This window comes from Caulobacter sp. LjRoot300, from assembly GCF_964253875.1.
Classification (GTDB): Bacteria; Pseudomonadota; Alphaproteobacteria; order Caulobacterales; family Caulobacteraceae; genus Caulobacter.
Window position 1 is genome coordinate 783,098 of record NZ_CAXUSA020000001.1, and the last position, 225,956, is coordinate 1,009,053.

Consider the following 225,956-nt stretch of genomic DNA (forward strand, 5'->3'; position numbering starts at 1 on the left):
GCTTCCAGGAGAATCCTGTGGGCGAAACGGGATCAGGCGAAGGTGGCCTTCAGGATGGCCTCAAGACCTTGCTGGTCCACCGCGTCGAAGGCGGCGGGCTGGTCGGAATCGACGTCGAACACCGCCAGCAGCGTTCCCGAGGCGTCGAACACCGGCACGACGATCTCGCTGCGCGAGCGGCTGTCGCAGGCGATGTGTCCCGGAAAGGCATGGACGTCCTCGACCAGCTGGGTCTGGCCGGTGGCCGCCGCCGCCCCGCAGACGCCCCGGCCGAAGGCGATGCGCAGGCAGCCCAGGGTGCCCTGGTAGGGCCCGACCACCAGCTCGCGGTCCTTGGCCGGATCGACGACGTAGAAGCCGGTCCAGAAATAGTGGTCAAAGCTGCTGGCCAGCATCGAGGCCACCGTCGCCATGCGGGCGGTCAGGTTGGTCTCGCCGTCCAGCACCGAGGCGATCTCGTCGGCCACCTCGGCGTAGCGGGCGGCCTTGTCGCCGGTCAGGGTCTTGTCGTTGAAAGCTTCAGCCATGGGCGGGGATATAGCGCGTTTGTGGAGGGATGCGAGGGGGAGGCGAGCGAGACTGGCCGCGGACGTTCAACACGCGCGCCCTCTCTCTTAGAGAGAGGGAGGGGCCCGCCGCGTAGCGGTGGGAGGGTGAGAGGTTTCACCGTCTGCCGAAAAACCTCGAGACCTCCAGTCGTGAACGGCGTGAAGACTATGAAGCCGTGCGCGAGCGCGTTTGGCGTTCCCAAATGAGCAAGCCCTGCCCAATCCTACCGGGTCGACTGCATCCCGGCCGTACTTCGATCGGATAGGATGTAACCTCTCACCCTCCCACCGCCTACGGCGGCGGGCCCCTCCCTCTCTCTATGAGAGAGGGTATCTTTTACCGGAACGGATGTTCGCCCCACTCCGGCCAGATGTCCGGGAGATCCGTCGAGACCTTGTCCGGATAGGCCGGCGCGCGCTTTTCCAGGAACGAGCTGACGCCTTCCTTGGCGTCGCCGGCCGCGCCGCGCGACTGGATGGCCCGGCTGTCGGCCTTGTGGGCCTCCATCGGATGGTCGGCGCCGGCCATGCGCCACAGCAGCTGGCGGCTCAGCGCCACCGAGACCGGGGCGGTGTTGTCGGCGATCTCGCGGGCCAGGGCGCGGGCGGCCGGCAGCAGGTCCTGCGGCGCGTGCAGCGAGCGGACCAGGCCGCGCTCCAGGGCCTCCTGAGCGCCGAACACCCGGCCGGTGAAGCACCATTCCAGCGCCGTCTGCATGCCCACCAGCCGCGGCAGGAACCAGGACGAGCAGGCCTCGGGCGTGATGCCGCGGCGGGCGAACACGAAGCCGAACTTGGCGTCGGTCGAAGCCAGGCGGATGTCCATCGGCAGCTGCATGGTCACCCCCACCCCAACCGCCGCGCCGTTGACGGCGGCGATGATCGGCTTGAGGCTTTCGTACATCCGCAGCACCACCCGGCCGCCGCCATCGCGATAGACGTCGCCGACCTTGCCCTCTTCCCGCTCGATGGCCTGGGGACTGGTGCGGTCGAAGGTGGCGCCGCCGCCCGACAGGTCCGCCCCAGCGCAGAAGGCCCGCCCCGCGCCGGTGACGATCACCACGCGCACGGCGTCGTCGGCGTCGGTCAGGTCGAACACCCCGATCAGCTCTTTCATCATCCGGGCGGTGAAGGCGTTCAGCTTGTCCGGCCGGTTCAGGGTGATGGTCGCGATCCCGTCCTCGACGGCGTAGAGCAGAGTCTCGAAGCCGAGCGCGGCCATGGGGATGTCCTCCTGATTTGGCCGCACTCAAACACGCGTATGAACCAGCGGCAACCGTTGCGCCCCCTTCCCCGACGACACCCTTGCCTCCTGGCCAGACCCGCGCATTGTGGGTGAACGCCGATCATGCGGAAACACGCGGACGGGAAAGGGAGGATCCGATGACGTCGATCATCGAGGCCGACTACATCGTGGTGGGCGCCGGCTCGGCGGGCTGCGTGCTGGCGGCGCGGCTGTCGGAGGACGGCCGCCACAAGGTCCTGCTGCTGGAGGCCGGCGGCGACGACCGGCCGACCCGGAACCCGTCCCAGTTCCTGTCGAACCTGATGATCCACATCCCGGTCGGCTACGCCTCGACCCTGAAGGATCCCAAGGTCAACTGGCTGTACCAGACCGAGCCCGATCCCGGCACGGGCGGTCGGTCGCACGTCTGGCCGCGTGGAAAGGTGCTGGGCGGCTCGTCCTCGATCAACGCCATGCTCTATGTGCGCGGCCAGCGCGACGACTATGACGGCTGGCGGCAGATGGGTAACGCCGGCTGGGGCTGGGACGACGTCCTGCCCTATTTCCGCAAGTCGCAGAACCAGGAGCGCGGGGCCTGCGACCTGCACGCCGTCGGCGGCCCGCTCAACGTCGCCGACATGCGCGACGGCCACGCGGTGTCGCAGCTGCTGATCGACGCCTGCCACCAGGCGGGCATCCCGCGCATCGTCGACGTCAACGGCGAACAGCAGGAGGGCGCGACCTGGTTCCAGGTCACCCAGAAGAACGGCGCGCGCTGCTCGGCGGCGGTGGCCTATCTGCATCCGGCCATGGGGCGGCCGAACCTGCGGGTCGAGACCCGCGCCCTGGCCCGCAAGGTGTTGTTCGAGGGCAAGCGCGCGGTCGGGGTCGCGTTCAGCCAGGACGGCGTGGTCCGCACGGCCAGGGCCCGGGCCGAGGTGATCCTGGCCGGCGGGGCGGTCAACTCGCCGCAACTGCTGCAGCTGTCCGGCGTCGGCCCCGGCCAATTGCTCGCCGAGCAGGGAATCGCCGTGGTCCAGGACCTGCCCGGGGTCGGCGAGAACCTGCAGGACCACTATGTCACCGGCGCGCGCTTCCGCCTGAAGGCCGGAACTGTGTCGGTCAACGAGCAGAGCAAGGGCGGGCGCCTCGCCGCCGAGGCGTTGAAATACCTGTTCACGCGCAAGGGCCTGCTGACCCTGTCGGCGGCCCACGTCGCCGCGTTCTGCAAGTCCCGGCCGGATCTGGCCAGCCCCGACATCCAGTTCCACATCCTGCCGGCGACCATGGACCTGGAGAAGCTGTTCAACGAACAGAAGATGGAGCTGGAAGGCGCGCCGGGCCTGACCATCGCCCCCTGCCAGCTGCGTCCCGAGAGCCGGGGCCACATCCGCATAAAGTCGGCCGACCCGGCGGCCCATCCGGCCATCGTCGCCAACTACCTGTCCGATCCGCTGGACCAGGAGGTCGCGGTGGCCGGCCTGCGCTGGGCTCGCAGGATCGCCGCCCAACCCGCCATCGCCCCGCTGATCGACCACGAGATGAACCCCGGCCCGGACATCGACAGCGACGCCGCCCTGCTGGGCTACGCCCGCGCCACCGGCTCGACCATCTACCACCCGGTCGGGACCTGCCAAATGGGCGAGGGTCCAACGGCCGTGGTCGACAGCCAGCTGCGGGTGCGGGGTCTCTCGGGCCTGCGGGTGGTCGACGCCTCGATCATGCCGCGTCTGGTCTCTGGCAACACCAACGCCCCGACCATCATGATCGCCGAGAAGGCCTCCGACATGATCCGCCAAGCCGCCCGGGCCGAGGCGGCCGCCTGAGGCTTCCGTCGCCGAGCGCCCGGTGAGGCCGGGGCGAGCGCCGGATCGTATGACCAGGGCGCTCCTCATGGGGAAAGACCTTTCCGTCTATACGCCGCGCGAATCCACGCTAACGCTTGGCGCATGGTCTCCCTGCCCTCGTTCCTCCCCAGGACCGCCACCGCCCCTTTCTGTCCCGCCGAGGTGCGCGGCGCCGTCGCCGTGCCCGACGGCCTGTCGCCCTGGAAGCGGGCGCTGCGCTTCGCCGGCCCCGGCCTGCTGGTCAGCGTCGGCTACATGGACCCCGGCAACTGGGCGACCGACATCGAGGCCGGGTCGCGCTACGGGACGGCCCTGCTGTTCGTGGTGGTGCTGTCCGGCCTGGCGGCCATCGTGCTGCAGACCCTGAGCCTGCGCCTGGGGCTGGTCACCGGCCGAGACCTGGCTCAGATGTCGCGCGACCGCTACGGCTCGCCCACGGTCAAGGTCCAGTGGCTGCTGGCCGAGATCGCCATCATCGCCTGCGACATCGCCGAGGTGCTGGGCAGCGCCCTGGCCTTCAAGCTGCTGCTGGGCGTTCCCCTGTGGGCTGGAGTCCTGCTGACCGCGCTGGACACGGTCATCGTGCTGGGCCTGAAGGGCAAGGGCTTCCGGCAACTGGAGGCGATCATCCTGGGCCTGGTCGGCACGATCGGGATCTGCTTCCTGGTCCAGCTGATCCTGGTCAAGCCCGACGCCGGCGCGGTGGCGCGCGGCCTGGTCCCGTCGCTGGACGCCCTGAAGCAAGGTAACGCCCTGTACCTGGCCATCGGCATCGTCGGGGCGACGATCATGCCGCATAACCTCTATCTGCACTCGTCGATCGTCCAGACCCGGCTGGTCCCTCCCGACGAGCCAGGCAAGCGCTCGGCCCTGCGGCTGGCGACGCTGGACACCGTGGCCTCGCTGGCCGTCGCCTTGTTCATCAACGCCGCCATCCTGATCCTGGCGGCCTCGGCGTTCCACCGGACTGGACTGACCGAGGTGGCGGGCATCGAGGAGGCGCATCGGCTGCTCGAGCCCCTGACCGGCGCGGCCGTGGCCGGCCTGCTGTTCGGGATCGCCCTGTTCGCCTCGGGCCAGAGCTCGACCTTCACCGGCACCATCGCCGGCCAGGTGATCCTGGAAGGCTTCCTGAACCTGTCGATCCCCTGCTGGCAGCGGCGGCTGATCACCCGGGGCCTGGCCATCGTCCCGGCTTTGATCGGCGTGCTGACGATGGGTGAGCATTCGGTGGGCAAGCTGCTGGTCCTGACCCAGGTGGTGCTGAGCGCCCAGCTGCCGTTCGCGATCTTCCCGCTGCTGCGCTTCACCGACGACAGGGCGCTGATGGGCGTGTTCGCCAATGGCCCGGTCACCAAGACCGTGGCCTGGAGCCTGTTCGGGATCATCTCCTCGGCCAACGCCTGGCTGGTGGTGCAGACCTTCGCGGCTTGACCGCGAGCGCGGCGGCTGGTCTCTATCCAAACAAATGTTTGGGAGCAGGAACGCCATGAAGGAAGTCGCCTACGCCGACGTCGCCAGCCTGGTCGGCCAGGAGATCGGGGTCTCCGATTGGGTCGAGATCAGCCAGGAGCGGGTCAACCAGTTCGCCGAGGCGACCGGCGACCACCAGTGGATCCATGTCGACGTCGAGCGCGCCACCCGCGAGATCGGCGGCCCGATCGCCCACGGCTTTCTCACGCTGTCGCTGATCCCGATGCTAGGCGCGGGCATCCTGCATGTCACCGGCGTGACGCGCGGCATCAACTACGGCTGCGACAAGGTGCGGTTCACCGGCATGGTCCGGGTCGGCAAGAAGGTGCGCATGCGCCAGAAGCTGCTCAGCGTCGAGCCCAAGGCCGGCGGCCTGCAGATGAAGAACGAGTGCACCGTCGAGATCGAGGGCGAGGAACGCCCCGCCTGCGTGGCCGAGACGATCGCGATCATCTACGGGTGACTGGATTGGGGACAGGCGCATGCGCCTGTCCCCGGCCGTTGGAACAAGGAAAACGGCCGCGGATCGCTCCGCGGCCGTTTGCTCGTCCGGCGCCGGTCAAGCCTAGTGCTTGATCGCGTTCCCGATCTTGTCCTGGGCCTGGCCTACCTTGTTCTGGAGGTCGCCCTTGGCCTTCTGGGCCTTGCCTTCGGCCTCCAGGCGTTCGTTGTCGGTGACCTTGCCGGCGGCTTCCTTGACGGCGCCGACGCCCTTGTCGACCGCGCCTTCGACTCGATTGGTGCTCATGGCTCGCTCCTGCTGGACTTGAACTCCCCGTACAAACGGGAGGCCCGGAGCGAGGTTCCTGTGTCGGCTATCCTACCGTGCGACGGCGATCGCGGTGGCCGACACCGCCGCGGCGGCCTGGGTCGCCGCCTGGGTCGAGGGCACGACCGGCTTGGCGGGACTGGCCTGGATCAGCGGCGGCCCCGCCAGCTTGTCCAGCATGGCCACCGTCTCGCGGATATATTTGGCGTGGGTGACGATGCCGATCTCCAGGCGCTCGCCCGACAGTTCGACCTGCTGGGTCAGCATGCCGGCCACGAACTGCACCTCCTGGCTCTCGGTCGAGCCCGGTCGGCGCCGCGCGCCCTGGGCCATGAACACCGGCCCGCCGGAATTGCCGGGGAACACCGAGAAGTCCATCAGGAAAGTCGGGAACACGCTGGCCGGGGCCAGCGGGTACGACGCCACCCGCCCGGACCGCAGGATCGGGAAGCCGGCCGGATTGGCGGACAGGCCGCGCGGGAAGCCCAGGGCCATCATCTCGTCGCCCGGGCCCAGGCTGTACTTGTTGAAGGTGTCGTCCTGGGCCAGCCAGGCCAGGGGGATCGCCGCCTTGGCGAATTCCGGTGGGGCCTCGACCTCGATGGCGGCGACGTCGCGGGTGGGGTGCTTGACCCACAGCGGATGGTCGCCGTCGCGGATCTTCAGGGTGTGGGGATCATAGCGCCAGACGCCGTCGGCGCTCTGGATGCGATAGCCGATCTTGGCCGAGGCCGAGGGCATCTTGTCGAAGACGTGAGCGGCTGTGACCAGGATGGTGCGCGGCCGGCCGTCGGGCGTGGGGTTTTCGATCAGGAAGCCGGTGCCGACGGTTCGCGATCCGTCGCCGAGCGGCTGCTCGAGCTGCACGGTAGCCTGGATCAGATCGACCGACAGGTCCCAAGCCATCTAAGCTCTCAAGCCCCCGATTCACCCTACGCGAGGGCCAGTTTGACCAGCGTCGTCAGGGCGCACAAGTTGGCGTTCTGACGCATCACGGGGGAAAATCTGATCATGAACCGGCGCAAAATGATGACGAGCGCGGCGGCGGTCATTACGTCGGTGTCGGCCTTCAAGCCCAAGGCCGCCGTTTCCGAGACCCGCATGACCCCGTCGCCCGCCGTTCCGCCCGTCGCCCGCAAGATCCCCAAGCGCATTGAGCAGCTGGGCCGCGTCCGGGTCGACGACTACGCCTGGATGAAGGACGACAACTGGCAGAAGGTTTTGCGAGACCCAACCCTGATCAAGGCTGACGTCAAGGAACACCTGACCGCCGAGAACGCCTATGTGAAGGCCATGCTGGCCCCGACCGAGGGCCTGCAGGCGGCGATGTTCGAGGAGATGAAGGGCCGCATCAAGGAGGATGACGCCAGCGTCCCTGCCCCCGACGGTCCGTGGGAATACTATTCGCGCTTCAACATCGGTGGCCAGCATCCGATCTTCTGCCGCCGGCCGAGAGGCGGGACCGACGGCGAGGAGGTGCTGCTGGACTGCGACGTCCTGGCCAAGGGCAAGGCCTACAGCCAGGTCAGCGCCGCCGACCACAGCCCCGACCACACGCTGTTCGCCTACGCCGAGGACGCGCAGGGCTCGGAGGTCCACCACATCTATGTCAAGGACCTGGCCACCGGTGAGGTCCTCAAGGAGCCCGTCGAGAGCAGCACCGGCGACTTCGCCTGGTCGCCCGACAGCCAGTGGCTGTTCTGGACCCACCGCGACGACAACGGCCGTTCCGACAAGATCTATCGCCGCCCGGCCCGAGGCGGGCTGAAGGACGATGTCCTGGTCTATGACGAGCCCGACGACGGCTTCTTCGTCAGCGTGGGGACGACAGGGTCGGACGCCTTCATCGTCATCAGCGCCGGCGACCACGAGACCTCCGAGACCCTGCTGATCCCGGCCGCCGACCCGACGGCCGCGCCGAAGGTGGTCGAGCCGCGCACCGTGGGCCTGCGCTATTCGGTCGAGCACTGGGACGGCCGGTTCGTCATCCTGACCAACGCCGACGACGCCATCGACTTCAAGCTGGTCGAGGCGCCGGTCGCCACGCCGGGCCGCGCCCACTGGAAGGACTTCGTCCCGCACCGGCCGGGGCACTTCATCACCGGTCTGTCGGCCTACAAGAACCATCTGCTGCGGGTGGAGCGGGTCAACGCCAACACCCGCATCGTCATCACCGATCGGGCCACCAAAGCCGAGAAGCCGATCGTCATCGACGAGGAGGCCTATGTCCTGAACCTCGAGGGCGGCTACGAGTTCGACACGCCGGTGATGCGCTACGTCTACCAGTCGCCGACCACGCCCCGGCAGTGGTTCGACTACGACATGGCCACGGGCGAGAAGACCCTGCGCAAGACCCAGGAGATCCCGTCCGGTCACGATCCGGCGGCCTATGTCACGCGGCGGCTCTACGCCAAGGCCCCCGACGGCGCCGAGGTCCCGATCACCGTGCTGATGAAGAAGGGCGTGGCCCTGGACGGCCAGGCGCCGCTGCTGCTTTACGGCTATGGCAGCTACGGCATGTCGATGGATCCGTCGTTCTCGATCCGCAACCTCAGCCTGGTGGATCGCGGCTGGATCTGGGCCACCGCCCACATCCGCGGCGGGTCTGAAAAGGGCTACGGCTGGTTCCTGGACGGGCGGAAGTTCAAGAAAACGAACACCTTCACCGACTTCATCGCCTGCGCCGAGCACCTGCACGCGGCCGGCTACGGGGCCAAGGGGCGCACCGTGGCCTATGGCGGCTCGGCCGGCGGCATGCTGATGGGGGCGGTCACCAACCTGCGACCGGACCTGTGGGCCGGGATCATCGGGGCGGTGCCGTTCGTCGACGTCCTCAACACCATGAGCGACACCTCCCTGCCCCTGACCCCGCCCGAATGGCCGGAATGGGGCAATCCGCTGGAGGACAAGGAGGCCTACGACTACATCGCCAGCTATTCGCCCTACGACAACGTGGCGGCCAAGGCCTATCCGGCCGTGCTGGCCACCGGCGGCCTGTCGGACCCGCGCGTTACCTATTGGGAACCGGAGAAGTGGACGGCCAAGCTGCGCGAGAACACGACCAGCGGCGCCCCGATCCTGCTCAAGATCAACATGGACGCCGGCCACGGCGGCGCGTCGGGCCGGTTCGACTTCCTCAAGGAGATCGCCCTGGACTACGCCTTCGCCGTGTGGGCGGTCGACAAGGGATGGAGCAAGGCGTGAGGACATCGATCAACGAGACCCTCCCCCTGTGGGGGAGGCGGCCGAAGGCCGGTGGGGGGAGTTGTCGGATCGTCGATCCGGGTTGTGGCCGCCTGCCGACCACGCCCCCCTCCGTCGCTCCGCGACACCTCCCCCAAAGGGGGAGGATCTAGATGGCCGTCGTCATCCGCCCCTCCACCGACGCCGACCTGGCCGCCATCACCGCCATCTACGGCTGGAACGTGCTGAACGGTCTGGGCACCTTCGAGGAGGTCCCGCCGGACGAGGCCGAGATGGGTCGCCGGCGCGCGGCCTTCCTGGCCAAGGGCCTGCCCTATCTGGTGGCCGAGCAGGACGGCGTGGTGCTGGGTTACGCCTATGCCGGGCCGTTCCGGCTGCGCGCGGCCTATCGCTACACCGTCGAGGACAGCGTCTATGTCGGCCCGGACGCCGTCGGCAAGGGCGTGGGCAAGGCCCTGCTGTCCGCCCTGATCGCCGCCTGCGAGGCCCTGGGCCTGCGCCAGATCTGCGCGGTGATCGGCGACAGCGGCAACGCCGCCTCGATCGGCCTGCACGCCGCCCTGGACTTCGAGCAGAAGGGCGTGTTCCCCGCCATGGGCTACAAGTTCGGCCGCTGGGTGGACCTGGTCTGGATGCAGCGGCCGCTGAACGGCGGCGGTTCGCGCGACCCCGACGCGCCGGGCCTGGCGCTCAGCGGGGTCTGAGCCCGACGGCGCTCCGCCGGACCGTGCCTCCTCACGCGGGATCGGCTGAGGCCTTGACCGTGAATCAACTCAGGGTTCTCCTAGCGTCGACGAACGGGAGAACTCGGCGATGATCGGCGGTCTTTTGGCGGCGAGTCTGTTGGCGACGAGTTCCGGCGACATGCTGGACACGGCCGGGCTGCGCAACGCCATGGAAACGGCCCGCGAAGCGCCCGCCGCCGAGTCGCTGGCCGGCCGCCGCTTCCAGATCGCCATTCCCTTCGTCGATGAGCGCAAGCGGACGATGAAGGTGCTGCAGAGCCCCGCCCGCTGGCGTTACGACTATTCGCGCGGCGAACTGACGGTGATGATCGGCCTGGGCCAGATCAGCGCCGAGAACTACAGCGGCTTCAAGCAACAGGGGCTGCCGAACCTGCCCAGCCTTCAGACCGCCTTTTTCGACGGAAGCGAACTTCGCGGCCCGACGACGGTCGAAATCTCGAAAGGCACGCTCAAGCGCCAGGAGGTCGGCGTCCAGAGCATCGTCACCAATTACGGCCTGGCCATTCCCTATGCCGACGGGGAAACGGCGCTGCCGCCCCGCTTCCAGCCGTTCATGGCCTACAAGGTCAAGATGAACCAGCAGGCCTATCACCGGCTCGTGCGCGGCATGAAGCTGGTTCTGAACGGCCAGCTGACGGCCCTGGGCCAGCGGCCCGAGGTGTTCTGCGGCGAATACGATGGACGCCTTGCGGCGCCCGACACCCACATCGACGATACCGTCTACACGCTGGTCAAGGCGCGCCAATGCTTCGCCACCGCCCGGGTCGACGCCATCTCGGTGGTGGGCGGCGGCGACGTCGTGCTGGCGGCTTGGGGACCGGGCGCCCGTTAACCCGCGGCTCTTGGCGCGACAAACAAAAACCCCCGCCGTCGCCGGCGGGGGTCTTGCTCGATACCGATCTTATGAGAACGGATCAGCCCTTGCGGCCGCGCGGGGCCTTGGCCTTGCGGCCGCCTTGGCCCAGGCCCAGGGCCTTGGCCATGGCCGAGCGGGCTTCGCTATAGGCCGGAGCGGTGGTGGGATAGTCGTTCGGCAGGCCCCACTTGGCCTTGTATTCGGCGACGGTCATGCCATGCGTCGTAAGGTGACGCTTCAGCGTCTTGTAAGGCTTGCCGTCTTCGAAGCTGATCAGGGCGTCCGGCGTAATGCTGCGACGGATTTGAGCCGGCGTAGCCTTCGTAACGGTCTCAACCGGAGCCGCTTCCGGAGAGCCAATACCGGCCAGAGCATCGTGAGTCGCCCGGATCAGGGCCGGCAGATCGGAGACCGACGTGCTGTTATTGGCCACGTAATTGGCAACGATCTCGGCGGTGAGCTCGATCAGGGTAGCTTTGTCTTCCACGAGTGTCTCTCCGGTGGTTCTTTGACTTGGAAATACACCCGCCCCGTCGAAATACAAGTACTCAATCCGCGTAATCGTGCTTGCCGCCCCCTTAAGGTAAGCGAATCTTGAGAACAGCAACGAGAAACCTGGCGCGATTCTAAACCATGGGAAGCGCTTGGCAGCTGTTTTTTCCGTTCCGGACAAGCGCTGTCAGGCCGACGTTGCTGGGACAAAAGTTTCAGCGTCGCAATGATTCGAGCGTCGCCAGATGAGCCGAAGATCAGCGCTTTTCGAAGCCGAAGCTTGTCAAAGCTGCGCCTTGTCCTTGAAAACACAAAGACTTGCCTACGCCGGAGCGATTTGAAGCGGGACGGATCAGGACAGACGCCGCCTTGGCCTTTGAAGCCCAGGCCAGGCTTGAGGCGCTGGAAGAACTTCAAACCAGAACCCGCGCGCCGAGCGCGACAGGCGCTCGCCCGCGGCGAGAACGCCGGCCGTGGGACGCCTGGACCATTTCCTGTGGAAAACTGCGACGCAGCGTCGTTTCGCCGGCCCGCCCCGCCGTGGGGCCGCCGGGGTGGACGTCGATCTGGAAAGAAGAACTGGCTGGGGAACTAGGACTCGAACCTAGAATGACGGTACCAAAAACCGCAGTGTTACCATTACACCATTCCCCAGCAGGAACGGCGAGACCCGTCTGGGCCCGGCGAGGCGGTGGAGATAGCGCAGGAGTCGGACGGATGCAACGCTGCTGTGAACTTCTTTTTTTTCGCCGTTTTTCTTTTTGTGGAGCGATTTTTGCCGCTTGCGAGACCGGCGAGCCCTGTCTATAAGCCGCCCTCCAAGTCGGAGTGTGGCTCAGTCTGGTAGAGCACTGCGTTCGGGACGCAGGGGTCGCAGGTTCAAATCCTGCCACTCCGACCATTTCTTTCCCGAAATTTCCCAAGGTACGATCGCGTGGCGTCGCCCCCGCCCCGGGGCCTCGCGCCGCGGCCGCTCGCCAACTTCTCGGCGCCGGAAGCCAGGTTGCGCGCTGTTCATTTGACCGCGACGCGAAGGACGCTACTAGCTTGCGCGACACGAGGCAGCAGGACGTCCGATGAAGCAGTTTCTCATGACCGTGGCCGGCGTTTTCGTCGGCTTGGTGTTGTTCCTGGTCGGCGTCCCCTTCCTTCTGATCGTCATGGCGGCCAGCGCCGCCCGTCCCGCCCCGATCCCGACCCATACCGTGCTGCAGCTGGACCTGCGCGGCGGCCTGTCCGACCAGGAGCCGCGGAACCCGTTCGCGGCCCTGGGCGGCGGCGGCGGCCAGTCGGTGATGTCGATCATCGAGACGCTGCGCCGGGCCGAAACCGACGACAAGGTCGAGGCGGTGCTGGTGCGCCTGCCCGAAGGCGGCATGGCCCCGGCCTCGGCGGACGAGCTGCGCCTGGCCTTCAAGCACTTCCGCGCGGTCGGCAAGAAGCCGATCTTCGCCCACAGCCAGGGGCTCTACCCCTCGGGCCTGGTGACCTCGACCTACATGCTCGGCTCGGCGGCCAGCGAGTTCTGGATGCAGCCCGACAGCTCGCTGCAGGCCGTCGGCGCGGCCAGCGAGGAGATGTTCTTCAAGCGCTTCTTCGACAAGTACGGCGTCAAGGCCGACTACGAGCAGCGCTACGAGTACAAGAACGCGGTCAATCCCTACCTCTATAGCGACTACACCCCGGCCCACCGCGAATCGACGCTGTCGTGGATGGGCTCGGTCTACGCCACGGCCCTGACCACGGCCGCCCAGGACCGCAAGATCGACCCGGCCGCCCTGGTCAAGACCATCGAGGCCGGTCCCTACAGCGCCGAGGAGGCCAAGGCCAAGGGCCTGATCGACCGGGTCGGCCAGGTCAAGGACGCCCAGGACGCCATGCTGTCGCGGGCCGGCAAAGGCGCCAAGCTGCTGGACTTCGACGACTACGCCGCCCGCGCCAAGAAGGCTCCGGCCAAGACCGGCCCGACCATCGCCGTCGTCTCGGCCGAGGGCGCGATCATGACCGGCAGCGGCGAAGGCGGCTCGCCGTTCGGCGGCGACAGCACGATCTATTCCGACCAGGTCGCCAAGGCCCTGTACGACGCCATCGACGACAAGGACGTCAAGGCGATCGTCTTCCGGGTCTCCTCGCCCGGCGGCTCGGACACCGCGTCCGAACAGATCCTGGCGGCCGTGAAGGCGGCCAAGAAGGCCAATAAGCCGATCGTGGTCAGCATGGGCACCTATGCGGCGTCCGGCGGCTACTGGATCAGCTCGGGGGCCTCGGCGATCGTCGCCGAGCCCACCACCCTGACCGGCTCGATCGGCGTGTTCGGCGGCAAGTTCGCCCTGGGCGACGCCCTGGCGCGGTTCGGCGTCGACGTGAAGCAGGTCCATGTCGGCGGCGACTATGCCGGCGCGTTCGGCACGGGCCAGGGCTTCACCCCCGACCAGCGGGCCCGGTTCGCCGGCTGGATGGACCGCATCTATGCCGGCTTCGTCCACCGCGTCGCCGAGGGCCGCAAGCTGCCCGAGGAGCGGGTGCGCGAGATCGCCAAGGGCCGGGTGTGGACCGGCGTCCAGGCCAAGCAGCTGGGCCTGGTCGACGAGCTGGGCGGCTTCTACGAGGCCGTCGACAAGGCCAAGAGCCTGGCCGGGATCAAGGGCGAGGTGAAGCTCAAGAAGATCGGCGGCTCCAACTCGCCGTTCGAGGCGCTGGAGAAGGTGCTGGGCGTCAGCGAGACGTCGGTGCGCACCCTGGCCGCCTCGGCCTGGCTGCTGGGCGACCCGCGCTCGCAGTCGATCCTGGACGAGATGGCCAAGGCCCGCCTGCGCTCGACGCCCAGCGGGGCCTCGGTGCTGGCGGATACGCCGGTGCGGTAGGCTTCGGCTTCCCAGGCAAGACCAAGGGCCGTCCGGGCGACCGGGCGGCCTTTTTTCTTGGCGCCTTGCCCGCTCGGGGACCAAGGTCCTCCCCCTGTGGGGGAGGCGATCGCGCAGCGATCGGTGGGGGGAGTTTCGGGATTGTAGGTCCAGGATCTGGTCATCGGCCGATCACTCCCTCTCCGTTGGCTTCGCCGACACCTCTCCCACGGGGAGGATCTTGGACGCGGACGGGGACAGGCGCATGCGCCTGTCCCCAGCCATGAGGCGGCGACCTCGGCCTTTCGCGGCCGAGTTGGTGGGAAGGGTGCGAAGCGCCCGGGCCTCGCCCGGAGTAGCTTTGATGTGTGTACCGTTTCGACGAAGAGCAGGCGCTTCGCGCGGCCGTTATCCGGAAGCCTTCGGGTCGCGGATTTTTAACCCGCTCCGATGGAGGCCCCCGACGGGCGGAGAGTTGGCGCTCTCCGGACCGCGCGGGCGATTTCAGCCCGCGCCTGTGGCGACCGTCTTTCGGCTCCGCGGGGATGGTCCCGCCGTCCGACCGGAAAGCCGAAGGTCCGTCCGGATCCTCCCGCCTTCCGCGCCGGCCCGCCGGGCCCCGCGCAACCGGCCGACGGACACGTCCCGCTCGACCACCCCCGAAAGCCGCATCGGTCGCCGTACGTGCGCCCTCCCCATGCCTTCAGGTGCAAGCAGTATGCGGGTGGTCCGGAGGGGTGAGGATCAAGAAGGGTCGAGAAAGTTCAAGACCTTGAAATCGCGGAATCTTGTTCGCTATTCGCCGAGCATGGAGCCCTGCTGGCGTGGAGGCGCAGCTGGCGTCCGCTCCAACCGCCTCCCAACGTTTGCACGCCCCCCAAAGAAAAACGGCGGGCTCCGAGGAGCCCGCCGCCATTCGCAGGTTTCGCGTTCGAACCGGAGCTAGAACTCCAGGTCGAAGCCCAGGCGCGCGTAGCGCGGCTGTTGATAGGCGATCGGGAAGCCGTACTGGGCGCGACGACCGCCGGCATTGCTCTCGCCCCGCTCTTCGCGCGAGGTGACCGCGTCCGAGTTGAAGACGTTGAACAGGTCGGCGCGCAGCACCAGGTTGCCGCCCATCGGGATCAGGCTGTCCGGCACGGTGTAACGGACGGACAGATCCAGCGAGGTTTCCCAATCGGTGTCCATGGCCGAACCGCGCGGAACCGGGTGGCTGCCGACCGCGACGCTGCCGTTGGAGTTGAACGTCTTGCACCAGCGCGAGGCAGCCGCGTAGTTCTGCGACGGACCGTCGGTCGGGTGCAAACCAAAGCAGCCCTGGTGCTTCGGCGAGATCACGCGAGCGTTCACGCCGAACATCAGGTTGTCGGTCACGGCGTAGGAGCCGAACACCTTGAACTGGTGGGCGTGGTGGTTCGGCAGCAGGCCGTACTGATAGTCGGTCAGACCGACGAAGTCGTACAGCACGGTCGAACCAGCGTCGGCCTGGGCGTTGTCCGACAGGACGGTGCCTTCGTAGTTACCCTTGCTTTCCGACAGGGTGTACGACCCCTTCAGGCCCCACTTGCCGTCGAACGCACGCTCGAAGGTGAATTCCAGCGCGATATATTCGCGCTTCGGGGCCGGCATGCCCAGGTCGGCCTTCGTGAAGGTCAGTTGCTTGGGCAGGGCGGCGGCCGCGGCGACCGTCGCGGCGTCGAAGACCAGCGGATCAGGCTGACGCAGATTGATTGTCAGGTCCGTGCCCGGGTTGAAGACGATGTACTGCCAGGAGTTGGCGCCCCAGATCGTGTTACAGGCGTCCAGCGTCGCCCCCGTCACGTGCGAGGCGCACCACTTGATGACGAACGGGTCGAGCGTGGTGTCTTCCGAGACCCGGTTCAGCTTGCGATAGGTCAGGTTGACGCCGCCCTTCCACAGGTCGTTGAACTGACGCTCGTAGCCGACAGTGTACTCATCTTCCTGCGAAGCCTTGATGCCTTGCTGAGCCTTGGAATAGGCCGGCTCGGCGACGCCGAGGCCGAACGGCACGTTACAGCCGGCGACGTTCGGAGTGCCCGCGACGACCGAGTTCGGGCAGCGGACCAGGAAGCCCGGATCAACCGTCGGGTTGGTCGTCATCGTGATCTGGGTGCCCAGCGCGGTCGGAGCCGCGTTGCCGCCACGGGTGAAGTTGGCCGCGGTGTCACCCGAACCGACCGTGTAGCCCGGCGCGTAGAAGAAGGTGCTGTAGCCCAGATCGGCGCCGCGATAGCTGAGGTTCGAGGCCGGCGGGATGTAGTAGCGGCCGAACGAGGCCGAGACCTTGTCCTTGCCTTCGCCGACCGGATCCCAGGTCAGGCCGACGCGGGGGCCCCAGTTGTTCTTCAGGTTCAGGACCGTTTCGCCCAGGAGGTTGTCCAGGGTGAACTTGTCGTTGCGGATGCCCAGTTGCAGGCTCAGGTTCGGCGTGATGTCCCAGGCGTCCTGGACGTACCAGGCTTCGTTGATGCCGTGGACGGGCGCGCCGCCGAAGCGGTTCGTCGAGATTTCCACGTAGTTCACGCCGGTAGGCACTTCCAGAGCGTCGCCCGGACCACCTTGGTGGTAGATGTAGGCGATGCCGGTGGCGCCGGGGCCGGTGTCGATGTTGGCGTGGTTCAGCGTGGTCTTTTCGTGGTCGAAGCCGCCACGGATGTGGTGGTCGCCCAGCAGGTTGAAGTAGAGGTCGCCGTCGATGCGGTAGAATTCGCGCAGCGTCTTGCGGCTTTCGATGGCGCCTTGCTTCTGGTTGCTGAGGACGTTGAGGGCGCCGCTCGTATAGTCTTCCTGCACCAGCGGATCGACCGTGTTGGTCGGCAGCACGCTGTTGGAGTCACGGTTCTTGCCATAGGCGGCCGACAGGGTGAACCAGTCGGTGAACGTGCCGGTGTAGCGCGCCACGTAGTTGACGCCGCCCTGGCGGTACACCGTCGACGGCAGCTGGGCGCCGATGACGTCGGTCGTGCCGTTGTACAGATAGGCGGAGCGGTCGATGGTCTTCTGGGTGTCGAAGTAGGTCAGTTCGACGCGCTGGCGGTCGGTGATGTAGCCGTCGATCTTGGCGCCCCAGAACGGATCGTTCGACTTGTCGACGGTGTACTGGCCGGTGGTCTTGAAGGCGGTCGACTGCGAGTTGTCGCGCTGCTGGTTCAGGACGTAGAAGAACAGGTGGTCCTTGATGATCGGGCCGCTGACTTCGAACGTGCCGCTCTTGCTCGACTGGGCGCTGCGGTGGTTGGCGACGATGTAGCTGTCCGGCGAATCTTCGCGCAGGCCGTCGAATTCGAAGTTGCCGTGCACAGCGACCTTGAAGTCGTTCGAGCCCGACTTGGTGACGGCGTTGATGACGCCGCCCGTGGCGCGGCCGAACTCGGCGGGGTAGCCGCCGGTCTTGACTTCGATCGACTTGTAGAAGTCGAACGGCACTTCAGCGGCGCCGATGTAGTTGTCGAAGTTGGTGATGTTCAGGCCGTTGATGTAGAAGGCGTTTTCAGCGACCGAACCGCCGCCGACCGACGGTTGGCCGCCGAAGTTCGCGGAGCTCGGGGCGGTGCCCACGCGCGCGGCCGAGCCGGTGACGACGCCCGGAGCCAGTTGGACGACCGCGGTCAGCGAGCGGCCGATCGGCGCCTGCTTGGTCAGGGTCTCCATGTCGACGGTCAGACCCTTGGTCGTCGCGGCGAAGTCCAGTTGCGGGTTGGCGGTGGCCGTGACGACCACTTCGCTGACCGAGCCGCCGACTTCCGTCAGCGTGAACGAATAGGCGGTCGAACCACCCAGGGCGACGCGGACGTTGCCGTCGCTGGTCGGCTGGTAGCCTTCCTTGGCGATCGCGACCGAATAGCCGCCGATCGGGATCAGGGGAACGCGGAACTGGCCCGAGCCGTCGGTGGTGACGGTGCGGGTGAACCCTTGGTCCAGCGACTTCACGGTGACCGTCGCGTCCGGAACGGTGACGCCGGCCGAATCCTTGACGGTGCCGATCAGCGAGCCGGAGCTGTAGTCCTGGGCGCTGGCCAGGGTCGGGATCGCCGTGGCGACCGCGGTGACGGCCAGCGGCGCGGCGACGGTGGCCAGGCCGGCCAGCAGCGTCGACGTCAAGAGACGCGCGCGCGCGCCACCCTTGGTGGAAATCATCTTCATCGTATCCCCTCTTGCGTGGTGAAGCATCCCAACCGCCCGCACGCGCCCCTTTCGGGGGCGTTACGTTCGGTCTGTCTGGATTTTCGCCCCAACTCCACCACGAGAACTTAGGTGTCCCGGAAAACATTTCCCCGGTTGCGCCGACGTTAGGAGGCGCGCCGCGCGCCGGTCAATTCCGATTACCGATCCGTAATAACATCGCCCCAGGCTGTCGCATTATCGCAACACGATCGCCTCATTTCCGACGAACACCGCTCAGATTTTCCCCAAACCGGTTGGTAACCCGGCCCTCTCCTGCCGTATCCTCTTGGGCTGTAAGGCAAATTCCACCCGAGCCGGTCCAACGGACGTCGCTGATGGACACGGCCGATTTTGCCGGTCAAAACGCCCCTCATCCCGTTGACATTCGAGAAAATACCCCTCGAAACCGCGTCGGTATCGGTACCAAATGTCGAACACTGACGATTACCGGGAGATTTTCCCCATGTATCGCTCAAATTTCCGACACATTTGGCCGGGACCGACCGTTGCGTGGGCGCCCAAGTGCCGGGATGATGAAGGCCTTCCGCCTCGGCGGCGCCCCGACACCTTTCCGCGAGCGATCAAGCCCATGACAGCGTTCCGACGTGTAACCGACTCACTTTCGGTCAGCCCCCAGATCGGACTCGACGACCTGGACCGCGCCGCCGGCGAGGGCTTCGTGCTGGTGATCAATAACCGCCCCGACGACGAGGAGCCGGGCCAGCCGTCCAGCGCCCAGGTCGAGGCGGCGGCCCGGGCCGCGGGCCTGGACTACCTGCATGTTCCGGTGCGGGGCGGGCCGACCCTTGACCAGGTCGAGGCCGTGCGGCGCGCGGTCGAGGGCGCCGAGGGGCCGGTCCTGGCCTTCTGCCGCTCGGGGACGCGCTCGATCGTCACCTGGTCCCTGGGCCAGGCCGCGTCGGGCGCGGCCGACCGCGCCACCCTGGTGCGCCAGGGCGCGGAGGCCGGCTACGACCTGTCGGGGGTGCTGGGCGTCTAGGACCGAATTCGGGCGCCGGGTCGCTAGTAGCGGTGGCTCAGCGCGATCCGGGCCGCCATCGGCGACGGTTCGGGCTCGCAGCTGGCCAGCACGAACTGGGCCGCGATGAGACACAGGATGGCGAAGGCCGCGCGCTGGAGCCGTTTTGAGACAAAAATCGCTGCGTCGGCGGTCATGATCCGTGCTCCGGGAGGTTAACGAAGCGTTTACCGCAAGACCGGCGCCGGCGCGGCGCTCGCCCCGCATCCGATCGCCCGAGAGGCCGCCATGATCCCCTTCGTCCGCGAGATCGAGTTCGAATACGGCCGCTGCGACCAGGTCTCGCCGTCGATCCGCCGGGTGATCGCCGACAATCCCGGCCCCTTCACCTATGTCGGCACCGGGACCTACATCGTCGGGCGCGGGACCGTGGCGGTGATCGATCCCGGCCCGGACCTGGACGGCCATCTCCAGGCGCTGCTGGCGGCGCTGGAGGGCGAGACGGTCAGCCACATCCTGGTCACCCACCACCACAGCGACCACTCTCCCCTCGCGCGTCCGCTTCAGAAAGCGACGGGGGCGACGATCTTCGGCCGTCGCGCGCCGCATCTTCGCGACCTGGCCCCCGGGCTGGCGCTCGAGGCCGGCGAGGACCAGGGCTTTCGGCCCGACGTCGAGATCGCCGACGGCGACGTCTTCGAGGGACCGGGCTGGACCCTGCGCGCCGTGACCACGCCGGGCCACACCTCCAACCACGTCTGCTTCGCGCTGGAGGAGGAGAACGCCCTGTTCTCGGGGGATCATGTCATGGGCTGGTCGACCACGGTGATCACCCCGCCGGACGGCGACATGAGCGACTATTTCGCCAGCCTGGAGAAGGTGCGGGCCGAGGGGTTCGACACCCTGTGGCCCACCCACGGCGCGCCGGTTCGCGACGTGGACCCGTTCCTCCAGGCCTATGCCGACCATCGCCGGGCGCGCGAGGCCCAGGTGCTGGCGGCCCTGGCGGCGGGGCCGACCACGATCAAGGCCATGGTCCCCACGCTCTACGCCGCCGTCGATCCCCGCCTGCACCCGGCCGCCGCCATGTCGGTGCTGGCGCATGTGCTGCTGCTGGCGAAGCAGGGCCGGGTGGCGTGCGAGGGCGTGGCGGGGCTGGACAGCGTCTACCGGCTGGCCTGAGCACTTGCCCCCACCTGACCGCTGCGCGGTCTGTCCGCCCCCAGGGGGCGGAGCCTTCGCGTTTAGGCTCTTCCCCCTTTGGGGGAAACCGGCCGAAGGCCAGTAGGGGGCAAGTGCGCAGCCCTACCCTTTCACCGCCGCCAGCAGATCCCCCACCCGGCGGCAGTTACGGCCCAGGTCGCCGCCGGCCTTGCGGCCGACCGAGCGCAGGTCGACCCGGGCGCCGGCGGCGTCGGGGCGCACCCGCACGATCAGGTCGTCCTTCAGTCCGAACCAGAAGGTCCGGCCCGTGGCCTCCAGGCGACCGTCCGCCGGGTCGTCGGTGACGATCGACAGGCCCGCGGCCTGGACCGCCGCCTTGGCCGCGTCGTAGGCGTCGGCGGGCTGGCGCGCCAGGACCAGCGGCCGGGCGGCCGGGCAGGTCTCGGCGTTGACGTCGGCGACGCGGCGGCCGGCGAAGCTCAGCGACCCGATCGGCAGGCTGGGATCGGCCTCGATCGGCGGGGCGCCGGCGCCCCGGGCGGCCAGGCCGGCGTCGGACAGCGTCAGCGGCGTCGTCCAGTCGGTGGCGACGTCGTGGACCGGCGGCGCGCGGCCGCCGACGAGATTGGCCGCGACCATGGCCGCCAGGGTGACGACGGTGATCGCCACCGCCCCCAGGGCCTTCTTCCAGTGCCGGGCGAAGCCGCCGAACACCGCGACGAACAGGCCCGCCACGCCGGTGGCGACGCCCAGCACGGCGGCCTTGGGGGCCCAGTCCAAGGTCATCCGGTCGTAGCCGAGCCCCTGGGGCAGCAGGCCGAGCTTCACCCCCAGTGCGGCGACCGCCACCAGCACGGCCGGCGCCAGGGCGACCAGGACCGCCCCGTCAAGCAGGCGCGAGGCGACGCCGCCCTTGGGCGGGACCGCCTTTTCGGCCCTGGCCTTGCCGCCGTCCTCCTGGCGATCGGCGGGCAGGACCAGCGGCGCCTGTTCGGCGACGAACACCGGCTCGGCGTGGAAGGCCTCCTCTGGCACCGGCCCCAGGGGCGGCGCGGCGTCGGGAGTCTCCAGCGGATCCAGGGGGAACCGCGCTTCCTGGTCGTCAGACTCCAAAAGGGGCTCGGCGTCGGCATGGGCCAGGGCCTCGACCACCCGCGGCTCGGCCAGCGGCGGCGGCTCCGACAGCGGATCCTCGGGCTCGGGCGCGTAGATCCGCGCGGCCTGCGCCCCGTCGGCGGCGGCCAGAATAGCGGCCGGCGGCTCGGGCTCCGGGTCGGGATCCCCAATGGCCTCGGCGGCGCCCGCGACGGCCAGGGCCGGCAGCGCGTAGTCCTTCATCCGCTGGCGGATCAGCTTCTTGTCGATCTTGCCGGTCGCGCCCAACGGGATGTCGTCGACGAAGACGACATCGTCGGGCGTCCACCACTTGGCGATCTTGCCGTGCAGGAAGTCGAGGAATTCCTGCTTGGTGGCGGTCTCGCCGTCCTTCAGCTTGACCAGCAGGATCGGCCGCTCGTCCCACTTGGGGTGCGGCACGCCGATCACCGCCGTCATCGCCGCCTTGGGATGGCCCAGGGCGATGTTCTCGATGTCGATGGTGCTGATCCACTCGCCGCCGGACTTGACCACGTCCTTGGCCCGGTCGGTGATCTGCATGAAGCCGTGGTCGTCGATCGTCGCCACGTCGCCCGTGTCGAAGAAGCCTTCGTCGTCGAGGATCCTGCCGCCCGCGCCGCGGAAGTATTCGGCGGCGATGATCGGGCCCTTGATCTTCAGGTTGCCGAAGCTCTTGCCGTCGTGCGGCAGGCGCCGGCCGGCGTCGTCGGTCAGCTTCAGCTCCACCCCCAGCGGCGGCCGGCCCTGCTTGAGCCGATAGGGCATCTGCTGGTCGTAGGGCAGCTTTTCCAGCGCGTCGGTCATCACCGACAGCGTGCCCACCGGCGAGGTCTCGGTCATGCCCCAGGCGTGGACCACCTCGACGTCGTAGTCGTCGTGGAAGGCGCGGATGATGTGCTCGGGACAGGCCGCCCCGCCGATCACCACCTTGCGCAACACCGGCAGCTTCGCGCCCGTCTCCTTCAGGTGCTGCAGCAGCATTTGCCAGACGGTCGGCACGGCGGCCGAGAAGGTGACGCCTTCGCTGTCCAGAAGTTCGTAGATCGAAGCCCCGTCCATCCTGGCGCCGGGCATCACCATCTTGGCCCCGGTCCCGGGGGCCGAGAACGCCACGCCCCAGGCGTTGGCGTGGAACATCGGCACCACAGGCAGGATCACGTCCTTCTGCGACAGGCCCATCACGTCCGGCTGCAGGGTGATCAGGGTGTGCAGCACGTTGGAGCGGTGCGAATAGAGCACGCCCTTGGGGTCGCCCGTCGTGCCCGAGGTGTAGCAGAGCCCGGCCGCCGTGCCCTCGTCGAAGCCGCCCCAGGCGCAGTCGGCGTGGTGCTGCTCGACCAGGTCCTCGAAGCACAGCAGGCCCTTGAAGTTGGGCGTCTCGCCGGTCGGCCGGAAATCGGCGGGCATGTGGTCGCGGTCGGTGAACAGCACCACGTGCTCGACGCTGGGCAGGTGCTGCAGGACGCCGGCGATGATCGGCATGAAGGTCAGGTCGACGAAGATCACGCGGTCGCCGGCGTGGTTGGCGATCCAGGCGATCTGCTCGGGAAACAGGCGGGGATTCAGGGTGTGGCACACCGCGCCGATGCCCATGATCCCGTACCAGGCCTCCATGTGCCGAGCGGTGTTCCAGGCCAGGGTGCCCACCCGGTCGCCCGGCTTGATCCCCAGGGCCAGCAGGGCGTTGGACACCCGCTTGGCGCGCTCGTGGATCGCGGCGTAGGTGGTGCGAACGATCGGCCCCTCGACCGAGCGGCTGACGACTTCGCGCGCGCCGTGCCACTGGGCGGCGTGGTCGATGATCTTGTCGACCGTCAAGGCCCCGTGCTGCATCAAGCCCTGCATCGGCCACGCTCTCCCGGTCCGTTATCGTTGTTCAGGCGAGGCTAGCGGGGCGGCCGCCGCCTGGCAACGCGGCGCCCGCCCCAGGCGAACCTTAGGACGAGTCTGACCGCGCTGATCAGCCGCAGCGCGCGTTCAAGCCCTGGGAACGGCGATCGGTTAGCCTGAGGATCAGAAAACGTCGATCGACGAACGGGACCGTATCACGTGCGAAGGTTTGCTTCTTCCTGGTCCCCGTGGGCCGACGATCGGCTGGACGAGGTGGCGCTCGACACCCATCGGCTGCTGCCCTCGCGCCTGATCCCGGCCGCCCTGGTGACGGCGGGGGCCGCCCACGCCCTGAGCCTGGGCCTGGCCTTGTCGTGGCTGGTGCTCCTGCTGCTGGGCGAGGGCCTGGCGCGGCTGGTGACCGCTCGGTTCAAGCCCGGCGTCTCCGCGCCGCGCAGCCTGCGCGCCGGCTTCGTCCTGGCCGCCCTGCCGATCAACCTGACCTGGGCCGGGCTGGGCGCGGTGCTGTGGCTGTCGCAGGAGGCCGACTTCAAGCTGGCGGCGGTCGGCGTCTGGGCCGGCCAGATCATCTACACCCAGAACTTCCGCCACCAGCCGGCGATCCTGCTGGCGATCAGCGCCGCCCCACCCCTGGCCAGCCTGATCCTGTTTCCGACGGCCTTCCTCCACCTGTCGGGCATCGGGCCCGAGACCGCGCGCTGGAGCCTGATGCTGGTGGTGCTGACCACCATCGGCGTCATGCTGACCAATCGCGCGGCGGCCCGCCGCATGGACGAGCTGACCCGCGGCCTGCGCGAGGAGCGCGAGCGGGCGGAGGACGCCAACCGCGCCAAGTCGACCTTCGTCGCCGTCACCAGCCACGAGCTGCGCACGCCGATGAACGGCCTGCTGGGCATGGCCCACGCCCTGGATCGCTCCCCGCTCGACGCCGCCCAGCGCGAGCATGTGCGGCTGATGATCAAGTCCGGCGACACCCTGATGCAGGTGCTCAACGACGTGCTCGACCTGTCGAAGATCGAGGCCGGCCGGGTCGACCTGGAGCTGGTCGCCGTCAACCTGCACGACCTGCTCCGGGCGGCCGGCGACGCCTGGCGCGACGCGGCCGCCGAGAAGGGCCTGTGGCTGAAGGTCGAGATCGATCCGCAGGCGCCCGCCTGGATCCTGGCCGACCCGTTGCGCATCCGCCAGGTGCTGATGAACCTGATCTCCAACGGCCTGAAATTCACCGGCGCCGGCGGCGTCACCCTGCAGCTGACCGGCCCCGCGACCGCGCGGCCCGACGGTCTGCGCGACCTTCACCTGCGGGTGGTCGACACCGGCGTCGGGGTGCCGGCGGCCTTCCATGAGCGCATCTTCGACAGCTTCACCCAGGCCGACAACGCCGTCTCGCGCAGCCATGGCGGCACCGGACTGGGCCTGACCATCTCGCGCGCCCTGGCCCGCCAGATGGGCGGCGACCTGGTGCTGGAGCCGGCCGCCGGCGCCGCCTTCCTGTTCACCCTGGCCGCCGCGCCGGCCGCCGCGCCGCCGGTCGCGGCCGAGCCGGAACCTGATGACGAGGCCGGCGCGGGCCTCGACGCCCTGCGGGTGCTGGTGGCCGAGGACAACGCCATCAACCAGATCGTGGTGCGGGCCATGCTCGAGGCGGCCGGCGTGGCCCTGACCATCGTCGACGACGGCCGGGCGGCCCTGGAGGCCCTCAAGGTCGGCGCCTTCGACGCGGTGCTGATGGACATCAACATGCCGGTGATGGACGGCATCACCGCCCTGGCGGCGATCCGGGCCGGCGCGGCCGGCGATCCGTCGACGCCGGTGATCGCCCTGACCGCCTCGGCCATGTCCGGCGACCGCGAGCGCTTCCTGGCCCTGGGTTTCGACGACCACCTGGGCAAGCCGGTGCGGCCGCTGGACCTGCTGGCGGCGATCGACGGCGCGGTTCGGGGCGAGACAGGGCGGTGCGCGGAGGCGGCGCGGTCGTAGGGATTGGTCCACACCCGCTCATTCCGGCGCAGGGTGTCGCGCTGGGTTTGAGAGGCGTCGGCATCCGAGAGCCGACGCCGTGAACCGCAGACCGAAGCCGTCACACGCGAGTCGATTTCATTTCGGCTCGTCGTCCTTGGCCTCTTCCTCTTCACGCCGCGCCGTCTCGGTTTGGGGCGGAGGCGGTGGATCCACTTTCATGTTCAAGCCAAACATCAGAAGCAGAGACACTGCGGCGCTTGCCGTGCGGCGATATTTTCTGGCGCAGCGAACGCCCCAGATCGTCAACGGCGCCGTGGCCAGGATGGCGACGACGGCGACTATGAAATTGACCATGGATGCACCCAGGCTCTGCCCGTCCGGCCATAGGTCGAACGGGAGCTTCGAAAAGACCGCGAAGGGTCAGGCGGGCTGGGATAGATCGGTCTTGGGTGGGCCGGTCGGATCGTAGGCTCGGCAGGGCAGGCTTTGAGGATCGCTTGAGGCGGTTGGGCCGTAGATCTGCTCGCGGGCAGTCAACGCCGAGCCGCTGTCGTGCCCCGAAGGCGAAATCGCCGCTGCGTGAGGCGCGGCAACCCCGCTGGCGTTGTCGACGCGGGCCTGTTGCGGTGCGGCCGATACAAAATTTCGGGGAGCACCAGTTTCGGCCGCGGTTCGGCCGGGGACGCAATATTCGACGGCTGGGCGGGCGGCGGTGGGGCCGGGTGTGGCCACGCCCATGATGACCAGCAAGGCACCGAGCAACGCCCAAAAGACGCCGGTCCGGGACGTGGTAGAAGCTCGACCTTTGCGTCGCACCGAGGGCATGGTGGAAATCTAAGTAGCCTCGGCGAGCTTCGCCACTCAAGCCGGAATGAATAGGGATCATCGACGAGGCGGACCCACTGGGTGTCAGCAATGGTCGAAACTCACCCTACTCTTCACGCCGGCAAGCTGACCTTCAGGATCACGGCGCCCGAAATTCGGCGGGCGGCGATGAAGCGGCCGTCCCCTACCCCATCGTCTCCGCCAGCGCCCGGGCCTCGTCCTCGAAGGCGCTGACGGTGTCGACCCGCCGCCAGGCGATCTGGCCGGTGTCGCGGGCCAGTTGGCTTTCCAGCACGGCCACGTCGGCGTCCGAGGCGTCGTTGACCCGGGCGGCGACGCGGGCGCGCAGCACTTCGGGCGGGGCTTCCAGCCAGACGCCCTGGAAGGCCACGTCGGCCTCGCGCGCCAGGGCCTCGGCGCGGGTCCGCTGCTCGGGCTTGAGGAACACCGCGTCGACCACCACCGAGCGGCCGGCGGCCAGGGTCAGGGCCGCGTCGCGGAACAGCTCGCCATAGACCCGCTCGCTCATTTCCGGCGTGTAGGCCTCCTTGGGCAGGCGTTGCAGCGAGGGCACGCCGCACAGGCGCTTGCGGATCTCGTCGGTGCGCAGGACCACCGCCCCGGGGGCCGTCCCCAGGCCAGGCGCGCAGACCCGGGCGAAGGTCGACTTGCCCGAGCCCGAGAACCCGCCGGTGGCCACCAGGCTGACCGGCTTGGGAGCCAGGTGCTCCAGCGCCGTGGCCAGATAGGCCCGCGCCGCCTCGTCGTCATTGCTGTAGGCCCAGACGTGGGTGCGCACGGCGGCGCGCACGCTGAGCATCAGCGGCAGGGCGGCCAGGCCCGTCCACAGGCCCTCGCCGAAGCTGCGGGCGGCCTCGTCCAGATAGGCGTTCAGCACCCGGCCGGCCGCGTCGCGGCGACGGCGGAAGTCCAGGTCCATCAGCAGGAAGGCCAGGTCGTACTGGATGTCGATGTCCGACAGCGAGTCGTTGAACTCGATGCAGTCGAACAGGATCGGCTTGCCGTCCTCGACCAGGATGTTGCCCAGGTGCAGGTCGCCGTGGCAGTGGCGGGCGAAGCCCTGCCCGGCCCGTTCGTTCAGCAGCGGACCCAGGCGCTCCAGCGCCAGGTCGGTCTCGGCGATCAGCCGCTCGACGGCCAGCGAGCCGAGCCGCGGGGCCAGGCCGCGCAGCAGGTTGGCGTTGGAGGCGATGGTGTAGCCCAGGGCCCCCACCCCGCCGCCCTGCGGCCGCAGCGGCGCCCCGGCGTGGAACTGGGCGATGGTGCGGCCCAGCGACTCCTCAAGCGCATCGTCGATGGCCCAGGGCTGCTGGGCCAGCACGCCCTGCTCGTCGAAGCGGCGCATCTCCAGCAGGTACTCGACGATCTCGCCGGGACCGTCCATCTCGACCCCGCCGCTGTCGGTCCGCGTCAGGCGCCGTACGGCGCGGTAGATGTCGGGCGCGGCGGCGCGGTTGAAGCTGAGCTCGCGCTCCAGCGACCAGCGGCGCAGCTCCAGGGTCGAGTAGTCCAGGAAGCCGAAATTGACCGGGCGCTTGACCTTCCAGGCCGCCTCGCCGACCAGGAACACCCGGGCGCAGGACGTCTCGATCACCCGATCGGCCCGCTGGCCCATCCAGGCGGCCACTTCCTGCTCGCGAACCGTCTCCGCGTCCTTGATCACGCCCCAACCTCGTCAGCCACGCCAGAAGTCCGGGCGCGGGCGTCCCATAGCGGAAAGATCAGGCCGCGTCGCGCGCGCCGCTTGCTTACGCTTTGGTTGAGCGCCTATGGTTGCGATAACCTTGACTAGAGTCGCACCACATGCTGATCGGCGCAGTCCTCAATCGGTCGGAACGCAAGAAGACCGAGATCCTCGCCGCGGCGCGCGGCGTCTTTCTGCGCGAAGGCTATTCGGCCGCCGGCATGGAGACGGTGGCCCGGATGGCGGGCGTGTCCACGGCGACGCTGTACGCCTACTTTCCCAGCAAGGCCAAGCTGTTCGAGATGGTCGTCCATGACGCCGTCGAGCACATGGCCGAGCCCGTGCGCGCCAGCGGGCGGGCCAAGGGCGACGCCCGCGCGCGCCTGACCGGCCTGGCCCTGGCCTACGCCGCCTTCATGTCGCAGCCCGCCACCCGGGCGATCTTCCGGATGGTCGCCAGCGAGCGCCGGCGTTTCGAGGCCGTGGCCGACCATGTCCTGCAGGGCGCCCACAGGACCCTGGGCGGAACGGCGATCCAGATCATCGAGGAACTGGTCGCGTCCGGCGAACTGGCGGTCGGCCGTCCGGCCGGAGCCGCCGGCCAGCTGCTGGGCATGCTGGACCACGCCACCCTGGTGCTGGGCCTGGCGGCCGGCGACGAGGCCCGGCCGGCCCGCCCCCTGCGGCACATCGCCGAGGAGGCGGTGGAGACGTTCCTGGCGCGGTACGGGGCCAAGTCGTCCGGCGCTTCCCTGTAGGTGACGGGTTCAACTTCCAAACCGCTTAGGTTTCTGCTAGAAGGAACCCCATGCCCACCTTGCTGCGATACCCGGACAAGGCGGGCAGGACGCGGATAGAGATCTATACCCAGGATCATGCGCCTTCTCATGTGCACGTGAACGGGGTGAACGCGGAGGCGGTCCTGCTGCTGAACTGTCGCGAGGCCGACGAGGCGCGGCACGGACCGGTCAGCGTTCGTGAAGTCGACGGCTATCGCCTCGCGGAGCTGAACGCGATCATCGCCTTCGTCGCCGACCATCTGGCGATGCTGTGCCGGGCCTGGAGACAGATGCATGGCGCTTTCTGAAGCCGAATTCGAAGCTATCGCGACGCGCACCGCCGAGGAAAACGCGCTCCGCCCCCGCGCCATCAATGTCGCCTTCCTGCCCGAGCGCCATCGCGTGTGGATCGAAATGAACAATGGGCTGGAGGTCATATTCGACCCCGGGCGGCACCAGGAGCTGGTCGGCGCCAAGCCCGAACAGTTGGCCCAGGTCGAGGTTTCGGGGCGCGGGTCGGCGATCTATTTCCCGCTGCTGGACGCCAGCATCTACATTCCCGGCCTGCTTCAGGGCCTGACCGGAACCAAGCGCTGGATGGCCCAGCAACTGGGTCGCGAGGGCGGCAAGGCCAAGAGCGCCGTCAAGGCCGCCTCCTCGGCGGCGAACGGAAGGCTGGGCGGCCGTCCCCGGAAACGCATCGACCCAGGCGCGGTGGAGCAAGTCCCGGCACGCACGCCGAACGGCCGAAGCAAGGCCAAACGGACCTGAAGCGCTGGCGAGCCGCCGAGCCGCGCGCCTACGGAAACAAACGCTTCGTCTCCCAGCCCTCGCCCATGCGCTCGTAGACCAGTCGCTCGTGCAGGCGGAACGGGCGATCGCGCCAGAATTCTATGATCTGGGGCACGACGCGGTAGCCGGACCAGTGCGGCGGACGCGGCACCTTGCCCAGACCGAACTTCAGCGCCATTTCGGCGACCCGGCGCTCCAGGGCCAGGCGGTCGGGCAGCGGCCGCGACTGGTCGCTGGCCCAGGCGCCCAGCTGGCTGTGGCGGGCGCGGCTGGCGAAATAGGCGTCGGCCTCGGCCTGCGTCACCGGCTCGACCGCGCCGCGCACCCGCACCTGGCGGCGCAGCGACTTCCAGTGGAACAGCAAGGCCGCCTTGGGCTGGGCGGCCAGTTCCTGGCCCTTGGCGCTCTGGGTGTTGGTGTAGAAGACGAAGCCCCGGGCATCGACGCTCTTGAGCAGCACCATGCGCGAATCCGGCAGGCCGTCGGCGTCGACGGTCGACAGGGCCACCGCGTTGGGATCGTTCGGCTCGCCCTTGCCCGCCTCGGCCAGCCAGTCCTCGAACAGGCGGATGGGGTCGCCCTCCGGCAGCAGCGGCGGCGGCACAGCCTCGGTCACCTGGCGGACATAGTCGTCCTCGGACGGCGAGGCGGGGATCAGGGGCGCGTCGGTCATGGAATGGATATAGGGCACGGCGGCGCGGCGGGCCACGCTTGACGCGGATGGCCGGTCGCGCGCATCTGCCGCGCGACATGAAGGACACCCCATGAAACTCGGCACGCGGGCGCGACTGGCCTGGATCCCCCTGGCGCTGTGGTGCGCGGCCGGCCTGTGGATCGGCTATGGCGAGGCGGTCAAGTGGAAGGGCGACGACGTCCAGGACTGGATCATCCTGGCGGCCGGCGGCCTGTTCCTGTTCGCGGCCGGGGCCTGGAACCTCTGGCGCGTGCGGGCCAAGGCCGCCGAGCGGGCGCGGGTCGAGGGCCCCGACGTCGATGAGCCGGTCACCTGGCATCGCAAGAGCGGCTCGTGGGCGGTGATCGTCTTCGCGGCCGGGGTGTTCGGGGTGTTCGGCCTGGTCTGGCTGCTGAGCGGCCAGATTCGTTAACTTAACGCCCCGTTGACCAAACGGCGGCAGGGTCGGCGGCATGACCGCCGGCGCTTCTTCCGTTTTAAGCCTTCAGGCCGCCCGCGCCATTCTCGGCGTCGCCCCCGGCGCCGACGAGCGCGAGCTGCGGGCCGCCTATCGCGAGGCCGCCAAGCGCGCCCACCCCGACCGGCCCGGCGGCGACGCGGCCCTGTTCCGCGAGGTGCTGGCCGCCTATCGCCTGCTGCAGGACGCCCCGGTCCGCCAGATACACTTTCCGCCCGCCGTCGCCGAGCCCGCCCGGGTCGAGCAGGCCACCCTGCGCATCGACACAGCCCTGGCCTTCGCCGGCGGCGCGCTGGAGCTGGCGCTCGACGGCCGCAAGCTGCGACTGACCCTGCCGGCCGGCCTGCGCGAGGGCGACAAGGTGCGGGTCGAGAACGTCACCTTCCGCGTCGCGCTCAACCACGATCCCGACGCCCTGGTGCGCGGCGACGACCTGTGGCTGACCGCGCGGCTGGACGCCCGCGCCCTGGCCGAGGCCGGCCGGATCGAGGTCGCCACCGCCCTGGGCCCGCGCCTGGTGTGGATCTCGACCAAGGCCGCCGCCCGCGGCCTGGTCCGCCTGCCCGGCCAAGGTCTGCCCGCCCGCGGCCCGCATCGGGCCGGCGACCTGTTCCTGCGCCTGGAAGCCCTCGGCGACGGCGCCGAAAGCGCCGCCCGCTCGCAGCTGAAGCGCTTCGCGGCCGCCTGGGCGGCGTAGAGGCTTCCCAAGTCGGGACCTGACGGTTCTACTGTCTTCGACGCCGCCGAAGAGCGACGGGAGGACCGATCATGACCCAGGACGAACTGCGCGCCCGGCGCGAGACGATCGTGCGTGAGCACATGGCCGACGAGATCGACCACGCCTGGGACAAGGTGTTGGCGACCTTTCCTCACCCCCACTATGAGATCATCGCCACCGGCGCGATCCACGACGGCCGGCCCGAAGTCGAGCGCTATTACAAAAGCTCACGCCAGACCTTTCCCGACCAGCGCAACACCCTGCTGTCCCTGCGTCATATCGACGACGGGATCGTGGTGGAATTCATCCTCGAGGGCACGCAGCTGGGCCCCCTCGGCCCCCTGCCCGCCACCGGCCGCCCGTTCAGTTGCCAGATGGCCGCCTTCTTCCTGTTCGAAGGCGAGACCCTGGTCTGCGAACGGATCTATTCCGACACGCTGAGCATCGTGCGGCAGTTGCTCGGCGACCTCACGACGATGGAGGCGCTGGGGGCGTTGGTCAGCGCCGCGAAGGCTCCAGCCGGGTAGCGCGGCCAATCCGATAGATCGCGCACGATAAAAAATCTCGCCGCGCCTCTTGCCATTATATCGTGCACGATTAAATCGTTCACATCAAACAACGCCAAGGAGGCATCCGATGACCACCCTCTACCAAACCCGCGCCACGGCCACCGGCGGCCGCGAAGGCAAGGCCCGCAGCGACGACGGCCTGCTGGACGTGCAGCTGGCCCTGCCCAAGGCGCTGGGCGGCAACGGCCAGGGGACCAATCCCGAGCAGCTGTTCGCGGCCGGCTACGCCGCCTGCTTCCAGAGCGCCATGGCCTTCGTGGCCCGCCAGCAGAAGATCGGCCTGACCGGCTCGACCGTGACCGGCGTCGTCGGCCTGGCCCCGCTGGAGGTCGGCTTCAAGCTGGAAGTGGCGCTGGAGGTCGAAACCCAGGGCCTGACCCAGGACGAGGCCGAAGCCCTGGTTGCGACGGCGCACAAGGTCTGTCCCTATTCCAACGCCACGCGCGGCAATGTCGACGTCGCGATCACCACAAGGGCCGCATGAGCGCCAAGACCAACAAGACGAGCGGCGAACCGGTCGAGGCCCTGCGCCTCGACCGCCAGCTGTGCTTCGCCCTCTACGGGGCCGCCAACCGGGTTACCCGGCTCTACCGGCCAATGCTGGACGCGCTGGGCCTGACCTATCCGCAGTACCTGGCCATGCTGGTGCTGTGGGAGGCCAGCCCGCGCACCGTCGGCGCCCTGGGCGAGGCGCTGGACCTGGAGTCCAGCACCCTGACCCCGCTGCTCAAGCGCCTGGAGACCCAGGGCCTGGTGGCGCGGACCCGCGACCCGCGGGACGAGCGCCGGGTGGTCGTCACCCTCACCGAGGCCGGCGCCGCCCTGCGCGACAAGGCCAAAGCCGTGCCCGAGCAGCTGTTCTGCAAGCTGAACCTTCAGCTGGACGAACTGGGCGACCTGCGCGAGCGGCTCAAGGCGCTGGCGGTCTAGGCGCGGACTCGAGCGAGGCCTGCCTCAAATCCGTTGTCATCCCGGAAAGCGCGCAGCGCTTGTCCGGGACCCAGGACAGCCGCAAGGCATCAGCCCAGTCCCCTGCGTCCCGGACAGCCTCTGCGAGGCTTCCGGGATGACAACGGTTCGGGGGCTGACCTCATTCTGAACGTCGGCCGGGCGGGCGGGTCATCCTAACCCTCGATCCCGTCCCTGGCGGCGAAGCTGTACGGCTCGGCGGGCGGCAGGCAGGAGACCAGGATCCGCGCCGTCAGGCCCGGCTCGGCGACGACCGGCGGCTGCTCGCCGAACACGGCTTCCCATGGCTTGGCCAGTTCCTGGTACGCGGCGTCGGGCGCTCGGCGGTCTCCTCGACGCAACACAATGCCGTCGAGCGCCAGGGGTTGCCGGTTAACGGCGCGCGATGTCCACGCCCGTCCGCCTACGGCGCGATCGCCAGTTCGAACGGCGTCGCCGGCAGGCCGGTCGCGCCGTACAGGTTGAGGATCGGGCTGTCGGCCCAGGCGAAGCGGACCTTGACCGGCGTGAAGCCGGCGGGGACCGCCAGCCGGACCTGGTCGCCGGCCAGGGCCGCGTCGACGAAGCGGCAGGCGCCGGCCGCATCGCACAGCTCGAAGCCGACCGGCCGGGCGTCGGCCTGCACCACCGCCGGCTGGTCCAGCCGCACGACCACCATCCCGCCGGACAGCGTCGCCGACAGCGGGGCCGGGCCGGCGGCCACCAGGGTCGTCTCGCCATAGGCCAGCTTGCGGGCTTGCAGGGCCAGGCGATGGCCGACCTGCTGCTTGTTGGCCGGATGGATGTCGTAGACGTCGCCGATGTCGACGGCCGAGGCCAGGCCGACCTTGGGATCGGCGGCGGCCACACGGCGTTCGGCGTCGCGCACCCCGGCCCAGCCCGATTCCACCGGACGGGTCTGACGCGGTCCGAAATCGGCCAGCTGCACCACCAGGAACGGCAGGTCAGGCCCGCCGAACGACCGGCGCCAGTCGCCGACCAGGGCGGCCAGCAGGCGCTGGTAGTTCTGGGGCTCGGCGACATTGGCCTCGCCTTGATACCAGGCGAAGCCCTTCAGGCCATACGGCGCCAGCGGCGCGATCATGCCGTTGCGCAGGGTCGACAGGCCGCTCGACCCGACCCAAGAGGCCGTGGGCGGCAGGCCGCTGTGGGCGATGGATTCCGCGATCCTGTAGCGCCAGGTTCCGCCCAGCGGGACGAAAGCGCCGTCGTCCAGCTTCAGCCCCTTCTCGGCGGCCGGGCCCCAGGCGCCGCCGCCGCCGCCGGTGTCGATGGCCCGCACCGCGATCAGGTTGGGACCGGCCTTCAGTCCACCGGGCGCGATCTTGTACTCACGCGGCTTGTTCCAGCCCTGCGTCGTACCCATCGCGCGACCGTTGACGAAGGTGGTGTCCATATCGTCGATCGGTCCCAGCAACAGGGTCGCGCCCTGCTTGGCCTGCTGGGCGGTCAGGGTGATCGTGGCGCGCAACCAGATCGTGCCGTCGAAGGTCTCCAGGCCGGGATTGGTCTCCCACAACTGTTCGGCCGGCATGGTATTCCATGCCCGGTCGTCGAAGTCCGGCCGGCTCCAGGCGGCCGACTGGGGCTGGGCCTTGGCCGCCCAGCGGTCGAGCATGGCGCTCCACTGGGCCATGCCGACGTCCGGAGACTTGGCGTACTCAGCCAGCAGCTGCAGGCCCTCGTCATAGCCGCCCAGGGCGTGCAGGCCCTCGCGGCTGATCCAGTCCTGGATCACCGAACCGCCCCAGGTGGCGTCGATCAGGCCGACCGGCGCGCCGGTGGTCTTCTTGATCTCGCGGCCCATGAAGAAGCAGGCGGCGCTGAAATTGTTGGCCGACTCCGGCGTGGCTGGACGCCAAACCGCTTCCTTGGGCAAGGCCGTCGTCGGCTCGGGCAGGCTGACGCGGCCGGTCTGCAGCAGGCGGATGTTCGGGTCGGCCGAATTGGCCGCCTCGGCCTCGCCACCCAGGGACCGGCGCAGCGGATATTCCATGTTCGACTGGCCCGAGCACAGCCAGACGTCGCCGACCAGCAGGTCCGAGATCGTCTGGCGCTCGCCGCCGGCCTGGACCGTCAGGGTCAGGGGCTCGCCCGGCTCCCGGGCCGGCAGGGTCGCCGACCAGCGGCCCTGGGCGTCGGCCGTGGCGCTGGTCTTGGTCTCGCCCAGCGAAAGCTCGACCGCCTCGCCGGCCTTGGCCGCGCCCCACACCCGGATGGGCTGGCCGCGCTGCAGTACGGCGTGGTCGGTGAACACCGGGGCCAACAGCGGCGCGGCCGAGGCGGCCCCGGCCAGGGCGGTCAGAGCGGTGGCGGCCAGCAGGCCAAGGATCTTCGAACGCATGATTTCACCCCTAATGTCCGCTCGTCCCGGCTTTCGCCGGGACGAGCGAAGTTTGTTATTGAGCCTTGCCCGGGCAGACCGCGCCGGCCGGATCCGTGGTCAGCTTCACGCCCTGCAGCGAGACCACCAGCTTGCCGGCGGTCGACAGCGCGAACGGCGCGGTGACCTTGGTCACGTCGGTTCCCGCCGCCTGGAAGCACTTGAGCGACACCTTCAGGCTCTTCCACTCGCCGACCGGCGAGGCCTCGAGCACCGGGGTGACGTCCAGCTTGCCCGCGCCGATCGACAGGGCCACCGGCGCGGTCGGCTTGGCGTCGACGCGATAGTCGATCAGCAGGTCGATCTCGGCGTTGGTCTGGAACGACAGGTCGAAGGCCTTGTCGGTCGCCAGGGCCGCGGTGGCCGCGGTGTCGCCCGAGAACGTTAGTTGGCGGCCGGCCTCCTGCACGTTGCCGGCGTCCACCGGCCGAACCTGGACGGCCGTGGTCGGGGTCAGCCGGAACTCGAACGGGGCGGGCGTCTTGCCGCCGACGAAGTAGTTGCTGACATTGTCGGTGGCGATCGTGAAGCCGGGCTTCTCCGACAGCATCCCGACCCGCACCTTGGAGGCGTAGGTCAGGCCGTAGCCATAGGCGAACTGCGGATCATAGCCCTTGTCGCCGCGGTTCAGGGTGAACTGGCCGGCGGTCTTGGGCCAGCTGAACGACAGCTTGCCGTGGAAGTCGGTGCGCGGCTTGCCCGCCTTGTCGCCGATCAGCACGTCGGCGATCCCGCCGCCCTCCGAGCCCGGCAGCCAGGCCGCCACGAAGGCGTCCGAGGCGTTGATCTCGGGATTGACCCACAACGGACGGCCCGACAGGAACACGCCCACCACCGGCACGCCGGCGGCCTTCAGCTTCTTCAGCAAGGCCAGGTCGGTCTTGTTCCCGGGCTGGTATTCCAGCGTCTTGATGTCGCCCACGCCCTCGGCGTAGGGCGTTTCGCCGAACACCACGATCGCAACATCCGGCTTTTTCTCGAACGAGCCGTCGACGCTGAGCGTCGCCGAACCGCCCGAGGCCTCGACCGCCTCCTTCAGGCCTGAATAGATCGACTGGGCGTTGGGGAAGTCGGCCTTGGTGTTGCCGGTGCCCTGCCACGACAGGGTCCAGCCGCCGGCCTGCTGGCCGATGTCGTCGGCGCCCGAGCCGGCCACCAGGATGTTGGCCGAGGCCTTCACGGGCAGCACGCCGTTGTTCTTCAGCAGCACCAGCGACTCGCGCACGGCCTGGCGGGCGATGGCGCGGTGCTCGGCCGAGCCCATCACGGCTTCCTTGCCCTCAAGCGGCCGCGCCGCCTGGAACAGGCCCAGCTTGGCCTTCACGCGCAGGATGCGGCGCACGGCGTCGTCGATGCGGGCCATCGGGATCTCGCCCGACTTGGCCTGGGCCAGGGTGTTGGCGTAGAGGTCCTTCCAGCTGTCGGGCGCCATGTACATGTCCAGGCCCGCATTGGCGGCCTGGGGGCAGTTCTTGGGCGTGCAGCCGGCCACCTGGCCGTGGCCGTTCCAGTCGCCGACGACGAAGCCGTCGAAGCCCATCCTGCCCTTCAGCACGTCGGTCAGCAGGCTCTTGTTGCCGTGCATCTTCTCGCCGTTCCAGCTGTTGAACGACGCCATGATGGTCATGGTCCCGGCGTTGATGGCCGGCACATAGCCCTGGGCGTGCAGGCGGATCAGCTCGGCCTCGGACACCTGGGTGTCGCCCTGGTCCTTGCCGCCGTGGGTGCCGCCGTCGCCGAGGAAGTGCTTGGCGCTGGCCGCCACGTGGCCCTGCTGGATCACATGGCCCTGACTGACGGCGCCCTGCAGGCCCAGGATCATCTGGCCAGCATAGCCGCGGACGATCTCGGGATCTTCCGAATAGCCCTCGTAGGCCCGGCCCCAGCGGTCGTCGCGCGGCACGGTCAGGGTCGGGCCGAACGCCCAGTCGAAGCCGGCGGCGGCGGTTTCCTGCGCCGTGGCCGCGCCGATCCTGCGGATCAGCTCGGGGTCCCTGGTGGCGCCCAGGGCGCTGTTATGCGGAAAGAGCGTCGCGCCGACGGCGTTGCCGTTGCCGTGCACCGAATCGATGCCGAACATCAGCGGCACCTGGGTGCCGCCCTGGCGCTGGGCGGCGGCGTCGCGGAACGCCTCGACCGACTTCAGCCACGGGCCGATCGGCGAGCGGTCGGGCGCGCCCAGCGGCGGCGAGCTGCCGCCAGCCAGGATCGAGCCCAGCGGATAGGTCTTCAGGTCTTCCGGCTTGATCGAGGCGATGTCGGCCTGGATCATCTGGCCGACCTTCTCCTCGAGGGTCAGCTTGGCCAGCAGGGAATCGACGAAGGCCTCGGTCTGGGGATCGACCAGGCCCTGGCTCTTGGCCGCGGGCCACAGGGCCGGATGAGCGGTGCTCTTGGTCTCGGCGGCCGAGGCGGCGCCCGTCAGGAGGGTGGTCGCCAGCAGCGCTGCGCAAAAGGCCTTGGTGTTCATAACTCCCCGCATCATTATCGTTGAATTTCCGACAACGCTGTCATTGGCATGCCAAGGCGCGCTCGGCAATCCGGTCTTCGTTCGCTGGTACCGGTATCTAAAGCTCGACGGCGATCCATACACCGTCTAATTTGTGTGACAAATAGAAACGTCTGGGGAGCGACAATATGCGTGGATCTGCGGCGGGCCGGATGGCCGGCCTGATGGTCGGAACGGCCTTGGCGCTGGTCGCCGCAGGCTCGGCCGGCGCCGCCCTGAAGGTCACGGTTTCGGACAGCGACGGCCAGGCCCGCCGACATCCGCCAGGACGGCGCGACGCCGACCGCAAGGTGAAGGCCGGCGACGTCCTGACCCTGAAACTGGCCCCCAGCGGCGGCGCGGCCGTCCGCCTGACCTCCGCCCGCTAGACGAAAGATCCCGCTTGTCCTCGTTCAGACGCATGCTCGCCCTGGCGGTCGCCACCGGGGCGCTGGCCCTCGCCGCGCCCGCCCTCGCCGCCTCGCCCGTGGTGCGGCCCTACAGCTGGAAACCCGTCGAGGTGCTGGGCGGCGGCTTCGTCAGCGGCGTGATCTATCACCCGAGCGAGAAGGGGCTGGTCTATATCCGCACTGACATCGGCGGGGCCTATCGCCTGGACCGGGCGACCAACCGCTGGATGGCGCTGAACGACGACCTCAAGCGCGCCGACGGCCAGCTGGCCGGGGCCCTGAGCCTGGCCGTCGATCCGCATGATCCCGATCGGCTCTACATGGCGGCCGGCGAATATACCGGTCCGTACGCGCGCGGCGGCGCCCTGCTGCGCTCCACCGACCGCGGCGCGACCTGGGCCAAGACCGAGCTGCCGGTCAAGATCGGCGGCAACGAGGACGGCCGCAACACCGGCGAGCGGCTGATGGTCGACCCGGCCCAGGGCGCGGTGCTGTTCCTGGGCGCCAAGGACGGCCTCTACCGCAGCGCCGATCATGGCGCGACCTGGTCGCGGGTCGACGCCTTCCCGAAGGTCCACGTCACCCTGCTGGCCTTCGATCCGGTGGAGAAGACCAAGACCGGCGAGACGGCGATCGTCTATGCCGGCTTCGCCACGGCGAAAGGCGGCGGCCTGCTGGTCAGCACCGACGCCGGCGCGACCTGGGGCCTGGTCGACGGCCAGCCGAAGGGCCTGGTCCCGCATCACCTGGCGCTGGACGCCAAGGGCGTGCTGTACATCGCCTACGGTAACGGCCTGGGCCCGAACGGCGTGACCGACGGCGCGGTCTGGACCTTCGATCCCGACAGCGGGGCCTGGACCGACATCTCGCCGGTCAAGCCGAGCGGGCCGGACGCGTTCGGCTATGGCGGCCTCAGCCTCGACCCGGCCCATCCGGGCGTGGTCGTGGTCTCCACCCTCGACCGCTGGGGCGCGGGCGACGACCTGTTCCGCAGCACGGATGGCGGCAAGACCTGGAAGGGGCTGCGCGAAAAGTCCGAGCACGACGCCGGCGGCGCGCCCTGGGTGCGCGGCCTGGAGGGCAAGACCGGCCGCGCCATGGGCCACTGGATCGGCGACATCGACATCGACCCGACCAATCCCGACGAGGCGATCTATGTCACCGGCTATGGCCTGTGGCGGACGAAGAACCTGACCGAGGCGGACCGTTCGGGTCGCACCAACTGGCGGTTCGACGACGAGGGCCTGGAGGAGACGGCGGCCCTGGAGCTGGTCTCGCCGCCCAACAGCGCTTCGGGCGGCGCGCCGCTGGTCAGCGCGATCGGCGACATCGGGGGCTTCCGCCACGACGACCTGGATCGCGCCGCGGGCAGCCGCTATTTCGACCCGCACGGCGGCACCAATCGCGGTCTCGACTATGCGGGCCTGGCGCCGGACCTCCTGGTCCGGACCAGCGACCCGACGCCCACCGGCGGCTTCCGCTCGACCGACGGCGGTAAGACCTGGAAGGCCTTCGCCAGCTCGCCGCCGCGCGGCGCTCAAGTCCACACCGGCCGCATCGCCCTGTCGGCCGACGGCCAGCGCATGGTCTGGGCCCTGCGCGACGCGCCGCCCTATGTCTCCAGCGACGACGGCAAGACCTGGCGGCCGGTCCAGGGCGTGGAGAAAGGCGACCGGGCCGACTTCACGCCCGCCTCGGACCGCGTGAACCCGTCGCGCTTCTACCTCTACGACGCCGTCCAGGGCGCGGTGCTGGCCAGCGCCGACGGCGGCGAGACCTTCAAGGTCACGGCCCGCGACCTGCCGAACGGCCGGCCGCTGAAGGCCGTCCCGGGGATCGAGGGCGAGCTGTGGCTGCCCACCGCCCAGGGCCTGATGCGCTCGACCAACGGCGGCGACAGCTTGAAGGCCGTCGGCGGCGTCGACGAGGCCGGGCTGGTCGGCTTCGGCAAGGCCGCGCCGGGCCAGACCCATCCTGCGGTGTTCGTCTGGGGCAAGGTCGGCGGGGTCGAGGGCGTGTTCCGCTCCGACGACGTCGGCAAGACCTGGATCAAGCTGCACGACGAGCGCTGGGGCTTCGCCGGGCTGTCCGCCCTGACCGGCGATCCCAACCGCTTCGGCCGCGTCTATCTTGCCGTCCACGGCCGGGGCATCCTCTATGGCGACCCGTCGCCGGTTCAGCCCTAAGGACTGTCATGAGCCTCAATCGCCGCGACCTGCTGAACCTCGGCGCCGGCCTGGCCGCCGCCTCGGCCGCGCCCGCCCTGGCCGCCCCCCGCAAGGGTGGCTTCCAGCCCAGCTGGGAGTCCCTGGCCGAGGGCTACAAGGTCCCCGACTGGTTCCGCGACGCCAAGCTCGGCGTCTGGTCGCACTGGGGCCCGCAGTGCGTGCCCGAATACGGCGACTGGTACGGCCGGCAGATGTATATCCAGGGCAACGGGGTCTACGAGCACCACGTCAAGACCTACGGCCACCCGACGAAGTTCGGCTTCATGGAGTTCATCCCGCGCTGGAAGGCCCAGAACTGGGATCCGGAAGGGCTGATGAAGAAGTACCAGGCCGCCGGGGCCAAGTACTTCATGTCGATGGCCAACCACCACGACAACCTCGACATGTTCGCCAGCCGCCATCACGCCTGGAACACGCTGCGCGTCGGCCCGGGGCGGGACATCGTCGGGACCTGGGAGAAGGTCGCCCGCCAGCACGGCATGCGGTTCGGCGTCTCCAACCACTCGGCCCACGCCTGGCACTGGTGGCAGACGGCCTATGGCTACGACGCCGAAGGCCCGCTGAAGGGCCAGCGCTACGACGCCTATCGGCTGACCAAGGCCGACGGCCAGGGCAAGTGGTGGCAGGGGCTGAACCCGCAGCAGCTCTATACCGGCCCCAACATGCTGATCCCAGACGGGATCGACAGCATCAAGGCCGCCAACGCCTGGCACGACAAGCACGACGGCGAATGGCTGGAGACCCCGCCGCCGAACAATCCCGCCTTCGTCGCCAGCTGGCTGGCGCGGCAGAACGACCTGGTCGACCGCTACCGGCCGGACATGGTCTATTTCGACAACTACACCCTGCCGCTCGGCCAGGCCGGCCTGGCGGCCACGGCCCACTACTACAACCAGGCCCTGGCGGCGCGCGGCGCGACCGACGTGGTGGTGACCGGCAAGAAGCTCAACGCTCTCCAGCGGCGGGGCGTTGTCGAGGACGTCGAGCGCGGCTTCTCCGACCGCCTGCGGCCCGAGCCCTGGCAGACCGACACCTGCATCGGCAACTGGCACTACGACCGCGGCCTCTACGATCGCGACGGCTACAAGAGCGCCAGGGACGTGATCCAGCGGCTGATCGACGTGGTCAGCAAGAACGGCTGCCTGATGGTCTCCATCCCCCAGCGCGGCGACGGCACGATCGACGACAAGGAAGAAAAGGTGCTGGAGGGCATGGCCGGCTGGATCGCCGTCAACGGCCCGGCCATCTACGCCTCGCGGCCCTGGCGGATCTACGGCGAGGGACCGACCAGGCTGGTCGAGGGCATGCAGAACGAAAGCGACGCCAAGCCGTTCGAGGCCGCCGACATCCGCTTCACCACCAAGGGCGGCGACCTCTACGCCCTGCCGATGGCCTGGCCGACGGGCGAGCTAGTGATCCAGAGCCTGGCCGCCTCGGGCCCGACCGGCGCCGGCCAGGTGCGGCGGGTGGAACTGCTGGGCGGCGGCGATCTGGCGTTCAAGCGCGACGACAAGGGCCTGCACGTAACCCTGCCCGAGGCCCGGCCCGCGTTCACGCCGGTGGTCAGAATCTCGGGGCCTGGGCTGGCCTAAAGGCCCTCCCCCTCTGGGGGAGGCGATCGCGCAGCGATCGGTGGGGGGAGTTGTAGGACGGCTCGATCCGGGTTGTGGCCGCCAGCCGAGCTCTCCCCCCTCCGTCGGCTTCGCCGACACCTCCCCCACAGGGGGAGGACCTATCGACATCCGCGCCGGGGGCATGCTCCCACGTCAGAGCCTGCGCCACCGGTGGAAAGGCCGGCGGGCCGGGGCCCGCCGGTTGGTCCGACTAATCCAGGCCGAGCACCGTCACCGACGCCGGCGCCACGGTGACGGTCAGCTTGCCGCCCGCGACCTTGGCCGACAGCGCCTTGGGGGCGACGGTGTTGGGCGCGTCGAAGGTGTTGATGCTGCTGACCTTCGGCGCCGAAAGGGTCTGGCCCGAAGCCTTGGTGGCCTTCACGCCGGCCAGTGAAACGCTGAAGGTCGCGGGCGACTTCGGGTCGATATTGGTCAGGGCGATCCAGACCTTGCCGGCCTTGTCCCTGGCCGCGACGGCGTCCACGCGCGGCAGGGTGACGCCGTTGGCCGCATAGACGCCGGGGTCGAAGGTCAGCGGCACGAAGGTCGCGTCCTGGAACGGCACGTACATGTGGAAGACGTGATAGGTCGGCGTCAGCAGCATCCTGTCCTTGTCGGTCAGGATCATGGCCTGCAGGACGTTGACCATCTGCGCGATATTGGCCATGCGGACGCGGTCGGCATGGCGCGCGAAGACGTTGATGTTGAGCGCGGCCAGCACGGCGTCGCGCTGGGTGTTCTGCTGCGCCAGGGCGCCGGGGTTCGACCCCGGCGTCGGCGCCAGCCACGCGCCCCATTCGTCGACCACCAGGGCGACCTTCTTTTCGGGATCATACTTGTCCATGATCGCCGACTGGGCCTTGAGCGTCTCGTCCATGCCGATCGAGTCTTTCAGCAGGACGGCATAGTCCTTTTCGTCGAAACCGGTGTCCGGCAAATGCGGCGGCCAGCCGCCCGCCGCATAGGAATGCAACGACAGACCTTCGATGTCCCAGGACCAGGAACGTCCCTTCCAGGCCTTCATGACGGCCTCGGTGTAAACGGGGTCGGAACCGCTCGGTCCGACGGCCACGCGCTTCATCGGCTGGGCGGGATTGTAGCTGTGCAAGAAGTGCGAAAAGCGCTTCATTTCGTTGACGTAGAAGTCCGCCGACATCGCGCCGCCGCAGTCCCAGGATTCGTTGCCGAGACCCAGGATCGCGACCTTGTAGGGCTCGGGGTGACCGTTCTTGGCGCGCTCGGCGCCCAGGGCGCTGTCGGTCGAAGACGTCATGTACTCGAGCCATTCGTCCGCTTCCTGGACGGTGCCGGAGCCAAGGTTGACCGAGATGTAGGCTTCGGTTCCGATCTGCTGGGCGAAGTCCATGAACTCGTCGGTGCCGAAGGTGTTGGGCTCGCCCATGGCCGGCTTGCGCTCAGGACCGATACCGCGGCGCCAGTTGTACTGGTCGGCGAAGCAGCCGCCCGGCCAGCGGACGTTGGGCACCTTCAGCGCCTTCAAGGCCCCTACGACATCGTTGCGGATACCGCGCGTGTTCGGGATCGTGGAGTCCTTGCCCACCCAGATGCCGCCATAGATCCCGCTGCCCAGGTGCTCGGCGAACTGGCCGAAGACATGGCGGTCGATTACCGCGCCGGGCTTGGACGCGTCGAGCGTCACCTGAACCGGAGCCTCGGCGGCATGGGCCGCGACAGGCAGGATCAGGGCGGCGGCGATCACGGCCGCGGAGGTCAGAAGGCGCATTGAGAGGATCCCAGGTGGATTGTCGCGCCGTCATCCGGCGCGGTCATTTGTCTGATTAATTGGCGGGCGGAGGCGGCACGGACACGCCGGCCTCGGTCTGGACGACGGGCTTGAGCGTGCCGTCCGGGTTATATTGCAGGTACTCGACCGTCACGGCGCGGCGGCCGACGGCGCCGCCCTGGTCGCCGATCGTAAGCGTCGCGTTATGCAGGAAGATGTATGTCTGGCCTTTGAACTCGGCGACGCCGGCATGGATCGTGAAGCTGTTCTTGGCCGATGCGGTCAGTTCGCCGCGATAGGTCCATGGGCCGTCCAGCGAGGTCGCGGTGGCGTAGGAGGTGTGTTCTGCGCTCTGGGTCTTGCGGTCGAACGACGCATAGATGAGGTAGTAGAGATCGCCGCGCTTGTGCAGCCAGGGACCTTCCTCGTAATGCGGCGGGGTGATCTTGCGGATCGGGCCGTCGATTTCCGTCATGTTGGCCTTGAGTTTCGCGATGTAGCAGTCGCGATTGCCCCAGGCGATCCAGGTCACGCCGTCATCGTCGGTGAAGACGGTGGGATCGATATCCTCCCAGCTGTGCGTGCCTTCGGGCGTCATCTGGTTGGTGATCAGGGCCGATCCCCGCGCATCGGTGAAAGGACCGGTCGGACTGTCCGAAACGGCGACGCCGATGGCCATGCCCGGATGGCTGTCGTCGTGTGAGACGGCGGCGTAGAAGTAGAACTTGCCGTTCTTCTCGATGGCCTGCGACGCCCAGGCGTCCCGCGTGGCCCACTTGAAGTCCTTGACGTTCATGATCGGGGCGTGCGGCGTCCAGGTCTTCATGTCCTTGGTCGAAAAGACCAGCCATTCGCGCATGTCGAACATCTGGTCGCGCGCGGCCTGGTCATGGCCGGTGTAGAGATACAGCGTGTCGCCGACGACCAGCGGAGCGGGATCGGCGGTGAACCGGTCGCGGATGATCGGGTTGCCCCGGTAGACGATGACCGGCTCGGGACCGGCCGACCAACCGACCGACGGCGCGCCGCAGGCGGCGAGCGCCGCCCAGCAGGCGAACGCAAGAGACAGACTTCGTTTCATCCACTTCCCCCGGGGGTCGCCTTCAGGCGTCCGGGACATTACTCAGACAATTTGGATACGTAAAGCGGTTGTGGCGGTCTACCGTCGTGGGTGACGGCTTTCGACCGCTGCGGACCTTGGAGTCGTACGCTTCTCCTCACCCGCGACGCGCGGGAGGAGAGGAAACGTTAAGCTCCCCCCAACCAGACGATCGGCATGTCCGCTGTCCGCCTTGACCACGGACAGCTCAAGCCCGGATCACCGCGCTGGCCCGAACCGCGCCACTAGGTCGTAGGCCTCGCCGGGGAACAGCTGGCGCACCCAGGTGACCGGCTGGCCCGCCCGCCAGGTGCGCCGCTCGACGGCCAGCAGCGCCGCGCCCACGTCCAAGGCCAGCAGGTCGGCCACGGCCGCGTCGGCGCTGACGGCGCTGATGCGGTTCTCGGCCTCGGTCCAGGGGACATGGTGCAGCAGCCAGGCCCCCGGCGACTCCTCGGCGAAATCCAGTTCGGCCGCCTCGGGCACGGCGGCCAGGCTGATCAGGCGATCCTCCAGGGCGAAGGGCCGGTCGCCGGCCACGTGCAGGCCCCGCAGCGCCAGCAGCGCGCCACCGGCCGCTAGGGCGATCTCGTCGGCGTCGCCCGCCCTGGCCTTGCGGCGCCGTCGGTCCAGCAGGTCGAAGCGATAGGCCTCGTCGCGCGCCAGGATCTGGGCCTGGATGTCGGGGATGTCGAGCACGGTGGAGTGCACGCGCGGCCGGGCCACGAACGAACCGGCGCGGCGGCGGCGGACGATCAGCCCCTCGTCGGCCAGGGCCGACATCGCCTTGTTGACCGTCATCCGCGAGCAGCCGAACCGGGCCATCAGCTCGGCCTCGGACGGGATCTTGCGGTCCGGCGGCCAGGCGCCCGAGCGGATCAGGTCCTCGACCTCGCCCCGGATGCGCTGCGACAGCGTCCCCTCGGTCACGCTCACGCCAGCACCCGAGCCAGGGCGGTTCGGTAGCGGCCGAGAATGGCCTCGCGCGCGGGGTGGCGGCCGCCGCTGATCACCTGCCGGCCGCCGCGCCAGACGCCGTCGATCGCCCCATGCCGCCCCGCGAACACCCAGCTGTCCAGCAGGGCGTCGCCGTCGCGGCCGATCATCGCCGGGTGGGCGCGGTCCAGGGTCACGAAGTCGGCCGGACGCCCGCGCCGCAGGCCGCCGACCACGCCCAGGGCCTGGGCCCCGCCGCTCACAGCCGCGCGGAACAGATCGCCGCCGGTCGAGCCGCCCGGCGCCCTGGCCAGCACGTTGCGGGCCCGCCGGGTGAGGCGCTGGCCGTATTCCAGGGTCCGCAGCTCCTCGGCAGCGTCGATCAGCACGTTGCTGTCCGAGCCGATCCCGAACGCCCCGCCGGCCGCCAGGTAGTCGTGGGCCGGAAAGACGCCGTCGCCGAGGTTGGCCTCGGTGATCGGGCACAGACCGGCCACCGCGCCGCTCCGGGCCAGGCGCTCGGTCTCGGTGGCGTTCAGGTGGGTGGCGTGGACCAGGCACCAGCGCTTGTCGACCGGCGCGTTGTTCATCAGCCACCGCACCGGCCGCGCGCCGGTGGCGGCCAGGCAGTCGTCGACCTCCTGGGTTTGCTCGGCGATGTGGATGTGGATCGGACCGGCGCCGGCCAACGGAATGATCGCGGTCAGCTCCTCGCCGGTCACCGCCCGCAGGCTGTGCGGGGCGATGCCGACCACCGCGTCGGGCAGACTGGCGACCGCCGCGCGGCTGGCCTCGATCAGCCGGCCATAGCCGTCGACGTCGTGGACGAACCGTCGCTGGCCCTCGCCCGGCGCGACGCCGCCGAAACCGGCATGGGCGTAGAACACCGGCAGCAGGGTCAGGCCGATCCCCGTCTCGTCGGCCGCCGCCGCGATCCGCGCCGCCATCTCCGCGGGGTCAGCGTAAGCGCCGCCGTCCTTGTCGTGGTGCAGGTAGTGGAACTCGCCGACCCGGGTCGAGCCGGTCTCCAGCATCTCCATATAGGCCAGGGCGGCGATGGCCTGGACCTCGTCGGGGCCCAAGCGGTCGACGAAGCGGTACATCAGCTCGCGCCAGGTCCAGAAGCTGTCGCCGCTTGGTCCGCGCATTTCGGTCAGGCCCGCCATGGCCCGCTGGAAGGCGTGGCTGTGCAGGTTGGGCAGGCCCGGCAGGCAGGGGCCGTGGGCGACCTCGCCCGGCTGGCGGGCGACATCGGTGTCGATGCGGCCGATCAGGCCGTCGGTGATCGTGAACCGCACGTCCCTGGCCCAGCCGTCGGTCAACAGGGCCTGCTCGAACCACAGGGTCTGGGGACCGGCGGGTTGCGCGCGCTCGGGTTCACCCGCGGGCTCGTGCTGGGGTGCAGCCTCGACCTCGTGCGGCGGCGTGTAGATCGGCGGGTCGGCCTCAGGTTCCGGCGGAAACGCGTCGTCAGTCACTGGACAATCCTCGTGTCGAGCGAATATGTCTATACATATTGAAGCCGTCGGCAAGAGACCGGACCGGCGTCGGGAGATCCCAGGCCATGCGCTGCGATCGGGTGTGGAGCAAGGCCCGCCTGGCCACTTTCGCCGCCGATCGCGCGGGGATGGGCGTGGTCGAGGACGGCGTCGTCGCCAGCCTGGACGGCCGCATCGCCTATGCCGGCCCCGCCGCCGTGGCTCCCGCCTTCGAGGCCGCCGAGACCATCGACTGCGAAGGCCGCTGGATCACGCCCGGCCTGATCGATCCCCACACCCACCTGGTGTTCGGCGGCGACCGCGCCCACGAGTTCGAGCTGCGGCTGGCCGGCGCATCTTACGAGGAGATCGCCCGAGCCGGCGGCGGCATCGTCTCGACCATGAAGGCCACCCGCGCCGCGTCGCAGGCCGAGCTGGTCGCCAGCGCCCTGCCCCGCCTGGACGCCCTGATCGCCGAAGGCCTCACCACGATCGAGATCAAGTCCGGCTACGGCCTGTCGTTGGATGACGAACTGAAGAGCCTGCGCGCCGCCCGAGGCCTGGCCGAGGCTCGCCCCGTTTCGGTGACCACCACCTTCCTCGGCGCCCACGCCCTGCCGCCGGAATATGCCGACGCGCCCGACGACTATATCGACCATGTCTGCTTCCAGATGATCCCCGCCGTCGCCGCCGAGGGGCTGGCCGACGCGGTCGACGCCTTCTGCGAGGGCATCGGCTTCACCCCGGCCCAGACCCGCCGGGTGTTCCAGGCGGCGCGCGAGCACGGCCTGCCGGTCAAGCTGCACGCCGAGCAGTTGTCGAACCAGAACGGCGCGGCCCTGGCCGCCGCCTTCGGGGCGCTGTCGGCCGACCACCTGGAGCACCTGGACGCGGCCGGCGTCGCCGCCATGGCCCAGGCCGGCACGACGGCGGTGCTGCTGCCCGGGGCCTTCTATTTCGTCCGTGAGACCAAGCTTCCGCCAATCGACGCGTTGCGCGCCGCCGGCGTGCCGCTGGCCCTGGCCACCGACTGCAACCCCGGCACGTCGCCCCTGACCAGCCTGCTGCTGACCATGAACATGGCCGCCACCCTGTTCCGGATGACCGTCGACGAATGCCTGGCCGGCGTCACGCGCGAGGCCGCGCGAGCCCTGGGCCGCCTCGACAGCATCGGCACGCTGGAGGCCGGCAAGGCCTGCGACCTGGCCGTCTGGGACATCGAGCGTCCGGCCGAACTTGTCTACCGCATGGGCTTCAATCCGCTCCATGCGCGCGTCTGGAAGGGTGAAATCGCGTGACCGAAGTCGTTCTCAACCCCGGTGAAGTCAGCCTCGCCGACTGGAAGGCCGTCTATCGCGGCGCGCCCGCGCGCTTGCCGGAAAGCGCCGCCGCGCTGATTGCGCAGAGCGCGGCGGCGGTCGAGCGCATCCTGGCCAAGGGCGCGCCGGTCTATGGAATCAACACCGGCTTCGGGAAGTTGGCCAGCGTGCGGATCGGCGACGCCGACCTGGAGACCCTGCAGCGCAACATCGTCCTGTCCCACGCCGCCGGCACGGGCGCGCCGTCGCCGGTCCCGGTGATCCGGCTGATGATGGCCCTGAAGCTGGCCAGCCTGGCCCAGGGCGCCTCGGGCGTGCGGCCGGCGACCACCGACCTGATCGAGGCCATGCTGGTCCACGGCCTGACCCCGGTGACGCCTTGCCAGGGCTCGGTCGGCGCCTCGGGCGACCTGGCGCCGCTGGCCCACATGGCCGCGACGATGATCGGGGTCGGCGAGATCTTCGTCGAGGGCCGGCGCCTGCCCGCCGCCCAGGCCCTGGCCGAGGCCGGCCTCGCGCCGCTGGTGCTCGGCCCCAAGGAAGGCCTGGCCCTGCTGAACGGCACCCAGTTCTCGACCGCCAACGCCCTGGCCGCCCTGTTCGACGCCGAGCGCCTGTTCCAGTCGGCCCTGGTCACCGGCGCCCTGGCGACCGAGGCGGCCAAGGGTTCGGACACCCCGTTCGACCCGCGCATCCATGCCCTGCGCCGCCAACCCGGCCAGATCGAGACCGCCGCCGCCTTGCGCGGCCTGATGGCCGGCTCGGCGATCCGCGACTCCCACCGCCAGGGCGACACGAGGGTGCAGGACCCCTACTGCCTGCGCTGCCAGCCGCAGGTGATGGGGGCGGCCCTGGACGTGCTGCGCCAGGCGGCGGTCACCCTGTCCACCGAGGCCAACGGCGTTTCGGACAACCCGCTGATCTTCCCTGAGACCGACGAGGCCCTGTCGGGCGGCAACTTCCACGCCGAGCCGGTGGCCTTCGCCGCCGACATGATCGCCCTGGCGGTCTGCGAGATCGGCTCGATCGCCGAGCGCCGGATCGCCATGCTGGTCGACCCCGCCTGCTCGGGCCTGCCGGCCTTCCTGACCCCCAAGCCGGGCCTGAACTCCGGCTTCATGATCCCGCAGGTCACGGCTGCGGCCCTGGTGTCGGAGAACAAGCAGAAGGCCTATCCGGCCAGCGTCGACTCGATACCGACCTCGGCCAACCAGGAGGACCACGTCTCGATGGCCGCCCATGGCGCGCGGCGGCTGCTGGCCATGGTCGAGGCGGCCGAGGCGGTGATCGGCATCGAGCTGCTGGCCGCCGTCCAGGGCTGCGACTTCCACGCGCCCCTGACCTCGAGCCCGGCCCTGGAGGACGTGCGGCGAGTGCTGCGCGCCCAGGTGCCGCACCTGTCGGACGACCGGCACTTCCATCCGGACATGGAGGCGGCCAACGCTCTGGTGCGGTCGGGGGCGGTGGTGGCGGCGGCTTCGAGCGTCGAACTGCCGGGGGTGGGGGCGTGACCTCTCACCTTCACCAACGTTGTCATCCCGGACAAGCGCGCAGCGCGCCGATCCGGGGCCGACGCGTGAACGCGGCGCTTCCGGCGGTCCCGGGTCTTCGCTTCGCTACGCCCGGGATGACAGCATGAGCGAGGTTGACTGGCTCCACGTCCAACGCGGCGAGGCCCCGCTCGTCGTCAGCATCCCCCACGCCGGGACGCTGATCCCCGCCGACCTCGAACCCCGCCTCGTCTCGCCCTGGCTGGCCCGCAAGGACGCCGACTGGTGGCTGGAGCGGCTGTACGCCTTCGCCGGCGAACTGGGCGCGACCGTCGTCCGCACCGGCGTGTCGCGCACGGTGATCGACGTCAATCGCGACCCGTCGGGCGCCTCGCTCTATCCGGGCCAGGCGACCACAGGCCTGTGTCCGACCGAAACCTTCGACGGCGAACCGCTGTACCGGGCCGGCCAGGAACCGACCGACGCCGAGATCGCGGCCCGGCGGGCGCGGTTCTTCGATCCCTATCACGACGCCCTGCGCGGCGAGCTCGACCGGCTGCGCGGCCTTCACGGCAAGGTGGTGCTCTATGACGCCCACTCGATCCGCTCGCGGGTCCCGCGGCTGTTCGACGGCGAGCTGCCGCAGTTCAACATCGGGACCAACGGCGGCGGATCCTGCCCCCCCGCCCTGGCCGCCGCCGTCGAGGCCGCCTGCGACGTCGCCGGCCTGTCGCGGGTCACCGACGGCCGCTTCAAGGGCGGCTGGATCACCCGCCATTACGGCCGGCCGGACACCGGCGTCCACGCCGTGCAGATGGAGCTGGCCTGCCGCGGCTACATCGACGAGCCGCCGGCTCTTGCGCCCGATAGTTGGCCCACGCCCTACCACCCGCCCCGCGCCGCCCCGCTGCGCGAAGCCCTCACCGACGTGCTGAAGGCCTGCCTGGCCTTCGCGAACAGCGCCTGACCACGGAACGAAACCTCGTCCTTCGACAAGCTCAGGATGAGGTTTCGAATGACGCCCAGTAGCCCTCATCCTGAGCTTGTCGAAGGACGAGGGCGGCCCCCAAAACCTCCATCGAGACCCGCCATGACCCGCCTCGACAACACCCGCGTCATCCGCCCCGCCACCGGAACCGAGCTCACCGCCAAGAGCTGGCTGACCGAGGCCCCGCTGCGGATGCTGATGAACAACCTGCACCCCGACGTCGCCGAGCGGCCCGAGGAGCTGGTGGTCTATGGCGGCATCGGCCGGGCGGCGCGCGACTGGGAGAGCTACGACAAGATCGTCGAGACCCTGCGCCGGCTGGAGGACGACGAGACCCTGCTGGTGCAGTCGGGCAAGCCGGTCGGGGTGTTCAGGACCCATCCCGACGCGCCCCGGGTGCTGATCGCCAACTCCAACCTGGTGCCGCGCTGGGCGACCTGGGAGCATTTCAACGAACTCGACCGCAAGGGCCTGGCCATGTACGGCCAGATGACCGCCGGCTCGTGGATCTATATCGGCGCCCAGGGCATCGTGCAGGGCACCTACGAGACCTTCGTCGAGATGGGCCGCCAGCACCATGGCGGGGATCTTTCGGGCAAGTGGCTGCTGACCGCCGGCCTGGGCGGCATGGGCGGGGCCCAGCCCCTGGCGGCGGTAATGGCCGGGGCCTCGTGCCTGGCCATCGAGTGCCAGCCCTCGCGCATCGAGATGCGGCTGCGCACCGGCTATCTCGACAAGGCCACCGAAAGCCTCGACGAGGCCCTGGCCTGGATCACGGCGGCCAACGCCGCCAAGACCCCTGTCTCGGTCGGCCTGCTGGGCAACGCCGCCGAGCTGCTGCCGGCGATGTTCGCGGCGGGCGTTCGTCCCGACCTGCTGACCGACCAGACCAGCGCCCATGACCCGATCAACGGCTACCTGCCGGTCGGCTGGACCCTGGACCAGTGGGCGACGGCCAAGGAGCGCGAGCCGGAGGCTGTGAACCGCGCCGCCCGCGCGTCGATGGCCGTGCACGTCAAGGCCATGCTCGACTTTCAGGCGGCCGGCGTGCCCACCGTCGACTACGGCAACAACATCCGCCAGATGGCGCTCGAAGAGGGCGTGACCAACGCCTTCGACTTCCCCGGCTTCGTGCCGGCCTATATCCGCCCGCTGTTCTGCCGGGGGATCGGGCCGTTCCGCTGGGCGGCGCTGTCGGGCGATCCGGAGGACATCCGCAAGACCGACGCCAAGGTCAAGGAACTGATCCCCGACAACCCGCACCTGCACCACTGGCTGGACATGGCCGCCGAGAAGATCAAGTTCCAAGGTCTGCCGGCCCGCATCTGCTGGGTCGGACTGGGCGACCGCCACCGGCTGGGCCTGGCGTTCAATGAGATGGTCGCCAGCGGCGAGCTGAAGGCCCCGGTGGTGATCGGCCGCGATCACCTGGACTCCGGCTCGGTGGCCTCGCCTAACCGCGAGACCGAGGGCATGGCCGACGGCTCCGACGCGGTGTCGGACTGGCCGCTGCTGAACGCCCTGCTCAACACCGCCTCGGGCGCCACCTGGGTGTCGCTGCACCACGGCGGCGGGGTCGGCATGGGCTTCTCGCAGCACGCCGGCATGGTCATCGTCGCCGACGGCACCGAGGCGGCGGCCAGGCGCCTGGCGCGGGTGCTGTGGAACGACCCGGCCAGCGGGGTCATGCGCCACGCCGACGCCGGCTACGAGATCGCCCAGGACTGCGCCCGCGAGCATGGGCTGGACCTGCCGGGCATCCTGTAGTGCGCATCCTGCGCGCCGCCGACCGGGTCGCCACGCCGTGGAAGAACGGCGGCGGCGTGACCCGCGAGGTCGCCGCCTGGCCGCCGGGCGCGGGGCTGGACGCCTTCGACTGGCGGGTCAGCCTGGCCGACGTCGCGGCCGACGGGCCGTTCTCGACCTTTCCGGGCGTCGACCGGATCCTGACGGTGATCGCCGGCGACGGTCTGGTGCTGGAGATCGACGGCCAAGGGGTGCGCCTGGAGCCCCGCGCGCCCCTGGCCTTCCCCGGCAAGGCCGCCGTCGCGGCGCGCCTGCCCGCCGGCCCGGTCCGCGACCTCAACGTCATGGTCCGGCGCGGCGCGTGGACCGCGACGGTCCAGCCCTGGCGTGGCGGCCGCATCGTGGCCACGGACGGACCGGTGCTGGTCGTTCTGCTGGAAGACGCGGAAGACTTCGCCGCGCTGGACGGGGTTTTCATCGACGTTGGCGAGACAGCGACGCTTGATATTCCCGCCGAAGCCAGAGCATTGACCGTCACCCTGCGGCCGACCTCGCCAATCCCCGGCTGACAACGTTCAGTAGAGCTTCAAGCATAGCCACGGACGCACGCGACCGCGGGCCGCACTTGGCTTGCCATGTCTTCGCCTTATCTGGCGATTAACCAACCCAAACGCCCAACCCGCCGAAACGATCCCGCCGACAACTTCAGGACGATTTGATGCAAGCACCGGCTGCGAAGATGCTCGCCCCGCACAAACTCGCCCCCTGGGCGCGCGGCGCGCTGGGTCTGGCCCTGGTCTTCGCTCCGATGGTGGTGGCGGCGATGGAGAACCCGCACAACGCGCCGAGGGGGCCCTCGCCCGTCATGCAGCGCCTGCTGGCCGAGATGGCCGCCAAGCCGCAGAGGCCGGTCCGCAAGGAGCTGGTCTGGAGCGGCGCGGACATCGACGGCGACGGCTCCCCCGACTTCGCCAACCCGACCGGCGGCGTCCCGCGCGGCCACGACGACTTCGGCGACGGCCAGTTCGGCGCCCGCCGCGACGGCGGGGCGCGCGAGCACGAGGGCGTCGACTACGTGGCCACGGCCGGCCAGGACGTGAAGGCCCCGATCTCCGGCTACGTCACCAAGATCGGCTACGCCTATGCCGGAGACAGCGGCCTGACCTTCGTCGAGATCACCAATCCGGCCCTCGGCTACGTCGCCCGCGCCTTCTACGTGAAGCCCGGCGTCCAGGTCGGCCAGACCGTGCGCCTGGGCCAGACGATCGGCGTCGACCAGAGCCTGCAGGACCACTATCCCGGCATCACCGACCACGTGCACCTGGAGGTGATGCAGCCCGGCGGCGAACGGGTCAACGCGGCCGAGCTGATCACGCGCAAGCTGGTGGTGCAGGCTTAGCGCCAGCAGCCCCTCCCCCTCTGGGGGAGGCGATCGCGAAGCGATCGGTGGGGGGAGTTTTGGGCATTGAGACCTTAATCGGCCGCCGATCACTCCCCCCTCCGTCGGCTTCGCCGACACCTCCCCCATAGGGGGAGGATCTTGGATGCAGGGCGTCGCCCTACTTCCTCCGCGTCACCACCACCGGCTGGCCGCTGTAGGCCACGGTCTCGTCCACGGCGTCGAAGTCGACCGGCTTGGCGCCCGAACCGATGAAGCGGACCTTGATCGTCCGGTTCTCGACCATGCCCTTGAAGCTGCCCGAGCGCGCGCCGATCGTCAGACGACCCGAGGCGTTGTCGAAGCTCATCGGGATCCGGCTCCAGGCGCCGCGGGCGTAGCCGTTGCTGAGGCCGTCGTCCTCGTAGAGCTCGAACTTGCCGTCGGCCCCGGTGTAGACCACCACGGTCAGCGGGGCGTCGGGCTGTTCGCCGACATATTGCTGGACCACCGTGGTCGGCACGATCGAGCCGGCTTTCACGAACAGCGGCATGCGCGAGAGCGGGGCGTCGGCCTTGATGGTCTGGCCGCCCTTGAACGCCTTGCCGCTCTCGAAGTCGTACCAGCTGGCCCCGGCCGGCAGGTAGACCGACCGCGAGCGCGCCTTGAATTGCGTCACCGGCGCCACCAGGAACGCCTTGCCGAACAGGTACTCGTCATTGACGTCGCGCGCGGTCCTGTCGGACGGGAAGTCCATCACCAGGCCGCGCATCATCACGCCGTCGCGCTGATAGGTGTCGGCCGCCAGGGTGTAAGTGTAGGGCATCAGCCGGTAGCGAAGCTCGTCGTACCAGGCCAGCGCCTTGTAGACGTCGGTGCCCTCGTCGGCGAGGTTGTAGATCTCGCGGTACGGGAACTCGCCGTGGCTGCGGAACAGCGGGCTGAAGGCGCCGAACTGGAACCAGCGCAGGTTCAGCTCCTGCCACTCGGCCCAGTGGGCCGGGTCCTTGTTGGTGTAGCGGTCCTCGACCGAGAAGCCGCCGATGTCGGTGGTCCAGTTGGGCACGCCCGACATCGACAGGTTCACGCCGGCCGAGATCTGGTCCTTCAGGTCGTCCCAGCGCGCGACCACGTCGCCGCTCCACAGGGCCACGCCGTTGCGCTGGATGCCGCCGAAGCCCGAGCGCGACAGGATGAAGCTGCGCTTGTCGGGGTTCAGCGCGCGCTCGCCGTCGAACACGCCCTGGGTGTGGATCAGCGGGTAGGAGTTGTAGAACTCCGCGCCCGGGCCGATCGCCGTGGGCCCCATACGCAGGGTGCGCTCGGGGATGTCGAGGTTGGAGTGCATGTCCGGCTCGTCGCTGTCCATCCACCAGGCGTCGATGCCGAAGCCCTTCAGGCTGTCCTTGACCTGGCGCCAGTAGATGTCGCGCGCTTCCTTGGCGTAGGGGTCATAGAACGAGTTCAGATAACCCGGCCCCACCCAGTCCAGCGCGCCCTGCTCGATGTTGCGCTTGTACATGAAGCCCTTGGCGTCGAACTCCTTGAAGTGATCCGTGGTCGGATAGAACTTCGGCCAGATCGAGATCATGATGTGGCCGTTCATCCCGTGGATGTCGTCGACCATCTTCTTGGGGTCGGCGAAGCGGGTCTCGTCGAACTTGTGGCTGCCCCAGGCGTCGTCCTTCCAGTAGCGCCAGTCCATGACCACGTTGTCGATCGGCAGCTTGCGGTCGCGGTATTCCTTGAGCACCCCGACGATCTGGTCCTGGGTTTCGTAGCGCTGGCGGCTCTGCCAGAAGCCGTAGGCCCAGCGCGGCAGGGCCACGGCCTTGCCGGTCAGTTGACGATAGCCGCCGACCACCTGATCCAGGTCGTCGCCCGCCACGAAATAGTAGTCGACCGCATGGGCGACGTCCGAGGTCATGGTCAGCGACTTCTGGTCGGCCGCCGGGATCGGGTTGTTGTGCAGCAGGCCGATATAGCCCTCGTTAGGATCCCACTCGACGCGGATCTTGTGACGGGTCCCGGCCTTCATCGGAGCGGTGAAGTTGTGGAACCACGGGTTCCAGTTCTGCCGCCATCTGTCGATGACAAGATTGCCGTCGACATAGACCTTGGCGTAGCTGGACGAGTAGAGCTTGAACTTCTGGACGCCGCTGACCGAGGGCTCGACCGAGCCTTCCCAGACCACGGTGGCGCCCTTGACCGGCTTCTTGTCGGGCCCAGTCAGCTCGGCCGGCCAGTTGGGCAGGTCCTTCAGGAAGCGATAGTCGATGTCCTTTTCCGTCCGGGTCAGCTTCAGCGCCCCGTTGACGTAGTACTTGGCCGTGAAGCCGCCGGCCTTGCCGGCCGCGTCGAAGATCTTCAGGTCGCGCGAGGCCACGTCATAAGGCGTCGGGTCGCCGAACCGGGTGATGCCGTTGTTTTCCCACAGCAGGCCGTAGTTGCGGGTGGACAGCACGAACGGCACGGCGATGTCGCGGTTGTACTGGGCCAGTTCGACGTCCTGGCCATTGTAGTTCATCTGGCCGTTCTGGTGCTGGCCCAGGCCGTAGAAGGCCTCGTCCGTGCCCGGATTGAACTGCTGGCTGACGCTGTAGAAGGTCTTGCCGTCGATGGTCTCGGTCTTGAACGGACGCCGGCCGTTCTCGGCCAGGACCAGCTTGCCGGCCGCGTCGCGGAAGCTGACCTTGCCGTCGGCCAGCGAGACCTCGGCCGAGGCCTTGCCAGCCTTGATCACCACCTTGCCGCCCGCCTCCGTCACCGTGAAGGCGCCGCCCGGCTTGGCCGTCACCATCAGGCTGGGCGGGGTGTCGAGGCTGTCGGTCGGCGTCGCCGTGACGTGGAGGATGCGCTCGCCCATCACCTGCAGCCGCACCTTCTTGGCGGGCCCCGAGGCGGGGGTGACGACCACCCCGTCAGCGGTCTTCTCGAAGGCGCCGTCCAGCGCGAACGCGCTGGTCGAGGCCAGGAGGGTGAGCGTTAGGCCGGCGAGAAGGGCCTTGGGCAGCATGCGCATCGTTCTTCCCCTAGGATCTTTGATTTTTATCGCCGCCGATCCGGGTGGATCCCGGGATCGGCGTTTGAGTGACGGAGGTTTAGTAGGTGGCCAGCTTGACCTTCAGCACCTGCGGCAGGGTGGTCAGGTTCAGGCCATAGTCGCTCTGGTCGCCGTTCCACACGCGGTCGAACACCCACTGGCCGTTCTCGAAGTGGCCCTCCTCGACCCGGGCCAGCATGAACCGCTCGTCCTTGGCCGAGCCGAAGGTGACGCGGGCGCGATAGCCGGTGACCAGGAATTCGTTGGCCGAGAGCCGGGCGATCAGGGCGCCGCCGTCCGGGATCTCGCGGTTCGGCTGCTTCTCGGCCTTGGACATCCAGGGGGCCTCGATCGAGCCGAACTGCCATTCGCCGTACGAGACCGTGGCGGTCCAGCGGTCGCCCAGCTTCAGGGTCTCGGCCTTGCGGTCGTCGCCCTCGCCCACGCCCCAGACGTCGCTGGTGAACGACAGCCTGGCCCACTCGCGGGCCATGGGGGCCAGCAGGCGATAATGGGCACCAAAGTTCTCCAGCGTCTCGGCGTCCACCTGCTTGGCGCCGAGCGGGTAGTTGGAATAGCCGGTGTAGTCGAGGCCGAACGGCGAGAAGCCGATCCCGTGGCGGCCCAGAACGTCGTAGACATAGCGGGCATAGGCCTTGTCGCTGCCGATCTCGGGCACGAACAGGGCGTTGTCGGGGCGGCCGTACTGTTCCAGCGTCTTTCGGACGCTGGCGCTCTCGCGCATGTAGATGTCGGGCGCCAGGGCGTCGATCGACGGCGCGGCGGCCTTCCAGACCTCCAGCACGTTCCAGGTCGGCCCGCCCGACGAATAGGTGAACGGGTCCTGGTACTTGAAGGGGTCGCGCAGGGCGGCGTTGACGTACATCGGCAGCGGCAGCTCGCGCTTGCCGGCCGCGGCGACCTCGTCGACGAACCGGCCGATCGACCAGGCGTGGAAGAACTCGTCGGCGTCCTTGCCGAACACCGCCTGCCAGGTTCCCGGCGTCTTGCCCATGGCCTTGACCAGCTGGGCGGGCACGGGGCCTTCGAACAGCTTCTGGGCGGTGGGGGAATAGTCGCGGATCGCGCTGTACGTGCCCGTCTCGTTCTCGGGCTGGATCATGATCACCGTGTGATCCGGATCGGCCGCCTTCAGGTGGCGCATCAGGGCGACGAAGGCCTTCTTGTCGGCCTCCAGCGTGGCCGGGAAGTGCGGCGACAGCGAGTTCTTGACCTCGCCCTTGGCGTTGATCACCCGCGGGAAGCGCTTGTTGTCCAGCTTCACCCACTCGGGCGCGTATTGCGGGCCGTTGTTCTTCCAGGTGCCGAACCACAGCAGCACCAGCTTCACGTCGTTGTCGCGGGCCTGCTTGAGCAGCACGTCGACATAGGAGAAATCGAACTTGCCCTCGGTCGGCTCGATCTGCTCCCAGGCGACCGGGATCTCCAGGGTGTTGGCGTGCAGCGCCTTCACGGCCGGCCACACCTTGGGCAGCTGCGAGGGATAGTTGGCGGCGTTGTTGGCCTGGACGCCCAGCATCAGGAACGGCGCGCCATCCACCATCAGGGCGTGACGGCCGTCCTTCTCGACCAGCCTGGGAACGGGGGCGTCGGCGGCCAGGGCCGGCCCCGAGCCGAGGACGGCCACCGCGCACGAGGCGATCAGCGCGCAGGCCGCGGCCCGGACGGAAGTCTTTACGCCGTCGCCGGCCATCCTGTCATGGAACCGCAAACCGTCCCCTCCCCTCGCTGGCCGCCTGTCTCGCAAAACTCGCCGCGACGGCTTCGTTACCGCTAACATATAAATAGGACAATTAGACGAGGCAACCGGCTTTGCAAACCGTTTCACCCTCGTCCGGAAAGGCGGAAGGCTCTCCGCCAGGATGAGCACGAAAACGCCCCGTCCGGGCAAAAAAATCCGCGCATCGCCCGCAGGGGAACGATGCGCGGCGGAGAATCCGCACGGATTCGGGGAGATATGATCCCGTGCTTGTGGCGTTCGGAGACGGGAGATCGCCACGCGACCTCGCCCTCACCCAAGCTTATATACTCCGACAAATAAGCTGGCAAGCGATCTGCCCCCCTGACATCAGCCCAGCGGTTCGGCGCGGCAGTTGCGGACGATGAACTCGTCATGGGTCGGCAGGCCCTGGCAGATCTGGGCGATCGTCTGGCGGATCCCGCCTAGTCGGCGCTCGATGTCGGCCAGAGGCGGCACGTCGGCCATCCGGTCATGGTGCAGGGGCTCGATCCCCTGCCCCATGAACACCGCCAGCCAGCTGGGCTCGACGAACAGCTGGTCGTCGAAGCGGGCGATCCGGCCGCGGGCCCGGAACAGCTCGATCTTGTGCGCCAGGCTGTCGGGGATCGCCATGTCCTTGCAGTAGCGCCACAGCTCGGAATCGTCCCGCTCGGTGGCCTTGTAATGCAGGATGATGAAGTCGCGGATCTGCTCGTACTCGATCTTCGACAGGCGGTTGTATTCCTCGACCGTCGCCTCGTCGTGGGCTCCGGTCGGCAGCAGCGACAGCAGGCGGAACACCCCGGTCTGGATCAGGTGGATGCTGGTCGACTCCAGCGGCTCCATGAAGCCGCTGGCTAGGCCCAGGGCCACGACGTTCTTGTTCCAGGCCTTCTTGCGGCGGCCGGTGGTGAAGCGCAGCAGTCGCGGCTCGGCGCGCGGCGCGCCGTCCAGATTGGCCAACAGGGTGGCGGCGGCCTCGTCGTCGCTGATGAACGGACTGGAATAGACATAGCCGTTGCCGATCCGGTGCTGCAGCGGAATGCGCCACTGCCAGCCGGCCTTACGGGCGGTCGAGCGGGTGTAGGGCGTCCTCGGCGAGACGCTGTCGCAGGGCACGGCCAGGGCCCTGTCGCACGGCAGCCAGTGGGTCCAGTCCTCGTAGCCGGTCTTCAGGGTCTGCTCGATCAGCAGGCCGCGGAAGCCCGAGCAGTCGATGAAGAAGTCGCCGTCGATCCGCTTGCCGCCTTCCAGCACCAGGGCCTCGATGAAGCCGTCGGCCGCGCGCTGCTTGACGTCCACGATCTTGCCCTCGATGCGCCGGACCCCGCGCTTCTCGGCGTAGTCGCGCAGGTAGCGGGCGTAGAGACCAGCGTCGAAATGATAGGCGTAGCTCAGCTGGGGCAGCTCCGGGGGCAGGTCGCGGGGCGGGATGACGAACTTGCCCATGCGCGCCGCGACCGTCGCCAGCGAATAGTCGTCGATCGCGCTGGTGTCGCCATGCTGGCGCAGCCGCATCCAGTAGTGGTGGAACGACACCGCCTCGATGGTCTGCCCGTGCGGTCCGAACGGGTGGAAATAGGTATGGCCTTGCCGGGTCCAGTCGCGGAACTCGATCCCCAGCTTGAAGGTCGCCTGGGTTTTTTTGACGAAGTCCACCTCGTCGATGCCCAGCAGGCTGTTGAGGAACTGCATCGGCGGAATGGTGGCCTCGCCGACCCCGACCGTGCCGATCTCGTCGGACTCGATCACGTAGACCTCGCCGATCTGGCCCTTCATGGCGTGGGCCAGGGTCGCCGCCGCGATCCAGCCGGCGGTTCCGCCGCCGACGACGACGAACTTCTTGGGAGCTTGATCGGTCATGTCGCGGAGTATCCGTCATGCGTCGCGACGGGCAGGCTAAACGCCTTCGCCCGCCGCGCGGAATGAAAAAAGCCCCCGCCCCTTCCCGGCGGACCGGGACGAGACGGGGGCCTGTTCAGGAGTTCGCCGAAGCGATCCTAGAAGGTGCCGCGGAGCACGATCGAGTAGCGGCGATCGGCCGTGACCCAGTTGTGGCCCGTCAGGCCCTCTTCGGGCCGGTTGGGATAGCTGACCAGGATCTTGCTCTTGGCGTTGGCCAGGTTCGCCGCCTGGAAGCCGATCTTCAGGGCGTCGTTGACGGTGTAGAACACCGAGCCGTCCAGCTGACCGTAGTCGCCGTACCAGGCCGGGATGTTGATGTTCGCGGCCGTGGTGGTCAGCAGGTAGCGCTCGCGCCAGTTATAGGCCAGGCGCGCCGAGACCTTGCCGAGGTCATAGAGCGCCGCGACGTTGTAGCTGGTCCTCGACATGCCCTCGAGCGGCAGGTCCTCGTTTTCGGCGTTGACGACCTGGGTTTTGTCGTAGGGGTTGACCGCTGCGTTGCGCGTGCCGCTGCTGTCGATATAGGTGAAGTTGGCCTGGGTGCCGAAGCCGCGCAGCAGACCGGGCAGGAAGTCGTAATACTGCTGGTAGGCGACTTCGAAGCCCTTAACCTTTCCGTGACCGGCGTTGTACGGCTGGTTCACCTGGACGGTGCGGGTCACGCCGTTGTTGGTGAAGCTGAGGTTGGTCGGGCTGTTGGCGATGAAGTTGTAGATGTCCTTGTAGAACACCGTCGCTGTCACGCTGCCGGTCGAGTTGAAGTACCACTCGTACGACAGGTCGTACTGGGTCGAGCGGATCGGCTTCAGGTCCGGATTACCGGCGTCGGCCGTGTACTGATAGACGCAGTTGACCGGAGCATTGGAGGGGTTGCTTTGGCTGCAAACGCCGCCGCTGAGGATGCCATTGGTGGCGTTGATCGAGTAGTTCGGCGCCAGCTGCTGGAAGTCCGGACGGACGATGGACTTGGCCGTCGCGAAGCGGATGAACATCTCCGGGCTGAGCTTCAGGCGCACGTTCAGGCTGGGCAGGAGGCTCACATAGTCGCGACCGCCCTTGCGGGGGCTGGAGGCCCCGTTTCCGAACGCCTTGTCGTCGGCGGGTAGGCTGGAGCTGCTGCTGCCGTTGTTCAACGGGAAGACCTGGGTGCCCTGGGACTGGGTCTCGGTCTTGACGACGCGCAGGCCGATGTTGCCGTCGATCTCGCGCTGGTCGCCCCACAGCGAGACGTCGTGGCCGAACCGCAGCAGGCCGTAGGCCGCCAGGGTCTCTTCCTTCTGGTGGTTGATGCTGCCCTTGCCGCCTGTCGGGGTTTGCTCGTCGAAGACGCCGTTGAACGCACGCCAGCCGCCGCCGTTCGCTCGCGAGATTCGGTCGAGCACCTGCGATGTGTCGCCGTAATTGTTCACGAAGGCCGCGGTCGGCATCACGAACGGCGCGGGCAGCTTGGTCTTGCCGCGGAAGTAGTTGTCGAACGGGAAGAGCTCGTAATAGCCCTGGTACCCTTCGAGTTGATCGATGGTTTTCGACCCCGTCCAGCTCGGCGCCACCGTGTCCCAACGATAGGCGGTCTCGCGGGTGGTCGCTTGACGATACTGGTGACGGACACCGAAGCGGAACGACTTCAGCCAGCTGCCTTCGTCGAAGCTGTACTCGCCGTCGAACCGCTCGGCCCATTCGGCGGCGTCGTTGCGGTCGTGGTGATCCATCGCCGCTTGCAGGTAGTAGTTGGCCGGATTGGCCAGGAACGCCGCATCGTTGTTGACCGTGATCTGGGGCAGGTCCCCGGTCAGATCCAGGGTGGCGGGCTGGGTCGCGCCGTTCAGCGCGTTGAACGCGGTGTTATCGACCGTCTTGGTCTTGGCGTAGATGTACTGGACGTCGGCGGTGAACGACCACTTGTCGTTGGGATTGTACTTCAGGTTCAGCGCGTAGTCCGAGGTCACCGAGCTGCGATCGGCGAAGCGGGTGTCGATCAGCGACGAGCCCAGGCTCGTGCCGCCGTTCGTGTCGGCCATCGTGCCCTTCAGGAAGTGGCCGGTATCGTCATAGGTGAAGCTGGTTCCGGCGGCCGGGCCATTATTCGTTCCGGGGTTGAAGCCGTTGGCCCGTTCGGTCGAGGCCTGCGAGGCCGACGAGCGCAGGAACTGCAGGCTGGCTTCCCATTGTTCGTTCGGACGCCATTGCAGGGCGGCCGCGATGCCCTTGCGTTCGCGCTCGAAGTCCAGGCTGCGATAGCCGTAGCCGCCGGGGACATACACCGTCTTGCCGGGAACCAAGTTGGTGCGGACGTTGAAGGGGTCGACCGACATGGTGTCGGTGCGGCTGCTCAGCTTGGAGTCGGACAGGTCGATCAGGAAGCCCAGCTCGCCGATGTTGGTGTCCCAGCGGTTGCTGTACAGGATCGAGCCGCTCGGCTCCCATTTGCGGGCCAGGTCGCCCCAGCTGGAATCCAGCGAATAGGCCAGGATGCTCTTCTTGGAATCGAACGGCATGCGCGTGCGCAGGTTGACCGTGCCGCCGACGCCGCCTTCGATGATGTCGGCCGACGGGTTCTTGTAGACGTCGACGCCGGCCATCAGCTCGGGCGGCACGTCTTCGAAGCTCAGGGTGCGGCCGGCCTTGGCCGAGAAGCTGTCGCGGCCGTTCAGTTCGCCGCGGACCCAGCTGAGGCCGCGAACCTGCACGCCACTGCCTTCGACCGAAATACGGTCGGCGTCGCGGGGATCCGCGGTGCGGCCGATGGTGACGCCCGAGATGCGTTGCAGGGCTTCGGTGACGCTGCGGTCGGGCAGGGCGCCGATGTCGGTCGAGGTGATCGAATCGACCATCTGCTCGGCGTTCTGCTTCAGCTTTTGCGCGGACTGGATGGCGGCGCGTTGGCCGGTGACCACGATTTCTTCGACCGTGTCCACGGGCTGGGCCGGAGCCGTCTGAGCGGAAGCGACGGCCGGCAGAGCGGCGCAGATGACGAGCGCTGACGCGCCCAAGAACATGGCGCTGCGACGAGAATGATGAGGTGACATTGCGGTTTCCTTCCCCGAGGTGAGATCCGTCCCGACGCTCTTCAAAGGCGTCGGTGACGTGCGCCGCGCACGGCGGTCACACGATCTGACCGGGACCTTTAGTCATATAATTCCGACTTACAAGTCGAAATTGATAGCGCTATCATTTCGGTGTGAAGGGCGACTTTTGCGCCACAGGTTTTGCAGCAAACCCGCGTCACGTCAGGAGAATCACAGCCTCAGGTCGTTTGCGCAATGCGTCACGGCGCCCCAGGTGTTTGCGACCGCCAGTATAATACTATAAATGCGCTAAATGGGTTTTTGAGCGGCTTCGACCGCGGCGTTAGGGCTGGTTATGAGTCAGGGAAACGGGGGCGGCAGGTTCCGCAGCGGCCACAGCTACGGAAAGCTGGATCGCGACGGGTTCATCCATCGCAGCTGGATGAAGAGCCAGGGCTTACCCGACGACGTGTTCGACGGCCGGCCGGTGATCGGCATCTGCAACACCTGGTCGGAGATCACCCCCTGCAACGCGGGCCTGCGCGACATCGCCGAGCACGTGAAGCGCGGCGTCTGGGAGGCCGGCGGCCTGCCGCTGGAATTCCCGGCCATCAGCCTGGGCGAGACCCAGATGCGGCCGACGGCCATGCTGTTCCGCAACCTGCTGGCCATGGACGTCGAGGAGTCGATCCGCGGCAACCCGATCGACGGCGTCGTGCTGCTGGGCGGCTGCGACAAGACCACGCCCGGCCAGATGATGGGCGCGGCCAGCGTCGACCTGCCGACCATCGTCGTCAGCTCCGGCCCGATGCTGAACGGCAAGTTCCGCGGCAAGGACATCGGCTCGGGCACCGACGTATGGAAGTTCTCCGAGGCGGTGCGGGCCGGCGAGATGACCCTGCCGGAATTCATGTCGGCCGAAAGCGGCATGAGCCGCTCGCCCGGCACCTGCATGACCATGGGCACCGCCTCGACCATGGCCGCGATCGTCGAAGCCATGGGCATGAGCCTGCCCTACAACGCCTCCATTCCCGCCGTGGACGCCCGTCGCGCCGCCATGGCCCACCACACCGGCCGCACCATCGTGCGCATGGTGCATGACGGCCTGACCATGTCGCAGGTGGCCACCCGCGCCGCCTTCGAGAACGCCCTGCGCGTCCACGCCGCGATCGGCGGCTCGACCAACGCCGTGGTCCACCTGCTGGCCCTGGCCGGCCGGCTGGGCGTCGAGCTGAGCCTTGAGGACTTCGACCTCCTGTCGCGCGACGTGCCGCTGCTGGTCGACCTGCAGCCCTCGGGCCGCTTCCTGATGGAAGACCTGCACTATGCCGGCGGCCTGCCGGCGGTGATGAAGCAGATGGCCCCGTTCCTGAACCCCGAGGCCCCCACCGTCTCGGGCGTGCGGATCGGCGAGCAGTACGAGAAGGCCGAGGTGTTCAACGCCGAGGTCATCCGCAGCGTCGAGGCGCCGGTGAAGCCCGACAGCGGCATCTGGGTGCTGCGCGGCAACCTGGCCCCCGGCGGGGCGGTGATGAAGCCCAGCGCCGCCAGCCCCGAGCTGTGCAGCCACCGGGGCAAGGCCGTGGTGTTCGAGACCATCGAGGACTTCCGCGCCCGCATCGACGATCCCGACCTGGACGTCGACGCCAGCTCGATCCTGGTGCTCAAGGGCTGCGGCCCCAAGGGCTATCCGGGGATGCCGGAAGTGGGCAACATGCCCCTGCCGACCAAGCTGCTGGAAAAGGGTGTCAAGGACATGGTCCGTATCAGCGACGCCCGGATGAGCGGCACGGCCTTCGGCACGGTGATCCTGCATGTCTCGCCCGAGTCCGACGCCGGCGGCCCGCTGGCCGTGGTCCGGAACGGCGACGAGATCGAACTGGACGGTCCGACCCGGTCGCTGAACCTGCTGATCCCCGACGAGGAGCTGGCCGCCCGACTGGCCGCCTGGCGCGCCAACCCGCCTGCGCCCAAGGCCACCCGCGGCTACGCCAAGCTCTACATCGACCACGTGCTGGGCGCCGACAAGGGCGCGGACCTGGACTTCCTGGTCGGCGCCAGCGGCTCGGTCGTCACCCGCGAGTCGCACTAGATGAACCCCATGGACAATTCCGTCACGATCTTCGGCGACTGGGGCACCTCGCGCCTGCGGCTCTACCTGCGCCAGGGCAAGAGCGTGCTGGACCGCCGCGACGGGCCGGGCATCGGCGCGCTCGAGGCCTCGCCGCGCGAGACCTTCCTGGACCTGGTCGGCGACTGGCGCGAGGCCAAGCCTTCGCTGGCCCTGCTGTGCGGCATGGTCGGGTCGCGCAACGGCTGGGCCGAGGCGGCCTACGCCCCCTGCCCGGCCAACGCCGCCGACATCCGCGAGCAGCTGCTGCATCTCGACGCCAACGGCCTGCCCGTCGCCATCGTCCCGGGCCTGTCGTGCCGCAACGCCCTGGGCGGCCCCGACGTGATGCGTGGCGAGGAGACCCAGATCCTGGGCGCGCTGGCCCTGAACCCCGACCTGGCCAAGGGCCGCCACCTGCTGGCCCTGCCTGGCACCCACACCAAGTGGGTGGTGGTCGAGGACGGGGCGATCGCCAGCTTCCTGACCGCCCCGGTCGGCGAGCTCTACGCCCTGCTGCGCGAGCACTCGATCCTGGCCAAGGCCGCGCCCGACGACGGGCCGGAATCGCCCGAGGGCTTCGCCCGCGGCGTCGCCCGGATCGTCGAACAGGGTCCCGCCCGGCTGCCGCACCTGATCTTCGAGACCCGCAGCCGGCAACTGCTGGACGGCCTGCCCAAGGACGAGGCCATGGGCTTCCTGTCCGGCCTGCTGATCGGGAGCGACGTCGCGGCCACCGCAAGCTGGTTCGGCGACCTGGGCCAGGTGTCGCTGATCGGAGCCCCCGCCCTCAGCGCCCTCTACGCCCAGGCCATCGCCGCCCATGGCGGTTCCAGCGTGGCCGTCGACGGCGATTCCGCCGTCCTGGCCGGCCTTGCGACCTTGTCGTCGCCCCAGAACAGTGGAGTTCATGTCCTTGCCTAGCCCGACCGCCGCGAACACGCCGCCCATCGTCGCCATCCTGCGCGGGGTGAAGCATGACGAGATCCTCGACATCGCCGCGGCCCTGGTTGAGGCCGGGATCGAGGCCATCGAGGTGCCGCTGAACTCACCCGACCCGCTGACGACCATCGGCAAGCTGTGCGCCGCGTTTGGCGACCATGTGCTCTGCGGCGCGGGTACGGTCCTGTCGCCGGAAGCGGTCGACCAGGTGGCGGGCGTCGGCGGCAAGCTGATCGTCACCCCCAACACCGACGCCTCGGTGATCTCGCACGCCGTGGGCCTGGGCCTGACCGTCATGCCCGGCTTCGCCACGCCCAGCGAGGCCTTCGTCGCCGTCAAGGCCGGGGCCAAGGCGCTGAAGCTCTATCCGGCCGGCACCTACGGCTTTGGGCACATCAAGGCCGTGCGCGACGTGCTGCCCAAGGACATCGCGGTCTACGCCGTCGGCGGGGTCGGGGCGGCCAATCTGAAACCGTGGATCGAGGCCGGCGTCGCCGGCATCGGCGTCGGCGGCGAACTCTATCGCCCGGGCTACACGGCCGAGGAGGTTGGCCAGCGGGCCAGGACCCTGGTCGCCGCCTGGGCGGAACAGACCGCGCGCTAGCGATCGTACAGCAACGACAAAGACGCCGGCCCTAAAGGGGGGACCCCAGTGAGAACCATCGACTTCGTCATCCTGGCGATCTACGCCGTCGCCATCTTCGGCCTGGCCCAGTGGGTCAGCCGCGACAAGGGCGGCCACCGCAAGGACTCCACCGACTATTTCCTGGCCGGCAAGGCCCTGCCGTGGTGGGCGATCGGCGCGTCGCTGATCGCCGCCAACATCTCGGCCGAGCAGATCATCGGCATGAGCGGCTCGGGCTACGCCCTGGGCCTGGCCATCGCCTCCTACGAGTGGATGGCGGCCCTGACCCTGCTGATCGTCGGCAAGTTCTTCCTGCCGATCTTCCTGAAGAACAACATCTCGACCATGCCGCAGTTCCTGGAACAGCGGTACGGCCCCAGCGTGCGCAACGTAATGGCCCTGTTCTGGCTGGTGCTCTACGTGTTCGTGAACCTGACCTCGATCCTGTGGCTGGGCTCGATCGCCATCCACACGGTGGCCGGCATCGACCAGATGACCGCCCTGGTGATCATCGGCGTCTTCGCCCTGGCCTACCAGCTGTGGGGCGGGCTGAAGGCCGTGGCCCTGACCGACATCGTCCAGGTGGCCCTGCTGATCACCGGCGGCCTGATCATCGTCTTCCTGTCGCTGACCAAGATCGGCCACGGCGACCTGCTGGCCGGCTTCAACCAGCTGACCACCCAGTTCCCCGACAAGTTCGACATGATCCTGTCGCGCGATAATCCGCACTACAAGGACCTGCCGGGCCTTTCCGTGCTGTTCGGCGGCCTGTGGGTGATGAACGTCTCCTACTGGGGCTTCAACCAGTACATCATCCAGCGCGCCCTCGGCGCCAAGGACATCGCCGAGGCCCAGAAGGGCATCGCCCTGGCCGCCTATCTGAAGCTGCTGATGCCGGTGATCGTCGTGCTGCCGGGCATCGCCGCCCTGGTGCTCGTGCCCGGCCTGGCCAAGCCCGACCAAGCCTATCCGGAGATGATGAAGCTGCTGCCGCCCGGCGTGCTGGGCCTGGTGTTCGCCGCCCTGGTGGCCGCGATCGTCGCGTCGCTGGCCGCCAAGATCAACTCGATCGCCACCATCTTCACCCTGGACGTCTACGCCAAGGTCCGGAAGGGCTCTTCGGAGCGCCACCTGGTCACGGTCGGCCGCATCACCGCCGTCGTCGCGGTGATCGTCGGTATCCTCATGGCCAAGCCGCTGCTGGGCAAGGCCGAGCAGGCCTTCCAGTTCATCCAGGACTTCACCGGCTTCTTCACGCCGGGCATCGTGGTGATCTTCATCCTGGGCCTGTTCTGGAAGCGCGCCACCACCGCCTCGGCCCTGGTCGCGGCGATCGGCGGCGCGGCCCTGTCGGGCGCCTTCTTCGTCGCCGACAAGGCCGGGGTGTTCGTGATCCCGTTCATGAACCGGGTCGGCCTGGTGTTCCTGCTGACCCTGGCCGCGGCGATCATCGTCTCGCTGGTCGCGCCGCAGAAGAAGGACGTCAACGTCGTCACCCTGGAGGGGGTCAGCTACAAGACCACCACCGGCTTCAATATCGCCGGCCTGGGCGTGATCTTGATCCTGATCGCCCTCTACGCCACCTGGTGGTGAGGGCCGGGACTGTGTTCGCGCCGACGACCGCCCAGACCTGAGCTCGAAGGCCTCGTCACGGTTGCCGTGGCGGGGCTCTCGTCTTTGACATGATTGTTCCGGGCGTGGACGAAGCACGCTACACAAGGTCTGACCTATTTCGACGACGACCAACTAGAGAAGCGTTTTGGGGGCGACAACTTGGTGATCCGCACGCAGCCAGGCCTCAGTCTGACCTATGGACTCGTCGAGTCCCTGGGCCAGGCCATTGTCACGGGGGAATACGCCCAGATCGGGTTTCCGACCGAGGGCGAGCTGTCCAAGCAGTTCGGGGCCAGCCGCACCGTGACGCGCGAGGCGGTCAAGATGCTGACGGCCAAGGGCCTGCTCAGCGCCCGTCCCCGCCACGGCACGGTGGTCGAGCCGGAGACCGAGTGGAACCTGCTGGACCCCGATGTCCTGCGCTGGATGCTGGAGCGCAAGTTCTCCCTGCGCCTGCTGGCCGAATTCACCGAGATGCGGCTGGGCATCGAACCCGCCGCCGCCGCCCTGGCCGCCCGCAACGCAGACGAGTCCGGGCTGAACGGCATCCGCAAGGCGCTGGATCGCATGAAGATCGCGGCCGAGGGCGAGGACGATCCGCTGACGGCCGACATCGCCTTCCACGTGGCGATCCTCAACGCCACCAAGAACCCGTTCTACCGCGACCTGCACGAGCTGGTGAACACCGCCCTGCGGATCTCGATCCGCTTCACCAACCGCATCAAGGGCCGCACCGCCTCGATCCCGTCGCACGAGGACGTGGCGAACGCCATCTTCGCCCGCAACGCCGAGGCGGCGCAGAAGGCCATGCAGGTGATCCTGGTCGACGTGCTGGAGCTGATCCGCGCCGCCTCGCCCAGCACCGAGTCCGAAGCCGCGCGTCGCGATGCCTGACCGGTCGGCCGCGCGCGATCGGGCTTGCGCGTGCGTCGCTTCCGGCTAAAGCTTGACAACGTTGTCAAACCAAGGCCCGCAGAGGCTGACCGAGGAAACGTCATGCTCAAAGCCCTCCAGGCCCATACCGGCGCCCTGGCCGCCTGCGCTGCCCTGCTCTCGGTCCTGGCCGCCACGCCGGCCGCCGCGCGCGAAATTTCGGCCGGAGACCAGGTCAAGGCCATGGCCCGGGGGATCAACGTCCTCGGCTACGATCCGCTGTGGAACGACCCGGCCAAGGCCCGCTTCCAGATGCGGCACTTCAAGACCATCAAGGACGGCGGCTTCGACGCGGTGCGGCTGAACCTGCACGCCTTCTCGCACATGGGCGCCGACAACCAGCTGGACCCGGCCTGGCTGAAGACGCTGGACCAGGTGGTCGAGGCCGCCCTGGCCCAGAAGCTGACGGTCATCCTGGACGAGCACGACTTCAACGCCTGCGGCGAGGATCCCGCCGCCTGCAAGCCCAGGCTGGTCTCCTTCTGGAAGCAGATCGGCGAACGCTACAAGGACGCGCCCGACGGGGTGATCTTCGAGCTCTTGAACGAACCGAACAAGGGCCTGACCGACGCGCTCTGGAACAGCTGGATCGCCGAGCTCCTGCCGGTGGTGCGGGCGACCAATCCCACGCGCAACGTCGTCGTCGGCCCGGCCCTCTGGAACAACATCGGCCACCTGGACCAACTGGAGCTGCCGCGGAGCGACCGCCACCTGATCGCCACCGTCCACTACTACCTGCCCATGGAGTTCACCCACCAGGGCGCGTCGTGGAACCCCGCCACGCCCAAGACCGGCGTCACCTGGGGCACGCAGGCCGAGCGCCAGCGAATGAAGGCCGACTTCGACGGCGTCCAGGCCTGGGCCAGGGCCCACGACCGGCCCATGCTGCTGGGCGAGTTCGGCGCCTATGACAAGGGCGACATGGCCTCGCGCGCCGCCTACACCGCCGCCGCCGCCCGCGAGGCCAAAGCCCGCGGCTGGGCCTGGGCCTACTGGCAGTTCGACAGCGACTTCATCGCCTACGACATCAAGAACGACGCCTGGGTGACGCCGATCCACGAGGCGCTGGTTCCCCGGTAGCCCATTCCCTCCGTTGTCATCCCGGCCTCGGGTCGCGCAAGCGGCCCGCCTGACGGCGGGCGGGCGCAGCGCTTGTCCGGGATCCAGGTGAACCGCAAGGCATAAGCCCAGTCCCCTGGGTCCCGGACAGCCTCTGCGAGGCTTCCGGGATGACAACCTTATGAGCGGTGGAACAGCCCTGGTGACAACGACCGGATTCCGCGCCATTCCCTCCACACCCCGCGCCCTCTCCACACAGGACCTCCGCCGTGCAGAAGCCCTACGTCGCCGCCGCCGACCGCTATGACGCCATGCCCTACCGCCGCACCGGCCGCAGCGGGCTGGACCTGCCGGCGATCTCGCTGGGCCTGTGGCAGAACTTCGGGGGCGCGGACGTCTTCGAGACCGGCCGCGCCATCCTGCGCCGCGCCTTCGACCTGGGCGTCACCCACTTCGACCTGGCCAACAACTACGGCCCGCCCTACGGCTCGGCCGAGGAGAACTTCGGCAAGGTGATGGCCAGCGACTTCGCCGCCCACCGCGACGAACTGGTGATCTCGACCAAGGCCGGCTGGGACATGTGGCCGGGCCCCTACGGCAAGATCGGCGGCTCGCGCAAGTACCTGATCGCCAGCTGCGACCAGAGCCTCAAGCGCATGGGCCTGGACTATGTCGACATCTTCTACTCGCACCGCGTGGACCCCACGACGCCGCTGGAAGAGACCATGGGCGCCCTGGCCCACCTGCACCGCCAGGGCAAGGCGCTGTACGTCGGGATTTCGTCCTATTCGCCGGAGCTGACCCGCCAGGCCGCCGCCATCCTGAAGTCGGAAGGCGTGCCGCTGCTGATCCACCAGCCGTCCTATTCGATGCTGAACCGCTGGATCGAGGACGACCTGCTCGACACCCTGGAAGACCTGGGCGTGGGCTGCATCGCCTTCTCGCCCCTGGCCCAGGGCATGCTGACCAGCAAGTACCTGGGCGGCGTGCCCCAGGACTCCCGCGCGGCCCGCGAGGGCTCGCTGGGCGGCCACCTGCTCAGCGCCGACAACCTGGCCCGCATCCAGGCGCTGAACGCGATCGCCAAGGCCCGCGGCCAGAGCCTGGCCCAGATGGCCCTGGCCTGGGTGCTGCGCGACCCGCGCGTCACCTCGGCCCTGATCGGCGCGCGCACAGTGGCCCAGCTGGAGGACTCGCTGGCGGCGCTGAACACCCTGGACTTCACGGCGCGGGAGCTGGGCGAGATCGACCGCCACGCGACCGAGGGCGCGATCGACCTGTGGAAGGTCTCGTCCAGCCTGGCGGCCTCGGACCTGCCCCAAGCCTAGCTGCATCTTGCGGTCGAACGCCGTCGGAATACAATCGCTCCATGACCGTGGGGGCCGATGGCTTGGACCAGACAGTGAGCGGCATGGACCGGCTGACCGAGCGCGAGCGCGATTGCCTTCGCCTGGTGGACGAGCATCTCAGCTCCAAGGAAATCGCCCGCCGTCTCGGCCTGTCCAAGCACACGGTCGACTGGCACCTGGACAAGGCCCGGCGACGTCTGGGCGTAGCGGACCGTTACGAGGCCGCCCGCCTGGTCTCGCCGCGCGGCCGGGCCTCCACCGCCCCCCCTCCGATCGCGTCGGGGTCCGACACGACGGGGCTAGCCCCCGCGCCTTCCTCCAGTTCTCCTGACCTCGTCGAGGTTTCGCGATCGCCCGGCCCTCAGGCCCCAGATCACGACCAAGATCGCGACATCGAGGAAGGAACAGCACGTGCCGCCACTCACGGACTCGCAGAAGGACGCGATCGACCAGGCCATCGGCCTGCGCCGCGACGCCCTGAACTTTCACAAGACCTGGCCGACGCTCAATTCGCAGGACGAGCTGGCGCCGGGCTTCACCTGGACGGAGCTGGAGCGACAGCTCGCCAGTCTTGCGGCGTCCGCTCAGAGCGCCCTGATGGCCTCGGACCTGGTCAGCGCGACGCGCAAGCAGGCGAATTTCAAGCCGCCGGAGATGGTGCTGCGCGAGATCCTCTGCGTGGCGGGCGCCTTGATGGACGAGAGCTTCCTGTCTCCCGCCCGTTCGGACATTGGGGAGGCCCCAATGACCTGACACTCGGCCATCGGCTGGCCTTCATCGCCGCCGTGATGCTCGCGACCACCTTCGCGTTCGGCTCCCTGCTCGCCGGCCTGCACGCCCTTCGGGGCCTCTTCTAGGCCGACCGGCCCCGACCGCGCCCCAAGCTTCACCCCGATGACGCGCCGTCCCAAGACCCACGCGGCGCCAGGAGAACCGTCATGCTCAAGGAACGCCGCAACGCCGCCGAGGCCGTCGCCGAGGCCCTGTTCGCCGCCGAGAAGGCCATCGACGCGGCCATCGCCAGCACCGCCGCCCTGACCACCCTGATGCCGGCCTCGCGGGAGGCCGCCAACCTGTCGGTGATGATCGGCCAGGACGCGCTCATCAGCGCGATCGAGACGATGCGCGCCCTGGGCGTGGCCCGGCAGAACATCCTGGAAACCCATCGGGGCCTCAGCAAGGCCCAGCACGACATCGGCCTTTCGGCCGTCTCGTTCGGCGGTGGCGGCGTCAAGCCGCCGCCCAGCCTGATCGGCAGCCTCCGGGCCGTGCCGACGACGCGCGAAGTCGCCTGACCCCTCCCCGCTCAGGCCTCGCGCCGCGGGCCCGATCATGCACCCCCACATGTGATCGGGCCCGCGACTTCGGTTTGCGTCGGAGTGGGGATACCCTGTGCTCTCGACGCTCCGCCGAAGCCGCTTCGGAACCCCGCCGATGTACGTCCAGACTCCCGACCAACTGTTCAGCCTGGCCATGCTGCTGGCGTGTTGCGGCCTTGCCGTCTGGCGCGGGCGCTGGGTTGAGCGGATCGCCGCCGCGGCCATGGCCATGGCCTGGTTCGTCAGCCCCCTGATGCAGGACGCTCAGCAGACCCTGGGCGTTCAGAGCGGCGTCTTCGTCGTCGACCTGTCGCTGCTGCTGGTCCTGCTGTACCTGGCCCTCACGGCCGATCGCTGGTGGACCATGGCGGCGACGGCGTTCCAGGGCGTCGCCGCCCTGATTCACCTGGCCGCCGCGATCGACCGGCAGATCTTCCCCCGCGCCTATTACGTGGCCGGCAGCCTGATCAGCTACCTGGTGATGGGCGCGCTTCTGGTCGGCGCCTGGAACGCGGGCCGGCGCGCCAAACCGGCCCCGGGCGAGTTCGCCTGACGCTGTTCGGCCTCCTTACGATCATTTAATCCGGTGAACGGCGTTTCTCGGTTAGAAGGCGTGGCTGTTCAAATTATCGGAGCTGAGGTGGTCGTGCATCATCGGAACAACAAACGCGGCCTGGGTTCGACTGCGTTACCCGTGGTGCTCTGCATCGGCGTCCTGGGCCTGACCGCTTGCGACCATGGCGACAAGGCCAAGGCCAAGACGCCCAAGCCCTCCCTGACCGCCAGCCAGACCGTCAGCGTGGCCGCCGTGACCATCCAGTCGCTGCCGCGGATCATCAACGCCTCAGGCACCGTGACGCCGTGGGAAGAGGTGCCGGTCGGCGCCGAGACCGGCGGCCTGACCGCCGTGTCGGTCAACGCCGAGGAAGGCCAGACCGTACGCCAGGGCCAGATCCTGGTCGCCCTGAACGACACCATGCTGCGCGCCCAGCTGCACCAGCAGGAAGCCGCCGTGGCCAGCGCCAAGGCCACCCTGGCCGAGGCCCAGGCCGCGCTGGGCCGCTCGCGCGAACTGCAGGCCAAGGGCTACCTGTCCCAGTCCTCGCTGGACACCGCGACCGCCCGCCAGCAGACCGCCGCCGCCCAGCTGGCTTCCGCCGACGCTTCGCGGAACGAGACGATCGCCCGCCTCGGCCAGGCCGCCATCCGGGCCCCGGTCTCGGGCCTGATCAGTCGCCGCAGCGTCACCAAGGGCCAGATCGTCACCGCCGGGACCGAGCTGTTCCGCATCGTCCGCGACGGGCGGCTGGAGCTGGACGCCGAGATTCCCGAAGCCGACCTGCTGTCCGTCAAGGCCGGCATGCCGGCCACGGTCTCCTCCGACCAGGTCGGGCAGACGACGGGCACGGTCCGCATCGTCACGTCCGAGGTCAACGTCCAGACCCGGGTCGGCCTGGCCCGCATCAGCCTGGCGCCGGGCGGCGGCTTCCGCTCGGGCATGTTCGCCCGCGCCCAGATCGCGGCGGGCAACCGCCCCGCCCCGACCATCCCGACCGCCGCCATCCTCTATCGCCAGAACCAGCCCGGCGTGTTCGTGGTCGACGCCGGCAACCATGCCCGCTTCCGCCGCATCGACATCCTGGCGCGCAACACCGACCAGACGTCCGCCGAAGGGCTGAACGCCGGCGAGCGGGTGGTGGTCGAGGGCGCCGGCTTCCTGGGCGACAACGACGCGGTGCGCATCGCCGGCGCCTCGGCCGCCCGGACGGCGCCCGCCGTCGCCGCCAACCGCTAGGGGATCGCGATGGACAACCCGAGCCCCAACCACAACAACATCTCGCGCTGGGCGATCAAGAACCCGATCCCCGTCCTCCTGCTGTTCGTGCTGCTGACCATCGCAGGGATCTCCGGCTTCAGCAGCATGCGGATCAATGACAACCCGGACGTCGACCTGCCGCTCGTGGTGGTCAACGCCTCGCGGCCCGGCGCCGCCCCGACCGAGCTGGAAACCCAGGTCACCCGGCTGATCGAGGACTCGATCGCGGGCCTGGGCCAGGTGCGCCACATCAGCTCGACCGTCGGCGACGGCTTCTCGTCGACCTTCATCGAATTCGAACTGGGCGTCGACCACGAGCGGGTCACCAACGACGTCCGCAACGCCATGTCCAACCTGCAGAGTTCGCTGCCGCAGGACATGCAGATCCCCAACGTCACCCGCATCGACATCTCGGGCAATCCGCTGATCACCTATGTGGTCCAGGCCCCGACCCTGACGCCCGAGCAACGCAGCTGGTTCGTCGACCACGACGTCAGCCGGGCCCTGCTGGCCATCAAGGGCATCGGCGAGGTCAACCGCCAGGGCGGCGTCAGCCGCGAGATCCAGGTGGCCCTCGACCCCGACCGCCTGGCCGCCCGCGGCGTGACGGCGGCCGAGGTCAGCCAGGCCCTGCAGTCGGCCAACGCCGACCTGCCCGGCGGCCGGGTGACCGTCTCCGGCTCCGAGCGCGCCATCCGCACCCTGGGCGCGGCCAACACCGTCGACCAGCTGCGCGAGACCCGCGTCCAGCTCAACAACGGCGAGACCGTGCGCCTGGGCGACCTGGGCGAGGTCACCGACCACTGGGCCGAACCGCGCAACCAGGCGCGGTTCAACAACCAGGAAGTCGTCACCTTCAACATGGTCCGCTCGCGCGGCGCTTCCGAGGTCAAGGTCGCCGAGAAGGTCCGCAAGGAGGTGGAAAAACTCGACAAGGCCCACCCCGAGCTGAAGATCGTCGAGCTGACCTCGAACGTGAAATATATCGAGGAGAGCTACTACGCCTCGCTGGAGGCCCTGGGCCTGGGCGCTCTGCTGGCCGTGCTGGTGGTGCTGCTGTTCCTGCGCGACTGGCGCGCCACCTTCCTGGCGGCCGTGGCCATTCCGCTGTCGCTGCTGCCGACCTTCGCGGTCATGGCGCCGCTGGGCCAGTCGCTGAACGGGGTCACCCTGCTGGCCCTGTCGCTGACCGTCGGCATTCTGGTCGACGACGCCATCGTCGAGATCGAGAACATCGTCCGCCACATGCGCGGGGGCAAGTCGCCCTACCACGCGGCCATGGAGGCGGCGGACGAGATCGGCCTTGCGGTCGTGGCCACCACCTTCACCATCGTGGCGGTGTTCGCGCCCGTCGGCTTCATGCCCGGGATCATCGGCCAGTTCTTCAAGGCCTTCGCCCTGGCGGCCTGCGTCTCGGTGCTGTTCTCGCTGGTGGTCGCCCGCATGCTGACGCCGCTGATGGGCGCCTACATGCTCAAGGCCCACCACAAGCCGGACAAGGACCCGGCGTGGATGGGTCCCTATCTGAAGAGCCTGAATTGGGCGCTGTCGCACAAGATCGTCGTGGCCCTGCTGGCCATTCCGATGCTGGTCGGCACCGGCTTCCTGGCCACTCGCCTGCCGTTCGAGTTCCAGCCGGCGGCCGACCGCGGCCGCGCGCCCTTCAGCGTCGAGTTGCCGCCCGGCGCGACGCTGAACGAGACCGACGCCATCGCCCAGCGCATGACCCGCGACCTGCTGGCCCGTCCCGAGGTGACCGGGGTCTACGCCTCGGTCGGCAACGACGGGGTGAACAAGGCCGAGCTGACCGCCGACCTGACGCCGAAGGGCGAGCGAATGAGCCAGCGCGACTTCAGCCGCCTGATGGTCGACCAGTTCAAGGCGATCCCCGGCGCGCGGATCGGGGCCGGCAGCAACAACGGCGGCGGTCCCAGCGACGGCTCCAGCTACACCCTGCGCCTGGTCGGCGACAACGGCCCGCAGCTGGAAGCCGCCGCCCGCGCGGTCGAGTCCCAGATGCGCACCGTCCCGGGCCTGGCCAACGTGGTCAACACCGCGGCCATCGCCCGGCCCGAGATCATCGTCTCGCCCAAGCCCGACCAGGCCGCACGGGCCGGGGTCTCGGCCGGGGCGATCTCCCAGGCCGTGCGGGTGGCCACGATCGGCGACATCGATCAGTCCTTGCCCAAGTACAACCTCGGTGACCGCCAGGTGCCGATCCGCCTGCGCCTGACCGACGACGCGCGCGAGAACATGTCGGTGCTGGAGACCCTCAAGGTCCCGTCCAGCCACGGCGGTTCGGTGCCGCTGAACGCGGTGGCGGACGTGCGCTACGGCGCCGGTCCGTCGCAGATCTCGCGCCAGGATCGCTCGCGGGTTGCGGAGATCACCGCCGAACTCGACGGCATCGTGGTCGGCGAGGCCAGCAAGCGGGTCCACGCCCTGTCGTCGGTCAAGACCCTGCCGACCGGCGTCAAGGAAGTGGCGGCGGGCGACGCCGAGTTCATCCAGGAGATGGTCACCGGCTTCGTCGCCGCTCTCGTGACCGGCATCCTCCTGATGTATGTCGTCCTAGTGCTGCTGTTCCGCAGCTTCGCCCACCCCGTGACCATCATGGCCGCCCTGCCCCTGGCGATCGGCGGGGCGTTCGGCCTGCTGGTTCTGGTCAAGAGCAGCTTCTCGATGTCGACCCTGATCGGCATCCTGATGCTGCTGGGCATCGCGGCCAAGAACTCGATCCTGCTGGTCGAATACGCGATCATGGCCATGAAGGGCGGCATGACCCGCCGCGAGGCGCTGCTCGACGCCGCCCACAAGCGGGCCCGGCCGATCATCATGACCACGGTCGCCATGGCCGCGGGCATGATGCCGGTGGCCCTGGGCTTCGGCGCCGACACCGAGTTCCGCGCTCCGATGGCCATCGCGGTCATCGGCGGGCTGATAACCTCGACCTTCCTGTCGCTGCTCTACATCCCGGTGGTGTTCGTGTTCATGGACAAGCTGAAGAACTGGTCCAGCAAGATCGTCGACCGGATGTTCCGCCACCAGCACGCGGCGCCCAGCCACGCGGCGCTTGGCCAGCCCGAGCCGGTCACCGGCGGCGGTCGGGAACTCTAGGCGCCATCGCGCCTTCCCGCCTTCCCGCCTTCCCGCCTTCCCGCCTTCCCGCCTTCCCGCCGCGCCGGACCACGAGTCCGGCGCGGCGGTGGAAGGGGGACGGCTCACAGCCGCGAAACGATGCCCTGGATGGTCATCGCCCGGGCGGCGCTGTCCTCGCCCAGGCGGCGGGCGATGTCGCGGACGCCGGCGGGATAGGCCTCGCCGCCGTTCGCGATTTCGTCGGCGATCCGCTGGGTCTCGAGCATGCTGGCCCGCAGGGCGTCGATATGGGCCGAGGCCAGGCGCTTGGCCTCGGCCTGAAGGTGCTGGATCCGCTCGCTCAGGCCGGCGGTCGACTCCACCGCCACCTTCGCCCGCTGACCGGCCGTAACCACGCGAAGAGATGCCGACATAACCATCATTCCGTTCCACGCCGCGAATCTCACGGCCACGGTCACCTTTTGCGGGGCGGCGGCTGAACGCGTTGTGAGGCTTTCGTTAGCCGCCGTTCAGAAACCAGCCCAAGGCTTGTCCTGCGGGACAGGCGGAGGCGTCTGGCGCCGATTTTCCTTGTCCGCTTCCCGCGCATCGGGTCTCGATCCCGGGTGACCGGCGCGACTCGCCGGTTCAGGGCCCGACCATGAACTCCGACCTCGACACCGACACCGCCGCCGCGCGGGCCCTCTTCCAGTCGCTGGAGGGCATGGAAGGTCTGTCGAGACCGGAACCCGCCGCTCCGACGAAGACCAAGGCCGCCTTCCCCGGCCAGGCGGCGCTGATCAAGCTCTATCCCGGCGTGCTGGTGGCGGTGACCATCGCCCTGGCCTCGCAATGGCTGGCCCAGCACTACGGCGCGCCGGTCATGCTGTTCGCCCTGCTGTTCGGCATGACCTTCCACTTCCTGCACCAGGAAGGCCGCTGCATCCCCGGCATCGAATTCTCGTCCAAGGCCGTCCTGCGCTTCGGCGTCGCCCTGCTGGGCGCGCGGATCACCGCCAGCCAGATCCTGGGCCTGGGCCTGACGCCGATCGTCACGGTCATCGTCGGCATCGGCTCGACCATCGCCCTGGGCGCGTTCCTGGCCAGGCGCATGGGCCTGAGGTCCAGCTTCGGCGTGCTGTCGGGCGGGGCGGTCGGCATCTGCGGGGCCTCGGCGGCCCTGGCCATCGCCTCGGTCCTGCCGCGCGGCAAGGACGCCGAGCGCGACACCATCCTGGCGGTCGTCACGGTCACCGCCCTGTCGACCATCGCCATGATCACCTATCCGCTGCTGACCGCGGCCCTGCACCTGGACCACACCCGGGCGGGGATCTTCCTGGGCGGCACGATCCACGACGTCGCCCAGGTGGTCGGGGCCGGCTACATGATCTCGCCCCACACCGGCGACGTGGCCACCTATGTGAAGCTGCTGCGGGTGACCATGCTGCTGCCGGTGGTCTTCACCATCGCCTTCGTCGTGGCGCGCATGGGGCCGGGCGCGGGCGGCGGCGCCAAGGCGACCGTGCCGCTGTTCCTGCTCGGCTTTGCGGCCCTGGTCATCGTCAACAGCCTGGGCTGGCTGGCCAAGCCGGTCACCGACGCCGCCAACGAGATCTCCCGCTGGTGCCTGGTCACCGCCATCGCGGGCCTGGGCATGAAGACCTCGTTCAAGGACCTGATGACCGCCGGCTGGCGGCCCGTGGCGCTGATGGTCTTCGAGACCGTGTGGATCGCCGGCGTGGTGCTGGTGGCGGTGGAGTTCTTTACCTAGTCGCGGTCTGGGTCGAGGTCGCCTTCAGCGCCTGGGCCACCAACGGCGCCAGCTTGCCGCCGATGATCCGCGCCCCGGCCGCATTGGGATGGATGCCGTCGCCCTGCATCAGCTGCCGCGAGCCGCCGACGCCGGCCAGGATGTTGGCGTAGAGCGGGACCGAGAACTCGCGGGCCAGGGCCGGATAGAGGGCGTTGAACTCGCGGGCGTAGGCCGCGCCGATCAGCGGCGGCGCGCCGACCCCGACCAGCACGACGGCGATCCGGCGCTGGCGCAGGTTCTGCAGGATGCCCCGCAGGTTGGCCTTGGTGACGCGGGGCTCGATCCCCTGCAGCAGGTCGTTGCCGCCCAGGGCCACGACGCATAGGGCGGTGTCCGGCGCGACGCTGAAATTGACCCGCGCCAGGCCGCCGCCGCTGGTGTCGCCCGACACCCCCGCCGCCCGCACCTTGGCGAAGACGTTCATGCGGATCAGCGCCGCCTGCAACTGGGCCGGCACGGCGTCCTTGGCGGGCAGGCCCAGGCCCGCCGTAATCGAATCCCCCAGCACGGTGACCACGGGCGAATGGGGCGGAACCGCCGGCGTGGCGGCGATCTGCGAGGCGGCGGCCAGGCCGACGAGGACCCGGCGACGATCGAGGAAACGCGGTGCGGCGAAGCTCATGGCTTCCTATGTAGGCTTGCTGTCGCCCAGACAATGTCCACCAATTCGGGAAGTTTCATGACCGAAGGTTCCGCCGCCCCTCATTCCGGCCCCGCTACCGTCCTGAGCCTGGAGGCCGTGACCCTCACCCTGCCCTCGGCGGCGGGACCGGTGAACATCCTGCGCGGCGTCGACCTGGCTGTATCGCCCGGCGAACGGCTGGCGGTGATCGGGCCCTCGGGCTCGGGCAAGTCGTCGCTGATCGCCGTCGGAGCCGGGCTGGAGCAGCCGACGTCGGGGGTCGTGCGCCTGTTCGGCCAGGACCTGGCCAGGCTGGACGAGGACGGCCGGGCCCGCCTGCGCCGGGGTCGAGCGGCGCTGGTCTTCCAGGCCTTCCACCTGCTGCCCAACATGACCGCCGAGGAGAACGTCGCCACCCCGCTGGAGATCGCCGGCGGCCGGGACGCCCTGGCGCTCGCCCGCCAGTGGCTGGACCGGGTGGGCCTGCCCCACCGCCTGACCCACTATCCGCACCAACTGTCGGGCGGCGAGCAGCAGCGGGTGGCCCTGGCCCGCGCCCTGGCCGCCCGCCCCGCCCTTCTGTTCGCCGACGAGCCGACCGGCAATCTCGACGCCAAGACCGCCGCCAGCGTCGCCGACCTGATGTTCGCCCTGGTGGCCGAGGTGGGCGCGGCCCTGGTCATGGTCACCCACGACCCGGTCCTGGCCGAGCGCGCCGACCGCATCGTGCGGATGGCCGACGGCCAGATCGATACTGGAAAGATCCTCGCCTGATGGCCGCCCTGTCGTTTCGCCTAGCGGCCCGCGAGCTGCGCTCCGGCGTGCGGGGCTTCCGCATTTTCCTGGCCTGCCTGGCCCTGGGCGTGGCCGCCATCGCCGCCGCGGGCTCCACGGCCGAGGCCTTCCGCCACGGCCTGGCCAGCCAGGCCCGCGAGATCCTCGGCGGGGACCTCTATTTCTCGGTCGAGAACCGCGACTTCACCCCCGCCGAGCGCGCGACCTTCGAGCGGCTGGGAACCACCACCTACACCGCCGCCGCCCGGGCCATGGCCGAGGCTCCCAGCGGCGAGCGGCGGCTGGTCAGCCTGCGCGGCGTCGATGGCCGCTTCCCGCTGGCTGGGACGGTGAAGGTGGACGGCGCGCCGGACCTGAAGATCGCCCTGGCCGACCGCGACAGCGTCCCCGGCGCGGCCGTCGAGCCGGCGCTGCTGGACCGCCTGCACCTGAAGCTGGGCGACCGCTTCACGGCCGGGCCGGTGACGCTGAGGGCCAGCGCCGTGCTGGTCAGCGAACCCGACGGCCTTTCCCGGGGCTTCGCCCTTGGGCCGCGCGTGCTCGTGCGCCGCGAGGTGCTGGAGCGCTCGGGGCTGCTGGCGCCCGGCGGCCTGTCCGGTCGCGCTGTCCGCGTCGCCCTGCCCGCCGGCCAGGACCCGCGCGCCGTCGGCAAGGCGATCCAGGCCCGGTTTCCCGATGCGGGCTTCGAGGTTCGCGACCGCCTGGACGCCGCCCCCGGCGCGCGCCGCCTGATCGACCAGCTAGAGTATTTCCTCGGCTTCATCGGCCTGGCTTCGCTGGTGGCCGGCGGCCTGGGCGTGGCCGGCGCGGTCAGCGCCTATCTGGCCACCCGCGAGCCATCGATCGCCGTGCTCAAGGCGCTGGGCGCCGACGGCGCGCTGATCCGCAACCTCTACCTGATCCAGATCGGCCTGCTGGCCGCCCTGGGCGTGGCCATCGGCCTGGCGATCGGCGCCGTCGCGCCGCTGGTCCTGGGACAACTGGCCGGCTCTTCGCTACCGATCCCCGCCCTGTTCGCTGTCTATCCCCTGCCCCTGGCCAAGGCCGGGCTGTTCGGTCTGCTGGCGGCCGCGGCCTTCTCGCTGATCCCGCTGGCCCGGGCGCGGCGCACGCCGCCGTCGGCCCTGTTCCGCCGCAGCCTGGGCGGCCGCCTTCCGCTGAGTCTGGAAACCCTGGGCGCGGTGCTGGCCGGCGCTGGTCTGGCCGCCCTGGCCGTGGCCACCGCCCCGACGCCGATCGCCGCGGCGATCATGATCGCCGGGGTCGCCGCCTCGTTCGCGGTCCTCTGGGCCCTGGGGCGCGCCGCCGCCTGGGGCGCGGGCAAGGTCCGGCGCCTGGTCAGCGGTCCGGCCAAGCTGGGCCTGGCCAACCTGGCCGGACCGCGCTCGGCCGCTCGCACCGCCAGCCCGGCCATCGGTCTGGGCGTGGCCCTGCTGGCCTGCGTGGTGCTGATCCAGTCGGCCCTGCTGGCCCAGATCACCACCACCGCCCCGCGCACCGCCCCGGCCATGGTGTTCACCGAGATCCCCGGGACGCAGGCCGCCGCCTTCGACGCCGAGGTCGCCCGGGTCATGCCGCTGACCCCGGACACCTATCTACGCCTGCCGTTCGTCACGGGGCGGATCAGCGGCCTGAAGGGCCAATCGGTCGACAAGGACAGGATCAAGCCAGGCCAGCGCTGGGCCTTCGACAACGACATCGGCATGACCCTGCTGCCCGGCGCGCCAAAAGACGGCGAGACCACCGCCGGCCAGTGGTGGACGCCCGGCTACGCCGGTCCGCCGCTGCTGGCCCTGAACGCCGAGCTGGCCGAGGGCGCGGGGCTGAAGGTCGGCGACAGCGTCACCCTGACCATCCTGGGCCGCGACATCGAGGCCCGCATCGCGGTGCTGCGCAGGATCGAGTTCGGCGGCTTCGGCCCCAACTTCAACGTCGTGCTGAACGCCAGGGCCCTGGAGGGGGCCGACCTGCGCAACGTCGCCATCGCCCGGCTGGACAAGGCGCGGGAAGCCGCCCTGACCCGCCGCCTCGGCGACAGCTTTCCGGGGGTCAATGTGATCAGCGTCCGCGAGCAGCTGGACGCCGCCGCCGCCCTGTTCGACCGCCTGGCCCTGGCCGTGCGCGGCGCGGCGGCGGTGGCGGGCCTGGCCGGCCTGCTGGTGCTGACCGGGGCCATCGCCGCCGGGGCGCGGGCCCGGGCGCGCGAGGCCGCGACCCTGAAGGTGCTGGGCGCCACGCGGGGCCAGATCCTGGCCGCCTACGCCATCGAATATGGCGCGGTCGGGCTGATCGCCGGGGCGGCGGGCGTGGCTCTGGGCTTCGCCGCCGCCTGGCCCGTGGTGGTCAAGGTGTTTGAGGCCAGTTGGAGCGTCGACTGGGGCGGGGTCATGATCCTGCTGGTCGGCGCGGCGGGGCTTTCGACGGCGGGGGGCCTTTTGGCGGCGGCCTTGGCGCTGTCGCAGCGGCCGGCGCCGGTGCTGCGGGCGGAGTGAGCAGCGGGTCGCCCGGACGGCCGGACCCGGCCAGCGGCAGGCTGGCGATCGGCGCGCCCGGCAGCATCGGCTCGCCCGTCCACTCCCAGTGCCAGGGTTCGAACACGTAGTTGACGAAGCCGAACCGCCCGGCGTTGGCGACCAGCCAGCGATAGAGGTCCGACCGGCTCATCGCCAGCCGGTTGGGATCGGCGCTGGAATCGGGGCCGAAGCCCGGCGCGGCGGCGATGAACAGGTCCATGGCCAGGCCGGTGCGATGGGCCGAGCAGATGGTCCGCGACACGCCCTGGCAGTTGTTGTCGCGGGCGCAGCGGACGGCGTCGGCGACCGGATCGCGGAAACCGGAGAACAGGGTCAGGGCGCGCGGGTCGCGCACCACGCCGGCCGCCTTGGCCTCGGCGGCCATCCGGCGGTAGGCGTCCAAGGCGCCGGGCCGCAACTGGATGCCCTTGCCGCCGTAGCTCTCCTCGGGCCTGGCGGTGGACAGCAGGGCGGCGGAGGGCGCGCCGGGGCAGATCCCCTCGCCATTGACCTTCACGAACGGCCGCGCCCGATGCCAGCGCACCAGCATGATCTTGAAGGTCTCCGGATCGAAGGTCCCTGTCGGCCTCAGGCCATGGCCGCCTTGCCAGCGCGCCAGGGCGGCGGCGAAGCGCGGCGTGCCCGGGGCGCAGGCGGTCTGGATCTCGTGAGCGACGCGGGGGGCGTAGATCTCCCAGCCGGTCTCGGCCCGCCCGAACGGGGCCCAGGTCAGGGTGGTCAGCGAGGCGGCGTTGACCGGGGCGGCGCTGTCCGAGGCGCCGCCGGCGTTGCAGTCCTCGGGCGATCCGTCGGGCGCCGCCCCGAAGGTCGGGCTGGCCGGCGGATCGTTCGACGGCAGATAGGTCGGCGGCGCGTACTGGGCGGGCTCGCGCGGCGCCGAGGCCGAGGGCGGCGGCAAGGCCGGCGCGGGGCGCTTGCCCGGCCACATCACCCACGCGACAAACACGGCGACCAGCGCCGCCAGCCCGCCCAGAACCCAGATCAGCCGACGCAGGATCTTCAAACAGGGCTCCTTGGCCGCGGGAGGCCGGTGGCGGAACTTCGCCATGGCTCAAGGCTTGAGAGGGGCAAGGCGTTCCCCCCCGGAGTCGTTTGCATGCCCTCGTCCCAGCGTCCCGTCGTCCTGTTGCTCGGCTGCCTGGCGGCCATTACCGCCTGTTCCGATCCCGCCCAGAAGCCGGACAAGCCGGCCGCGTCGAAACCCGCCGCCCCGCCCGCCAAGCCCCAGACGCCCGTGGTCGCGGCCCCGGCCGCGCCCTCGCCCCTGGCCCAGGCCGTGAACACCGCCGCCTTCGATCCGGCCGCCACGACGCCGCAGGCCAAGCAGGCCTATCTGACCCGCGCCCAGGTACTGCTGGACCGCGCCCATTTCTCGCCCGGCGTGATCGACGGCCGGGAGGGTTCGAACCTGACCCTGGCGATCAGCGCCTTCCAGGAGGCCCGACGGCTGACCGTCGACGGCAAGCTGAGCCCCGCCGCCTGGGAGGCCCTGGTCGCCGACGCCGGCCCGGCCCTGACCGGCTATGTGATCACGCCGGAAGACGTCGCCGGGCCCTTCACGCCCGATATCCCCAAGGACGACTACGAGGCGATGGCCAGGCTGCCGGCCCTCGGCTACGGCTCGCCGCTGGAGGCCCTGGCCGAGAAGTTCCACATGGACGAACCGCTGCTGCAGGCGCTCAACCCTGGTGTCGACTTCTCGAGGGCCGGGACCACGATCATCGTCGCGGCCCTGGGCCCCGACGGCTTGGACGGCAAGGTGACCCGCATCGAGATCGACAACGCCAGGGGCACGCTCAAGGCCTATGCCGACGGCGACAAGCTGCTGGCGGTCTATCCGGCCACTGTGGGCAGCACCGAGCGCCCGGCCCCGGTCGGCGAGTGGGCCGTCAACACCGTGGCCCCGCGCCCGACCTACACCTACGACCCTTCGCGCCTGACGTTCGGCAAGCCGACCGGCAAGCTGACCATCAAGGCCGGGCCGAACAATCCGGTGGGCTCCACCTGGATCGACCTGACCAAGGACACCTACGGCATCCACGGCACGCCCGACCCGAAGCTGGTCAACAAGCGCGCCTCGCACGGCTGCGTGCGGCTGACCAACTGGGACGCGGCCGAGCTGGGCGCGGCGGTTCAGAAGGGGGCGAAGGTGGTGTTCGGAGGCAAGCCGGTGCGGTAAAGATCCTAAATTCTTTTTGTTTTCAAAATGTTGAATGTATATGGAAGAACTGAATTGTGCAATTTTCTACCTAGCTGCACAGAGCGTCCGCCGCGCTAGCTAGCGCTGCAACTTTGGCGCTGAACGCATCGAATCCTCATCTATGAATGAAGCTGTGCGATCAGTGATATAGAACTGGTGGCGTGAAGCTGGTTGGCGATAACCAGTTGGTCAAATTAGGTTGACCGTACTTAATCCAAACCGTAGTGATTAACTTGCGTAAAGGGGGTTACCCCCCAGAAGCAAAATAGGGCAGACCGAACCTGAGTCCGACCTGCCCTACTCGTGTGCCGCTACCTTTGACGGCTGCGGGCTGCATCGACTGTGCGGGTCAGTGCAGCCCTCCTGCGACAGGCCTAGGCCTGTCGCTCGTACTAGGTTGAATACGGTCCTTCAGGTACCGCGTCCAGCCCTGTTAAATCAAAATTAATCAAGCCGGGCCGAAAGCCCGGCTTTTTTATTGCTGGACTATCGGAGGATTGGCTTTGACGCCCCTCAAGCTCATTAAGAACTGATCTAGATCGCCAGCCGCAGCCCCACCCTGATAACCCGCGGCGCCGCATAGCCCGCCACGCCGTCGGCCGTCCGCGAGGTCTGGATATTGGCGTCCAGCAGGTTGTCGCCGGCCAGGTACAGGGTCACCAGCGGCCGCACCCGCCAGTCCAGCCGGGCATCCAGCCGCCAAGCCGGATCGAGGACGCGGCTGTTGAGGTCGTCCTCGAACCGCTTGCCCTCCCAGGTCAGGTCGCCGGCCAGGGTCAGGCGCTCGGTCAGCTCGGCCGACAGGCCCGCCACGGCGCTCCAGACCGGGGCTTGGGCCGGGCGCTTGCCGGTCAGCTGCGGAGCCGTCGAACCGCCGTCGACCCGGGCGTCGGTGACCGACAGGGCCGAGCTCAGGATCACGACGCCGACCGTGCGCTCGGCGCGGCCTTCCAGGCCTACCGCGTCGATAGTCCCGGCGTTCTGGCGCTGGCGCAGCACGCCGCCGGCCGGGATGAAGCCGCCGATCGGGAAGGTTCCCGGCCCCGCGCCCAGGGTGACGTTGACGATCGGGTCGTCGATCCGGTTCCAGAACCCCGTGACCTCGACCAGCCCCTTGTCGCCCTTGTGCGAGACGCCGGCCTCCAGCCCCTGCAGCCGCTCGGGCTCAAGGGCGGCGTTGGCCTCGGTGACGTCGTTGCCCACCCGGAACGGGCGGTAGAGCTCGTTGAGGCTGGCGGGCCGGAAGCCGGTATAGCCGGCCAGCCGGGCGGTCGTCCCGCCGCCCAGGTCGCGGGTCAGGCCCAGGCGGCCGCTGACCACCTCGCCGTCGCGGTCGGCCGGACGCTGGTCCAGCAGCACGGCCCCGGTCAGGATGTTGCGCTCGATCCTGAAGCCGTCGGTGGTCGCCCAGCGGTCCAGCCGCAGGCCGCCGGCTAACAGCCACGGACCGCTTGTCCACGAACCGTCGGCATAGGCCCCCACCACCGAGGTCTTGCCGCCGGCCACGCGGCCCCGCGTATAGGTCCCCCCGGAATAGCTGTAGCGCTCGCGCTCCTCGCCGTCGTTCGGCCGGGCGTCGGCGCCCAGCTCCCATTCCAGCCCGCCGACCTTGCGACGCAGCGCGCCGTTCAGGCCCCAGCCGGTGGCCGGGGTCTTGTCCTGGCTGTTGGCCGGCGTCGCAGCCGAGCGGCTGGCGGCCACAGCGACCGAGCTGTTGAACAGGTCGCTGGTCCGCCGCCAGGCCTGCAGCCTCCAGCCCAGGGCCGCGCCGCGCGGGGCCTTGACCAGAGTAGCGCTGAACACGTTGCCCGAGGCGTTGGCCCGCGCCCCGGCCAGTCCCGCGCCGCGGTCTTCCTCGAAGAACCCGCCGCGCAGCGACAGCAGGCCCAGGCCCGTGGCCATGTCGACCCGGCCGGAGATGCTCTTGGCCTCCAGGTCGGTCCGGGTGTCGGCCGCCCCCCGGGCGTCGCCGCGCACCGGCACGTAGCCGTCGGACTTGTCGTAGGACGCCGCGCCGAAGAGCTCGAACCGGCCCAGGGTCGAGACCGCCGCCGCCGAAGCCCGCTGGCCACCCAGCTCGCCCAGCGAGACGTCGGCGGCGATGCCGCTGTCGCGCTCCTTCAGGCCGATGACGCCGGTCAGGGCGCCAGCCCCGTAGGGACCCGCCCCCGCCCCGCGCACGATGTCCACGCCGGTCAGGGATTCCGGGGCCAGTTGCGACCAGATCACCCAGCCGCCGAACGGGTCGTTCAGCGGCACCCCGTCCAGTGTGACCAGGGTGCGCCCCGCGCCCGACGGGGCGATGGCCCGCAGGCTGATCCCCTGGGTGGTCGGATTGGCCGACAGGCTGGAGGTGCGGCGAAACAGCGACACGCCGGGCGTCTGGCCCACAGCTTCGTCCACCCGCTGGGCCTTGGCCAGGTCGCGCTCGCTCAGGTGGACGGCGGAGAAGGCCGCCTCGGCCGCGGCCGGCGGCAGGCGGGCGGCGGTGACGATCACCTGTTCGACATAGGGCGCTTCGGGAGCGGGCGCGGAAACGGGCGGCGTGTCGAAGGGCATGAAGATCCTCGCGGGGGAGCGCTCGCCAACGACCTAGACCGCTTCGCGCGGCGGAAGAACGGCGCAGGTCGCGGCGGGTTCATTTTTCGCCCCCGCGCAGCCGGGCTCACGGCGCAAAAGGAAAACCTAGCAGCTTCCCGGATTGTCCCGCTTCAGCACGCAGATCATCTTATTGCCGCGCGCCGGGCCGTAGACGGCGACCAGGCGGCTCTCGAAATAGGCCCACTTGGCCCGGGTGTCCTGGGCGGCGACGTCCATGGCGCGGTGGTAGGCCGGCAGGCCGCGCGCCGTGCCCGTGGTGTCCTTGTTGAGCACCGCGTGCCTGATCCGCCCGTCGCAATGGCCCGACTCCGGGAAGCCCTCGTAGCAGCCGCTGATCAGGCCGGCCGGGAACACCGCGCCGGCCGGCGACAGCCACGGGGCGGGCGCGGCGTGGTTCAGGCCCTGGGGATCGTCGACCGAGGGCGTGGCGCGCGGCGTGTCGATCCAGTTGCTGTGCGAGTAGAAGTCCTGGGCGGCGTGGAAGGCCATGCCCATGTCCTCGAACACGTTGCACTTGGCCCGGCCCTTGACGCCGTTGAACGTGCAACCGCCGAAGATGCTGGTGCTGTCCAGCTGCAGGTTTGGCTTCACCAGGCGCGCCGCGTCGGTCACGGCGGCGTCGATGTTGCTGTAGATATAGGTCCGGCACGAGGTCAGGATGGCCTGGGCCTTGGCGGCGCTCTGCGGATAGGCGCCGGGCGTGAAGACGTCGCCGCCGTCGCAATGGGCGGCCTTGCTGCTCATCAGGCCGCGCGCCGGATCGTCGGGCGCGCCCACCGCGCCCCAGGTCCCGTTCTTGCCGGCCAGCTGCGCCAGCGAGTCCGATCCGAAGCCGAACGAGGCCAGGCCGCCGCGCGTGATGCGCTCGTGCTCGGCGTTCTGTCCGAAGCCGCGGATGGTGCCGAAGGCCTGGGCCCTGGGGGTAAGCGCCTGAGGCATCAGCAGGATCGATGCGGCCACGGCCGCCACGACCATCGAACGCTTGCGCATGACGCGATCCCTTTAACTATTCAATCAAAGGTTACATGCGGCCGTGCAAAAGTACAGCCCAGGTCCAGCGCTTGAACAGCGATGCGGCGGCCGAGCTTGGAGGACGCGACCCGTCTAGAGCCACAGCCCCGTCGCGCTCACGCCGTCGCCCCAGAACCCCGGCTTCGGCGCGGTCAGCCGTCCGTTCGCCACCCGGCAGCCGCCGGGATGGTCCTGGGCCAGCCACCACGGCCCGTCGAGATCGGCGAAGGCGCAGGAGCTGGCCAGGTGCAGGGCGGGGGCGATGGCCAGGGACGAGGCGACCATGCAACCGACCATCAGCGTGAAGCCGTGGTTGCGGGCCTCCTCCAGCATCAGCAGGGCCTCGGTGAGGCCGCCAGCCTTGTCGAGCTTGAGGTTCACGGCGCGGTAGCGGCCGCGCAGCGCGGCCAGGTCCTGCGCCGTATGCACCGACTCGTCGGCGCAGATCGGGTACGGCGGGTCGTAGCCCTCCAGCGCCTGGTCCTGGCCGGCCGGCAGGGGCTGCTCGACCAGGGCGATGTTGAGGTCCGACAGCACCGGCTTGAGGCCGTCGAGCGTGGCGAAGTCCCAGCCCTCGTTAGGATCGACGATCAGCCGGGCGTCCGGCGCGGCCCTGGCCACGGCTAGCAGGCGGGCGGCGGGATCCTCGGCCGACAGCTTGACCTTGATCAGTGGGGCGGAAGCCACCGCCTGGGCCGCCACGCCCATGGCTTCCGGGCTGTCCAGGCTGACGGTGACGGCGGTGACCAGGCTGTCCGGCACGCGCAGGGCGGTCAGGGCCTCGACGCTGAGCCCCTCGCGCTTGGCCCGCAGGTCCCAGAGGGCGCAGTCCAGGGCGTTGCGGGCCGCGCCGGGGGTCAGCAGGGCCAGGGCGTCATGCGGCCGCGCGCCCTCGCGCAGGGCCTGGGCGGCGGGCTGGAGCTGGGCGATCACGCTGTCGACCGTCTCGTCGTAGCGGGCGTAGGGCACGCTCTCGCCGCGCCCGATCAGCTCGCCCTCGACGATCTCGACCACCACCACCTCGGCGGCGGTCTTGACCCCGCGCGAAATGCGAAACGGGGCCTTGAGGCGGTGGCTGACATGGGCGATCGAGACGGTGCGCTGCATCCGCCTGGAATCCCATCCTCCGGCCGGTTTGGCTAGTGCCGACGGCGGATCGGCGAGTCGGCCCGGCGCTCGCGAAACACCTGCATCGCCAGGGCCGGCCGCACCACGAACAGCGCGACCCAGACCAGCAGCACGCCGGCGTAGTTCAGCGCGCCGACCACGCCGCCGGGACGGCCGGGACGCGTGAAGCGGACCGAGCGGGGCTGGGGTTGGAACAGGCTGGGCATGGCGATGTCGGTCATGGCGTCCTCCGTGGATGACCGGACCTTCGCCCCTCGATACGTCAGGTCCGGACGTATGAACCACGGCCATTCGCCCCCATATGTCGTCCACGGGCGTTAGATCCCCGGAGCAAGAAGACAGGGAGCGCCTGGCGCATGAGCAGGCCGGTCACCATCACCATTCCCCACCAACTGGGGGCCGCCGAGGCGCGTCGCCGCATCGAGGAAGGGTTCGGCCAGCTGCTCAGCCAGACGGGCGGCATGGTCAAGGACGTCCAGAAGGCGTGGGCCGGCGACGCCCTGACCTTCTCGGCCCAGGCCATGGGCCAGCCGATCTCCGGCGTTCTGACGGTGTTCGACCAATCGGTCCGGATGGACATCGTCCTGCCCGGCCTGCTGGGCGTGATCGCCGGCAAGATCACCGGCCAGGTCAAGAAGCAGGGACAGTTGCTGCTGGAGAAGAAGTAGCGACTACGCCGCGCCCTCCGGAGCGCTCCGAAACCTAGGAACTCGTCTTCACCCGCCGCGCCGGCGCGTTCTTGGCTGGCGGCGGGCGGTTGGGCCGGGCGCGCTTGGCCTTGGGCGCGGCCTGGGCGTTCCTGCGGGATTCGCGCACGGCGGACACCTTGTCGAGCCGCTCCTGGGCGACCTTGGCGTGCTCGACGCAGCGCGCGTGCATGACCGCCAGCTCCTTCTCGGTCAGCGTCTCGATGCCCATGAAGTCGTTCTCGGCCGCGGAGGTCAGGATCAGCTCGTCCAGCTTGGTCTGGACCGCCGCACCGTCGCGGTTCTGGGTGTTCTGGATCAGGAACACCATCAGGAAGGTGACGATCGTGGTGCCGGTGTTGATCACCAGCTGCCAGGTTTCGGAGAACTTGAAGACCGGTCCGCTGACCGCCCAGGCGAGGACCACCAGAATGCAGGCAAGGAAAGCCTGCGGACTGCCCGTGACACGCGCCGTGGCGTTGGCGAACTTGGCGAACAGCTTGTCCATGACACTCCTGCCTTGACGTGACGGCCTAGCGCCATAACGCCCAGCGGCGCCGCTCGGTTCGGTCGGCGCAGGTCCAGTCCGGGGCGCCGGGCGTTGCTCAGGATCCTGGCGGTGACGCTGATGGGCGTGCGCGGCCTGGACCTATCCCTGGCCTCGGCCCTGCTGCTGGGCGGCGCCCTGGCGCCCACCGATCCGGTGCTGGCCTCCGACGTCCAGGTCGGCCCGCCGCGGTCTGGGGAGCGCAACCGTGACGAGATTGCGCTGCACCCCAGGATGCGGCAAAGCGTCACAGCGCCGCGTATCGGAGAACCGCAGAGGCCCGCTTCGCGTATTCCTCCCGTCCGGGGAACGGGAACACCCATGCAGGCTAACGTCGCCTATCAGGAACAGCGGCGGCAGGATCGTATTCTGTTCGTCCTGGCCATGGCGTTGCTGGCCAGCCAGGCGTTCAGCGACTTCCTGACCCGCAACGCGCTCGACATAGCCACCCTGTGGCCGACGAACGCCCTGCTGGCGGGCGGGCTGCTGCTGCTGAACCCTCGCCGCGGCGTGATGCTCACGGCCGTCGCCGTGATCAGCCACCTGGCCATCGACCTGATGGTCGGCGACGGCCTGGGCCGCGCGGTCCTCTACACCCTGGTCGATGTCGGCGAGGCCGTGCTGGTCTGGTGGGTGACCAAGCGCTTCTTCGGCGGTCCGCCGCGGGTGCGGACCATGCGGCAGCTCGCCCTGCTGACCACCCTGACCGCGCCGGTCACCCTGACCATGGCGCTCATCGCCGCCGCCGTTCTGGCCCTGGTCCAGGGCCTGCCCTTCGTGATCGTGCTGACCGAGTGGTTCGTGCGCGGGGTGCTGGGCATGGCGATCGTGCTGCCCGCCGTGCTGGTCCTGCTGGACGGCGAGCATCGCCGCGCCTTCCAGCGCCCCGTGCTGGAAAAGCTGGGCCTGGCCCTGCTGGTGGCCGCCCTGTCGGCGCTGGTGTTCCACGCCAAGGGCCTGCCGGCGCCGTTCATCCTGTTTCCCGTCGCCCTGCTGGTCGCCTTTCGCCTGGGTCCGCGCGGCGCGGCGCAGGCCTCGCTGATCGTCGCCTGCGTGGCCATCCCGCTGACCGTCAACGGCCTGTGGAACTCGCAGATCCAGACCGGCTGGTCCCAGGCCCACCAGAACCGGCTGGTCCAGATGTTCGTCGGCGTGCTGTTCGTCACCAGCCTGGCCACCGGCCTGGCCCTGGCCCAGCAGGAGCGCCTGCGCCGCCTGCTGGTGCGCCGCGAGCAGCTGACCCGCGCCGCCCGCGCCCGCGCCCTGGCCGCCAACGAGGCCAAGACCGAGTTCCTGGCCACCATGAGCCACGAGATCCGCACGCCGTTGAACAGCATGCTGGGCTTCTCGCAGTTGCTGGTCGAACGCCGGGACCTGCCGGCCGACGTCCGCCGCCAGCTGGGCCTGATCGACAGCGCCGGCACGGCCCTGCTGACCGTGGTCAACGACATTCTCGATTTCTCGCGGGTCGAGGCGGGCCAGGTCGAGCTGCTGTTCCAGCCGGCCTCGGCCGCCGCGGTGCTGCACGACGCGGTCGGCATCGTCCGGCCCGAGGCCGAGAACAAGGGACTGACCGTCGAGGTCGACATCGTCGATTCGATCGCCAATGGGGCTGGGGGGCTGCACGACCTGGACGGCCTGCGCCTGCGCCAGGTGCTGCTAAACCTGCTGAACAACGCGGTGAAGTTCACCGAGACCGGCCGGATCCGCGCCGGCCTGACCATCGAGCCCGGCGAGCTCGAGGACAGGCTGAAGTTCGAAATCGTCGACACCGGTGTCGGCATCCCCGTCGAGCGCCAGGGCCGGCTGTTCCAGCGCTTCAGCCAGGTCGACAGCTCGGTCAGCCGGCCCTATGGCGGCGCCGGCCTGGGCCTGGCGATCAGCAAGGCGCTGGTCGAGCTGATGGGCGGCAGGATCGGTTTCGACAGCGCCCCAGGCCACGGCTCGGCCTTCTGGCTGGAGCTGCAGGCGCCCCAGGTCGAGGCCTACGACGCCGGCGAGCCGCGGCCGGCGGCCGCGCCGGGCGCGGCCCGCATCCTGCTGGTCGACGACCACCCGATGAACCGCGAGATCGGCGCGGCCCTGCTGGCCCTGGTCGGCTGCCAGGTCGAGACGGCCGACAACGGCGAGCAGGCGGTGGCCAAGGCGGCGCGCGGCGGCTTCGACATCATCCTGATGGACATCCACATGCCGCAGATGGACGGCCTGGCCGCCACCCGGGCCATCAAGGCGCTCAACGGCGGGGTCGGCGACGTGCCGATCATCGCCATGAGCGCCGACGCCCTGCCCCAGCAGGTCGAGCGCTGCTACGCCGCCGGCATGGTCGACCACCTGGCCAAGCCGGTGCAGCGCGAGGTGCTGTACGCCAAGGTCAGCCGGTGGCTGGCGCGGCGGTAGGACCTTCCTGCGGCTAACACTTGCCCCCTACGGATCGCTCTAGGCTCCGCCCCCTATGGGGGCGGACAGACGGCGAAGCCGTCAGGTGGGGGCAAGTGGGTGAGCCGCTGCCCAACTGGGCTTCCCTCCCCAGCCCTCCCCCACTAACCTCCGCCCCGCACCTCGGGGAGACGACGATGAAGATCCTGCGCCTGGCCGCCCTGGCTTTCTGCGCCGTCCTGGCTGCCTGTTCGCCGGCCAAGAAGGAGGCGGCCGAGGCCCCTGGCCGCACCGCGCTGAAGCTGGCCACCGACTGGAAGGGCGAGGCCGAGCTGGGCGGTTATTACCAGGCGCTGGCGACGGGCGAGTACAGCAAGCGCGGCCTGGACGTGACCCTGATCCAGGGCGGCCCGGGCGTGAACGTGCCCCAGTTGCTGGCCACCGGCGCGGTCGATGTCGGCGTCGGCTCCAACAGCTTCATCGTCCTGAACCTGGCCAAGGAGAAGGTCCCGGTCAAAGCCGTCGCCGCCTTCATGGACAAGGACCCCCAGGTGCTGATCGCCCATGACGGCCAGGGCATCAACGCCATCGCCGACATGAAGGGCCACCCGATCCTGCTGTCGGACGCCTCGATCACCGCCTTCTGGGTCTGGCTGAAGGCCAAGCACGGCTTCACCGACGACCAGGTGCGCAAGTACAACTATTCGGCCGCGCCCTTCCTGGCCGACAAGTCGGTGATCCAGCAGGGCTACGCCACCTCCGAGCCCTATCTGATCGAGAAGGAAGGCAAGATCACCCCGAAGGTCTTCCTGCTGGCCGACGACGGCTATCCGGCCTACGCCTCGTTCGCCCTGGTCCCGACCGCCCTGATCGACAAGAACCCGGCGGCCGTGAAGGCCTTCGTCGAGGCCACCGCGGCCGGCTGGACCAGCTATCTCCACGGCGACCCCAAGCCGGGCGACGCCCTGATCCTCAAGGACAATCCGGAAATGACCCAGGACGTCCTGGACCAGGCCCGCGAGAAGATGCGCTCGTACGGCATCGTGCCGCGCCAGGGCGTGGGCCGGATGGACGACGCGCGCTGGGCCGAGTTCTTCAAGGTGGCGTCCGAGCAGGGGGTCTATCCGAAGGATATGGACTACAAGTCGGCCTACACGCTGCAGTTCCTGCCGAAGTGATCCATTCCACCTGCATAACGATTGTCATCCCGGACAAGCGAAGCGCAGATCCGGGACCGCCGGAAACTCTAAGTTCCCGCGTCGGTCCCGGATCTGCGCGCTGCGCGCTTGTCCGGGATGACAACCGTTTTTGGTCTGCCCAATCAGAGTCCCCACGACCGTGAACCCGATTGCTTCACTTTCAGCCGTCGAGGTCGACTATCCCGGACGGGGCCGCGCGCTCGGCCCCGTCGATCTGGCGCTGAGCCCGGGCGAGATCGTCGCCCTGGTCGGGCCGTCGGGTTGCGGTAAGTCCACCGCCCTGCGGCTGCTGGCGGGGCTGGAGGCCCCCACCCGCGGGACCGTGACCCGCGCCGCCGGCAAGGGCCAGACCTCGGTGGTCTTTCAGGCCCCGACCCTGGCCCCCTGGATGAGCGCGGCGGCCAATGTCGCCCTGCCGCTGGAACTGGCCGGAACCTCCGGGATCGACGCGCGGGCCCAGGCCATTGTCGCCCTCGCCAAGGTCGGCCTCAAGGGGGCGGAGAACGCTCGGCCCGCCCAGCTGTCGGGCGGCATGGCCATGCGCGCGTCCCTGGCCCGCGCCCTGGTCACCCGCCCGCGCCTGCTGCTGCTGGACGAGCCGTTCGCGGCCCTGGACGAGATCACCCGCCGCGCCCTGGCCGACGACGTCCTGGTGCTGGCCGCCGAGCTGGCGCCGGCCGTGGTCTTCGTCACCCACAATGTCGAGGAGGCTGTCTACATGGCCCGCCGGGTGGTGGTGATGAGCGCCGGACCGGGCCGCATCGTCGGCGAGGTGGCGGTCGAGGGCCCCGTCGCGCGCCCGCCGGGCTTCCGAACCACGGCCGCGTTCCGCGAGACGGCGGAGCAGGTGTCGCGGCTGCTGGCGGGGAGGGTCGCGGCATGAGCGCCTGGCTCGAAGAGGCCCTCCCCCCGTGGGGGAGGCGATCGCGCAGCGATCGGTGGGGGGATACGCCTGACGCGAGATCACTCCCCCCTCCGGCCCGTTCGGGCCGCCTCCCCCACAGGGGGAGGGTCTGTCGCGGATGACCCGCCTCCTCGCCCCCTTGATCCTGATCGCCCTGCTGCTGGCCGCCTGGGAAGCCGCCTGCCGCCTGCTGGCCCTCCCCGTCTATCTGCTGCCCGCCCCCTCGGCGATCGGGACGGCCCTGGCCGAGGGCTGGCCGCTGCTGCTGGCCAGCGCCTGGAACACCCTGTCGACCGCCCTGGTCGGCCTGGCCCTGGCCAGCGTCCTGGCCTGCGGCCTGGCGTTGGCGGTCAGCCTGAACCCCACCGTCGAGGACGCCGTGCGCCCGGTCGCCGTGACCTTGCAGGTCACGCCGCTGGTGGCCATCGGGCCGCTGATGACCATCTGGGCCGGCATTGAGCATCCGCAGCGCGCCGTGGTCGCCCTGGCGGCGGTGGCGGCGTTCTTTCCGATCTTCTCGGGCGCCCTGACCGGCCTCAAGGCGGTCGATCCGGACCTGGCGCGGCTGTTCGACCTCTATGGCGCCCGCCGCACCCAGCGGCTGTGGCGGCTGCGCCTGCCTTCGGCCGTGCCCGCCCTGCTGGAGGGCCACAAGGTGGCGGCCGGCCTGGCCGTGGTTGGCGCCGTGGTCGCCGAGTTCGTGGCCGGATCCGGCGGGAACCAGGGCCTGGCCTGGCGGATCCTGGAGGCCTCGAACCGCCTGCAGACCGCGCGGGTATTCGCCGCCCTGGCGGTGCTGGCCGTGCTGGGCGTGGCCCTGCACGGCGTGCTGAGCCTGGCCGAACGCCGCCTGCTGGCCTGGTGGCGCGGCCGCTGAGCCGCGGGCCCATGTCGAAAACTCGACATAAAACCCACAATCTTCCGGCGAGAGCCGACGGCGTTAGGTCAAGATTAAGTCCCGCCGCCTATCAATCGTACCGATCCCACGCACTGTCGGACCGGTTCATGCGTCTCGCCCTGCTCCTGCCCGTGCTGTTCTGCGTCGCCGCGCCCGCCCATGCCGAGGGCGCGCGCGAGAGCCGCTACGGTCCGACCACGCCTCGCCAGGCCCCTGCCATCGCGGCGGCCGCCCCCGTCGTGCGTTACGACGGTCCGATGCTGAGCTGGGCCAACAAGCGCCAGCCTTCGGCCGATGTCGCCGCTCCCATTCCCGTCGCGTCCGCGCCAGCCCAACCCGCACCGGTCGCGGCCTGGGCCGGCTACTATGCGCCGCCCGCACCGCCCAGGCCTGTCGCGCCCGTCGCCTACGCGCCGCCGCCGCCCGCACCCGCCGCTCGTTCCAAGGCGTTGCCGGCCAGCCTCTACGCCCCGCCGCGCCCGGCGCCGGTCGCCGCCGCCACGCCAGGCCCCGCCAAGGACTGGTCCGGCTATCGCAGCGTCCGCATGGCGACCGCCGCTTCTGCTCCGGCTCCGACAGCCGCTCCGGCCCGGGCTCCCACAGCCGCTCCGACTCAAGCACCGGCGGCGGCGCCTCCGCCGCCCCGCCAGATGGCCGCCGCCAGCCCCGGCGTGACCGGCGCCCGCTTCTATTCGGTGGCCCGCGAGTCCGGCTTGACCCCCGATCCGATCCCGCCCGCCGGTCCCGACCGTCAGGTGCTGATCACCACCGACGCAGCGTCCGCGCCGGCCGAGGACGCCGCGCCGGCGCACGGCTCGGCCGACTGGCTGGCGGCCGGCGCGCGCGGCGACGACGATGACGACAGCGCGACCCGTCGCGCCAAGACCCGGAACGAAGGCCTTTGATCCAGTCGCGTCTCCATGACCTCATCGCCCTGGCCGATGAGCCGTCCAGCTCGCGCCGTCGCGAGCTGCTGCGCGGCGTCACCGACCTGTTCTTCACCGTCGAGGGCCATGGCGACGTCGAGCTGGGCCTGTTCGACGACGTGATGGGCCAGCTGGCCGGCGAGATGGAAGAGGCCGTGCGCATCGAGCTGGCCGAGCGCCTGGGCGCTAGCGCCGCCCCGCCGCCGTCCCTGACCCGGTCCCTGGCCAGCGACAGCATCGCCGTCGCCCGCCCGATCCTGCAGGGCGCGCCCCAGCTCAGCGAGGCCGACCTGCTGCACGTGGCCCGCACCCAGGGCCAGGACCACCTGCGGGCCATCTCGCAGCGTCCGGTCGTGCCCAGCCTGGTGTCCGACGCCATCGTCCAGCGCGGCGACGACACCACCCTGGGCGTGCTGCTGCGCAACGAGGGCGCGGTCCTGTCGCGCCAGGCCCACGAGGCGGCCGTCGACCGCGCGGCGGCCAATCCCGAGCTGCACGAGGCGGTGATCGACCGCCAGGCCCTGCCGATGGACCTGCTCAACGAGATGTACTTCGTGGCCGAGGCGCGCCTGCGCGACCGGATCATGGAGCGCAACGCCAATGTCGATCCCGCCATCCTGGACGCGGCCCTCAAGGCTGGCCGCAACCGCGTCGCCGCCAACGACGGCGCCCTGCCGGCCGACTATAACGCGGCGGTCAAGGAGATCGTCGCCCTGAAGGCTCGCGGCGCCGTCACGCCCCAGGCCCTGGTCGGCATGCTCCGCGCCAACCGCACCACGATCTTCCTGGTCGCCCTGGCCGAACTGGCGGACATCGACTTCCACACCGCCCGCAAGATCATCGAGCGCCGCGAACTGGACGCCCTGTCGGTGGTCTGCAAGGCGGCCGACTTCGACCGCGCCCTGTTCCTGACCTTCGCCCTGCTGATCCTCGACCCCAGCGACAACGCCATGGGCAAGGCCAAGGCCTATGGCGAGCTCTACGCCGCCCTGCCCCGCGACGCGGCCCTGCGCACCATCCGCTTCTGGCGCATGCGCCGCACGACGGGCGACGTGGCGGCGGCGTAAGGCGTCGTCTCAACACGGGTTCCGCGCGGAACTGTCGCCGCCCGACGCCCGTTCCTTTTTCGTCGAGGGGCCTTCCGTCTCCGGAGCGCCCTAGTGGAACTGCCCAAGAACAAGAGGGCCCTGGCCGCTGGCGTCGCCGTGGCGATGATCGCGACCGTGGCCGCCCTGGCGATGGCCGTCTGGCCCGCCCTGACGCGTCCGGATCCACCGGCCGAGGCGGCCGGCGACGACGGCCTGCGCATCCGCGTGGTCGAGCCGCCCAAGACGTCGGTCGCCCGCGCCGGTCCGCTGGACGTCGGCCTGTCGGAGGCGGCCCAGGCCATGGCCAAGGGTCGCGAGGCGCTGTTCGCCGGGGCACCTGCGCCCGCTCCGCCTCCCGCGCGCCCGGCGCCGGCCCAGGTCGCGCAGGCGGACGAAGAGGAAGATCTCGCGCCGTCGACCGAGCCAACCGAGGACCGGTGGGACCGCGACCGCGCCGAAAGCGGCCACGAACTCGCCCAGCAGCGATGGGAGGAGGAACGGCTGGCCCGGCGCGAACGCGAGCGCCGCGCGGCCTGGGACCAGGACCAGCGCGACCGTCGGCGCTGGGAGGACGTTCGTGAACGCGACCGCTACGACGAGCCGCGCCCTGACGATCGCCACGATCCCCCGCCCGCGCCGGTCGACGATCATCCGCCGCCGAACTGGTGACGGCCGGCTTGCGGCTAGCGCCTAGCCCCGCCGGCGGTGCATCAGGGTCAGCAGCCAGCCGACGCCGAGGCCGCCGGCGACCGTCAGCGGCAAGGTCGGCAGGTCCGGAAGCGGTTCGCGCAACCACAGGTCGCGACCAGCCAGCAGGACCCAGACGAGCAGGCCCCAGATCGCGCCGTGCACCGCCCAGGGATACTGGTCCATCCAGCCCCTCAGGCCGGGTCGCGGTTCGGATTCGCGTGTCGGTTCGATCGGGCCGCCGCAGGCGCCGCAGGTCCAGCCGCCCCATGGGCCGAGCGGCGCGGCGTTCGTGTCGACCGGCGTCTCGCAGGTCTCGCAGCGCGGCGGCTCGACCCGGCGACGGATCGCCGACGGCAGGCCGCGCAGCCCCATGATGACGATGAACAGATAGAGGACGAGGTAGAGCGCCTGCGAGACGTCCACGTCCTTGAAACTCTCGCCCATGTCGCCCCCGAAACACCGCGCCGCCAAGCTAGGCCGCGTCGCGCTTCGGGTCGAGCCTTGGCTAGAGCAAGCCGCGCGATGTAGGAATCGCGCGGCTTGCTCTAGATTTTTTTTCGCATCGCTTTTGCGGAAAAACCGGCATCCACTTTTCCGCGCGATGCTCTAGCGGATGCGGATGCGGACCGGGACGTCGATGAACGAGCCGGCGCGGCTCTTACCGTCGGGGCCCATCAGGTCGACCTGGAACTGGGACGCCATGGTCAGGGCCGCCTTGCCCACGCCCATCTCGGCCGGAAACTCGCTCTGCACCGAGCAATCCGTCAGGCCGCCGTCGCGCTTGACCATGCAGCTGAGAAGCGCCTCGGCGATCTGCGGCTGGACGTTATTAACTTGGGTGACGGCCGGTTGGGCGATCGGGGTCGGAACGATCGAGACAGCGGCGGCGGCGAGCAACGAAGCAATCACTGGGTCTTCCCTACTGGTCTTTGGGTCGGGCCCGTTCGGGGCCGTCCGGTTTCATTCTGGGTCAGGCGGCGTGCGCCTGCTTGACCCTTTGCAACCCCTGGGCCGCCAGATCGGTCAGCGACCGCAGCCCCAGTTCGGCGAAAATGTCGAAGGCGCTGGCCAGGGCCGTGGCGGCCCGGTCCAGGCGGCCGTCGTCGCGGCCGGTGATGTCGACCCGCGCCTCGTAGAGCCGGGCCAGGTTCATCTGGATCACCGCCCAAGCGGCCGGGTCACGGGCGCCCGGGGTCGCGGCCAGTTCGGCCTTGAAGGCCATCTCAGCGGCGTCCAGCACGGCTAGGTCGGCGGTCAGCTCGGCGCAGCGGGCCAGACTGAGGGCGCGGTTGTTGGCGACCACGGCGCGAAGGGCCAGGGCCGGCTGGGTCTTGAGGATGTGCGAGGCGCGGTCATAGCAGGTGACCGCGCGCTCGAAGCAGCGCTCCGAGGTCGTGGCCTCGCCCATGGCCTGCAGGCCCGCGCCGAGGGCGGCCTGGGCCCGGGCCCAGTCCATCGGGCTGTGGTCAGCGGTGACCGGTTCCAGCGCCTGGGCCAGGGCCTCGACCCCGTCGGCGATGAAGTTGATCTCGCCGTCCAGTTCGCCCAGCTGCACCAGGGCGGTCCCGCGCAGCGATTCCAGCCGCGACCAGGCCAGGGGTTCGAAATCGGGGTCCAGGCCCGACTCAGCCTCCTTGGCCTCGGCCAGGGCCACCTCCGTCAGGGCGCGGTCCTTCAGCCGGGCCGCGCAGGCCAGGAGCAGCTCGACTCGGGCGGCGCGCTGGTCGGCCAGCAGCAGGCGCGAGGCCCCGCCCTTGACGCGGCGCGCGGCCGACAGTCCCCGCAGCGGGGCCTCGAAGGCCTCGGCGGCGGCCAGGGCGCGGTCCAGGTCGTTCTCGCCCAAGGCGACGCGGCCCTCCAGTCCGGCCAGCAGGGCCTCGACCATGGCGCAGCGGTGGCCCGGCGCGGTCTTGGCCAGGGTCAAGGTGGCGCCGGCGGCGGCGTGCAGGCCCTCGTCGCCGAACAGGTCGGCGCCCAGCACCGCCAGGGTCGCCTGTTCGCAGCGGGCGGCGGCCAGGCTTTCTAGCTTGTGTTCGGCTTCGAAGATCTTGGCGGCGGCCTCGGCCTGCGCCGCGCCCTTGCGCAGAGCGGCGGCGTCGCCCGAGCGGCGGGCCAGCTCGCGCCAGACGACGGCGGCTTCCAGCAAGCGGTGACCGCGGTCCTTGGCCCCGATCCGGCCAGCGGCGACATCGGCCGAGCGAGCCTCGTTGACCAGCAGGCGCAGGTCCAGCAGTTCCAGCAGCGAGGTGTCGCCGCCGGTCAATCCGTCGCGATGCGCCGCGGCCCGCGCGGGAGCCCCGGCGTCGACTCCAAAGAGCCTCTTCAGGTCACGACCGAAATCGAACATCGCTGCGTACTCCGGACACGGAACGTCCCGGGCCGGGACGTCCGGCAAGGGTTCAACGCCCTCGTAGCAAAGCCGGAGCCAACGCGTTTAACAAGTGGTTAACGAAGCTTAAGGTGGCGTTAACCATAAATATTTGCGGCGCGTTTACACTTCGTTCCCCAATAGCGTCAAAACCCCTGTTTTTGGGCCGGATTGGCACACTTCTTGCTTAATGGATCCTTATTGGACCATGCGGGCGGCCGCAGGCGTTAGAACATTGTTCACTGAAATGAAAATGACGTTAACCATAGATTTTAAGATCGGGTTTACCTTCTGTTCCGGCGTCGCTTCTCGGCAAGCGCCCGACAGCCGGCTCGCGAGGCTTTAGAGGCCGTAGCCGCGCGCCATGGCTGCGGCGAAGATCGGGATCAGGGCGAAGACGGCCAGCTCCATTCCCATCATCCGACGGATCCTCGCCACCTCGCCGGTGGAGGGCGCGAAGGCTAGGTCGGCCGTGGCCTGCTTGCGCCATTTCAGGATCGTCACGGTCGGCCAGGCCGAGAGCAGACCCACCACCACGAAGGCGGTGATCTTGGCCCAGAACACCGGGTTCTCCAGATAGAAGGCCGAGCCCTTGGCGCCGAAGAACACCCGGCCGGCGCCGACCACCAGGATCAGGGTCGCCGTGGCGCCATAGCCCGCGTCGATCACGGCCAGGGTCTTCAGGCTCGCACCGCCGACGCCGGGCCGGACCAGGGCCAGTTCGACGGCCAGCAGGCCGGCCATCGACAGGATCAGCAGGTGGTGCAGGACGGCGAGGACGAGATCCAGCATGGCGCGCTCCGACTCGGCGACGGGAAGGGACTTCGGCGCGAAGAATGCCTCGCCAAACGCCGTTCGTCACGACGCCCGCCCTCCCCTCTGGCCAGCCTTCGGCCCCGTCTCTAAACAGGGGCCATGACCGCCTCCGTCGTCCTCTGGACCGCCTCGCTCTGCAAACCCGATCCCGGCTATGGCGGCTGGGCCCATGTGCGCCGCAACGCCGACGGGACCCTGGCCGGCGCGGCCGGGGGCGAGCGGCGGGTCGGCGGGGCCAGGATGGCGCTGACCGGGGTGATCGAAGCCCTGGCGGCCCTGCCCGGCCTGCCGGCCGACACGGCCGTGACCCTCCACGTCGCCGATCCGGTCCTGGCCGCCGAACTGGTGGCCAGCGACGGGGCCTACGCCATGGCCGAGCCCGAAGCCTGGACCGCCGCCCGCAAGCTGTTGGCCGCCCGCCCGCTGCTGACCCTGTCGCCCTTGCCGGTCACGGCGCCCGCCGCCGGTTTCCTCAAGGCCTGGGCCGACTTCGGCCTCGACACCGCCAAGACCCGCGGCACGTTCAAGGCCGCGATCCCGAGGCCGAACCTGCTGAAGTTTCCGGGCTGACACCTACCCTGTCGTCGAATTTGGACCAAGCTTCACCGCTTGCGCGGTTGTTGGCTTGCGCCTAGACTAAACCCTAGGGTGGAACTGTGTCCGAGCTGAAGTGGACATGGAGTTGGGGGATCAATTGCGTAACACCGTTTTGACGGCCGCCTCGGGCATGGCCGCCCTGATGCTTGTCGCCTCGGCGACGCCCGCCTTGGCCGCCGCCGACCTGGCCAAGGCGGCCTCCGACCACAACATCAAGAAGGTCCAGAAGCTGCTGAACGCCGGCGCGGCGATCGACGAAGCCGACACCGAGAACCGCACCGCGCTGTTCTATGCCGCCGCCGCGGGCGACCTGACGCTGCTGCAGACCCTGGCCGACAAGGGCGCGGCGATCGATCACCGTGACAAGTTGGGCGCGACCCCGCTGATCGCGACGCTACGCAATCCCGCCGCCAGTCCCGAGGTCATCCAGTACCTGCTGACCAAGGGCGCCGACATCAACGCCGCCGAGGACGGCGGGCGCACCCCGCTGATGGAGGCCGTGCTGCGGGCGCCCGGCACCCTGGACACCGACGCCCAGGTGACCCTGGTCTCGTCGCTGCTGGCCGCGGGGGCCGATCCCAACAAGGCCGACGCCACCGGCGCCACGGCGCTGCATTACGCGGCGTTTGTGGGCGAGCCCCGCAAGGTGCTCGAACAACTGCTGACGGCGGTCAAGGACACCGGCGTCACCACCGTCTCGGGCGCCAACATCCTGATGATGGCGGCCCAGAACCATCAACGTTCGAACGCCGACTACCTCATGGCGCGCGGCTTCCGCCCGGTCCGCGTCCAGCTCAAGCCGGACGCGGCGACCCCGAAACCTGAACTGCTCCAGGACATGTCGTTCCGCGCCAATGCCCTGGCCGGCGACTGGTGGGGCCAGCACGCCGGGCGCAAGGGCGACGGCGCGGCCGCCAAGGCCGCATTCGCCGTCTCGGCCGACGACTACGACGCCGCGGCCGCCGAAAGCGCCCGCCTGATCAAGGTCTACGAAGTCAAGCTCGTGAAGGACAAGCAGGCCCGCGCCGGCCAGCGCGCCGCGGCCGGCGTGGCCACGGCGTTGAGCGTCGCCCTGACGCTGGGGGCCGGAGGCGGCGTCATCACGGCCTACATGCCGGCGCTGCAGGACGTGGTCGAGCAAGACGAGGCGGCGATCGCCGCCCTCAAGGTCGAAGTCACCGAGTTCACCGCGCGGGCCAGGGCGTTGCGCGTCCAACTCGCCGCCAACTGATCCAGGGGAAACCATCATGACCACTCGCCACGACGCGCTCCGCGCCGCCCTGCCCGCCGCCCTCCTGGCCGCGACCGCCGTCCTGGCGGTCACGCCCGCCCAGGCCACGGTGCAGCCGCTGGTCGCGGGACAGACCATCAGCCTGCCGCTCAACGAAGAGACCGACGGCCCCACCCTGAAGGTCACCGTCAAAAGCGCCGACGGCGGCGCCTCGCTGGGCCTCTACGCCACCCTGCCCGTGCCCGGCGAGACCAAGGCCGAGCGCAAGGCGCGCGGACTGGCCGTGCCGCTGAACAGCGTCGACGGCCGCAACCTCGTCAAGTTCGTGCGCCTGACCGCCGACGACCTGCGCACCCGCGCCGCCAGCCAGGCCAATCCGCGTTCGGTGGTGGTCAGCGCCAGCTTCATCGACAAGACCCGGATCGACCAGGGCCATCTGTGGGGCGACGCCCTGAAGGCCGGCTTCACCTTCGGCCTGGCCAATTCCGCGACGACGCCGCTGTACTTCGTCTCGCACATCGACGTGGCCGTCGAGGGCCAGACCTTCAGTTGCGACGCCGAGGCGCCGGGCCGCATTCCGACCTATCCTCGCAAGAACGACCCCCACGCCCACGACGCCCTCGACAAGATGGCCGAGGACGCCCGCAAGGCGTGCTGGGCTCAGATCGCCGACAAGGTCAGCGCGGCTCTGACCGGCTCGGCCGCTCCGGCCGCTCCGGCCGCCGCCCCCGCGTCGGTCGCTTCGGAAGCCGCGCCAGCGGAAGCTCCAGCTCCAGCTCCCGCGGCCGCTCCGGTTCCGGCCGCCGATGTCGCTCCGGCGACGCCGACCAGCTGAGCCACGACGAACTTCAGCGCCCGGCCACGATCAGATCCGCCGTGGCCGGGTTGCAGGCGAAGGGGATGTCGGCCAGGGTCGCCATCCGGATCAGGGCCTTGACATCGACGTCGTGCGGCTGGGGCGACAGCGGGTCGACGAAGAACACCAGCATGTCCAGCAGCCCCTCGGCCAGCAGCGCGCCCAGCTGTTGGTCGCCGCCCAGCGGCCCGCTCTTCAGCCGGGTCAGGTCGAGGTCCGGCAGGGCGTCCAGGATCCGCCCGCCCGTGGTGCCGGTGGCGTAGAGCCTGTGCCGGGACAGGAACGCCTGGTGCGCCACGGCCCAATCGACCAGGGCCGCTTTCTTGTCGTCGTGGGCGACCAATCCGATGGAAAGGGGGCCGATGGCGAGCGGGGCGTTGGCGGACATGGGCAAGCTCCGGAATCGACGAGGGAACACACTCATTTCGCGGCCGCGCTGGAATGACAAGGGCGCTCGCCGCCAGCGAGGCTGGCCACTGCGAGGCAGGCCTGCTCTCGGCGTGGGCAGGCGCGGCCGGTTGGCCTTTTCAGCCGCGCAACGCCTTGCGCCCCGGCGGCGTAGGGCTTGTCCTTGGCTCCGCCGAGCCCGTCGAAGGGCCGGCGTGGGATGGGCCCGAATGGGGATGACGATGGACACGCAAAAGTCGGACAGGCTGGCCATGGGCCGCCGGTCGTTTCTACGGGCCGCCGCCCTGGCCGCCGCGACGCCGATCCTGACCGAGGCCCACCTGGCCCAGGCCGCCCAGACCACCGCGGCCCCGCCCTCGGGCATGGCCCTGCACGGCCAGAGCCCCAACGCCCCGCCGCCCGGCGCGGTGCTGATCAACGCCAACGAGAACCCGCTGGGTCCGTCCAAGGCCGCCTGCGACGCCATCGTCCGCGTCGCCCCGCTGGGCGGCCGCTACGACCTCAACGGCGAGACCGCCATGCTGGTTTCGACCTTCGCGGCCCAGCACGGCCTGAAGGAAGACCACATCGCCGTCTATGCCGGGTCGTCCGAGCCGCTGCACTATACGGTGCTGGCCTTCACCTCGCCGACCCGCAGCTTCGTCACCGCCGACCCCTCCTACGAGGCCGGGATGCGGGCGGCGATGACCAGCCAGGCCAAGGTGGTCAAGGTGCCGCTGGCCGCCGACTACGGCCACGACGTCAAGGCCATGGTCGCCGCCGACCCGCAGGCCGGGGTGATCTATATCTGCAATCCCAACAACCCGACCGGCACCACCACCGCCAAGCAGGACATCGTCTGGGCGCTGGACAACAAGCCGGCCGGGGCCATCCTGCTGGTCGACGAGGCCTATATCCACCTGTCCGACGCCGGCGACGTGCTCGACATGGTGGCGGCCGGCAAGGACCTGATCGTCCTGCGGACCTTCTCGAAGATCTATGGCATGGCCGGCATCCGTTGCGGCTTCGCGGTCGGGCGGCCCGACCTGCTGGCCAAGCTGACGCCGTTCGGCCAGAACGCCATGCCGATCACGGGCTCGGCGGCGGCCCGCGCCTCGCTGGAGGACCCGGCCCTGGTTCCGACCCGCAAGAAGATCATCGGCGACACCCGCCGCGACACCCTGGCCTGGCTGAAGGCCAATAATTACAAGGTGATCGGCGATCCGCAGACCAACTGCTTCATGATCGACACCGGCCGCGACGGCAAGGCGGTGATCGCGGCGATGAAGGCCCAGAACGTCTATATCGGCCGCACCTGGCCGATCTGGCCCAACGCCGTGCGGGTCTCGGTCGGCACGCCGCAGGAAATGGCCGCGTTCAAGACGGCGTTCAAGACGGTGATGGACAGCAAGGCCGTGGCGTTGGAGACGCATGACGCGGGCGGGCATCGGGCTGACCTGGGCTATTACGCGACCCTGTGAGGTCCCTGTCGGGGACACGCGCACTAGGCCGGGGCCGTCATGCGTCGTCGGGCGAGTCCGCTTTTCGCGACGCTCCCGAGCAACTGGCGGCGTAGGCGGCTTCCACCACCTCCAGCCGCAGAAGTCGCCGGCGAATCTCGCGACGGACATAATCGACGCGCGCGGGAGTGCGTCCGCTGTCGTCCTCTCCAGTGCGTTCCCATTCCGCGCGGCGGGCGGCGCGAGCAAGAGCGCGGGTCTTGGATCTGGGCATCAGGGTCTCCTTTCGGACGCGGCTTGGCCGCCTCACGCGGCGGGCCGCTGAAGTTGGGGAGGGCTGCGGAGCGCCGGGCCAGGCCCGGCCCTGTTCGGGCCTCGCCGATTGAAGCCCCCGACGGGCGGGCCGGGCCCACGAAGCCCGGTCCCGGAACGCCTGCGTCACCGCAGGCCTGTCGCCCTCTTCGGCCCTTCGTCAACGCCGTATCCGTAAAACGGGCCCGGCCGGCACCAGATGACGAGGTCGCGGCCCCTCGCAGAACTTCATCGGGAGGCCGCTCCGAAGATGAGCGCGGCTTTTTTTAGGATGTCGCGCTCCATCCGCAGATGGTCGTTCTCGCGCCGCAGGCGGGCGTTCTCGGCGACCAGGTCAGACGGCGACGGGGCCGGCGCTTGCGTGTGGGGGCGCCTCGCCGGCCCCGTCGCCTGCGTCCCGTACTGCATCATCCATCGTCGCAGGACCGTCTCGTGCAGGCCCAGTTCCCGGGCCACCACGCCGGCCGACAGGCCGCTGCTGGCGACACGGTCAACCGCTTCTCGTTTGAAGGTCTCCGGAAAGACCCGACGCTTCACGCTCATCAGACACTCCTCTCCAGCTCCGAAAAGCTAGCATGGGTGTCCACTGAATCGAGGGAGAATCAGAATGTTTTAGAGGGGCCTGTTCGGCTTCTAACTTCCGTTCACCACCCGTCGCAGACAATTCATCAGTCCGCTGCCGGGCGTGACCTCCGCTCCGCCGGTGGCGTCGCATGCCGGCAGCGAGCAGGCGTCATCCCCGCTCCTTCGTCCGCTCGAACCGCACCTTCGGATAGCGCTCGGCGACATAGCCGATCTCCCAGCTCGACTTGCCCAGGAACACCGGCTGTTCGTCGATGTCGTGGGCCATGGCCGAGCGGTGCTTGTTGGTGAAGTCCTCGACGTCGGCGCGCTCGCCGTTGACCCAGCGGGCCTCGGCGTAGGGCGCGGCCTCGAAGATGCAGTCCAGGGCGTATTCGTTGGCCAGGCGGTCGGCCATGACCTCGAACTGCAGCTGGCCGACGGCGCCGACGATGAAGTCGGAGCTGCCGATCATCGGGCGGAACAGCTGGGTCACGCCCTCCTCGGCCAGGCCTTCCAGCGCCTTCTTCAGGTGCTTGGCCTTCAGCGGATCCTTGACCCGCACGCGGCGCAGGATTTCGGGGGCGAAGTTGGGCAGGCCGGCAAAGCGCAGGGTCCCGGTCTCCGACAGGCTGTCGCCGACCCGCAGCACGCCGTGGTTGGGGATGCCGATCACGTCGCCGGCGAAGGCGTCCTCGGCCAGTTCGCGGTCGCTGGCGAAGAACATGATCGGCGCGTTGACGCTCATCGCCTTGCCAGTGTTCTGGGCCTTCAGCTTCATGCCGCGGGTGAAGCGGCCGCTGGTCAGGCGCAGGAAGGCGATCCGGTCGCGGTGGTTGGGGTCCATGTTGGCCTGGACCTTGAACACGAAGCCCGAGACCTCGCCGTCGCCGGGGGCCACGTGGGTGTCGACGCCGGCCTTGCTGACCTTGGCCGGATGCGGCGGCGGGGCGTAGGCGCCGATGCCGGCCAGCAGCTCGTTGACGCCGAAATGGCGCAGGGCCGAGCCAAAGAACACCGGCGTCATGTGGCCTTCCAGGAACGACTGGACGTCGAACGGCTTGGCGGCCTCGGACACCAGCATGGCGCCCTCCTCCACCTCGGCCAGCTCCTCGGGGTCGAGGTACTGGACGATGGCGTTCGATTTCAGCGACACGGCCGGCGGATGGCCCTCCTCGTCGGTCGAGCTCTTCTTGGCGTAGGGGATGAAGGTCTGGGCGCGCAGGTCGAGCATGCCCTTGAACCGCCCGCCTGAACCCGCCGGCCAGAATAGCGGCGCGGGGTCGAGGGCCAGCTTGGACGACACCTCGTCCAGCAGCTCGAACGGGTCCTGGGCCTCGCGGTCCATCTTGTTGATGAAGGTGATGATCGGAATGTCGCGCAGGCGGCAGACCTCGAACAGCTTCAGGGTCTGGGGCTCGATGCCCTTGGCGGCGTCCAGCACCATGATCGCCGCGTCGGCGGCGGTCAGGGTGCGGTAGGTGTCTTCGGAGAAGTCCTCGTGGCCCGGGGTGTCGAGCAGGTTGAACATCAGGCCGTCGTGGTCGAAGGTCATGACGCTGGCGCTGACCGAGATGCCGCGCTCGCGCTCGATCTTCATCCAGTCGGACTGGGTGCGGCGAGCCTGGCCGCGGGCCCGCACCGCGCCAGCCGCGCGGATCGCCCCGCCGGCCAGCAGCAGGTTCTCGGTCAGGGTGGTCTTGCCGGCGTCGGGGTGGCTGATGATCGCGAAGGTGCGCCGACGCGCGGCCTCGAGGGCGAGGGAGGTGCTCATCCCCGGGGGTTAGCTCCCCGAGGCCGCCTTGTCACCCTCTGCCGACGCCTTGTCGGTCGACTTGGCCTCGTCGGACGCCTTGTCGCCGGGGCCGGCCTTGGCCTCGATGTCCTTGAGCATGGCCTGGGCCGCCTCGACCTCGCCGCCGCCGTGCGGACTGCTGGCCAGCGGGTTGAGCAGGGTGCGGGCCAGGCCCAGGTCCTTGATCTGGATCAGGGCCCTGGCCGCGTCGAGCCGCAGGTGGCCCACCTGCGGCGCCAACACCACCGCCCGGACGCGGATATCGACCATGGCGTCGGTCAGCGGTTCCAGGCCGTGGGCCTCGGCATAGCCGTGCAAGGTCTCCGGATTGTCCGGATTGACCTTGAAGGCCCGGGCGAACAGCTTGCCGGCCTGGGCGAAGGCGGCGGCGCGCTGGGCCGGGTCGTCCGGAGCCGCGGCCAGGCGGCTTTCGCCCAGCGCCACCAGCGCGTCCTCGTCCTTGGGATCGGCGGCCAGCAGGTCTTCGAGGATCGCCTCGCCCGCCTTGCGGTCGCCGAACGTCGTCTCGGCCTTGGCCAGGATCAACTGGCTGAAGCGCTCCGTCGGCCGCCTGGCCGCGGCGGCGCGGATGTCGGCCAGGGTCTCGGCCCGGTCGTCCTTGGCCACGCCCAGCTTCAGGCGCTGGCCCTCCAGGATCAGGTCGTCGGCGCCTGGCGGCAGGCGGGTCACGGTCATCACGGGATCCAGGGCGCCCGTCCGCGGCAGCGCCCCGGCCGGGATCGGCCGGTTCATGTAGGTCTGCAGCTTGCGGCGCAGGCCCTCCGGATCGTCGCCGTAGATCTTCGCCCACGCCTTCACCGGATCGTTGCCGTCGCGTACGAGCTCGAGATAGCGGCTCAGCAGCTTGTGCCGCGCCGGGTCCGACAGGATGTAGTGGGTCAGCAGCCAGGCCTGGGCGTAGTAGGCGTAGACGTCGCGCTCCTTCAGGGCGCCGGGACGCTTGCTCAGCAGGTCCTCCATGGGGATCCAGCCGCCCGGCTGGGTCAGGCTGTAGGCCCGGCCGCGGTTCACCCCGCCCACCACCATGCGCGTCTTGGCCAGGTCGGCGGTCATGTAATATTCGGCGTAGCCCTCGACCAGCCAGGCCGGATAGGCGCTGGGATAGTACTGCAGCATGAAGTGGTGCACATATTCGTGCAGCACCGTGTCGTCGCCCTTGTTCTGGTCGAATTCGCCGCCGCCATCGCGGATCGCCACCACGAACACCTCGGGCACCGACGACAGATAGACCCCGGCCATGCCGTCCTTGGCCTTGGGGATCACGCGCCTCAGCTGCCCGAGGTTCGAGACCAGGTAGACCGGCAGCTTGCGCGGGGTGACCTCGTCCTCCGGCCGTCCGTGCAGCCGACGCAGCAGGGAGTCGAAATCCTCCAGCATGGCCGCGTACTCGCGCACCGACCTGTCGCTGCGGCCATAGACCACGAAGTGGTCGCTCTCGGCCCGCAGCCATTCGGCCCTGGCCGGCGCCCCGGCCGCCAGCAAGGCCGCCGCCGCAAAACCCATCAGGGCCTTGCGCCCCATCGAGAGGCCCTTCCGGCTCATCTCACGCTCCCCCACAACGTCGCGTTGAACATGCCGGCGAGCGAGAGACGAAGCAAGGGCGGAAAACGGCGCGCCGCCAAGCCGTCGGCGACACGCCGCGGCTGCGGCGTCACGTCCCATACTCAGCCTACGAAAATGCAGGAACGACCCTAGTCATTGTGGGGTTTTAGAGTCATGCTGAGCTTACTGCGGACCAGCCTCCGGCAAGTGGGGCGGCCGCGAAAGAGGAAACGACAATGGCTATGGTCCACGAGCCGCGTCACAAGCGCGGCGCCTGCACCCCCCAAGGTAACGCGCTCTGCCTGGGCGTCGCGTTCGCCGGCTTGGTGATCGTGGCGATGATGTTGAGCTGGCTGTTCGGCCTGATCGACCTGCTCTTTTAGGCGATCAGGGTTTCCGGGCCGGAGCACGGCCCCAAAGGAGGCGCCTTTCGAAGGCGGCCAGTCGAAGCCGGCCTGGGCGCGTGCGGTGTGGCCGTCAAGCCGCCAGGCGGCGCCAGACCTGGCGATCGGCTTCGACATTGCTCAGGGCGCCAGCCTTCTGGCGCTCGAACAACGATCCCATGATCTCCAGGCTCAGCTGGGCGTAACGCACCTGCACCTGGTCGACCAGGCAGCCGCGCGACGGGGCGATGAACAGGGCCGCGTTGACATCCGGCGCCTTGGCGATGATCAAAGCGGCCAGGCGTTGGGCCTTCTCCAGATCCTTGTGATGCAGCAGCGGCTCGGCGGCGTAGAGTTCCTGGCCCAGCTTGCCGACATAGTTCAGCGACACCTTGGCGAAACGATCGCGGGTGAGCGGCGGGGCCAGTTCGGCCGCGTCGAGGCTGAGAACGACGTCGTTGAGCAGGAAGAGCATCGGAACCTTGCTGAGGCCTGGCGGCGGCGGACGGGAATCGGCGCGAAGGAAAGCCGTGCGTCACCCTGCCTCATCGAGCTTTCGCTCCGGTTTAGGAGGACGGTTAACGCGGCGGGAAATGAGACGTCCAGGCAATCGGCGGGACGCGATCATGGCTTGGCGCGAGGGCTCGCGCGCCCCATCTGGAGATCTCGTTCCGCCGGAGGCAACGCTTGATTCCCCCTGACAAGATCCCGTCCGACGTCCTGGCGCGCGAGATCGCCGCGACCCTGGCCGACACGGGCTTCCGCCGCGTCGCCCCCGCCGAGACCGACGCCCTGCTCGGCCCCGACGCCGTGGCCGGCTGGGAGGCCTTCGCCGACAGCTGGAACGACCTGGGTCTGGACCGCTTCATGGCCGACGGCGGCCGCTATCGCCGGCGGCGGTTCGCGGCCTTCTCGGCCTCGCCCGGCCCGGACTCTTCTGGCGGGATCGTCCGCAAGCCGCACCAGCCGCACTACCAGAGCCGCGACTACAACGGCCTGAACGGCGGGGTGCAGCGCTGGTTCGAGCCGGTGCTCGACAAGGTGGCCGGACATCCGGTGACGCAACAGCTGCTTCGCGCGGGGCTGGCGCTGTTCCATCCGCTGACCGTCGATCCGCCGCGCAGCTGGCACGTGGAACTGCACCAGTTCCGCATCGAGGCGGCCGACGGCGAAACGGGCCTGCCCACGCCCGAGGGCGCCCACCGCGACGGCGTCGACTGGGTGATCGTCATGCTGGTCGACCGCCGCAACGTCGCCAGCGGCGTCACCGACATCTTCGCCAACGACGGCGCGCGCCTGGGCGCCTTCACCCTGGAGCGCCCGCGCGACGCGGTCTTCCTCGACGACCACCGGGTGATGCACGGCGTGACGGCGATCCATCCGCTGGAAGCGGGGGCTCCGGCGCGGCGGGATGTCCTGGTGGCGACGTTCCGGCGGGAGTGAGCAGGGTTCAACCGCTTCTACGGCGGTCGTCGAAAGCCTGAATCCGATGTCATCCCGGAAGCCTCGCAGAGGCTGTCCGGGACCCAGGGGACTGGGCTGGCGCTTTGCGGTTCACCTGGATCCCGGACAAGCGCTGCGCGCTTTCCGGGATGACAACACGGGATGGACCTTTTGAAGCTCTAAACCTAGCCCCGTTCCCCCTCCACTGGCTCCGTCAGAAAGTGCCGCCCCTCGCGGTCCTCGATCTCGACCACCCAGATGTCCGGGTCGATCCGCGCGGCGCGTTCGGCGTAGGCGTCGAGGTCAGGCTCGAAGTCCGAACGGACCGGCTGCATCCAGAACCGCTCGCCGTCGCCGCGCGTGGCCTCGCTGTAGAGCCTGGCGGTGTTGGCGCGACGGTCGACGGCCTTGACCAGCACAGCCCCGGCTCGCGGGTCCCCCTTGCGGGCCACCATGGCGAAGGCCCCGCCCAGCTCCGCGCGGCGGATCAGCGCGCCGACCCAGATATCCGTCGAAAGAAGCATCGCTAACCGAACCGCAACCTCGGCGCCCTAAGGCTGCCTGCTGAAACCGCTCTCGCAGAATACGAGATCATGACGTCAAGAAAGACCCCCAAGCGCGCCAGCGCGCGCTCGGATTCTTACTGTAGAGCCTTTTTGTCCCCTTCGAACGTCGTTCGGAGGAGAAAGGCTCTATGGGTTCTGACGGCGCGGTGGCTAGGGGCTTTTATCATGACCGCCGGGTTCGGCGCGTCGACCGCATCCCATGCCGCCACGGCCGCCGACCAGCTCTACGAACGCACGCTGATGACCTCGGCCGACGCCCGCTGCCGGCTGTTCAAGCCAGCCGTCGGCTCGGCCCTGGACGCCGCCCGCGCCCAGGCGCGCGGCGCGACCCTGCGCTCGGGCGCCAGCGAGGTCCAGGTCCAGGCGGTGGAGCAGCGGGCCCGGGCGAAGGCCGGCGCCGCGGCCTGCGGCTCCAGGGACCTGCAGACCGCCGCGGGCCGCGTGCGCCAGGCGTTCGACGGCTATTCGACCCTGCAGCGGATGACCTATCCCGGCGACCGCGCGACCTGGCAGGCCGACCGCTCGGTGTCGGCCACCATCCCGGTCTGGCGGCTGTCGCAGCCCGCCGGCTTCGGGCGCGACCGGCTGCTGTTCGGCCTGTCGGGCCGGTCCAACGACATGCTGGCGGTGGCGACCTTCGCCGACGACGCCCAGCCCTACGCCGCGCGCCTGGTCGTGCGCGACACCCTGCGCACCCAGGGCCCCTACCTGAACGCGCGCAACGCCAAGGGCCTGGCCGCCAACGCCGCGCCGCGCAACGCCAGCCGGGTGTTCGCCGCCGAGACCCGCGACATGGCGCCCCTCACCCTGCTGCCGACCGGCGCCAAGACGGGCCTGTCGTTCCGCTTTCCCCGCGAGGCCGCCGACGCCATGAGCCGCCTGGACCCCCGCGAGGCCGCGACCGTCGAATTCGTGTTCACCAGCCGCAGCGGCGTGGACGTGGTGCGGCGGGCCTATGTGGAGGTCGGGGATTTCGCGGCGGGCCGGGCGTTTCTGCGGTAGACCAGATCCTCCCCCTGTGGGGGAGGTGGCCGAAGGCCGGTGGGGGGATACATTGGGCGTCTACGCTGGAACGATCGCCAGTCCTAAAACTCCCCCCTCCGTCGGCTTCGCCGACACCTCCCCCACAGGGGGAGGAGCTCGTCACCTCGGCGGCGCGAACTTCACGACGTTCGGGCCCAGTTCCGGCTCTTCCGGCGGCTCGGGCGCCGGCTCCAGCAGCGGGGCCTCCATGGCCGGGCGCGAGGCCCGCAGCAGCACCGGCAGGCGCACCGAGACGCTGGTGCCCGCGCCCAGGCGGCTCTCGATGGTCATCTCGCCGCCGTGCAGCCGGGCGAAGGCCCGCACCAGCGACAGGCCCAGGCCCGTACCCTTGGCCCGCTGGTCGACGCCGCCGGCCTGCTCGTAGGGGCGGCCCAGGCGCTCGAGGTCCTCGGGGGAAATCCCGACCCCGGTGTCGGCGACGACCAGCTCCAGTTCACCGTCGTGGCCGTCGGCCGTCACGATCACCTGGCCGCCGCGCGGCGTGAACTTCAGGGCGTTGGACAGCAGGTTCAGCACGATCTGCTTGAGGGCCCGGCGGTCGGCGTCGACCTCCAGCTCGTCCGGCGGCAGGACGCCGCGCAGCTGCACCCCCGCCGCGTCGGCCTGGACGCGCAGCAGGCGCATGGCCGCCGTCACCGCCTCGCGGGCGTCGAACTCGCCGCGCTGCAGCTCGAACCGCTCGGCCTCGATCTTGGACATGTCCAGCACGTCATTGATCAGGTCCAGCAGGTGGCCGCCGCTTTCATGGATCAGCTCGGCATATTCGCCGTAGCGGTCGGTCAGGGGCCCGAACATCCGGGCGCGCATGATGTCGGAAAAGCCCATGATGGCGTTCAGCGGCGTGCGCAGCTCGTGGCTCATATTGGCCAGGAAGCGGGCGCGGCCGGCGGCCAGGCCCTCGGCCTCGGCCCGGGCCTGGCGCAGGGCCGTCTCGCGGGCCGTGTCGAGCGTGGCGTCGCGCATCACGCCCACCAGCAGGTCCGGCGAGACCTGGCGCAGGTCCAGGCACACGGTGCGGGTCGGGTCCAGCAGCGGGGCGAAGGCGACGCTGGCCTCGCCGGCGTCCAGCGCGGTCGCCAAGGCGGCGCTGACCTTCTGGCGGTCGCCGGCCACGGCGGCGGAGGCCAGGCCGTCGGCCAGGTTGGCCGTCGCCACGCCGCGCGGCGCGGCCCCGCGCACGGTCCGGACCCGGCCGTCGCTGGCCACCACCAGCAGCAGCTGCGGCGCGCCGTCGACCAGGGTCTGCAGGGTGTTCAGCTCGCTGACCTGACGGCTGTCGCGCTCGCCGGCGCGGCGGTGGGTGAGGATCAGGCCCGAGGCCAGGCCCACCCCGACGGTCGCCACCGACAGGAAGCCGAGGATGAAGGCCAGCGGCCCCGTGGGCGCGGGCGGCGCCAGGCCCGACAGCTGGGTCAGGGCCGCCACCGCGCCGCCGATCAGGGCCAGGCTGGCGCCCTCGGCCAGGCGTCGCGGGGAGGACAGGGTCGAGGCCGCCGCCACCGGGGCCAGGATCCAGGCGCTCATCGCGCCGGAGACGCCACCGGTCACCACCGCCGCGCCGGCGCCGCAGGTGGCCCACAGCACCAGGATCAGGGATTGCAGCCGCTCGTCGCGTCGATCGCCCAACGCCAGGGCGGCCAGGGCGGGAAGCGCGCCGGCCGCCAGGGCCAGCCAGACGGGCAGGCCGACGACGCCGGGCGTGAAGGCCGCCGCGCCGGTCGCGAAGATCACCGTCGCCAGCCAGCCCAGCCGCCACAGATGCGCCGCGCCGAAGGCCCCCGTCGGAGACGAGGCCTGGCCCGGCCTGAGGCCGGTCTGGAACGGGGCGCCGTCGATGGGCAAGGCCGCGAGAATCCCTTCCGGTGAGTCTTCGTCGTCGAAGCTTAACGCCGCGAGCCCCCCGGCCCAAGGCCGCACAATCGGCGGGCGATCGTTAACGCCAGAGCTTCTTGTGGACGGAAACGGATTCGTAAGCGCCTTGGTTCATCCTGGTCCATCGAAGTTACGGACAGAAGGTCCGGGAGTCCCTGATGTCGCCACCGGCGATCACCGATGCGTCGGGCCATGCCGAGACGCCGCGCGAAAACGCCGGCGCCGACACCGGCCTGATGTCTCAGACCACCGCCTTCCGGCGGGCGGCGGCGCGCGCGCGGCGCAAGCAGGCGCTGGACGACCAGAAGCGCTCGTTCCTGCGCATGGTCAGCCACGAACTGCGCACACCCCTGAACGCGGTGATCGGCTTTTCCGAGATCCTGTCCTGCGAGCTGTACGGCCCCCTGGGCGCGCCGCAGTACAAGGAATATGCCAGCCTGGTGCACGAGAGCGGGCTGAAGCTGCTGCGCCTGGTCAACCAGATCGTCGAGATCGCCCGGCTCGAAGGCCACGTCACCGACCTGGACCTGGGCGAGGAGAACCTGGACGACGCCGTCGAGGACGTGATCCTGCAGCTGCGCGGCGAGGCGAACGCCCGCGGGGTCAGCATCGTCGTGCCGGAGGCCGGGACCCTGCCCAGCCTGCGGGCCGACGGCCGGGGCCTGCGCACCATCCTGAGCAACCTGCTGCAGAACGCCCTGACCCACTCGCCGCAGGGCGGCCTGGTGGTGGTCGAGGCCCGGCAGGCGGGCGGCGGACTGGTCGAGATCGAGATCCGCGACCATGGCGAGGGCGCCGATCCGGCCGACCTGCCCCGGCTGATCCGCCCGTTCGAACAGGGCGGGGCCACCCTGACCCGGGCGTCGGAGGGCGCGGGCCTGGGCCTGCCGATCGTCGACCTGCTGACCCGGGCGATGGACGGCGGCCTGCGGCTGAAGTCCACGCCGGGGCACGGCTTCACCGCCATCGTCACCCTGCCGGACGCCACGGCGCGGCCCTCGACGTCGCGGGCCCGGTTCTAAGGGGTCTTTCCCTTTTCGTCCCGGCGCACTAAGTCCCGCGCCATGCAACGCCCCATCGACGCCGCCCTCGACGAACTGGCCGACGAGTTCGAACTGCTCGGCGACTGGGAAGAGCGCTATCGCTACGTGATCGAGCTAGGCAAGGACCTGGCCCCGCTCAGCCAGGCCGAGCACTCCGAAGCCAACAAGGTGCGCGGCTGCGCCAGCCAGGTCTGGCTGGTGACCGAGCCCCAGGCCGACGGCACGGTCACGTTCCGGGGCGACAGCGACGCCCACATCGTCAGCGGCCTGATCGCCATCCTGATGCGGCTCTATTCGGGACGGCCGGCCAAGGACATCGTCGACTTCGACGCCGCCGCCGCCATGGCGCGGCTGGGCCTGTCGGAGGCGCTGTCGTCGCAGCGCTCGAACGGCTTGAAGGCGATGGTGGCGCGCATCCAGCGGGACGCGGCGGCGCTGGCGGGCTGAACGTCCAGCTAGTGGAAGAACCCCGCCCGGGTCCCGATGAACCAGATGGCGATCACGATCAGCACCAGCTGGATCATCCAGTTGACCGGCGAGGGAATGGGGCTGCGCTGGACCGCGTAGAGCGCCAGGCCAAGCAGGACGAGGACGACGAGGACGACGATCAGGATGCTCATGCCAGTTTAACCATCGCGCCTGGCGATAGTTCCAGCCGCGCTTGAGAAGCCCGCCTTGAGGATTTGGCCGCCAGCGCCTATCAGCCCCGTCATGAGCTTCCGCGTCGCCGCCCTCTATCGGTTCACGACCTTCGCCGACCCGCTGACCGTCATGCGGCCGCTGTCGAAGCTGTGCTGCGGCCTGGGCGTCAAGGGCACGCTGCTGCTGGCCCGCGAGGGGATCAACGGCACGATCGCCGGGACGCCGGACGCCGTCGACCAGGTGCTGGACCACATCCGCGCCCTGCCCGGCTGCGAGACCCTGGAGCTGAAGTTCGCCGACGCCGAGACGATGCCGTTCCACCGCATGAAGGTGCGGATCAAGCGCGAGATCGTCACCCTGGGGGCCGGCGACCTGGATCCGGCCAACAACGCCGGGACCTATGTCGAGCCCGCCGACTGGAACGCCCTGATCGCCCGCAACGACGTGGTGGTGATCGACACCCGCAACGCCTACGAGGCGGCGATCGGCACGTTCGAGGGCGCGATCGACCCGAGGACCGCCAGCTTCAGCGACTTCCCGGCCTGGTTCCGCGCCTTCCGCCAGACCTGGGACCCGGCCGCTGCGCCGCCCAAGGTGGCGATGTTCTGCACCGGCGGCATCCGCTGCGAGAAGTCGACCGCGTTCCTCAAGAGCGAAGGCGTGGAGGATGTCTTCCACCTGAAGGGCGGCGTCCTGAACTATCTGGAGACCACGCCGGCGGATGCGAGCCTGTGGCGGGGCGAGTGCTTCGTCTTCGACGAGCGGGTGGCGGTGGGCCACGGCCTGGCGCCGGGAACCCACGCCCTGTGTCGGGGCTGCCGCATGCCGGTCGGCCTGGAGGACCGGGCGTCCGAACACTATGTCGAGGGCGTCTCCTGCCCCGCCTGCTTCGAGGCCCGCGACGACCAAGCCAAGGCCCGCTACGCCGAGCGGCACAAACAGGCGACCCGGGCCCGGCAGCTGGGCATCGCCCATGTGGGGGCGGTGATGGGGCGCGAGACGCCCGACTAGATCGCATCGACCTTCAGCGGCGGGGACGAAAACCTCGTCCTTCGACAGGCTCAGGATGAGGTTTTTCTAGCGCTGCGACCTATCAATGGTCCTCATCCTGAGCTCGTCGAAGGACGAGGGCCAAGCGCTCGGCGCAATGTCGGGCGCCATCCCCATCGTTGCGTCCACGGCCTCCCGTCGTCATATGTCGGTCATGGATACCCAGACGGCCGCCCCGCTGAGCGAGCGACAGGTCACCCTGATCGCGAAGGCCCTGGCCGAGCCGCGCCGGGTGCAGATCCTCAAGGAAATCGGGGCCAACAGCGCGCCGACCGCCTGCGGCTGCATCGCCCAGTCCCTGCCCATCACCGCCGCCACCCTGTCGCACCACATGAAGGAACTGGAGGGCGCGGGCCTGATCCGCATCGTCCGCGAAGGCAAGTTCGCCTTCTTGGTGCTGCAGCGCGACGTCCTCAACGCCTACCTGGCCCAGCTCGCCGAAATCTGAGGCCGCCCGTACTTTTCGTCGGCGGTCCGCGCCTTGAAACGATTCGATACATATCTAACTATCGAACTGTCGCCATGAGGCGGCACGGAGAGAATTCGATGAGCAAGCTTTCAGGTAAGACCGCCGTCGTGACCGGCGCGTCCAAGGGGATCGGCGCCGGCATCGCCAAGGGCCTGGCGGCCGAAGGCGCGGCGGTGGTGGTCAACTACGCCTCCAGCCGGGAAGGCGCCGACAAGGTCGTGGCCGAGATCGTCGCCGCCGGCGGCAAGGCGGTGGCCGTCCAGGCCGACGTGTCCCAGCCGGCCGACGTCACGCGGCTGTTCGCGGAGGCCAAGGCGGCCTTCGGGGCGCTCGACATCCTGGTCAACAACGCCGGCGTCTATCAGTTCGCCGCGCTGGACGCGGTGACCGCCGACGAGTTCCACCGCCAGTTCAACATCAACGTCCTGGGCCTGCTGCTGGCCACCCAGGAGGCCGCCCGCCATTTCGGCCCCGACGGCGGCAGCGTGATCAACATCAGCTCGAGCGCGACCGCGCTGAACCTGCCGGAGACCTCGATCTATACCGCCACCAAGGGGGCGGTGGACTCGATCACCCGGGTGCTCGCCAAGGAACTGGGGCCGCGCAAGATCCGCGTCAACGCCATCAATCCCGGCGTCGTCGAGACCGAGGGTGTGCACGCCATAGGCGTGATCGGCACGGATTTCGAGGCCGCCCTGGTGTCGCAGACCCCGCTGGGCCGCACGGGCCAGCCCAGCGACATCACGCCGGTCGCGGTGTTCCTGGCCTCGGCCGACGCCGGCTGGGTGACGGGCGAGATCATCGTCGCCTCCGGCGGCCTGCGCTAGGGCGCGACGCGCGGGGCGGGGATCATCCCCCGTCCCGCCGCGTTATGGAGGCTCCCACTTTCCAAGGAGCCTTCCCATGGCCGCCTACGACGCTTCCTACGGCACGCCGGCCCAAGCGCGGCAGGGCCTGCTGTCCACCCTCTCCGACAAGGTTTCGGGTCTGATCAACAAGGCGCCCGCCGATCCCTACGCCCCGACCCCGCCGGCCGACTACGCCTTGACGCCGGACGCCCAGGGCAAGGTCACCCTGGCCGGCTACAAGGTGCCCGTCGCCATCGCTGTTCTCGGGGCCGGCGTCGTCGCCGCCCTGCTGATCAACCGCCGCACCCGCGCCCCGGCCATCGCCGCGGCCACCACGGCCTGGAGCTTCTTCGGATCCAAGCTGGCCAAGTAAGGCCCCGCTTCGAACCTTTCGTCGCCGCCCCGCGTTAGCCGATCCCCCAATGGACGGAGAGCCGCCATGACCCACACCAACGAAGACCACATCAAGCTCGTCAACAGCCTGGTCGAGACCACCATCGACAGCGCCGACGGCTATGCCGAAGCCGCCAAGGACGCCGACGGCGTCCGCTTCAAGACCCTGTTCCAGCAACGCGCCCAGGAACGCCGCTCGGTGGCCTCGGAGCTGCAGGACGAGGTCCGCCGGCTGGGCGGCGAGGCCAAGGACGACGGCACCATCCTGGCTGCCGCCCACCGCGCCTTCGTCAACCTGAAGGACAGCCTGACCAAGGGCGACGAGGCCGTGGTCAACGAGGTCGAGTCCGGCGAGGACTACATCAAGGCCAAGTTCGAAAAGGCCCTGCAGGACACCGACGTCCAGCCCCAGACCCGCGCGGCGATCGAAAAGGCTTGGACCTCAGTGAAGTCCGGCCACGACCAGATGCGCGACATCAAGCACATGCTGAAGCACTAGCGATCGACTTGGGGACACACACTCGCGGCACGGCTTTCGCCAATGGGGTGGAGCGTCGAGAGCGAGTGTGTGTCCCCTCGTGCCAATCAAACCATCCGGTAGTGCATCGCCAGCCGCTGCAGCGCCAGCTTCAGCACCGTCTTGCCGGCCCGCCTGGGCAGTTTCAGTTCGCGTTCGGCGACCTGCAGGGCGGTTTCCGCCAGGCACACCCGCTCCAGCATCTCCCGCAGGCCGGGGCCGACCGCCGCCAGGGCCGCGGCGATCCGGTCCTTGGCCGCCCGGGCCCGCAGCGCCGGCTCCAGGCCCTGGCCGCCGCCTTCGCCGCGCGGCTGGGCGTCCCAGTTCATGGTCAGGCGGCCGACCGTGCCGGCCTTCTGGAAATCCTCGCGCAGCCGCTCGCCGGCGCAGATCTCCACCGGCTCCAGCCCGCCGCGCCGGGCCAGCCAGGCCAGGGGCGACTCGCCGAGATTGGCCTTGAGCACCACATGCTCGCTGCTGCCCTCGATGACCACGCGCTCGCCCTCGATCACCCCCGGCCGCCCCGGCGGCGGGGTCGGCGGAGCCAGCGGCTTGACCAGCCGCCAGCCGCCTTCCCGGCGCGGGGCCAGGGCGCCGTCGCGGGCCAGTACGCGGAAGGCCGCCTCGTCCACGGTCAGCATGGCCCCGCGGCGCGGACCGAACCGGACCACGTAGCCCAGGCCCTTGACCTCGATCAGCGCGCCGGGCCGCCGCAGCAGCCGCTCGGCCCGGACGGCCAGGCGCTCGGCCTCCAGCGCCCGCTCGAACGCGCCGCTCATCGGTCGGCCCCCAGCTGGGTCAGTTCCGGAATGGCGTCGGGAGCCTGCTTGATGCACGCCTCCAGCACGCTCATCCGGGCGTCGAAGTCGGCGTTCTCGCGCATGTCCTCGATGCGGTGGCAGGCATGGCCGCAGGTCGTGCGGTCGCGGTTGAAGGCGAAGGCCACGCGGATCAGGGGCCAGTTGAAATTGACGTGCGCCAGGTAGATGGCGATCTGCCGGGCCCGCGCCGCCGCCTTGCTGGTGCGCTTGGCCGAGGCGATCTCGGACGGCGAGACCCCGGTGGCCAGGGCCACGGCGTGGGTGATGAACGCGGCCGTCAACCGGTCGCGGCGCGGGTCGGGCGAGATCGCCCACAGATCCTCGAGAGCTTGAGCCAGCATCGGCTTCCCCCTGCGAACGGCGTCCCCGTGACGCCCTCGACCCAGAGAGTCTAGGTCGATATTCCGGCAGTGAGGATAACTTTCCTATTGCGCGCGTCTAGTAGGAATATAAACCTTTGATTGCGTTGAGGCCGACCACTCTCTATCCCCGCGACCAAACGGGCATCGACGCCGTCGGGATGATCGCGCCCTTGCAGGCGACCACCGCCGCGGCCAGGTCGTGGCCGCGCGAAACGGCGGTCTCGACGGGCAATCCCGCCAGGCGCGAGGACAGGTAGGCGGCGTTGAAGCTGTCGCCCGCCCCGGTGGTGTCCAGCGCCTTGACCCGGGTCGGCGCGGGCGTGGCGATCCGGCCTGACGGCGTGTGGACATTGACCGCGTGGCTCTCGTCGCGCGCCACCACCTCGGCTCCAAACCCGGTTCCTGGGGCGGCCCATTCGGCGGCTAGGTCCTCGGCCTCGCGTCCGTACAGCGGCCGGCTGTCCTCGCTGCTCAGCGAAACGTAGCGGCACGCCGGCACGACGCCGTCCAGGGCCTCGCGCGCCGCCTCGGGGCTGGCCCACAGGGCCGGGCGGTAGTTGAAGTCCAGGGCCACGGCCACGCCCAGCGAGTGGACGTAGGCCAGGATGTCCTTCAGCCGCGCCCGCCCGATGTCGCCGACCACCGCCAGGGTGACGCCCGACAGATAGACCAGGTCGCTGGCCTTGGCCGCGGCGATCAGCTGGTCGGCGGTGTGCTGCGAGAACAGGTCGCGGATCGGGGCCCGCTCGCGCCAGTAGTGGAACTTCCGCTCGCCGCCGTCGTCCAGCACGATGGCGTAGAGGCCCGGCAGGCGGTTCTCGGCCTCGCGCACCAGGCGGGTGTCCAGCCCCTCGCGGCGCATGGCCGCCAGGGCCCCGTCGCTGAACGGGTCGCCCTTGCCCAGGGCCGTGCAGTAGGCCACCGCGTCCCCGAGGCGCGCCATGTAGACGGCGGTGTTGAAGGTGTCGCCGGCATAGCCCATCCGGTGCAGCCCCTCGCCCTCCGGCGACAGCTCGACCATGCATTCGCCCAGGACGGTGATGCGCGCCATGTGGTGGGTCCCCTCGTTTGTCGGGGTGATAGGGGGTTTTGGGGATAGCTTCCAGAAGCCCAATCCAAATCCATCGTCATCCCGGGCCTTGTGCCCGGGATCCCTCTGTACGCCGCAGGTGCAGAGGTGTGGCGCGCGGGCGCGCCATTGCACTTCACCATCAGCTGAACCAGGGGTCCCGGGCACAAGGCCCGGGATGACGGCACCCAACGAGCTAAATAGCCGATATTCAAGCGCTTGAGTGAATCATTATATCATTTCGCAGGCAACAAGAGCGCTTTCAAATCTATAGAAAACCCAAAGGCACCGGGCTTAGCCTCGATAGCGTTGACGATCTTCTTTCCCACTTCCAGGGCCCGGTGCCGGCGCGGGTCATGTTTCGCGATTTGAAAATTCTTCAGCTCAAGACCACCCTTCAAATCGGAAAAGATGCCTTCGATTGCTCGCAAAAAATCCGTCTCGTCTTTACAAAACGGCTTTAGGGGAATGACCAACAAGTCGCCCAATCCTGGCTCCGCTGGCGCATCGTCTCTCGTACTTTCCCGGAAGTAGTTTGGATGGGTTGTGGTCACGAGTAGGCCCGGCAAGACATCGTCGGCGTTCAGATCGCCGACTTTATGCCAGCTCAAAACTTCATTTCCGAAATGTATGCCATTCATGCTGCCGACAACGACGGCCCCCGTTTGCGTGGCCCGGTCAGCCATGTGCATGAAATGTCGCTTAAATAATTGCTCCCATTCTCCACCGGGCCAGCCGTAGTCGAGCAGGTAAATATACAAAGACCGATCCATCTTGATGGAAACGGTTTCCATATGGCTGATGTAAAGGCCCACGCTAAAATTCTCCGTGCTTCAGGAATTGAGCATGGCCGAAAATGGGAACACAGAGAAGTAGCTGCTGCTCCAAACTCCCGGACAATCATGCATTCTCTAACGCCCTGATCGCTCCGCGATCCACGCGTCGATCTTCTGCTCCAGCACCGCCAGCGGCAGCGAGCCGTTCAGCAGCACCGCGTCGTGGAAGGCGCGCTCGTCGAACTTGTCGCCCAGCGCCGTCTCGGCCCGGTGGCGCAGCTCCAGGATCTTCAGCTCGCCCACCTTGTAGGCCAAGGCCTGGCCGGGCCAGGAGACGTAGCGGGCCACCTCGACGTCGATATTGGTCGGCGACAGGGCGGTGTTGTCGAGGAAGCAGGCCTTGGCCTGGTCGAGCGTCCAGTGCTTGGCGTGGATACCCGTGTCGGCCACCAGCCGGCAGGCGCGCCACATCTCGTAGGACAGCCGGCCGAACAGCTCATAGGGGTCGCGATAGAGCCCCATCTCCTCGCCCAGCCATTCGGAATAGAGGCCCCACCCTTCGCCATAGGCGTTGAAATAGATCGTCTTGCGGAAGTCCGGGACGCCGACCTGCTCCTGGGCCAGCGAGGTCTGGATGTGATGGCCCGGCGCGCCCTCGTGCAGCACCAGGGCCGGCAGTTCGTAGAGCGGCCGCTGGTCCAGGGCCGAGGTGTTGATCATCAGCCCGCCGGCCCGGCCGGTCTTGGGATCGCCGCCGAAATAGCGGCCGGTGGTGTAGCCCTGCTCGATGCTGGCCGGCACGGGCCGCACGCCGTAGGTCAGACGCGGCAGGGTCCCGAAGTGGGCGGGCAGCTGGTCGTCGGCCCGCTTGGCGATCTCGCTGGCCTTTTCCAAGAGCTGCTGGCGGCTGGTGGCGTAGAAGCGCGGATCCTTGCGCAGATAGGCGATGAAGGCCGGCAGGTCGCCCTGGAAGCCGGCCTGCTTCATCACGGCCTCCATCCGCCCGCGGATGCGCGCCACCTCCGTCAGGCCCAGGGCGTGGACCTGGTCGGCGGTCATGGTCGTGGTCGTGTGGCGGCGCACCAGGAAGGCGTAATAGCGCTGGCCGTCCGGCAGGTCGGAGACCGCCAGGCTCTTGGCGGCGTGCGGGACGTATTCGGTTTCCATGAAGGTCACGAAGCCGGCCCGGGCCGGGACGACCTTGTCGGCGACCACCTTTGTCCCTTCGGCCAGCAGGGCGGTCCTGCGGTCGGCGGGAATGCTGGCCGGCAGGTTGCGCAGCGGGCCCAGCAGCGGGTCGTCGGCCAGCGGCGTGGCGGCCGCGCGGCGGGCCCGGTCCAGGACGGCCTGGGCGGTGGGGACGGCCTGGACGAAGCCCGTAGCCGCCCCGCGCCGGGCGTTGGCGATGTTGGCGGCGTACCAGCCGGGGGTCTGGGCCAGCAGGGCGATCCACTGCCGGGCCTCGGCCTCGGACTTCAGGCGCATGCCGTTGGCCCGGTACAGCAGGATCACGTCGAAGCCGCCGTCGGTGCTGAACGGCATCCGGGCCTCGTCGAACGACAGCCCCTCCAGCCGCTCGTCCAGGCTCCATTTGAGGATGGCGTGGGTCAGGCGTTGGTCGGGCTTGAGCGAGGCCAGGTCGACGCCGTCCAGCGCCTGGCGCGCCGAGATCAGCAGGGCCTTGCGGTCGGCGTCGGCCTTGGGTCCAACCGGCGGGAACCGGAAGCGCGAGGCGTCGTCGGCGCCGCCCTCCCCGTCGTCCTCGCCCGCGCCCGACGCTTCATAGGCCTTGACCGCTTGAGCCAGGCGGTCGGACGCGCTCGCGGCGCTCGCCTTGGGCGCGGCGGCGACGGCGACGCCGTTCAGGGCCAAAGCGATGGCGAGGCCCAAAAGGACGCGCTTGGACATCGAAAAACTCCCCCGCGGATGCACCGCGAGGGTTAGATCAGGAATCGCGTCTGGCTAGAAGGCTGACGCTGGAAGGCCGGCGCTAGAAGGTCGTCCGGCACTTCTGCTTGGCGTGGACCCCGCGCAGGAAGCCGCGCCGCGCCAGGCCGGCGTCGACCGCGGCGTTCATGCGGCGGTCGGCCGGCGCCGCGCCGGTCAGTTCCCGCACGATGCCGCGGAACGGAATGATGGTGTTGATCACCGTCTTGCCGCCGGCCTCGGCCAGCTTGCCGGCGCGGTTTTCCTTGACCTCGTTGCCGACGACATAGTCGGGACCCAGCACCTCGTTGAGTCGCGTGACCTCGGCGGCCAACTGCTTGCAGGTCTTCAGGCCCTTGAGGCTGTAGGGGTCTTCCTGGGCCGTGACCAGGATCGGCGGGATCTGCCGCTTCATGACGCCGACGTCGCGCCCCGGCTGGGTGCCGATCTCGACCGACTTCTTGCGGACCCGCGACCAGTTGGACTCCTCGCCCTCGGCCGGTACGCCGTCCTGCCTGCCCGGCTCGGACGCCGGCGCCGCGGTCGTGGGCTTCCGCGTCGGATATTCCGGTTTGGCCCCGATCTGGGCGGCCTGGGCCGCGCCCGCCAGCGCCAGCGCCGCCGCCATCACCGCCAAGCGGCCCAGGCGCGAGCGCCCAAGTTCGTATCCCGTCATGGTTCAGCATCCCCAGCCCGTCACCCGTTTCAACAGGTGATCACCGATCAGCAACGGCGGCCCGCGCAACGGGTTCCATAGGCCTATCAGGCTCCCACCGGATGCGTCACGCTTCAAATTCTGGAAGGGAAATTGGAGCGGGCGAAGAGATTCGAACTCTCGACCCCAACCTTGGCAAGGTTGTGCTCTACCACTGAGCTACGCCCGCATCCGGGATATTTCGGGTCTCGTTCCATCGCCGGAAAACCGGAGAATGGAGCGGGCGAAGAGATTCGAACTCTCGACCCCAACCTTGGCAAGGTTGTGCTCTACCACTGAGCTACGCCCGCATCGGCGAGGGCTGAAACAGCGCCCCGCGACGAGGAGGCGGCTTATGGCAGAGCGCCTTGCGGTTGGCAAGCGGTCTGACGCGGGTTCGGGCGCGTCATTGTGGACAACGCGCGGGACCTGCGCCCCTCGGTCGGGGACAGGCCCATGGGCCTGTCCCCAATCGCGTACGCGGGAGAAGGATCTTCTTCTTGCGCGAACGCTCGTTTTGCCCGCTCAATTACCCTTCGTTTCGGGGACTTGAGCGTCTTGCGTCTGTTCGTGTTCGGATTGGGCTATGTCGGCCAGGCCTTCGCCGAGGCGCTGATGGCCAGGGGCTGGAGCGTCGCGGCCACCGCGCGGGACGCCGAACGCGCGGCGCAACTGCGCGCCCTGGGGATCGAGCCCGTCGACGCCGACGACCGCGCCGCCATGACGGCGGCCCTGACCGGGGTCAACGCCGTGCTGGTCACCGCCCCGCCCACTGCCGAGGGCTGCCCGGGCCTGGAGGCCACGATCCCCGCCCTGGCGGCGGCGGAGGCCTTCCCCGACTGGATCGGCTACCTGTCGACCACCGGCGTCTATGGCGACTTCGAGGGCCGCTGGGTGTTCGAGAGCTCGCCCCTGAAGGCCCAGTCGGTCGAGGGCGCCCGCCGCGTCGGGGCCGAGCGCGACTGGCGCCAGGTGGGGCGCGGCATGGGGCTGACGGTGACCACCTTCCGCCTGCCGGGCATCTACGGCCCCGGCCGCAGCGCCCTGGACCGCCTGCGGGCCGGCGAAGGCCGCCGGATCGTCAAGCCGGGCCAGGTGTTCAGCCGCATCCACCTGGACGACATCGTCGCCGGCCTGCTGGCCTCGCTGGACAAGCCCCGGGCCGGCGGAATCTATAACCTCTGCGACGATGAGCCGGCCCCGCCGCAGGACGTGATGGAATACGCCGCCCGCCTGCTGGGCGTGGCCGTGCCGCCCGACCTGCCGTTCAACGAACTGGGCCTGTCGCCGGCCACCCGCCGCTTCTACGCCGAGAACAAGCGCGTTTCGAACGCCCTGGCCAAGGCCGAGCTGGGCTGGCGACCGAAGTACCCGACCTACCGCGAGGGGCTGGCGGCGATCCTCGCAGCGGGCCGTTAGAGGCTGTCCGGCCAGCGGCGAGAGCCATGGAAGACCCTGAGAATCTCGATCTCCTCGCCACGGATCTTATACGCGACGATGAAGGGGCCTCCAGGAACCACGAGTTCGCGCGCGCCACCGCGACGTCCCGGCCGACCAATGTTGGGGAAGTCGCGAAGTCGCCCGACAACCTTGACGATCCGCTGGATCTGGCCCGCCGCTGCGATGGGTCGATCTTGGGCGATCCACGCCCGAGCGAAGGCAAGATCGCGCTTAGCCGGCTCGGTCCAAACGACGCGCATGCGTCAGTCGCGCGTGGGCATAGGCCGTTCGTTCGGCGTATCCCAAGAGGCGACCCATTCAACGATTTCGTCGTGTTCGAAGACCCGGCCTTCCTCGGCCGCCCGCAAGCCTTCGTCGATCGCGGCGTCCTGCCAATCGCGCACTTCGAGGAAATCGCGCACGGCTTGCTCGACGAGCGCCGTCTTGGGCTGGTCCATGACGTCCGCGACCTCGGACAGTCGCCGGTCAAGATCGCTGTCGAGCTCAATGCGGAGAGGAGCGGATTTCGCCATCGACCTTCTCGAACAAGTCGTGAACACACCATACGGCTGACGCCGCAAAAGGCCAGCTATTCTTCGTCAGGCCCCATCTCGGCGGCGGCCCAGGCGGTCGCGGGGGCCTGACCAGCCGCGCGGGCGCGAGCGGCGCGGGCCAGCCGTCGAGCCACCGGATCGTCCTCGACCGGCTCGACCAGCCCTCGCGCCTCCGCCACCGCCGCGACCAGCCGTTCCAGGTCCTGGGGCCTTGAGAGCCGGTGGTCGCCGTCCTTGACCAGGGTGAAGACCACGTCCTCGGACTTCAGGGCGTTGGCCAGCTCCAGGGCATGGGTCCAGGGCACGTCAGGGTCAGCGCCGCCCTGCAGGACCCGCGTCGGCACGTCGATCGGCACGGGCCCCGGCAGGATCGACCAGCGGGCGCCGTCCTCCAGCAGTTCGCGGGTGATCGGATAGCCGCCGTCGTCGTACTCGGACGGGCGGATCCAGCGGCCGTCGCGGGTGATCGCCGCCCTGGCCTCCTCCGACAGCTCCGGCGCCATCAGCTTCTCGGTGAAGTCCGGCGCGGGCGCGACCAGCACCAAGGCCTTAACCCGGTCAGGCCGGGCGATGGCGGCCAGACAGGCCAGCCAGCCGCCCATCGACGAGCCGACCAGCACCAGCGGCCCCTCGGTCAGATCGTCGATCACCGCCAGCGCGTCCTCCCGCCAATGGCTGATCGTGCCGTCCTCGAAGGCGCCGTCCGACTCGCCGTGGCCGAAATAGTCGAAGCGCAGATAACCGCCGCCGGTCGCCTGGGCCTGGTCGGCCAGGACCTGGGCCTTGGTCCCGGCCATGTCGGAGTGGAACCCGCCCAACCATACAACCGTGGGCTGGGTTCCAGGGACGCTGCGATACGCCAACCGCAGATTGTTGATGCGAACGAGGTGCTGAAGGGAATCGGTCATGGCGCGGCCTTGTTCATTTCGGTAATTACGACCCCTCAAACCTCGTTAGAGCAACGCGTGTCCATCCTCCCCGACGATTTCACGCTCCTGCAGGTGACCCCGGAACTGGAAACCGGCGGCGCCGAGCAGACGACCATCGACGTGGCCCACGGCGTGATCGCCCAGGGCGGCAAGGCCCTGGTCGCCACCAAGGGCGGCCGCATGGCCTCGCGGCTGGAGGCCGACGGCGGCCGCCTGGCCCAGATGCCGGCCCAGTCCAAGAACCCGCTGATCATGCTGGGCAACGCCGCCCGGCTGATCGACCTGATCCGCCGCGAGAAGGTGACCCTGGTCCACGCCCGCTCGCGCGCCCCGGCCTTCAGCGCCCTGTGGGCCGCCCACGCCACCAAGGTGCCGTTCGTGGCCACCTATCACGGCGTCTATAACGCCAAGTCCAACCTCAAGCGCTGGTACAACGCGGTGATGACCAAGGGCGACCTGGTGATCGCCAATTCGGAATATACCCGCGCCCACGTGATCGCCGAGCACGGCATTCCGGCCGAGCGGGTGGTGGCCATTCCGCGCGGCGTCGACCTGACCCGCTTCGAGCCGGGCCTGGTCTCGGCCGAGCGGGTTCGGGCGCTACGCGACGCCTGGGGCGTGAGCCCCGAGGACCGCCGGCTGAAGGTGTTGCTGGCCGGCCGCCTGACGCGCTGGAAGGGCCAGGCCCTGGTCATCGAGGCCATGGCGCGGCTGAAGGCGATCTCCGACACCCGCATCCTGCTGCTGCTGGTCGGCGACGACCAGGGTCGCAAGGCCTATCGCGCCGAGCTGGAGCACATGATCGCCCAGGCCGGGCTGCAGGACAGCGTCAGGCTGGTGGGCCATTGCGACGACATGCCTGCCGCCTACCTGATCGCCGACCTGGCCATCGCCCCCTCGCTGGAGCCCGAGGCCTTCGGCCGCACGGCGGTCGAGCCGCAGGTGATGGGCAAGCCGGTGATGGCCGCCGACCACGGGGCGGCGCGCGAGACCGTGGTCGCTGGCGAGACCGGCTGGCTGGTCAAGCCCGGCGACGCCGAGGCCTGGGCCGAAGCCCTGTCCAACGCCTGCGAATCCGGGGCGGCGCGGCGCCAGGCCATGGGCATGGCGGCCCGGGCGCGGGCCCGGAAACTGTATTCGGTTGACGCCATGGTCGAAGCAACGCTCAAGGTCTACGCACGCGTTCTGGAGACGAAGAGTTGAGCAAGGAAATCAAGAAGGTCCTGGTCATCAAGCTGGGCGCCCTCGGCGATTTCGTTCTGGCCCTGGCGGCGATGAAGAAGATCCGCGAGGCCCATCCGCGCGCCAAGATCACCCTGCTCACCACCCCGCCCTTCGAAGCCCTGGCCAAGCTGTCGCCCTACTTCAACAGCGTCGAGACCGACGGCCGTCCCAGCGACTTCGGCGACCTGACCGCCATGCTCGGCCGCCTGCGCCAGGCCCGCTACGACCGCGTCTACGACCTGCAGACCAACAGCCGCACCAACTGGTACTTCCAGGCCCTGCGGCCGTTCCCGCCGCAGTGGTCGGGCATCGCGGCCGGCTGCGCCCTGCCCCAGCGCGGCAAGGCCCGCTACCACATGCACACGCTGGAGCGGCAGGCCGACCAGTTGAAGCAGGCGGGCGTCTGGCCCGACGCCCCCACCGCACCGGGCGCCGCGCCGGCCCCGGACCTGTCCTGGATCCTGCGCCGCACCAAGGAGGCGCGGCCGGTGGCCAGCGCCGCGGCTCCACGTCCCTATGTGCTGCTGGTGCCCGGCGGTTCGGCCCACCGGCCCGAGAAGCGCTGGCCGACCGAAAGCTACGCCCAGCTCGCCGCCTTGCTGAAGGCGCGGGGCCTGGACATCGTCATCATCGGCGGCCCGCAGGAAAGCGCCATGGCCCGGAAGATCCAGAAGACCGTGGGCCAGGCCCGCGACCTGACCGGCCGCACCGACTTCGCCCAGTTGGCCGTGCTGGGCGCCAAGGCGGTCCTGGCCGTCGGCAACGACACCGGGCCGACCCACCTGCTGGCCGCCGCCGGCGCCCCGACCATCGCGTTGTTCTCCGACGCCTCGGACCCGGAGCTGTGCGGCCCCCGCGGCCACGTCACGGTGATCCGCTCGCCCGACCTCCAGGCCCTACCGGTCAGCACCGTGGCCAGCGCGGCGATCGCGTTACTGCCGCGTTAGAAGCGGGGACATGCACTTGTGCGTGTCCCCAAGCCTTGGCGCGGTTCCGGCGGGGACACGCACAAGTGCATGTCCCCGGCTCCACGCTGACCATCAGTACCCCTCGTACCGTCCCGGCTTGTGGTTGGCGATGATCACCACGCTCAGCGCCACGGCCGAGAGGATCGACAGCAGCAGCTTGTCCCAGCTGATCACCGCGAAGGCCGCGGCCACGATCACGCAGTCGGAGGCCATCTGCACCTTGCCGGCGCTGATCCCGCGCTTTTCGTAGAGCCATAGGGCCAGCACCCCGATGCCACCGACGCTGGACTTGTGCCGCGCCAGGGCCAGGATGCCCATGCCGATGATCGTGCCGCCGAAGATCGCGGCGAAGACCGGATCGACGGCGGTGATCTTCAGCCAGGCCGGCAACCCCAGGGCCAGGCCCGCCAGCAGCAGGTTGGTGACCAGGGTCTTGCCGGTGAACACCCAGCCCAGGGCGCGCTGGGCCAGCACGTAGAACGGGATGTTCAGCAGGAAAAACAGCACCCCGACCGGCCAGTGGGTCAGGTAGGACAGGATCAGCGCCACCCCCGCCATGCCGCCCGTGGTCAGGCCGGCCGCCTTCAGCAGGGTCAGGCCCACGGCGATGAAGCTGGAGCCGATCAGCAGGGCGTGAACGTCCTCGATCGGGGTGTGGCGGGCGGCGGCGGGCGGCGTGCTCATGGACGGGCAGGAAGGATCGCGACTGGAGGGAAGGCCGGCCCGACCCTGACGTTTCGCCCCCTTGCCCCCTTCTCGACGCGTCCGGCCCTTAAAAGGCGGGCCTTGACGCGCATGCGCCTTGATAGCGCGGGAGTCCTTCGTCATATATCACTTGCGAACGCGGCGTCCCTCGGACTCCGCGCGAACTCATTCAATGATACGCCTCCGGATCGTCAGGTTCGGCGGCAAAAGCCCATGAACAACACCGGAGCCGCCCTATTCGCCGTCCTATGCAAACGCCGCCCGTCAAGGATGGTCCGCGTATCAACGAAGACATTCGGGTCCCCCGCGTCCTGCTGATCGACCAGAACGGCGAGAAGCAAGGCGAGATGCCGATTTCCGCCGCCCTCGAAGCGGCCGAGGAAGCAGGCCTGGACCTGGTCGAGATCGTCCCGAACGCGAACCCTCCCGTCTGCAAGATCCTGGACTACGGCAAGTTCAAGTTCCAGGAGCAGAAGAAGAAGAACGAGGCTCGCAAGCGGCAGAAGATCGTCGAGCTCAAGGAAATCAAGCTGCGCCCCAACATCGACATTCACGATTACGACGTGAAGGCCAAGTCGATGCACCGGTTCTTCGAGGAAGGCGACAAGGTCAAGGTGACCCTGCGCTTCCGCGGCCGGGAAATGGCGCACCCCGAACTGGGCATGAAGCTGCTGCTCAAGGTCAAGGCGGACTTCGACGAGATCGCCAAGGTCGAATACGAGCCGCGCATGGAAGGCCGCCAGATGATCATGATCCTGGCCCCGCGCTAGGTTCTTTCGCTTCTCCGACATGCAGAACGCCCCGGCCAACGCCGGGGCGTTTTTCTTTGGCCAGTGGGGACCAGTGAGGGACACACACACATTTCCCCAACGCGCCTGTCGGCCGCAAGGATGTCTCGGAAATGAGTGTGTGTCCCTCAAAGCCGCGCCCCCGAAAACGCAACCCTACGACGCGAACAAGCTCGACAGTTTCGCGAGCTTTGCTAGGCTGATGCCAGTTTGGGGGACTATGCGTGTTGCAGACCGTCTTGGCCGTCGTCACGGCCGGTATCGCCATGGGCGGCGCGATCAGCGCCGAGGCCGTTGCGGCGGAGGCCCCACCGCTGGCCATCTACGGCCGCCTGCCCGATGTGGACCAGATCGCGATCTCGCCGGACGGCCGCAAGCTGGCCATCTCCCTCACCGACGGCGAAAAGCGCGTGGTCGCGATCCGCGAGGCGGCCGAGGGCAGCAAGCTGCTCAGCGCCGTCAATCTTGAGAGCACCAAGCTGCGCGACGTGCGGTGGGCCGGACCCGAGCACGTGCTGATCACCAAGTCGAACACCGCCCAGCCCTACGGCCTGTCGGGGCCCAAGCGCGAATACTGGATGACCATCGACGTCAACCTGACGACCAAGAAGCAGCGCCTGCTGATGGAGAACCAGGAGGAGGCGATGAACGTCGTCCTGGCCGTGCCGACCGTGCGGATGCTCGACGGCGTGCCCCACGCCTTCGTCGAGGGCGTGCATTTCGTCGACAACTACGGCGCCGACACGCTCTACAAGATCAACCTGAAGACCGGCGCCACCCGCCGGCTGGACGTCGGCGGGTCGGAGGACACCGATGACTGGCTGGTCTCGCCCGACGGCCAGCCCCTGGCCCAATCGCTCTATGACGAGCAGAAGGGCGCCTGGTCGCTGAAGCTCAAGACCGACCACGGCTGGGTCACCGCCGAGAAGACCGAGTCGAAGATGGGCTCGCGCCGCCTGGGCGGCCTGGGCCGCGACGGCCGCTCGGTGCTGGTGTGGATGGACGACGAGAACGACACCGACAAGACGGTGCTGCGCGAATACGCCCTCGACGGCGCCCATGTCGTCATCCCCGACAGCGCCACGTTCGACAGCCTGATCCACGCGCCCGACGGCTCGGGCCTGGTCGGCGCCAAGAGCCTGCTGGGCGACGAACGCCGCTACACCTTCTTCGACGCCAAGTTGCAGGCCAGCTGGAACGCCGTGGCCAAGGCCTTCCCCGGCGATCAGATCGCGCTGGAGTCCTGGTCGGACGACAGGCGCAAGCTGGTGGTCTGGGTCGATTCCCCGACCGAGGGCCCGGCCTACGCCCTGGTCGATCTCGACACCGGTAGCGCCCGCTACCTGGCCAACGTCTATGCCGGGCTGACGGAGGACGGCGTCTTCGAGGTCCGGCCGATCAAGTACAAGGCCGCCGACGGCCTGGAGATCACCGGTTACCTGACCCTGCCCAAGGGCAAGGATCCCAAGAACCTGCCGCTGGTGGTGCTGCCGCACGGCGGTCCCGAGGGCCGCGACACCCTGGGCTTCGACTGGTGGAGCCAGGCGCTTGCCTCGCGCGGCTACGCGGTGCTGCGGCCCAATTTCCGGGGCTCGGAAGGTTTTGGCTGGAAGTTCGTCCAGGCCGGTTTCGGCCAGTGGGGCAAGGCCATGCAGACCGACCTGTCGGACGGCGTGCGCCATCTGGCCAAGCAGGGGACGATCGATCTCAAGCGCGTCTGCATCGTCGGCGCCAGCTATGGCGGTTACGCCGCCCTGGCCGGGGCGACCCTGGACCGCGGCGTCTATCGCTGCGCCGCCTCGGTGGCCGGCCCCGCCGACCTCAAGCGCATGCTGATCGACAGCAACGAACGCTTCAACTCCGGCAACAACTCGACCCTGCGCTACTGGCTGCGGTTCATGGGCGCCGACCGCGTCCGGGACCCCGACCTGGCCGCCATCTCGCCGGCCAAGATGGCCGACAAGGTCGACATCCCCCTGCTGCTGATCCACGGCAAGGACGACACCGTGGTGCCCTATGTGCAGAGCACGATCATGGCCGAGGCCATGAAGAAGGCCGGCAAGCCGGTCGAACTGGTCACCCTCGACGGCGAGGACCACTGGCTGTCGCGCGGCGCCACCCGGCTGCAAATGCTGACCTCGGTAGTGGGCTTCCTGGAGAAGAACAACCCGCCCAACGTGAATTAAAGGGCACTGCCGAAAAGACGACATAATTAAAGTTGGGGCATATCACATGCTTAAGATCGCTAAAGTTGGAGCAAAGGCGGTGCTTACCCTAGCAATTTGCATCCTATTTATTGGCGCTGAATCAAATCGAAGCATCCCCGTTATTGCTGAGAATAAGACACAACGTCGAATTATCGTGCCGGAAGCAGATAAGTCTATCGATGTATCTTCAAAGGAACAAGAAGCTGCTGTTCGCAGAGAAGCACGAGAAGTTGAAGACCTAGAAGCTCAAAAGAGCATGGCACGATCCGCCAGAGAAATGATCGACTTAACATGGCTGCAAATTGCCCTAGGTGCGGTTAGTTTCCTCGGCGTGTTAGCAACATTTATTTACACTCGTCGACAGGTGGATGACGCGCGACACCAACTTGCTGCTTCCGTTGCCGAGCATGGTTCGCAGTTTGAAATCAGGGCCAACTCCCCGCCTCACATGAAGGTCAATTTCCTCAATGGCGGCGCGACACCCGCGCTAGACTTCATGGCTTGGGGGAATATGGATATTTATCCTGCATCTACGCCATTACCTCGCGCGCCAACATCAACTGTCACCGGTACTCCTTCTCCGCTTGCCCCGGGCAAGGATAGATACATTCCTCTTACCCATACGCGCTTGATCTCGCTCCAAGAAGAGACGGACTTGCGAAATGGCGTTCTGGTTCTGGCTGCGCAGTGTCGAGCAAGCTTCACCGACGTGTTCGGCCGCAAGCGCATACTTAACGTCAACATGATGACGGAAACGGCCACTTCCGGAACAGTGAGACTCGTCTTCTACTAGCGATGGTGAAATTGACGGCTCTAAGCGTGGCGGCTCATCTCACGCTCGACTTCCCTGAAATTTCAGATAGCGGTCGCCAGATCGCCTCGCTGGGCGTACACCGCCCGGCCTGATGACCACGCTTTCCGCCGCCGACGCTCCTTCGCCCGCCACGCCGGACGCCAGTCCTCGCGCCCTCTATGTCCTGCTGCTGGTGGTGTTCATCAACCTGGTGGGCTTCGGGCTGGTCATTCCGCTGCTGCCCTTCTACGCCAAGTCGCTGAACGCCAGCGCCTGGCAGGTGACGGCGATGTTCTCGGCCTATTCGCTGGGGCAGTTCGTCGCCGAGCCGTTCTGGGGACGCCTCAGCGACCGCATCGGCCGGCGGCCGGTGCTGATCGTCACCATCCTGGCCAACACGCTCTCCTATGTGGCCCTGGCCTTCGCGCCCAACATCGCCTGGGCCTTCGCCATCCGCCTGGCCAGCGGCTTCGGTAGCGGCAACATCTCGACGATCCAGGGCTACATGGCCGACGTCACCCCGCCCGAGAAGCGCGCGGGGCGCATGGGCCTGCTGGGCGCGGCGTTCGGCATGGGCTTCGTGGTCGGCCCCACCCTGGGCGGCCTGCTGCCGGGCCTGGCCAAGGCCTTCGGCCACTCCGACACCGGCCGCCTGGCCTTCCAGATCCCGCTGCTGACCGCCGCCGCCCTGGCCGCGATCGCCGCCCTGGGCGTCTTCCTGTTCGTGGTCGAGAGCCGCGCGCCCAGCCGCGAGGACGCCCCCGTGGAGCGCCGGCGCGACCACCTGGCCGCCGCGGCCGCCCACCCGGTGCTGTCGCGCGTGCTGCTGGTCACCCTGATCTCGACCGCCGCCTTCGCCGGCATGGAATCGGTGTTCGGCCTGTGGACCCAGGCCCGGTTCGACTGGGGCCCCAAGCAGGTCGGCCTGTGCTTCGCCGTGATCGGCATCATCGCCTCGGTCGGCCAGGGACTGATCACCGGCCGGCTGGCGCGCCGGTTCGGCGAGGCCAGGGTGCTGGCCGCGGGCCTAGCGATCATCGCCGTCAGCCTTTGCCTGACCCCGTTCGTCCCCTCCTCGGCCTTCGTGCCGCTGGCGGTGGGGTGCACGGCGTTCGGCCAGTCGCTGGTCTTCCCCTGCGTGGCGGCGCTGATCTCGCGCGCCACCGCGCCCGACAAGCAGGGCGCCATGCTGGGGCTGAACATGGCGGCCGGCTCCCTGGCCCGCATGACCGGCCCGATGCTGGCCGGCCCGCTGTTCGGCCTGGCCATCGGCGGTCCTTACTGGCTGGGAGCGATCCTGATGCTGCCGGCGGTGGCCTTCGCCCTGACCATCGAGAGCCGGGTCAAGGCCGCGGCCTGAGCCCTCGACAGCTTCACCGTGCGCCGCTAATCCTTGCACGTTGAGTTGGGGGTTTTGCATGTTGAAGTTGTTCGCCGGCGTCGCCTTGACGGTGCTGGTCTCGTCGAGCGTCGCCCTGGCCGGGCCGCTCGAAGCCTACGGCCGCCTGCCGGCGATCTCGGACGTCGAGATCTCGAGCGACGGCGCCAATCTGGCTTACATCGCCCATGACGGCGGCGCGAGCCGGGTGATCATCCAGCCCCTGAATGGCGGCGAGGTCCAGTCCGTCGATTTCGGCAAGGTCAAGATGCGCGGCGTCATGTGGGCCGATCCAGGTCACGTGGTGGCCGAGGTCTCGCGCACCCAGGCCATCGAATACGTCACCTATGTGGGCGAGCAGTTCCAGGCGACGAGCATCAACATCAAGACGGGCGCCTCCGTCCAGTTGCCCAAGCGCTCGTACGAGACGGTCAACAACGTCCTCAGTTCCGATCCGATCGGCGGCGTAGTGGACGGCAAGCCGACGGTGTTCGCTCAACTCTACGCCGGCGAGGAAGCGAAGTCGTGGCAGGAAGGGCGCTTCGACCTCTATCGGATCGACCTCGACACCGGCATCTCCTCCATGGTCCAGATGGGTGACTTCGAAACCAACGAATACCTGTTCAAGACCGACGGTACGGTGATCGCCCGCACGACCTATCACCGCGAGACGGCGCGGTGGGCGATGGAATTGCGCAAGAACGGCAAGTGGGTTGACGGTTACGTCACGACCGCGCCGCTTGACGGGCCCGCGATGCTGGGCTTGTCGCTGGACGAGAAGTCCGTGGTGATGACGATCCAGGACGAGAAGACCGGCGAATACCGCTTGGCCAATGTCTCGATCGCCGACAGCAAGCTGGGCGAATTTTACGGCCCCGACCAGCCCTTCCGGATCGTCACGGACAACGCCAATCACGTGATCGGCACGGTCACCGACGCCGGCTACAGGCAGTATCACTTCGACGAGCCCCGCCTCGCCGCCGCCTGGTCGATGATCACCGGCGTGTTCCCTGGCCGCCAGATGACTTTGCAATCGCATACGCCCGACTACACAAAGATCGTGGCCTATGTCGAAGGTACGGGCGAGCCCGGCGGTTACTATCTGCTGGACCTCACCGCCAAGAAGCTCAGCAAGGTCGGCTCGGCCTATCCCGGCCTTGCCGGCGGCGACGTCGCCGAAGTGCGGGCGATCAAGTACGCGGCCGCCGACGGCCTGATGATCGAGGGCTATCTCACCCTGCCTCAAGGCAAGATGGCCAAGGGCCTGCCCCTGATCGTCCTGCCCCACGGCGGGCCGCAGGCCCGCGATGAAGCTGGCTTCGACTGGTGGGCTCAAGGCCTGGCGTCGCGCGGTTACGCCGTGCTGCAACCCAACTTCCGCGGCTCCACCGGCCGCGGCCAAGGCTTCATTCGCGCCAGCGACGGCGAGTGGGGAGGCAAGATGCAGACCGACCTGTCGGACGGCGTGCGCTTCCTGGCCAAACAGGGGATCATCGATCCTAAGCGCGTGTGCATAGACGGCGGCAGCTATGGCGGCTACGCGGCCCTGGCCGGCATCACGATGGACAAGGGCGTCTATCGCTGCGCCGTGTCGGTGGCCGGCATCGGCGACCTGCGCCAGTTCCTCAACTTCAAACTGCTGCGCTCCGGCGAGGAGAGCCCGACCATCCGCCACTACAAGCGGGCCTTCGGGGTCACCTCGGTCAACGACCCCAAGCTGGACGAGCGCTCGCCGGAACGTCACGCCGCCGACGCCGACGGCCCGGTCCTGCTGATCCACGGCAAGGAAGACACCGTCGTGCGCTACGAACAGAGTACGGGCATGCTCCACGCTCTGCAGAAGGCCGGCAAGCCGGTCGAGTTCGTGGATCTGCGCGAGGAAGACCACTGGCTGTCGCGCGAGGTCACCCGTCAGCAGATGCTGTCGGCGACCGTGGCCTTCCTGGAAAAGAACAATCCGCCGAACTAGACTCGGCGGAAGCCACCGGGGGGTGGAGACGGCGCTTGCCTTCTCCGCCCCTTTCCCGTACTAACCCCGCCTTTCCGGAACCGCCTGGCTAATGGCATGCCATGGCGGTTTGTCATGCTTCTCTAGAGGACGGGGCGGTTAAACGCTCCGACGCGAAATGCCTAAGTTGAAGACCAAGTCGGGCGCCAAGAAGCGCTTCAAGATCACGGCCACGGGCCTGCTGAAAGCCGGCGTCGCCGGCAAGCGTCACCGTCTGATCGGCCACAACGGCAAGTACATCCGCCAGAACCGCGGCACGAAGGTCATGAGCGAATCCGACGCCAAGACCATCCGTTCGTACCTGCCCTACGGCCTGTAAGAGGAGCGCTGACACATGGCTCGCGTCAAACGGGGCGTAACCGCCCACGCCAAGCACAAGAAGGTTCTTGAACAGGCGAAAGGCTTCTACGGCCGCCGCAAGAACACCATCCGCACCGCCAAGGCCGCCGTCGACAAGGCCGGCCAATACGCGTACCGCGACCGCAAGGTGCGCAAGCGCGCCTTCCGCTCGCTGTGGATCCAACGCATCAACGCCGGCGCTCGCACCGAGGGCTTCACCTACTCGCAATTTATCCACGGCCTGGACGTGGCGGGTATCGTGATCGACCGCAAGGTCCTCTCGGACATCGCGGGTCAAGACCCGGTCGCGTTCAAGGCCATCGCTGACAAGGTCCGCACCGCCCTGGCCGCCTAAGGTCTTCTCTCGGGTCCGTCCCGATTGCGATCTGAAGAGCCCTCCGGTGCGAACCGGAGGGCTTTTTGCTGCGCGTCGTGCGGCGGGAACCCCCTCCGGCCCTTTGGGCCACCTCCCCCGACGGGGGAGGATCTAGCGCGACAGGTGCTCCCCCTCTGGGGGCGCTGTCGCGAAGCGACTGAGGGGGTCTCGCACCCCCGCTCCAAATCCTCTAGACGGAACCCCGTCATGACCGATCTCACCTCCCTCGAAGCCGACGTGCTGGCGCAAATCGCCGCCGCCGGCGATCTCGCCGCCCTGGACGCCGTGCGCGTGTCCGCTCTGGGCAAGACCGGCTCGATCTCGGGCCTGCTCAAGACCCTAGGCGCGATGAGCCCCGACGAGCGCAAGGAGCGCGGCGCGGCGATCAACGTCCTGCGCGACCGCGTGCAGACGGCGCTGAACGACAAGAAGGCCGCGCTGGAGACCGCCGCCCTCGACGCGCGCCTGGCCAGCGAGACCCTGGACCTGACCCTGCCCGCTCCGCGCCGCCGCCGCGGCGGTGTCCACCCGACCATGCAGACCATGGACGAGATGGTCGCCATCTTCGCCGAGATGGGCTTCGCGGTGGCGGAAGGTCCCGACATCGAGGACGACTTCCACAACTTCACGGCCCTGAACTTCCCCGAGAAGCACCCGGCCCGCGAGATGCACGACACCTTCTTCTTCAAGACGAAGGAAGACGGCGAACGCATGCTGCTGCGCACCCACACCAGCCCCGTGCAGGTGCGGACCATGCTCAGTCAAACTCCGCCGATCCGGATCATCGCCCCCGGCCGCACCTATCGTGTCGACAACGACGCCACCCACACCCCGGTGTTCCACCAGGTCGAGGGCCTGGTGATCGACAAGGGCATCCACATGGGCCACCTGAAGTGGACCCTGGAGACCTTCCTGGCGCGGTTCTTCGAGACCGACGCGGTCACCACCCAGTTCCGGCCGCACCACTTCCCGTTCACCGAACCGTCGGCGGAAATGGACGTGCAGTGCGACCGCACCGGCGGCGAGATCAAGATCGGCCAGGGCACGTCGTGGCTCGAGATCCTGGGCTGCGGCATGGTTCACCCCAATGTCCTGCGCGCCTGCGGCATCGATCCGGACGAGTACCAGGGCTTCGCGTTCGGCATGGGCGTCGACCGGCTCGGGATGCTGAAATATGGCATGCCCGACCTGCGCGACATGTGGGCGTCCGACGTCCGCTGGCTCGAACACTACGGCTTCAGCGCCTTCGCCGCGCCGAACGCGGCCAGCGGTCTCAGCTGATGCAGCTGCCCGCCAGCCCGTTCACGGCCGTCGACTGGTCGCAGGTCGAGCCCACCGTCCATCCGGGCGAACGGGGCGAGGCTACCTGGCGCACGCTCAATGTCGGCGACATGCGCCTGCGCCGCGTCGACTATTCGCCCGGCTATCTCGCCGATCACTGGTGCGACCGCGGCCATGTGATCTTCGTGCTGGAGGGCGAGCTGGTCAGCGAGCTGAAGGACGGCCGCACCGCCATCCTGACCGCTGGCATGAGCTATCACGTCTCCGACTTCGGCGACCCCGCCCACCGCTCGTCGACCTCGGTCGGCGCCAAGCTTTTCATCGTAGACTGACCCATGAAATTCACCCTCTCCTGGCTCAAGGATCACCTCGACACCGAGGCCTCCGCCACGCAAGTCGTCGCCGCCATGACCATGGCCGGCCTCGAGGTCGAACACGTCACCGACCCCGCCTCCAAGCTGGCCGCCTTCACGGTGGCCAAGATCGTCGAGGCCGTGCAGCATCCCAATGCCGACCGCCTGCGCGTCTGCCAGGTCGACACCGTCGACGGCCGCAAGGAGATCGTCTGCGGCGCGCCCAACGCCCGTCCGGGCCTGACCACCGTCTACGCCCCGATCGGCGCCTATGTGCCCGGCCTGGGCGTGACCCTGGTCGAGAAGCCGGTGCGCGGCGTGATCTCCAACGGCATGCTGTGCTCGGGCTCCGAGCTGGAGGCTGACGACGGCTCGGAAGGCATCCTGGAACTGCCGGACGATCTGGCGGTCGGGACCCCGGCTTCCCAGGCCCTGGGCCTGGAAGCGGTGATCGACTTCGAGGTCACCCCCAACCGCCCCGACTGGCTGGGCGTGGCCGGCATCGCCCGCGACCTGGCCGCGGCCGGGGTCGGGACGCTGAAGGACCTGTCGATCGCCCCCGTGCCGGGGACCTTCCCCTGCCCGATCACCGTCAAGGTCGACGGCGACGCCTGCCCGGTGTTCAGCGGCCGCCTGATCCGCGGCGTCAAGAACGGTCCCTCGCCCAAGTGGCTGGCCGATCGCCTGAAGGCCATCGGCCTGCGCCCGATCAACACCCTGGTGGATATCACCAACCTGATCTCCTACGACCGCGCGCGGCCGCTGCACGCCTATGACGCGGCCAAGCTGGTCGGGACCGTGATCGAGGCGCGCCTGGGCCATGGCAAGGCCGAGGTCACGCCCGGCGACCAGCCCTCGCCCGCCGAGCACCATGACGAGCAGCTGATCGCCCTGGACGGCAAGACCTACGACATCACGCCCGAGATGAGCGTGATCGCCGACGCCGACGGCAACCGCCCGATCGGCCTGGGCGGCGTGATGGGGGGCGAGAGCACCGGCTGCTCGGACGACACCGTCGACGTCTTCCTGGAAAGCGCCTGGTTCGAACCGATCCGCACGGCCCAGACGGGCCGCGTCACCGGCATCAACAGCGACGCCCAGTACCGGTTCGCCCGCACGGTCGACACCGGCTCGCTCGTGCCCGGCCTGGAGCTGGCCACCCGGCTGGTCCTGGAGCTGTGCGGCGGCAAGGCCTCGGAGATCGTCGTGGCCGGCGAAGCCCCGGCCGCGCCCGGCCCGATCCTGTTCGACCCGGCCTATGTCGAGGCCCTGTCGGGCCTGGCCATCGCGCCGGAGCGCACGCTGGAGATCCTGACGGACCTGGGCTTCACCCTGTCGCCCCCGACCGACGTGCCGACCACCGAGTTCGCCACCCGCGCCGAGAGCCTGGTCTGCGTCACCCCGCCGACGTTCCGGCGCGACGTTCAGGGCAAGGCCGACCTGGTCGAGGAAGTGGCCCGCATCGCCGGCTATGGCGAACTGCCCTCCACGCCCCTGCCCGAGGTTCCGCGCCCCGTCGGCGGCGTGCTGACCGTCAAGCAGGCCCGCGCCCGCACGGCCCGTCGCGCCATGGCGGCGGCCGGCTACGCCGAGGCCCTGACCTTCAGCTTCACCAGCCAGGCCATCGCCGAGCTGTTCGGCGGCGGCGCGCCCGATCTGCTGCTGGCCAATCCGATCGCCTCGGACCTGGACTGCATGCGTCCCTCGCTGCTGCCCAACCTGATCGAGGCGGCCGGCCGCAACGCCCGCCAGGGCTTCCCGGACGTCGCCCTGTTCGAGGTCGGCCCGGTGTTCTTCGGCGACCGGCCGCAGGACCAGAAGACGACGATCGCGGCGATCCTCGCCCCCCGCGCCCCGCGCGGCTGGGACAAGGCGCCGGCCGAAGACGTGTTCACGGTGAAAGCCGACCTGATGGCCCTGCTGGAGGAGATCGGCGCGCCGGTCGCCTCGCTGCAGACCGCCCAGGGCTCGGCCTCGTCCTGGTGGCATCCCGGCCGTTCGGCGCGGCTGCAGCTGGGCCCCAAGGCGGTGCTGGCCGAGTTCGGCGAGCTGCACCCGGCCGTGCTCAAGGCCCTGGACGTGGCCGGGCCGGTCTATGGCTTCGAGATCACCCTGGAAGCCGTGCCCGAGCCGAAGAAGAAGGCCGTCAAGACCAAGCCGGCCTTCACGCCGTCGCCGCTGATGCCCCTGACCCGCGACTTCGCCTTCGTGGCCGACAAGGCCAAGGCGGCGGGCGACCTGGTCAAGGCCGCGGCCGGCGCCGACAAGGCGCTGATCGCCGCGGTGCGGGTGTTCGACGTCTATGAGGGCCCCGGCGTGCCGGACGGCTCCAAGTCGGTCGCCCTGGAAGTGGTCATCCAGCCGCGCGAGAAGACCCTGGCCGAGGCCGAGATCGAGGCCCTGTCGGCCAGAATCATCGCGGCGGTCGAGAAGGCCGGCGGCAAGCTGCGGTCGTAAGACCCTCCCCCTGTGGGGGAGGCGATCGCGAAGCGATCGGTGGGGGGAGTGGGCCAACTCGGCAAACTCCCCTCCCCGTCGCCTGCGGCGACACCCCTCCCATAGGGAGGGGATCTTGAAAGCGGCGCCCGTCGCCCAATTCTTGCCCATCCCGCGCCATTCGCCGCACCGGGGCGGCAAAGCCTTGCGCTGGGACCACGCCCACGCTACCTGTGTAATCGCACACGGAGTTTCCTCGCCATCATGCTCTCGCAGCTGGCCCTGAACGTTCTGATCGCCACCGGCCTGACCGCCGGCGTCGCGATCGCGTGCGCGCGCACCATTATGATGCAGGCCAAGATTAAAACCGTTCGTGTGCGAACGGGGCAGCACAGGCGCGCGGTCGACTAGCCGACCAACACAGCCGAAGATCGCAAGATCCGCAAAGCCCCGCTTCCCACCAGGAGCGGGGTTTTTGCTGTGCGGTCATCGGTCCTCCCTCAAATCCAAAGGACCTTGAACCCATGAGCTACCTGCCTTCCCCACCCGCCTTCAATTCCGACCACGAAGGCGTCACCGTCCACCAGCTGCTGCTGGCCGCCCAGGACGCGCCCTCGGCGCTGGAAGCCGTCCGCCAGGGCCTGGCCGACAGCGGCGCGGAGCTGTGCGCCCTGTCGATGAAGCCGGTCGGCCAGATCGTCGAGGGCTCGCTGCGGGTCCGCCACCTCAGCGACCAGGCCGCCCGCCTGCTGGCCCGCGACCTGGCCGCCTGGCCGGGCGTCACCTCGGCCAGCGTCGAGCATCAGTGGGTGCGGCCATGAGCGAGAATGCGAGCGCGCTCGAACCGGCCGAACACGAAGAGAGCGACAAACGCCGGCTGTTTCTGGTGATCGCCGATGACACGCCCGACGCCCTGATGCGGGTGCTGGGCGTGGCCAGCGTCCAGCAGACCCGCCTGCGGGCCCTGAGCGCCCAGCCGGACGGGGCGGGCCTCAGCATCCGGCTGGAGCTGGACGACCAGGGCGACGAGCGGGCCCAGACCCTGGCCGCCCGCCTGTCGGCCTGCCCGTCGGTGCGCGGCGTGGGATTCGGCTGGCGATAGGCTGTAACCTTTGGCGCGCGTCGTCCGTATCTAGGGGTACGTCACCCCGGAGTTTCCCGATGATCCGCCGCCTGCTCGTCCTGGTCGCCAGTTTCGCCGCCATCCTGCTGCCCGCCGACGTGCTGGCGGCCGGCAAGCCCGCCCCGCCCGCGACCGCCGTGTTCGCCGGCGGCTGCTTCTGGTGCATGGAGAACGACATGCGCGGCATCCCCGGGGTGCTGAAGGTCGAGAGCGGCTATACCGGCGGCCATGTCGACCGGCCGACCTACCGCGACGTGACCAGCGAGACCTCGGGCCACTACGAGTCGGTGCGCGTCACCTACGACCCGGCCAAGCTCGACTACGGCTTCCTGCTCTACAGGTACTGGAAGCTGGTCGACCCCACCGACGACGGCGGCCAGTTCTGCGACCGCGGCCCGTCCTATCGCCCCGCCGTGTTCGTCACGCCCGCCCAGCGCCCGATCGCCGAGAAGTCCCGCGCCGAGGCCGCCAAGCGCCTGAAGACCGGTACGATGAAGGCCCAGGTCCTGCCCCTGCAGACCTTCTGGCCGGCCGAGGCCTATCACCGCGACTACGCCAAGAACCACGCCATCGAGTACCACGCCTACCGCATGGGCTGCGGCCGCGACCTGCGGCTCAAGCAGGTGTGGGGCGGGTAGGAACGTCCAAAAATCCGCTCATCGCGGCCAATAGAAGCGGATCACACTTGTAATTTCCCACTCGACTTCCGGCTGACCGCATGAAACCTTGAGCGTCAAAATCGGGAGGCGCTCTGAGATGTTCCGTCACGCTTTGCTGGCCACGGCCGCCATGACCCTTGCGAGCACGGCGCACGCCCAGACCGCCCCCAGGCTTTCGGTGACGATCTACAACAACGACCTGGCCCTGGTGCAGGACGTGCGCGAGATGCCCCTCGCCGCCGGCCGCCAGAAGCTGGAGTTCAAGGACGTCTCGGCCGCCATCCGGCCCGAGACCGTCAGTCTCTCGGCCGCCGGCCTGTCGGTGGTGGAGCAGAACTTCGACTACGACCTGCTGACTCCCGACAAGCTGATGGAAAAGGCGGTCGGCCAGCAGGTCAAGATCGTCCGCACCAATCCCGGCGACGGCAAGGAGACCACCGAGACCGCCACCGTCCTGGCCGCCAACGAGGGCGTGGTGCTGAAGATCGGCGACCGCATCGAGGTGCTGCGCGACGACGGCGTGCCGACCCGTGTGATCTTCGACAAGGTGCCCGAGACCCTGCGCGCCCGCCCGACCCTGTCGGTGACGGTCGAGGCCGACAAGGCCGGCGCCCGGCCGACCACGCTCAGCTACCTGACCACCGGCCTGTCTTGGAAGGCCGACTATGTGGCGATGTTCGACGAGGCCAAGGGCGCGCTCGACCTGCAGGGCTGGATCACCCTGGGCAACCAGTCGGGCACGGCTTTCGTCGACGCCGAGACCCAGCTGGTGGCCGGCTCGGTCAACACCCTGGCCAACGACGGCGGCTATCGCCCGCCCCGGCCGGCGCTCCAGACGGCCGGGACCGAGAGCGGGACCGGCGAGCGAGTCGCCGACTATTACCTCTATCCCCTGCCCCACCGCACGACGATCGCCGCCAACCAGAGCAAGCAGGTCGGCTTCCTCAGCGCCCAGGGGGTGGCGGCCCGAAAGGTCTACGAGATCCGCCAGGACTGGTTCTCCAGCCAGGCCCAGCCGGAGTCCGCCACCGTCGCCATCCAGTTCAGCAACGCCAGGCTGGCGGGCCTGGGCAACCAGCTGCCGGCGGGGGTGATGCGGGTCTATGTGCGCGACAAGGCCGGCGACCCGAAGTTCGTCGGCGAGAACGCCATCGATCACACGCCGGCCGGCTCGGAACTGTCGATCAAGACCGGCGACGCCTTCGATGTCACCAGCCAGGGCACGCTGGTCAGCGACGAGAAGGTCTCCAAGACCCGCTCGCGCTATACGATGAAGTACCTGATCCGCAACGCCCGGCCCGAGCCGGTGACGGTCGAGCTGCGGCAGGGCGGCCTGGGGCGCGACGGCGAGGTCAAGGCCGAGAGCCTCAAGAGCCGCCGCATCGACGCGCGCACCCTGGGCTGGAGCGTGCCGACGCCCGCCAACGGCGAAGCTGTCCTGACCTTCACGGTCGAGACGGGCTGGTGATCGAGCCCAACGCGGAAAGCACCTCCCCCTTTGGGAGAGGTGTCCGCGAAGCGGACGGAGGGGGGAGTCTTCCGGCGTCCGACCACTCCCCCCTCCGTCGCCCGCGGCGACACCTCCCCCATGGGGGGAGGATCTTGGCGGGCGCCCTACTCCTCTTCGCTACCCCCGCCCTCCCCATCCAAGCTTGGGCCGACACCATCGCCTCGCCGAAGCCGGACAAGGTCGCCGTCACCCTCTATCGCGGCGGCGACGGGCCGTTCCAGACGCTGGACACATGGCAGCGCGAGGAGGCCATGGCCAAGGGCCTGATCCAGGTCACCGAGACGCGGACAGTGTTCCTGCCGGCCGGCCGCCACACCCTGCGCTTCGACGGCGTCGCCGACGCCCTGATCCCCCAGAGCGCCACGGTGGAAGGCCTGCCCGGGACGCTGGTCGAGCGCAACTACGACTACGCCCTGCTCAGTCCCGGAACCCTGGTCGAGCGCTCGCTGGGACAGACGGTGAAGGTCGTCCGCACCAACCGCCGGACCGGCCGACGGACCGAAGAGGCGGCGACCCTGCGCCAGGGCCCCGAAGGCGTGGTGCTGCAGACCGCCGGCGGCGTCGAGGCCCTGGGCTGCTCCGGCGGCACCGAGGCCCTGGTGTTCGACACGGTCCCGGCCGGCCTGTCGGACAAGCCGGCCCTGTCGACCATGGTCGACGTCGCCGTACCGACCCAGGCGACCCTGACTCTGTCCTACCTGGCGATCGGCGTGAACTGGCAGGCCGACTACGTCGCCCGCATCCACCCGAACGGCAGGACCCTGGACCTGACCGGCTGGCTGACCCTGGTCAACGCCAGCGGCACCAGCTTCGCCGACGCCCCCACTCAGGCCGTGGCCGGCCGGCTGTCGCGCGTGGAGGTAGATGTGAAGCGGGGCGAAGCCAGGCCGATCGCCCGCAATTGCTGGCCGATGGACACTACCCATCGCGGCCGGCGCCTGGTCCATCCGGAACCTCCCGCAGCCCCAGCGATGATGATGGCGCCGGCTCCGATGATGGAAGGCGGACTGCAGGAGGTCGTGGTCACCGGAAAGCGCAAGCTCGCCGAACAATCCGACGTGGGCGACTACAAGCTCTACACCCTGCCCGAACCCGTGACGGTCGCCGCGCGCCAGACCAAGCAGGTGGCCTTCCTGGACCAGAAGGACGTCGCCTTCCAGCGGCTCTACGTGGTCCAGCTCGACCCCTGGAGCGACTATGACGAGACCGACGACCCGCCGGCCGCCACGGTCGTGCTGCGGCTGGACAACAAGCCGGCCGACGGTCTGGGCAAGCCCCTGCCGTCCGGCGCCTTGGCGGTGTTCGAGACGGCCGGCGGACGCCCCGCCTTCGCCGGCGAGCAGGCCATGCGGGACGTCCCCGTCGGCCAGCCCTTCGACCTGGCGATCGGCGAGGCCATGGACGTGCGGGTTCGGCCCCGCCTGGTCGCCGAGCAGGACCGTCGCCAGGACCGCGTGCGCCGCGTCTACGAGGTCGACCTCGTCAACGCCAAGACGGTCCCCATCGTCGCCGAGGTGCGGATGGCCACAAATCGGCAAGGCTTCAAGGTGGTCGCCGAACCCATGGCCCACGACATGCGCGACGGTGCCGCCGCCTGGCGCGTGACCCTGCCCGCCAACGGCCGCAAGACCTTGCGCTTGGTGGTGGAGTATGACGACTAGTCGCCAGGCGCTGGATCGCCGCTGAACCTCGCGCCCCGCGAGCCGTTGTCTGGGCTTATCGGAGGGGCTGGCCATGCGCGTGCATGTGAAGGCGCGGCTGGACTATGACTTCCCCAAACGCGTGGAATCCCTGCTGCAGATCGAGGCGGCGCTCGCCGACGACCAGGCGGTGCTCGACGAGCGGCTGATGTTCGACCCGCCCGTGGCCTTCGCCCGCCGCGATGATGTGGCCAGCGGCGAGCGTCGCGTGGTCTTCACCTGCCAGGGGCGGCTGGCCGTCGCCTACGACGCCGTGGTCGAGATCGCCGCGCGCGACATGGCCCTGGCCGACGCCGCCCAGCACGCCATCGCCGACCTGCCGATCGACACCCTGCCCTATCTGCGCGGCAGCCGTTATTGCCCGTCCGACACCTTCGAGACCATCGCCGAGCAGAAGTTCGGCGCCCTGCGCGGCGGCGCGCGGGTGGCGGCCATCGTCGACTGGCTCATCGGACACCTGGAATACCGCCCGTGCAGCGACGCGCGGACCACCGCCCTGGAGACCTATGTCCAGCGAGCCGGCGTCTGCCGCGACTTCGCCCACCTGGCGGTCACCCTGTGCCGGGCCAGCGACATCCCGGCCCGGGTGGCCAGCGTCTACGCTCCGGCCCTGCAGCCGCCGGATTTCCACGCCGTGGTCGAGGTCTTCGTCGGCGGCCGCTGGCGGCTGGTGGACCCCGCGGGCCGGGCCCCCGTCGACGGCCTGGTTCGCATCGCCCATGGCCGCGACGCCGCCGACGTGGCGTTCCTGACCATCTTCGGCAAGGCGACGATGATCAGCCAGAGCGTGACGGTGCGAAAATAACCAGATCCTCCCCCTATGGGGGAGGTGTCGGCGAAGCCGACGGTGGGGGGAGTGATCGGCCGACAACCGCAGCCCAGATCACACCTCCAGGACTCCCCCCACCGGCCTTCGGCCACCTCCCCCACAGGGGGAGGATCTAGGGATTCAGCCTCAGAACGGCAGGATGTTGCGCTGGCGGCTATAGGCCAGGTAGCCGACATTGGCGCCCAGGCGCAGGCCGACGCCGGCGCGGATCGGGGCCAGGGTGATGGTGTCGGCGCGCTGGTAGTTCACGCCCAGGCCGCCGACCAGATAGGCCGTGCCCTCCACGCCGGGGAAGCGACGGAAGATGGCGTCCGGATACTGCAGGTTATAGCACAGGGTGAAGACGCGGCTGGCGTTGCCGCCCCAGTCCCAGCCCACCGACGGGCCCTGCCAGAACACCTCCTGGGTGTCCTTGCCCTTCATGTACAGCAGGCCCCGGCCGTAGCGCAGGCCCACGGCGATGGCGCCCGAGCCCTCCTCGCCGGCGATGTAGCCGGTGGGCTGGCCGTTGTCGCGGAAGGCGCGCTCGATCACCGCGCCGATGCTCTCGGCGGTCACGCCCAGGAAGTCCGAGCCGCTGCGGATCATCTCGTCGGCCGAATAGGTCTGGGCCCGGCCGGTGTCGTACTGCGACCGCGGCGGCGGGTCGCCCGGGCGCTCCTGGGCCGTGCTGGCGCAGGCGCTCAGCCCGGCGGTGGCCATGCCCGAAAGGATCAGCTTGCGGCGGTCCATGTGCTCTCTCGCGATTCCAACAGCCTAGACTGTCTCAACCCTTTGAGTCGGGTTTGCGGCTTGAAGCTTAACGGCGAGTTAACCATGGCCGTTCCTCCCACGTGCGGGGAGGAACGACGCTCGCGAAAGCCCGCAAATATGCTAGACGCACGGCCATGACTTCGACGCCTCTCGACCGCATCCGCAATTTCTCGATCGTGGCCCACATCGACCACGGCAAATCCACCCTCTCCGACCGCCTGATCCAGGAGACCGGCGGCCTGACCGCGCGCGAGATGAGCGCCCAGGTCCTGGACAACATGGACATCGAGAAGGAACGCGGGATCACCATCAAGGCGCAGACCGTGCGCCTGCGCTACAAGGCCGACGACGGCCAGGACTACGTCCTGAACCTGATGGACACCCCCGGCCACGTCGACTTCGCCTACGAGGTCAGCCGCAGCCTGGCCGCCTGCGAGGGCTCGATCCTGGTGGTCGACGCCAGCCAGGGCGTCGAGGCCCAGACCCTGGCCAACGTCTATTCGGCCATCGACAACAACCACGAGATCGTCCCGGTCCTCAACAAGATCGACCTGCCGGCCGCCGAGCCCGAGCGCGTGCGCGCCCAGATCGAGGACCTGATCGGCCTGGACGCCAGCGACGCCGTCCTGGCCAGCGCCAAGTCGGGCATCGGCATCCACGAGGTGCTGGAAGCCATCGTCACCCGCCTGCCCGCCCCCAAGGGCGAGCTCAACGCCCCGCTCAAGGCCCTGCTGGTCGACGCCTGGTACGACGCCTATCTGGGCGTGGTCGTGCTGGTCCGCATCTTCGACGGCACGCTCAAGGCCGGCCAGCAGGTGCGGATGATGCAGACCGGCGCCACCCACCGCATCGACAAGGTCGGGGTGTTCACCCCCAAGGCCACCGACGTCGACCAGCTGGGCCCCGGCGAGGTCGGCTTCTTCACCGCCTCGATCAAGGAAGTGGCCGACGCCGCCGTCGGCGACACCATCACCGACGAGAAGAAGCAGACCGCCCAGGCCCTGCCGGGCTTCAAGGAAGTCCAGCCCGTGGTGTTCTGCGGCCTGTTCCCGGTCGACGCCGCCGACTTCGAGGACCTGCGCGCCGCGGTCGGCAAGCTGCGCCTGAACGACGGCAGCTTCACCTACGAGATGGAGAGCAGCGCCGCCCTGGGCTTCGGCTTCCGCTGCGGCTTCCTCGGCCTGCTGCACCTGGAAATCATCCAGGAGCGCCTCAGCCGCGAGTTCGACCTCGACCTGATCGCGACCGCCCCCTCGGTGGTCTACAAGATCCACATGCGCGACGGGACGGAGATGGAGCTCCACAACCCCGCCGACCTGCCCGACGTGATGCAGATCGAGAGCATCAGCGAGCCCTGGATCAAGGCCACGATCTTCACCCCCGACGAATATCTCGGCGGGGTGATCAAGCTGTGCCAGGACCGCCGCGGCATGCAGCGCGAGCTCAGCTATGTCGGCAACCGGGCCATGGTGGTCTACGACCTGCCGCTGAACGAGGTGGTGTTCGACTTCTACGACCGCCTGAAGTCGATCTCCAAGGGCTATGCCAGCTTCGACTACCAGGTCGAGGACTACCGGCCCGGCGACCTGGTCAAGATGTCGATCCTGGTCAATGCCGAGCCCGTCGACGCGCTGTCGATGCTGGTCCACCGCGACCGCGCCGAGAGCCGCGGCCGGGGCATGTGCGAGAAGATGAAGGAGCTCATCCCGCAGCACATGTTCGTCATCCCCATCCAGGCGGCGATCGGCGGCCGGATCATCGCCCGCGAGACGGTTAGAGCCTTGCGCAAGGACGTCACCGCCAAGTGCTACGGCGGCGACGCCAGCCGCAAGCGCAAGCTGCTGGACAAGCAGAAGGCCGGCAAGAAGCGTATGCGCCAGTTCGGCAAGGTCGAGATCCCGCAGGAAGCGTTCATCGCCGCGCTGAAGATGGACGGGGATTGATGTGGTCGGTTTGGAATAGACCTAAGATCCAACGGGCCTTACTACTGAGAACCCTGCTCTTTGCAAATCAGCTTGCAATGCTTGCAAGATTATAACCTCAGCTTCTGTATAGGCTGGAGCAGGTGTTCGACGAACAAAATTAGCGTTAAACTTGCTAAACCTCGGAACCGTCCCGTCGGACGATTTCCATTTTCGCTTTTCGAAAACACGCCCGAACATCGGCCCTGCGATTCCAATAAATGGCGTGAACGTTACCTTTCCAGGAGCGGGTTCGTCAGGATCAACACAAACTGAGTCCGAAAATAGATCCTCGGCATAGCTTTTTGGGTAAGGCATATTATATACGACTCTAGAAATTCCACTCGCGACAATATGTTTTGCGCAGTTATGACATGGAAAAGTGTTGCAGTACAGAACACAACCCCGCACGGAATGACCACCCCGAGCCGCATCTGTTATTGCATTCATCTCAGCATGAATAGTCCTACCATATTCCAATGAATCCATAAGTTGAGAGTCAGATATTATCTTATCTGATCTACTAAATATCATGTCGTCAATTACAGATTGATCGTTTACATCGGACCTAATAACTCCGACCTCGCGCAACCTTTCGACAATATCCCTTAATACCTCCCGCTTCCTCTCGTCGTTACTATCTTTGCCTAATTGAAATTCGCGCTGGTCACCTACATCTCCCTCCCAATAAGTTCCACCACCCGCCCTGGGCACCTCATTACAACCTAAAGCTTGAACCTCGTGCCACTGATTCAAGATTGCAGCTCCCACCTGCCGAGAAAGATCAGAGGACCTAAGAGACGCGGTCCTTGCTAACTGCATCCCATACTCTTGTGGCGTAGGAGTGACTCTCGGATCCCCAAACACTGCTCTTAAAAATCTATCGATAGACGATAGTATTTCCTTTTCACTTTCCGCCTCAACGATGACATCAGACGATGGAAACACGTCACGCAGCCGCTGCCCCCACTTATTTTCCTCTTCCACCTCGTCCTTTCGCATCAAATCGCGCGCGTCGATGCTCCAGTCCGCCCCCTTCGGCCGCCTAGGGTTGTCATTTGATATCAACTGCGCCAGTCGCCCAGCACGGACTCCATAGCGAGCATGACAACCGATCTGCACATAGTGTTCGCCATATAGCGACCTGAGCAAATCACCCTCTTCGGGTCGCTTAAGTTGATTTACAATATAAGCAACTCTCGCAAAAGGAGTGCCATCCCCCCTTGCCGCACGTTCGCCGACTATTTTTGATATCGCGAACTTCGCCATAATATCATTTTCGCCAGTCGCTTCCCTTATTTTGTCACATGCATCTATCAAATTATGATACTTTTCCTTTGTTTTCGATGTTTCTATAGTGGAAAACTTATCAATCTCAAGAATTGCAGCTGTCGCCTTAACCTCTACCGACTCGTAATTATACTCGCGCAATATTTTTCGAATCGCAGAAACTACAAGTTTTGTGTCAACTCCTATGCGAGCAGCAATACCAATCACCAACTCCGCTTTTGACGACTCTAACGCCATTTTTCCTCACACATTGTGATGTGCGCCCCTGTTCCAATCGGCGATTCGCGAGTCTACACTTTGCGCTCGTCTCCGGGTGGAAGGTACAAAATGTCACAACCGCAAAGACAAGCGTCAACCGGGTGGCTTCACAACGCGTTTGAAAACGCCCGGCAATACGCGGAAAAAAACGAGACTGCCGTGGCTCGAGTTCGATCAAGCCTCGCGCCGACTAACCAAAGCGGCGCAAAATCGGAAAAACCAAAAGGCTAAACTGTCATTGGGGTTTTGCAGGCAGGTGCCAGGTCCAACCGCTCGCGCCGACGAATAGCAATTCGTGGCGCCCGAGCAGCCTAGTCGCTAGATGAACATCTATGCTCCGCCTCTCCGACCTGAAGCTTCCCCTCGGCCATTCGCCTGAAGACCTAACTCCCGCGATCTGCAACCGCTTGGGCATCCCCGAGCACGACCTCCTCAGCCACGCGATCGTCCGCCGCGCCCATGACGCGCGGAAGAAGGCCGCGATCCTGATGGTCTATACGGTCGACGTCGCCCTGCGCGACGAGGCCGCCGTGCTGGCGCGGTTCGAGCGCGACAGCCAGGTGCGGGTGAAGCCCGACACCGACTATCGCCTGGTCGCCCAGGCCCCGAAGGACTTCACAGGTCCCCGCCCCGTCGTGATCGGCGCCGGGCCCTGCGGCCTGTTCGCCGGGCTGATCCTGGCCCAGATGGGCTTCAAGCCGATCATCCTGGACCGGGGCAAGGCGGTGCGCGAGCGGACCAAGGACACCTGGGGCCTGTGGCGGCGCGGCGAGCTGAACCCGGAGTCCAACGTCCAGTTCGGCGAGGGCGGGGCGGGCACCTTCTCGGACGGCAAGCTCTACAGCCAGATCAAGGACCCCCGCCACCTGGGCCGCAAGGTGCTGGAGGAGTTCGTCAAGGCCGGCGCGCCCGAGGAGATCCTGACCGAGGCTCACCCGCACATCGGCACCTTCCGCCTGGTGACCATGGTCGAGAGTATGCGCGAGACCATCGAGGCCCTGGGCGGTGAGTACCGCTGGCAACACCGGGTCGACGACTTCGACATCGAGACCGCCGCCGACGGCTCGCGGAGGCTGAAGGGCCTGCATCTGTCGACCGGCGACTATCTGGAGGCCGACCAGGTGGTGCTGGCCGTCGGCCACAGCGCCCGCGACACCTTCCAGGTGCTGCACGACCGGGGCGTCCACATCGAGGCCAAGCCGTTCTCGATCGGGGTGCGGATCGAGCATCCGCAGTCGTGGATGGACAAGGCCCGCTTCGGGACCTGCGCCGGCCACCCGGACCTGGGCGCGGCCGACTACAGCCTGGCCCACCACTGCGCCAACGGCCGCACGGTCTACAGCTTCTGCATGTGCCCGGGCGGCACGGTGGTGGCGGCGACGTCGGAGCCGAACCGGGTGGTCACCAACGGCATGAGCCAGTATTCGCGCAACGAGCGCAACGCCAATTCCGGCTTCGTGGTCGGCATCGATCCCGAGCGCGACTATCCCGGACACCCGCTGGCCGGCATCGAGTTCCAGCGCAAGTGGGAAAGCCTGGCCTATGTGGCCGGCGGCTCGACCTACGCCGCCCCGGCCCAGAAGGTCGGCGACTTCCTGGCCGGCCGGCCGTCGGAAGCGCTGGGCGAGGTGCAGCCCTCGTACAAGCCCGGGATCAGGATGACCGACCTGGCGCAATGCCTGCCGGCCTTCGCCATCGAGGCCATGCGCGAGGCCCTGCCGGTGTTCGGCCGCCAGATCGCCGGCTATGACCATCCCGACGTGCTGCTGACCGGCGTTGAGACCCGCACCTCCTCGCCGATCCGCATCACCCGCGGCAAGGACTTCCAGAGCCTGAACGTCGCGGGCCTGTTCCCGGCCGGCGAAGGCGCGGGCTACGCCGGCGGCATCCTCTCGGCGGCGGTCGACGGCATCAAGGTCGCCGAGGCGGTGGCGGCGGCGTATGTGGGAACGCAGGCGTAGAAAACACGCAAACCGTGTTTGACGACCTACGCCACCACCCATAGCGCTAGTCGCCATGAAACCGGTGCGCTTCACCCACCACGCGATCTTCGAGCGAATGCCGCTGTACGGCCTGACGCGCGACGCTGTCGAAGCCATCGTCCATCGCCCCGACTGGACCGAAGCGGATCCGAGCGATCCCATGGTCGAGCGCCGCTTCGGCCGCCCGCCGGGATCGACGCGCCATGTCAGGGTGGCGTGCGTGGAGGAAGAGGACCATATTCGCATCCTGTCGGTTTTCCCCGACCGGAATGCGAGACCGCCCGATGCGTCGTGAACCCACCTACGATCCGGAAGCCGACGCGGCCTATATTCCCCTGTCCGACGCCAGGCCGCACGAAGCCGCCGAGGTCGCGCCCGGCGTGGTGCTCGATTATACCGAAGACGGTCAGATCGTCGGCATCGAGTTCCTGCGGGTCAGCAAGACCCTGGCGCCCGGCGCCTGGTCGAAGTGGCGGCGCCCCGGCGCTCGCGACGCCCGTATCGAAGCGGCCGAATAGTTCGCCTCCATGCTCAAGATTCTCGGCCGCACCTCCTCCCTGAACGTCCGCAAAGTATTGTGGACGCTGGACGAACTGGGCCTGGCCTATGAGCGCGAGGACTGGGGCGCGGGCTTCGCCTCGACCCGCAGTCCCGAGTTCCTGGCCCTCAACCCTAACGGCCTGGTGCCGGTGCTGATCGACGAGCAGGGCGCGCTCTACGAGAGCAACACCATCTGCCGCTACCTGGCCGCCCGCTATGGCCACGGCCACCTGCTGCCGGTCGAGCCGCGACCGCGCGCCGGGGTCGAGCAGTGGATGGACTGGCAGGCCACCGACCTCAACCCGACCTGGGGCTACGCCTTCCTGGCCCTGGGCCGGCCGACGCCCGGCTATGACGACCCGGCCAGGATCGCCGCCAGCGTCGCGGCCTGGAACGCGGCCATGGCCATCCTCGACCAGCGCCTGGCGGAGACGGGCGCCCACGCCGCCGGCCACGACTTCACCCTGGCCGACGTGGTGCTGGGCGTCTCGGTGCACCGCTGGATCAGGACGCCGATGGACCGGGCGAACCTGCCGGCGGTCCAGGCCTACTATGCGCGCCTGAAGGCCCGCCCGGCGTTCGCGCCCTGGGCGCTGGACGAGGTTCCCTAGGCGGAGACCGCCTCGTCTCGCGCCCCACGCACCCGAAACACCCGGGCCTCGCGCGCCACGTCATAGAGGCGGTGGACGACGAAGGCCTCCGGCTGGGCCGCGCGCAGGGCCTCCTCAGCCGGGGCCAGGCGGAACGGCGTCGCCGGCCCACCGGTGGTGGTCTTGACCACGATGCGGCGGGGCGCGCCGGTGCGGCTGAAGCTGACCAGGTCGCAGCCCTCGTCGGCGGGAGGCTGAGCCAGGCGGACCTGGACGGCCAGGTCGGCGCGACCGCGGTCCTCCAGCCGGCGCTGCTCGTGGACCAGGGCGGCGGCGACGCCGATCCGGGCCAGCATGCGGGCCTCCTGGTCGCGGACGGCAGGGTCGAACTTGGCGACCAGGCGTTCGGCGCGCGGGCTGGCCGGAGCGTGCGGGGCCCGCGACGGGGCGCCCTCGGCCAGGACCGGGGCGGCGGCGCGGCCCAGCAGGACCGGCGGCTGGGCCAGGTCCTTGAGGACGCCAGGCCGAGCGCTCAGGCAGCGGTCGACCGCCTCGACCAGGCCGTCGCCGAAGTCCCAGCGCGGCGGATGGTCCTTCAGGGTGGGGAGGCCGACCAGGGTCAGCACCGCCGAGATCTCGCCCTGCAGGAAGGTGATCGCCCCGCCCGAGCGGTTGGTGACGAAGCGCAGGGCGCGCTGGTGGTTGGCCGGGTCGTAGGCGCGGCCGGTCATCGCCTTGTCGAGCATGACCAGATAGTCGCCGACCACCAGGTCCTGCTCGGCCTCGTTCCAGGTCTTGCCGTTGATCGCCGAGTCGCCCACGGCGCGACGATGCCCCAAGCGTGGCCGTGGCGCCAGGACCGCGCCCGGGATAAGGCGCCTAGCGATCCAGGCGGTCCAGCCAGGCCAGGAACTGTCCCGCCCAGGCCGCTTCCGGCGCGCCGGGGGGCGAACGCAGGGCGAAGCCGTGGCCGCCGGTCGGATATTCGTGCAACTCGGCCTGGCCGCCCGCCGCGCGGATCGCCGCCGCGCCGTCGCGGGCGTTGGCGATCACCGCCTTGGGATCGTCCACGGCGTGGAAGATGAAGGCCCTGGTCGGGACGGTGAAGCCGTGGAACGGCGTCCCTGCCGGTCCCCTGGGCTTGGGCGTGGTCAGCCAGGCATAGCCTAGGCCGATGAAATCGGGCAGGGCCGGCTGGGCGTCCAGGGCGTCGACGGGCGGGTAGAGCGGCGCGGCGCCGCGCGAGGCCAAGGCGGCCGCCAGGGTCGCGCCGGCCGAAAAGCCCAGGGCGCCGGTCAGGGGCGCGCCGACCTTGTCTTTCAACAGCCTCAGGCCGCGTTGGGCGTCCTGGAGCGGCGCATCGACGCCGGCCGGCCAGCGGTCGACCGGCAAGCGATACAGCAGCACGCCCGCCGCGATCCCCTGCCCCGCCAGCCAGCGGGCGACGTCGTGGCCCTCCTTGTCGATCACCACCTTGTTGAAACCCCCGCCGGGAAGCACCAACACCGCGGCCTTCGGCGGCGCGGGGCCGGCGGGACGATAGAGGGTCAGGGTCGGACGGGTGACGCCCTCGATGCTGTAGTCGACGCGGCCGTCCGGCCAGTTGTAGGGCACGCGCCGCTCGGTCGCCTTCACCTCCTCGCCGCCCGGTGCGACGCCCGGCCACAGGGCGACGACCTCGCCCTGAAGCTCGGCCGCGACGGCCAGGCTCGACGCTGCGGGCGCCAGCAGCGCACCGGCGGCCAGCACCTGCCGCCGGTTCAGGACCAGACCCATGACGACCTCCCTCGCGCGCCGACCTCGCGGCTTGACCGGAGGTTGAGGCAAACCCGCGCTCATGACAACGGCCCCCGGACGGCCGGCGAGCGAGCCGGGACGCGTCGGCGGCAATCGTGCTAGAAGCCGCCCATGACCGACCAGACCGACGACCACCCCGAGATCCCGGGCGAGACCCCGATCCAGCGCGCCCTGCGCCTGAAGAAGGCCGCCCTGGCCGCCAAGCCGCAGCCGCCGCGGGGCGGCCGGTTCCAGCGCGAGCAGGCCGCCGCCGCCGCGTCCAGCAGCAAGAGCAAGCCCTGGATGACCCGCTAGGAGCCTTTGCCTCAAGCGGCGCCTTGAGAACGCCGCGCTTCGACCACACCTTGAGGACCATGCGCGCTCTCCTCCTCGCCCCGCTGCTCGGCCTGGCCCTGCCCCTCTGCCTCGCGGTCGGGCCGGCGCTGGCCCAGGCCACCAAGCCGCCGGCCGAGCCGCCGACGCCGGTCTCGCCCGTCACGGTCATGCCGCCGACCCAGAAGCCCAAGGTGGTCGCCACCTGGCCGGCCGAGGGCCAGGCGATCGCCCCGGGGGTCCTGGTGCTGAAGGTGGTGTTCGACCAGCAGATGACGCCGCGCGACTTCGCCTACGGCCTCGGCGCGGGCGGCGACAAGCTGGACTGCCTGAAGACCCCCCGCCTGCTGAACGACGACAAGACCTTCGTGCTGCTGTGCACGACCCTGCCGGGCAAGACCTACGCCATCGCCCTGAACCCCGACGCGCCCGGCGGACCGGCCTTTAGCAACCTGGCCGAAAACCGCGCCGCGCCCGGCGCCCTGACCTTCACCACCGGTACGGGCGAGCCGGTCACCAAGCTGCGCGACGCCATCAAGGCCGCCGGCCTGGGCGACCTGGACATGCCCGTCGAGGAAGCGCCGGACGCGCCGGCGTCGGGAGCCAAGACGATGCCCTGACAGTAAGGTCCTCTGGATTGGGGGAGAGCCGGCCGAATTCGTGCGTCGGGACACCCCGGCCGGCTCTCGGCCTGCGGTCGGACCGCCCGTCGGAAGGAGACGGCCCGGTGCGACGAAGGGATCGGGGGGAGGATACCTCGACGTCCGCAAGCCCGCCCAGGTTGCACGTCCACCGCTTCGCCGCCATCGGGTAAAACCCTAGGCCGCGATCGCTCAATCCCGGCCCGGCCACAGCGGGATGACCCGGTGCTCGCCGTCGCCGTCCAGGGTCAGCCGCACGGTCAGGCCCAGGCCTTTCGACTCATAGACCAGGGTCGCGCCCAGCTGGCGGGCCAGGCCGCGCACCACGCGAAAGCCCAGGCCGCCCCCGCGGTGCGGGTCGAAGTCCTCGCTGAGCCCCACGCCGTCGTCGGTCACCTCGACCACCAGGCGACCGCCCGTGGACCGGCACGACACCAGAATCCGGCCGGCCACGCCGCTGGGATGGGCGTATTTCAGGGCGTTGGTCACCAGCTCGCTGACGATCAGGGCGACCGGCGTGGCCTGGTCGGGCCGCACCAGGCAGCCGCCGAAGTCCCGGTGGGTGATGACGGTGTCGCCGGCGAAGCTGACGGTCTCCATCAGGCTGGCGCACAGCTTGGCCAGGAACCGCCCCAGGTCGACGCCGGCGTCGCCCTCGCCCGGCGCGCCCGACAGCAGACGGTGCAGCTCGCCGACGGTCTCGATCCGGGCGGCCACCTCCTCCAGGGCGATGCAGGCCTCGCGGGCCGACAGCGGCTGGCCGGCCTTGTCCAGCCGGGCGGCCTGCAGGCGCGTATAGCCCGCGATCAGGGCCAGGTTGTTGGCGATGCGATGCTGGGCTTCGCTGAGCCGGTCGTCAGACCCGACATGGCGAACGGCCGCATCACCGAAGTCTCGGCGCTCGACGTCCATGGCTCGCGGGCTTTCCGTAAGGCGGCAGGATATTCCGTCACCGCCAATTAAGCACAAACCAAACAAAGATGCGACAGATTTGTTTTACAGGAAAACCAAACTCTATTATAAAAATCACATAAACCGCAAAAACAGCAACGCTAGGGAGATCAACTAACCATTGACTTAAATATCATCCTTTAATCATCTGAAGTATGCTTAGAGTATGCCGCCTATCGCGCCTAATGAGTAAGTGGCGTATTCTGAGCCAAGTTCGGTTTTTGGCGTGTCGATGGAACCCGATGGCGACGCTCACGCGTTAGCTCCACCGGACAAAAGGAGAGCCGCCCCCTTCCCCGCGGGCCGAGACCCGATGAACGACCTGACCCGACCCGAACGCCTGCAGATCATGCTCACGCAGGAAGAACTCGCCGCGTTGGACGACTGGCGCTTCGCGCGTCGCATGCCCAGCCGCGCCGCGGCCGTGCGCGAACTGCTCAAGCGCGGCCTCGACGCCGAGGGCGTGCAACCGGCCGACGGCAAGATGCGCTCGCGCGATTTCGGCGTCGTCGACGGCCCCCTGCGCTCGACCGGCGGGGGCGGCGACGAAGGCTGATGTCGCGCCGCGGCTCGCCGTTTCCGGCCAAGCCTCGCCTTTCCCCAACGTCCCCCTATCCCCAGACAAGCGCCGCGCCCATCATCGCCTCAAACGAGGGATAGGGGCGGAGCGTCATGCGGTGGATCCTGCGGAGCCTGTTGGCCGCCCTGTGCTTGGCGCTGGTCGCCGTGCTGGCCCTGGTCGGACTGGACCTCGCCGCCCGGCCGCCCAAGCCCGACCTCCCGGCCCTGATCGCCCGAGCGAACGCCTACGACGTCCGCGTCCGCCGCGACGAATGGGGCGTGCCGCACATCCTGGGCAAGCATGACGCCGACGCGGCGTTCGGCTTGGCCTACGCCCAGTCCGAGGACGACTTCGCCACCATCCAGTCGGTGGTGCTGGCCACGCGCGGGACCCTGGCCCGCCGCGACGGCCCCAAGGCGGCGGTCACCGACTACCTGGTCGGCCTGCTGGACGTCTGGCCGACGGTCGAAGCGGGCTATCCCAAACTCCCGGCCGACCTGCGCGCCGTGCTCGAGGCCTATGCCGACGGGGTCAACGCCTACGCCGCCGCCCACCCGCGGGCGGTGACGCCAGGCCTGCTGCCGCTGAGCGGCAAGGACGTTCTGGCCGGCTTCGTGTTCAAGCAGCCGTTCTTCTACGGCCTGGACGGCGAACTGAAGCGGCTGAACGCGCCGGAGACGCCGCAACGGGAACCGCCCAAGGGCTCGAACGGCCTGGCCCTGGCTCCGTCGCGCACCGCCGACCACCTGCCCCGCCTGCTGGTCAATTCGCACCAGCCCTATACCGGTCCGGTCGCCTGGTACGAGGCCGTGGTCGAGAGCGGCGACGGCTGGCACGTGGCCGGCGGCTTCTTCCCCGGCGCGCCGTTCATGCTGCACGGCCACAACGAACACCTGGGCTGGGCCAACACCGTCTCCAAGCCCGACCTGTTCGACGCCTACCGGCTGACGATCAACCCCCAGAACAAGAACCAGTACCGGCTGGACGGCGCCTGGCGCGATTTTCAGCGGCACGACGTGAAGCTGAAGATCAAGCTGTGGGGCCCGATCGTCATCCCGGTGACCAGGCGCGCCCTACGCACGGTCCACGGCCCGGTGCTGGAGACCAGGCATGGCCTCTTCGCCCTGCGCTACGCCGGGATGGGCGAGTATCGCCAGCCGCTGCAGTACTGGCGGCTGAACAAGGCGCGGAACCTCGGCGAATGGCGGGCGGGTCTGGCCACCCACGCCCTGCCCAGCCTGAACTACATCTATGCCGACGCCGCCGGGAACATCGGCTTCGTGCACAACGGCCAGTATCCCAACCGGCGCGAGGGCGTCGACTGGCGCGGCGTGCTGCCGGGCGACCGCTCGGACCTGATCTGGCAGGGATACCGTCCCGTCGAGGCCATGCCCCAGCTGTGGAACCCCAGGTCGGGTTACGTCTACAACTCCAACAACAGCCCATTCCTGGCCAGCGACCCGGCCGACAACCTCAAGCCCGGCGACTTCCCGGCCAGCCAGGGTCTGCAGACCAACGTCACCAACCGCGCCCTGCGCATCCAGGAGCTGGTCGGCGCCGACCACGCGGTCACCGACGAGGCCTTCCGCCGCTACAAGTTCGACATCACCTATTCGGAACACGCGTCAGAGGCGGCGATGATCAAGGCGCTGACGGCGCTGGATCCGGGGACCGACGCCGACCTGAAAGCCGCCCAGGCCGTCCTGCGCGGCTGGGACCGGCGCACCGACATCCACAATCGCGCGGCCGCCCTGGCCTCGCTGACGATCCAGCCGATCCTGGTCGCCCAGAACAATGGCGACACGCCGCCCGCCCCGCTCGACAGCCTGAGGGCCGCGATCAAGACCCTGAAGTCGAACTTCGGCCGCCTGGATCCGGAATGGGGCCAGGTCAACCGCATCCGCCGCGGCAAGGTCGACCTGCCGATCGACGGCGGGGCCGACACCTATCGCTCGGTCTGGGGGATTCCGCAGAAGGATGGAACCCTGACCGCCGACGCCGGCGACACCTTCATCATGTTCGTGCGCTGGGACGCGGCGGGGCGCGTGCATTCCGACAGCATCCACCAGTTCGGCTCGGCCACCCTGGACGCGGGCTCGCCGCACTATGCCGACCAGACCCCGCTGTTCGCCGCCATGCGCACCAAGCCGGTGCTGTTCACGGAGGACGAACTGCGCGGGCACGTGAGGGCTGACTATCGGCCGGGAAAGCGCTAGCAGCCCGCGCGGCGCCATGACTTCGCCGTGGTGACGCGCTTGAACGCAGCCTTGGGCCAAGGCTAAGGTCCGAGGCCATTTCTCCAACGTCAGAGACCTCCCCATGCGCAAGATCGTGATCCTCGCCACTGTCGCCGCCGCCCTGCTGGTTTCGGCCTGCAACACCGTCGCCGGCGTCGGCCAGGACGTGTCGGCCGCCGGCCGCGCCGTGACCAACACCGCCAAGGACGCCAAATAGTCGCAGGATCGAGGGTTGCGGACTTCGGATCACCGAGGTCCGCGAACCTCGATATAGTTAAGCTGCCGCGCGGCGCGGCCCCGCTTGCCTGGCGTTTTTTCAAGGAGCGCCGCGACTTACCCACAGAGTCCGGAAACAGGTGTGGTTAACTCGCCTGAACAGCGACATTTCTATTGCTCGCCTTTCAAGCGAATTCTTCAATTCACAGCCGCTTAACTCAACGAAATCTGATTCAAAATGGCGCATGCGACCGTGCGCCCTCTTTCGCCGGGCGCGTCGCGGAGTCATATCGACGTCCATGAACGAGCAGACCTCCTCCTGCCCGCCTCCGGTCAGCATGCTGACCGGCATGAAGCGCGGCGTCCGCCACCGCTGTCCCAACTGCGGCGAGGGACGGCTGTACACGCGCTACCTGAAGGTCGATCTGGACTGCGAGGTCTGCGGCCACGACCTGGCGCGCTATCCGGCCGACGACGGCCCGGCCTACTTCACGATCCTGATCATCGGCCACCTGGTGGTCGCGCCCCTGCTGCTGTTCCCGTTCATCTGGAAGATGTCGCCGGTGCTGGTGGTGCCGCTGACCGTGCTGCCGCTGGCCGCCCTGACGCTGATACTGCTGCCCCGCGTCAAGGGCGCGGTGATCGGCGCCCTGTGGGCCGTGGGCCTGCGCAAGGCCGAGGACTGTCCGGGCGGGTGAGGCCCGCCCGACCGGCGCTTCGGAACCTCTGCCGAGCTTCTTGCATTCCCTCCGCCTGAACCCCGACGCGCGGGGCGTTTGGATGCAACGGAGGCGGACATGCTCGGCACGATCCTCATCATCATCCTGATCCTGGCCCTGATCGGCGCCCTGCCGACCTGGGGTCACAGCCGTTCGTGGGGCTACTACCCCTCCGGCGGCCTGGGCCTGATCCTGATCATCCTGATCATCCTGGTGTTGATGGGCAGGATCTAGTCACGCGGCGGGCTTCGTCAGGGACCCGCGTCCGCGCGTGTCCCCGATCGCCCACACCCATTCCTCCCATGCCCTTCCCCCCACGACCCCTGTTCGCCTAAGGTCCCTCGCAACGACGAAAAAGGGGGCGACATGGGGGACGACAGGACCGACACCGCCGCGGCCGCGCCCCTGAGCGCCTGGCGCCGCACCCGGGCCATCCTCGGCGGATCGGCCGGCAACCTGGTCGAATGGTACGACTGGTTCGCCTACGCCGCCTTCTCGATCTACTTCGCCAAGGTCTTCTTCCCCAAGGGCGACCAGACCGCCCAGCTGATGCAGACCGCCGCCATCTTCGCCGTCGGCTTCGGGGCACGCCCCGTCGGTGCCTGGCTGATGGGGCTCTATGCCGACCGCAGGGGCCGCAAGGCCGGCCTGACCCTGGCGGTGGGCCTGATGTGCGTGGGCTCGCTGGTCATCGCCCTGTGCCCCGGCCACGCCACGATCGGCGACGCCGCGCCGATGGTCCTGCTGCTGGCCCGCCTGCTGCAGGGCTTGTCGGTCGGCGGCGAGTACGGGGCCAGCGCCACCTATATGAGCGAGATGGCCGGCCGCAAGCGCCGGGGCTTCTGGTCCAGCTTCCAGTACGTGACCCTGATCATGGGCCAGCTGGTGGCGGCCCTGGTGCTGGTGATCCTGCAGAACAGCCTCTCGAAGGAGGACCTCGCCGAATGGGGCTGGCGCGTTCCGTTCCTGGTCGGCGCGGCCCTGGCCGTGGTGGTGTTCTGGATCCGCACCGGCATCGAGGAAAGCGTCTCGCACCAGAACGCCGCGCCCCGTGATCCGGTCAGCCGCCGCCAGGTGGCCTGGGTGGGCGGCCTGCTGCTGGCGACGGTGGGGGCCATGGTCGCGGGCTTCACCCAGGCGCCGTTCGCCGCCCTGGCCCAGTCCGGAGCGGTCGTGCTGCTGGTCGCCACCTATGTCGCCCTGGCCGCACCGCTGGTCTCGCGCCATCCCAAGCAGACCCTGGCGATCATCGGCCTGACCGCCGCCGGCTCGTTGGCCTTCTACGCCTACACCACCTACATGCTGAAGTTCCTGGTCAACACCGCCGGCTTCGACAAGGCCACGGCCGGGGCGATCAACCTGGCCACCCTGGCCGGCTTCATGCTGATCCAGCCGCTGTTCGGCTGGGCCTCGGACAAGGTCGGCCGCAAGACCATGCTGGTCTTCGCCTTCGGGGTGGGCGGCCTGATCGCCTGGCCGGTGTTCAGCCTGACCGCCAAGGCCACCAGCCCCGCCGTCGCCTTCGGCCTGATCTTCGCGGCCCTGTTCGTGCAGTCGGGCTACACCGCGATCAGCGCCGTGGTGAAGGCCGAGCTGTTCCCCGCCCATGTCCGCGCCCTGGGCGTGGCCCTGCCCTACGCCATCGGCAACGCCGCGTTCGGCGGCACGGCCGAATATGTCGCCCTGTGGTTCAAGCACGAGGGCCTGGAAAGCGGCTTCTACCTCTATGTGTCGGCGATCATGGCCGTGGGCCTGACCGTTTCGCTGCTGCTTCGCGACACCGGCAAGACCAGCCTGATCCTCGAGGACTGACGCCCCCCCTTCCACCGACTCTCCTTACGGCCCTAAGTTCGCCCCATGCACGCTTCGCTCTCCCACGCCCTGTCCAAGCAGTTCCTGGCCCTGCCGATCATCGACCTGATCGTCCTGGCCTTCTTCCTGTTCTGCTGGCTGTTCTACGAACCGATGCTCAAGCGGCTGGGCAAGGAGCGCAACGTCATCAACACCGACATGACGGTGATCCGCCGCCGGTGGATGGCCGAGATGACTGTGCGCGAGATCGCCCTGCTGGACGGCCAACTGCTGGGCCACGCGATCAATTCGGCCTCGTTCTTCGCCTCGTCCAACCTGATCCTGATCGCCGCGGCGGCCGGGGTGCTGTTCGGCGGCGACAGCGCGCTCAAGAGCATCGAGGGCCTGGCCGTGCTGGCCCCGGCCTCGACCCTGGTGTTCCAGATCAAGCTGGGCGTGGTGCTGGTCGCCCTGGCCCGCGGCCTGCTCGACTTCATCTGGGCGATCCGCCAGATGAACTACTGCCTGGCCGCCATCGGCGCGACGCCGATGTGGTCGCCGCGCGCGGTGCTGGACGAATACGCCGAGGCGGCCGGCGCGATCCTCAACCCCGCCCTGTCGGCGTTCAACGCCGGGGTGCGCGGCTACTACTTCGCCCTGGCCGCCGCCGCCTGGCTGTTGGGGCCGGTCGCCTTCGCGGTGGCGACCGGCGGGGCCATGGCCCTGCTGCTCTGGCGCCAGCGCCGCAGCCCGGCCTCGGCCGCCGTGCGCAAGGTCCGCCAGATCCTGGAGCGCCAGCCCGTGGTGATGGGCCCGCACCTGTCACACAGGGACAACGAGCAGGTTTAGGCTGGGAGATCCTCCCCCCGTGGGGGAGGTGTCGGCGAAGCCGACGGAGGGGGGAGTGGTCGGCAGATGGCCGGATCCACGATCCTCGATCCAAAGACTCCCCCCACCGATCGCTATGCGATCGCCTCCCCCACAGGGGGAGGGCCTACAGCCCCAGCTCCGCCCTCGCCTTCCGAGTCAGCTTGGCGGCGATCAGGCCATGCGCGGTCTTCAGCCAGTCGGCGACCTCGTCGGCGTCCTGAGCGGCCAGGTCGGCGAAGTGCAGCCACTTGGCGCGGGCCAGATACGGCGCCGGCGTGGCCCGGCCCGTCTCGCTCAGCACCTCGAACGCCACGTCCGAGGCCTTCAGCGAAAAGCCGTTGCGCCCGACCGCCCCGCCCAGGACGGCGAACATCTTGCCGCCCACCTTGTAGACCTGGTCATCGCCCCACTGGACGGTCATGGTCGCGCCCGGCAGGGCCAGGGCGGCGGCGTCGAAGGCTTCGGGGGTCATGAATCCATCCTGAAAAGGTCCGCGATCCGCCGATCCCGGCGAAGGTCCTGGGGCTGAAGCGGCGCCGAAAATCGGGGATCGAAGCGGAACCATCGATCCTAAGGCGTTCGCGATCGCGTTTCACCTCGTATGGCCGCTTGCTCCCGCAACCTTCCTGAGTATATTGCGCCCCTTCCTGCGTCGGGGGCCTCAACCGCCTTCCGCATCTGGTGCGCATGGTGAGGTGGCCGAGTGGTTGAAGGCGCACGCCTGGAACGCGTGTATAGGGGAAACTCTATCGAGGGTTCGAATCCCTCTCTCACCGCCACCGCTCTCTCCCAAAATTTGACATCCGAACCCCGCGTCCCTATCTGACCATCACCGAGCGCGATCCGATCGCGCCGGACGCCTGACCACAGGCTTCCAGGTTCCAAGCTCGCGCTCAGCGCCTGACGCTTGGAGCCAGACGGAAAATCCCCGCCATGCCCTTTCCGGATCGGCCGTAAGAAACGGCCAGCGTCGCCCTAGGGCCACGCACGATCCCGACCAGGGAACGCGGCTTCATTCCCCGAAGCTCACGGTCTTCATGAAACGCCTGCGCCCCACGGCGCGCGTTCGCCGAGCCCTCACAGGGTCCCGCGCTCAGAAAGCGCCGGCCGGGGCTCAAGACACACCCAGAAAGACTCTACGACCATGTTTTCCCCCCAAACCCAATCCACCCAAGCCCTGCCCGCGGTCTATGTGACCGAGGCCGACTTCGAGATCCTCTCCAACCTGGCCGACGCCGCCGTTGGGCGCGCGCCCGGCGGCCGCGTGCTGGCCGGCGAAATGGCTCGCGCCGTGATCGTCGAGCCGGGCGAGGCGCCCCGCCCCTTCGTCCGCATCGGCTCGCGGGTCGCGTTCCAGGATCTGTCCAACGACCAGACCCGCATCGTCCATGTCAGCCTGCCGCGCGACGCCAGCATCGACGACGCCCGCATCTCGGTGCTCAGCCCGGTGGGCGCGGCCCTGATCGGCCTGACCGCCGGCGAGGCCTTCCACTGGACCGACCCCGAAGGCCGCTCGCGCGGCGTCCGCGTGCTGGCGGTCCAGGACTGATCCTGGCGCCGGTCAAGGCTGTCGCCACGCCCTGAGCCGATGCTATGGCTCGGCGCATGACCCAGCGCCGCCTTTCCGCCCTGCTCGCCGTCCTCACCGTCCTGGCGGCTGCGCCCGCCTCAGCCAACGACACCTCGGCTGAACTGGCGGCTGGCGGCCTGGTGCTGACCAGGAGCGACAGCATCGAGATGCGCTCGGAGGACCTCTACATCTCCGAGCAGGCGGTGCGGGTGCGCTACGTGTTCGCCAACACCAGCGGCAAGGACGTCACCGTCCGCGTGGCCTTCCCGATGCCCGACATCGGCGGGCCCGGCTTCTTCCAGAGCGACGTATCGATCCCGGTCGACGACGCGCCGGCCAATGTCCTGGGCTTCTCGACCCAGGTCGACGGCAAGCCGGTCAAGGCGCAGGTCGAGCAGAAGGCCATCGCCACCGACGGCGTCGACCGCACCGCCTGGCTGGTCGCCAACCGCATCCCGCTGGCCGTCCACCTTGGCGGCGTCGACGAAGCCCTGCGCGCCCTGCCCCAGGCCAGGCGCGACGAGGCCGTCCGGCTGGGCCTCTATGACCCCGACGAGGGCGGCGTCTGGGTGCTGAAGACCACCTATCACTGGCTGCAGACCTTCCCGGCCGGGCGGCCGATCGTGGTCGAGCACGCCTACAGGCCGTCGGTCGGCGCGACGGTGGCCACCAGCGTCGGCACCGAATACGCCGGCGAGATCCAGGACAAGTACTGCGTCGACAAGGCCCTGACCGACACCGTCGTCCGCGCCGCCAAGGCCGACAAGGACGGCAATGCCCCGTGGGTCGACCGCTGGATCGACTACGTCCTGGTCACCGGCGGCAACTGGAAGAAGCCGATCGGCGACTTCCGCCTGGTGGTCGACAAGGGCTCGCCCAAGAACCTGGTCAGCTTCTGCGGCTCGGGCGTGAAGAAGATCAGCCCCACCCAATTCGAGATGCGCCGCGCCAACTGGCGGCCCGAGAAGGACCTGTCGATCCTGCTGCTGGTCTCGCACGACGCGATGTAGCTAGCCTTCCACAAACGCCTTGAGCCGCCCCAGCGTGTCGTCCCACTGCCGCGACACGCCGTCGAGATAGGCGCGGGCCTCGTCCAGCGCCTCCCGCCGCGCGGCGAAGCGGCTTTCGCGGCCGACCCTGAGGCTGGCCACTAGGCCGGCGTCCTGCAGCACGTGCAGGTGCTTGGTGATCGCCTGGCGGGTCAGGGCGGTGTCGGTGGAGAGAGCGGCGATCGACCGCGCCTGGCCGTCGCCCAGCTTGCCCAGCAGCGCCAGGCGGGTGCGGTCGCCCAAGGCCGCGAAGATCCGGGCGGCGAAGATCGGGGCCGGATCCCGGGCGACGGGCTCAGGATTCGACATGGGCCTTGATGTTCTGGACCTGCTGCGTCCAGCCCCCGTCGTTCATCCGGAAGGCTTCCTCGCGACGATGGGCGGGCACCTTGTCGAAGCCGGACTCGACGACCGTCAGTCGCGTGCCGGCCCCGTTCGGCGCCAGCAGGAACTCGACCAGGGTCGGCTCTTCCCGGTCGTAATCGACGTCGGAATCGACCCCATAGGGATGCCAGGTGAAGGCCAGGCGTTTCGGCGGCTCGATGGCCACCACCTTGGCCTTCCAGACGATGTGCTCGAAGCCCGGATACAGGATCTTGCCGCGCGCCTCCTGGCCCACGACGAAAGGCGCTTCCAGATCAACCCGGAACCAGGTCCCGAATTCCTTGGGGTCGCTGACGGCGCGCCAGACCCGCTCGATCGGCGCGTCCAGGTCGATGGTCTTTTCGATGCGATCGGTCATGATGGCAACCTCCTGGTTGCGCATTTTGACTCCGACCGAGAAAAAGAGCAACCTTTCAGTTGCCGTTAATTGGGGACAGACGCATGCGCCTGTCCCCAGCCCTGGATCTCGATCAGTTCGTGTCCTCGGCCACAGGATCGGCCGCCGAGACCGCGCCGTCCTTGTTGGTGTCGTGGGTGACAAACATCCGCCAGCCGGAATAGTCGAACTCGGCCGGGGTGATGCCGTCGCTCTTGTCGGTGTCGAGCACGCCGAAGCGCACGTCGGCCTGGCGCAGCTGGCGCACGCGCTCCTCTTCCTTCTTCTCGGCCGTGTCGGTCGAGGCGGCCAGGCGCTTTGTCAGCCGGGCGGTGAACTCGCCGACATATTCGTCGTGCGACAGGGCGCCATCGCGGTTGGCGTCGACGCCGGCGAACTGTTTGTCGCGGCCGGCCTTGAACTCATCCTTGCTGACCGAGCCGTCGCCGTTGAGGTCCTGCTCCTTGATGAAGGTGTCGCGGGCGTGCGAGGCGGCGAAAGCCGGGGAGGCGACACAGAGTGAGGCGGCGGCGGCCAGGAGGGCGATCTTGCGGGTCATCGGACGGATCTTTCTCAGCGCAGGGATTCGAAGGTCAGGGCGTAGGTGTAGGAGCGGCCGGTCGCGTCGGCGGCGGTCGGGGCCACCCGGTAGCGAGCCTGGATCTGGTAGACGCCCGAGCGGGCGACCTTGACCGTGAACCGGCCCTGGTCGTCGCTGGTCAGGGTGACCGGCGGGGTCTTGGCGTCGGCGTAGCGGTCGTCGCCGGCGTGCAGGGTGATCGCCTGCCCGGCCACCGGCTTGCCGTCGAACAGCACCGTGAACTGGGCCTCCTGGCCGGTGAAGATGCTGCTGGGATGGGTGACGGCGACGAACTCCAGACCCTTGCCGATCGGGGCCAGGGCGGCCGTGCTGGGCGCGCCGCGGGTCACATAGACGTCGGCCAGGGTCAGGCTCTGCATGTCGACGGGCGTGGTCCCGGCCGGGGCCTTGGCGGGATCTTCCAGGAACACCCAGTCGCCCTTGACCAGCACGGCCTTGGCGGTGCGGCCGGTGCGCTGGCCGGTGGTGATCCGATAGGTGCCGGGCTGTTCGGTCGCGACCTCGACCAGGGCCAGCTCGCGCAGGTTGGTGGCGGTCAGCGGCTTGCGCGCGCCATCCGGCCCGACCACCGCCCAGGCGTCGGACTTCATCACCACCTCGGGACTGAAGAAGCTTTCGGTGAACGAGCCCTGCACGGTCACCAGCTTGCGGTCGGTGACGTCGAAGGCGCTGGGCAGCAGGTAGGGCGAATGGGCCTGGGCCGCGCCGGCCAGGACGCCCGTGAAGGCGACCCCGGCCAGGAAGGCTGCGAACGAGGGCGAGCGGCGCATGGCTGAAAGTCTCCGGATCCCGATGAAGCGTCGCCTTCGGCTCTAATAGGAATGATTCTGAGAATCAATTGCATTTAGCTTGACCGAGTGATCCGACGCTCGTAGGTCCTCCGCCAACAGATGCGAATGGTTCGCATGTATCAGACCCCGGGGGTCCTCGATGTCTCGCCTCAAGCTCGCCAGCTTCGCCGCCGTCTCGGCCATGGCCCTGCTCTGCGCCCGGGCGGCCGACGCGGCCGACGCCGCCTCCACCGCCGCCGACGCGGCCGTCGAGCTGGACAGGGTGACCGTCACCGCCACCCGTTCGGAGACCAAGCTGCAGGACGCCCCGGTGACCGCCAGCGTCATCTCCGACCAGGACATCGAGGACGGCCTGGTCAAGGACATCAAGGACCTGATCCGCTTCGAGCCCGGCGTCTCGGTGCGCAGCGCGCCGGCCCGCTTCACCGCCGCCGGGGCCTCGACCGGCCGCGACGGCAACGCCGGCTTCAACATCCGCGGCCTGGAAGGCAACCGCGTCCTGATCCTGGTGGACGGCGTGCGCGTGCCGGATGGCTACGCCTTCGGGGCCCAGAACATGGGGCGCGGCGACTATGTCGACCTCGACACCCTCAAGTCGGTCGAGATCGTGCGCGGCCCGGCCTCGGCCCTCTATGGCAGCGACGGCCTGGCCGGCTCGGTCAACTACTTCACCAAGGACCCGTCCGACCTGCTGAAGGCCGGCAAGGCGTTCAGCCTGCGCGGCCGCGTCGGCTACGCCTCGGCCGACGCGAGCTGGAGCGAAAGCCTGACGGCCGCCGGCCAGTCTGGGGCCTGGGAGGCCATGGTCGCCTATACCCGCCGCGACGGCGAGGGCCAGAAGACCGCCGGGACCAACGACGCGGCCAACACCGACCGCACCACCGCCAACCCCGAGGACAACCGGTCCAACGCCGTCCTGGGGCGGGTGGTCTACACCCTGAACGACCAGAACCGCTTGCGGCTGACCTACGACCATCTGGACCGCGACACCGACTGGACGGTGCTGAGCGCCATCGCCAAGCCGCCCCTGGCCGCGACCAGCGTGCTGGGCCTGACCGCCTGGGACAAGATCAAGCGCGACCGCGTCAGCCTCGACCACCGCTTCGCCGACGGCCAGGGCCTGATCCGGTCGGCCACGACGACGCTCTACTACCAGGACAGCACCACCCGGCAGTATTCGGCCGAGGACCGCAACACCGCCGCCGATCGCACCCGCGACGCCACCTTCGACAACGAGGTGTTCGGCGCGGCGCTGGAGCTGCACAGCCAGGCGACGATCGGCGGCGTGACCCACAAGGTCGTCTGGGGCGGCGACGCCTCGCTCACCCGCCAGGAGGGCGTGCGCGACGGCACGATCCCGCCGGCCGGCGAGACCTTCCCCACCCGCGCCTTCCCGACCACCGACTACACCCTGGCCGGGGCCTATGCGCAGGACGAGATCGCCGTGGGCCCGGTGACCGTCTATCCAGCCGTGCGCTTCGACTACTACAGGCTGGAGCCCAAGCGGGACGCCCTGTTCACCGCCAATGTCCCGGCCAGCCAGAGCGAAAGCCACGTCTCGCCCAAGCTGGGCCTGGTGTGGAAGGCCACCGACCTGGTGACCGTGTTCGCCAACGCCGCCGCCGGCTTCAAGGCCCCCTCGCCGTCCCAGGTCAACAACGGCTTCGCCAACCTGGCCTCGAACTACAGGTCGATCTCCAACCCCGACCTGAAGCCCGAGACCAGCCGGACCTTCGAGCTGGGCCTGCGCCTGAACCGCCCGACCTGGAACGCCAGCGTCACCGGCTTCAACGGCCAGTACGACGACTTCATCGAGCAGGTGCAGGTGCGTGGAACCTTCACCGCCACCGACCCGGCCGTCTACCAGTACATCAACCAGTCCAAGGCCGAGATCACCGGCGCCGAGGCCCGGTTCGCCGCCGAGCTGGGCGGCGGTTTCACCCTGCAGGGCGCGGCCTCCTACGCCCGCGGCAATTCGGAAAACAACGGCCGCAAGGTCCCGCTGACCTCGGTCGATCCCGTCAAGTTAGCGGCGGGCCTGTCGTACCGCGACCCGGCCGGCCGGTTCGGCGGCGCACTGAACGCCGTGCGCTCGGCCAAGGAGTCGACCGGCCGCTCGGGCGTCAGCTGCAGCACGACGGTGGTCGTCAACGGTGCGCCGCGCACCCAGACCGGTTCGGACTACTGCTGGATGCCCAAGGCCTTCACCGTGCTCGACCTGACCGCCTACTGGAACCTGACCGACAACGTCACCCTGCGCGGCGGCGTGTTCAACATCACCGGCCAGACCTACGCCTGGTGGAGCGACGTGCGCGGCCTGGCCGACAACTCCGCCGTCAAGGACGCCTACACCCAGCCCGACCGCAACTACAGCGTCTCGCTGGCGGTGAAGTTCTAGGGTTCCAGCCGGTCTATCCCCTTCGACCGGCCTGGAGCGGGTCGCGACCGTGTCGGCGGTCGCGGCCCGTTTTCGTCGAGGCGTGCTTTTGTAAAAGCCCTGTCAGAACAATGCGGCTTGGCCGTGCGGCCCAGGTCGACTACGACCCCTGCCATGGACGCCCAGACCGCCGCCGACCGCTACATCCTGATCCTGCAATGCCCCGACCGTAAGGGCGTGGTCGCCGCCGTGTCCGGCTTCCTGGCCGACAACGACGCCTCGATCGTCGAGAGCAGCCACTTCAACGACGGCCTGGCCGACCAGTTCTACATGCGCACCGTGTTCCGTCCCGACGGCGACATGCCGGGGATCGACGACCTGCGCCGCGGCTTCGAGCTGATCGCCAAGCGCTTCGGCATGACCTGGGCCCTGCACGACGCGGGCGCCAAGCCCAAGGTGCTGATCGCGGTGTCGAAGTTCGGCCACTGCCTGTTCGACCTGCTGCACCGCTGGCGGGCCGGCCTGCTGCCGGTCGAGATCGTCGGCGTGGTGTCGAACCACGAGGACATGCGCTCGTTCACCGAATGGAGCGGCCTGCCCTATTTCCACCTGCCCACGACGAAGGCCAACAAGGCCGAGCAGGAGGAGGCGTTCCTCAAGCTGGTCGACGACCTGGACGTCGACCTGGTGGTGTTGGCCCGCTACATGCAGATCCTGTCGCCGGCCCTGTGCGCGCGACTGTCGGGCAAGTGCATCAACATCCACCACTCGTTCCTGCCCAGCTTCAAGGGCGCCAAGCCCTACCACCAGGCCTTCGAGCGCGGGGTGAAGATCATCGGCGCCACGGCCCACTACGTGACCACCGACCTCGACGAGGGCCCGATCATCGAGCAGGGCGTCCACCGGGTGGACCACAGTCACACCCCCGACGATCTGGTCACCCTGGGCCGCGACGTCGAATGCACCGTGCTGGCCCGCGCTGTGACCTGGCACGTCGAGCACCGTGTGCTGATCGCCGGCGCCAAGACGGTGGTGTTCGCCTAGGCGAAGCGGCTTTCTTAAGCTGAAGTTGGTCAAAGACCATTGTCATCCCGGACGAGCGCGCCGCGCGAAGATCCGGGACCGACGCGTGAACTCGGCGCTTCCGGCGGTCCCGGATCTTCGCTTCGCTACGTCCGGGATGACATGGCCTAATCTATTCCACTTTCGACGCGGCAAGCGTCCACGTCACCGCGTCCCGCGCTCCGCCGCCCTCGACCTCGATCCGGTTGACGCCCGGCGCCAGCGTCACCGGCCAGGTCGCCACATGGTCGACCACCGGCGCGCGTCCCAGGTCCCGCCCGTTGAGGCGTAGCGAGACGGCGGGGACATTGGCGTAGACCTTCACCGTCACCGCCGCCGTGTCGCGGACCACCGCCCGGCGGCTGGTGATGTAGGCCATCGGCGCCGTCGTCCAGTTGGCGCGGTACCAATAGTAGGCGTCCTTGCGGACCTTGCGGTCGTAGGTGACCAGGCCCTTGTCGTTGATCCCCGGACGGTCGCCCTCGTCCCGGCCGTCGGACGCCAGGTCGAAGCCGACCCAGACGAAGGTCCCCCACAGCCACGGCTTGTCGCGCAGAGCCCGCCAATAGGTCTCGTGGAACAGGGCCTGGTATTGCTCGGGATGCCACCGGCTCTTGGCGACCGGGCGGCGCGGCGGGTCTTCCTGCTGCAGGACGCTGGCCCCGGCGCCGTATTCGCTGATCGCCAGCGGCCGGTCGGGGCTCTTGGCGTGGACCGCCTCCACCCAGGGGCCGATGTCCTCGGGCTTGCCGTCGTACCAGCCGAAATAGCGGTTCTGGCCGATCAGGTCGGTGTGCAGGGCCTGGGGATCGGTCTCGGGCTTGCAGCAGTCGGCCAGCACCGTCGGGCGCGACGGGTCCTCGGCCTTGGCCACGGCCTGCAGGCCCGACAGCAGTTTCGCGGTCGCCGCGTCGGACCGGTAGAGCTCGTTGGCCAGGCCCCAGGTCACCACCGAGGGATGGTTGTAGTTCTGGCGGATCAGCTCGCGCAGCTGCTCGGCGGCGTTGGTGGCGAAGGCGGGACCATCGTCGGCGACGCTGTTGAGCGGGATCTCGGTCCACACCAGGAAGCCGTCGCGGTCGGCGTTCTCATAAGCCCGGCGCGGGTGCTGGAAGTGCACGAAGCGCAGGCCGGTCGCGCCCAGGTCGCGTAGGATGGCGAAGTCCGCGTCGATCTCGGCGTCGCCGACCGCCAGGCCCCTGGCCGGCCGCCCGCCATGGAACAGGTTCACCCCGTGCACGCCGTAGGGCTGGCCGTTCAGCAGCAAGCCGCGCGCGGGGTCGACGGCGATCGCGCGGAAGCCGACCGGCACGGTCACCGTGTCGTCGCCGACCGAGGTCACCAGCCGGTACAGATAGGGGTCGGCCCGTCCTCGCCACAGGCGCGGCGCGGTCACGCGGGTCGTCAGGCTGGCGGGCGCGACGGCTCCAGGCGCGACCTCCACGGAGCCCGACAAGGTCGCCACCGTCTTGCCGTTCGCGTCCAGCAGGCGCGAGCGTACGGCGACGCGGGCGGGCGCGGCCTGGTCGTTGCGCACCCGGACCAGCACCGACAGGTCGGCGCCGTCGGCGCTGACCGCCGAGGGCGTGGCGTAGACGCCCGGGCCGCCGTGGTCGAGCATGTCGACGTGCACCGCGTCAGTCATGACGAGGCGGGCGGGCCGGTAGAGGCCGCCGAACACCGTGAAGTCGCCGCCCAGCGGCGCGACGTCCTTGTGGCTGGCGTTGTCGACCCGCACCGCCACCAGGTTAGAGCCGGCGACGATCCTGTCGCTGACGTCGAAGCGAAAGCCGGCATAGCCGCCGGCGTGGCGTCCCACGGGATGGCCGTTGACCCAGACCTCCGAGACCAGGGCCGCGCCGTCGAACTCCAGGAAAGCTCGCTGGCCGGCCTTGCGGGCCGGGGCGACCAGGCGGGTCCGATACCAGGCCGGTCCGCGATAATAGCCGCCGCCGTCGGCCCCGTCGGCGGCGTTGTAGGTGTGGGGCAGGCGCACCCTCTCCCAGGCGCGGTCGTCGAAGGCGGGGGCCTGGGCCGTCGTGGAGTCGCCCTTGGCGAAGGTCCAGGTCGCCAGCGGGATCGTCACGCGGGGCCCGGCCGCGGCCAGGGCCGGCGCCAGGCAGAGCGCGGCCAGGAGGATCAGGGCTTGCAGCGGCGTCTTGCAGGTCATCGGGCGCGTCGGCTCCATCAAGGTTCAGACCGATTAGCACGAGATTCGAACGGAACGCCCATTGACCCGGCCCCTGGGTCCGCCTCGATAAGCACGACGGTCAGCCGCCAACGAGGTGATTCCGTGCGTCCTTCCGTCCGTTTCCTGAGCCCCTCCGAGGCCGCCCGGCGGCTGGGCGTCTCGGCCAAGGCCCTGCGGCTCTATGAGCAGCGCGGCCTGGTCGCGCCCGGGCGCACCGCGGCCGGCTGGCGGGCCTATGGGCCCGACGAAATGGTGCGAGCCGGTCAGGTCGTGGCCCTGCGCGCTCTGGGCCTCAGCCTGGCCCAGGTGGCTCAGGTGCTGAGCGGCGACACGCTGGCCCTGGAGCCGGCCCTGGCCGCGCACCAGGCCAGGCTGGAGCGGCAGGGCCGCCAGCTGGCCGGCCAGGTCGAAAAGGTTCGTGCGCTACGCGCCGGCCTGGCGCGCGGCCAAGCCCCCGACGCCGAGGACCTGGCGGGGCTGCTGGCGGCGGCCGCCTGTCCCAGCGTCGCCTTCGACCTGCCCTGGCCCTGGGGCGGCGAGCCGTTCGTCCTGAGCGACATCCCGCCCCTGACCTACATCACCGGCCCGCTGGGCAGCGGCAAGACGCGGCTGGCCCTGAGCCTGGCCGAGGCCCTGCTTGGCGCGGTCTTCCTGGGCCTGGACCGGACGGCCGATGGCGGCGCGGCGGTCCGCGCGAGCCTCGACGCCGATCCCGCCCTGGCCGCGCGGGTCGACCGGACGCGGGCCTGGCTGGTCGAGGACGGCGCCACGCCGTCCGACGACCTGCTGGCGCTGCTGGCCGTGCTGGAGGCCGAGACCACCGCCGCCCTGGTGATCGACATGCCCGAACAGGGGCTGGACGCTTCTACCCAGGCGGCGCTGGTCGCCTGGCTGCGCCGGCGCGGCCCGGACGCGCGGCCGGTGTTCCTGTTGACGCGGTCCAGCGCGATCCTTGATCTGGCCGCCCTCGGGATCGGCGAGACCGTCCTCCATTGTCCGGCCAACCACGCCCCGCCGATCCGCGTCGCCCCCTATCCCGGCGCGTCGGGCTACGAGGCTGTCGCCAGTTGCCTGGCCTCGCCGGAGGTCAGGGCCCGGACAGCGGGAATGATCGCGGTGATGAGCCAGGCCAGGTGAAGGCAAACGACAGGGCCGGCCTTCGGTGGCTGGCCCCCGCGGCAAGCGGCGACGTCGAGGCGCGGCCAGATCAATCTCGAGAATGATCTGGCCGCCCGCTCCCTACAGCAGGATGTCGGCCGAGGTGAGCGTGCCGGTCACGCTGAGGGCGATCACGAAATCGGCTACGCCGTCGCCATTCACGTCGCCGGAGACATGGTAGTAGCCCGAGCTGTCCGGCGCGGCGATGATCAGCTGGCCCGCCACGCCGGAGAAGCTGGTCACGACCGAGAAGGCGTCGTTGGCGCCCGTGCCGGAATTGGCGTCGATGCCGCTCAGGTCCAGTTTATCGGCCTGGGCGGAACTGAAGTCGAAGATCAGGTCCGTGGCGATCGGCGAGCTTTCGGCGGCCGAGGTGTAGACGAAGGTGTCCGCCCCGGCGCCGCCCAGCATGAAGTCGGCCCCGCCCGCGCCGGTCAGGATGTCGTTGCCGTCCAGGCCGTAGAGGATGTCGGCCCCGCCGCCGCCGACCAGGGTGTCCGCGACATTGTGGCTGGCGCCGTCGCCCACCAGGACGAAGGCTTGGCCCGCCCCGCCGCTGGTGACCAGGTCGGTGACCTTCAGCGAGGTCCCCGACACCGCGACCACGGCCTGGTTGGCGCCGCCGCCGTCCGGCGCCGAATAGACGAAGGTCGTTCCCTCGTAGCGCGCGATGGTGATCTTGCCGCCGTCGATCGCCGAGATGTCGAGCTTGTCGTGGCCGGAGTCGAAGCCGAAGATCACGTCGTAGCTCGCGAAGTTGGACTGCGAGATCGCCGTGTACTGGAAGGTGTCGGTCCCGGACCCGCCGTAGAGGATGTCGGCTCCGCCGCCGCCGTTCAGGGTGGTGGTCCCCGAGCCGCCGACCAGGACGTCGGCCCCCGCCGTGCCCGTCAGAGTCTCGACGCCGCTGCCGGCGTACAGCGTATAGCCATGGACGGCGCCGCTGACGATCAGGTCGGACGTCTTGATGTCGCCTGTGATCCGCACGACGCCGGCGCCCGAGCCCGAGCCGAAATAGACGAAGGTGCTGGAGCCGAAGCGGGCGATCGCCACCGTGCCGGCGTCGACGGCCGAGATGTCCAGCTTGTCCTCGCCCGTCGCGAAATCGGTGATCGTGTCCCAGTGCAGGATGGTCGAGTCGCCGGCGCCGACGAGGAAGGTGTCGACTCCGGCCCCGCCGGCGAGGGTATCGCCGCCGCCGCCGCCGCGGATCGAGTCCGCGCCGCCGCCGCCATTGATGATGTCGCCCCCCGAGCCGCCGGTCAGGGTGTCGGCGCCCGTCGAGCCGTTGATCGTGAAGCCGAAGCCGGCCACGCCGGTGACGATATCGGTCACTTCCAGCCCCTGGCCCAGCGTCTTGATCTGGCCCTCGGCCGCGCCGTCCCCGTCCAGGTCGATGGACAGGATCTTGTCCGTCCCGTCGGTGGTCAGGGTCAGCTTGGTCGTGCCGGTGATCAGCGGGGTCAGCTGCAGCGTGTCCGCGCCATGGGTGAAGTCGGTGATCGTGTCGAAGGCCGCGATGGTGCTGTCGCCGATGGCCTCGTAGCCGAACACGTCCGCCCCGCCGCCACCGGTCAGGGTGTCGGCGCCGCCGCGTCCGGTCAGGGTATGGGCCGAACCGTCGCTGATCAGGATGTTGGCATTGGCGTCGCCGGTGGCCGAGCCGGTGACCGTCACGGTCAGCTGGGCCGTCGCTGACGCCCCGGAGGGGTCCTTGATCGTATAGTCGAAGGTGTCGGTCACCACCTGGCCGACGACCAGTCCCTCATGGTCGGCCACGTAGCTGTAGGCGCCATCCGGATTGATCGTCAGCTTGCCGTTGGCGCCGTTCACCACCGTGCCGCCCGAGACGACGGCCTGGTCCACGTGGGTGGCGTTGTAGGCGACATTGGTCACCGTCAGCGTCGCGAGGGCGTTGTCGACATCGGCGTCGTTGGCGCGGACCGAGCCCGTGACCGTCAGGCGTTGGGCCACCGCGCCGGCGTCGTTGGCGGCGGTGGGCGCGTCGTTGATATTGGCCACCACGGCGGTAGAGGCGCTGGTCTTGCTTTCCGGCGTGCCGTGGCCGTCGGTATAGCTGACCACCACGCGGACCGTCCCGCCGACGTCGGCGTCGCCCAGCGCGTAGGTTGTCTGGTCGCTCCCGACATTGACATAGCCCGAACCCGTGTCGCGCTGCCATTGATAGTGCAGCGCGCCCAGGCCGTCCGCATCCGCCAGGCTGGACGAGGCCGTCAGCACCTGGTCTTCGGCGACCGTACCGGTGATGGTCACCGCGCCGGTGGGCGCGTCGTTGACATTGGCCACGGCCGCGGTCGGACCGCTGGTCTCGCTCTCGAACACGCCCTGGCCGTCGGTATAGCTGACGACCACGCGGATCTGCGAGCCGACGTCGGCGTCGCCCAGGGCGTAGGTCGCCTGGTCGGTCCCGACATTGACATAGCCCGACGAGACCGTGCTGCGCTGCCACTGGTAGTGGAACGCGCCCAGGCCGCCGGGGTCGGCCAGGCTGGAGGTGTTGGCGGTCAGGACCTGGTCCTCCGTCGCCGCGCCGGTGACGCTGACCCCGCCGGTATGGGGACCATTGGCGGGCAGGATCGTCGCCGTGGCCGCGCTGGTCGCGGACTCGGCCGTGCCCTGACCATCCACATAGGAGGTCACCACCCGGACGACGGCGCCGACGTCGGCGGCCGCCAGCATATAGGTCGACTGGTCGGCCCCGACATTAACGAAGCCGGAGCCGCTGTCGCGCTGCCATTGGTAGTGCAGCACGCCCAGCCCGTCGGCGTCGGCCAGGGTCGAGGTGTCGGCGGTCAGGACCTGGTTTTCGTTCGTCGCGCCGGTGATCGCGACTGCGCCGGTGTGCGGGTCGTTGACGTTGGCGATCGCCGGCGTCGAGGCGCTGGTCGCCGACTCGGCGAAGCCCTGGTTGTCGGTGTAGCTGATCACCACCCGGACCACCCCGCCGACGTCGGCGTCGCCCAGGGTGTAGGTCGCCTGGTCCGCGGCGCCGACGATGTTGACGAAGCCCGAGCCGACGTTGTGCTGCCACTGGTAGTGCAGCGTGCCCAGGCCATCGACGTCGGCCAGGGTCGAGACGGCGGTCAGGACCTGGTTCTCGGTCGGCGTGCCGGTGACCGAGGCGCCGCCGGTGTGCGGGTCGTTGACCCCGGCGATGGCCGGGCTGGCCGACGAGGTCACGGCCTCGGCCGTGCCCTGGCCGTCGACATAGCTGACCACCACCCGGACCGTGCCGCCCACGTCGCCGTCACCCAGGGTGTAGGTCGCCTGGTCGGCCGCGCCGACGATGTTGACGAAGCCCGAGCCGACGTTGTGCTGCCACTGGTAATGCAGCGTCCCCAGGCCGTCGACGTCGGCCAGGGTCGCGGTGTTGGCCGTCAGCACCTGGTTCTCGGTGGTCGTGCCGGTGACCGCCACGCCGCCGGTCGGAGCGTCGTTGACGTTGGAGATCGACGCCGTGGAGGCGCTGGTCGCAGACTCGGCGAAGCCCTGGCCGTCGGTGTAGCTGACCACCACCCGGACCACCCCGCCGACGTCGCCGTCGCCCAGGGTGTAGGTCGCCTGGTCCGCGGCGCCGACGATGTTGACGAAGCCCGAGCCGACGTTGTGCTGCCACTGGTAGTGCAGCGTGCCCAGGCCATCGACGTCAGCCAGGGTCGAGACGGCGGTCAGGACCTGGTTCTCGGTCGGCGTGCCGGTGACCGAGGCGCCGCCGGTGTGCGGGTCGTTGACCCCGGCGATGGCCGCGGTGGCGGTGCTGAACACGGTCTCGGCCGTGGCGTGGCCGTCGGTATAGGTGATCCTCACCCGGACCGTGCCGCCCACGTCGGCGTCGCCCAGGGTATAGGTCGCCTGGTTGGCCGCCCCGGCGATGTCGACATAGCCGGAGCCGGTGTTGCGCTGCCAATGGTAGGTCAGCACGCCCAGGCCATCGACGTCGGCCAGGGCGGCGGTGTTGGCGGTCACCACCTGGTTCTCGGTCGGCGTGCCGGTGACGGTCACCACGCCGGTCGGGGCGTCGTTGACGTTGGCCACGGCGATGGCGGCGCTGGTCGCCGACTCGGCAAAGCCTTGACCGTCCGTGTAGCTGATCACCACGCGCACCGCGCCGCCGACGTCGGCGTCAATGAGCGTGTAGGTCGCCTGATCGAAGCCGATATTGGAGAAACCGCCACCGGTGTCGAGTTGCCACTGATAGTGCAGCGGCCCCAGACCGTCGATGTCGGCCAGGGTCGAGACGGCGGTAATGACCTGGTCTTCGGCCACAGTGCCGGTGATCGACGCAATACCGGTATGCGGGTCGTTGACCCCGGCGATGGCCGCGCTGGCCGAGCTGGTCACGCTGTTGGCGAAGCCCTGGCCGTCGATGTAGCTGACCACGACGCGGACCGTGCCGCCCACGTCGGCGTCGCCCAGGGTGTAGGTCGCCTGGTCGGCCGCGCCGATGCTGACGAAGCCCGATCCGCTGTTGCGCTGCCAGTCATAGTGCAGCGGGCCCAGAGTATCGGGGTCCGCCAGGGTCGAGGTGTCGGCCGTCAGCACCTGGTTCTCGGTGGCCACGCCGGTGATCGAGGCTCCGCCGGTGGGGGCGTCGTTGACGGCGGTGACGGTCGCGGTCGCCGCGCTGGTCGCCGTTTCCACCGTGCCGCCGCCGTCGGTGTAGCTGATGATCACCCGCACCGTGGCGCCGATGTCGCCATCGCCCAAGGTGTAGGTCGACTGGTTGCCGCCGACATCGACGAAGCCGCTGCCGGGGTTGGACTGCCACCGGTATTGCAACGGACCGAGGCCATCGACGTCGGCCAGGGTCGAGACGGCGGTCAGGACCTGGTCCTCGGCCGCCGTGCCGACGATGCTGGCGCCGCCGGTGTAGGCGTCGTCGACTTTGGTGATGTTGACCAGCACCGAGCCGCCGGCCGTGGCCACGCCGCCCGCGCCCTGCCCGCCGCCCGGCGCGCCGTCGTCCAGCGTGTAGTTCAGCGTCACGCTGGCGGGCGGCGCATCGCTGGTGTTGGTGTAGCTGATGTGGTCGATGACATCGTTGACCACCGCGGTGGTCGCCGCGGTGGCCGAGCTGTCGAAGGTGATCGTCAGCACGCCGCCGACGCTGGTGAAGGTGGCGAAGGTCAGGCCGCCGACCTGCAGATTGCTTCCGCTGACCGTGAACAGCCCGCCCGAGCCGAAGCCGAAGGTGTCGGCAGCGTTGGCCGAGGCGCGCTGCACCGTGAAACTGGCGCCGCTGTAGTCGCCGTTGCCGCCGTTGCGAGCGTCGAGATCGACGTCGGAGACCGTGAGCGAGCCCAGCAGGACGGCCGCCGTCTGTTCGGTGGCGCCGACCGTGGTGGCGCTGGCCGGCACGACCGGCGTGTCGTTCACGGCCGTGATGCTGGTGGTCAGGTCGATACTGGCGTCGCTGAAGCGGGTCTGGCCGCCGTTGACGCTGACGTCCAGCGGCGCGCCGGTGGTCACCGCGCCGCCGGAGTTGTCGATCAGATAGGCGGTGAGGGCCGGGACCGCGCCATTGAAATTGGCGGCCGGCAGGAAGCGCAGCAGCGTGCCCGCCGCCAGGACCAGGGCCGTGGACTCGCTGGGCGAACCGATCGTGGTCCAGGCGCCGTTGAAGTACTGCCAGACCCCTTGGCTCGTCGCGGCGTTGCCGGTGATCGCCACCCCGGCCAGGGCGTCGGAGTCGGCGTCGCTGAAATGGGAGCCGAACAGGGTCGAGACCGTCTGACCCGACGGGGCGGCGGTGTCTTCGTTGACCGCCGTCAGGGTGGCCGAACCACTGGCCACGGGCGCGTCGTTGGTCGGGGTGACCACGACGTTCAGGGTCAGGGCCGCGCTGTAGGGCGTGGAGCCGCCGGTCGTGGTCAGGTCGGCGGTCGCGCCGGTGGTCACCGCGCCGGACGAGTCCTCGATCATCGAGACGGTCAGGGCCGGGGCCGTGCCCGAATAGTCGGCCGCCGGCACGAAGCGCACCAGCGTGCTGGCGTCCAGGACGAAGGCGACGGCGGTCGAGACCGCCGGCAGGTCGTGCCAGGTCCCGGCGTCGAAATACTGGTAGACGCCCTGGGCCGCGGTCGCCGCATTGGCCGTCACGGCCACGCCGGTGAAGGCGTTGGCCGAGGAGCCGCCGGACACCTGATCCTTGGCGTCGGAGAAGTGGCCGGCGGTGGCGAACAGCGACAAGATCGTCTGGCCGGCTCCGGGCGCGGAATCTTCGCCGATGGTGGTCAGGCTGACGGCCGAGCCGCCGGTGACGGTGGGCGCATCGTTGACCGCGGTGACCGCGTGGCTCAGCACCACCGTGCCGGTGCTGTAGGGCGTCGAACCGCCGCTAGTGGTGGTGTCGACGACGGCGCCGTTGGTCAGGGCGCCGCCCGACGCGTCGACCAGCTTGACCGTCAGGGTCGGGGCCGGGCCGTTGAAGTCGGTGGCGGGCAGGAAGCGGATCGGCGCGCTGGCGGCGATCGTCACCGCCGCCGCCGTCGAGGCCGCGCCGATGTTCACCCAGGTCGAGCCGTTATAGTACTGCCATTGGCCCGTGCCGGCCGCGGAGCCGTTGGCGGTCACGGCCACCCCGGCGAAGGCGTCGGTGTCGGCGTCACTGTACTGGCCGCTGAACAGGGTCGAGACCGTATTGGTCAGGGCCGCGTTAGCGACCTCTTCGTTGGTCGCGGCGAGGGCTTCGGTCCCGTCGCCGGCCACGACCGGAGCGTCGTTCACCCCGATGATGGTGATGGTGTAGCCGTCGGTGTCGCTCAGCACGCCGCCCGAGCCGGCGGCCCCGCCGTCGCTGGTCACCACCGTCAGGGTGTCCGTGCCGCTGACGCCGACATTGCCCAGGAACACCAGGCCGTTGCTGGCCGCCAGGGTGGTGTTGATCTTGTTGATCGTGGCTGTGATGGTCACCGAGCCGGCGCCGTTGCCGACGATGTCGCCGGACACCAGGCCGCTCGCGACGTCCGTCCGCAACGTCAGCACGCCTTTGGTCACGCCGAGGGTGACCGTGACGACGGCCGACGCGGGATTGGCGTCGACATCGCTGACCTGCAGGCCGGTGACGGCGATGTTGGTCGCTTCGTTGCCCGTGGCGCTGGAGACCGTGCCATTGACCGGCGCGTCATTGACCGCCGCGATGTTGATCGTGGTCGTGCCGCTGTTGACCGACCCGGCCAGCACGCCCGGCGTGCCGTCGCTGACGGTCCAGGTGACGGTACGGCTGGTGTTGGCGCCATAGTTCGTCGGGTTGTCGCCCGTGGTCCAGTAGGTGATGGCCGCCAGCACCGCCTGGTAGTTGGCGATGGTGTCGTAGCCGGTCAGGCTGAGGGTCTCGGTCGCGGCGTTCCAGGCGACCGTGATGTTGGTGCCCGCGATCGGGCCGGCGATCTGCTTGCCGGCGCCGTAGCCCAGATGGTCGTCGGCGGTGCTGGCCTCGTTGGACGAGAACGTGCCGCCGGTGATCTGCACCGTGGCGCTGGCCAGGTGGTCGCCGTCGGTGTCGGTGATGGTCGGCGCGCCGGACAGCACGGTGGTCGCGGCCGCCTGCTGCTCGTTCATGGCCGTTGCCGTGCCGGCGACGGACAGGGCCACGAGGTCCGTGAAGGTCATCCCCTCGATGTTGGAGCCGGTGCCGGCGCCGAAGGCGGGCGAAGGCGTGATCGTGCGGATCAGGCTGGCCGAGGTGCCGGCGGCGTTCAGCTGGAAGACGTAGATCACGTCGTCGTTGTTGTTGATGGTCTCTTCGCTCTCGACATAGAGCTGGCGCGTCGACTGGTCGAACGTCATGTCGCCGCCGTAGTAGGCGTTGCCGCCCGGCAGGCCGGTCAGCGTCACCCGGGTGGGGGTGGCGCCTGACGCGCTGGCGTCGATGTACCAGATCGCGTTGTCGTTCGCGTCGTAGTCGCTGCCGCCGCCCGACGGGGCCAGCGAACGGGTCGTGAAATAGAGCTTGTGGTTGCTCTCGTCGACCTCGAGGTCGATGATCTGGCCGTTGCTGCCGTCCGACGGGAACAGGTTGGCGGCGAGCATGTCGGTGGCGAGGGTCGGGGTGTTGAGATCCAGGCGGAACAGCCCGTACGTCAGGCCGTCGACCCTTTCGCTGTAGAACAGCCGGCCGCCCGCGGTGATCGTACGATCGAGCGCGAAATCCTGGGGATCGAGAACCTTGAAGCCGCTGACGTCGCCCCTGTCGTCGGTGTTCGCGGTGACGAGGAAGCCGTTGTCGGTGATGTTTCCGGCGGCGTCGTAGCTATACACCCGGATGCCGGTGATGGCGCCGTTCGGCGTCCCCGCGCCGTCCTGGGAGCCGACGTAGATCTTGCGGGTGAACGGATCGACCTCGATCGTGTTGACCAGGGTGGCGGTCGGGATCGTGCTGACCACGACGGTCGGGGCCGCGGAACTGCCGATCACGCCGCGCACCAGGACGGCGTTGTTGTCGGCCGAACTGCTGGCGATAGCGAAATAGAAGCCCGCCGCCGTGTCCACGCCGATGTCGGAGGTGAACGAGCTGGGCAGCTTGTCGTCGCCCGTGCCGGCTCCGCCGTTGTCGATGACGACTGTGCTGGTGGTGCCGTCGTCATTGATGCGGACGAGGCGCGTGTCGGCGTCGCCGCCTTCGGTCATGTACCACAGTTGGCCAGAGAACGGCATGGATCAGTCCTTTGCCTTGGCGAAACCGCGCGTCGGCTGACGCGAGCGGGACGCCCTCGGGGCGCGCGCCCCGCATGAAATGGACGCAGTGCGAGAGGCCGTGGGAGCGGCGGCGCGGCCGGCCGTCGCGCGATGCGAAGACGGAAAGTCGCGCATGCGAGCGCATAAATTGCGCATTTGACTCCCCCCTTGCTTTAGTTGAACGCGAACGCAACCTTAACGGGGAGTTTAGGGGCGCACAAGTAGACATACGCGGATCGGCGAACAATGTTCGACTATCTGTTGTGCAGCTCAGGATAGTGAGTTACGACAGGGACAATCGCAAGGCGGGGGCGGCTGTTCTTAATCAAGGTCAAGAAACAACCACGACTTAAGGTTTAGTCACCTTGTCGCGCGCCTAAGACTTGCGCTTAAAAAGACCTTTGGGAGCGAGGGAAACAGCCATGGCCGAGCCTTATGTTGGTGAGATCCGCATGTTCGGGGGCAACTTCCCGCCGCTCGGTTGGGCGATGTGCGACGGGCAGCTGATGTCGATCTCCGAGAACGACACGCTGTTCAATCTGATCGGCACCACCTATGGCGGCGACGGGCAGTCGACGTTCGGGATGCCCGACCTGCGGGGCCGGGTTCCCAGCCACCAGGGCTCGAAGAACGGCCAGACCTACATCATCGGCCAGATAACCGGCGTGGAAGCCGTCACCCTCTCGCCCCAGCAGTTGCCGCAACATACTCACCCCCTCTACGCGGCCTCGACGCCGGGCGCGGCGAGCACGCCCACCACCCAGACCATGATCTCCAGCCAGGGGCCGGGCGGCACAGTGCTGTTCGCCTACCAGCCGTACAACGCGGCGAACGAACAGGTCGCCTTGTCGGCCGCATCGACCACGCCCAGCGGCGGCAACCAGCCGCACGAGAACATGCAGCCCTATCTGGGCATCAATTTCATCATCTCGCTCTACGGCGTCTATCCGTCCCCGAGCTGATGCGTCCCGCCCGAAGATCCTTTGGAGACTCAAAGAGATGAGTGATCAATTCGTCGCGGAGATCCGCATTTTCGGCTTCAACTTCGCTCCGAGGGGCTGGGCGCAGTGCAATGGCCAGCTCCTGCCGATCCAGCAGAACACCGCGCTGTTCTCGCTGCTGGGCACCACCTATGGCGGCAACGGCACCACCAATTTCGCCCTGCCCAATCTGATGGGCAGTATTCCGATCCATATCGGGCGCAACCAGCCGGGCCCCGGCCTGTCGGTCTACGACCTGGGCCAGACCGGCGGCGCGCCGAACGTGACGGTGCTCGAGCCCGAGATGCCGATGCACACGCACTCGCCGGTGGTGACCACGGTTGTCGGCACAGTCACCGCCGCGGCGAACAACCAGCCCGCCCAGGCCTTCTTCGGCACCTTCCAGTCGGCCACCCGGGGCCTGTTCTACAGCCCGACGCCGCCGGCCGTGCAACTGCCGGCCCAGAGCATCGGCCTGGCGGGCAGTTCGGTCCCGCACAACAACATGATGCCGACCCTGTTCCTGAACTACTGCATCGCCCTGCAGGGCGTTTTCCCCGCTCGCAACTAACCCCCGCGACCAACACGAGGAGCAAGACTCATGGGTACGCCATACATGGGCGAGTTGCGGATCATGTCCTTCAACTTCGCTCCGAAATACTGGGCCCAGTGCAACGGCCAACTGCTGTCCATCCAGCAGAACCAGGCCCTGTTCTCGCTGCTGGGCACCACCTACGGCGGCAACGGCACGACCACCTTCGCCCTGCCGGACCTGCGGACACTGGTCCCCGCCCACCTGAGCTCAAGCTATCCCCAGGGCGCGGTCGTCGGCGAATACAGCCACACCCTGATCCAGACCGAAATGCCGCAGCACCTGCACTTCCTGAAGGCCGACGCCACCCACGCCGGCGACACCAACGTGGCCACGGCGGCGACGGGCAACAGCTTCGGGCAGACCTACGGCAAGCCCAGCTCCGGCGCGCCGATCGGGTTCAACATGTACAGCACCACGCTGAGCCCCGCGGCGCCCATGGCCCCTCAGGCGCTGGGAATCGCCGGCGGCAGCCAGCCGCACGAAAACCGCCAGCCCTTCCTGGTGCTGAACATCTGCATCGCCCTGCAGGGGATCTTCCCCTCCCGGAACTAGGCCTTGGACGTGTCGCGTGGCTTCAGTTGAACACCGCCTGGTAGTCCTGACGTCCCGCCGCGGGCGTATGGACCGGGATCAGGTAGAGGTCGTAGGCGCCCGCGTCCGCGCCGCCTTCGCGCGCGAGCGTGTGCATCCCCTCGGCGAGCACGTCGCCGGGGGGGCCGCTGAAGATCAGCACGAACGGTTGGTAGGTCGGATCGCCGTGGCCGGGCTGGGTCTCCAGCCGCTCCACCTCGCTCAGGGACAGCACGTGGCGTCCGCCCTCCACCCTGAACGACGCGCCCAGGTGAGGCGCGAAGGCGTCTGCGGTCAGGGCGACGAACTGGGCGGCCATGGAATCCCTCGGATCAGAATCGAAGCGCGGCCAGTATGACGATCTCGCCACCTGGACGGGAAGAGCTTCGCGCATCACGTCCGCAAGAGGCAAGCGTGCTATCTCCGGCGGCGGCCCACGTTGCGCTGCGTCCCGAGACCGAGGCCGACGCACCCTTCCGCCTGGCCCTGTTCCGCACTTCCCGCGGTCCGGGCTGGGACCAGATCTCCCTGCCCGCCGAGATGCTGGCCAAGGTGATGGAGCAGCAGTTCAACGCCCAGATCCAGGGCTACCAGGCCGCCTATCCGCGCGCCCGGCTGGAGATCGTCACGGTCGGCGGCGAGCCGGTCGGACGGCTGGCCACGGACCGGAACGCGGACACCCTGCACCTGATCGACATCGCCGTGGTCCCCGAGCGGCGCGGGCAGGGGATCGGCGAGATGGTGCTGCGGTCGCTGATGGACGAGGCCGCCGCCGCTGGAACGCCGGTGACGCTGCAGGTGGCCCGCGACAACCTGGCGGCCCAGCGGCTCTATCATCGACTGGGCTTCGCCCTGGCGGCGGCGGACGAGACGCACCTGACCCTAAGCTGGCTCGCTCCGCCGAAGGAGCCGATGTGACCCGTGTCGCCGTGGTCGGCTGCGGCGCGTGGGGCCGCAACCTGGTCCGGACCTGCGCGGAACTGGGGGTGCTGGGCGCCGTGGTCGACACCGAGGCCGACGCCGCCCAGAGCCAGGCCGAAGCCTGGAACGTTCCCGCCTTGCCCCAGGCCCAGGCCCTGGACGACTCTAGCCTGGACGCCATGGTCATCGCCACGCCGGCCCCGACCCACGCCGCGCTCTGCCGCCTGGCCCTGGACCACGGCAAGGACGTCTTCGTCGAGAAGCCCCTGGCCTCCAGCCTGGCCGAAGCCGAGGCCCTGGCCGCCGACGCCGCCCGCTCGGACCGGGTGTTCATGGTCGGCCATCTGCTGCGCCATCACCCGGCGTTCGAGGCGCTGGCGGCCATCGTCGCCCGCGGCGAGATCGGCGCCCTGCGCTACATCGGCGCCTCGCGGCTCAGCCTTGGCCGGGTCCGCACGCACGAGAACGCCTTTCTCAGCCTGGCGCCTCACGACGTCTCGATGATCCTGGCCCTGGCCGACGCCGCGCCGGTCAGCGTCGAGGCCACCGGGCGGGCGTTCGTCACCCCCGGCGTCGCCGACGAGGTCCACGCCGATCTCGGCTTTTCCGGCGGGCTCCACGCCCATGTCGCCGCCAGCTGGCTCAGCCCGGTCAAGGAGCAGAAGCTGGTGGTGGTCGGCGAGACCGGCGCCCTGGTGTTCGACGACGTCCGCCCCTGGCCGGAGAAGCTGATGCGGCGCGAGCAGGCGGTGACCCTGACCTCCGCCGGCCCGATCGCCTCCGGAAGCGAGCCGCGCTTCGTCGATCTGACCGCCGAGCCGCCCCTGACCAGGGAAATCCGGCACTTCATCCAATGTTGCCAAACCCGAGACACCCCAATGACGGGTATTGATGAAGGTGTTCGCGTGCAGCGCGTGCTCGAACGCGTCGAAGTGCAATTGCTTCATGACCTCGATCGACTTCGAAGCTAGTCGGGACACACGCATTATTTCGCAACATTCCGCATAACATTGTTCGAACACTTTCATTGCCAAAGTATTTATGGCGGAAAATACCAATAGTCAGACAAAGTACGTACTTCCGTAATGAATATACCTTGGCCAAAACCTCTTTGCGGGAAGGCTTTCCCCGCGTACGATCCTGCCATGTCGAAGGGCGCGTCGATCGCGAATAAGAACGCCCTGACCACGAGGGGCCCATGAACGTTCATATCCCGACGGTTCCATTCCGTGGCGACGACGATCTGGTGTCGAACTTTCAAGTCTTGACCCGGAAGATCCTGCAACGCGAGGCCGTGATCGGCGTGGTGGGCATGGGCTATGTCGGCCTTCCTCTGTCGGAGGCCTTCTGCTCGGCGGGCTTCGGCGTCATCGGGTTCGACCTGGACAAGACGCGCCTGGCCAGCCTGTCCCGGGGGTCGTCCTATCTGAGCCACTTCACCAACGCCCGCGTGGCGGCCATGCGCGGACGGGGTTTCGCCGTGACCGCCTCACCGGACGTCCTGGCCCGCGCCGACGCCCTGCTGATCTGCGTGCCGACCCCGATCACCTCGCACAACGCCCCCGACCTGAGCCACGTCGTCGAGGCCGCCGAGACCTTGGCGGCCGTGCTGCGACCAGGCCAGTTGGTCGTGCTGGAGTCCACCACCTTCCCCGGCGCCACCGCCGAGGTGCTCAAGCCGATCCTGGAGCGCTCGGGTCTGCGCGCCGGCCGCGACTTCGCCCTGGCCTATTCGCCCGAGCGCGAGGATCCCGGCAACCGCACCTTCACCACCGCCTCGATTCCCAAGATCGTCGGCGCCGACTCCGAGGCCGAGCGCCGCGTGGCCTGCGCGCTGTACGACGCCATCACCGTCACGGTTCCGGTCAGCGACACGCGCACCGCCGAGGCGGTCAAGCTGACCGAGAACGTGTTCCGGTTCGTCAACATCGCCCTGGCCAACGAGCTCAAGGTCAGCTTCGAGGCCCTCGGCATCGACGTCTGGGAGGTGATCCACGCCGCCCAGACCAAGCCCTTCGGCTACATGCCGTTCTTTCCCGGCCCCGGCGTCGGCGGCCACTGCATTCCGGTGGACCCGTTCTACCTGGCCTGGCGGGCCAGGGCCGAGGGGGCCAGCCTGAAGATGGTCGAACTGGCCGGCGAGATCTCGCGGGCCATGCCCCGGCGGGTGGTCGACAAGACGCTGGAGGCCCTGGCCGCGCGCGGCCGCTCGCCGATCGCCGCCCATATCCTGGTGGTGGGCGTAGCCTACAAGCGCAACATAGACGACACCCGCGAGACCCCGGCCCGCGACATCATCGAGATCCTGCGCAGCCATGGCGCCCGGGTCAGCTACCACGATCCGCTGGCCCCCGAACTGGTCGTCGGCGAGACCCTGATGCTGTCGGTTGACATCGGCGGCGGCGCGTTGGCCGGCTTCGACTGCGCGATCATCGTCACCGACCACGACGCGTTCGACTATGAGCGGCTGGTCCGCGAGACGCCGCTGGTGATCGACACCCGCAACGCCGCCGCCAAGGTCGATACCGCCCTGGCCGCGAAGATCGTGAAGGCCTGAGATGACCGCCGCCACGCCCTCGGTCCGTCCGCCCGCCTGGGTCCACCGCTCGGCGGAGGTCGAGGCCGGCGCGCTGCTGGGCGCCGGCACGCGGGTCTGGCGGTTCAGCCATGTCGCGGCCGGGGCCCGGATCGGCCAGGACTGCGTGATCGGCCAGAACGTGGCGATCGGCCCCGGCGTGGTGCTGGGCGACCGCTGCAAGGTGCAGAACAATGTCAGCCTCTATGCCGGCGTCGTGCTGGAGGACGGGGTGTTCTGCGGCCCCAGCTGCGTGTTCACCAATGTCGCGACGCCGCGCGCCGAGATCGACCGCAAGGCCGAGTTCCGGTCCACCCGGGTGGGACGCGGGGCGACGATCGGGGCCAATGCGACGATCGTCTGCGGCCACGACCTGGGCGCCTGGTGCCTGATCGCCGCCGGCGCGGTCGTCACCCGCGACGTGCCGCCGTTCGCCCTGATGGCCGGCGTGCCGGCCCGCCGGGTCGGCTGGGTCAGCCACGCCGGCGAGGTGCTGGGCGAGGACCTGGTCTGCCCCCGCACCGGCGACCGCTACGCCGAACGATCCGGGGCGCTGCGGCGGGTGATCAACCTGTCGGGTTTCGGCGACGACCCGCCCGACACGTCCAGCGAAGAACAGTCAGCGAGCGTCGGATGAAGCGGGCCCTGGTCATCGGATCGGAAGGCAATATCGGCAAGCCCCTGGCGGCCCACCTGCGCGGCCAGGACTGGGAGGTGCTGTGCGCCGACATCAAGCCCGGCTGGCGCAGGGACTACCTGCAGGTCGACATCAACCAGCCGGCCGACCTGATCCCCACCCTGCGCTGGAAGCCGGACGTGATCTTCGCCCTGGCCGCCGTGGTCAGCCGGGTGACCTGCGAACAGGCCTCCAGCCTGGCGGTCGGCACCAATCTGGGCGGGCTGAACAACGTGATCCTGCTGGCCCAGGCCGCCGACGCCAGGCTGGTCTACTTCTCGACGTCCGAGGTCTATGGCCCCACCGACGGGCCGATGGACGAGGTCGCCACGGTCCCCCGGCCCAACAACCGCTACGGCCTGACCAAGCTGCTGGGCGAGCGGCTGGTTGACTACGAGGTCGCCCAGCACGGCCTGCGCGCGGTCACCCTGCGGCCGTTCATGATCTATGACGAGAACGAGGACTTCGGTGACCACCGCTCGGCGATGATCCGTTTCGCCCACGACTTGGCGCGGGGCCGACCCATTGAGGTGCATCGCGGCAGCGCCCGGGGCTGGCTGCACATCTCCGACGCCGTGCGGGCCATCGAGGCCGCCGCCGGCCTCGACGAGCACGCGGTGATCAATATCGGCCACTCGGACGTCGCGCCGATCCAGGACCTGGCCGAGGGGCTGCGGGCGCGGCTGGACGCCCCGCCGTCGCTGATCACCCTGAACGACCTGCCCGCCCGGATGACCGCCGCCAAGCAGCCCAGCCTGGCGCGGATGCGCGACCTGCTGGGCGTGACGCCGAAGGTCTCGCTGGACGAGGGCCTGGACCGCGTCGCGGCGCGGGTGCGGGCCCGCCTGGCCCAGGGCCGCCTGGAGCAGCCGGCGTGATGACCGGCGCCCCGGGCCGCCTGCTGACCGTGGTCGGCGCCCGGCCGCAGTTCGTCAAGGCCATGCCGGTCAGCCGCGCCATCGCCCGCGCGCCGGGCCTGGCCGAGGTGATGGTCCATACCGGCCAGCATCACGACCCGGCGTTGTCGGACAGCTTCTTCCGCGAGCTGGACCTGCCCGATCCTGTCGAGAACCTGGGGGTCCACGGCGGCACGCACGGCGAGATGACCGGACGGATGCTGGCGGCGCTCGACGGGGTGATCGCCCGCCACGCTCCCGACCTGGTCATCGTCTATGGCGACACAAATTCCACCCTGGCCGGAGCCCTGGCGGCGGCCAAGGCCGGCGTGCCGGTGGCCCATGTCGAGGCGGGCCTGCGGGTCTTCGACCGCACCATGCCCGAGGAGACCAACCGCGTGGTCGTCGACCATCTGAGCCGGCTGCTGTTCGCGCCGACCCGCGCCGCGGTCGGCCACCTGGCGCGCGAGGGGCTGGTCGAGGGCGTTTTCCATGTCGGCGACGTGATGCAGGACGCGGTCCTGGCCATGGCCGCCTTGCCCGACCGAAGCGAGAGCGACGGCGTTGTGCGCCGCCTGGGCCTGACGTCCGGTGCCTATGCGGTCGCCACCCTGCACCGGACGGCGACGACCGACAGCGCCGCCAGCCTGGCCGCCGCCGTCGGCTATCTGCGCCAGCACGCCGCCCGCCTGCCCGTGGTCCTGCCCCTGCACCCCCGCACCCGCGAGGCGGCCGGCCGCTTGGGCGTCGACCTGGCCGACCTGAGGGTGATCGAGCCCCTGGGCCCGATCGACATGCAGCGGCTGCTGGCCGGCTGCGCCCTGGTGCTCACCGATTCCGGCGGCCTGCAGAAGGAGGCCTATTTTCATCGCAAGCCCTGTGTCACCCTGCGGGACGACACCGAATGGAGCGAGACGGTGGAGGCGGGCTGGAACCGGCTGTGGACCGTGAACGACTATCGGCCTCGGCGTGAGATCGACGACTACGGCGCGGGCGACGCCGCCGAGCGGATCGTCGCGACGATCGCCCATTTCGTCGCCGAGCGCCTCGACGCGCCGTCCGCGGCGACGGGAGCCCGCCCATGAAGGACACCCACGACCGTCCCCGCGCGCCGCCGCTGCCCGGGCACGACGCATCGCCACACGAGGCGATTCAGAGTTCGCTGGCGGACGAGGCGCGGCCGCTGCGCATCTTGCTGGCCTGCAACTACGACCCGGCCAACGCGGCCACGGTCTGCGACCACATCAACGCCTTCGTCCGCTATTCGCGTCACGAGGTCCGGGTGCTCTCGCGCGTCGGGGAAATCTTCGACGGCGTGAAGCTGGAGACCTTCGACGCGGTCGTGATCCACTATTCACTGTTCCTGGCGATGGAGACCTTCGTCGGGCCGCGCTCGCGCCGCGCCTTGGCCGCCTTCCGCGGCGCCAAGGCGGTGTTCATCCAGGACGAATACCGCTTCGTCAACGCCACCCTCGATGCGCTGGAGGCGTGCGGCGTGGACCTGGTCTTCACCTGCCTGGGGCCGGCCGAGGCCGAGCGGATCTACGGGCGCGTCAGCGGGCTGGGCACCCAGCAGGTGCTGACCGGCTACGTGCCGCACTGGCTGACGCACTATCCGCCCATTCCCCTGTCGGCCCGCAAGACCATGGTCGGCTATCGCGGCCGGACCTATCCGGCCTGGCATGGCGAGCAAGGGCGCGAGAAGGTCCGCATCGGCAAGCTGTTCAAGCGCGACGCCCCGCGGTTCGGCCTCTCGACCGACATCGCCTGGTCCGAGCGCAGCCGGCTGTACGGCCGGGACTGGGTGAAGTTCATCCGCAACTGCCAAGCCGTGCTGGCCGTGGAAAGCGGCGCCAGCGTCTTCGACTTCGACGGCGCGGTCGCCGCCCGCACCGAAAGCTTCGCCGCCCTGGTCGAGCGCCCGCACCCGATCCCCGCCCTCGCCAAGAAGCCGTCGTACGAGATGCTGCGCGACCGGTTCTTCGCTGGCCAGGAAGACCAGATCGACATCGCCCAGATCTCGCCCAGGGTGTTCGAAGCGATCGCCTTGCGCACGCTCGTCATCGCCTATCCAGGACGGTATTCGGGCGTCCTCGAGCCGTGGCGGCACTATGTCCCCCTCGACAAGGACCATGGCAACATGGCGGCGGTGGCGGCGGTGCTGCGCGATCCCGAACGGGTGGCCGAAATCATCACCAACGCCTATGCCGAGATCGCCTTGAACCCGGCCTACGGCTACGGAACAATGATCGCGCTGTTCGACGCCCGGATCACGGAGGCGGCGGCCGGTCGGCCGGGCGCCGAGATCGACGAGCGCGCCGACGCCAAATTCCGCAGGGCCTTTCCGTTCACCCCGGTCGACAATCCGCACGAGATGCGGCGCCCCAGCCTGGCGCGCCGGCTGGCCGGACGGATCGTGCATCGCCTGGGACTCGGCGAACTGGCCGTACGCCTGCGGCGACGCCGAGGCCGAAAGGCTCTGGAGTCGTAGGCTTGGCGCTCTAGCCAACGCGGATCCATCGCCGCAGGAACCGCAGGCGCGCCAGCGCGCGCAGCGGCGCGCGCACCGGCGGCGGCGCCGCGAGCCAATGCGCCTCGACGACGATCAGCGCCCAGACGCACCGATCCCGCAGCCGCAGGAACGGCCGCAATCCCCAGGCGCGCCTCACGCCAGCACCTGGTCGGCGATGTCGCGCACGACGGCGCGCCAGCTGTAGCGGCCAGACGCCACGATCTCCCCGTAGGCCCGGTCGGCCATCGCCTGGGCGTGCCGCGGATCCAGGCTGCGGTCGAGGGCCGCGTCGATATCCGACAGGTCGCGGCGCACCGGCTGGTAGTGGACGCCGGCCTCGAGCACGCCGCTGTAGTCGCCCTCCACCAGCACCTGGAAGGTCCGCGTCGCGACCGCCTCCAGATGGCGCGGCGACATCGCGCGGATCTCGGCCTCCGGCGCCAGCACGACGGCCGAGGCCGGCGGCGTCCACCCTTCCGGCCCAGCCGGGTCGATATCCCTGGCCAGTAGCTCGCCCGCCGGATCGATCAGGGACGAGCCGCCCTCGACCCCGACCACCGCGCGGCTGGCCCCCAGCAGACGGATCCAGGCCTCGCCGGCCAGCCGACGCTGGCCGTCGACCGCCACGTCGGCGCGGTGGCCGCGCGCCAGGGCCCAGGCCTCCGCCCGCAGCCCGACCTCGCGCTTGAGCCGGCCCATCTCGCCTAGCCAGGCCGGCGTTTCCCAGGCCCGGTAACTGACCGCGATCGGCCGCCCCGCCAGGTCGCCGGACGCCCGCCGCATCAGGAGGTCATCGACATAGGCGGTCAGGAAGCGCCTCATGGCGTAGGGCCGGTGTCCGATGGGATAGACGCTGTCCCACAGCGCCGGCTCCAGTGCGGTCAGCAGCAGGTCGACCCGCGTCTCGGCCAGCACGTCGCGCAGCGCCTGGAGTCCGAGGAACTCGTCCAGCGGCGCGGCGACGCGTCGGGCCCGCGCGGGAACCGCGTCCATCGCCCGCCGCAATCCCTCCAGGCCGACGGCGGTGTATCGCGCGGCCAGGGCCGTGGCGTCGACCACCACCAGGTCCGGGTCCAGCCCAGTGATCCAGGCCGGGTTGAACGGAAATCCGATGTTGAGGACCGTCACGGGCCCCGGGAAACAGGCCTTCCAGGCGAAGATGCGCTGGTGCTCCCAGCGGCGCATTGGCCACTGGCCGCGCCAGTTGTACAGGACCAGGGCGGTCGGCCGCTTTCCCATGTCCGGCGGACTAGGCCAGGCGAGGCCCGAGCGGGCCTTTGACCGCGAGGCGCACGGTAATAGATCGCGAAGCCATCGACGCCATCCTGACGGGAGCGCCTGGCGCGCTCGCCCCAGCGTCGGCGGCGTCGGCGGTCGCTGTCAACGCCTAAGGCTGTCGCCCCTGGGCCGCGCGCAGGGTCTCGGAGGGCGACTCGCCGAACATCGCCCGATAGGCGCCGGAAAACCGGCCCAGCTCCCAGAAGCCCTGGTCCAGCGCCGCCTGGGTAACCGTGGTCGGCCGATCGCCGGCGTCCAGCAGCCGGGCCCGGGCCGCCGACATGCTCTTCAGCCGCAGATAGGCCTTGGGGCTGATGTCGAGCAGATCGTGGAAGGCGCGGTACAGCGTCCGGCGCGAGATGTTCAGGGCCAGGCAGAGGTCCTCGATCTGCACGGCCTGGCGGGCGCCGCCGCTTTCCAGGAAGTCCTCGGCGCCGCGCACGATGCGGGCGGCGTTCAGCACGCCCTGCCGGCGCCCCCCCTCGGCCCTGACCGCGGCCAGGGCCGTCAGCACGCCGTCCAGCAACTCGTCGCGCAGGAAGGCCACGGTGCTGCTCGGCGCGCCTCCGGCCAGGACCCGCAGCAGGCTGGCGCAGCCCTGCAGCACGCGCTTGCAGGCGGCCCGCGCCTCGGGCGGCGGCGAGTAGATGGCCGGCTCGGTCCAGAAGCTGGGGTCGGCCAGCCATTCGAAGGCCTCGGCCCGCTGCATCACCAACCCCCACGGCGCGGTGACGACGGCATAGGCCAGGCGCCCCTGGAACCGTCCGTCCAGCTCCCTGTCCGGCGGAATGGCGACGATGTCGCCCTCCTCGATCCGATGGCCCCATTGATTGAGCACGCCCTCCTGCTCCATCACCGAAACCAGGCTGAACGCCTTCTGGGCCATGACGCCCCGGACGCGCAGGTCGCCGTCGAACGCCCCGGCGTCGAAGCCCATGTCGCCCAGGTTCGCCCGCAGCAGATGGCCGCGGCAGGGTTGCGGCGTCAGCTGGGTGACCGACAGGTCGCGCCCGGCGGCATGGGCCCAGACCTCGTGCGGACCATGGGTGTCGCGAGCCAGGACGTGGCCCAGCGAGACCGTCCCCGCCGGCGCCCCGAACGACCGCTGCTCGTCCAGCGTTCCCGCGACCAGTCCGTCCTGGGACGGATCGCCCTCGCCCGGCCCGATCGCCGCGGCCCGCCGCCAGCCGCTGTTCGCCCAGGATCGAGGTCGAGGGTCCTTGTCGCTGTCATTGTCCATCGGACATCTCCTGGCAGGGCAAGCGATCAAGGGCCTCCAGACCCTGACCGTTGAGGCGACCGCGCCTGTCCTCAAGCCCGATTCGCCCTTTGACGATGCCACGGCCGACCTGTGTTGTAAGTAAGGTGAAACCACTAGAAAGCATCGAACCAACAGACAAAATTACAACTTTTCCAATGGTTTAGCTTGGTAACCAAGTTTTAGGTATAGTTAATTTCGCGTTATTCATAAATACATAAAATTAACAGGCATAGAGGGCGAATTGGCACTCTCCGCATAGCAACCGGAGAAATTCCGAAGAAAAATGAGGATGAGGCTGGGCCACGGAGGACTCTATGGTTCGTCAAACATGGAAGGAAATGGCGATCTTCGGAAAACGGAATCTCGTGGAGACAGCGGGCGGCGCGCGTGAACGCGATCGCCTGGCGCAGGCCTTGCGCGACATGAAGGCGGCCTGCGACGGCGAACGGCGGCAAAGACGCCAGATCGCCGAAAGCGGCGCCCGCCAGCTGAGTCGCGCCCAGGCCGTGCTGCGCGAGGCCGAGACCCGCCAGCGCGAGGCCGAGGCGGCGCTGCGCCGGGCCCGGCGGATGGCGGCGGTCGGCTGGATGGCCGCCGAGGCCTGCCGCGACATGACCGCCCTGCACGCGGTCGCCGCCCGGGCCCTGACCGCGTCCCGCGAGCGCCTGCAGGGCGACCACCGGACGGTCAACGAGATCGACTGGGCCCTAGGCGGCCTGAACCAGGCCGAACAGATGCTGGAGCGGGTGACCGCCTATCTCGACGCCCGCCGCGAGAACGGCCCGTGCGCCCACATCGACGGGCTGCTGGCCGGACACTGAGGCGCGGCATGACCGACGAGCCTCAGGACATGCCAAGTTAGGATGTCATCCCGGAAGCCTCGCAGAGGCTGTCCGGGACCCAGGGGACTGGGCTGATGCGGTGCGGTTCACCTGGATCCCGGACAAGCGCTGCGCGCTTTCCGGGATGACAACAGCTGGGGAATCTCAAGCCCCGAACGTCACGCCTCGATGTCAACGTCCTTGGTTTCCTTGAGGAACAGCATGCCCACCACGGCGGTCACCCCGGCCACGACGATCGGGTACCAGAGGCCGTAATAGATGTTGCCCGTCGCCGCGACCATGGCGAAGGCCGTGGTCGGCAGGAAGCCCCCGAACCAGCCGTTGCCGATGTGATAGGGCAGGCTCATCGAGGTGTAGCGGATGTTGGTGGGGAACAGCTCGACCAGCATGGCGGCGATCGGGCCGTAGACCATGGTCACGTACAGCACCAGGATCGCCAGCACCGCCACCACCAGGGGCTTGTTGATCAGGGCGTCGTTGGCCTTGGCCGGATAGCCGGCGGTCTTCAGGGCCGCGCCCAGCTCCTTCTCCCACGCCGTCTTGCGGGCCTTGAAGGCGGCCTTGTCCAGGGTCTGGCCCGGGAACGAGGCGATGGTCGCCTGGCCGATCTTCACCTGGGCCACCGAGCCGGCCGGGGCCGCCTGATTGCCGTAGGTGACGCCGGCCTTGGCCAGGTACGACTTGGCCAGGTCGCACGAACGGTTGAACACCGTCTTGCCGACCGGGTCGAACTGGAACGAGCAGTCGGCCGGGTCGGCCACGACGGTCACCGGCGCGGACGCCACGGCGGCGGCCAGCTGGGGATTGGCGGCCGTCGTCAGGGTCTTGAACAGCGGGAAATAGGTCAGGGCCGCCAGGATGCAGCCCAGCATGATGATCGGCTTGCGGCCGATCTTATCCGACAGCCAGCCGAAGATCACGAAGAACGGCGTGCCGATCAGCAGGGCGACGGCCACCAGCAGGTTGGTCGTGCCGCCGTCGACCTTGAGCATCTTCTCCAGGAAGAACAGGGCGTAGAACTGGCCGGTGTACCAGACCACAGCCTGGCCCGCCGTCAGCCCCACCAGGGCCAGGATCACGATCTTCAGGTTGCCCCACTTGGCGAACGAGTCGGTCAGAGGCTGCTTGCTGCCCTTGCCCTCGTCGACCATCTTCTGGAACGACGGGCTTTCGGACAATTGCAGGCGGATCCACAGCGACACGCCCAGCAGCAGCACCGAGATCAGGAACGGGATGCGCCAGCCGAAGGCCTCGAAGGCGCTGTCGCCGGTCGCCCGGCGGGTCAGCAGGATCACCACCAGGCTGAGGAACAGGCCGAAGGTCGCCGTTACCTGGATGAAGCTGGTGTAGAGGCCGCGCCGTCCGGGCGGGGCGTGCTCGGCCACATAGGTCGCCGCGCCGCCGTACTCGCCGCCCAGGGCTAGGCCCTGGACCAGGCGCATGATCACCAGGGCGATCGGCGCGGCGATGCCGATGCTGGCGTAGCTGGGCAGCAGGCCGACCACGAAGGTCGACAGGCCCATCAGCAGCATGGTGACCAGGAAGGTGTTCTTGCGCCCCCACAGGTCGCCCAGCCGGCCGAACACCAGGGCCCCGAACGGCCGCACCGCGAAGCCGGCGGCGAAGGCCAGCAGGGCGAAGATGTAGCCGGTGGTCTCGTTGACCCCCGAGAAGAAATGCTTGGTGATGTAGGTGGCCAGCGAGCCGTAGAGGTAGAAGTCGTACCACTCGAACACCGTGCCGACCGAGGCGGCTCCGATGACCAAGGCGTCCTTGCGCCCGACGGCGCGACCGTCCTTGGCGCCCTTCACCGGTTTCGCGGCGTCGCTTCCCATTCGCATCTCCCCCGTCGCCGCTTGCGGCGATCGAACTCTGTTACCGCAACCATCATGACGGGCGTGCGCGGCGTTGGCGAGAGGCTAAACATGAACCGGACGAAAGCCGAAGCGTTGGCTCGGAAGAATCTTCACCGTCCCATCTTGCGGGACGAAACAGGCGGTCAGGACCCTCGATGAGCGTTGTCGCGGCTTATGTCTACAAGGACGGCGTCAGGACCCGCGAGGTGAATCTGGACGAGGACGACGCCCTGGCCACCAGGCCGGGCGAGTTCGTGTGGATCGGTCTGTACGAGCCCACCCAGGCCGAGATGGCCCGCCTGCAGGCCCGGTTCAAGCTGCACCCCCTGGCGATCGAGGACGCGCTCAACGCCCACCAGCGGCCCAAGGCCGAGGTCTATGGCCGCGAGCTGTTCGTGGTGGCCCGCACCGCCCAGCTGGTCGAGGCCCAGATCGCCTATGGCGAGACGGCGATCTTCGTCGGCCAGGGCCACCTGATCACCGTGCGCCACGGCTCGGCCCGGGCCCACACCGAACTGCGCGCCCAGCTGGAGGCCTCGCCGACCCTGCTGGCCAAGGGCTCGGACTATGTGCTGCACGCCGTGCTCGACTTCGTGGTCGACGGCTACCTGCCGATCATCCAGGCCCTGGAGGACGAGGTGCTGGACATCGAGCGCCGCACGCTCGAGGCCTTCCTCAGCCATGCCGAGGTCAAGCGCCTGTTCCACGTGCGGCGCGATCTGATCCGCTTCAAGCGGGTCCTGAGCCCCATGGCCGAGGTCTGCGGCCGGCTGGAGCACCTGGAGACGCCCTGCCTGGACGACGATGTCCGCCCCTACTTCCGCGACGTGCTCGACCACACCCAGAAGGTCGAGGGCATGGTCGACGCCCTGCGCGAGGTGATCACTTCGGTGTTCGAGGCCGCTTCCCTGCTCGAACAGCAGCGGCAGAGCGCCATCACCCGCAAGCTGGCCGCCTGGGCCGCCATCCTCGCCGTGCCGACGGCGGTGGCCGGCATCTACGGCATGAACTTCGAGCACATGCCGGAGCTGCGGTGGGCGTGGGGCTATCCGGCGGTGATGGCCGCGATCGCCGGAGTGATCGGGTGGCTGTACGTGCGGTTCAAGAAGAACGGGTGGCTGTAGGGGCGCGGCGGGACGCTTGCATCCACAAACCGTTGTCATCCCGGAAGCCTCGTAGAGGCTGTCCGGGACCCAGGGGGACTGGGCGAAAGCCTTGCGGCTCCCCTGGGTCCCGGACAAGCGCTGCGCGCTTTCCGGGATGACAACTTCTGAGGGAGGAAAGCCTTGAACGAGCGTCCAGCAGCTTCCCCTAGCTCGCCCAGGCCCGCGCCGGGTGCAGGAACCGGCCCGCCTCGGCGCCGTCGCGCAGGAACACCCGCACCTCGGCGGCGTGGCCGGAGGCGGCCAGGCGGTTGGCGAGATCGCGGGCGGCGGCTTCGGCGCGGCCGCCCCGTTCGAAGGTGAGATCGGCCTCCAGGGCCTCGGAACGCACCGCCCAGCCTTGCTCGGCGGGGGCGACGGAAATCAGCAGAGCCATGAGGAGCTCCTTTTTACGCGAGTAGAACAATGGGCGCGGCCATCTGGCGGCGCGAACGAGCAGGATTTCGGACGGCGGTCGCCCCCGAAAACATCGAGGTCAGACCGGCATTCGCCCTATGAGGCAGGGTCGACACATCGGGATCATAGGCTCGCTTCTTTACAACTATGAGACACGACTATGCGAGAAACGCAACTGCGGCGACCCAGAACTCCTGAGCGCGTTTGCAGTTTCTCGGGTCGCGGAATGATCTGAACCGAGGGTCAGAAAAACTGAAGCGACTTAATTCCCATCTGCTTGATAGGCTTTCAGCGGCGACGTCTTTCCCTCCCCTTTAGGCGGCGCCGGCGCGCGCCGCGCGGACCCGTCGGGGGATGGATGTCCGCGTGGCGCGTCTTGGCCTTGAGGCCGAAGACGCCCCCTCCGCTCAGCAGTCCGGCGTGTCCAGATGCGCCTTGATCAGCGCCCGGCCCGCGCGCGCCACGACCCGCGCCGGCCCCTGGGCGCCCAGGGTCACCCGGGCGATATAGGAGCCTTCCATCAGCAGCATCAGGCCGTCGGCCAGGTCGTCGTCCGGCGCGCCGGCCCGCCGGCACAGGTCGACGAGACGCGCGTGGAGCTGCTGCTTGTAGGCCACCGACACCTTCTGGGCCGGATGGTCGGCCTCGTGCAGTTCGATGGCGGCGTTGGACAGCGGGCAGCCGTGGACGTCGGCGTTGCAGGCCTTGGTCTCGAAGGCGTCGAAGATCGCCTCCAGCTGGGCGCGCGGGTCGCCGCAGGTGCAGCCGACGACCTCCTCCCACCAGACCCAGTAGTCACGTTCCTGCTCGCGCAGCACCTCGGCGACCAGCTCGTCCTTGGACGGGAAGTTGCGGTACAGCGTCATCTTGGTGGCGTCGGCCTCGTGGGCGATCGCCTCGACGCCGACGGCGCGGATGCCATGCTGGTAGAACAGCTCGCGGGCCGTTTCGAAGATCCGGTCGCGGGCCGGACGTTTGGACAACGGGACGCAAACCGGCGCCTCCAGATCGTCCATCTTGCCCCCGCCAGAATTTCTCTCAGCCATTTTCACAGCACCTCACCTTGACGCGAGAGTTACCGGTCAGTATCTCTCACCGCGTGGATGATACCGAACGGTATCGTCACATACGACTACATCGTCACAGATGGACGTCACGTCAAGCAACAGCAACTGCGACATTTGATCCTTAACCCCGGAACGGAGCGCGAGCCATGCCCCCGAGCGCGAGCCCTCAAGGCCAACACGCCAACGCCTCGCCCGCCAAGGCCGTCTGGCTGGCCGGTCCGGTCCGTTCCCTCCGCAAGCTGATCGGCCAGGGCGCCGACGGTCCGTCCGGTCGGGACTGGGCCGCCTCGCCAAAGGCTCGCCAGAAATCCCGGCGCCCCGTCTGGGAATGAAACAACCGCCGCGTCTCCTCCCCCGCCTCTTTTGTCCGACAGGTACGCCTATGTCCCTCCGCCCCGTCTTCACGTCTTTCGCCGGTCTGGCCGCCATGGCCGTGCTGGCCGCCTGCAGCGCCCAGGCCAAGCAGGAAGCCGCTCCGCCGCCCGCCCAGGTCACCATCACCTCGGTGGCCTTCAAGGAATTGCGCCAGTGGGATGACTTCACCGGCCGTCTCGAGGCCATCGACACCGTCGACATCCGCCCGCGCGTCAGCGGCTTCATCGACGGCGCCCGGTTCGAGGAAGGCGCCCGGGTCCGCAAGGGCCAGGTGCTGTTCCAGATCGACCCGCGCCCCTACCAGGCCGAGGCCAACCGCGCCCAGGCCGAGGTGGCCCGCGCCAAGGCCCAACTGGACCTGGCCGTGGTCAACCGCGAGCGCGGCCGGCGGCTGATCGAACAGAACGCCCTGGCCCAGAGCGAGTTCGACCGGCTTTCCGCCGAGGAAAAGGCCGCCCAGGCCAATCTCGGCGCGGCCAACGCCGCCTACCAGACCGCCAAGCTGAACCTGGAATGGACCCGCGTGGTCTCGCCGATCGACGGCCGGGTCTCCAAGGCGGTGATCACCCGCGGCAACCTGGTCACCCCGGCCAACCTGCTGACCACGGTGGTCTCCGACACCCCGATCTACGCAACGTTCAACGCCGACGAGCAGACGTTCCTGAAGTACGCCTCGGCCGAACGCGGCAAGGCCAGCCCGGTCTATATGGGCCTGATGACCGAGGACGGTTATCCGCACCAGGGCCAGCTGAAGTTCATCGACAACGCCATGGACGCCAAGAGCGGCACGATCAACGGCCGGGCGATCTTCGCCAACGCCGACGGCCGGTTCACCCCGGGCCTGTTCGCCCGCATCCGCATGGTCAGCGACACCTCGCAGACGGTGGCCCTGGCCCCCGACCGCGCGGTGGCCACCGACCTGGGCAAACGTTACGTCGTGGTGGTCGGCGCCAACAACAAGGCCGAGTACCGCCCGGTCGAGATCGGCCCGCTGGCCGGCAACCTGCGCATCATCCGCACCGGCCTCAAGCCCGGCGACCGGGTGATCGTCGGCGGCCTGCAGAAGGTCAAGCCGGGCGACACCGTCACCCCCGTGGTCGTCAAGACCGACCTGTCCTCGGACCTGTCGCAGTTCGAGAGCGGTCCCCAGCGGGTCGCGATGATCAACTCGGTTTCTCAGAACTGACCGTCCTTTAACCCGCTCATCCCGGCGAAAGCCGGGACCCAGATCCCATGGCGACGGGGTGGGCTGGAAGAATGCGGCGCTCTTGGCGTCAGCTTCCCAGCTCTTCCATCTGGGTCCCGGCATTCGCCGGGATGAGCGGATCAGGAATTCGCCTTCAGGCCGGTTTGAACCGGTCCACGCCCCCTCCTTGCCTCCTCCCCATACTCGCCCGCAAAAGGCGCCTCCCATGAATTTCTCAAAGTTCTTCGTGAACCGGCCGCGCTTCGCCGCCGTGCTCTCGATCGTCATCTTCATCGCCGGGTTGGTGGCTCTGCCGCGCCTGCCGATCTCGGAATATCCCGAGGTGGTGCCGCCGACCGTGGTCGTGCGCGCCGCCTATCCGGGCGCCAACCCCGCCGTCATCGGCCAGACCGTCGCCGCCCCGCTGGAGCAGGCGATCAACGGCGTCGAGGGCATGATCTACCAGTCCTCGCAGTCGGCGTCGGACGGGGCGATGATCCTGACCGTCACCTTCGCCCTGGGCACCGACCTCGACAAGGCCCAGGTGCAGGTCCAGAACCGCGTCGCCCAGGCCCTGCCGAAACTGCCCCAGGAGGTGCAGCGCATCGGCGTGACCACCGACAAGGCCTCGCCCGACCTGACCCTGGTCGTGCACATGATCTCGCCCAACAACCGCTACGACATGCTCTATCTGAGCAACTACGCGCAGCTGAACGTCCGTGACCGCCTCAAGCGCGTCGACGGCGTGGGCGACGTGCAGATCTTCGGGGCCGGCGCCTACTCGATGCGGGTGTGGCTGGACCCTGAGAAGCTGGCCTCGCTGAACATGACCGCCGGCGACGTGGTCAAGGCCCTGCGCGAGCAGAACGTCCAGGTCGCCGCCGGCCAGCTGGGCGCGCCGCCGACCGACATGGGCTCGGACTTCCAGCTGTCGATCAACGCCCCCGGCCGCCTGACCGACGAGGAGCAGTTCCGCGACGTCATCATCCGCTCGGGCGACAACGGCGAGATCACCCACCTGGGCGACGTGGCCCGGGTCGAGATGGGGGCCAACAACTACGCCCTGCGCAGCCTGCTCGACAACAAGTCGGCCGTGGCCATGCCGATCTTCCAGCGCCCCGGCTCCAACGCCCTGGCCATGGCCGCCGAGATCAAGAAGACGATGAAGGAGCTGAAGAAGGAGTTCCCCGAGGGCGTCGACTACGAGATCATCTACGACACCACCGCCTTCGTGCAGGAGAGCATCAACTCGGTCATCCATACGCTGGTCGAGGCGATCATCCTGGTCGTACTGGTGGTGGTGCTGTTCCTGCAGGGCTGGCGCGCCTCGATCATCCCGCTGATCGCCGTGCCGGTGTCGCTGATCGGCACCTTCGCGGTGCTGCTGATGCTGGGCTTCGGCCTCAACGCCCTGACCCTGTTCGGCCTGGTGCTGGCCATCGGCATCGTCGTCGACGACGCCATCGTCGTGGTCGAGAACGTCGAGCGCAACATCACCAACGGCCTCGAACCGGCGGCGGCCACCCGCAAGGCCATGAGCGAGGTCACCGGACCGATCATCTCCACGGCCCTGGTGCTGTGCGCGGTGTTCATCCCCACCGCCTTCATCAGCGGCCTGTCGGGCCAGTTCTACCGCCAGTTCGCCCTGACCATCGCCATCTCGACGGTGATCTCGGCCTTCAACTCCCTGACCCTGTCGCCGGCCCTGGCCGCGGTGCTGCTCAAGAGCCACGACGCGCCCAAGGACCGCTTCCAGAAGCTGATCGACGCGGCCCTGGGCTGGCTGTTCAACCCGTTCAACCGCTTCTTCGCCAAGGCGTCCAACGGCTATGTCCGCAATGTCGGCCGCACCCTGGGCAGGTCGACCGCGGGCCTGGTGGTCTACGGGATCCTGCTGGCCCTGACCATCGGCGCCTTCATGAAGACCCCGGGCGGCTTCGTACCGCAGCAGGACAAGGCCTATGTGGTCGCCGTCGTGCAGCTGCCCGACGCCGCCTCGCTGGACCGCACCGAGGCCGTCATCCGGCAGATGGGCGACATCGGCACGAAGGTGCCGGGCATCCGGCACTCGGTGGCCTTCCCCGGCCTGTCGGCCAACGGCTTCATCAACAGCCCCAACTCCGGCGCGGTGTTCTTCACGCTCGACGACTTCAAGGACCGCAAGGACAAGTCGATGTCGGCCAACGCCATCGTCGGCCAGCTGAACGCCAAGTTCGGGGCCATTCCCGACGCCCAGATCGCGGTCTTCCCGCCGCCTTCGGTGCAGGGGCTGGGCACGATCGGCGGCTTCCGCATGCAGATCGTCGACCGCGCGGGCCTCGGCCCCGAGGAGCTGAACAAGCAGACCCAGAACCTGATCGACAAGGCCCGCAAGAATCCGGCCCTGGCCGGGGTGTTCTCGACCTACCAGGTCGGGGTGCCGAAGATCGAGGCCAATATCGACCGCCAGAAGGCCCGCGCCTCGGGCGTGTCGCTGACCGACCTGTTCGAGACCATGCAGGTCTATCTGGGCTCGCTGTACGTCAACGACTTCAACCGCTTTGGCCGCACCTACGAGGTCAATGTCCAGGCCGACCAGAAATTCCGCCTGCAACCGGAACAGATGCTGCGCCTGCAGACCCGCAACGGTCAGGGCCAGATGATCCCGCTGGGCGCCTTCGTCAGCTTCAAGGAGGCCACCGGCCCCGACCGCGAGAGCCACTACAACGGCGTGCTCACGGCCGAGATCAACGGCGGCCCGGCCCCCGGCTATTCGACCGGCCAGGCCCAGAAGGCGCTGGAGGACCTGGCCAAGCAGGAACTGCCCAACGGCATGGGCTACGAGTGGACCGAGCTGACCTACCAGCAGATCCTGGCGGGCAACACGGCGATCTACATCTTCCCGCTGTGCGTGCTGCTGGCCTTCCTGGTGCTGGTCGCCCAGTACGAGAGCTGGAGCCTGCCGCTGGTGGTCATCCTGATCGTGCCGATGACCCTGCTGTCGGCCCTGGCCGGCGTGCTGCTGACCCATGGCGACAACAACATCTTCACCCAGATCGGACTGATCGTGCTGGTGGGGCTGGCGTGTAAAAACGCCATCCTGATTGTCGAGTTCGCCAAGGAACGCGAGGAGCACGGCGACACCCCGATGCAGGCGGTGCTGGAGGCCTGCCGCCTGCGGCTGCGGCCGATCCTGATGACCTCGATCGCCTTCATCATGGGCGTGTGGCCGCTGGTCGTCTCCCACGGGGCGGGCGCGGAGATGCGCCGGGCCATGGGCGTGGCGGTGTTCTCCGGCATGCTGGGGGTGACGGTGTTCGGCCTGGTCCTGACCCCGATCTTCTACTTCGTCATCCGCCGCAACGCCGCCCGCCGGGCGGCCCTGAAGGCGGCCAAACAAACCACGCCCGTCGTGGAGGCGCACTGATGCTTGCTTCAATCCAACCCCGCCAGCCCGGCTGGCGCAGCCTGAAGGTCCAGCTCGGCCTGTTCGCCAGCATGCTCCTGCTCTCGGCCTGCGCCGTCGGCCCCGACTACAAGACCCCCGTCCAGGCGCCGGTGGTGCTGCAGAACGCCCCGGCCGGGGCCTTCTCGACCGCCAATCCCGAGGCCCAGTGGTGGAAGGCGTTCAACGACCCGGTGCTGGACGGCCTGATCAGCCAGGCCCTGGCCGGCAACCTGGACATCCGCGTCGCGGTCGCCCGGGTGGACGAGGCCCGCGCCCTGTTCAAGGACGCCCGCCTGGACCAGCTGCCGCGGGTCACCGCCGACGGGTCCTACGTCAAGAGCGACCAGCAGCAGCCGGGCTCCAACGGCCAGCGGGTGGAGAGCGAGACCTACCAGGCCGGCTTCGACGCCGGCTGGGAGATCGACCTGTTCGGCCGCGTCCGCCGCGGCGTGGAGTCGGCCCGGGCCGAAGCGGGGGCGGCGCAGGCCGACCTGCGCGACGCCCAGGTGACCATCGCCGCGGAAGTCGCTCGAAATTACCTTGAGCTGCGCGGGGCCCAGGCCCGGCTGGCCGTGGCCAACCGCAACCTCGACACCCAGCGCGAGACCCTGCGGCTGACCCAGGTGCGCTACAACGCCGGGGCCGGCAGCCCGATCGACGTGGCCAGCGCCCAGGCCCGGCTGAACGCCACCGAGGCGGCGATCCCGGCGCTGATCACCGCCGAGAAGCGGGCCAACTACCGGCTCTGCGTCCTGGTCGGCAAGCGGCCGGGCGAGCTGGACGCCACCTTGACGGCCAAGACCGACGCGGAGGTCACGCCGCTGATCGCCGCCCTGCCGATCGGCGACGCGTCCGACCTGCTGCGCCGGCGTCCCGACGTCCAGGCCGCCGAGCGCCGCCTGGCCGCCCAGACCGCCAAGGTCGGGGTGGCCACGGCCGACCTGTTCCCCCGCGTGCGGGTCAGCGGCTTCATCGGTTTCCTGTCGGGCTCGGCCTCGGGCTTCGGCAACAGCGCCAGCCAGGCCTGGTCGGTGGCCCCGACGGTGTCCTGGCCCGCCCTCGACCTGGGCGGCGCGCACCAGCGGCTGAAGGCGGCCCAGGCCCGCAACGACGCCAGCCTGGCCGTCTACGACCAGACCGTGCTGCGGGCGCTGGAGGACCTGGAGACCGCCCTGGTCGCCTACCGCCAGCAGCAGGCCCAGCTGGTCAGCCTGACCAACCAGGCCGCCGCCTCCCGCCGCGCCGCCGAACTGGCCCGCATCCAGTACAAGGAAGGCGGCATCGACTTCCTGGTCCTGCTCGACGCCGAACGCACGCTTCTCGCCGCTGAAGACTCGCTCACGGTCGCGGAGACGGGCGTCAACACCAACGTCGTGGCGATCTACAAGGCGCTGGGCGGAGGGTGGACGAGCTAGGCGGCGGCCCGCAGTCGTAAAAGTTATCCACAGGATCACCATTCAATCCGTCATCCCGGGCCTCGTGCCCGGGACCCCTGGTTCAGCCGACGGTGAGACAGCTTGGCGCGCCAGCGCGCCACGCATCCGCACCTGCGGCGGACAGAGGGGTCCCGGGCACGAGGCCGTGTAGCAACCCAAACCGACACGTGCTCCGGGTGGCGATCTGAGGGTCACCGACGCACGTCCTGGAGCCGAGGCCTTGCAACTGGCAGAGAGGCCTCGATTCCAGGAGGTGTCATTCCCGAGCCCGCATCAGTTGTACGTCGCGATTAGGCGGCGGGCGGCGCCACACCCCCGGGGTTCAGACAATCTCAATGTCGTCGGAGGGGGGAGCTGACTATCAAGGTGCAACGCCGGGCTAGACCTTGACGTTCAGCCGGACCGGGTCGCAAGCGAGCGAATAGTAAGCCACGCTGAAGCTAGACTTTGCGTGGTTGCCTTTGCCTAGCGAGGGCAGAGCGCGGTAGCCCTTCAGTTCGGCCGACGTGAGCGCCGCCTTAGAGTAGTCGAGCAGGATCAACACTCCCAATCCCTCGTACTTCATGAACGATCGACACTTTTGATCACCGTCCTCAAGCAGCAGGACCACTTGGGTCGACTAGCGAAAGCGTTAAGTGATCCGCAAATTGACCTCTCCAGTGTACCGGTGTTAGTCATCGACGACGAGGCGGACCAAGCTGGTCTAAACACTAAAGTACGCAAAGGGCAGGAAAGCACCATTTATCGGTGTCTTCGACAGCTGAGATCCGTCCTCCCCAGGCATACTTATCTTCTCTACACGGCAACGCCACAAGCTCCCCTACTCATAAATATCAATAGTGCGCTGTCACCGTCATTCGTTAAGGTGCTTGAACCGGGCAAGGATTATGTCGGAGGTGTAGAGTTCTTTAGGAAGAACTCGCCCTATGTGAAGACTATTCCAGCGTCTGAAGTTCTGGACGACAATAACTTGCCAGAGTCTCCGCCGGAAACGCTCATAGAAGCGCTTCGCTTCTTTTTCGTGGGTCTTGCGGCATCATTGGCGGAGACTGGCTCAGGCCCCAAACAGCGTCGCTCGATGATGGTTCACCCATCGCGTATTCGCGCCGTACATCGAACTCTTCAGCACTGGGTAGACGATACAATCGCCAGTTGGCGGGCAATCGAAGGCCTGTGATTCCTTGCGCGCGCTGCGACATATCCGGCCAGTCCTTCGCAAACCTGACCGGGCCTCGCTTATTGGAGCGCCTCAATCGTAAGGCGGGCTTCTCTCCGACGCTCTCCGCTGAATTGACACATTTTCCGAAGCGTGACCGAACTGTGGCGCTACCGCAATCAAAGCGACACATATCGCCCCTAGCAATGACCATCGATTGACTTATTTGTTAATGACCGTATCGATAGATGATCTGCAGGCAAACGGGGAGATCCGACTGTGGAAACCGTTAGACGTAGGACAGGGCATCAAGCGCTGCCTATGGCTCTCGGCAGCCGCAGATCGTGCAGTGAACGAAATGGTCGCCTCGCTCGGCGCACCACGGGCTGTAGCGCTAGCACAAGACCTATCGAACTTTGCCATGGGCCGGCTGATTGCGGTGCCTGATCGATTGAAGCGCCTTAAACCGGGCGCGGACGAGATTTGGGAGCTTCGGTCGCGCAGCCCTAGGCCTGAACTAAGATTGGTTGGCGCGTTTATAGGTCGAGACGAGTTTGTTGTCCTGCAAGCTGCGCCTCGGTCTGACTATGATGGAGGAGGCTGGCGCCTGGCGCTCGAAGAGGTGCGTGCTGAATGGCACCGCTTATTTGGAAGCCAGAAGCGGCACACCGGAAAGATATTGGAAGATTATGTCACGAATACAGATCCCGACGGTGGAACAGCGGTTCCAGAGTGACCAGACCTTCAGGAACGAGCTTCGCAAGCTCGACCTGCGTGATCGCGTCTGGGAAGCGTTGGTTAAAGCGTTCCGCGAACGTAGCAAGGTGGACGGCATCAGTCAGACTGACTGGGCGCTCGCCGCAGGTAAAACGCCTGCTCAGATGTGTCGCATTTTAGCCAAGTCGCGCAACCTCACGCTGGACAGTGTGGCCGAGGCTTTCAGTGCGCTGGACTTTATTGTCCAGGTGTCCGTCGACGACGCTCGGTCGAGCAACCAATCGAACAGCGTTTACTCCGCTTCACTCGCCCCTGACTGGACACAGCAGTGCGGCCGACAAGCGGCGGGCAAGATCGCTCCTGCGACGACCGCTCACGCCTCCTCCCCACCTGACTTCCAATTTAACGCTGAGCCTGCATGAGCCTGGAAATTAGAGTCGTAGCTTTGTGCGATGATGTTCGCGCGGAGATTTCTGGAAAACACACCTTAGTCGGTTTGTATGGAGACAAAGTCAATGTCCCAAGCAAACCGGCAGTGATGCAGATGAAATTGTTCTTCAACCTCGGCCTAACCGGGGAAGGCAGTGAAATTGAGATCGAAGTCACGTTCAACCGAACCAATATTCACAAAGCATCCATTCCGAAAGGCTTCTCTCTATTTAATGCAACCATTCCACTTGCTATTTTCATGATTGACGATCGCCCCCTAATTGTCCGTGTGCGAGAGGCAGGCCAAGAGTGGGGGGATTCCATCAAATGGGATTATAATTTTGAGGAAAACGCGGTTGAGCTACCTGAAGAACAGGCAGCGTCGATACGCGATCAGGTCAAGAATATGCCGAACGACGTCGTCAAACTATTTGAACGACAAGGCTAACAGGTACACGGATTTGTTCCGAGTGGTAGTTTAACTAGCCCCTTCACCCCCGCACCAGCCCCACCTCGAACACCGCCCCCGCCTCGCCCTCGACCAGCGAAATCCGCCCCGAACTCGCCGCCAGCAGCGACCGCGCGATCGACAGGCCCAGCCCCGTCCCGCCGGTCTCCCGCCGGCTGGTGAAGAACGGTTCGAACAGGCGGTCGCGGTCGGCGGCCGGGACGCCGGGGCCGTCGTCCGACACCCGCAGCACCACCTCGTCGCCGACCGCCGCGGCGGCGATCCGCACCGTCCGCGCGCCGGCCTGGCGGCTGTTCTCGACCAGGGTGGTCAGTACGGTCTCGACCGTCGCCTCGGGGGCGGCGATCAGGGGCAGGCCGTCGGGCAGGTCCAGGACCACGGCGATGTCGCGGCCCTGGGCGTCGGCCACCCGTCGCGCGGCCGGAGCCAGCTGCGACGCCACCCCCGCCTGCGGCATGGCCATGTCGGCCCGCGCCAGGTCCATCAGTCGGCCGACCAGCTGCGACAGGCGGGCGCTGTCCGCCGAGATGTTGCCGAGGAACCGGCGACGCTCGTCCGGGGTCATGGTGTCGAAGTGGTCGTCCAACAGCTCGACCGCGCCGGTGATCCCGGCCAGCGGCGTCTTGAACTCGTGGCTGACGGCGGCGGCGAAGTCGCGCAGGTAGCGCGAGCGCACGGCGATGGCGTCGGCCATCACCCGGAAGTCCTGGTAGAGGTCGCGGATCTCCAGGGCGGCGGTGGCGGGGGTGTCCGGCACGCTGCCCTGGCCGGTCGCCACGCTACGGGTGGCGGCGCTCAGCGCCTCGATCGGCCGGGTCACGCCGCGCGACACCAGGCCCGACAGCAGCACCAGCAGCAGGATGGTCGCCGCCGCCCCGACCAGCAGCTTGCCCCGGTCCTGGTAGACGCCGCGGAACAGCGCCCGGGGCGAGCGCGACAGCAACAGCGCCCCCACGACCTGGCCGTTGACCACCACCGGCCGGGCGTGGTGCAGGCGCACGGCCGAGGCGCGGCTGAGCCACTCGAACGAATAGCGCGGATGATAGGCCCCGTTGCGGCGCAGGACCGTGCGCGAGCGGCCCTGCAGCGCCGCCTGGATCTCCGGCAGGGCCGCCAGGCTGCCGCCCTGCCCCAGGCCGCGCACGACGACGCCGTGGCGGTCGACGATCAGGATCGAGGCCAGGGTGCTGCGGCTGGTCTGGTCGAAGATCGGCTCCAGCACCTCGGCGGCCGCCTCGGCCTGCGGGTCGGCCCTGGCGCCGGGGACCGAGGCCGGCCGCTCGGGCAGCAGGGGCGAGCTGCGCAGGTCGACGCTGGTCGATTCCGGACGGTAGTAGCCGGGGTCGTCGCGGGCGTCGGGATCGGCCGGCGTCAGGTCGCGCACCGCCCCCGGCCACAGATTGGCCGCCGCCGAGGCCAGGGCCGCGCCCTGCGAGGTCAGTTCGGCCTCGGTCTGGCGCACCAGGGTGTTCTCGTAGGTGCGCAGGAACACCGCCCCGATAGCCGGCATGGCGGCGGCGAACAGCAGCACGGTCAGCAGGATGGTCCGCAGGCGCAGGGCCGGCCACCAGCGCCGCAGCCAGGCTTCCATCAGGCGACGGCGCCTTGGCAGGCTCCCAGCCGATAGCCGATCCCCGCCCGCGTCTCGATCACGTCGTGCCCGCCGACGCCGGCGAACTTGGCCCGCAGGTTGCGCACGTGGCTGTCGATCGTGCGGTCGGTCACCGCGAAGCCGGGACCGCGCAGGCGGTCGATGATGGCGTCGCGGCTGAACACCTTGGTCGGGGTGGCCGCCAGGGTGCGCAGGATCGTGAACTCGGTGACGGTCAGCGACACCTCGACGCCGGCCCCCATCTCGATCCATTGCGCGCTCCAGGCCTCGGGGTCCAGGCTCAGCCGGCCGCGGAGGATGCGGCCGTCGGCCGGGGCGGCCTCGGCGCCCTTGCCGCCGCCGGCCCGGCGCAGGATGGCCTGGACGCGAGCCACCACCTCGCGCGGGCTGAACGGCTTGACCACGTAGTCGTCGGCCCCCAGCTCGATGCCCAGCACCCGGTCGATTTCGTCGTCGCGCGAGCTGAGGAACAGGATCGGCAGGTCGCCCTGGGCCCGCAGCCGGCGGCAGACCTCCAGCCCGTCCAGGCGCGGCATGTTGATGTCCAGCACCACCAGATCGGGGGCGCGTTCCGCGACCGAGGCCAGGGCCGCCTCGCCGTCGGCCGCCTCGCGGGTCTGCAAGCCCACCTTGGCCAGGGCGAACACCAGGAGCTGGCGGATATGGGGATCGTCGTCGACGACCAGGATCGTGCGCTGCATGGGCCCATGTTCCGTGCTCCGCGTGCGGGGTCAACGGACTCGACGCGGCGGTCCGGCGCGTTTGCCGTGCAGATTCGGTGCAGGGGAGCACGCGAACCCTCTCCCATGGGGAGAGGGAGGGGCCCATGCGGAGCATGGGAGGGTGAGGGGGTAAAACGTCGACCGGCGCGCCGGCAGAGCGTTCGCGTGAAAATGGAGAGGGTGTAACCCCTCTCCCTCCCACGACTTCGTCGCGGGCCCCTCCCTCTCCCTCTGGGAGAGGGTGCAAGCTCACACTCCCGTCGCCGCCTCGGTCCACTTGGCGAAGGGGGTGTCGGGCTCCTCGGCCAGGCTGGGCTGCAGCGAGCGCAGGTCGCTGGGGCGCATGTTGAACGCCTTGCGGAAGCTGCGGCTGAAATGGGCCTCGCTGCTGAAGCCGCACTGGAAGGCGATCTCGCTGATCCGCCGGGCCCGCTTGGGGTCCAGCAGCGCCGCGCGGGCCAGGTGCAGGCGGCGCTCCCAGATATAGGCCGTCACCCCACCCAGGGGCTCGAACAGGCGATAGAGCGTCGAGCGCGACACGCCCAGCGACTCGCTGATCCGGGCCGGGTTGAGGCTGGGCTCCAGCAGGTTGTGCTCGACATAGGCCCGGGCCCGCGCCAGCACCGGCGACTCGCGCACGCCGAAATCGGCCCGTCCCGCCTCCATGGCCAGGCAGGCGCCCAGCAGCGCGATGGTGGCGCGGGTGATGCCCGGCAGGGTCTCGGGCAGCAGCCGCGGGAACCAGCGGGTGACCGAGGTCAGGTGCTCGATCAGCAGGCCGGCGCGATTGGCGTCCAGCACCATGCCGTGCAGCGCGATGTCGGGGGCCACGGCCTCGACGTCGGCGCGCGGCAGGAAGGTCGTCAGCACCTTGACCGTCGTGCTGTGCATCAGCATCGGCCGCGACAGGTCGCAGATCCCCACCTCGCCCGGACCGAACGCGAACGGCACGCCGTCGAAGTCGCCGGTATGCGAGCCGGCGATGTTGAACTGCACGATGTAGTGGTCGAGGCCGTCGGCGGCGATCATCTCCGGCGTGCGGAACATGGTCTGGCCGCCGGTCTCGGTGACGTAGAAGGCGTGCGGCCCCAGGCGCAGCGCGGTGATGTTGGCGGTAAAGCCCGGTTCCGGATCGCGCGCGTCCAGCGCGGTCAGCACTTCCCGGCGGTAGTGGTCGTGCCGCTGGTCGGGCGGAACGCTCCGAGTGCTGAAATTCGTCCGCCCCAGCCGAAACAGCGTTTCGGCGGGCGGGTCCAAAGGATCATTCATGTGGCCTCCCCCAAGGCACAATCACGCATTGACCATATTCGCCAATGCGGGCGTTCGTCGCACCGCGCGGGGCGCCATGCGAGAGCGGCGTTTTCCTTTGAGACAAGGGATCAAGAAAATGGAACCGGCATGTAAGGCGCGCGGCGCGCAAAGCCTTACAGGTGACGGCTGCTTCGGACGAACGCCGGTCGGCGATCGGCGCGGCCGCGACCCGGCCGACCGAGGCTCGGGCGCAAGGCCATCGGCTTGGAGAACGACGCACCGCGAGACCTTGGGGGAGGTCGCGCGACCAGCGTCGCCCACGTCCCGAGGGGGACTAAAACTAAAGGCGGGCCTTGGGGAGGTCCGCCTTTTTTATGGTTCTTGCGAAGGGTACAAATTCGTTGTCATCCCGGAAAGCGCGCAGCACGTGTCCGGGACCCAGGGCGGCTGCACGGCCTTGGCCCAGTCCCCTGGATCCCGGACAGCCTCTGCGAGGCTTCCTGGATGACAACGAAAAGTGAAGCGTCGCGCCGCGCTATGCCCGCGCCCCTTTAGTGCTCGCGTCCCATCCGCCAGAAGGTCTGGAACATCGGCTCGACCAGATAGGCCAGGGCCGAGCGCTTGCGCAGCGGGATCAGCACCTCGACCGGCAGGCCGGCCTGCAGGCCCGACTGGGCGCCGCGGATCTTGCGGATCTTCTCCAGCTCCTCGGGCGGCGCGGCGACCTCGGCGCGGAAGTACTGCACCCCGGTCTTCTCGTCGGTGAAGCTGTCGGCCGACAGCTCGGTCAGGGTGCCGTTCAGCAGCGGCAGGTCGCGCTCGTGCAGCGAGGTGAAGCGGATCTGGGTCTTCTGGCCGGGCTTGAGGTCGTCGGCGTCGTTGGGCGAGACCTTGGCCTGGATCACCAGCCGGCGGTCCTGGGGCACGACCTCCATCAGGGTCTGGCCGGGCGCCACCACCCCGCCCACCGTGAAGACGTTGAGCCCCACCACCTTGCCGCCGGACGGGGCGCGGACCGTGGCCCGGGCCAGCTGCTCGCGGGCGGCCAGCACCTTGGGCTGCAGGTCGTCGAGCCGCACCTGCACGTCGCGCAGCTGGCCGGAGACCTCCTCCATCATCTGGCGCTCCAGCGACAGGGTCTGCAGCTTGGTCTCGCCGATCTGCTCGGCCGAGCGGGCGATCTGGGCGCGATAGGCGCCGTCCTCGCCGGTCAGGGAGGCGGCGCTGCGTTGCAAGGCCAGCACCCGGGTCTTGGGCGCGAAGCCCTTGGCGGCCAAGTCCTGCACGCCTTGCAGCTCTTCCTCGATCAGCTTCTGCTGCTCGCGGTTGGCGTCCAGCTGGCGCTCGGCGCCGCTGCTTTGCTGGCTCAGTTGCAGGACGCGCTGGTTGAGCACCCCGCGCTGGGTCTGCAGCGAGCTGCGGCGGGCCTGGAACTGCTGGCGCTGCAGGCGCAGGGCGTCGTCGGCCAGGGGCTTGTCCTCGGGCGCCAGGTCGGCGAACTCCGGCGGCGCGGCGATGGTCGGCAGGCGGTCGCGCTCGGCGACCAGCCGGGCGCGCTGGGCCAGCAGGGTCAGGACCTCGCCGGTCATGCCCCGCTCGCTGGCCCGCAGTTCCGAGGCCGACAGCTCCACCAGGATCTGGCCCTTGACCACGCTCTGGCCCTCGACCACCCGGATGGCGGTGACCACCCCGCCCTCGCGGCTCTGCACCGCCTGGCGGTTGCCCGCCACGGCGATCACCCCGTGGGCGTAGGCCCCGGCGTCCAGCGGGGCCAGCGCCGCCCAGCCCAGGAAGCCGACGAAGAACAGGCCCGCCACCCCGGCGCCGATGCGGATGAAGCGGACCGGATCGTCCGACAGGCGGGGCGGGATCTTGGCGGCGGCCTCGCCGGCGGTTCCGGAGGCCTGGAAAGTCGTGTCGGTCATGGTTTGGCGACCTGAAGCGGAGTGACGGTCGAGCCGGACTGGGAAGCGGTCTTGGGGACCGGTTGGGCGGCCGGTTGAACGCCGGGCTGGACCCCGGCCTGGGCGGCGGCGGCCATCTTGGCCACCACCTCGGTCCGCGGACCGACCAGTTCGACCTGGCCCTCGCGCAGCACCAGCAGGCGGTCGGCGATGTTGAGGATGCCGGTGCGGTGGGCGACGATCAGGATCGCCGCGCCCCGCGCCTTGGCGGACAGGATGGCGCTGTTCAGGGCCATCTCGCCGTCGGCGTCGAGCGCCGAGTTGGGTTCGTCCAGGACCAGCAGCGGCGGCTGGCCGTACAGCGCCCGGGCCAGGGCCACGCGCTGGGCCTGGCCGGCCGACAGCCCGCGTCCGCCCGCGCCCAGCGTGGTGTCATAGCCCTTGGGCAGGCGCAGGATCAGCTCGTGCACCCCCGCCGCCTGGGCCGCGGCCACCACCTCGGCGTCGACGATCGCCGGGTCGCCCCCGGACCAGATCTCGAAGCGCGAGATGTTGTCCTTGATCGAGCCGGCCAGCAGGCCCGAGTCCTGCGGCACGTAGCCGATGTAGCGGCCCAGCCGGTCGCCGTCCCAGTCGGCCAGGTTGGCGCCGTCCAGACGCACCGTGCCGAGCTCGGGGGTCACCGCCCCGGCCGCGACCCGCGCCAGGGTGGTCTTGCCCGCGCCGCTGGGACCGATGACGCCCAGGACTTCGCCCGGGGTCAGCTTCAGGCTGACGCCGCGCAGCAGCACCGGGCCCTCGCCGGGCGCCCGCACCGCCACCTGCTCCAGGGCCAGGGCCCCGGTCGGGGCCGGCAGCTGGGTGCCCGACACTTCCAGGCCCCGGCCGGGCGGGAACAGCTTGATCAGGTTGTTCAGCGCGCCGCGCGCCTGGCCGACCACGGCCCAGGAGCCGACCAGCTGCTCGATCGGCTGCAGGGCGCGGCTCATCAGCACCGAGGCGGCGATGATCGCCCCCGCCGAGATCTGCTTGTCGACCGCCAGCCAGGCGCCCAGGCCCAGGGCCGCCGACTGCAGGAACATGCGGGTGAACTTGGTGGCCGCCGAATAGCCGCCGCCGGTGAACTGAGCCTTGGCCGACAGGTCCAGGCCCGCCCGGCGGTCGGCCAGCTGGCGCTCGCGCAGGGCGCCGCGCATGCCCAGGGCGCGCACTACCTCGCCGTTGGCGGCGGCCGCTTCCTGCGAGGCGTAGGCCTGGGACTGGGCGACGAAGGCTTCGCGGGCCCGCGTGCGGGTGGCCCGCTCGTTGAGCACCGCCAGCGCCACCAGCACCGCGCCGCCGACGATGGTCATCGCCCCCAGCGCCGGATGGATCATGAAGGCGACCAGCACGTAGATCGGCGTCCACGGGATGTCGAAGGCGGCCACGGCCACCGGGCCCGACAAGGCCTGGCGCACGATGTCGAACTCGCGCATGCCCTGGGCCGAGGCCCCGGGCGCCATGGCGCTCATCAGCTTCTGCAGGATGCCGCCGGCCAGCAGCCGATCCAGGCGCAGCCCGGCCAGGGTCAGCAGGCGCGAGCGCACCGACTCCAGCGCCGTCTGGGTGCCCAGGGCGAAGGCCACCACCAGGGTTAGGTACAGCAGGGTCAGCCGGCCCTCGGTCGGCACGACCCGGTCATAGACCTGCATCATGTAGATGGTCGGGGCCAGCAGCAGGATGTTGATCAGGGCGCTGAACACGGCCGCGGCCATCAGGTGCGGCCGGCACGCGCGCAGGGCGGCGACCAGCGGCGGCGGCAACGGGGCGTCGAGGAATTTCACGAGTCTCTCCACGGGCGCGGAGAGTTTCCCGCCAGCGCGGTCGCCGCGCGCGGGTCCCACACCCCTTCGGGCCGTACCTAACGTCGCGTCCGGGATTTATGCAAGACGGTCGTTACGTCGCAGGGGGGGGCGGTCGGGGCCTACTCGACGAAGGCGGGCGCCGCGACCCGCCGGCCCAGCAGGAAGGCGTCGGCCACGTGGCGCAGCGGCGTCACGTCGACGTCGGACTGGCCGGCGGCGATCAGCTCGGCGAAGCGGGCGTAGAGGCCCGGATACTCGGCCTCGGGCTGTTCGTGGACCAGGGCGCCGTCGATCCACAGCCGGGCCCCGCCGTGCGACAGGCGCAGGGCGCCGCCGTCGGTGTCGACCTCGATGTCCCAGCTCTGCGGACCGGTCTGCAGGAAGTCGAATTCGGCGGTGACCGGCACGCCCAAGGTGTCGACGAAGGCCAGCTCGGCCTGGATCGGCGACTGGCGGTTCTCGGGCACGTGCAGGGTCGCTTCGGTCAGGAAGAACGGGCGCGGCAGCACGGCGGTGGCGATCGACAGGGCGTTGATCCCGGGGTCGAACACCCCCAGGCCGCCCGGCTCCCAGATCCAGTCCTGGCCCGGGTGCCAGACCCGGACGTCCTCGCGCCAGTTGATCCGGGCGGCGGTGATCGTCCGGCCCTCCAGCCAGGCCCGGGCCGGGGCGACGGCGGGGGCATGGCGCGAATGCCAGGTGGCCTGCAGGGTGACGCCCTGGGCTTCGGCGACCTGGCGCAGGTCCTCGACCTCGCTCAGGGTCGCGCCGGGCGGCTTTTCCAGCATCACGTGCTTGCCGGCCTCCAGCGCCTGGCGCGCCAGGCCATGGCGCACCTGGGGCGGGGTGCACAGGGCCACGGCGTCGAAGGCTACGCCGCTGGCCAGCAGGTCGTCGAACGTGTGGAAGCTGGGCAGGCCGGGCTGCTCGGCGTGGCGGCTGACCACCGCGACCAAGGCGAACCGCGGATCGGCGGCCATGGCCGGCAAGTGCTGGTCGCGGGCGATCTTGCCCAGGCCGATCAGGGCCACGCGGACGGGTGTGGCGGCGGTCATGGGGCCTCGCGACTCTGGAAACGCTATTTGTAGGATAAATGCTCGGCCGCGCTTGGGATGTCAAACACCATCGGATTCCCTCTCTCTTGGAGAGAGGGAGGGGCCCGCCGCGAAGCGGTGGGAGGGTGAGAGGTTATAATCTTTCCGAACAAGGCGCGGCGTTCGGGCGCCTTTCCACCGCCATGAGCGAGGTCAGCCACGCGATCAACTTCTCGGGCAGAACGCAGGCGGAACGAGTGGGGATTTGCTGGCAAGGGTGAAACCTCTCACCCTCCCACCGCCTGTCGGCGGCGGGCCCCTCCCTCTCTCTTAGAGAGAGGGAATCTCCCCCTTCGCCCATCAGCCGTCAGCGGATGAAATAGCCGTTCACCTTCCAGCCGGCGGTTTCGTGGGTCAGCACGACCGTCTCGACGGCGTCGGGCTTGTTGGCGAAGACCGTGGCGAACTGCACGATCTTGTACTCGCCGTCGGGAACGCCGGGCAGCGAACTGGCGCTCGATATGCTTTTCAGCGAACGCGAGGATACCGCGCCGAGTTTTTGTCGAAGGGGTTGGACCGTCGCGGTCCAGTCGGCCTGGGTGACTTTCGACCTGAACACGCTGCCCGACGACGCCCAGCTCTCGGCCCAACGCTGCCCGTCCAGCAGCTTGGCCCAGGCCTCGGCCGAGGCCGTGCTCGCCTGGTCGGACGCGCTTGAAGGCGCCGAAAGCGCGACCGGCGGCGTCACCTTTCCATCGCCCTGCAACGCCATCGCTATCGCGGCCGCGGCTACTATCGCCAACATGATCGCCAATCCTCCTGAGAGCCACGCGGTCCAGTGACCGACGCGTCGACGCCTGGTCGACGCCCCGGGTTCTCCACCTCGCGCCGTCGCGGCGCCCCCCCCCAATTCCATGTCCCCCAAGAAATTTGGGCTCTGCGCCTCCATCTGGGCCAGCAGCCGCGCGGCGGCCCGGCTGCTGCCGAC

The 225,956-nt window shown here is 69.0% G+C and carries 198 protein-coding genes, 5 tRNA genes and 4 pseudogenes (1 of these 207 cut by a window edge); 125 read left to right on the forward strand and 82 right to left on the reverse strand.

Going from position 1 to position 225,956, the window contains the following annotated elements; translation table 11 throughout:
* Positions 1 to 32 precede the first annotated feature (32 nt).
* Together ACSQ2G_RS03630 and ACSQ2G_RS03635 are read right to left on the reverse strand one after the other, a co-directional pair.
* Complete coding sequence (locus ACSQ2G_RS03630; RefSeq protein ID WP_436028357.1) at positions 33 to 527, reverse strand: GAF domain-containing protein; 495 nt, start codon at positions 525 to 527, stop codon at positions 33 to 35.
* A 358-nt stretch (positions 528 to 885) separates the two neighbouring features.
* Positions 886 to 1,770: a crotonase/enoyl-CoA hydratase family protein gene (locus tag ACSQ2G_RS03635; RefSeq protein WP_436028359.1), complete on the reverse strand. Its 885-nt coding sequence runs from the start codon at positions 1,768 to 1,770 to the stop codon at positions 886 to 888.
* A gap of 161 nt (positions 1,771 to 1,931) precedes the next feature.
* On the opposite strand from ACSQ2G_RS03635, the gene ACSQ2G_RS03640 reads away from it, so the two are divergent.
* The 3 genes from ACSQ2G_RS03640 to ACSQ2G_RS03650 all read left to right on the forward strand — a co-directional run bounded on the left by ACSQ2G_RS03640 (position 1,932) and on the right by ACSQ2G_RS03650 (position 5,556).
* The gene (locus ACSQ2G_RS03640; RefSeq protein WP_436028361.1) at positions 1,932 to 3,599 is read left to right on the forward strand and encodes a GMC family oxidoreductase; all 1,668 of its coding nucleotides are present in this window, start codon (positions 1,932 to 1,934) and stop codon (positions 3,597 to 3,599) included.
* A 123-nt stretch (positions 3,600 to 3,722) separates the two neighbouring features.
* Positions 3,723 to 5,054 carry an Nramp family divalent metal transporter gene (locus tag ACSQ2G_RS03645; RefSeq protein ID WP_436028363.1) on the forward strand — a complete coding sequence of 444 codons (1,332 nt, stop codon included), beginning with the start codon at positions 3,723 to 3,725 and terminating at the stop codon, positions 5,052 to 5,054.
* A gap of 55 nt (positions 5,055 to 5,109) precedes the next feature.
* Complete coding sequence (locus ACSQ2G_RS03650) at positions 5,110 to 5,556, forward strand: MaoC family dehydratase (RefSeq protein ID WP_436028365.1); 447 nt, start codon at positions 5,110 to 5,112, stop codon at positions 5,554 to 5,556.
* A 103-nt stretch (positions 5,557 to 5,659) separates the two neighbouring features.
* On the opposite strand, the pseudogene ACSQ2G_RS03655 reads toward ACSQ2G_RS03650, so the two are convergent.
* Positions 5,660 to 5,841 (reverse strand): annotated as a pseudogene (locus ACSQ2G_RS03655) (CsbD family protein); the annotation flags it as partial.
* A 72-nt stretch (positions 5,842 to 5,913) separates the two neighbouring features.
* Positions 5,914 to 6,768 (reverse strand): trypsin-like serine peptidase, encoded by an 855-nt coding sequence (locus ACSQ2G_RS03660; protein ID WP_132091640.1) that lies wholly within the window; start codon positions 6,766 to 6,768, stop codon positions 5,914 to 5,916.
* A 105-nt stretch (positions 6,769 to 6,873) separates the two neighbouring features.
* Here ACSQ2G_RS03660 and ACSQ2G_RS03665 point away from each other — a divergent pair, with 105 nt between their 5' ends.
* The 3 genes from ACSQ2G_RS03665 (at position 6,874) to ACSQ2G_RS03675 (ending at position 10,644) form a co-directional block, all read left to right on the forward strand.
* On the forward strand, positions 6,874 to 9,066 hold the full coding sequence (locus ACSQ2G_RS03665; protein WP_436028368.1) for a S9 family peptidase: 2,193 nt from the start codon (positions 6,874 to 6,876) through the stop codon (positions 9,064 to 9,066).
* Positions 9,067 to 9,218: 152 nt separating this feature from the next.
* A complete protein-coding gene (locus ACSQ2G_RS03670) occupies positions 9,219 to 9,770 on the forward strand; it encodes an N-acetyltransferase family protein (RefSeq protein ID WP_436028370.1) in 552 nt (183 codons plus the stop codon).
* A gap of 139 nt (positions 9,771 to 9,909) precedes the next feature.
* Positions 9,910 to 10,644, forward strand: coding sequence for a hypothetical protein (locus ACSQ2G_RS03675; RefSeq protein WP_436028371.1), 735 nt, complete (start codon positions 9,910 to 9,912; stop codon positions 10,642 to 10,644).
* An 82-nt stretch (positions 10,645 to 10,726) separates the two neighbouring features.
* On the opposite strand, the gene ACSQ2G_RS03680 is transcribed toward ACSQ2G_RS03675, so the two are convergent.
* Positions 10,727 to 11,155, reverse strand: coding sequence for a MucR family transcriptional regulator (locus ACSQ2G_RS03680; protein WP_012285398.1), 429 nt, complete (start codon positions 11,153 to 11,155; stop codon positions 10,727 to 10,729).
* A 585-nt stretch (positions 11,156 to 11,740) separates the two neighbouring features.
* Positions 11,741 to 11,814 (reverse strand) — tRNA-Gln (locus tag ACSQ2G_RS03685).
* Between the two features lie 170 nt (positions 11,815 to 11,984).
* Between ACSQ2G_RS03685 and ACSQ2G_RS03690 the strand changes: the two genes are divergently transcribed.
* Positions 11,985 to 12,061: transfer RNA gene (locus ACSQ2G_RS03690), tRNA-Pro, on the forward strand.
* Between the two features lie 175 nt (positions 12,062 to 12,236).
* Positions 12,237 to 14,024, forward strand: coding sequence for a signal peptide peptidase SppA (gene sppA, locus ACSQ2G_RS03695; protein ID WP_436028372.1), 1,788 nt, complete (start codon positions 12,237 to 12,239; stop codon positions 14,022 to 14,024).
* A gap of 921 nt (positions 14,025 to 14,945) precedes the next feature.
* Here sppA and ACSQ2G_RS03700 read toward each other — a convergent pair.
* Positions 14,946 to 18,167, reverse strand: a complete 3,222-nt coding sequence (locus tag ACSQ2G_RS03700) for a TonB-dependent receptor (RefSeq protein ID WP_436028374.1) — start codon at positions 18,165 to 18,167, stop codon at positions 14,946 to 14,948.
* 610 nt (positions 18,168 to 18,777) lie between these two features.
* Between ACSQ2G_RS03700 and ACSQ2G_RS03705 the strand changes: the two genes are divergently transcribed.
* Entirely contained in the window at positions 18,778 to 19,188 is a 411-nt protein-coding gene (locus ACSQ2G_RS03705; RefSeq protein WP_436028376.1) for a TIGR01244 family sulfur transferase, read from the forward strand.
* A 23-nt stretch (positions 19,189 to 19,211) separates the two neighbouring features.
* On the opposite strand, the gene ACSQ2G_RS03710 is transcribed toward ACSQ2G_RS03705, so the two are convergent.
* On the reverse strand, positions 19,212 to 19,364 hold the full coding sequence (locus tag ACSQ2G_RS03710; protein ID WP_436028378.1) for a hypothetical protein: 153 nt from the start codon (positions 19,362 to 19,364) through the stop codon (positions 19,212 to 19,214).
* Positions 19,365 to 19,455: 91 nt separating this feature from the next.
* Between ACSQ2G_RS03710 and ACSQ2G_RS03715 the strand changes: the two genes are divergently transcribed.
* Positions 19,456 to 20,349 (forward strand): MBL fold metallo-hydrolase, encoded by an 894-nt coding sequence (locus ACSQ2G_RS03715; protein ID WP_436028380.1) that lies wholly within the window; start codon positions 19,456 to 19,458, stop codon positions 20,347 to 20,349.
* Between the two features lie 123 nt (positions 20,350 to 20,472).
* Here the strand turns inward: ACSQ2G_RS03715 and ACSQ2G_RS03720 are convergent, their stop codons facing one another.
* Positions 20,473 to 23,292, reverse strand: coding sequence for a long-chain-fatty-acid--CoA ligase (locus ACSQ2G_RS03720; RefSeq protein WP_436028382.1), 2,820 nt, complete (start codon positions 23,290 to 23,292; stop codon positions 20,473 to 20,475).
* Positions 23,293 to 23,496: 204 nt separating this feature from the next.
* Here ACSQ2G_RS03720 and ACSQ2G_RS03725 point away from each other — a divergent pair, with 204 nt between their 5' ends.
* Complete coding sequence (locus ACSQ2G_RS03725; RefSeq protein WP_436028384.1) at positions 23,497 to 25,278, forward strand: response regulator; 1,782 nt, start codon at positions 23,497 to 23,499, stop codon at positions 25,276 to 25,278.
* A gap of 117 nt (positions 25,279 to 25,395) precedes the next feature.
* Here the strand turns inward: ACSQ2G_RS03725 and ACSQ2G_RS03730 are convergent, their stop codons facing one another.
* Positions 25,396 to 25,614: a hypothetical protein gene (locus ACSQ2G_RS03730; protein ID WP_436028386.1), complete on the reverse strand. Its 219-nt coding sequence runs from the start codon at positions 25,612 to 25,614 to the stop codon at positions 25,396 to 25,398.
* Positions 25,615 to 26,269: 655 nt separating this feature from the next.
* A complete protein-coding gene (locus ACSQ2G_RS03735) occupies positions 26,270 to 27,769 on the reverse strand; it encodes an AAA family ATPase (protein ID WP_436028388.1) in 1,500 nt (499 codons plus the stop codon).
* 140 nt (positions 27,770 to 27,909) lie between these two features.
* Here ACSQ2G_RS03735 and ACSQ2G_RS03740 point away from each other — a divergent pair, with 140 nt between their 5' ends.
* The 3 genes from ACSQ2G_RS03740 to ACSQ2G_RS03750 are packed head-to-tail and all read left to right on the forward strand — an operon-like array spanning position 27,910 to position 29,340.
* Entirely contained in the window at positions 27,910 to 28,548 is a 639-nt protein-coding gene (locus ACSQ2G_RS03740; RefSeq protein WP_436028390.1) for a TetR/AcrR family transcriptional regulator, read from the forward strand.
* Positions 28,549 to 28,598: 50 nt separating this feature from the next.
* On the forward strand, positions 28,599 to 28,877 hold the full coding sequence (locus ACSQ2G_RS03745; RefSeq protein WP_436028392.1) for a DUF4160 domain-containing protein: 279 nt from the start codon (positions 28,599 to 28,601) through the stop codon (positions 28,875 to 28,877).
* Positions 28,864 to 29,340: a DUF2442 domain-containing protein gene (locus ACSQ2G_RS03750; RefSeq protein ID WP_436028394.1), complete on the forward strand. Its 477-nt coding sequence runs from the start codon at positions 28,864 to 28,866 to the stop codon at positions 29,338 to 29,340. Before ACSQ2G_RS03745 ends, ACSQ2G_RS03750 begins: the two co-directional genes overlap by 14 nt.
* Positions 29,341 to 29,368: 28 nt before the next feature.
* On the opposite strand, the gene pdxH is transcribed toward ACSQ2G_RS03750, so the two are convergent.
* Positions 29,369 to 30,034 carry a pyridoxamine 5'-phosphate oxidase gene (gene pdxH, locus ACSQ2G_RS03755; RefSeq protein WP_436028923.1) on the reverse strand — a complete coding sequence of 222 codons (666 nt, stop codon included), beginning with the start codon at positions 30,032 to 30,034 and terminating at the stop codon, positions 29,369 to 29,371.
* Between the two features lie 91 nt (positions 30,035 to 30,125).
* Here pdxH and ACSQ2G_RS03760 point away from each other — a divergent pair, with 91 nt between their 5' ends.
* The 5 genes from ACSQ2G_RS03760 to ACSQ2G_RS03780 all read left to right on the forward strand — a co-directional run bounded on the left by ACSQ2G_RS03760 (position 30,126) and on the right by ACSQ2G_RS03780 (position 32,729).
* A complete protein-coding gene (locus ACSQ2G_RS03760) occupies positions 30,126 to 30,467 on the forward strand; it encodes a hypothetical protein (protein ID WP_436028395.1) in 342 nt (113 codons plus the stop codon).
* Positions 30,468 to 30,507: 40 nt separating this feature from the next.
* Positions 30,508 to 31,209, forward strand: coding sequence for a DnaJ domain-containing protein (locus ACSQ2G_RS03765; RefSeq protein ID WP_436028397.1), 702 nt, complete (start codon positions 30,508 to 30,510; stop codon positions 31,207 to 31,209).
* A gap of 71 nt (positions 31,210 to 31,280) precedes the next feature.
* Positions 31,281 to 31,757 carry an ester cyclase gene (locus ACSQ2G_RS03770; protein ID WP_436028399.1) on the forward strand — a complete coding sequence of 159 codons (477 nt, stop codon included), beginning with the start codon at positions 31,281 to 31,283 and terminating at the stop codon, positions 31,755 to 31,757.
* A 109-nt stretch (positions 31,758 to 31,866) separates the two neighbouring features.
* Positions 31,867 to 32,283, forward strand: coding sequence for an organic hydroperoxide resistance protein (locus ACSQ2G_RS03775; RefSeq protein ID WP_310085289.1), 417 nt, complete (start codon positions 31,867 to 31,869; stop codon positions 32,281 to 32,283).
* On the forward strand, positions 32,280 to 32,729 hold the full coding sequence (locus tag ACSQ2G_RS03780; RefSeq protein WP_436028401.1) for a MarR family winged helix-turn-helix transcriptional regulator: 450 nt from the start codon (positions 32,280 to 32,282) through the stop codon (positions 32,727 to 32,729). Before ACSQ2G_RS03775 ends, ACSQ2G_RS03780 begins: the two co-directional genes overlap by 4 nt.
* A 194-nt stretch (positions 32,730 to 32,923) precedes the next feature.
* Here ACSQ2G_RS03780 and ACSQ2G_RS03785 read toward each other — a convergent pair whose 3' ends face one another.
* From ACSQ2G_RS03785 to ACSQ2G_RS03795, 3 genes are all read right to left on the reverse strand, one after another.
* Entirely contained in the window at positions 32,924 to 33,109 is a 186-nt protein-coding gene (locus ACSQ2G_RS03785; protein ID WP_436028403.1) for a hypothetical protein, read from the reverse strand.
* A gap of 62 nt (positions 33,110 to 33,171) precedes the next feature.
* The gene (locus ACSQ2G_RS03790) at positions 33,172 to 35,112 is read right to left on the reverse strand and encodes a sialate O-acetylesterase (protein WP_436028405.1); all 1,941 of its coding nucleotides are present in this window, start codon (positions 35,110 to 35,112) and stop codon (positions 33,172 to 33,174) included.
* A gap of 55 nt (positions 35,113 to 35,167) precedes the next feature.
* Positions 35,168 to 37,633, reverse strand: coding sequence for a glycoside hydrolase family 3 N-terminal domain-containing protein (locus ACSQ2G_RS03795; protein WP_436028925.1), 2,466 nt, complete (start codon positions 37,631 to 37,633; stop codon positions 35,168 to 35,170).
* Positions 37,634 to 37,788: 155 nt separating this feature from the next.
* Here ACSQ2G_RS03795 and ACSQ2G_RS03800 point away from each other — a divergent pair, with 155 nt between their 5' ends.
* Genes ACSQ2G_RS03800 through ACSQ2G_RS03810 form a run of 3 tightly spaced genes read left to right on the forward strand, consistent with a single transcriptional unit; the run spans position 37,789 to position 41,869 of the window.
* Complete coding sequence (locus ACSQ2G_RS03800; protein ID WP_436028407.1) at positions 37,789 to 38,028, forward strand: hypothetical protein; 240 nt, start codon at positions 37,789 to 37,791, stop codon at positions 38,026 to 38,028.
* Between the two features lie 14 nt (positions 38,029 to 38,042).
* Entirely contained in the window at positions 38,043 to 40,235 is a 2,193-nt protein-coding gene (locus ACSQ2G_RS03805; RefSeq protein ID WP_436028409.1) for an exo-alpha-sialidase, read from the forward strand.
* Positions 40,236 to 40,243: 8 nt separating this feature from the next.
* Positions 40,244 to 41,869 (forward strand): alpha-L-fucosidase, encoded by a 1,626-nt coding sequence (locus ACSQ2G_RS03810; RefSeq protein WP_436028411.1) that lies wholly within the window; start codon positions 40,244 to 40,246, stop codon positions 41,867 to 41,869.
* A 232-nt stretch (positions 41,870 to 42,101) separates the two neighbouring features.
* Here ACSQ2G_RS03810 and ACSQ2G_RS03815 read toward each other — a convergent pair whose 3' ends face one another.
* From ACSQ2G_RS03815 to ACSQ2G_RS03830, 4 genes are all read right to left on the reverse strand, one after another.
* Positions 42,102 to 43,637: an alpha-N-arabinofuranosidase gene (locus ACSQ2G_RS03815; RefSeq protein ID WP_436028413.1), complete on the reverse strand. Its 1,536-nt coding sequence runs from the start codon at positions 43,635 to 43,637 to the stop codon at positions 42,102 to 42,104.
* A 55-nt stretch (positions 43,638 to 43,692) separates the two neighbouring features.
* A complete protein-coding gene (locus ACSQ2G_RS03820; RefSeq protein WP_436028414.1) occupies positions 43,693 to 44,718 on the reverse strand; it encodes a glycoside hydrolase family 43 protein in 1,026 nt (341 codons plus the stop codon).
* A gap of 237 nt (positions 44,719 to 44,955) precedes the next feature.
* Entirely contained in the window at positions 44,956 to 45,672 is a 717-nt protein-coding gene (hutC, locus tag ACSQ2G_RS03825; RefSeq protein WP_436028416.1) for a histidine utilization repressor, read from the reverse strand.
* Positions 45,669 to 47,015 carry a formimidoylglutamate deiminase gene (locus ACSQ2G_RS03830; protein ID WP_436028927.1) on the reverse strand — a complete coding sequence of 449 codons (1,347 nt, stop codon included), beginning with the start codon at positions 47,013 to 47,015 and terminating at the stop codon, positions 45,669 to 45,671. Before ACSQ2G_RS03830 ends, hutC begins: the two co-directional genes overlap by 4 nt.
* A 221-nt stretch (positions 47,016 to 47,236) precedes the next feature.
* On the opposite strand from ACSQ2G_RS03830, the gene hutI reads away from it, so the two are divergent.
* From hutI to ACSQ2G_RS03860, 6 genes are all read left to right on the forward strand, one after another.
* Positions 47,237 to 48,448, forward strand: coding sequence for an imidazolonepropionase (gene hutI / locus ACSQ2G_RS03835; RefSeq protein ID WP_436028418.1), 1,212 nt, complete (start codon positions 47,237 to 47,239; stop codon positions 48,446 to 48,448).
* On the forward strand, positions 48,445 to 49,980 hold the full coding sequence (gene hutH, locus ACSQ2G_RS03840) for a histidine ammonia-lyase (RefSeq protein WP_436028420.1): 1,536 nt from the start codon (positions 48,445 to 48,447) through the stop codon (positions 49,978 to 49,980). Before hutI ends, hutH begins: the two co-directional genes overlap by 4 nt.
* 124 nt (positions 49,981 to 50,104) lie before the next feature.
* Positions 50,105 to 50,926, forward strand: a complete 822-nt coding sequence (gene hutG, locus ACSQ2G_RS03845; protein WP_436028422.1) for an N-formylglutamate deformylase — start codon at positions 50,105 to 50,107, stop codon at positions 50,924 to 50,926.
* A 123-nt stretch (positions 50,927 to 51,049) separates the two neighbouring features.
* Positions 51,050 to 52,714: a urocanate hydratase gene (gene hutU / locus ACSQ2G_RS03850; RefSeq protein ID WP_436028424.1), complete on the forward strand. Its 1,665-nt coding sequence runs from the start codon at positions 51,050 to 51,052 to the stop codon at positions 52,712 to 52,714.
* Complete coding sequence (locus ACSQ2G_RS03855; protein ID WP_436028426.1) at positions 52,714 to 53,262, forward strand: HutD/Ves family protein; 549 nt, start codon at positions 52,714 to 52,716, stop codon at positions 53,260 to 53,262. The genes hutU and ACSQ2G_RS03855 overlap by 1 nt, the downstream gene beginning before the upstream one ends.
* 149 nt (positions 53,263 to 53,411) lie before the next feature.
* Positions 53,412 to 54,092 (forward strand): M23 family metallopeptidase, encoded by a 681-nt coding sequence (locus ACSQ2G_RS03860; RefSeq protein WP_436028428.1) that lies wholly within the window; start codon positions 53,412 to 53,414, stop codon positions 54,090 to 54,092.
* 160 nt (positions 54,093 to 54,252) lie between these two features.
* On the opposite strand, the pseudogene ACSQ2G_RS03865 reads toward ACSQ2G_RS03860, so the two are convergent.
* The 4 genes and pseudogenes from ACSQ2G_RS03865 to ACSQ2G_RS03880 form a co-directional block, all read right to left on the reverse strand.
* Positions 54,253 to 57,272, reverse strand: a pseudogene (locus tag ACSQ2G_RS03865) (TIM-barrel domain-containing protein).
* Positions 57,173 to 58,828 (reverse strand): DUF5597 domain-containing protein, encoded by a 1,656-nt coding sequence (locus ACSQ2G_RS03870; RefSeq protein WP_436028929.1) that lies wholly within the window; start codon positions 58,826 to 58,828, stop codon positions 57,173 to 57,175. Before ACSQ2G_RS03870 ends, ACSQ2G_RS03865 begins: the two are co-directional and overlap by 100 nt.
* Positions 58,829 to 59,203: 375 nt before the next feature.
* Positions 59,204 to 60,718 carry a tryptophan halogenase family protein gene (locus ACSQ2G_RS03875; RefSeq protein WP_436028429.1) on the reverse strand — a complete coding sequence of 505 codons (1,515 nt, stop codon included), beginning with the start codon at positions 60,716 to 60,718 and terminating at the stop codon, positions 59,204 to 59,206.
* A 137-nt stretch (positions 60,719 to 60,855) separates the two neighbouring features.
* Positions 60,856 to 63,675 (reverse strand): TonB-dependent receptor, encoded by a 2,820-nt coding sequence (locus ACSQ2G_RS03880; RefSeq protein ID WP_436028430.1) that lies wholly within the window; start codon positions 63,673 to 63,675, stop codon positions 60,856 to 60,858.
* 445 nt (positions 63,676 to 64,120) lie between these two features.
* Between ACSQ2G_RS03880 and ACSQ2G_RS03885 the strand changes: the two genes are divergently transcribed.
* From ACSQ2G_RS03885 to ACSQ2G_RS03945, 13 genes and pseudogenes are all read left to right on the forward strand, one after another.
* The gene (locus ACSQ2G_RS03885) at positions 64,121 to 65,857 is read left to right on the forward strand and encodes an IlvD/Edd family dehydratase (protein WP_436028432.1); all 1,737 of its coding nucleotides are present in this window, start codon (positions 64,121 to 64,123) and stop codon (positions 65,855 to 65,857) included.
* Between the two features lie 9 nt (positions 65,858 to 65,866).
* Positions 65,867 to 66,799 (forward strand): 2-dehydro-3-deoxygalactonokinase, encoded by a 933-nt coding sequence (locus ACSQ2G_RS03890; protein WP_436028434.1) that lies wholly within the window; start codon positions 65,867 to 65,869, stop codon positions 66,797 to 66,799.
* Entirely contained in the window at positions 66,792 to 67,421 is a 630-nt protein-coding gene (locus tag ACSQ2G_RS03895) for a 2-dehydro-3-deoxy-6-phosphogalactonate aldolase (protein WP_436028435.1), read from the forward strand. Before ACSQ2G_RS03890 ends, ACSQ2G_RS03895 begins: the two co-directional genes overlap by 8 nt.
* 48 nt (positions 67,422 to 67,469) lie before the next feature.
* A complete protein-coding gene (locus ACSQ2G_RS03900) occupies positions 67,470 to 69,035 on the forward strand; it encodes a sodium/sugar symporter (RefSeq protein ID WP_436028437.1) in 1,566 nt (521 codons plus the stop codon).
* A 186-nt stretch (positions 69,036 to 69,221) separates the two neighbouring features.
* Positions 69,222 to 69,950 carry a FadR/GntR family transcriptional regulator gene (locus ACSQ2G_RS03905; protein WP_436028931.1) on the forward strand — a complete coding sequence of 243 codons (729 nt, stop codon included), beginning with the start codon at positions 69,222 to 69,224 and terminating at the stop codon, positions 69,948 to 69,950.
* Positions 69,951 to 70,052: 102 nt separating this feature from the next.
* On the forward strand, positions 70,053 to 71,069 hold the full coding sequence (locus tag ACSQ2G_RS03910; protein WP_436028439.1) for a glycoside hydrolase family 5 protein: 1,017 nt from the start codon (positions 70,053 to 70,055) through the stop codon (positions 71,067 to 71,069).
* Positions 71,070 to 71,359: 290 nt separating this feature from the next.
* Complete coding sequence (gene mgrA / locus ACSQ2G_RS03915; RefSeq protein WP_436028932.1) at positions 71,360 to 72,376, forward strand: L-glyceraldehyde 3-phosphate reductase; 1,017 nt, start codon at positions 71,360 to 71,362, stop codon at positions 72,374 to 72,376.
* 83 nt (positions 72,377 to 72,459) lie between these two features.
* Positions 72,460 to 72,618 (forward strand): annotated as a pseudogene (locus ACSQ2G_RS03920) (helix-turn-helix domain-containing protein); the annotation flags it as partial.
* 190 nt (positions 72,619 to 72,808) lie between these two features.
* Positions 72,809 to 73,150, forward strand: coding sequence for a hypothetical protein (locus tag ACSQ2G_RS03925; RefSeq protein WP_436028441.1), 342 nt, complete (start codon positions 72,809 to 72,811; stop codon positions 73,148 to 73,150).
* Positions 73,151 to 73,335: 185 nt separating this feature from the next.
* Entirely contained in the window at positions 73,336 to 73,692 is a 357-nt protein-coding gene (locus ACSQ2G_RS03930) for a hypothetical protein (RefSeq protein WP_436028443.1), read from the forward strand.
* Between the two features lie 139 nt (positions 73,693 to 73,831).
* The gene (locus ACSQ2G_RS03935) at positions 73,832 to 74,269 is read left to right on the forward strand and encodes a hypothetical protein (RefSeq protein WP_436028444.1); all 438 of its coding nucleotides are present in this window, start codon (positions 73,832 to 73,834) and stop codon (positions 74,267 to 74,269) included.
* A gap of 141 nt (positions 74,270 to 74,410) precedes the next feature.
* Positions 74,411 to 75,511 carry an efflux RND transporter periplasmic adaptor subunit gene (locus ACSQ2G_RS03940; RefSeq protein WP_436028445.1) on the forward strand — a complete coding sequence of 367 codons (1,101 nt, stop codon included), beginning with the start codon at positions 74,411 to 74,413 and terminating at the stop codon, positions 75,509 to 75,511.
* A gap of 9 nt (positions 75,512 to 75,520) precedes the next feature.
* Complete coding sequence (locus tag ACSQ2G_RS03945; protein ID WP_436028446.1) at positions 75,521 to 78,649, forward strand: efflux RND transporter permease subunit; 3,129 nt, start codon at positions 75,521 to 75,523, stop codon at positions 78,647 to 78,649.
* A 104-nt stretch (positions 78,650 to 78,753) separates the two neighbouring features.
* On the opposite strand, the gene ACSQ2G_RS03950 is transcribed toward ACSQ2G_RS03945, so the two are convergent.
* Positions 78,754 to 79,044, reverse strand: a complete 291-nt coding sequence (locus ACSQ2G_RS03950) for a hypothetical protein (RefSeq protein ID WP_436028448.1) — start codon at positions 79,042 to 79,044, stop codon at positions 78,754 to 78,756.
* A 227-nt stretch (positions 79,045 to 79,271) separates the two neighbouring features.
* On the opposite strand from ACSQ2G_RS03950, the gene ACSQ2G_RS03955 reads away from it, so the two are divergent.
* Positions 79,272 to 80,381, forward strand: coding sequence for a YeiH family protein (locus ACSQ2G_RS03955; protein ID WP_436028450.1), 1,110 nt, complete (start codon positions 79,272 to 79,274; stop codon positions 80,379 to 80,381).
* On the opposite strand, the gene ACSQ2G_RS03960 is transcribed toward ACSQ2G_RS03955, so the two are convergent.
* Complete coding sequence (locus tag ACSQ2G_RS03960) at positions 80,374 to 81,045, reverse strand: arylesterase (RefSeq protein ID WP_436028452.1); 672 nt, start codon at positions 81,043 to 81,045, stop codon at positions 80,374 to 80,376. The two genes, ACSQ2G_RS03955 and ACSQ2G_RS03960, sit on opposite strands and share 8 nt — an antisense overlap.
* Positions 81,046 to 81,102: 57 nt before the next feature.
* Here ACSQ2G_RS03960 and ACSQ2G_RS03965 point away from each other — a divergent pair, with 57 nt between their 5' ends.
* Together ACSQ2G_RS03965 and ACSQ2G_RS03970 are read left to right on the forward strand one after the other, a co-directional pair.
* Entirely contained in the window at positions 81,103 to 81,819 is a 717-nt protein-coding gene (locus ACSQ2G_RS03965; RefSeq protein WP_436028454.1) for an ABC transporter ATP-binding protein, read from the forward strand.
* Positions 81,819 to 84,332: an ABC transporter permease gene (locus tag ACSQ2G_RS03970; protein WP_436028455.1), complete on the forward strand. Its 2,514-nt coding sequence runs from the start codon at positions 81,819 to 81,821 to the stop codon at positions 84,330 to 84,332. The genes ACSQ2G_RS03965 and ACSQ2G_RS03970 overlap by 1 nt, the downstream gene beginning before the upstream one ends.
* Here ACSQ2G_RS03970 and ACSQ2G_RS03975 read toward each other — a convergent pair.
* A complete protein-coding gene (locus ACSQ2G_RS03975; protein ID WP_436028457.1) occupies positions 84,226 to 85,377 on the reverse strand; it encodes a D-alanyl-D-alanine carboxypeptidase family protein in 1,152 nt (383 codons plus the stop codon). The genes ACSQ2G_RS03970 and ACSQ2G_RS03975 overlap by 107 nt on opposite strands.
* A 93-nt stretch (positions 85,378 to 85,470) precedes the next feature.
* Here ACSQ2G_RS03975 and ACSQ2G_RS03980 point away from each other — a divergent pair, with 93 nt between their 5' ends.
* Positions 85,471 to 86,553, forward strand: a complete 1,083-nt coding sequence (locus ACSQ2G_RS03980) for a L,D-transpeptidase family protein (protein WP_436028459.1) — start codon at positions 85,471 to 85,473, stop codon at positions 86,551 to 86,553.
* 555 nt (positions 86,554 to 87,108) lie between these two features.
* Here the strand turns inward: ACSQ2G_RS03980 and ACSQ2G_RS03985 are convergent.
* The 4 genes from ACSQ2G_RS03985 to didA form a co-directional block, all read right to left on the reverse strand.
* On the reverse strand, positions 87,109 to 89,133 hold the full coding sequence (locus ACSQ2G_RS03985) for a TonB-dependent receptor (RefSeq protein ID WP_436028461.1): 2,025 nt from the start codon (positions 89,131 to 89,133) through the stop codon (positions 87,109 to 87,111).
* A gap of 126 nt (positions 89,134 to 89,259) precedes the next feature.
* Positions 89,260 to 90,165 carry a hypothetical protein gene (locus ACSQ2G_RS03990; protein WP_436028463.1) on the reverse strand — a complete coding sequence of 302 codons (906 nt, stop codon included), beginning with the start codon at positions 90,163 to 90,165 and terminating at the stop codon, positions 89,260 to 89,262.
* 114 nt (positions 90,166 to 90,279) lie between these two features.
* Positions 90,280 to 91,293 (reverse strand): N-acetyl-D-Glu racemase DgcA, encoded by a 1,014-nt coding sequence (gene dgcA / locus ACSQ2G_RS03995; RefSeq protein ID WP_436028465.1) that lies wholly within the window; start codon positions 91,291 to 91,293, stop codon positions 90,280 to 90,282.
* Between the two features lie 32 nt (positions 91,294 to 91,325).
* Positions 91,326 to 91,535, reverse strand: a complete 210-nt coding sequence (didA, locus tag ACSQ2G_RS04000; protein WP_436028467.1) for a DNA damage-induced SOS-independent cell division inhibitor A — start codon at positions 91,533 to 91,535, stop codon at positions 91,326 to 91,328.
* A 135-nt stretch (positions 91,536 to 91,670) separates the two neighbouring features.
* On the opposite strand from didA, the gene ACSQ2G_RS04005 reads away from it, so the two are divergent.
* Complete coding sequence (locus tag ACSQ2G_RS04005; protein WP_436028468.1) at positions 91,671 to 91,982, forward strand: polyhydroxyalkanoic acid system family protein; 312 nt, start codon at positions 91,671 to 91,673, stop codon at positions 91,980 to 91,982.
* A 34-nt stretch (positions 91,983 to 92,016) separates the two neighbouring features.
* Here ACSQ2G_RS04005 and ACSQ2G_RS04010 read toward each other — a convergent pair whose 3' ends face one another.
* Positions 92,017 to 92,508 (reverse strand): low affinity iron permease family protein, encoded by a 492-nt coding sequence (locus ACSQ2G_RS04010; RefSeq protein WP_436028469.1) that lies wholly within the window; start codon positions 92,506 to 92,508, stop codon positions 92,017 to 92,019.
* A gap of 93 nt (positions 92,509 to 92,601) precedes the next feature.
* On the opposite strand from ACSQ2G_RS04010, the gene ACSQ2G_RS04015 reads away from it, so the two are divergent.
* The 7 genes from ACSQ2G_RS04015 (at position 92,602) to ACSQ2G_RS04045 (ending at position 100,607) form a co-directional block, all read left to right on the forward strand.
* Complete coding sequence (locus tag ACSQ2G_RS04015; RefSeq protein WP_436028470.1) at positions 92,602 to 94,944, forward strand: MASE1 domain-containing protein; 2,343 nt, start codon at positions 92,602 to 92,604, stop codon at positions 94,942 to 94,944.
* 176 nt (positions 94,945 to 95,120) lie between these two features.
* Positions 95,121 to 96,101 carry an ABC transporter substrate-binding protein gene (locus tag ACSQ2G_RS04020; protein WP_436028471.1) on the forward strand — a complete coding sequence of 327 codons (981 nt, stop codon included), beginning with the start codon at positions 95,121 to 95,123 and terminating at the stop codon, positions 96,099 to 96,101.
* Positions 96,102 to 96,261: 160 nt separating this feature from the next.
* The gene (locus ACSQ2G_RS04025) at positions 96,262 to 97,005 is read left to right on the forward strand and encodes an ABC transporter ATP-binding protein (RefSeq protein WP_436028472.1); all 744 of its coding nucleotides are present in this window, start codon (positions 96,262 to 96,264) and stop codon (positions 97,003 to 97,005) included.
* Positions 97,006 to 97,144: 139 nt separating this feature from the next.
* Complete coding sequence (locus ACSQ2G_RS04030; RefSeq protein WP_436028474.1) at positions 97,145 to 97,903, forward strand: ABC transporter permease; 759 nt, start codon at positions 97,145 to 97,147, stop codon at positions 97,901 to 97,903.
* Positions 97,904 to 98,031: 128 nt separating this feature from the next.
* Positions 98,032 to 98,829, forward strand: a complete 798-nt coding sequence (locus ACSQ2G_RS04035) for a hypothetical protein (protein WP_436028476.1) — start codon at positions 98,032 to 98,034, stop codon at positions 98,827 to 98,829.
* Positions 98,826 to 99,917 (forward strand): DUF2336 domain-containing protein, encoded by a 1,092-nt coding sequence (locus tag ACSQ2G_RS04040; protein ID WP_436028478.1) that lies wholly within the window; start codon positions 98,826 to 98,828, stop codon positions 99,915 to 99,917. Before ACSQ2G_RS04035 ends, ACSQ2G_RS04040 begins: the two co-directional genes overlap by 4 nt.
* Before the next feature lie 93 nt (positions 99,918 to 100,010).
* The gene (locus ACSQ2G_RS04045; RefSeq protein WP_436028480.1) at positions 100,011 to 100,607 is read left to right on the forward strand and encodes a hypothetical protein; all 597 of its coding nucleotides are present in this window, start codon (positions 100,011 to 100,013) and stop codon (positions 100,605 to 100,607) included.
* Between the two features lie 21 nt (positions 100,608 to 100,628).
* Here ACSQ2G_RS04045 and ACSQ2G_RS04050 read toward each other — a convergent pair whose 3' ends face one another.
* From ACSQ2G_RS04050 to ACSQ2G_RS04065, 4 genes are all read right to left on the reverse strand, one after another.
* Entirely contained in the window at positions 100,629 to 101,072 is a 444-nt protein-coding gene (locus ACSQ2G_RS04050) for a hypothetical protein (RefSeq protein ID WP_436028482.1), read from the reverse strand.
* Between the two features lie 162 nt (positions 101,073 to 101,234).
* Complete coding sequence (locus ACSQ2G_RS04055) at positions 101,235 to 101,537, reverse strand: hypothetical protein (protein WP_404979965.1); 303 nt, start codon at positions 101,535 to 101,537, stop codon at positions 101,235 to 101,237.
* A gap of 61 nt (positions 101,538 to 101,598) precedes the next feature.
* Positions 101,599 to 102,975, reverse strand: coding sequence for a hypothetical protein (locus tag ACSQ2G_RS04060; RefSeq protein ID WP_436028484.1), 1,377 nt, complete (start codon positions 102,973 to 102,975; stop codon positions 101,599 to 101,601).
* A 363-nt stretch (positions 102,976 to 103,338) separates the two neighbouring features.
* Entirely contained in the window at positions 103,339 to 103,788 is a 450-nt protein-coding gene (locus tag ACSQ2G_RS04065; protein WP_436028486.1) for a DUF2214 family protein, read from the reverse strand.
* Between the two features lie 123 nt (positions 103,789 to 103,911).
* Here ACSQ2G_RS04065 and ACSQ2G_RS04070 point away from each other — a divergent pair, with 123 nt between their 5' ends.
* The 3 genes from ACSQ2G_RS04070 to ACSQ2G_RS04080 all read left to right on the forward strand — a co-directional run bounded on the left by ACSQ2G_RS04070 (position 103,912) and on the right by ACSQ2G_RS04080 (position 106,475).
* Positions 103,912 to 104,382 carry a ribonuclease H gene (locus ACSQ2G_RS04070; protein ID WP_436028488.1) on the forward strand — a complete coding sequence of 157 codons (471 nt, stop codon included), beginning with the start codon at positions 103,912 to 103,914 and terminating at the stop codon, positions 104,380 to 104,382.
* 124 nt (positions 104,383 to 104,506) lie between these two features.
* Complete coding sequence (locus ACSQ2G_RS04075) at positions 104,507 to 105,640, forward strand: ankyrin repeat domain-containing protein (protein WP_436028490.1); 1,134 nt, start codon at positions 104,507 to 104,509, stop codon at positions 105,638 to 105,640.
* Positions 105,641 to 105,656: 16 nt separating this feature from the next.
* On the forward strand, positions 105,657 to 106,475 hold the full coding sequence (locus ACSQ2G_RS04080; RefSeq protein ID WP_436028491.1) for a hypothetical protein: 819 nt from the start codon (positions 105,657 to 105,659) through the stop codon (positions 106,473 to 106,475).
* Between the two features lie 13 nt (positions 106,476 to 106,488).
* On the opposite strand, the gene ACSQ2G_RS04085 is transcribed toward ACSQ2G_RS04080, so the two are convergent.
* Positions 106,489 to 106,884 carry a methylglyoxal synthase gene (locus ACSQ2G_RS04085; RefSeq protein ID WP_436028493.1) on the reverse strand — a complete coding sequence of 132 codons (396 nt, stop codon included), beginning with the start codon at positions 106,882 to 106,884 and terminating at the stop codon, positions 106,489 to 106,491.
* A 241-nt stretch (positions 106,885 to 107,125) separates the two neighbouring features.
* Here ACSQ2G_RS04085 and ACSQ2G_RS04090 point away from each other — a divergent pair, with 241 nt between their 5' ends.
* On the forward strand, positions 107,126 to 108,364 hold the full coding sequence (locus tag ACSQ2G_RS04090; RefSeq protein WP_436028494.1) for a pyridoxal phosphate-dependent aminotransferase: 1,239 nt from the start codon (positions 107,126 to 107,128) through the stop codon (positions 108,362 to 108,364).
* Positions 108,365 to 108,878: 514 nt separating this feature from the next.
* On the opposite strand, the pseudogene ACSQ2G_RS04095 reads toward ACSQ2G_RS04090, so the two are convergent.
* From ACSQ2G_RS04095 to ACSQ2G_RS04105, 3 genes and pseudogenes are all read right to left on the reverse strand, one after another.
* Positions 108,879 to 109,198: pseudogene (locus tag ACSQ2G_RS04095) on the reverse strand (transposase); the annotation flags it as partial.
* A gap of 190 nt (positions 109,199 to 109,388) precedes the next feature.
* A complete protein-coding gene (locus ACSQ2G_RS04100; RefSeq protein WP_436028496.1) occupies positions 109,389 to 110,990 on the reverse strand; it encodes a peptide chain release factor 3 in 1,602 nt (533 codons plus the stop codon).
* Positions 110,991 to 110,999: 9 nt separating this feature from the next.
* Complete coding sequence (locus ACSQ2G_RS04105; protein ID WP_436028497.1) at positions 111,000 to 112,574, reverse strand: DUF1570 domain-containing protein; 1,575 nt, start codon at positions 112,572 to 112,574, stop codon at positions 111,000 to 111,002.
* A 236-nt stretch (positions 112,575 to 112,810) separates the two neighbouring features.
* Between ACSQ2G_RS04105 and ACSQ2G_RS04110 the strand changes: the two genes are divergently transcribed.
* Positions 112,811 to 112,957, forward strand: coding sequence for a hypothetical protein (locus ACSQ2G_RS04110; RefSeq protein ID WP_436028499.1), 147 nt, complete (start codon positions 112,811 to 112,813; stop codon positions 112,955 to 112,957).
* A gap of 94 nt (positions 112,958 to 113,051) precedes the next feature.
* Here the strand turns inward: ACSQ2G_RS04110 and ACSQ2G_RS04115 are convergent, their stop codons facing one another.
* Positions 113,052 to 113,432 (reverse strand): hypothetical protein, encoded by a 381-nt coding sequence (locus ACSQ2G_RS04115; protein ID WP_436028501.1) that lies wholly within the window; start codon positions 113,430 to 113,432, stop codon positions 113,052 to 113,054.
* Positions 113,433 to 113,644: 212 nt separating this feature from the next.
* On the opposite strand from ACSQ2G_RS04115, the gene ACSQ2G_RS04120 reads away from it, so the two are divergent.
* On the forward strand, positions 113,645 to 114,400 hold the full coding sequence (locus tag ACSQ2G_RS04120; RefSeq protein WP_436028503.1) for a 2OG-Fe dioxygenase family protein: 756 nt from the start codon (positions 113,645 to 113,647) through the stop codon (positions 114,398 to 114,400).
* Between the two features lie 185 nt (positions 114,401 to 114,585).
* On the opposite strand, the gene ACSQ2G_RS04125 is transcribed toward ACSQ2G_RS04120, so the two are convergent.
* On the reverse strand, positions 114,586 to 114,924 hold the full coding sequence (locus ACSQ2G_RS04125) for a DUF1491 family protein (RefSeq protein ID WP_310085111.1): 339 nt from the start codon (positions 114,922 to 114,924) through the stop codon (positions 114,586 to 114,588).
* Between the two features lie 207 nt (positions 114,925 to 115,131).
* Between ACSQ2G_RS04125 and ACSQ2G_RS04130 the strand changes: the two genes are divergently transcribed.
* Positions 115,132 to 115,968 carry a hypothetical protein gene (locus ACSQ2G_RS04130; protein WP_436028505.1) on the forward strand — a complete coding sequence of 279 codons (837 nt, stop codon included), beginning with the start codon at positions 115,132 to 115,134 and terminating at the stop codon, positions 115,966 to 115,968.
* A 141-nt stretch (positions 115,969 to 116,109) separates the two neighbouring features.
* On the opposite strand, the gene divJ is transcribed toward ACSQ2G_RS04130, so the two are convergent.
* On the reverse strand, positions 116,110 to 117,852 hold the full coding sequence (gene divJ, locus ACSQ2G_RS04135) for a cell cycle sensor histidine kinase DivJ (RefSeq protein ID WP_436028507.1): 1,743 nt from the start codon (positions 117,850 to 117,852) through the stop codon (positions 116,110 to 116,112).
* A 188-nt stretch (positions 117,853 to 118,040) separates the two neighbouring features.
* Between divJ and ACSQ2G_RS04140 the strand changes: the two genes are divergently transcribed.
* The gene (locus ACSQ2G_RS04140) at positions 118,041 to 118,904 is read left to right on the forward strand and encodes a sensor histidine kinase (protein WP_436028509.1); all 864 of its coding nucleotides are present in this window, start codon (positions 118,041 to 118,043) and stop codon (positions 118,902 to 118,904) included.
* A 42-nt stretch (positions 118,905 to 118,946) separates the two neighbouring features.
* Positions 118,947 to 119,372 (forward strand): SufE family protein, encoded by a 426-nt coding sequence (locus tag ACSQ2G_RS04145; RefSeq protein ID WP_436028511.1) that lies wholly within the window; start codon positions 118,947 to 118,949, stop codon positions 119,370 to 119,372.
* 8 nt (positions 119,373 to 119,380) lie between these two features.
* Here the strand turns inward: ACSQ2G_RS04145 and ACSQ2G_RS04150 are convergent, their stop codons facing one another.
* On the reverse strand, positions 119,381 to 119,545 hold the full coding sequence (locus tag ACSQ2G_RS04150) for a hypothetical protein (protein WP_436028513.1): 165 nt from the start codon (positions 119,543 to 119,545) through the stop codon (positions 119,381 to 119,383).
* Between the two features lie 91 nt (positions 119,546 to 119,636).
* On the opposite strand from ACSQ2G_RS04150, the gene trhO reads away from it, so the two are divergent.
* The 5 genes from trhO (at position 119,637) to ACSQ2G_RS04175 (ending at position 122,826) form a co-directional block, all read left to right on the forward strand.
* Positions 119,637 to 120,578: an oxygen-dependent tRNA uridine(34) hydroxylase TrhO gene (gene trhO, locus ACSQ2G_RS04155; protein ID WP_436028514.1), complete on the forward strand. Its 942-nt coding sequence runs from the start codon at positions 119,637 to 119,639 to the stop codon at positions 120,576 to 120,578.
* A 193-nt stretch (positions 120,579 to 120,771) separates the two neighbouring features.
* Positions 120,772 to 121,065 (forward strand): ArsR/SmtB family transcription factor, encoded by a 294-nt coding sequence (locus ACSQ2G_RS04160; protein WP_436028515.1) that lies wholly within the window; start codon positions 120,772 to 120,774, stop codon positions 121,063 to 121,065.
* 98 nt (positions 121,066 to 121,163) lie between these two features.
* Complete coding sequence (locus tag ACSQ2G_RS04165; protein ID WP_436028517.1) at positions 121,164 to 121,913, forward strand: glucose 1-dehydrogenase; 750 nt, start codon at positions 121,164 to 121,166, stop codon at positions 121,911 to 121,913.
* Positions 121,914 to 121,989: 76 nt separating this feature from the next.
* Entirely contained in the window at positions 121,990 to 122,307 is a 318-nt protein-coding gene (locus ACSQ2G_RS04170) for a hypothetical protein (protein ID WP_436028519.1), read from the forward strand.
* A 66-nt stretch (positions 122,308 to 122,373) separates the two neighbouring features.
* Positions 122,374 to 122,826, forward strand: a complete 453-nt coding sequence (locus ACSQ2G_RS04175; protein WP_310085082.1) for a PA2169 family four-helix-bundle protein — start codon at positions 122,374 to 122,376, stop codon at positions 122,824 to 122,826.
* A gap of 86 nt (positions 122,827 to 122,912) precedes the next feature.
* Here the strand turns inward: ACSQ2G_RS04175 and ACSQ2G_RS04180 are convergent, their stop codons facing one another.
* From ACSQ2G_RS04180 to ACSQ2G_RS04215, 8 genes are all read right to left on the reverse strand, one after another.
* On the reverse strand, positions 122,913 to 123,623 hold the full coding sequence (locus ACSQ2G_RS04180; protein ID WP_436028521.1) for a DUF6456 domain-containing protein: 711 nt from the start codon (positions 123,621 to 123,623) through the stop codon (positions 122,913 to 122,915).
* Complete coding sequence (locus ACSQ2G_RS04185; protein WP_028041514.1) at positions 123,620 to 124,006, reverse strand: helix-turn-helix domain-containing protein; 387 nt, start codon at positions 124,004 to 124,006, stop codon at positions 123,620 to 123,622. The genes ACSQ2G_RS04180 and ACSQ2G_RS04185 overlap by 4 nt, the downstream gene beginning before the upstream one ends.
* Positions 124,007 to 124,148: 142 nt before the next feature.
* The gene (locus tag ACSQ2G_RS04190) at positions 124,149 to 125,078 is read right to left on the reverse strand and encodes a sugar kinase (RefSeq protein WP_436028524.1); all 930 of its coding nucleotides are present in this window, start codon (positions 125,076 to 125,078) and stop codon (positions 124,149 to 124,151) included.
* Positions 125,079 to 125,332: 254 nt separating this feature from the next.
* The gene (locus ACSQ2G_RS04195) at positions 125,333 to 125,911 is read right to left on the reverse strand and encodes a hypothetical protein (RefSeq protein ID WP_436028525.1); all 579 of its coding nucleotides are present in this window, start codon (positions 125,909 to 125,911) and stop codon (positions 125,333 to 125,335) included.
* A 96-nt stretch (positions 125,912 to 126,007) separates the two neighbouring features.
* Positions 126,008 to 127,780, reverse strand: coding sequence for a DUF885 domain-containing protein (locus ACSQ2G_RS04200; RefSeq protein ID WP_436028527.1), 1,773 nt, complete (start codon positions 127,778 to 127,780; stop codon positions 126,008 to 126,010).
* Between the two features lie 82 nt (positions 127,781 to 127,862).
* Positions 127,863 to 128,474 (reverse strand): hypothetical protein, encoded by a 612-nt coding sequence (locus ACSQ2G_RS04205; protein WP_436028529.1) that lies wholly within the window; start codon positions 128,472 to 128,474, stop codon positions 127,863 to 127,865.
* Between the two features lie 133 nt (positions 128,475 to 128,607).
* Positions 128,608 to 128,682 (reverse strand) — tRNA-Gly (locus tag ACSQ2G_RS04210).
* Between the two features lie 46 nt (positions 128,683 to 128,728).
* Positions 128,729 to 128,803, reverse strand: a tRNA-Gly gene (locus ACSQ2G_RS04215).
* A gap of 247 nt (positions 128,804 to 129,050) precedes the next feature.
* Here ACSQ2G_RS04215 and ACSQ2G_RS04220 point away from each other — a divergent pair.
* Entirely contained in the window at positions 129,051 to 129,911 is an 861-nt protein-coding gene (locus ACSQ2G_RS04220; protein WP_436028934.1) for an SDR family oxidoreductase, read from the forward strand.
* Here the strand turns inward: ACSQ2G_RS04220 and ACSQ2G_RS04225 are convergent.
* The 3 genes from ACSQ2G_RS04225 to ACSQ2G_RS04235 are packed head-to-tail and all read right to left on the reverse strand — an operon-like array spanning position 129,908 to position 131,394.
* Positions 129,908 to 130,192: a type II toxin-antitoxin system RelE/ParE family toxin gene (locus ACSQ2G_RS04225; protein WP_436028531.1), complete on the reverse strand. Its 285-nt coding sequence runs from the start codon at positions 130,190 to 130,192 to the stop codon at positions 129,908 to 129,910. The genes ACSQ2G_RS04220 and ACSQ2G_RS04225 overlap by 4 nt on opposite strands.
* A 3-nt stretch (positions 130,193 to 130,195) precedes the next feature.
* The gene (locus tag ACSQ2G_RS04230) at positions 130,196 to 130,465 is read right to left on the reverse strand and encodes a CopG family ribbon-helix-helix protein (protein WP_436028532.1); all 270 of its coding nucleotides are present in this window, start codon (positions 130,463 to 130,465) and stop codon (positions 130,196 to 130,198) included.
* 56 nt (positions 130,466 to 130,521) lie between these two features.
* Positions 130,522 to 131,394, reverse strand: a complete 873-nt coding sequence (locus ACSQ2G_RS04235; RefSeq protein WP_436028534.1) for an alpha/beta fold hydrolase — start codon at positions 131,392 to 131,394, stop codon at positions 130,522 to 130,524.
* A 57-nt stretch (positions 131,395 to 131,451) separates the two neighbouring features.
* Here ACSQ2G_RS04235 and ACSQ2G_RS04240 point away from each other — a divergent pair, with 57 nt between their 5' ends.
* Positions 131,452 to 132,618 carry a glycosyltransferase family 4 protein gene (locus ACSQ2G_RS04240; protein ID WP_436028536.1) on the forward strand — a complete coding sequence of 389 codons (1,167 nt, stop codon included), beginning with the start codon at positions 131,452 to 131,454 and terminating at the stop codon, positions 132,616 to 132,618.
* On the forward strand, positions 132,615 to 133,586 hold the full coding sequence (locus tag ACSQ2G_RS04245) for a glycosyltransferase family 9 protein (RefSeq protein WP_436028538.1): 972 nt from the start codon (positions 132,615 to 132,617) through the stop codon (positions 133,584 to 133,586). Before ACSQ2G_RS04240 ends, ACSQ2G_RS04245 begins: the two co-directional genes overlap by 4 nt.
* 93 nt (positions 133,587 to 133,679) lie before the next feature.
* On the opposite strand, the gene ACSQ2G_RS04250 is transcribed toward ACSQ2G_RS04245, so the two are convergent.
* A complete protein-coding gene (locus ACSQ2G_RS04250; RefSeq protein ID WP_436028540.1) occupies positions 133,680 to 134,291 on the reverse strand; it encodes a YitT family protein in 612 nt (203 codons plus the stop codon).
* 269 nt (positions 134,292 to 134,560) lie between these two features.
* Here ACSQ2G_RS04250 and infC point away from each other — a divergent pair, with 269 nt between their 5' ends.
* The 17 genes from infC to ACSQ2G_RS04335 all read left to right on the forward strand — a co-directional run bounded on the left by infC (position 134,561) and on the right by ACSQ2G_RS04335 (position 152,068).
* The gene (gene infC / locus ACSQ2G_RS04255) at positions 134,561 to 135,082 is read left to right on the forward strand and encodes a translation initiation factor IF-3 (protein WP_028041504.1); all 522 of its coding nucleotides are present in this window, start codon (positions 134,561 to 134,563) and stop codon (positions 135,080 to 135,082) included.
* 245 nt (positions 135,083 to 135,327) lie between these two features.
* The gene (locus tag ACSQ2G_RS04260) at positions 135,328 to 137,286 is read left to right on the forward strand and encodes an alpha/beta hydrolase family protein (protein ID WP_436028935.1); all 1,959 of its coding nucleotides are present in this window, start codon (positions 135,328 to 135,330) and stop codon (positions 137,284 to 137,286) included.
* Between the two features lie 46 nt (positions 137,287 to 137,332).
* The gene (locus tag ACSQ2G_RS04265; protein ID WP_436028542.1) at positions 137,333 to 138,100 is read left to right on the forward strand and encodes a hypothetical protein; all 768 of its coding nucleotides are present in this window, start codon (positions 137,333 to 137,335) and stop codon (positions 138,098 to 138,100) included.
* A 112-nt stretch (positions 138,101 to 138,212) separates the two neighbouring features.
* Entirely contained in the window at positions 138,213 to 139,460 is a 1,248-nt protein-coding gene (locus ACSQ2G_RS04270) for an MFS transporter (protein ID WP_436028543.1), read from the forward strand.
* A 58-nt stretch (positions 139,461 to 139,518) separates the two neighbouring features.
* Positions 139,519 to 141,447 (forward strand): alpha/beta hydrolase family protein, encoded by a 1,929-nt coding sequence (locus tag ACSQ2G_RS04275; RefSeq protein WP_436028545.1) that lies wholly within the window; start codon positions 139,519 to 139,521, stop codon positions 141,445 to 141,447.
* Positions 141,448 to 141,604: 157 nt separating this feature from the next.
* Positions 141,605 to 141,805: a 50S ribosomal protein L35 gene (gene rpmI, locus ACSQ2G_RS04280; RefSeq protein ID WP_007672148.1), complete on the forward strand. Its 201-nt coding sequence runs from the start codon at positions 141,605 to 141,607 to the stop codon at positions 141,803 to 141,805.
* 15 nt (positions 141,806 to 141,820) lie between these two features.
* Positions 141,821 to 142,180, forward strand: coding sequence for a 50S ribosomal protein L20 (gene rplT, locus ACSQ2G_RS04285; RefSeq protein WP_035042428.1), 360 nt, complete (start codon positions 141,821 to 141,823; stop codon positions 142,178 to 142,180).
* Positions 142,181 to 142,408: 228 nt separating this feature from the next.
* A complete protein-coding gene (pheS, locus tag ACSQ2G_RS04290; RefSeq protein ID WP_436028548.1) occupies positions 142,409 to 143,482 on the forward strand; it encodes a phenylalanine--tRNA ligase subunit alpha in 1,074 nt (357 codons plus the stop codon).
* The gene (locus tag ACSQ2G_RS04295; RefSeq protein WP_436028550.1) at positions 143,482 to 143,814 is read left to right on the forward strand and encodes a DHCW motif cupin fold protein; all 333 of its coding nucleotides are present in this window, start codon (positions 143,482 to 143,484) and stop codon (positions 143,812 to 143,814) included. Before pheS ends, ACSQ2G_RS04295 begins: the two co-directional genes overlap by 1 nt.
* Before the next feature lie 3 nt (positions 143,815 to 143,817).
* A complete protein-coding gene (gene pheT / locus ACSQ2G_RS04300) occupies positions 143,818 to 146,292 on the forward strand; it encodes a phenylalanine--tRNA ligase subunit beta (RefSeq protein WP_436028552.1) in 2,475 nt (824 codons plus the stop codon).
* A gap of 243 nt (positions 146,293 to 146,535) precedes the next feature.
* Positions 146,536 to 146,682 (forward strand): hypothetical protein, encoded by a 147-nt coding sequence (locus ACSQ2G_RS04305; protein WP_196810459.1) that lies wholly within the window; start codon positions 146,536 to 146,538, stop codon positions 146,680 to 146,682.
* A 113-nt stretch (positions 146,683 to 146,795) separates the two neighbouring features.
* Positions 146,796 to 147,092, forward strand: coding sequence for a hypothetical protein (locus ACSQ2G_RS04310; protein ID WP_035072771.1), 297 nt, complete (start codon positions 146,796 to 146,798; stop codon positions 147,090 to 147,092).
* Positions 147,089 to 147,373 (forward strand): hypothetical protein, encoded by a 285-nt coding sequence (locus tag ACSQ2G_RS04315; RefSeq protein ID WP_436028554.1) that lies wholly within the window; start codon positions 147,089 to 147,091, stop codon positions 147,371 to 147,373. The genes ACSQ2G_RS04310 and ACSQ2G_RS04315 overlap by 4 nt, the downstream gene beginning before the upstream one ends.
* Positions 147,374 to 147,435: 62 nt before the next feature.
* Entirely contained in the window at positions 147,436 to 148,032 is a 597-nt protein-coding gene (gene msrA / locus ACSQ2G_RS04320) for a peptide-methionine (S)-S-oxide reductase MsrA (RefSeq protein ID WP_436028936.1), read from the forward strand.
* A 118-nt stretch (positions 148,033 to 148,150) separates the two neighbouring features.
* The gene (locus tag ACSQ2G_RS04325) at positions 148,151 to 149,521 is read left to right on the forward strand and encodes a DUF4139 domain-containing protein (RefSeq protein ID WP_436028556.1); all 1,371 of its coding nucleotides are present in this window, start codon (positions 148,151 to 148,153) and stop codon (positions 149,519 to 149,521) included.
* Between the two features lie 134 nt (positions 149,522 to 149,655).
* Positions 149,656 to 151,224, forward strand: a complete 1,569-nt coding sequence (locus tag ACSQ2G_RS04330; RefSeq protein WP_436028558.1) for a DUF4139 domain-containing protein — start codon at positions 149,656 to 149,658, stop codon at positions 151,222 to 151,224.
* 73 nt (positions 151,225 to 151,297) lie between these two features.
* Entirely contained in the window at positions 151,298 to 152,068 is a 771-nt protein-coding gene (locus ACSQ2G_RS04335) for a transglutaminase-like domain-containing protein (protein WP_436028560.1), read from the forward strand.
* A gap of 150 nt (positions 152,069 to 152,218) precedes the next feature.
* On the opposite strand, the gene ACSQ2G_RS04340 is transcribed toward ACSQ2G_RS04335, so the two are convergent.
* Positions 152,219 to 152,824 (reverse strand): DUF1134 domain-containing protein, encoded by a 606-nt coding sequence (locus tag ACSQ2G_RS04340; RefSeq protein WP_056762884.1) that lies wholly within the window; start codon positions 152,822 to 152,824, stop codon positions 152,219 to 152,221.
* A gap of 155 nt (positions 152,825 to 152,979) precedes the next feature.
* On the opposite strand from ACSQ2G_RS04340, the gene lepA reads away from it, so the two are divergent.
* Positions 152,980 to 154,788, forward strand: a complete 1,809-nt coding sequence (gene lepA, locus ACSQ2G_RS04345; RefSeq protein WP_436028562.1) for a translation elongation factor 4 — start codon at positions 152,980 to 152,982, stop codon at positions 154,786 to 154,788.
* Positions 154,789 to 154,809: 21 nt separating this feature from the next.
* On the opposite strand, the gene ACSQ2G_RS04350 is transcribed toward lepA, so the two are convergent.
* A complete protein-coding gene (locus tag ACSQ2G_RS04350) occupies positions 154,810 to 156,333 on the reverse strand; it encodes an anti-phage dCTP deaminase (RefSeq protein ID WP_436028564.1) in 1,524 nt (507 codons plus the stop codon).
* 353 nt (positions 156,334 to 156,686) lie between these two features.
* Between ACSQ2G_RS04350 and ACSQ2G_RS04355 the strand changes: the two genes are divergently transcribed.
* From ACSQ2G_RS04355 to ACSQ2G_RS04370, 4 genes are read left to right on the forward strand one after another with little or no spacing between them, the layout of a single operon-like run.
* Positions 156,687 to 158,315 (forward strand): NAD(P)/FAD-dependent oxidoreductase, encoded by a 1,629-nt coding sequence (locus ACSQ2G_RS04355; protein WP_436028566.1) that lies wholly within the window; start codon positions 156,687 to 156,689, stop codon positions 158,313 to 158,315.
* Positions 158,316 to 158,370: 55 nt separating this feature from the next.
* Positions 158,371 to 158,631, forward strand: coding sequence for a hypothetical protein (locus tag ACSQ2G_RS04360; protein ID WP_436028567.1), 261 nt, complete (start codon positions 158,371 to 158,373; stop codon positions 158,629 to 158,631).
* Positions 158,621 to 158,854, forward strand: coding sequence for a DUF2283 domain-containing protein (locus ACSQ2G_RS04365; protein WP_436028569.1), 234 nt, complete (start codon positions 158,621 to 158,623; stop codon positions 158,852 to 158,854). The genes ACSQ2G_RS04360 and ACSQ2G_RS04365 overlap by 11 nt, the downstream gene beginning before the upstream one ends.
* Before the next feature lie 9 nt (positions 158,855 to 158,863).
* Positions 158,864 to 159,487, forward strand: coding sequence for a glutathione S-transferase family protein (locus ACSQ2G_RS04370; protein WP_436028571.1), 624 nt, complete (start codon positions 158,864 to 158,866; stop codon positions 159,485 to 159,487).
* Here the strand turns inward: ACSQ2G_RS04370 and ACSQ2G_RS04375 are convergent.
* Complete coding sequence (locus tag ACSQ2G_RS04375) at positions 159,484 to 160,305, reverse strand: hypothetical protein (RefSeq protein ID WP_436028572.1); 822 nt, start codon at positions 160,303 to 160,305, stop codon at positions 159,484 to 159,486. The two genes, ACSQ2G_RS04370 and ACSQ2G_RS04375, sit on opposite strands and share 4 nt — an antisense overlap.
* Positions 160,306 to 160,345: 40 nt before the next feature.
* Positions 160,346 to 161,242, reverse strand: a complete 897-nt coding sequence (locus ACSQ2G_RS04380; protein WP_436028573.1) for an alpha/beta hydrolase — start codon at positions 161,240 to 161,242, stop codon at positions 160,346 to 160,348.
* Positions 161,243 to 161,374: 132 nt separating this feature from the next.
* Here ACSQ2G_RS04380 and ACSQ2G_RS04385 point away from each other — a divergent pair, with 132 nt between their 5' ends.
* Both ACSQ2G_RS04385 and ACSQ2G_RS04390 read left to right on the forward strand, forming a co-directional pair.
* On the forward strand, positions 161,375 to 161,557 hold the full coding sequence (locus tag ACSQ2G_RS04385) for a hypothetical protein (protein ID WP_028041484.1): 183 nt from the start codon (positions 161,375 to 161,377) through the stop codon (positions 161,555 to 161,557).
* Positions 161,558 to 161,616: 59 nt separating this feature from the next.
* Positions 161,617 to 162,195, forward strand: a complete 579-nt coding sequence (locus ACSQ2G_RS04390) for a hypothetical protein (protein ID WP_436028574.1) — start codon at positions 161,617 to 161,619, stop codon at positions 162,193 to 162,195.
* Between the two features lie 213 nt (positions 162,196 to 162,408).
* Here ACSQ2G_RS04390 and ACSQ2G_RS04395 read toward each other — a convergent pair whose 3' ends face one another.
* Entirely contained in the window at positions 162,409 to 163,128 is a 720-nt protein-coding gene (locus tag ACSQ2G_RS04395; RefSeq protein WP_436028576.1) for a sensor histidine kinase, read from the reverse strand.
* A gap of 352 nt (positions 163,129 to 163,480) precedes the next feature.
* On the opposite strand from ACSQ2G_RS04395, the gene ACSQ2G_RS04400 reads away from it, so the two are divergent.
* The 7 genes from ACSQ2G_RS04400 (at position 163,481) to ACSQ2G_RS04430 (ending at position 169,541) form a co-directional block, all read left to right on the forward strand.
* Positions 163,481 to 163,723: a hypothetical protein gene (locus tag ACSQ2G_RS04400; RefSeq protein WP_436028578.1), complete on the forward strand. Its 243-nt coding sequence runs from the start codon at positions 163,481 to 163,483 to the stop codon at positions 163,721 to 163,723.
* 116 nt (positions 163,724 to 163,839) lie between these two features.
* A complete protein-coding gene (locus tag ACSQ2G_RS04405) occupies positions 163,840 to 165,945 on the forward strand; it encodes an acylase (RefSeq protein WP_436028579.1) in 2,106 nt (701 codons plus the stop codon).
* A 103-nt stretch (positions 165,946 to 166,048) separates the two neighbouring features.
* Positions 166,049 to 166,183: an entericidin A/B family lipoprotein gene (locus ACSQ2G_RS04410; protein WP_028041479.1), complete on the forward strand. Its 135-nt coding sequence runs from the start codon at positions 166,049 to 166,051 to the stop codon at positions 166,181 to 166,183.
* A gap of 298 nt (positions 166,184 to 166,481) precedes the next feature.
* A complete protein-coding gene (locus ACSQ2G_RS04415; RefSeq protein ID WP_436028581.1) occupies positions 166,482 to 166,880 on the forward strand; it encodes a DUF983 domain-containing protein in 399 nt (132 codons plus the stop codon).
* A 99-nt stretch (positions 166,881 to 166,979) separates the two neighbouring features.
* Positions 166,980 to 167,135, forward strand: a complete 156-nt coding sequence (locus ACSQ2G_RS04420) for a DUF3309 family protein (RefSeq protein WP_081684590.1) — start codon at positions 166,980 to 166,982, stop codon at positions 167,133 to 167,135.
* Between the two features lie 132 nt (positions 167,136 to 167,267).
* Positions 167,268 to 168,713: an MFS transporter gene (locus ACSQ2G_RS04425; protein WP_436028584.1), complete on the forward strand. Its 1,446-nt coding sequence runs from the start codon at positions 167,268 to 167,270 to the stop codon at positions 168,711 to 168,713.
* A gap of 45 nt (positions 168,714 to 168,758) precedes the next feature.
* Complete coding sequence (locus ACSQ2G_RS04430) at positions 168,759 to 169,541, forward strand: DUF599 domain-containing protein (RefSeq protein WP_436028586.1); 783 nt, start codon at positions 168,759 to 168,761, stop codon at positions 169,539 to 169,541.
* Positions 169,542 to 169,686: 145 nt separating this feature from the next.
* On the opposite strand, the gene ACSQ2G_RS04435 is transcribed toward ACSQ2G_RS04430, so the two are convergent.
* Positions 169,687 to 170,034, reverse strand: a complete 348-nt coding sequence (locus ACSQ2G_RS04435) for an MmcQ/YjbR family DNA-binding protein (RefSeq protein ID WP_436028588.1) — start codon at positions 170,032 to 170,034, stop codon at positions 169,687 to 169,689.
* Positions 170,035 to 170,251: 217 nt separating this feature from the next.
* On the opposite strand from ACSQ2G_RS04435, the gene ACSQ2G_RS04440 reads away from it, so the two are divergent.
* From ACSQ2G_RS04440 to ACSQ2G_RS04450, 3 genes are all read left to right on the forward strand, one after another.
* Positions 170,252 to 170,341, forward strand: a tRNA-Ser gene (locus ACSQ2G_RS04440).
* Between the two features lie 365 nt (positions 170,342 to 170,706).
* The gene (locus tag ACSQ2G_RS04445) at positions 170,707 to 171,111 is read left to right on the forward strand and encodes a GreA/GreB family elongation factor (protein ID WP_436028590.1); all 405 of its coding nucleotides are present in this window, start codon (positions 170,707 to 170,709) and stop codon (positions 171,109 to 171,111) included.
* Positions 171,112 to 171,167: 56 nt separating this feature from the next.
* Positions 171,168 to 172,142: a DUF4424 domain-containing protein gene (locus ACSQ2G_RS04450; protein WP_436028591.1), complete on the forward strand. Its 975-nt coding sequence runs from the start codon at positions 171,168 to 171,170 to the stop codon at positions 172,140 to 172,142.
* On the opposite strand, the gene ACSQ2G_RS04455 is transcribed toward ACSQ2G_RS04450, so the two are convergent.
* From ACSQ2G_RS04455 to ACSQ2G_RS04470, 4 genes are all read right to left on the reverse strand, one after another.
* A complete protein-coding gene (locus ACSQ2G_RS04455) occupies positions 172,143 to 172,490 on the reverse strand; it encodes an ArsR/SmtB family transcription factor (RefSeq protein ID WP_436028593.1) in 348 nt (115 codons plus the stop codon).
* Positions 172,477 to 172,923 (reverse strand): SRPBCC family protein, encoded by a 447-nt coding sequence (locus ACSQ2G_RS04460; RefSeq protein WP_436028595.1) that lies wholly within the window; start codon positions 172,921 to 172,923, stop codon positions 172,477 to 172,479. The genes ACSQ2G_RS04455 and ACSQ2G_RS04460 overlap by 14 nt, the downstream gene beginning before the upstream one ends.
* A 112-nt stretch (positions 172,924 to 173,035) precedes the next feature.
* On the reverse strand, positions 173,036 to 173,500 hold the full coding sequence (locus ACSQ2G_RS04465) for a hypothetical protein (protein ID WP_436028597.1): 465 nt from the start codon (positions 173,498 to 173,500) through the stop codon (positions 173,036 to 173,038).
* A 14-nt stretch (positions 173,501 to 173,514) separates the two neighbouring features.
* Positions 173,515 to 174,312: a DUF4198 domain-containing protein gene (locus ACSQ2G_RS04470; RefSeq protein WP_436028599.1), complete on the reverse strand. Its 798-nt coding sequence runs from the start codon at positions 174,310 to 174,312 to the stop codon at positions 173,515 to 173,517.
* Between the two features lie 160 nt (positions 174,313 to 174,472).
* Between ACSQ2G_RS04470 and ACSQ2G_RS04475 the strand changes: the two genes are divergently transcribed.
* Positions 174,473 to 176,731 carry a TonB-dependent hemoglobin/transferrin/lactoferrin family receptor gene (locus tag ACSQ2G_RS04475; RefSeq protein WP_436028601.1) on the forward strand — a complete coding sequence of 753 codons (2,259 nt, stop codon included), beginning with the start codon at positions 174,473 to 174,475 and terminating at the stop codon, positions 176,729 to 176,731.
* 153 nt (positions 176,732 to 176,884) lie between these two features.
* Positions 176,885 to 177,754, forward strand: coding sequence for a formyltetrahydrofolate deformylase (purU, locus tag ACSQ2G_RS04480; protein WP_436028602.1), 870 nt, complete (start codon positions 176,885 to 176,887; stop codon positions 177,752 to 177,754).
* Between the two features lie 151 nt (positions 177,755 to 177,905).
* Here purU and ACSQ2G_RS04485 read toward each other — a convergent pair whose 3' ends face one another.
* The gene (locus ACSQ2G_RS04485) at positions 177,906 to 179,942 is read right to left on the reverse strand and encodes a glycoside hydrolase family 2 TIM barrel-domain containing protein (protein WP_436028603.1); all 2,037 of its coding nucleotides are present in this window, start codon (positions 179,940 to 179,942) and stop codon (positions 177,906 to 177,908) included.
* A gap of 123 nt (positions 179,943 to 180,065) precedes the next feature.
* On the opposite strand from ACSQ2G_RS04485, the gene ACSQ2G_RS04490 reads away from it, so the two are divergent.
* A complete protein-coding gene (locus ACSQ2G_RS04490; protein WP_436028605.1) occupies positions 180,066 to 181,100 on the forward strand; it encodes a MerR family transcriptional regulator in 1,035 nt (344 codons plus the stop codon).
* A gap of 102 nt (positions 181,101 to 181,202) precedes the next feature.
* Here ACSQ2G_RS04490 and ACSQ2G_RS04495 read toward each other — a convergent pair whose 3' ends face one another.
* A complete protein-coding gene (locus ACSQ2G_RS04495) occupies positions 181,203 to 189,797 on the reverse strand; it encodes a M10 family metallopeptidase C-terminal domain-containing protein (protein WP_436028607.1) in 8,595 nt (2,864 codons plus the stop codon).
* A 443-nt stretch (positions 189,798 to 190,240) separates the two neighbouring features.
* On the opposite strand from ACSQ2G_RS04495, the gene ACSQ2G_RS04500 reads away from it, so the two are divergent.
* Genes ACSQ2G_RS04500 through ACSQ2G_RS04510 form a run of 3 tightly spaced genes read left to right on the forward strand, consistent with a single transcriptional unit; the run spans position 190,241 to position 191,945 of the window.
* Positions 190,241 to 190,780, forward strand: a complete 540-nt coding sequence (locus ACSQ2G_RS04500; protein ID WP_436028609.1) for a phage tail protein — start codon at positions 190,241 to 190,243, stop codon at positions 190,778 to 190,780.
* 37 nt (positions 190,781 to 190,817) lie between these two features.
* Positions 190,818 to 191,369 carry a phage tail protein gene (locus ACSQ2G_RS04505; RefSeq protein ID WP_310086584.1) on the forward strand — a complete coding sequence of 184 codons (552 nt, stop codon included), beginning with the start codon at positions 190,818 to 190,820 and terminating at the stop codon, positions 191,367 to 191,369.
* Positions 191,370 to 191,399: 30 nt separating this feature from the next.
* Positions 191,400 to 191,945 (forward strand): phage tail protein, encoded by a 546-nt coding sequence (locus tag ACSQ2G_RS04510; RefSeq protein ID WP_436028612.1) that lies wholly within the window; start codon positions 191,400 to 191,402, stop codon positions 191,943 to 191,945.
* A 22-nt stretch (positions 191,946 to 191,967) separates the two neighbouring features.
* On the opposite strand, the gene ACSQ2G_RS04515 is transcribed toward ACSQ2G_RS04510, so the two are convergent.
* Positions 191,968 to 192,282, reverse strand: a complete 315-nt coding sequence (locus ACSQ2G_RS04515; protein ID WP_436028614.1) for a DUF6916 family protein — start codon at positions 192,280 to 192,282, stop codon at positions 191,968 to 191,970.
* 95 nt (positions 192,283 to 192,377) lie between these two features.
* Between ACSQ2G_RS04515 and ACSQ2G_RS04520 the strand changes: the two genes are divergently transcribed.
* The 7 genes from ACSQ2G_RS04520 (at position 192,378) to ACSQ2G_RS04550 (ending at position 199,522) form a co-directional block, all read left to right on the forward strand.
* Positions 192,378 to 192,881: a GNAT family N-acetyltransferase gene (locus tag ACSQ2G_RS04520; RefSeq protein WP_436028616.1), complete on the forward strand. Its 504-nt coding sequence runs from the start codon at positions 192,378 to 192,380 to the stop codon at positions 192,879 to 192,881.
* Positions 192,878 to 193,855, forward strand: coding sequence for a Gfo/Idh/MocA family protein (locus ACSQ2G_RS04525; protein ID WP_436028618.1), 978 nt, complete (start codon positions 192,878 to 192,880; stop codon positions 193,853 to 193,855). The genes ACSQ2G_RS04520 and ACSQ2G_RS04525 overlap by 4 nt, the downstream gene beginning before the upstream one ends.
* 227 nt (positions 193,856 to 194,082) lie before the next feature.
* A complete protein-coding gene (locus tag ACSQ2G_RS04530; RefSeq protein ID WP_436028620.1) occupies positions 194,083 to 195,441 on the forward strand; it encodes a nucleotide sugar dehydrogenase in 1,359 nt (452 codons plus the stop codon).
* Position 195,442: 1 nt separating this feature from the next.
* Entirely contained in the window at positions 195,443 to 196,096 is a 654-nt protein-coding gene (locus tag ACSQ2G_RS04535; protein ID WP_436028622.1) for an acyltransferase, read from the forward strand.
* Complete coding sequence (locus tag ACSQ2G_RS04540; protein ID WP_436028624.1) at positions 196,093 to 197,013, forward strand: NAD-dependent epimerase/dehydratase family protein; 921 nt, start codon at positions 196,093 to 196,095, stop codon at positions 197,011 to 197,013. The genes ACSQ2G_RS04535 and ACSQ2G_RS04540 overlap by 4 nt, the downstream gene beginning before the upstream one ends.
* Entirely contained in the window at positions 197,013 to 198,116 is a 1,104-nt protein-coding gene (wecB, locus tag ACSQ2G_RS04545; protein ID WP_436028626.1) for a non-hydrolyzing UDP-N-acetylglucosamine 2-epimerase, read from the forward strand. The genes ACSQ2G_RS04540 and wecB overlap by 1 nt, the downstream gene beginning before the upstream one ends.
* Positions 198,113 to 199,522, forward strand: coding sequence for a hypothetical protein (locus tag ACSQ2G_RS04550; protein ID WP_436028628.1), 1,410 nt, complete (start codon positions 198,113 to 198,115; stop codon positions 199,520 to 199,522). The genes wecB and ACSQ2G_RS04550 overlap by 4 nt, the downstream gene beginning before the upstream one ends.
* Positions 199,523 to 199,532: 10 nt before the next feature.
* Here the strand turns inward: ACSQ2G_RS04550 and ACSQ2G_RS04555 are convergent, their stop codons facing one another.
* The 3 genes from ACSQ2G_RS04555 to ACSQ2G_RS04565 all read right to left on the reverse strand — a co-directional run bounded on the left by ACSQ2G_RS04555 (position 199,533) and on the right by ACSQ2G_RS04565 (position 202,061).
* Positions 199,533 to 199,682: a hypothetical protein gene (locus ACSQ2G_RS04555; protein WP_436028630.1), complete on the reverse strand. Its 150-nt coding sequence runs from the start codon at positions 199,680 to 199,682 to the stop codon at positions 199,533 to 199,535.
* Positions 199,683 to 199,696: 14 nt separating this feature from the next.
* Positions 199,697 to 200,782, reverse strand: coding sequence for a hypothetical protein (locus ACSQ2G_RS04560; protein ID WP_436028632.1), 1,086 nt, complete (start codon positions 200,780 to 200,782; stop codon positions 199,697 to 199,699).
* A gap of 148 nt (positions 200,783 to 200,930) precedes the next feature.
* Positions 200,931 to 202,061, reverse strand: coding sequence for a helix-turn-helix domain-containing protein (locus tag ACSQ2G_RS04565; protein WP_436028634.1), 1,131 nt, complete (start codon positions 202,059 to 202,061; stop codon positions 200,931 to 200,933).
* 443 nt (positions 202,062 to 202,504) lie between these two features.
* Here ACSQ2G_RS04565 and ACSQ2G_RS04570 point away from each other — a divergent pair, with 443 nt between their 5' ends.
* Positions 202,505 to 202,903 carry a hypothetical protein gene (locus tag ACSQ2G_RS04570; RefSeq protein ID WP_436028938.1) on the forward strand — a complete coding sequence of 133 codons (399 nt, stop codon included), beginning with the start codon at positions 202,505 to 202,507 and terminating at the stop codon, positions 202,901 to 202,903.
* A gap of 179 nt (positions 202,904 to 203,082) precedes the next feature.
* Here the strand turns inward: ACSQ2G_RS04570 and ACSQ2G_RS04575 are convergent, their stop codons facing one another.
* Positions 203,083 to 204,759, reverse strand: coding sequence for an MFS transporter (locus ACSQ2G_RS04575; protein ID WP_436028636.1), 1,677 nt, complete (start codon positions 204,757 to 204,759; stop codon positions 203,083 to 203,085).
* 176 nt (positions 204,760 to 204,935) lie between these two features.
* Between ACSQ2G_RS04575 and corA the strand changes: the two genes are divergently transcribed.
* A complete protein-coding gene (gene corA, locus ACSQ2G_RS04580) occupies positions 204,936 to 205,904 on the forward strand; it encodes a magnesium/cobalt transporter CorA (RefSeq protein WP_436028638.1) in 969 nt (322 codons plus the stop codon).
* A 187-nt stretch (positions 205,905 to 206,091) separates the two neighbouring features.
* On the opposite strand, the gene ACSQ2G_RS04585 is transcribed toward corA, so the two are convergent.
* Both ACSQ2G_RS04585 and ACSQ2G_RS04590 read right to left on the reverse strand, forming a co-directional pair.
* Positions 206,092 to 206,319, reverse strand: coding sequence for a hypothetical protein (locus tag ACSQ2G_RS04585; RefSeq protein ID WP_436028640.1), 228 nt, complete (start codon positions 206,317 to 206,319; stop codon positions 206,092 to 206,094).
* A 427-nt stretch (positions 206,320 to 206,746) separates the two neighbouring features.
* Positions 206,747 to 207,385 carry a TetR/AcrR family transcriptional regulator gene (locus tag ACSQ2G_RS04590; RefSeq protein WP_404979979.1) on the reverse strand — a complete coding sequence of 213 codons (639 nt, stop codon included), beginning with the start codon at positions 207,383 to 207,385 and terminating at the stop codon, positions 206,747 to 206,749.
* Positions 207,386 to 207,788: 403 nt separating this feature from the next.
* Here ACSQ2G_RS04590 and ACSQ2G_RS04595 point away from each other — a divergent pair, with 403 nt between their 5' ends.
* The 3 genes from ACSQ2G_RS04595 (at position 207,789) to ACSQ2G_RS04605 (ending at position 213,809) form a co-directional block, all read left to right on the forward strand.
* The gene (locus tag ACSQ2G_RS04595; protein ID WP_436028642.1) at positions 207,789 to 208,967 is read left to right on the forward strand and encodes an efflux RND transporter periplasmic adaptor subunit; all 1,179 of its coding nucleotides are present in this window, start codon (positions 207,789 to 207,791) and stop codon (positions 208,965 to 208,967) included.
* Between the two features lie 226 nt (positions 208,968 to 209,193).
* A complete protein-coding gene (locus ACSQ2G_RS04600) occupies positions 209,194 to 212,373 on the forward strand; it encodes an efflux RND transporter permease subunit (RefSeq protein WP_436028644.1) in 3,180 nt (1,059 codons plus the stop codon).
* On the forward strand, positions 212,373 to 213,809 hold the full coding sequence (locus ACSQ2G_RS04605) for an efflux transporter outer membrane subunit (protein WP_436028646.1): 1,437 nt from the start codon (positions 212,373 to 212,375) through the stop codon (positions 213,807 to 213,809). The genes ACSQ2G_RS04600 and ACSQ2G_RS04605 overlap by 1 nt, the downstream gene beginning before the upstream one ends.
* Before the next feature lie 400 nt (positions 213,810 to 214,209).
* On the opposite strand, the gene ACSQ2G_RS04610 is transcribed toward ACSQ2G_RS04605, so the two are convergent.
* Positions 214,210 to 214,371: a hypothetical protein gene (locus tag ACSQ2G_RS04610; RefSeq protein ID WP_436028648.1), complete on the reverse strand. Its 162-nt coding sequence runs from the start codon at positions 214,369 to 214,371 to the stop codon at positions 214,210 to 214,212.
* A gap of 39 nt (positions 214,372 to 214,410) precedes the next feature.
* Between ACSQ2G_RS04610 and ACSQ2G_RS04615 the strand changes: the two genes are divergently transcribed.
* The 3 genes from ACSQ2G_RS04615 to ACSQ2G_RS04625 all read left to right on the forward strand — a co-directional run bounded on the left by ACSQ2G_RS04615 (position 214,411) and on the right by ACSQ2G_RS04625 (position 216,580).
* Positions 214,411 to 215,007, forward strand: coding sequence for a hypothetical protein (locus ACSQ2G_RS04615; RefSeq protein ID WP_436028650.1), 597 nt, complete (start codon positions 214,411 to 214,413; stop codon positions 215,005 to 215,007).
* Positions 215,008 to 215,612: 605 nt separating this feature from the next.
* Positions 215,613 to 216,125: a helix-turn-helix domain-containing protein gene (locus ACSQ2G_RS04620; protein ID WP_436028652.1), complete on the forward strand. Its 513-nt coding sequence runs from the start codon at positions 215,613 to 215,615 to the stop codon at positions 216,123 to 216,125.
* Positions 216,122 to 216,580, forward strand: a complete 459-nt coding sequence (locus ACSQ2G_RS04625; RefSeq protein WP_436028654.1) for a hypothetical protein — start codon at positions 216,122 to 216,124, stop codon at positions 216,578 to 216,580. Before ACSQ2G_RS04620 ends, ACSQ2G_RS04625 begins: the two co-directional genes overlap by 4 nt.
* A gap of 43 nt (positions 216,581 to 216,623) precedes the next feature.
* Here the strand turns inward: ACSQ2G_RS04625 and ACSQ2G_RS04630 are convergent, their stop codons facing one another.
* The 7 genes from ACSQ2G_RS04630 to ACSQ2G_RS04660 form a co-directional block, all read right to left on the reverse strand.
* Positions 216,624 to 218,192, reverse strand: coding sequence for a HAMP domain-containing sensor histidine kinase (locus tag ACSQ2G_RS04630; protein WP_436028656.1), 1,569 nt, complete (start codon positions 218,190 to 218,192; stop codon positions 216,624 to 216,626).
* On the reverse strand, positions 218,192 to 218,914 hold the full coding sequence (locus ACSQ2G_RS04635; protein WP_436028658.1) for a response regulator transcription factor: 723 nt from the start codon (positions 218,912 to 218,914) through the stop codon (positions 218,192 to 218,194). Before ACSQ2G_RS04635 ends, ACSQ2G_RS04630 begins: the two co-directional genes overlap by 1 nt.
* Positions 218,915 to 219,184: 270 nt before the next feature.
* Positions 219,185 to 220,204 (reverse strand): helix-turn-helix domain-containing protein, encoded by a 1,020-nt coding sequence (locus ACSQ2G_RS04640; RefSeq protein ID WP_436028660.1) that lies wholly within the window; start codon positions 220,202 to 220,204, stop codon positions 219,185 to 219,187.
* Between the two features lie 533 nt (positions 220,205 to 220,737).
* Positions 220,738 to 222,111, reverse strand: a complete 1,374-nt coding sequence (locus tag ACSQ2G_RS04645; RefSeq protein ID WP_436028662.1) for an HlyD family type I secretion periplasmic adaptor subunit — start codon at positions 222,109 to 222,111, stop codon at positions 220,738 to 220,740.
* Positions 222,108 to 223,913 carry a type I secretion system permease/ATPase gene (locus tag ACSQ2G_RS04650; RefSeq protein ID WP_436028664.1) on the reverse strand — a complete coding sequence of 602 codons (1,806 nt, stop codon included), beginning with the start codon at positions 223,911 to 223,913 and terminating at the stop codon, positions 222,108 to 222,110. The genes ACSQ2G_RS04645 and ACSQ2G_RS04650 overlap by 4 nt, the downstream gene beginning before the upstream one ends.
* Before the next feature lie 140 nt (positions 223,914 to 224,053).
* Positions 224,054 to 224,989: a Gfo/Idh/MocA family protein gene (locus ACSQ2G_RS04655; protein WP_436028666.1), complete on the reverse strand. Its 936-nt coding sequence runs from the start codon at positions 224,987 to 224,989 to the stop codon at positions 224,054 to 224,056.
* 346 nt (positions 224,990 to 225,335) lie between these two features.
* Positions 225,336 to 225,956, reverse strand: partial view of a DUF4019 domain-containing protein gene (locus tag ACSQ2G_RS04660; RefSeq protein ID WP_436028668.1) — the 3' portion only. Its footprint extends 153 nt past the window's final position; 621 of the gene's 774 nt are visible here — the last part of the coding sequence; its start codon lies off the right edge, out of view; it ends in the stop codon at positions 225,336 to 225,338.

Bases quoted from the DNA above. Each gene is read 5' to 3' on its own strand.
- ACSQ2G_RS04140 (WP_436028509.1), top strand. From the start codon at position 118,041: ATGTCGCCACCGGCGATCACCGATGCGTCGGGCCATGCCGAGACGCCG.
- ACSQ2G_RS04115 (WP_436028501.1), bottom strand. From the start codon at position 113,432: ATGCTCTTCCTGCTCAACGACGTCGTTCTCAGCCTCGACGCGGCCGAA.
- ACSQ2G_RS04020 (WP_436028471.1), top strand. From the start codon at position 95,121: ATGAAGATCCTGCGCCTGGCCGCCCTGGCTTTCTGCGCCGTCCTGGCT.
- ACSQ2G_RS04105 (WP_436028497.1), bottom strand. From the start codon at position 112,574: ATGAGCCGGAAGGGCCTCTCGATGGGGCGCAAGGCCCTGATGGGTTTT.
- ACSQ2G_RS03980 (WP_436028459.1), top strand. From the start codon at position 85,471: ATGCCCTCGTCCCAGCGTCCCGTCGTCCTGTTGCTCGGCTGCCTGGCG.
- ACSQ2G_RS04385 (WP_028041484.1), top strand. From the start codon at position 161,375: ATGACCGACCAGACCGACGACCACCCCGAGATCCCGGGCGAGACCCCG.
- ACSQ2G_RS04305 (WP_196810459.1), top strand. From the start codon at position 146,536: ATGCTCTCGCAGCTGGCCCTGAACGTTCTGATCGCCACCGGCCTGACC.
- ACSQ2G_RS04465 (WP_436028597.1), bottom strand. From the start codon at position 173,500: ATGACCCGCAAGATCGCCCTCCTGGCCGCCGCCGCCTCACTCTGTGTC.
- ACSQ2G_RS04235 (WP_436028534.1), bottom strand. From the start codon at position 131,394: ATGACCGATTCCCTTCAGCACCTCGTTCGCATCAACAATCTGCGGTTG.
- ACSQ2G_RS03745 (WP_436028392.1), top strand. From the start codon at position 28,599: ATGCCCACCTTGCTGCGATACCCGGACAAGGCGGGCAGGACGCGGATA.
- hutI (WP_436028418.1), top strand. From the start codon at position 47,237: ATGCGCTGCGATCGGGTGTGGAGCAAGGCCCGCCTGGCCACTTTCGCC.
- ACSQ2G_RS03935 (WP_436028444.1), top strand. From the start codon at position 73,832: ATGTACGTCCAGACTCCCGACCAACTGTTCAGCCTGGCCATGCTGCTG.
- ACSQ2G_RS04640 (WP_436028660.1), bottom strand. From the start codon at position 220,204: ATGAATGATCCTTTGGACCCGCCCGCCGAAACGCTGTTTCGGCTGGGG.
- rplT (WP_035042428.1), top strand. From the start codon at position 141,821: ATGGCTCGCGTCAAACGGGGCGTAACCGCCCACGCCAAGCACAAGAAG.
- ACSQ2G_RS03765 (WP_436028397.1), top strand. From the start codon at position 30,508: ATGACCGCCGGCGCTTCTTCCGTTTTAAGCCTTCAGGCCGCCCGCGCC.
- purU (WP_436028602.1), top strand. From the start codon at position 176,885: ATGGACGCCCAGACCGCCGCCGACCGCTACATCCTGATCCTGCAATGC.
- ACSQ2G_RS04270 (WP_436028543.1), top strand. From the start codon at position 138,213: ATGACCACGCTTTCCGCCGCCGACGCTCCTTCGCCCGCCACGCCGGAC.
- ACSQ2G_RS03795 (WP_436028925.1), bottom strand. From the start codon at position 37,633: ATGCGGGGAGTTATGAACACCAAGGCCTTTTGCGCAGCGCTGCTGGCG.
- ACSQ2G_RS04010 (WP_436028469.1), bottom strand. From the start codon at position 92,508: ATGGACAAGCTGTTCGCCAAGTTCGCCAACGCCACGGCGCGTGTCACG.
- ACSQ2G_RS04410 (WP_028041479.1), top strand. From the start codon at position 166,049: ATGCGCAAGATCGTGATCCTCGCCACTGTCGCCGCCGCCCTGCTGGTT.
- ACSQ2G_RS04175 (WP_310085082.1), top strand. From the start codon at position 122,374: ATGACCCACACCAACGAAGACCACATCAAGCTCGTCAACAGCCTGGTC.
- sppA (WP_436028372.1), top strand. From the start codon at position 12,237: ATGAAGCAGTTTCTCATGACCGTGGCCGGCGTTTTCGTCGGCTTGGTG.
- ACSQ2G_RS04310 (WP_035072771.1), top strand. From the start codon at position 146,796: ATGAGCTACCTGCCTTCCCCACCCGCCTTCAATTCCGACCACGAAGGC.
- ACSQ2G_RS03670 (WP_436028370.1), top strand. From the start codon at position 9,219: ATGGCCGTCGTCATCCGCCCCTCCACCGACGCCGACCTGGCCGCCATC.
- ACSQ2G_RS03715 (WP_436028380.1), top strand. From the start codon at position 19,456: ATGATCCCCTTCGTCCGCGAGATCGAGTTCGAATACGGCCGCTGCGAC.
- ACSQ2G_RS04335 (WP_436028560.1), top strand. From the start codon at position 151,298: ATGCGCGTGCATGTGAAGGCGCGGCTGGACTATGACTTCCCCAAACGC.
- ACSQ2G_RS04230 (WP_436028532.1), bottom strand. From the start codon at position 130,465: ATGGCGAAATCCGCTCCTCTCCGCATTGAGCTCGACAGCGATCTTGAC.
- ACSQ2G_RS04415 (WP_436028581.1), top strand. From the start codon at position 166,482: ATGAACGAGCAGACCTCCTCCTGCCCGCCTCCGGTCAGCATGCTGACC.
- ACSQ2G_RS03665 (WP_436028368.1), top strand. From the start codon at position 6,874: ATGAACCGGCGCAAAATGATGACGAGCGCGGCGGCGGTCATTACGTCG.
- ACSQ2G_RS04450 (WP_436028591.1), top strand. From the start codon at position 171,168: ATGACCCAGCGCCGCCTTTCCGCCCTGCTCGCCGTCCTCACCGTCCTG.
- ACSQ2G_RS04595 (WP_436028642.1), top strand. From the start codon at position 207,789: ATGTCCCTCCGCCCCGTCTTCACGTCTTTCGCCGGTCTGGCCGCCATG.
- ACSQ2G_RS03645 (WP_436028363.1), top strand. From the start codon at position 3,723: ATGGTCTCCCTGCCCTCGTTCCTCCCCAGGACCGCCACCGCCCCTTTC.
- ACSQ2G_RS04150 (WP_436028513.1), bottom strand. From the start codon at position 119,545: ATGAGCATCCTGATCGTCGTCCTCGTCGTCCTCGTCCTGCTTGGCCTG.
- ACSQ2G_RS03630 (WP_436028357.1), bottom strand. From the start codon at position 527: ATGGCTGAAGCTTTCAACGACAAGACCCTGACCGGCGACAAGGCCGCC.
- hutG (WP_436028422.1), top strand. From the start codon at position 50,105: ATGAGCGAGGTTGACTGGCTCCACGTCCAACGCGGCGAGGCCCCGCTC.
- ACSQ2G_RS04380 (WP_436028573.1), bottom strand. From the start codon at position 161,242: ATGGGTCTGGTCCTGAACCGGCGGCAGGTGCTGGCCGCCGGTGCGCTG.
- ACSQ2G_RS03860 (WP_436028428.1), top strand. From the start codon at position 53,412: ATGCAAGCACCGGCTGCGAAGATGCTCGCCCCGCACAAACTCGCCCCC.
- ACSQ2G_RS03950 (WP_436028448.1), bottom strand. From the start codon at position 79,044: ATGTCGGCATCTCTTCGCGTGGTTACGGCCGGTCAGCGGGCGAAGGTG.
- ACSQ2G_RS04405 (WP_436028579.1), top strand. From the start codon at position 163,840: ATGCGGTGGATCCTGCGGAGCCTGTTGGCCGCCCTGTGCTTGGCGCTG.
- ACSQ2G_RS04470 (WP_436028599.1), bottom strand. From the start codon at position 174,312: ATGCGCCGCTCGCCCTCGTTCGCAGCCTTCCTGGCCGGGGTCGCCTTC.
- ACSQ2G_RS03775 (WP_310085289.1), top strand. From the start codon at position 31,867: ATGACCACCCTCTACCAAACCCGCGCCACGGCCACCGGCGGCCGCGAA.
- ACSQ2G_RS04625 (WP_436028654.1), top strand. From the start codon at position 216,122: ATGAGCCTGGAAATTAGAGTCGTAGCTTTGTGCGATGATGTTCGCGCG.
- ACSQ2G_RS04505 (WP_310086584.1), top strand. From the start codon at position 190,818: ATGAGTGATCAATTCGTCGCGGAGATCCGCATTTTCGGCTTCAACTTC.
- ACSQ2G_RS03650 (WP_436028365.1), top strand. From the start codon at position 5,110: ATGAAGGAAGTCGCCTACGCCGACGTCGCCAGCCTGGTCGGCCAGGAG.
- ACSQ2G_RS04535 (WP_436028622.1), top strand. From the start codon at position 195,443: ATGACCGCCGCCACGCCCTCGGTCCGTCCGCCCGCCTGGGTCCACCGC.
- ACSQ2G_RS03945 (WP_436028446.1), top strand. From the start codon at position 75,521: ATGGACAACCCGAGCCCCAACCACAACAACATCTCGCGCTGGGCGATC.
- ACSQ2G_RS03770 (WP_436028399.1), top strand. From the start codon at position 31,281: ATGACCCAGGACGAACTGCGCGCCCGGCGCGAGACGATCGTGCGTGAG.
- ACSQ2G_RS03740 (WP_436028390.1), top strand. From the start codon at position 27,910: ATGCTGATCGGCGCAGTCCTCAATCGGTCGGAACGCAAGAAGACCGAG.
- ACSQ2G_RS04090 (WP_436028494.1), top strand. From the start codon at position 107,126: ATGGACACGCAAAAGTCGGACAGGCTGGCCATGGGCCGCCGGTCGTTT.
- ACSQ2G_RS03760 (WP_436028395.1), top strand. From the start codon at position 30,126: ATGAAACTCGGCACGCGGGCGCGACTGGCCTGGATCCCCCTGGCGCTG.
- ACSQ2G_RS04350 (WP_436028564.1), bottom strand. From the start codon at position 156,333: ATGGCGTTAGAGTCGTCAAAAGCGGAGTTGGTGATTGGTATTGCTGCT.
- ACSQ2G_RS04295 (WP_436028550.1), top strand. From the start codon at position 143,482: ATGCAGCTGCCCGCCAGCCCGTTCACGGCCGTCGACTGGTCGCAGGTC.
- ACSQ2G_RS03875 (WP_436028429.1), bottom strand. From the start codon at position 60,718: ATGACCGATCAAGCTCCCAAGAAGTTCGTCGTCGTCGGCGGCGGAACC.
- ACSQ2G_RS04655 (WP_436028666.1), bottom strand. From the start codon at position 224,989: ATGACCGCCGCCACACCCGTCCGCGTGGCCCTGATCGGCCTGGGCAAG.
- pheS (WP_436028548.1), top strand. From the start codon at position 142,409: ATGACCGATCTCACCTCCCTCGAAGCCGACGTGCTGGCGCAAATCGCC.
- ACSQ2G_RS03885 (WP_436028432.1), top strand. From the start codon at position 64,121: ATGAGTCAGGGAAACGGGGGCGGCAGGTTCCGCAGCGGCCACAGCTAC.
- ACSQ2G_RS04340 (WP_056762884.1), bottom strand. From the start codon at position 152,824: ATGGACCGCCGCAAGCTGATCCTTTCGGGCATGGCCACCGCCGGGCTG.
- ACSQ2G_RS03970 (WP_436028455.1), top strand. From the start codon at position 81,819: ATGGCCGCCCTGTCGTTTCGCCTAGCGGCCCGCGAGCTGCGCTCCGGC.
- ACSQ2G_RS04400 (WP_436028578.1), top strand. From the start codon at position 163,481: ATGAACGACCTGACCCGACCCGAACGCCTGCAGATCATGCTCACGCAG.
- ACSQ2G_RS03790 (WP_436028405.1), bottom strand. From the start codon at position 35,112: ATGCGTTCGAAGATCCTTGGCCTGCTGGCCGCCACCGCTCTGACCGCC.
- ACSQ2G_RS04485 (WP_436028603.1), bottom strand. From the start codon at position 179,942: ATGACCTGCAAGACGCCGCTGCAAGCCCTGATCCTCCTGGCCGCGCTC.
- ACSQ2G_RS04325 (WP_436028556.1), top strand. From the start codon at position 148,151: ATGTTCCGTCACGCTTTGCTGGCCACGGCCGCCATGACCCTTGCGAGC.
- ACSQ2G_RS03890 (WP_436028434.1), top strand. From the start codon at position 65,867: ATGGACAATTCCGTCACGATCTTCGGCGACTGGGGCACCTCGCGCCTG.
- ACSQ2G_RS04420 (WP_081684590.1), top strand. From the start codon at position 166,980: ATGCTCGGCACGATCCTCATCATCATCCTGATCCTGGCCCTGATCGGC.
- ACSQ2G_RS04050 (WP_436028482.1), bottom strand. From the start codon at position 101,072: ATGGGCGAGAGTTTCAAGGACGTGGACGTCTCGCAGGCGCTCTACCTC.
- ACSQ2G_RS04275 (WP_436028545.1), top strand. From the start codon at position 139,519: ATGTTGAAGTTGTTCGCCGGCGTCGCCTTGACGGTGCTGGTCTCGTCG.
- ACSQ2G_RS03930 (WP_436028443.1), top strand. From the start codon at position 73,336: ATGCTCAAGGAACGCCGCAACGCCGCCGAGGCCGTCGCCGAGGCCCTG.
- ACSQ2G_RS03870 (WP_436028929.1), bottom strand. From the start codon at position 58,828: ATGGCCGGCGACGGCGTAAAGACTTCCGTCCGGGCCGCGGCCTGCGCG.
- ACSQ2G_RS03780 (WP_436028401.1), top strand. From the start codon at position 32,280: ATGAGCGCCAAGACCAACAAGACGAGCGGCGAACCGGTCGAGGCCCTG.
- ACSQ2G_RS04185 (WP_028041514.1), bottom strand. From the start codon at position 124,006: ATGCTGGCTCAAGCTCTCGAGGATCTGTGGGCGATCTCGCCCGACCCG.
- wecB (WP_436028626.1), top strand. From the start codon at position 197,013: ATGACCGGCGCCCCGGGCCGCCTGCTGACCGTGGTCGGCGCCCGGCCG.
- ACSQ2G_RS04475 (WP_436028601.1), top strand. From the start codon at position 174,473: ATGTCTCGCCTCAAGCTCGCCAGCTTCGCCGCCGTCTCGGCCATGGCC.
- lepA (WP_436028562.1), top strand. From the start codon at position 152,980: ATGACTTCGACGCCTCTCGACCGCATCCGCAATTTCTCGATCGTGGCC.
- ACSQ2G_RS03965 (WP_436028454.1), top strand. From the start codon at position 81,103: ATGACCGAAGGTTCCGCCGCCCCTCATTCCGGCCCCGCTACCGTCCTG.
- ACSQ2G_RS04165 (WP_436028517.1), top strand. From the start codon at position 121,164: ATGAGCAAGCTTTCAGGTAAGACCGCCGTCGTGACCGGCGCGTCCAAG.
- ACSQ2G_RS04565 (WP_436028634.1), bottom strand. From the start codon at position 202,061: ATGGACAATGACAGCGACAAGGACCCTCGACCTCGATCCTGGGCGAAC.
- ACSQ2G_RS04570 (WP_436028938.1), top strand. From the start codon at position 202,505: ATGAAGGCGGCCTGCGACGGCGAACGGCGGCAAAGACGCCAGATCGCC.
- ACSQ2G_RS04080 (WP_436028491.1), top strand. From the start codon at position 105,657: ATGACCACTCGCCACGACGCGCTCCGCGCCGCCCTGCCCGCCGCCCTC.
- ACSQ2G_RS03960 (WP_436028452.1), bottom strand. From the start codon at position 81,045: ATGAGCTTCGCCGCACCGCGTTTCCTCGATCGTCGCCGGGTCCTCGTC.
- ACSQ2G_RS04530 (WP_436028620.1), top strand. From the start codon at position 194,083: ATGAACGTTCATATCCCGACGGTTCCATTCCGTGGCGACGACGATCTG.
- ACSQ2G_RS04435 (WP_436028588.1), bottom strand. From the start codon at position 170,034: ATGACCCCCGAAGCCTTCGACGCCGCCGCCCTGGCCCTGCCGGGCGCG.
- ACSQ2G_RS04540 (WP_436028624.1), top strand. From the start codon at position 196,093: ATGAAGCGGGCCCTGGTCATCGGATCGGAAGGCAATATCGGCAAGCCC.
- ACSQ2G_RS04460 (WP_436028595.1), bottom strand. From the start codon at position 172,923: ATGACCGATCGCATCGAAAAGACCATCGACCTGGACGCGCCGATCGAG.
- ACSQ2G_RS04550 (WP_436028628.1), top strand. From the start codon at position 198,113: ATGAAGGACACCCACGACCGTCCCCGCGCGCCGCCGCTGCCCGGGCAC.
- ACSQ2G_RS03800 (WP_436028407.1), top strand. From the start codon at position 37,789: ATGCGTGGATCTGCGGCGGGCCGGATGGCCGGCCTGATGGTCGGAACG.
- ACSQ2G_RS04250 (WP_436028540.1), bottom strand. From the start codon at position 134,291: ATGAGCACGCCGCCCGCCGCCGCCCGCCACACCCCGATCGAGGACGTT.
- ACSQ2G_RS04125 (WP_310085111.1), bottom strand. From the start codon at position 114,924: ATGCTTCTTTCGACGGATATCTGGGTCGGCGCGCTGATCCGCCGCGCG.
- ACSQ2G_RS03705 (WP_436028376.1), top strand. From the start codon at position 18,778: ATGACAGCGTTCCGACGTGTAACCGACTCACTTTCGGTCAGCCCCCAG.
- infC (WP_028041504.1), top strand. From the start codon at position 134,561: ATGCAAACGCCGCCCGTCAAGGATGGTCCGCGTATCAACGAAGACATT.
- ACSQ2G_RS04070 (WP_436028488.1), top strand. From the start codon at position 103,912: ATGACCGCCTCCGTCGTCCTCTGGACCGCCTCGCTCTGCAAACCCGAT.
- ACSQ2G_RS04225 (WP_436028531.1), bottom strand. From the start codon at position 130,192: ATGCGCGTCGTTTGGACCGAGCCGGCTAAGCGCGATCTTGCCTTCGCT.
- ACSQ2G_RS04590 (WP_404979979.1), bottom strand. From the start codon at position 207,385: ATGGCTGAGAGAAATTCTGGCGGGGGCAAGATGGACGATCTGGAGGCG.
- dgcA (WP_436028465.1), bottom strand. From the start codon at position 91,293: ATGCAGCGCACCGTCTCGATCGCCCATGTCAGCCACCGCCTCAAGGCC.
- corA (WP_436028638.1), top strand. From the start codon at position 204,936: ATGAGCGTTGTCGCGGCTTATGTCTACAAGGACGGCGTCAGGACCCGC.
- ACSQ2G_RS03910 (WP_436028439.1), top strand. From the start codon at position 70,053: ATGCTCAAAGCCCTCCAGGCCCATACCGGCGCCCTGGCCGCCTGCGCT.
- ACSQ2G_RS04030 (WP_436028474.1), top strand. From the start codon at position 97,145: ATGACCCGCCTCCTCGCCCCCTTGATCCTGATCGCCCTGCTGCTGGCC.
- trhO (WP_436028514.1), top strand. From the start codon at position 119,637: ATGAGCTTCCGCGTCGCCGCCCTCTATCGGTTCACGACCTTCGCCGAC.
- ACSQ2G_RS04265 (WP_436028542.1), top strand. From the start codon at position 137,333: ATGCTTAAGATCGCTAAAGTTGGAGCAAAGGCGGTGCTTACCCTAGCA.
- ACSQ2G_RS04085 (WP_436028493.1), bottom strand. From the start codon at position 106,884: ATGTCCGCCAACGCCCCGCTCGCCATCGGCCCCCTTTCCATCGGATTG.
- ACSQ2G_RS04065 (WP_436028486.1), bottom strand. From the start codon at position 103,788: ATGCTGGATCTCGTCCTCGCCGTCCTGCACCACCTGCTGATCCTGTCG.
- ACSQ2G_RS03700 (WP_436028374.1), bottom strand. From the start codon at position 18,167: ATGAAGATGATTTCCACCAAGGGTGGCGCGCGCGCGCGTCTCTTGACG.
- ACSQ2G_RS04500 (WP_436028609.1), top strand. From the start codon at position 190,241: ATGGCCGAGCCTTATGTTGGTGAGATCCGCATGTTCGGGGGCAACTTC.
- ACSQ2G_RS04005 (WP_436028468.1), top strand. From the start codon at position 91,671: ATGAGCAGGCCGGTCACCATCACCATTCCCCACCAACTGGGGGCCGCC.
- ACSQ2G_RS04315 (WP_436028554.1), top strand. From the start codon at position 147,089: ATGAGCGAGAATGCGAGCGCGCTCGAACCGGCCGAACACGAAGAGAGC.
- ACSQ2G_RS04360 (WP_436028567.1), top strand. From the start codon at position 158,371: ATGAAACCGGTGCGCTTCACCCACCACGCGATCTTCGAGCGAATGCCG.
- ACSQ2G_RS04585 (WP_436028640.1), bottom strand. From the start codon at position 206,319: ATGGCTCTGCTGATTTCCGTCGCCCCCGCCGAGCAAGGCTGGGCGGTG.
- hutU (WP_436028424.1), top strand. From the start codon at position 51,050: ATGACCCGCCTCGACAACACCCGCGTCATCCGCCCCGCCACCGGAACC.
- ACSQ2G_RS03660 (WP_132091640.1), bottom strand. From the start codon at position 6,768: ATGGCTTGGGACCTGTCGGTCGATCTGATCCAGGCTACCGTGCAGCTC.
- ACSQ2G_RS04630 (WP_436028656.1), bottom strand. From the start codon at position 218,192: ATGGAAGCCTGGCTGCGGCGCTGGTGGCCGGCCCTGCGCCTGCGGACC.
- ACSQ2G_RS04130 (WP_436028505.1), top strand. From the start codon at position 115,132: ATGACCGCCGGGTTCGGCGCGTCGACCGCATCCCATGCCGCCACGGCC.
- pheT (WP_436028552.1), top strand. From the start codon at position 143,818: ATGAAATTCACCCTCTCCTGGCTCAAGGATCACCTCGACACCGAGGCC.
- ACSQ2G_RS04445 (WP_436028590.1), top strand. From the start codon at position 170,707: ATGTTTTCCCCCCAAACCCAATCCACCCAAGCCCTGCCCGCGGTCTAT.
- ACSQ2G_RS04190 (WP_436028524.1), bottom strand. From the start codon at position 125,078: ATGGCGCGCATCACCGTCCTGGGCGAATGCATGGTCGAGCTGTCGCCG.
- ACSQ2G_RS04100 (WP_436028496.1), bottom strand. From the start codon at position 110,990: ATGAGCACCTCCCTCGCCCTCGAGGCCGCGCGTCGGCGCACCTTCGCG.
- ACSQ2G_RS04355 (WP_436028566.1), top strand. From the start codon at position 156,687: ATGCTCCGCCTCTCCGACCTGAAGCTTCCCCTCGGCCATTCGCCTGAA.
- ACSQ2G_RS04060 (WP_436028484.1), bottom strand. From the start codon at position 102,975: ATGTTCGATTTCGGTCGTGACCTGAAGAGGCTCTTTGGAGTCGACGCC.
- ACSQ2G_RS04035 (WP_436028476.1), top strand. From the start codon at position 98,032: ATGCGTCTCGCCCTGCTCCTGCCCGTGCTGTTCTGCGTCGCCGCGCCC.
- ACSQ2G_RS04160 (WP_436028515.1), top strand. From the start codon at position 120,772: ATGGATACCCAGACGGCCGCCCCGCTGAGCGAGCGACAGGTCACCCTG.
- ACSQ2G_RS04370 (WP_436028571.1), top strand. From the start codon at position 158,864: ATGCTCAAGATTCTCGGCCGCACCTCCTCCCTGAACGTCCGCAAAGTA.
- ACSQ2G_RS03955 (WP_436028450.1), top strand. From the start codon at position 79,272: ATGAACTCCGACCTCGACACCGACACCGCCGCCGCGCGGGCCCTCTTC.
- ACSQ2G_RS04510 (WP_436028612.1), top strand. From the start codon at position 191,400: ATGGGTACGCCATACATGGGCGAGTTGCGGATCATGTCCTTCAACTTC.
- ACSQ2G_RS03635 (WP_436028359.1), bottom strand. From the start codon at position 1,770: ATGGCCGCGCTCGGCTTCGAGACTCTGCTCTACGCCGTCGAGGACGGG.
- ACSQ2G_RS03730 (WP_436028386.1), bottom strand. From the start codon at position 25,614: ATGGTCAATTTCATAGTCGCCGTCGTCGCCATCCTGGCCACGGCGCCG.
- ACSQ2G_RS03815 (WP_436028413.1), bottom strand. From the start codon at position 43,637: ATGCGCCTTCTGACCTCCGCGGCCGTGATCGCCGCCGCCCTGATCCTG.
- ACSQ2G_RS04635 (WP_436028658.1), bottom strand. From the start codon at position 218,914: ATGCAGCGCACGATCCTGGTCGTCGACGACGATCCCCATATCCGCCAG.
- ACSQ2G_RS04560 (WP_436028632.1), bottom strand. From the start codon at position 200,782: ATGGGAAAGCGGCCGACCGCCCTGGTCCTGTACAACTGGCGCGGCCAG.
- ACSQ2G_RS04430 (WP_436028586.1), top strand. From the start codon at position 168,759: ATGCACGCTTCGCTCTCCCACGCCCTGTCCAAGCAGTTCCTGGCCCTG.
- ACSQ2G_RS04390 (WP_436028574.1), top strand. From the start codon at position 161,617: ATGCGCGCTCTCCTCCTCGCCCCGCTGCTCGGCCTGGCCCTGCCCCTC.
- ACSQ2G_RS04600 (WP_436028644.1), top strand. From the start codon at position 209,194: ATGAATTTCTCAAAGTTCTTCGTGAACCGGCCGCGCTTCGCCGCCGTG.
- mgrA (WP_436028932.1), top strand. From the start codon at position 71,360: ATGCCCTACCGCCGCACCGGCCGCAGCGGGCTGGACCTGCCGGCGATC.
- ACSQ2G_RS03710 (WP_436028378.1), bottom strand. From the start codon at position 19,364: ATGACCGCCGACGCAGCGATTTTTGTCTCAAAACGGCTCCAGCGCGCG.
- ACSQ2G_RS03990 (WP_436028463.1), bottom strand. From the start codon at position 90,165: ATGCGCAAGCGTTCGATGGTCGTGGCGGCCGTGGCCGCATCGATCCTG.
- ACSQ2G_RS04145 (WP_436028511.1), top strand. From the start codon at position 118,947: ATGCAACGCCCCATCGACGCCGCCCTCGACGAACTGGCCGACGAGTTC.
- ACSQ2G_RS04645 (WP_436028662.1), bottom strand. From the start codon at position 222,111: ATGACCGACACGACTTTCCAGGCCTCCGGAACCGCCGGCGAGGCCGCC.
- ACSQ2G_RS04575 (WP_436028636.1), bottom strand. From the start codon at position 204,759: ATGGGAAGCGACGCCGCGAAACCGGTGAAGGGCGCCAAGGACGGTCGC.
- didA (WP_436028467.1), bottom strand. From the start codon at position 91,535: ATGACCGACATCGCCATGCCCAGCCTGTTCCAACCCCAGCCCCGCTCG.
- ACSQ2G_RS03750 (WP_436028394.1), top strand. From the start codon at position 28,864: ATGGCGCTTTCTGAAGCCGAATTCGAAGCTATCGCGACGCGCACCGCC.
- ACSQ2G_RS04515 (WP_436028614.1), bottom strand. From the start codon at position 192,282: ATGGCCGCCCAGTTCGTCGCCCTGACCGCAGACGCCTTCGCGCCTCAC.
- ACSQ2G_RS04605 (WP_436028646.1), top strand. From the start codon at position 212,373: ATGCTTGCTTCAATCCAACCCCGCCAGCCCGGCTGGCGCAGCCTGAAG.
- ACSQ2G_RS04205 (WP_436028529.1), bottom strand. From the start codon at position 128,474: ATGACGGGATACGAACTTGGGCGCTCGCGCCTGGGCCGCTTGGCGGTG.
- ACSQ2G_RS04455 (WP_436028593.1), bottom strand. From the start codon at position 172,490: ATGTCGAATCCTGAGCCCGTCGCCCGGGATCCGGCCCCGATCTTCGCC.
- ACSQ2G_RS04170 (WP_436028519.1), top strand. From the start codon at position 121,990: ATGGCCGCCTACGACGCTTCCTACGGCACGCCGGCCCAAGCGCGGCAG.
- ACSQ2G_RS03820 (WP_436028414.1), bottom strand. From the start codon at position 44,718: ATGAAACGAAGTCTGTCTCTTGCGTTCGCCTGCTGGGCGGCGCTCGCC.
- ACSQ2G_RS04395 (WP_436028576.1), bottom strand. From the start codon at position 163,128: ATGGACGTCGAGCGCCGAGACTTCGGTGATGCGGCCGTTCGCCATGTC.
- ACSQ2G_RS04495 (WP_436028607.1), bottom strand. From the start codon at position 189,797: ATGCCGTTCTCTGGCCAACTGTGGTACATGACCGAAGGCGGCGACGCC.
- ACSQ2G_RS03985 (WP_436028461.1), bottom strand. From the start codon at position 89,133: ATGCCCTTCGACACGCCGCCCGTTTCCGCGCCCGCTCCCGAAGCGCCC.
- rpmI (WP_007672148.1), top strand. From the start codon at position 141,605: ATGCCTAAGTTGAAGACCAAGTCGGGCGCCAAGAAGCGCTTCAAGATC.
- ACSQ2G_RS04425 (WP_436028584.1), top strand. From the start codon at position 167,268: ATGGGGGACGACAGGACCGACACCGCCGCGGCCGCGCCCCTGAGCGCC.
- ACSQ2G_RS04200 (WP_436028527.1), bottom strand. From the start codon at position 127,780: ATGTCCAAGCGCGTCCTTTTGGGCCTCGCCATCGCTTTGGCCCTGAAC.
- ACSQ2G_RS03640 (WP_436028361.1), top strand. From the start codon at position 1,932: ATGACGTCGATCATCGAGGCCGACTACATCGTGGTGGGCGCCGGCTCG.
- ACSQ2G_RS04180 (WP_436028521.1), bottom strand. From the start codon at position 123,623: ATGAGCGGCGCGTTCGAGCGGGCGCTGGAGGCCGAGCGCCTGGCCGTC.
- ACSQ2G_RS04365 (WP_436028569.1), top strand. From the start codon at position 158,621: ATGCGTCGTGAACCCACCTACGATCCGGAAGCCGACGCGGCCTATATT.
- ACSQ2G_RS03720 (WP_436028382.1), bottom strand. From the start codon at position 23,292: ATGCAGGGCTTGATGCAGCACGGGGCCTTGACGGTCGACAAGATCATC.
- ACSQ2G_RS04110 (WP_436028499.1), top strand. From the start codon at position 112,811: ATGGCTATGGTCCACGAGCCGCGTCACAAGCGCGGCGCCTGCACCCCC.
- ACSQ2G_RS03810 (WP_436028411.1), top strand. From the start codon at position 40,244: ATGAGCCTCAATCGCCGCGACCTGCTGAACCTCGGCGCCGGCCTGGCC.
- pdxH (WP_436028923.1), bottom strand. From the start codon at position 30,034: ATGACCGACGCGCCCCTGATCCCCGCCTCGCCGTCCGAGGACGACTAT.